Source organism: Pantoea agglomerans, assembly GCF_020149765.1.
GTDB lineage: Bacteria > Pseudomonadota > Gammaproteobacteria > Enterobacterales > Enterobacteriaceae > Pantoea > Pantoea alvi.
This window is the reverse complement of the sequence record NZ_CP083809.1, coordinates 1,708,317-1,934,179: the sequence shown is the minus strand read 5'-3', so window position 1 is coordinate 1,934,179 and position 225,863 is coordinate 1,708,317. Positions and strand designations below refer to the sequence as shown.

Genomic DNA, 225,863 nt, shown 5'->3' with positions numbered 1-225,863 from the left:
TGTTAATTAGCATCACAGCGTTTTAATTCCGACATTAATCCTGACGCGCAACATTAAACAGTTGTTAAGCACAGCCGCGAGCGGCTCGCGGCTGCCCTCCAGCCCAGGGTAAAAGGCCGCAGCGCCAAATGGCGATTATGTGATCCACATTGTAGTACAACTAACTTTTATCGTACTACAATACTCCCGCACTGCCAGCTGATATCGAACAGTTTGTACTTCAAACAGGAGGCGAAACCAGGCGCTCGGGGTAAAGTAGAAGCAAACAGTCAGGCACAAGGAGCTTCTATGACCCTCAACAAAACCGACCGCATCGTTATCACGCTGGGCAAACAGATCGTCAGCGGCAAATATCTGCCCGGCGCGCCGCTGCCGGCGGAGACGGAGCTGTGCGACGAGTTCGCTACCTCGCGCAATATCATCCGCGAAGTGTTCCGCTCGCTGACGGCGAAACGGCTTATTGAGATCAAGCGCTATCACGGCGCTTTCGTTACGCCGCGCGGTCAGTGGAACTATCTGGATTCGGACGTGCTGCAGTGGGTGCTGGAAAACAGTGACGATCCGCATCTGATCGCGGCCATGAGCGAAGTGCGTAACCTGGTAGAGCCCGCCATTGCCCGCTGGGCGGCGGAGCGCGCGACGTCGCAGGATCTGGCACAGATTGAACTGGCGCTCAACGACATGATCGCCCACAACCAGGACCGGGAGGCCTTTAACGAAGCGGATATTCGCTATCACGAGGCGGTGCTGCGTGCGGTACATAACCCGGTGCTGGAGCAGCTTAGCGTGGCGATCAGCTCGCTGCAGCGCGCCGTCTTCGAGCGCACCTGGCAAGGCGATGAGGCCAATATGCCGAAAACGCTGAGGGAACATAAAGCGCTGTTCGATGCCATACGGCTGCAGAACGGCGACGCAGCCGAGCAGGCGGCCTACACCATGATCGCCAGCTCAACACACAGGTTAAAGGACATCACATGAGATCTCGCTATATCGCCGTTGACTGGGGTTCCACCAACCTGCGCGCCTGGCTTTTTGAGAACGAACGCTGTCAGGCAGGCAGAGAGTCAGAAGCAGGCGTCACCCGGCTAAACGGGAAGCGGCCGCAGGCGGTATTAGATGAGATCACCCAGGGATGGCGCGACTCCGCAACGCCGGTGGTGATGGCCGGCATGGTGGGCAGCAGCGTGGGCTGGCGTAGCGTACCCTATTTGCCCCTTCCCGCCCCCTTATCGGCTATCGGCGAGCAGCTGACGCTTATCGACGATAACCTCTGGATCGTGCCCGGCTTATGCGTCAGCCGCGAAGATCACCATAACGTGATGCGCGGCGAAGAGACGCAGCTGCTCGGCGCATACGCGCTGGCGCCCTCGCCCGTTTACGTGATGCCGGGCACCCACTGTAAATGGGTGCAGGTCGAGAGCGAACGCATCCTCGACTTTCACACCGTGATGACCGGCGAACTTCACGCGCTGCTGCTGCGCCACTCGCTGGTCGGTGCCGGTTTACCCGAACAGCAGCCGTCGCAGGCCGCGTTTGACGCCGGGCTGGTGCGCGGACTCGCCACGCCGGCGCTGCTGGCGCAGCTGTTTGAAATTCGCGCCGCCCATCTCCTCGGTAGCCTGGCGCCAGAAGAGGTCAGCGAGTTTTTATCCGGTCTGCTGATCGGCGCGGAGGTCGCCACGATGCGCGAACGCTTTAGCCATCAGCCGGTCGCGCTGGTGGGTGGGGAGACGCTGACGCGCCGTTATCAACAGGCGCTGGCCGCCGCTGGCCTGCAGGCGAGCGTGATAGCCGGCGATACCGCCTTTCAGGCAGGCATAAGGAGCATCGTTAATGCAATGGCAAACTGAACTTCCCCTTATCGCGATTCTGCGTGGGGTCACGCCCGATGAGGTCGTGGCGCACGTCGGCGCGGTTATTGACGCCGGTTTCGACGCGGTGGAGATTCCGCTTAACTCGCCGCAGTGGGAGATCAGCATCCCGCTGATCCTGAAGGCTTACGGCGACAGGGCGTTAACGGGTGCCGGAACGGTGTTGAAAACGGAACAGGTGGACCGGCTGGCGGAGATGGGCAGCAAACTGATCGTAACGCCCAATATTCAGCCGGCGCTGATCCGCCACGCCGTAAGCCTGGGCATGACCGTCTGTCCCGGCTGCGCCACGGCCAGCGAAGCCTTTAGCGCGCTGGATGCCGGCGCGCAGGCGCTCAAAATTTTCCCCGCCTCCGCGTTCGGTCCGGGCTATATCAAGGCGCTAAAAGCCGTGCTGCCCGACGACGTGCCGGTGCTGGCGGTGGGCGGCGTCACGCCGGCCAACCTGGCGCAGTGGCTGGAGGCAGGCTGTACAGGCGCCGGACTCGGCAGCGATCTCTATCGCGCCGGGCAGTCCGTGGCGCGCACCGCGCAGCAGGCGGCCGCATTTGTTCAGGCATACAGAGAGGCAGTGAAATGAAGATAACCCGGCTCACCACTTACCGCTTACCCCCGCGCTGGATGTTTCTCAAGATCGAGACCGACGAAGGCGTTGTCGGCTGGGGAGAACCCGTTATTGAGGGGCGCGCACGCACCGTCGAAGCCGCGGTGCATGAACTGGGCGACTATCTTATCGGTCAGGATCCGGCACGCATCAACGATCTGTGGCAGGTAATGTACCGCGCAGGTTTTTACCGCGGCGGCCCGATTATGATGAGCGCCATCGCCGGTATCGATCAGGCGCTGTGGGATATCAAAGGCAAGGTGCTGGGCGCCCCGGTCTGGCAGCTGATGGGCGGCCTGGTGCGGGATAAAATCAAAGCCTATAGCTGGGTTGGCGGCGATCGCCCGGCGGAGGTGATCGCCGGCATCGAGAAATTACGCGAAATCGGCTTCGACACCTTCAAGCTCAACGGCTGCGAAGAGCTGGGCATAATCGATGACTCGCGCAAAGTGGACGCCGCGGTTAATACCGTCGCGCAAATTCGCGACGCCTTCGGCGATAAGGTTGAGTTCGGTCTCGACTTTCACGGCCGCGTGAGCGCGCCGATGGCGAAGGTGCTGATCAAGGAGCTGGAGCCTTACCGTCCGCTGTTTATCGAGGAGCCGGTACTGGCGGAGCAGGCGGAATATTATCCCCGGCTGGCGGCGCAGACCACTATCCCTATTGCGGCGGGCGAGCGCATGTTCTCGCGCTTTGAGTTCAAACGCGTGCTCGAGGCGGGCGGCGTGGCGATCCTGCAGCCCGATCTCTCCCACGCCGGCGGCATCACCGAGTGCGTTAAAATCGCCGCGATGGCGGAAGCCTACGACGTCGCCCTCGCCCCGCACTGCCCGCTCGGCCCTGTCGCCCTCGCCGCCTGTCTGCACGTCGATTTCGTCTCGCGCAATGCGGTCTTCCAGGAGCAGAGCATGGGCATTCATTACAATCAGGGCGCCGAGCTGCTCGACTTTGTGAAAAATAAGGCGGACTTCTGCATGGAAGGCGGCTTCTTTAAGCCCCTGATGAAACCGGGTCTCGGCGTGGAGATTGACGAAGAGCAGGTTATCGAACGCAGCAAACAGGCGCCAGACTGGCGTAATCCACTGTGGCGCCATGCGGACGGCTCCGTCGCAGAATGGTGATGCGGGTTAATTAGCTCAGCCTCACGCGCGCTCACAATAAATAACGAGAAAACACACCCTCTGTAATTAACAGGGCATGGTGAATGGCTTTGCCATGTCCAAAATCTGGAGACAGATTGCGATGGATATTTCCGTAACGCATGCAAAAGCCGGGCGACGTCGTTATCTGACGCTGTTGATGATCTTTATTACCGTGGTGATCTGTTACGTCGACCGGGCGAATCTGGCCGTGGCGTCGGCGCATATTCAGCAGGAGTTCGGCATCACTAAAGCGGAAATGGGCTATGTCTTTTCCGCATTCGCCTGGCTCTATACCCTGTGCCAGATCCCCGGCGGCTGGTTTCTCGATCGCGTCGGTTCACGGCTCACCTATTTTATCGCCATTCTGGGCTGGTCGGTGGCGACCCTGCTGCAGGGCTTCGCTACCGGGCTGATCTCACTTATCGCCCTGCGCGCCGTGACCGGCATCTTTGAAGCGCCCGCCTTTCCCACCAATAACCGCATGGTCACCAGCTGGTTCCCGGAACAGGAGCGCGCCTCCGCGGTGGGGTTCTTTACCTCCGGGCAGTTTGTTGGCCTGGCCTTTCTGACGCCGCTGCTAATCTGGATACAGGAGCTGCTGAGCTGGCACTGGGTCTTTATCGTCACCGGCGGCATCGGCATTCTCTGGTCGCTGATCTGGTTCAGGGTTTATCAGCCGCCGCGTCTGACCAAAAGCATCAGCCAGGCCGAGCTGGCCTATATTCAGCGCGGCGGCGGCCTGGTTGACGGCGATGCGCCCGCGGCGAGAGAGGCGCGCCAGCCGTTGAGCAAGGCCGACTGGAAGCTAGTGTTTCATCGCAAGCTGCTGGGGGTCTATCTGGGGCAGTTTGCCGTCACCTCAACGCTGTGGTTTTTCCTGACCTGGTTCCCCAACTATTTGACCCAGGAAAAAGGCATCACCGCGCTGAAGGCGGGCTTTATGACCACGGTGCCGTTTCTCGCCGCGTTTGTCGGCGTGCTGCTCTCCGGCTGGCTGGCGGACAGGCTGGTGAAGAAAGGCTATTCGCTCGGCGCGGCGCGTAAAACCCCGATTATCTGCGGGCTGCTGATCTCCACCTGCATTATGGGGGCGAACTACACCGACGATCCGGTCTGGATTATGGTGCTGATGGCGCTCGCCTTCTTTGGCAACGGCTTCGCGTCCATTACCTGGTCGCTGGTATCGTCGCTGGCGCCGATGCGCCTGATTGGCCTGACCGGCGGCGTGTTTAATTTTGTCGGCGGGCTGGGCGGCATTACCGTTCCGCTGGCGATTGGCTATCTGGCACAGGATTACGGTTTTGGCCCGGCGCTGATCTATATCGCGGCGGTGGCGCTGATGGGCGCGCTCTCCTATATCCTGCTGGTGGGCGAGGTAAAACGCATCGCCGAGCCTGAAGAGCGCCGCAACGGCCTGCGGGCGCGCGTAACCTCTCAGTCAAAATAGGACTTGAGCAGCCTCGCCCTTCCGTGCATCAAGGCGCTGGCCCGGTGCGCCACCATAAAGAGGCGAGGCGCTTCTCTAAAAGTCCGGCCTGCCGGGCCGCCTGCCGACCTGTTGCGGCCGCGTTATCTTGCGGACAGAGGCCCGTTATCAAGGGGGTGTCAGGCGGCGCTCGGGCAGCAGAATACGCATCCGCAGGCCGCCTTCGGGCGGCAGTGAGGCCGCGATGGTGCCGCCGTGCGCCTCACAGATCGCCTGCGCGATAGAGAGACCCAGCCCGCTGCCGCCGGAGTGACGCGCCCGCGAGGCTTCGCCGCGCGTAAAGCGCTCGAACATCACCGGCAGAAACGCTGACGGCACGCCCGGCCCGCTATCCTGCACGCTGATTTCGTATCCCTCGCCGCAGCGGCGGGCGCTGAGCGTCATGCTGCCGCCGGGTCCGGCGTAGCGCAGCGCGTTTTCCATCAGGATGGTCAACACCTGCCCCAGCCGGAACGGATCGACAGGCAGCACGGCACTCTCCGCTATGGCAACCTCCACGCGCATGCCCGCCTCGTCGAGCTGCGGTTTAATCCACAGCAGGCGCTCATGCAGCAGCGCCGCCGGATTGCAGGGCTTCATCTCCAGGCTGAGCTGTCCCGCGTCGGCCAGCGAGAGCAGATGCAGTTCATCAATCAGCCTGCGCAGGCAGCTTAACTGCTCCATGATCAGCGTATGCTGCCGCCGATCCGCCGTGAAGACTCCGTCAATCAGCGCCTGCAGCCGCACCATTGCCGCCGTCAGCGGCGAACGCAGCTCATGGGCCATGGCGACGTGCGAGGCGCGCAGCTCTTTGTCATAGCGCGCCAGCTGCCGCGTCATGGCGTTGAAGTTCTGCGCCAGCTGCGACAGCTCTGCCGGCGCCCCCGGCGTCAGCGCGGCCTGGGCGCCGAAATCGCCTTCCGCCACGCTTTCCGCCGCGCGGCTCAGCTGGCTGAACTGCGCAGAGAGTGGCCGGGCATGGCGCAGCCCGAAATAGGCGATAAAGGGAATGGTCACCAGCACCAGAATGCCGACGGTGATCCAGTCGGACGAGGCGATAGAGGGATCGGAATAGCGGATGCCCCACCAGCTATCGACAATCTGGTGAAAACGCGCCGGATCGCGCTGCGGATTTTCGCGCAGGATCAAAAAGGTCTTCAGCACCTCAGGCGGCATATGCCAGGTGATCCAGAGATACTGCACCGTGAAGCGCAGCCACATGCAGAGCGCGATCAGCACCACGGTGCCGATCGCCAGGGTCAGGATGCGTACGCAGAGCCAGCGCCACAGGGTTTGCGGAGGCGTTTTTTTCATGGCTGGCGGAACCGGTAGCCGATGCCGCGTACGTTTAGCAGCACCTCATTGATGCCCGCCGCCTCCAGCTTGCGCCGCAGATTATAGATGTGCGTATCGACCACGCGCTCCAGCGCGTCGCTTTCGGGCAGGCACTGCTCCAGCAGATACTGGCGGCTCAGGGCGCGAACCGGCGCGCGCATCAGGGTGGTCAGCAGTGAGAACTCCGTAGGGGTGATATCGAGGCTGGTGATGCCCGACGCTTCCTGCTCCACCGTGACCGTCATAGCCGCGGTATTGACCTCCAGCGCCCCCCAGCGCAGCACCTCTTCCTCTGGCGCCCTGGGGTGGCTGCGCCGTAATACCGCCTGCACGCGCGCCACCACCTCGCCGGGATGATAGGGCTTGACCACGTAGTCATCCGCTCCGTAGCGCAGCGCGCCGATGCGATCCGGCGTGTCGCCCATTGCCGTCACCATGATGACCGGCACGTCGCTGCCGCGTCGGATCTTCGCCAGCACCTCGGTGCCGTTCAGGCCGGGCAGCATAACGTCGAGCAGCACCAGATCGGGACGCCAGCGCTCGGCCTGCTCCAGACCGGCCACGCCATCCGCCGCCACCCTGACCAGGTAATTTTCCCGGCGCAGATAGGCTTCCAGTACCTCCGCCACGCTGGCGTCGTCTTCGATAATCAGGATCTTTTTATTCTGCATGGCTCACCTTGACACTTTCTTCATAAATCCCTGGCCGTTTATTGACACGACTGCCCGATAGTGGCGGCAGGCGATACCAGAGCCCGATAAGGGGCGGAAACAATCGGATGACGAGGAGGCTTGATGATAACCAGAAAAACGGCGCTGTACATGGCCAGACTGGCACTGTTTTCCTGCGCGGCGGCGGCGAAGGCACAGGCACGCCTGCCCTGACCTGGAGCTTGTAAATGTTCCGTTTACCGAAGAATCGGCTCACGCTCGCCGTCGCGTGTCCAGCATGCGTGGCGATCTATCTGCTGGCCTGGACGCACTGTCTCTTATGATAATGCGCCGCCCGCTGCGGGGAATTACGCTATGTTGCCAGAACAGCAGCTCTACGCCGAACTGGCGCGCTGGATAAAAGAAAATATTGCTCACCGCCTTTTGCTGCGGGATATTGCCGCCCGGTTTGGCTATTCGCAGTGGTACTTAAACCGACGCTTTATGCACTATCACGGCCTTAGCCTCGGCGCGTTTATTCGTCTGGAAAGAATGAAAGCGATAGCCAGCGAACTGATTAACAGCGATCGCCCCATAGTCGATATTGCCGTCAGCTATCAGTTTGAGTCGCAGCAGACGCTTACCCGGGCGTTCAGCCGCCAGTATGGCATGCCGCCAGGCCGCTACCGGCGCGCCATGCGGGAGGCGCGCCCTCGGCCAGGCTAGTGCGGCGGCGCGCGCCAGCCGCACTGGGGAGGTCTGCTAGTAGCGGATGCGCCCGTTAGGGGCCGCCGCGTACAGGCTGCTCTCCGTTGCGGCCCGAAAAGGATCGCCCTCGGTGTCGCTCAGGCTGGCGATCATGCTGTCGGCCCACCAGTGGCAGTCGAGGCGGCGGATGCCTTTCATCAGCCTGGCGTGGCGGTGCTGCCGCTCTTTCAGCGGCAGCCGCAGCGCGGTATGGATGGCGTCGGCAATGGCGTCGGGATCATAGGGATTGACGATAATCGCACCGTCCATATGCTCCGACGCGCCCGCGAACTGCGACAGGATAAGCACGCCGGGATTGGCCCGGTCCTGCAGCGCCACATACATTTTCGCCATCAGGCTCATGCCGGCCATCAGCGGCGTCACCAGCGCGACGCGCGAGGCGCGGTAGATGCCCGCCTGCTCTTCCCGACTGTAGGTGTGCGTCAGGCAGCTAACCGGATACCAGCCAAACAGGCCGTGCGCGCCGTTCATTTCGCCGCACAGGCTTTCCAGATCCTGCGTGACCTCTCTGGCGCGGGGAAGATGGCCAGCCGCCGGAGAGGCGAGCTGCAGCAGACGAATCGATCCCTCATGCTCTGGATGGGCGCGGAGCAGCACCTCCATAGCGCTGAGGCGATACGGCAGCCCGGCGCTGCTATCCAGATGGCCGCCGCTGAGCACGGTATGCTCCGGCAGCGTATCGCGGCACTGCTGCTCCGTCAGGCGACAGCTGTTGCTCTCTTTCAGGTACTCCACATCCTCCAGGTCGATGCCTACCGGAAAGACACCGGTGGCGATAATGCGGCCATGAACGCGCACGCTGGTGGCGCTGAGACGCTCGGTGCGGTATTCGCTTTCGATCCACAGCAAAAAGTTATTCCTGTCCTGAAGCGTCTGAAAGCCGATCAGATCGCAGCATAACAGCGACTCGGCCAGCCACTGCCAGTCCGGAATCGCCTCGAACCCCTGTCCGGAAGGAAACGGCTGGTGAAAGAAAAAGGCGGTGCGGTTGAGCAGTCCCGCCTCGCGCAGCAGTTTGACGCAGGGAATAAGATGATAATCCTGGATCCACAGCTGGTCGTCCGGCATCGCATATTCGCTGATGGCCCGCGCATAGGCTTCGTTGATCTTCTGATAGTGACGTCGACTCTGGCTGGTAAAGCGCGCCAGATCGGGACGCTGGTGAAAAACGGGCCACAGTCCCTGATGCACGTAGCCGTGGTACCCCGCTTCCGCCTCCTCCTGCGTTAGCGGAAACGTCAGGGTGTCAAACTTAGTGCCGTGGCGGAAAGCGAGCGTGCGCGGCGTTTCCGGCGCGATCGCTTCGCATTTTCCGTTCCAGCTAATCCAGAGTCCGCCGCGGCGCGACAGGATAGCGTCGTACAGCGCCGAGAGCGTGGAGTGCTGGGAGCAGTTATGTGAAACCAGAATTAAGCCCGACATAGAAGCATCCTGTTATGCGCCCGGCTTTTGCCGGGCGGCGTGGGGGTAAAAGACGGAGTAAAAACTCAACAGGATTCAACCATCAGGCGTATAAAAATTTTGTATTAATGAGAGGGGTGGGAATAAAAATTGAGTAAAGGTTTTGTGGTTAGCTGGCGGTGGCTAGCCAGGGGTGTCATGCAGCGATGGCGGGCTCTAACGGCTGGCCGTCCTGGCCAGAAAAAGATCGGTAAAAAGCCGCGCTCTTCAGGGCGATGAACAGAGGGACTGGTGCGATATACAATAAAAGGATGAGGGTATTTATACCGGCTCCACGCCCGTGGCAACGGAACGCATAGATATTTATCGATACGCTTCTTTTGCTATGCGGAAATTATTTCCACTCCAACAGGGCATTAAACACCCCCCCGAAAAAGGCTCACCCACCAATAAAAAAAGCCCGATAAATCGGGCCGCCCAGAATAAAGGGCTTATATATATAAAGGACAGCTTTTATCAGGCACTGAACCAGGGTTTGTACAAGTATCGCGTCTGTAGCTTTAATCACCGCTGCGCATGCGCCTGTTTCCGCCGAACAGTAATTTAATCAGCTGATGATATAATCGCTCTTCCTCAGGAGACTCACAACATTCCAGCCTTCTCAGCAATTTACAACAGATCGCTTTGCGATTAATCATTCTTTCTGAGTTCATAAGCTCATAAACGATCGAGCCTATAATAAAAGCCTTTATATCTGCTTCCTCAGGTTGCTTGTCTTTCAAAGAACGCATTAACGTGCTGGTACTGTTATCATGCATACGAATCCCGACTGAATGAATTAAAAAAACATTTCTCCAGACTGTGTTGAGCATTACAACTGCCTGTTTGAGCCGCAGTCAGCAACGATGTATCTATAACCCATTGCTTTTCAACTGAATGAAACAAGGGGCCTTTTAAGAGTTACCCTTCTACTCACCTGTATTACCGGTTGTTCGTCGGCTTAACTTTCCGCCAACGCGTCCCGCTTCTACCGCGCGTTCACGGTTGTATTTAAAATTACCGCTGCTCATCTTACCCCCTTTACGCCCCGCCTCACGAGCACGCTCTGGATTTTCCGCAAAATTACCTGCACCACCTCGACGTTGTTGCATCTCATCACCTCATATAAGTACAAGCGATATGTTTCATAAGATTACTGCGGTAAACATATGAACTATGGAATTAACGCCAGGAAAATTCAATATGCGAAAACACTTTTAGTAAAAAGCTACCGCTACGCTTAAAACTTATTTAAGCCGATCGGCATTCATAATTAGCTAATTAAAAAAGGATAAAGAAGCTCATTTGTACAACTATTTTTTTAATGTACAATTTTGCAAAAAATGCTGAGAATTGATCTAGATCACAAGGATGACGGCAGCAATCCTCTGCCGCTGCGCTGTAATAGCAACCCAAACATGCCAGATAAAATATTGGCAGTATCACTGCCTTAACAGACAGATATAAAGAAGAAGTCAACTTTTCTGTCTTTATTAAAGCGCAGCGATAAGCTAAACGCTGCGCCAGCTTCAATAACTGACCTCGCTTTAGGGCCAGGATATTTAAGGCTGCTAACAACTTCCTCTTTTTATATCAGTGCGCGGCTCTGCGATATTGAATAAATATCTGGTACGGCTACGCGCAAAAGCGGGAGCAATTACTCTCTAACAGCGGCAGGCAGCACCCTTTTCGGGCGTGTAAAGAAGCCTCTTCTCCCTGACAGGCTCTTTGTCCGCCAGAGGCCTGCGCGCCCTGTAAACGCCATGTTGTACAGCTTTTTCACTCGCCGGTTAAATAGCGGCGCAGCGACGTCGGCGGTACGCCCGGCAGGCTGCAGCCGGACTGCAACAGTCTATGCTCTATGCTTTCATCATCTAAAAACTGCGGTCATTCACGATGAGTCATCTCGATCCCCAAATGCTGCTTCTGCTCTATTTTGTCTTGCCCGTCTGGCTGATAGCGGGATTTGCTGACTGGATTTGCCACCGGGCAACGAATATCGAAACCACCACCGGGCTAAAGGAGACCTGGATCCATATTTTAATGTTTGTGGAAATGGGCCTCCCGCTTCTCTCCGCTCTGTTTCTGGAGGTTAACGCGCTGGTTATCGGTTTTATGATCGCTATGTTTTTTTGTCACGAGGCGACCGCGCTCTGGGATGTGAGCTATGCGGTGACGGCCAGGAAAGTCTCGCCGGTTGAGCAGCATGTGCACAGCTTTCTTGAGATGGTGCCGCTGATGGCGTTACTGCTGGTTATTTCCAGGCACTGGTCGCAGTTTCAGGCACTATTTGGTTTCGGTAGCGAAGCCGCGAAATATGAACTGATGCTCAGGTCAGATCCCCTGCCGTCGGGCTACATCGCCTTTGTGCTTTCCGCTATTTTTCTTTTGGAAATGCTGCCTTACTTTGAAGAGTACCGCCGCGGCAAGAGAGCGAGAAAACAAGCAGATATGCGGTAGCGTCGCGTCGCTGTTTTAGCCCGCTAGCAGCCTGCGGTAATAAAATCGCCGTTGCTGCTCACTGGAATCACGGTTGAAAACAGCACCACTGCAAAAAGGATAAGCGCCATTCCGCCTGCGACTAATGCCACCCTGCCCAGCGTGCCCGCGTAGCGCACCACAAGGGGCGGTTTTGCGGCCAGCATCCACTCCCGGAAGTGATGCACCCAGGTAGCCAGGATCATAATAGAGGCCGCCGTGCCCAGCGACATCGCCATCACCGCCGCGACGCCCCAGCTGAACATGCCGACGGCATTGGCAAAGAGCAGGATCATTAGCGCCCCGCTACAGGGCCGGATGCCAATACCGGCAATAACCCAGGCCGCATTGCGCCAGCCGCCGGTGAGTTCATCAGCGCTGGGCTGGTGCTTATGTCCGCAGCCGCACGCCGCATCATGCTGATGATGCGACGGTCTGATCGCGCGCCTCAGCAGACGATCGATCCCCGCCGCCCGCGCGATCAGCGCGAGGCCAAAACCGGCAATCAGCAACGCGCTTGCTTTCTCCATCCAGTAGCGGCTCAGGCTCAGATCGCCCATCGAGAGATTGAGGGAGACCGCAAGGATCAGTACAAAAAGCACCGCGACGATCCCCTGCATCAGGCTGCCAGCCAGGGTAATCATGCGGCTGGCGGTGAGTTTTTCCCTGTGGGTGGCAAGCCAGGTCGTAATCACAAACTTGCCGTGGCCGGGGCCAACCGAATGCAAAAAACCGTAGGCAAAGCTGCCAGCTATCAGCATCAGTCCGCCTTTAATATGATGATCGCGCTGCAAAAGCAGGTACTGCACCAGATAGCGATGCAGTGAGATCTGCAGGGTGAGACAGTACTGCACAAACTCCCCCCAGTGCCGGGCGAAGAGCGAAAGCAGCACTACCCCTACGACCCCGCTAAAGCCTGATAGCATTATCAGCGAGGCGGCACTGCGTTGGTCATTTTTCATCAGGGTCTCCTGCCGGTTTGATCGCACGCCGCTGAGTCGGCTCTGGTCGCTATGGACATAGTGAGGTTTTGCCGGGTTTAATATTAGCGTTTCGCCTGCCATTGTACCGGGCGTTATCGCTTTGTGGTCGTTTTACACCAGCGGCTGCCGCCCGCGGGCGTAGCTTTCAGCAGAGGCGCTTTATAGTTACCCGCCGGAATCACCGCCGCTCACGATGACGACTACGCGCAACCCGCCGGAAAAGCCGTCATTCCGCTGTTCAGCGCTCTGACTTTGTGCGCGCCCTCTCGCAAACAGCGTCACAGCACTTAATCTTCGCTTAAGAATAATCCTATAGAGTAAAGGCTACCCTGGCCCGATTCGGGCTTTTCCGGAGCCTGTCCCTATGCAAAATAAGATTACAGAATCTCACTCCCTCAGCAAAGTGCCTGCCGTTACCCTGGCTTTCTGGCTAACGAAAATCGCTGCCACCACGCTGGGTGAAACCGGCGGCGATGCGGTGACCATGTCGATGGATCTGGGCTACCTTACCGGTACGCTGATTTTCGCCATTATCTTTTTAATCGCGGTCGTAGTGCAGATTAAACGCCACAGCTTTAATAAGTGGATTTACTGGTTTACCGTGGTCGCCACCACCACCGTCGGCACGACGCTGGCGGACTTTGCCGATCGCTCCCTGGGAATAGGCTATCTGGGCGGCACGCTGCTGCTGAGCACGCTGCTGATTCTTTCTCTGTTTATCTGGCGCATTACCTGCGGCACCATCGCCGTGAACTCTGTAAACAACGGCGTAACCGAGTGCTTTTACTGGGTCACCATTATGTTTTCGCAAACGCTGGGCACGGCATTAGGCGACTGGACCGCAGACAGCGAAGGGCTGGGCTACGACGGCGGGATCCTGCTGTTTGTGGGCGCGCTGGCCATTATCTGGGCCGCCAGCCGCTTTACCACGCTTTCGCGTACGGCGCTGTTCTGGGCTGCGTTTATCCTGACCCGACCGCTGGGCGCAGTGGTCGGCGACTTCCTGGATAAGCCTGTCGCCTCGGGCGGCCTTGCGCTGAGCCGCTATAGCGCCTCATTGACCCTGGCGCTGATTATTATCGCTTTTCTCTGGCTGCTGCCGCAGCGTCCAGCGATAAAGAGCGCGACGGCAAGTTAATACAGCCGCGCCGCTGGCTCTTCGGCTATCGGCGCCTGCACGATAAGATGGATTAAGGCCGCCAGCGATGGCGGCTTTAATCCATCTGGAGTCATAAAATGCCCTGCCGCTTTTGCGCTGAACGCCGGTGTCTGGCAGCCGCTGCATTGCAGCTGGCATTGGTTATATGTGCTATAGCGCCGTGCTTTCAGGCTCTTTAGCTGCCGGTGACTATCCGCTGTGCTTAAAGTGGCGATGATTACGCTTTTCGAGCCGGCGCTTATCATGGTCTTTTTGCTACAATCCGCATTTCAACAAGCGCATTTTCGGGGATAAATTCTGCTACCCCGATGGCGGACCAGGCCGGGTATGGTGCCTTTATATACTCGTCTTTTACTTTCGAAAACACCGCTATATGTTTTTTTAAATCAATATGAAAAGTGGTCATCTCAAGGATGTGCTCATAGCTTAAACCGGCGGCTTGTAAATAAATCCCGAGCTTATAAAAGGCATCATGAAACTGTTCTTCAGGATGCTTGCTGACAGGTTTATCCTTGCGGGCTGCGGTAACGCCTGAAAGATAGAGGGTGCCATCTGCCTCGATAGCAGGAGAGAAGTGCCAGTCGGTGAAATAGTGTTGAAATTCTTCAGGTACTATCGATTTTTTCATGATTTGCTCTCCGGGTGCCAAAAACACGCTATCGGGTGGCGCGGGCTAAGTTTGTTTTATGAGAGTATATCCTCCGCTCAAATCCGGGGGATCACCAGCTGCAACCCCGCCGTACTGTGGCGGGACAGAGACGCACAGCCTCCGCTAACCAGGGAAATATGCGATGAATGACGCTGTTGCAAAAGGAACCTGCCTTTGTGGCAAGGTGGCGTTTCAGCTCTACACTCTGCCGCGAAAATATTATCGCTGCCACTGTTCGCTTTGCCGAAAGCAGAGCGGGACCGGGCATAACCTGGCGACACTGGTCAGCGCCAAAGATTTTGCCTGGGCGGAAGGCGCCGCAGAAGCGATCGCTACGTGGCAGCGTCCTCAGGGGTATCGCAACGACTTCTGCCGATCCTGTGGCAGCACGGTGCCTAATACTTTGCGTAACTCCCCGTGGGTATGGATCCCCGCAGGCCTGCTGGATACCCGCACGGAAATGACGTGCGCCGGTGATTTCTGCCTCGACGATGCGATGCCGTGGGATTCCGTTGCCGGTGAGTGCAGATATGGCGATGCCCCAGCCTCACTGACGCTGTTGCTAACGCTTCTTGATCTCCCCGCCCCGGAATAACAGGGGTTATTCCGGCTTGCTTTGCCTGAAGAACAGATAATAACAGCAGGCTGCCTCTGCTAACCGGCAACCTGCCCGCTTTGTGCCAGCAGTGGCCTCTATAACTCCAACGCGCGGAGAAGGCATGTCCCCCTGAGCCGCCAGGTGTAGAGAAACAGGTTTTCATGCTGTTGTTTCTGTATATCATTGGCAGCCAGCAACGACTCCGATAAGAAATTGAATATGCCTAATGACTTACAGCGTGTGCTAATTATGGGAAACAGCGGTTCAGGTAAAAGCTGGCTGGCTGCACGTCTGTCTGCATTTAACAAGCTGCCTGTTACAGATCTGGATACGCTCAACTGGCAGCAAGGAGGCTACGGCAGAGCCCGGGCTAAAGCCGATGTGCTAAACGATGTTCTGGCGATCGCAGAGAGTGAGCGCTGGATTATAGAGGGCGTCTATGGCTGGATTGCAGAGAAAGTCGCCGCGTATGCTTCACATGTTATATGGCTAACGCCTGAGCCAGCGGAATGTGTTGAAAACATTACAGCCCGCGGGATCAGAAACAGTGGCTCAGTTGAAGCGTTTAAAGCCTTGCTGGAATGGGCCTCCTTATATGAAAAACGAACCGGAATGAGCAGTTATCAAGGCCATCTCTCTGTTTTTTCTCAAGTCAGTCATAGTCGTCAGATAAGGCTGTCCAGCCGTAACGATATAGATCAGTTCCTGACCCGACTCTGATCGGGCCAGTTCAGTACAGGTTCGCTTTTCGCCGAAGCGAACATCGGCCCGGCTGAGGGTCGCGTTATGCTGGCCTCCCTGCCGGTATGTCAGCCCTATTCCCTCGCCACTTCATCCTGCAATGACGTCAGCCGCCGCGCCAGCGAGATCGGCAAGCGGCCTCTGCTGCATGCTGCACCCCGCGTCGGGAAGCCAGCAGACACGCGCATCGCACTCCTTTCCATCTCGTTACGCAACATAAGTCGCTCTCGATTAGATTGATGCCAATTTATTTTGTAAAGGCCATGAAGTAACCGCCTGTGAAGCCGATAGTAACGCTCGGTGATATTAAACAAAGGGAAGTATGATGAAAGTTTCTACCCGTATCGGAACTGGATTTGGATTACTTGTACTGCTCCTGATTATCTGTACAGGAGTTGCATTCAATGGACTAACGCAAGCGCAACGAGGCATGGACGACGTAGTCAACAACAGGATGAAGCGGCTTACTCTTGCCCTGGATATGCGGGGCAATGTGCGGGATATGGCTATTGCTGTGCGCAATATGGCACTGATGAGCTCGCCCGAAGAGATGCAGCCTGAGTGGCAGCGGCTGGAAACGCAGCGTGATAAATATATCAAAGAGCGGGAGCTGCTGGTTAAAAACATGTCGCAAAACGTCACCGCTAACGGCAAGGCTGTGCTTGAAGAAGTGCTGGCCGCTGAGGATGACGCGCTAAAGACGCTGATCAACGCCGGAAAGATGGCTCTGCAGAATAACGATCAGGAGACCACCGCTTATCTGCTGAAAACGGTGCGTCCCGCCCAGCAGCGACTGCTGAAGGGCCTGAATGAACTGGCTGATATTCAGAAGCAGCTGAGTAATGACAGGGTGCATGAGCTAAGCGACACCGTGGCTAACGCCAGGCTGATGCTCGCCCTGCTCTGCCTGTTTTCCGTTATAACGGCGGTGTCAGTTTGCATCGTTATCTGCCGCATACTGATGCGCCAGCTGGGCGGCGAGCCAGCACAGGCTCAGGCGCTGGCCGCCGCCATCGCAGCGGGCGACCTGACGGTGCCGGTTGTACTGCGGCGCAACGACACAAGCAGCCTGCTGGCATCGCTTGATGGCATGAAGGCAAATCTGCGAGGTCTGGTGTCCCAGATCAGGGATGCGTCTGCCTCCGTGGCGCTGGCCGCCGACGAGATTTCGCAGGGCAATACGGAGCTCTCCTCGCGCACCGAACAGCAGGCCGCTGCGCTGCAGGAAACGGCTGCAAGCATGGAACAGCTTACGGCAACGGTGAAAAGTAATACTGAGGGAGCACAGCAGACGGCCGGCTCCGCGCGTGAAACGGCACAGCTTGCTCGTTCAGGCGAGAGAGACGTTCAGCGCATGTCGGAAACGATGAATGCGATATCCGTGAGCGCAGCAAAAGTACAGGAAATTACCTCCGTTATTGAAAGCATCGCCTTCCAGACCAACATCCTGGCGCTAAATGCTGCCGTCGAGGCCGCGCGTGCCGGTGAGGACGGTCGTGGCTTTGCGGTAGTGGCGGGTGAAGTCAGAACGCTTGCCCAGCGCAGCGCAAACGCCGCGTCTGATATTAAGCGACTGATGGCGGACGCCGTAAGCGTTGTAGATTCCGGAGTGACAGCAGCGACAGAAGCCGGGCAGAGCATCCTTAAAATTGTCGGGATGGTTGGCGAACTGGCCGAATCGATGGACAACCTTTCATTTTCCTCCTCCGAACAGATGCAGGGCATATCTCAGGTCAGCATCGCCGTCAGCCAGATGGATGGAGTCACGCAGAACAATGCGGCGCTGGTCGAGGAATCATCCTCCGCCTCCCAGTCGCTCTCTGAGCAAGCCCACTCCCTGCGCACAATGATTGAGGTATTCAGGGTATGACCTGTAAAAAATCGGAAGCAAAGAGGTAGCAGATGCTGCGCAGGCTGAACAGGCGCGCTGATCCGGTGGAAAAGCAATAGCGCTGACACACCTTAACGCATAACGAAGTGCCAGAAGACCTGCCCCAGGCCCGATCTGAAACCTGGGCAGGTTACCCTTTATTCCGGCCTGCGCCACAGGGAACTGACGGCGCGGGCCTGCAGAACCTGCGCTTTGCCGCCCCGAACGACGCGCGGGAAACGCGGAAAAAGGCCTGTCCCGGGCGCAGGCCAGACAGCCAGGGACGCGTGCAACAGCTGCGGTGCCGGGTGCCTCCCGGTGAGTCAGAAAAGCCAGAACCTGACCCGCCATGCATACTTAGCAGTGCATTAAGCTGGCTTAGCCCCTCCGCACAGGGGGATTCACCGCAGCGGCAGCATTTTATATCAGTTTTTTGGGGTTATTCCGGGTGCTGGATCAACGAAGGTGGCATTACCGATTAACCAAAGCTGTAATGCCTGACGTTATTTATTCACCCTCTCTCAGCGCTATTGGTTGTTCCTGCTTAATGCCGACTATAGAAGGGATAAGTGAAGAATAATAAATGAACGCAGTTCAAACCGAAATGAAACATCACTGCAACCCACAATCTCCCGCTCCACATCCATGCAAGCCCATAAATAATCCCGGACAAGCCTGCAAAAAACACCAGCAGCCATCCCCCCGCATAGTGCATCACACCAAATAGCGCTGATGTAATGAGTAGCGCCAGAACAGGCGAGATAAATTGCGTTAACCGCTGCTGCACATAGCCCCTGAACAAGGCCTCTTCAGCCAGGGAGACAAAAAACAGATTGGCAAGAGCAAACTGAGCAAACCAGGCTGGCAAATGCGGTTCAATCCTCAGACCACCCAGTGCAACCCCCAACAGCAACAGCGCGGGAACGGAGACAATTAATAACGCCCAGCCCAGCACGCCCGAATGTTTAGCGGGTTTCGCCACAAATAGCGTTTTCATGCTAATCAGAAGAACGAAAGGAATAAGGGCTTTATCAAAATTATAATACATCGTAAAGAGAGCACTTTGTGAACCCGCAATAACTGAATCCAGCACCTTCGGGTTATCAAACCCCGGAATAAGGTGTAGCGCCAGTGCCAGGCGATTAACAAATTGATGCAGCTAAGCCCCTCTTTTATTTTTCTGCTCTTTTCCCCGACGGATATCATTAAAAGATAGTTGCCAACAACGACTAAAAGTAAAAACAGCGCGTGATAATCAATCACCTGATTAACGTAACCCAGCCCCACGGCCACCGCCAGTAAAAAGCCAGATATAATTTTATTAACCCTGAGGGAAAGGAGTGAAGCCGCAAGAAAATACCACATTATAGATTCTCAATGATAAATACAGACATTGTAACTTACCGATGCTGCATGGGGTGATTTCAAAATTAAAAGCCAAAGCAGCCGGGGAGATTAAAGCGCTATTCCCCGGCAGGGATTGATTTAAGTCAGCACTATGCATTTAACTTCAGGCTGATAGCCATTAACTAATGGCGTCGCCACTGAGTAAAGCCGCCGCCGCACGCATCCGCACGCGCTGAAAGGCGCACAGAAGCCCTGGCCTCTCTCCAGCATAAGATTAGGCTGGGACGCCGCAGTAAAACGTGCTGGCATTCGGCGCCGTAATCCGTACCATACGCGGCATGCTTTTGCCTGCTGATTGTTGTCAGCTGGCGCCACCCCCTCTTTTATAGCCAGTCAGATGGGGCAAAAAAACGTGCAGAAAGATGTTGCCGCTTATCTGCCCCTTTTGGTTTCAGAGACAAATAAAATGCAAGAAAATCAAACGGTTGACAAGAAAGAACAGTACAACCTCAATAAACTCCAGAAGCGTCTGCGTCGTAACGTCGGCGCCGCTATCGCCGATTACAATATGATTGAAGAAGGCGACCGCATCATGGTCTGCCTGTCGGGCGGTAAAGACAGCTATACGCTGCTGGAGATCCTGCGCAATCTGCAGCAGAGCGCGCCGGTTAATTTCTCGCTGGTGGCGGTTAACCTCGACCAGAAGCAGCCGGGTTTTCCAGGGCATATCCTGCCGGAATATCTGGAGTCGCTGGGCGTCGAATACAAAATCGTCGAGGAAGACACCTACTCCATCGTTAAAGAGAAGATCCCGGAAGGCAAAACCACCTGTTCGCTCTGCTCACGTCTGCGCCGCGGCATTCTCTACCGAACCGCCACCGAACTGGGCTGCACCAAAATCGCGCTGGGCCACCACCGCGACGACATTATGCAGACGCTGTTTCTCAACATGTTCTACGGCGGAAAAATGAAAGGAATGCCGCCGAAGCTGATGAGCGACGACGGCAAGCATATCGTGATCCGTCCGCTGGCCTACTGCCGCGAAAAAGATATCCTGCGCTTCTCCGAGGCGCGCAAGTTCCCGATTATTCCTTGCAACCTTTGCGGATCGCAGCCGAACCTGCAGCGCCAGGTGATTGGCGATATGCTGCGCGACTGGGATAAACGCTATCCGGGCCGACTGGAGACGATGTTCAGCGCAATGCAGAACGTCGTGCCGTCGCACCTGGCGGATACCAGCCTGTTCGATTTTAAAAACATTCAGCACGGCGATGCGGTGGTGGACGGCGGCGATCTCGCCTTTGACCGCGAAACGCTGCCGATGCAGCCTGCCGGCTGGCAGGAAGAGGAGGAAGCCGCGCCGGCGGTTCGCCTCGACGTGCTGCAGCTGCCGTAAGCCGCAGCCAGTAAAAAAGGGCGCGCTGTTGAATCAGCGCGCCCTTTTTTTTACTGATGCGGCAGCGGATCGAGGATCGGCGGATAGCCTGGCTCTGGCTGCGGATCCGGCTGCGGGCTCGGCGGCGGCTGCGGTATTGGATCGGGGATCGGGACGGGATCGGTAGGAATCGGATCGCTGGCGATAATGGATGTCATACCCTGCTCCTCTGTGGTCGTTGTCCTTTAAGCATAGGTATAACTCAGCCGCAGGGGCAAAAAAAAGCCGGCGGATAAGGCCGGCGTATCGAATTAAATATGTGCTATGCAGTAATTCTAAAAAAGGAAGTAAGACAATATGGAGCGCAACGCCCATCGCTTGACGTTGCATTCACCTGCGGAACAGATTCTGCCGCTGTTGCACGACAGGGTTATTGACCTCGATCAGCTTTCCTTCCTTTTTTGCCCGCTGCGACGGATTATTGCCCTGCCGTTAACTTTTACAACCTTTTGATTACATTATTGTCACAGCCAGCGCCGCCGCTTCAGCCACCAGGCGACGCCGACAATCATAAGCAGCAGCAGCAGGCAGAAGATACTAAAGCCAAAATGCGAGCTGGCACCCGGCATGCCGCCGAGGTTGACGCCGAACAGCCCGGTAAGAAAGGTTGTTGGCAGGAAGATCATCGCCAGCAGCGACATGGTGTAGGTGCGGCGGTTCATCGCCTCCGCCATCTGCGAGGCGACCTCATCGGCCAGCACGGCGGTGCGCGCCACGCCAGCATCGAGATCGTCAAGCCCGCGCCCCAGCCTGTCTGAGACCTCCTGCATGCGACGGCGGTCGCTGTCATCCATCCACGGCAGCTTCTCGCTGGCGAGGCGTGAATAGACGTCGCGCTGCGGCGTCATATAGCGGCGCATAACGATCAGCTGCTTGCGCAGCAGTGACAGCTCGCCGCGCGCCGGCACGCGCTGGTCCAGCAGCGCATCTTCCAGCACAATGATTTTGTCATGCAGCTCTTCGATAAATTCGCTGGCGTGATCGGTCAGCGCGTCGCAAATGTCCACCAGCCAGCTGCCGCCATCTTCCGGCCCGTTGCCGTTCTGCAGATCGGTCAGCACCGCATCCACCGCATAAACCTTGCGGCGACGCGTTGACACAATCAGCTTGTCGTTGATAAAGACCCGCATCGCCACCAGCTGTTCCGGCCGGGAGTCGGCGTTGTGGTTGACGCTGCGCAGCACGATCATAAACCCGTCGCCAAGACGGCTGACGCGCGGCCGCATGCTGTCGCCCGCCAGCGCGTCGCGCACCGTATCGGGGATCAGCGGCGTAGACTGCAGCCATTCGGCGCTTTGCCGATGGGTATAGTTAAGATGCAGCCAGCAGGGACGTTCACAGTGGATAACGTCCTTATCTTCAATCGGGATCAGGCCGCCCTTGCCATCCAGCTGACAGGCGATAATGGCGTCGGATACCTGTAACGCTTTGCCTTCAATGACGTTCACTCACTTGCCTCACTAAAAAAATCAATACGATACAGTCTAGCGCGGCGCGGTTGAGTTGCAATCCTCAGGCTGTGAGCAAAGGTGTCCGCAGGCGGCCTGCCGGGCAGGCCGCATCGGGCTTAGTGCTTCTCGATCCACAGCTCGCGGCTGTAGGCGACATCTTCAGGGTTATTGATGGGATAGCCCTTCACCCACGGCTTGATGAAACGACCGTTGGTGTACTGATAGACTGGCGCAATCGGCGCCTGTTCAGCGAGGATCTGCTCTGCTTTGTTATAGTCGCTGTTACGCGCATCAGCCTGGGTTTCACCGCTCGCCCGGGCGAGAACCGCATCGTAATCGGCGTTGCTGAAGCGCGCGATATTGCTGCTGTTGCCGCTGGTCAGCAGGCTAAGAAAGGTGGAGGGCTCGTTGTAGTCACCGACCCAGGAGGCGCGAATAACGTCGAAATTGCCGCTGTTGCGGCTGTCGATATAGGTCTTCCACTCCTGATTTTGCAGGGTGACCTGAACGCCGAGGTTCTTCTTCCACATCGACGCCACCGCGATGGCGATTTTCTGATGGCTTTCCGAGGTGTTGTAGAGCAGCGTCAGGTGCAGCGGTCGGCCAGGCCCATATCCTGCGGCGGTCAGCAGCGCTTTCGCCTGGGCGTTAAGCTCCTGCTGGCTGTGCTGCTCAATATAGGACTGTACTGGCCTGAAGCCTGCGGTCACGTCGGGGGTAAAACGCCAGGCGGGCTTCTCGCCGGTGCCCAGCACCTTCTCTGCGATAATGCGGCGGTCGATGCTCCACGACAGCGCCTTGCGCACGCGCGCATCCGCCGTCGCGCCCTTTTGTGTGTTAAAGGCGTAGTAGTAGGTGCCGAGCTGGTCAGGCGTATAAACCTCGCCCGGCAGCGTCTTTTTCAGCTGCGCATACATGTTTTTCGGGAAAGATTCGGTGATGTCGATATCGCCCGCGCGGTAGCGCTTGGTGGCGCTCGACTCTTCGTTAATGGGAATAAAGGTCACTCTGGTCAGCACCGAGTGCGCGTCATCCCAGTAGGCGGGATTGCGCACCAGCACGATCTTCTCATTCACCACGCGCGACGCCAGCTGATAAGCGCCGTTGCCCACCAGCGTGCCCGGCGCGGTCCAGCCGTCGCCTGCGCTGGCGATAACGCGCTGCGGCACCGGGAACAGCGCGACGTTGGCCGCCAGCGCCGGGAACCAGGGCACGGGCCGGTCCAGCGTCACTTTCAGGTGCTGCGCGTCCACGGCGCTGACGCCGAGCCGATCCGCCGGCAGCTCGCCTTTGGTTATCGCGCCCGCGTTGCTGATGCCTGCCAGCCCGGCAAACCAGGCAAAGGGCGAGCTGTTTTTCGGCTCGACCAGGCGCTGCCAGCTGTAGACGAAATCCTGCGCCGTCACCGGCTCGCCGTTCGACCATTTCGCATTGCCGCGCAGCGTGAAAATCCAGGTTTTATTGTCGCTGCTGCTCCAGCTTTCAGCGACGCCCGGCACGATATTGCCCTGCGCATCCTGACTGGTCAGCCCCTCGAAGAGATCGCGGATCACCTGGATTTCCGGCAGCCCCACGGCTTTCATCGGATCGAGCGAGGCGGGCTCATCTTTGATATGGCGGACAATCTCTTGCTTCGCGGCCAGCTGCGCACCGGGCGGCAGCTGCGCCGCCAGCACCGGACTGGCGATGCCGGCGAGGATCAGCGCCGTCAGCGTGTGGCGAAATGTGCTTTTCATCTTCACTCCCTTACCCTAATGAAGCGCTGCGCAACGCACTACCGGGCGCAGCATGACCCCGGCACTGTAGCGCAAATGCCTGAAGGATAAATAGCGATTTTCCGCGCGCGGCTTTTCCGCTACTTTGTCTGCAGAGGGTAACTGAGGAGAAAGCCGATGACGGTGTTACACCCGCGACCACGACGCGGAAAACTTGAGATCCCGTATCAGCGCTACGGCGACAGCGTGCTGGGCGCGCCGCTGCTCTGGTTTCCCGCGCCGGCCGCCGATAGCGACAGCGGGCTCATCCTGGCGGGCACCCACGGAGATGAAAACGCCGCTATCGCCACCCTTTCCGCCGCGATGCGCACGCTGCCGGACCGGCTGCGTCGGCACCACGTGGTGCTGGCGGTCAATCCAGACGGCTGTCAGCTGGGGCTGCGCGCCAACGCGCACGGCGTCGATCTTAACCGCAACTTTCCGGCAGCCAACTGGCAGAGCGGCGACACGGTCTATCGCTGGAACAGCGTCGCGGAGACGCGCGACGTGCTGCTCTCAACCGGAGATCGCCCCGGCTCCGAGCCGGAGACGCAGGCGCTGTGCGAGCTGATCCACGGGCTGAAGCCGCGCTGGGTGGTCTCCTGGCATGAGCCGCTGGCCTGCATCGACGATCCGCGCGACAGCGAGCTTGGCCGCTGGCTGGCGCAGCAGACCGCGCTACCGGTCGTCAGCAGCGTCGGCTACGATACGCCCGGCTCGTTCGGCAGCTGGTGCAACGATCTCGGCCTGCCCTGCATTACCGCCGAGATGCCGGCTATTTCGGTTGATGAAGCCACGGAGCGCTATCTTGAGGCGATGATCAACCTGCTGCGCTGGCAGCGATAACTACCCGACCGGCGCTGACCTGAATGGCGGGTTCAACATCCACCGCCAGCCAGGTCGGCCCGTCCAGATCGGCGAAGCGCGCCGCTGGCACCAGCGGCAGCGCGGCATGGATCGCCCGCGAGGTGCAGATCATGCAGCCAAGCATCACCTCAAGGCCGAGCGCCTTCGCTTCTGCGGCCAGCGCCAGCGCCTCGGTCAGGCCGCCCGCTTTATCCAGCTTGATATTGACCATCTCATAGCGTCCCTTGAGCGCCGGCAGGCTGTCACGGGTATGGCAGCTTTCATCGGCGCAGATGGGCAGCGGATGGATAAAGTTTGCCAGCGCCGCATCCTGACCGGCGGGCAGCGGCTGCTCCAGCATCGCTACGTCCAGATCCGCCAGCAGCTGGCAGCGCGCCGCCAGCCCTTCAGCCTGCCAGGACTCGTTGGCGTCGACAATCAGCGTCGCCTGCGGCACCGCCGCGCGGATCGCCACCAGCCGCTCGGTAATAAAGGTATCGTCCAGTTTGATTTTCAGCAGGGTTGCGCCGTGCTGCCAGAGCGCGCGGGCGCTGCTCGCCATCGCTTCGGGGGTATCGATGCTGATGGTCTGCGCCGTCACCACCTCTGCAGGCGGGTTGACGCCGTTCAGCGCCCAGAGATCCTGACGCTGCTGGCGGCTCTGCAGATCCCACAGCGCGCTGTCGATGGCGTTACGCGCCGCGCCGGCCGGCATCGCCAGCTGAAGGGCGTCGCGCGTCATGCCCTGCTGCAGCCCCGGCAGAATCTCCGCGATCTGCGCCAGCACCGACGCTTCCGTTTCGCCGTAGCGCGCATAGGGGGTCGCCTCGCCGGTGCCTTTGACGCCATCCTCCTCGATCTCCACCACCACCACTTTTGCTTCGGTGCGGCTACCCCGAGCGATGACGAAAGGGGTATGCAGCGGCCAGGACTCGGGATAGCTTTTTACCGTTCTCATACTCTCTCCATGTCATTCGATAAATGCGCGTCGTCTCGGATAATCTGCGTTTAAGGCTCGTAAGCCTTTTATAGATATGTCATAAATCTTTTTTCAAACCATACTTACCTGTAGCCAGTCACGCTTTTTTCTGACGTTTAAGGAATTACTATGTCTCATACTGTACATTTTCAGGGCAACCCGGTTGAGGTTGCTGGTCACTTTCCCCAGCCGGGCGAGCAGGCTAAAGCCTTTTCGCTGGTGGCAAAAAATCTCTCCGACGTGTCGCTCTCTGAGTATGCAGGAAAACGCAAGGTTCTGAATATTTTTCCCAGCGTCGATACCGGCGTCTGTGCTGCCTCGGTGCGCCGCTTCAACCAGCTGGCCAGCGAGCTGACCAACACGGTAGTGCTGTGCGTCTCCGCCGATCTGCCGTTTGCGCAGTCGCGCTTTTGCGGTGCCGACAACCTGAATAACGTCGTCACGCTCTCGACGCTGCGCGGCGCTGAGTTCAAACAGGATTATGGCGTGGAAATTTCTGCAGGGGCGCTGGCGGGCCTGACGGCGCGCGCGGTGGTGGTGCTGGATGAGCATGACAAAGTGCTGTACAGCCAGCTGGTAGACGAGATCACCACGGAACCCGATTACGACGCGGCGCTGGCCGTACTGAAGTAGCTTTTACCCCGGCGGCTGTCAGCCGCCGTTTTTCTCCTCCTGCTCGCCGCGCCTCTGCCCTAACCCATATTCACGCAGCTTGTTGGCGATAGCCGTATGGGAAACGCCAAGGCGTTTCGCCAGCTTTCGCGTGCTGGGATAGGAGAGATAAAGGCGGGTGAGCACGGAGCGCTCAAAGCGGCTGGTGATCTCATCAAGGGTGCCCTCCATCGCCTCATCCCCCAGCGAGGCGTCCAGCGCCTGTTCAGGCAGCACGATATCCTGCGGACGCAGTTCATGCCCCTCGAGCTGGGTCAGCGCTCGGTAGAGCGCGTTCTTGAGCTGGCGCACGTTGCCCGGCCAGTTGTAGCGCGTCAGCAGCCCGTTAAGCTGCGGCGAGAGGCGTGGACGCGGGATGCCCTGCTCGTCGGCAAAGCGCGCCACAAACATCTCGGTAAGCGGCAGAATATCCAGCGGACGCTCGCGCAGCGGCGGCAGATGCAGCGTTAACACGTTCAGGCGATAAAAGAGATCTTCGCGGAACTCGCCGCGCTGCACCAGCTCAATCAGGTTCTTCTGCGTGGCGCAGATAACGCGCACGTCGACATGCACCTCATGCTCTTCCCCGACGCGGCGGAAGGTGCCGTCGTTCAGGAAGCGCAGCAGCTTGGTCTGCATACGCGGCGACATTTCGCCAATCTCATCCAGCAGCACCGAGCCGCCGTTGGCCTGCTCGAAAAAGCCTTTTTTCCCCTCCAGCGCGTTGGGATAGGCGCCGGCGGCATGGCCGAAAAGTTCGCTCTCCGCAACGTCGTCCGGCAGCGAGGCGCAGTTTAGCGCCAGGAACGGCTTCTTGCCGCGCGCGCTGCGCAGGTGGCAGGCGCGCGCCAGCATATCTTTGCCGGTGCCGGTATCCCCGACGATCAGCAGCGGCGCGTCGTGCATCGCCAGCTTGCGTGCCTGGTCGATCACCTGACGCATCTTCGGCGTCACCGCGATGATATGGTCAAACTCCGACTCGTCGGTTACCACCAGGTTTTGCAGCTGACGCCCCATGCGCGCGGTGGATTTCAGCATCACCATGGCGCCAACCGGCTGGTCGCCCGTGCCCTCATCGGCGGTCAGGTAGATAGGACGCGCCTCCATCAGGAAGTCGCGGCCGTCGATCACCACATGCTGCGCCTGCGCCTCGACGCGGTCGCTCTCCAGCCAGCGCTGGAAGTTAAAGCCGCTAATCAGGTTGCCGGCGCTGTGGTTGCGAATTTTTTGCTCGTCGAGGTCGAACAGCTGCTGCGCAGCCGGGTTCGCCAGCTCCACTTTGCTTTTCAGGTCGATGGAAAAAACCGGCTCCGGCATGGCGACCAGCAGCGCGCTCAGGGCGCGATGTTCCCGCTCCGAAGGCATATAGGCGACGGTGCGCACGTCGGTTACGCCCGGCGTGCGGCGGATTTCCGCCATCAGGCTGCTGAACTGGTCAAATTCAAGCGCAGAGAAGTTAAGGTAAATACGGCCGAGCGCCGCGATTTCTATGCCGCGTAAATCGATGTTACGGGCGACTAACAGATCGAGCAGCTCGCGCGCCAGACCGATGCGGTCCTGGCAGAAGACTTCAAGACGCATTGCGATGGCCTTAGTCAGGTGAAGAATCGGGAGATAATACGCTAACTTGCGGCAGGTCTGAAGAGGCGTGGAAGCAAAAGTTGACAGTTCTGTTCAGTCTGCGGTGCGCTTCGCGCTGAGGGCAGCGCACCGCAGAAGGAGGCGCTTAGCCTTCGCGCTTCGCGCCGCTTTTGGGCAGCGTCTCTTTAAGCTGGCTAATAAGATCGCGGCGGAAATCGCCCAGGCGCGGCTTATCCTCTTCCAGCCAGGGCAGCGGACGGCAAAGCTCCATCGCCTTGATGCCGAGCCGCGCGGTAAGCAGACCGGCGCCGATGCCCTGCGCGGCGCGCGCGGAGAGCCGGGCGGCGATATCCTGCGACATCCAGTCCATGCCCACTTCGCGCACCAGCTCCGACGCGCCGGCAAACGCCATATTCAGCAGCACCAGGCGAAACAGCCGCAGCCGACTGAAATAGCCAAGCTCAATGCCGTAGATAGCGGCGATGCGGTTTACCAGCCGCAGGTTGCGCCACGCGATAAACGCCATATCCACCAGCGCCAGCGGGCTTACCGCGATCATCAGCGTCGACTCGGCGGCGTGGCGGCCGATTTCGCGTCGCGCCTGACGATCCTGCACCGGCTGCACCAGCTGCGCATAGAGCGTAACGGTTTCGCGATCGTTCTGGCTTTCATGCAGCGAGGCGTGCCAGCGCTGCAGCGCCGGATGCGCCTGATCGAGACCCGCCTGCTGCGCCAGCTTTTCGCAGAAGGCGCGCCCTTTGCCAACGCTGTGGCTGTGCAGCAGTTCGCGTCCAACGTCGCGCGTTTCGGCGCGTGCGCGCAGCTTATAGAGGCGACGCCACTCGCTGGTGAGGGCGCCGACGCCGGCAATCACAATTAAAGCGCCCGCTGCGCCGCTGCCAAGGGCAAACCAGTCGCGCGTCAGCCAGGCGTCGTGCATCCACTGCACGCTCTGCGCCACGACGCTGGCGGCGAACAGCGCCACGCCCGCGCCCACCAGCCGACGCCACAGGCTGCGCTTCGGCCGCAGCGCCTGCTCTACCGCCCGCTCTCCCGCGCCCTCTTCTGCCACCTCGTCGGCCTGCTCGTCGACGGCGAGAAACGCCTGCTGCGCCTCACCCTCGAACGCCTGCGCCGGGCGCAGGGCGGGCTCGCGCGGCCCATCCAGCGGCCGGGCAAAATCGATACGCGGCTTGAGTTGTTCATCGTTCATCGCAGCTTGTCTCCTAATAAAAATTCCAGCGCGGCATCCATGCGGATATGGGGCAGCGGTCGATCGATATCGAGCGGCTGCGGCCGGAACTGTTCAAACTGAAATCCCTGCTGCTGCCAGAAGGCGTGGCCCGGCAGCCGCGGCGGCACTTCGCCCGGATAGAAGGTCAGCGCCTCGCCGTCCGCCAGCCGCTCGCCGCGCAGCGCCGGGATCTTTTCGCCGCGATGGTCCACCAGCCCGCTCTGGGTCGCCTGCACCGACGCCAGACCGATGCAGTCCATGCTGATGCCCTCGAAGGCGGCGTTTTGCCACGCGTCCTGCACCAGCTGCTGCAGCAGCGACACCATATTGCCGTGCTGATCGGCGGTGATATGGTCCGCTTTGGTGGCGGCAAACAGCAGCTTGTCGATCACCGGCGAAAAGAGGCGGCGGAACAGGGTGCGCTGCCCATAGTGAAAGCTCTGCATCAGCTGGGTCAGCGCCAGCCGCATATCGTTAAAGGCCTGCGGGCCGCTGTTTAGCGGCTGCAGGCAGTCCACCAGCACGATCTGACGGTCGAAGCGCAGGAAGTGGTTGCGGTAGAAGTCCTTCACCACATGCTGGCAGTAGTAGCGAAAGCGCTGCTGCAGCATGGCGAAGTTGCTGCCTTTGTCAGCCTGCGCCAGTTTGCCGCGCGCAGACTCGTCCGCTAGCGGCCAAGGAAAGAACTGCAGCGCGGGCGCGCCCGCCATGTCGCCCGGCAGCACAAAGCGCCCCGGCTGGATAAAGTGCAGCCCTTCCGCTTTGCAGCGGTGCAGATAGTCGGTCCAGGCGGCGGCGATGGCGGCCAGCCGGTTTTCGTCGGCGGGCGCAAAGGGATCGAGCGAGGCGCAGAGTTCGCGCCACGGCTGCGCCCACTGCGCGCGATCGCCCTGCAACAGCCCCACCATCTGCCGCGACCAGTCGACATAATCCTGCGCCAGCATCGGCAGGTCGAGCAGCCATTCGCCGGGATAGTCGACGATTTCCAGATAGAGCGTGGCGCTCTCTTTGAAATGACGCAGCAGCGAATCCTGCGAGCGGTAGCGCAGCGCCAGCCGCATTTCGCTGACGCCGCGCGTTGGGGTCGGCCAGGCGGGCGGCGTGCCGTAGAGCTGCGCCAGCCCTTCGTCGTAGGTGAAGCGCGCCGTGCCCATATCGCGCTGCGGAATGCGCTTGACGCCCAGCAGCCGCTCGTCGCGCACCACGGAAAAGAGCGGCAGCCGCGCGCCGCTGTGCACGTTAAGCAGCTGGTTAACTAATGAGGTGATAAAGGCGGTTTTGCCGCTGCGGCTCAGGCCAGTAACCGCCAGGCGCAGATGACGATCCGCGCCGCGGTTGAGTAGTGACAGTAGTTCAGACTTGTTTATCATCTTTTTCCCTGATGAAGCGCGCCGCCGCCCGCTTCATTACGCGCTGCAGCAACGGCTCCAGCGCCAGGGAAAGCAGAATGCGCAGCGGGCGACGCGCAACTGATTTTACCGCCCAGCCGGTCAGTCCGGCCGGTCCATAGCTCACGGCATTGATAATGATGAATTTCCCGACCGACTTCAACGCGGGGGTCGCGCGGCGGCGAAAAGAGGACGTGCGTGAATATAACAAAGTAAACCTCCGGTTGACGGGTATAACGGGGCCGTGGCGGCCCCGTTCAGGGAAAGTCAGAGCTGGCGAAAGCGGCTGCGCACGCTGAACGTTTCAGACGTAACGTAGCGTTCAATCTCGCGCACGCTGTACTCATCGCGCCGCAGCGCGCTTTCCAGCCGGTCGAGCAGTTCGCCGGCGTTGGGCTTTGCTGCGCCCTCTTCGGCATCTGCCGGTTTGACGTCTAGCACAAACCCCAGAATAAAGTAGGCGCAGATAGTAATCGCGAACAGGCCGAAGAACAGCGACAGCACCACGATCACGCGCAGCAGCCGCACCGGGATATCCAGGTACTCAGCCACGCCGGCGCAGACGCCCATCAGCTTCCCTTCGTCCGGTTTACGCCACAGCTTACGTTTAATCATGGCTGTCTCCAGTTGGGATGCTCGGCATCCAGAATAGATTCCAGCGCATGAATGCGGTCGCGCATACGTTCCGCATCCTGCGTCAGCTGCTGCAGGCGCTGAAGATCGCCTGCCGACAGTTCGTTGCCGCTGCGGCGATTGCTGTAGTGCAGCCATAACCAGATTGGCGCAACAAACAGCACGAATATGGTCAGCGGTATAGCGAGAAAAAGTGCGCTCATTGACTCTCCTTAATCACTCTCGCAGATCAAATAGTGTTATTCGCTACGGTTCATTTTGGCTTTCAGCGCTTCCAGCTGCTGGCTGATTTCGTCATCGGCCTGCAGATCGGCGAACTGCGCGTCCAGCGACTTCGACTTGCCGAAACGCTGACTTTCCGCTTCTGCTTCCATATGGTCGATGCGGCGCTCAAAAGATTCAAAACGCGCCATCGCTTCATCCAGCTTGCCGCTGTCGAGCTGGCGACGCGCATCGCGCGAGTTGGAGGCGGCCTGATGACGCAGCGTCAGCGCCTGCTGACGGGCACGGGTTTCGCTCAGCTTTTTCTCCAGCTCGCCGATTTCGCCTTTCATGCGCTCCAGCGTCTCATCGACGTGAGTCACTTCCTGCTGCAGCGAGGCGATCAGTTCGGTCAGCTTCTGTTTTTCGATCAGCGCCGCACGCGCCAGATCGTCTTTCTCTTTGCGCAGCGCCAGCTCCGCTTTTTCCTGCCATTCTGCCTGCTGGATTTCCGCCTGTTCAATGCGGCGGTTCAGCTGTTTTTTCTCAGCCAGCGCGCGCGCCGACGTAGAGCGCACTTCAATCAGCGTGTCTTCCATCTCCTGAATCATCAGGCGTACCAGTTTCTGCGGATCTTCCGCACGCTCCAGCAGCGAATTGATGTTGGCGTTAACGATGTCGGCGAAACGAGAAAAAATACCCATAATGATGTTCCTCTTTGTTTATGTTGGTGCGCCTTGCGCTGATTGTTATATTCAAAAGGCGTGCCAATTTTTATGTTCCTGATTTTTATAGATATTTATTTTTTACAGGGAAGCCCGCGTGGCGTAAGGTAGTTAAATTGATTAAGAGGTGGTGAATTTCATCATGGCTGATAGCAACGATAACCTGTTAGGCGAGTCCAATAACTTTCTTGAAGTCCTCGAGCAGGTTTCCATGCTGGCGCCGCTGGAGAAGCCGGTGCTGGTCGTCGGCGAGCGCGGCACCGGCAAAGAGCTGATCGCCAGCCGCCTGCACTACCTCTCCGACCGCTGGCAGGGCCCCTTTATTTCCCTTAACTGCGCCGCGCTAAATGAAAACCTGCTCGACTCCGAGCTGTTCGGCCATGAAGCGGGCGCCTTTACCGGCGCGCAGAAGCGCCATCTGGGCCGCTTCGAGCGGGCGGACGGCGGCACGCTGTTTCTCGACGAGCTGGCGACCGCCCCGATGCTGGTGCAGGAGAAGCTGCTGCGCGTCATCGAGTATGGCCAGCTGGAGCGCGTCGGCGGCAATCACGCGCTGCAGGTTAACGTGCGGCTGGTGTGCGCCACCAACGAGGATCTGCCTGCGCTGGCGGCGGCAGGGAAATTCCGCGCCGACCTGCTCGACCGTCTCGCCTTTGACGTGGTGCAGCTGCCGCCTCTGCGCGAGCGGCGCAGCGACATTCTGGTGATGGCGGAGCATTTCGCTATTCAGATGTGCCGCGAGCTGGGGCTGCCGCTGTTTCCGGGCTTTACGCCCGAGGCGCAGGAGACGCTGCTGGCGTATCAGTGGCCGGGCAATGTGCGCGAGCTAAAAAATGTGGTGGAGCGTTCGGTTTACCGTCATCACAGCAGCGACGAGCCGCTGGATCGCATCATTATTAATCCCTTTGCGCCGCGCGCGCAGCCAGCGACTACCGCGCCGGAGGCCTCCGCCAACGCCCTGCCCGCTTTGCCGCTCGATTTACGCCTGTGGCAGAACCAGCAGGAGCGCGCGCTGGTGGAGGCCAGCCTGCAGCAGGCGAAATATAACCAGCGTCGCGCCGCCGATCTGCTGGGTGTGACCTATCATCAGCTGCGGGCGATGATGAAGAAGCACGGGATTCAGGCGCGCGACGAGGCGTGATTTTGGCATGGCTGGAGCAGCCTCAGCAGTCGCGCAAAAGATGACGGCCCGTTTCCCTAAAGCTTTTGGGCTGAAGCAAGGCGGCAAGAGAGGATATCGCCGGGAGCATACATCAGTATGTGACCGGGGTAGCCGAGCGCAGCCAACGCAGCAGCAGCGCAAAAGATGACGGCCCGTTTCCCTAAAGCTTTTGTGCTGAAGCAAGGCGGCAAGCGAGGATATCGCCGGGAGCATACATCAGTATTTGACCGGGGTAGCCGAGCGCAGCCAACGCAGCCAACGCAGCCAACGCAGCCAACGCAGCAGCAGCGTAAAAGATGACGGCCCGTTTCCCTAAAGCTTTTGTGCTGAAGCAAGGCGGCAAGCGAGGATATCGCCGGGAGCATACATCAGTATGTGACCGGGGTAGCCGAGCGCAGCCAACGCAGCAGCAGCGCAAAAGATGACGGCCCGTTTCCCTAAAGCTTTTGTGCTGAAGCAAGGCGGCAAGCGAGGATATCGCCGGGAGCATACATCAGTATGTGACCGGGGTAGCCGAGCGCAGCCAACGCAGCAGCAGCGCAAAAGATGACGGGAAAAAAAAGCCCGCTTGCGCGGGCAACAATACTGGAAGCAATGTGAGCAATGTCGTGCTCTTCACCGGTAGAGCCACCGCTGAAGCGCAATCAAATAATAATCATTCTTGTTCTCACCTGTAAAGCTCTAATTGAGAATTTTTCTCATTACCACAGCAAGGGTGTGTCTATACCCCGCCCTCTGGCGAAAATCCCCCCAGCCGCTTCACCATGTTTTGGGACATCGCCGCCTTTGCGATACACTCAGCCTATTGCCCGAACACCGTTGAGTTCTATGTCAAAACTAATTTCGTCGCTGATGCTTATCCTCAGCGTATTAAGCGCCTCTGCCTGGTCGGCAGAAAGCCGCGATATTCGCCACAGCGGCTTTGTTTACTGCGTCAACGGCACGCTTAACACCTTTAATCCGCAAATGGCGAGCAGCGGCCTCGCCGTGGATACCCTCGCCGCGCAGCTCTACGACCGTTTACTGGATGTCGATCCCTACACCTATCGCCTGGTGCCCGACCTGGCATCTTCATGGGAAGTGCGCGATAACGGCGCAACCTACCGCTTCCACCTGCGCAGCAAGGTCTCTTTCCAGCGTACCTCCTGGTTCACGCCGACGCGCGCGATGAACGCCGACGATGTGGTGTTCAGCTTTGCCCGCATGTTCGATCGCAACCATCCGTGGCACAACGTTAACGGCGGCAATTACCCTTACTTCGACAGCCTGCAGTTTGCTGATTCGGTGCAGAGCGTTAAAAAGCTCAACGGCAATACCGTTGAGATCCGGCTTAACAGCCCGGACGCCTCGTTTCTCTGGCATCTGGCAACCCACTATGCGCCGGTGCTGTCAGCGGAATATGCTGACCAACTGACCCGCAGCGGCCGACAGGAGCAGCTCGATCGCCAGCCGGTGGGCACTGGCCCCTATCAGCTCAGCGAATATCGCGCCGGACAGTATATTCGGCTGGCGCGCAATCCCGCCTACTGGAAAGGGGTGCCGCGCCTGCAGCAGGCGGTGATCGATATGGGCGCGGGCGGCACGGGCCGGCTCTCCAAACTGCTGACGGGCGAGTGCGACGTGCTGGCTTATCCCGCCGCCAGTCAGATCTCTATCCTGCGCGACGATCCTCGCCTGCGCATGACGCTGCGCCCAGGCATGAACATCGCATACCTGGCGTTCAACACTCGCAAAGCGCCGCTGGACCGCCCTGAAGTGCGCCACGCGCTGGCGCTGGCGATCAATAACGAACGGCTGATGGAGTCGATCTACTACGGGACGGCGGAAACCGCCGCTTCGGTGCTGCCGCGCGCCTCCTGGGCTTACGATAACGAAGCGCGCGTCACTGAATATGATCCGAAAAAAGCGCGCGCGATGCTGGCGTCGCTGGGTATTACCGATTTGCATCTGCGTCTGGTGGTGCCGTCCGCCTCACAGGCATGGAACCCCAGCCCGCTGAAAACGGCGGAGCTGCTGCAGGCCGATCTGGCGCAGGTTGGCGTTAAGGTGAGCATTGCCCCCGTAGAGGGCCGCTTTCAGGAAGCGCAGCTGATGGCGATGAACCACGATCTCACTCTGACCGGCTGGGCGACCGACAGTAACGATCCCGACAGTTTTTTCCGTCCGCTGCTGAGCTGCGCGGCGATTCGCTCGCAGACCAACTATGCGCACTGGTGCTCGCCTGGCTTCGATGAGACCCTGCAGAAGGCGCTGCTGTCGCAGCAGCTGGCGGGCCGCATTGAGAACTATCATCTGGCGCAGCAGATGCTGGCGCGCGATCTGCCGGTGCTGCCGCTCGCCTCTTCGCTGCGGTTGCAGGCCTACCGCCACGATATTAAAGGCCTGGTGTTAAGCCCGTTCGGCAACGCCTCTTTTGCCGGAGTTTACCGTGATGAGCGCGAGGAGCCGTAAGTGATCATCTATATGTTGCGTCGCCTGTTGTTGCTGGTGATTACCCTGTTCCTGCTGTCGCTGGTGGGCTTTAGCCTTAGCTATTTTACGCCCAACGCGCCGCTGGAGGGCGCTTCGCTGTTCGACGCCTGGTGGTTCTGGTTTAGCGGCATGCTGCAGTTTGATTTCGGCGTCTCCAGCACCAACGGCCAGGAGATCGGCCAGCAGCTGCGCGAGGTGTTCCCCGCCACGCTTGAGCTGTGCGTGCTGGCATTTGTGCTGGCGCTGCTGACCGGGATTCCGCTCGGCATCTGCGCCGGCGTGACGCGCAATAAGTGGCAGGACAAGGTAATCAGCGCGCTGGCGCTGCTCGGCTTTTCGATGCCGGTATTCTGGCTGGCGCTGCTGTTTACGCTGTTCTTTTCGCTGACGCTCGGCTGGCTGCCGGTGTCCGGCCGCTTTGACCTGCTCTATCCGGTGCAAAATATTACCGGGCTTGCGCTGGTTGACGCCTGGCTGAGCCCGTCGCCGTGGCGTCACGAGATGCTGGTCAGCGTAGTGACGCATATGATCCTGCCGGTGATTGTGCTGGCGGTCGCCCCCGCTACCGAAGTGATCCGCCTGCTGCGCGCCAGCACCAGCGAGGTGATGGATAAAAACTACGTGAAGGCGGCCGCCACGCGCGGGCTGTCTCGTTTTACCGTGATCCGCCGCCATGTGCTGCATAATGCGCTGCCGCCGGTGATCCCGCGTCTGGGCCTGCAGTTTTCCACCATGCTGACGCTGGCGATGATTACCGAGATGGTGTTCAACTGGCCTGGACTGGGCCGCTGGCTTATTAATGCGATTCGTCAGCAGGATTACGCGGCGATTTCCGCAGGCGTGATGGTGGTTGGCGGGCTGGTGATTCTGGTGAACGTGGTTTCCGATATTATTGGCGCGGCGTTGAATCCGCTGAAGCATAAAGAGTGGTATGCGTTGCGGTAGGGAATGTGGGATGGCGGTGCGTTTCTTGTATGTTTGTCCATACGAGACTTACGTCGTAAGCAGAGTCTTCACATACGGGCGCATCAAATGGTTCGGGCAGGTTTAAAGAACTGCCCGCGGCAGGGCGTGTAATTATTGCTGACAAGGTTTCACTTTCCATCAGCGCCCTGACGCTGTTGGCTACCAGCCGGGCCGTGCATAACGCGATATTTTTGCGCGGCGAGTGGATTTCACAGGCAGGGTTTACGCCGGGGATGCCGGTTAAGATGCGGGTGATGCCGGACTGCATCGTCATCACCACCCAGAACACCCGCGAGCTGTGGGGTTGCGCCGAGGGCTTAAGCGTCGCCGGAATCAACAGGCCGAAGATCCTCCAGTGGCTGGAAGGGTTTCCGGGAGCGATTAATGACACCGGCGATCTGCCGGTGATTAAGCGCGGGAACGGGCACTGTGGGTAAACCCGACGGCTGATAAAGCGATCCCGGCTCAGTGGCCGGGATTTGTTAATCATATTAAACCTAAAGATTCGGGTAAATCCCTAACATATTCTGATTTATCGCCTTCATATTCATTTGATAAATCAATAAAAATATTAGCAAGATTGTTCCGTTCTTCCTCATTTAACAACTGAAGTTCTGCTGCTACTTGTTCCATTGCTTCTACAGCAGCATCAGGATCAAGAAGCTCTTCGCTCGTAAATTCTAAGAAAATAGCCAGATCTGCAACGATTTTAGCTAGTTTGACTTCGCTACTCTTTGACAATTTTCACCTCTATGTTCTTGATACCTAACTCATCAAACATCTTTTGAGCACGATTAGCCTGAGTCTGATTTGGCACTTCCCAGCGCCCTGTCATACCATTATTTTTCAGTGCTTCTGATTGTCTCAGAGCTTGGTTTTTCGCTTTTTGAGTTGTCACTACAGATATTTTTCTATCTATCATGACATTGCCATTCACTCCATCGAATCGAACCGGTTTGCTATTTCCATTAGCATCAATTCTATCAATGGTGGGAGCTTGACCTTTTTGAGTATCAATATTTGACCGGGCACCTGTCGCAGAGTCGTTATAATCCCTTGCTCTCTGGCTCATTCCCGCATTTTCATCAACCCATTTTATCTGTATATCATCGCTGGCCTTATTAATCAGCCTGGAAGCAGATTCAAGATCACCTTTTGCCAGTGCCTTCTCTGCCGCCTTAAGTGACTTACCAACAAGTTCCCCACCCGGCACAATAGCAATTACCGCTGCCAGATAATCTATTGCGCTTTCTGCTTCTGCAAATCCCTTGATATCTCCTGCAACAGGAACAAAGTCTACCCCGAATGAGGCGACATCTTTCAGTGCTTCCCGGCGCTGATCATACATTTTGGCGCCACAGGCGTCCGGGCTTAATCCGGCGCATTCCTCCCGCCTGAACCGTTCTTCTTCTGCCTTATTCAGCTTATCGAGTTTATCCGCCGGTGATTGCCCCGAAGCAAGTTGCTCTGCGATATCACTCAGAGAGTTATTCTCAACCGCATTCTTCCCGGCCCCCGCCCCGGTCCCGCCTCCCAGCGTCGAATCCGATGCGATCCCACCCGCCAGCCCTGCCGCCATCTGGCTCAGCGCGCTCACCGTCTGCTTCTGGCTCTCCGTCAGGTCGCGGATATCCGTGTCCGGATACATCACCTTCACGATGGCTTTCGCCGCCAGCTCTCCGCCTGCCGCACCCGCTGCGCCTGCCGCCGCGCTGCCGCCCGCTATCTGCGCCAGCACCGCGCCCGCGACCGCGTGCGCCATGGTGTTCGCCAGCACGTCGGTGTGCGGGTTACCCTGGGCGTCATAGGTTGTCGTGGCTTTCTTGATTGCGTTAGCGAGGTACGGCGCCATCGCGCCGCCACCGCTTTGTAGCCCGGGCTTTCATATCGCCGACAACGTTTCATGCCAGCTGCTGGACACCCTGCGCAAAAGCCATCTGGTTGTTGACTTTATCCTTGTCGAAAATCTTGTCGATGCCGCCGTTGGCGTTTACAGTGTCGCGGCTGAGGCCCGTCACGTCCTGCGTCTGATGCTGAGCGTCGCGCACCCTAATCGCATCGTCCGTCACCGCCGAACGCGTGATGCCGGAAGCGCTGCCGCTCATATTCATAAAGGTCTACAGCCTTTATCCAGGTATAATTACTCATGTTTGTTTCATGGTCAGCGATGAAAAGATAAGACTTTATTTCCAATAGCTGGAATAATTTTATAAAATGTAGTTTTTCAATTTTTAAACGATGATCCCGGCATATAGAACTGGGATCTTTTAGAGACTAATGTAAATGGATAAACAATACGCAGAAGTAAGCAAATTTTTAAGTTACGTTTTACGTCACCAACCTGAAGCCATTGGTTTAACTCTGGATCGTGAAGGGTGGGCTGATATTGCTTTATTAATTATCTGTGCAACTAAAAACGGTAAACATCTTGACCAACATCTGATTAAATCGATTGTTGAAAATAGTGATAAAAAACGATTCGCGATTTCAGAAGATGGATTACGTATTCGGGCTGTTCAGGGACATTCCTCACAACAGGTTGGTATTGAATATCAAGAAACCCCCCCCCCTGAATTTCTATACCATGGAACTGCTACAAGATTTTTACCGTCAATTAATGAACAAGGGTTAAATGCAAAATCTCGTCAATATGTTCATTTATCCGCAGATGAAGATACAGCAATTCAAGTCGGTTTACGCCATGGCAAACCAGTTGTTCTAAAAATTAAAGCCCTGGACATGTATGAACGGGGCTTTAAATTCTATCAGGCTGATAATGGCGTTTGGTTAACTAAATTCGTTCCCCCATTATTTTTCATTCAGATGGAATAATATATTCAGAACCTAAAGTCACATTGTTAGCAAAAATTTCCATTAAAAAATTTTCAGAAAGAAAAGCAATTTTATAGTGCTTTATCTGTCTTGAGCCACAAAAATGCTTATTCCAAGCAAATGCAGCCTCAGAGTTAGGGTATTCAATCAAGGCTCCTGTTGATGGAGCCTTGACGCTTTTATCGTAATCTATATTGAGTATTGATACGCCGGGAAACGCAGTACGACAAAAAGCACATACCATATCAAATCGTAACTCACGACAATGTATAGTCTGATATTCATCTTCGGTGTCATATTCGATTTTAATAATTAAATCCAACCCATTAGATTCAATAGATACTGCATTCTCCCCATATGAAGGCAACCACTCATAGGGATCCAAAATAGAAACGGCAGCTCCTGACTTCATTATTTTCTCCCGCGAGGAATATCTGAACTACCAGTTTCTGGCAGTTTATTTCTTATTAATTGATCGGCAGCAAGATCATTGTAGGTTTTCCCATCCATTCCTGGTACTTTCACATTCGTTTGGTTGGTTCCGTACCAGTCAGATTTAGGTATCCCTGCACGATCTAATGCTACAGATGTTCTTGTATTAAGGATTAATCTTGTGCCATTCATTTCCACATAATCAACAGACAGTTGACTTGGTTTAATAAGGCCACTACGAATCGCATTGGCTAAGTCATCCACAGTATTTACTGGCTGGCCTGCCATTTGACTATATTTAGCCACCCCTTCGGCACTAAATGTTTCATTGGCCCTAATTTTTGATTGAGCAAAGTTAGCATTTGCGACGGAACCTTGTTCAGGAACGATACCTCTCCCTGTTGTTTCACTAACAGGCTTCACCGTCTGCCCCGGTTTCGATAAACTCCCCGTACTCACTGCCAGTGCGCCATACACTGCATTTGTCATCCCGTCCGCGAACGTCTTTTGCAGACTTGCCGACAGCCAGTCACACTGACCATTACAGTTGTCGATGATGTCAGCGTACCACTTTGCCGAGTCCTCATAGGCACGGCCTACGAGATCGTCCTGAACACGCAACGCCGTGTAAGCTTTTTCGTTCAGCTCTATCTGGGTACGCATCTGCGCCACGCAGGCGGTATCTCCCGCCTCCCAGCATGATTTTAGCTTCAGGATGTTTTCCGCAGACTCCTTGGCCATATCCTTACGAACACCCTGCTCACAGGATGGATTTCCGTTACAGCCTTTGAGTTGCTCGGTGAAGTCCTTCGGCCTTCCCTGACTCAAAAAGTTATTCTCAACCGCATTCTTCCCGGCCCCCGCTCCGGTCCCGCCTCCCAGTGCCGAGTCCGACGCGATCCCACCCGCCAGCCCTGCCGCCATCTGGCTCAGCGCGCTCACCGTCTGCTTCTGGCTCTCCGTCAGGTCGCGGATATCCGTGTCCGGATACATCACCTTCACGATGGCTTTCGCCGCCAGCTCTCCGCCTGCCGCACCCGCTGCGCCTGCCGCCGCGCTGCCGCCCGCTATCTGCGCCAGCACCGCGCCCGCGACCGCGTGCGCCATGGTGTTCGCCAGCACGTCGGTGTGCGGGTTACCCTGGCCGTCATAGGTGGTCGTGGCCTTCTTGATTGCGTTAGCGAGGTACGGCGCCATCGCGCCGCCCGCTGCGGCGCCCAGGTTGCTGGCGCTCAGCCCGCCCAGCGCGCCCGCCACTGCGGTCGCCACCATCGAATAGGTGCCGCCTGTGCCCCACTGCGCCGCCACCGCTTTGTAGCCCGGGTCGCTCTGCACATGCTCATTGAACTGGGCCTGAGAAAGGCGGGCATAGTCAGGATGCTCTTTGAGCAGGCGCTCTGAGGTCTCTTTCGCTGCCGCATCCAGCTTAGAGGCTTTCACATCGCCGTAAATGTTTCCTGCCAGCTGCTGGACGCCCTGCGCAAAAGCCATCTGGTTGTTGACTTTATCCTTGTCGAAAATCTTGTCGATACGGCCGTTGGCGTTTTCAGTGTCGCGGCTGAGGCCCGTCACGTCCTGCGCCTGGTGCTGAGCGTCGCGCACCGTGATCGCACCGTCCGCCACCGCCGAACGCGTGGTGCCGGAAGCGCTGCCGCTCATATTCACAAAGGTCGGTGGGAGCGCGCCGCCCGCAAACTGCTGGCCCGGTGCATTCTCGCTTTTATAGCCGCCGCTGATGCCGAAGGAGGCGCTGCTGGCACTATAGGAGACGTGATTATCAATGCTGTCCCAGCCCAGCGTGCCGGTAGACAGGCGGTTATTCGCCGCATCCGCAGTGGAAGCGATAACCGCGCCGTTAAGCTGCGTATGGTTGCCGACAAAGATGTCATAGCCGCCGTCACCCGCAAACAGCCCGCTCTGGTCGCCGACGCTGGCGTACTCACTGTTTATCTTGCTTTTGCTGAGGCTTAACCCGGCCGAACCGCCCGTGCCCCAGGTGAAGCTGAAGCCGCCGCAGGCGCTCTGCTGTTTGCTCTGATAGTTATCGGTGTCTTGCAGGCTGGTGAGCGTGAGGTTATTGCCTGCGTTGGCGCTGATGCTGTCGCCCAGCGCCTGTGCGCCTGAGAGCAGCATGTCGTTGCCGCTACTGAGCGTCAGGTTATCCTTCGCGTTAACGCGGCTGTTGACGTTGGTCGTGCTGTCGCCGTTCTCACCGCCGCTGGCCATATAGCCGTTGGCCTGTACGCCGAAGCCGGTTTGCTTACCGATGGCGGCATGCACCCCAGCGCTCCAGCCGGACGATTTGTTGCTGCTCTTCTGTTCGGTATGGTTGCTGGCGGCGACCAGGTTCAGGTCGTGCGCGGCGGCCAGCGTCACATCTTTGCCAGTGATACCGCTGCCTGCCAGCGTTAGATCGCCGCTGGCGCCGTTCGCGCCGGTGGCGACAACAGCGACGCTACCGCCCCCGCTGAGCGAACTGCCGCTGACGGTATTGCTGCTGTATTCCGATGAGGATTTGCTCTTGCTGGACCCGACGTTAAGCTCGATTTTAATGCCGACATCGTCTATTTTGCCATTTGCCAGCGCCAACGCAGAATCTTTTGCCGCGCCCGACATCGCCCAGCCGCTTTCCAGCATCTTCACGGCGTTAAGCGCCTTCAGGCGATCGTCCCCCGCCTGGCTGGCCTCTTTCGCCTGCGAGCCCAGGCTCAGCAGCGCGTCGGTAATCGGGCTGGTGAGCTGCAGCGTCAGGCCGCTCTGCTTCTGCTCATAGCTCTGACGTCGCGTCAGCGTGTCGTTGCCCGGATCGATAGTAACCGATCCACCAACAAGGCTGATATTCTGCTTCGCGATCACGTCGGAACCCGCTACGCGCGCATCCTGACCGGCAACCAGCGTCACGTTACCGCCGGTGCTGCCGATGGTGCTGGCGCTCTGGCTCTGGGTGGTACCGTCCTGCTTCAGCTGCTGTTTCGAGGAGGCGCTGCCAAAGGTCACGCCAATGCCGCCGCCGCTGAACATGCCGCTCTTTTTGGTTTCGCTCAGGCGATAGCTGGTCTGGGTATCGGTAGCCGCCGCGATGGTGAGATCGTTCCCGGCTTTCAGGCCCACATCGCCTGCGCCAATAACCGAGGATCCTTTCACCGTCAGGTCATTGCCCGCGATAATTGAAACGCGATCGCCGCTCAGCTGCGAAGCTTTTTCAGCGGTGGCGCTCTCTTCACTGATGGTGTGGGTGGTCTTTTTGCTGAACAGGCCTTTTTTGGTTTTTGTCTCCTCTTTGTAGGCGTAATCGCTCTCCGTGGCGGTCGTGATGTTCACATCGTGTCCGGCCTGCAGCGCCAGATCGTTGTTCGCGGTGAGGATGCTTGCCTGGCTGGTAATATCGTTTCCAGCCACCAGCGTAGCGCTGCCGCCGCTGACAATTTCAGTGCCCTGCTGACGTACCGTTTCATTGATAACGGTTTTCTTGCTGCCGCGTTCGCTGTTGCCGGTTCGGCTCTCTTCCGCGTTCAGGTTGATATCCCGTCCGGCCTGCAGTCCGACATCGCCGTCTGCAACGATTGCTGCTGCCTGGCTGGTGAGATTGCGTCCGGCTGAAATCGAAAGGTCGCCGCCGCTGGTTATGGCTGTGCGGTCAACGTCAGAAGTATGCGACTCTTTATTCCCTTTGCTGCTGTTCTGGCTGGTAGCGGCGCTGTTAAGATTTACATCGTTGCCTGCTGCCAGGGCAGTATCGCCTTTGCCCGCAAGCGAACTGGCGATGATGCTCAGGTTATGTCCCGCGTTTAGCGCCAGATCACCACCAGCGGCTATCTGACTGCCGACATTGCTCACCGTTTGAGTACTGCTTTTTTCGGTCTTATACCAGCCTGCTTTTTTACCGCTCTGAGACTGACCTTCGATCTGCTGATTGCCCTTGATGGCGATATCGTTCCAGGCGTTCAGCAATAAATTGCCGCCCGCAGACAGGTTTGCTGCTGTCAGCCCGATGTTATTTCCGGCGCTCAGGCTCAGATCGTCAATTGATGTTATTGAAGCAGTCTGCCCATTGAGGGTTTCGCTAAACGATTTGGTACCTGCATCCAGGCTCCACTGCTGCGAGGTGGTAATGCTGTTGATGCTGCCATTGAGGCTCTCAAGCTCGACCTTTTTGCCCTTTATGGCTGAACTCACATTATTGATATCGCCAAGCGCGCTGAGTTTCAGGTCACCGCTTGCGCTGATAAGTCCGGCGCTGAGGTTATCAATACGGTTCTGACTGTCGACGGCCATGCCATTTTTTGCCGTCAGTGTGCTGCTATCGTTAACGATATTGCCGCTGGATAAGGTGACATTGTTGCCTGCAATCACGCTGCCGTTATTCATTTCGGCATCTTTAGATGACAGATAAACTTTCGGCACCATTACCGTCTGGCCATTAATTGTCGTCGCTTCCCACCAGATAATGCTTTTATCCAGCGCAGCCACCTGATCGGCGCTTAGCGATACGCCGAACTGTAGCCCCAGCGACTGCTGTGCGGCCGCGGCGTTATCCATCAGATAGCGCATTTGCTCCAGATCCGAGCCAATGCCGTGCAGATAACGACTGCCCGTCTGATTCAGAACTGTATTGCTGACGTATCGCGTATCAAAAGCCGCGTCGCCAAGAAAGCGGTAATCGCTATCTGGTTTGAGATCCAGCCGGTTAAGCAGATAAGACGATCCAAGGAAGGTATTGACGTCGGTATATTGCTGACGGATTTCCGTCGGCGCGCTGCCGGGATGTTTGCCTAAGAGCGTATTGAGATCGCCAAAGAGATTGCTGTCGAGTTGCCCCAGCCCGTTCAGTTTGGGGTTGATGGTGATCAAATAGGGGCTGTCATTGTTACCCGCGACGAAGTAACCGTTGTTGCTGACTGGCAGAGGATAAGCGCTGGTATCAACTTTTGTGGATATATTGTGCAGCAAAGAAGTGGGTGTAAGGTTGCCTTTTACCAGGTTACCCGCCTGACCCAATGCAGCCAGGCCCTGATGTGCGGCTGACAGTTGCGTCAGAGACGCTTCGCCCGGCTTTGTACCATCCAGCGCCACGCCACCATTTACCTGCTGTAACGCATTTTGTAACTGATCCCGCCATGCAGGCGAGTTTACGGCAACCTGGCTGCTGGCTGCTAAGGTTTGGCGCTGCGTCGTGCCTGTCTGGTTCAGTGCGGCTAACCCAGCGACGGCAGGTGCGGTCAGGGTATTGCCGTTCCACCCGGCATTAGCAGTGGTGGATGTATTGCTAATGTCACCACTAAAGCTGGCGCTGACGTTGCCGCCAGCCTGAATCACTGAACGATAAAGTTCGCCGGGTGTGAAAGTTGACTCATGACCAACAAGTTCAAAATAAATTGTATTAACTTTAGGTTTAGTAGGCACCTTAGTGCTGGAGGCTATAGTTGCTAAAGGCGGTGCGTTTTTACTGTTCTTTAAAGCATACTTATAAACTAGGTTTTCAACTTTTTTCCCTGCCTGCCAACTCTGATTATTAAGCTGAGAACCAAAGAGCGAAATATTTTGATTTGCAAGAATGTTGCTAGCCTGGTTGTCAAGGGAATTTGCATAGATAATCAGATTGTTACCGGCTGATATACGCCCGGCGCTCCCTTTTGAAACGACACTGACACTCGTTTCTGAAGTAGCAAACTTTTGAGTTGCGTAATCGGCGAAAGGCGCATAGTAGTAATTTGTGACTTTATTGTAATTACAGGCACCATGACCATTGCATGGTCCTGTCTGATGTATACCTGTTTTCGAGTAATATCCCCAGGTTCCATCCTCCATTTGCGTATAGGGTAAATCAATTGAAGCGTTACCTACCCCCGAAACAGTGTTGATTTGCTTTGTACTCTCTTGAACCTGCAGCCCATCCCGCGTATTCAGCAGATGCCCGGTCTTAATATTGATATCGCCATTCTGCGACTCAATAGTGCCCGACGTATTGATCACCTCGCCGTTAGCATTCCCCGCCGCATCGCCCTGCATCCACAGGCTGTTGCCCGCCAGCATATCCCCGCGCTGGTTGCGGATGCTGTTCGCGTAGAGCGCCAGGTTTTGCCCGGCATAGAGCAGCGCAGCGTTGACGATGCTGCCTGGCGAGCTCAGGGTCAGACTACCCAGCGTACCGGTAAAACCATTAATCGTGATGTCGCTACGGCTGTTCAGGCTGACGTTGCCGCCGCCCTGTAAGGTGCCGCTGCCGTTCATGGCGATACGGTTGCCGCTCAGGCTGCTGTCGCCGCTCCCGGTGGTGATCTGGCCGTTATTGGTCAAATCGCCGCCCGCGCTCAGCGTCAGCGCCTGGCCCTGCAGGGTGCTCTGATTATCGATCGCGCCGTTGCTGCTGATGCTGAGCCGGTTGCCCGCCGCCAGCGTGTTGCGGACGGTAAAGCCGTTAATCAGGTTCAGGGCGGCGTCGCCGAGCGCCACCACCTGACCCAGCTGGTCGAAGCCGCCGCTCTCCAGCAGCAGGTTGCCGCCGCTGAAGAGTCTGCCGCTCGCCTGCTGCGTCACCTGCGACGCCTTCACGTTAAGCTGACTGACGCCCAGCAGCGTTCCATTGTTGGTGAGCTGCGCATAGTTCACCGTCAGGCTGCCGCCCTGCGCGGTGCCCTGGTTTTGCAGCTGCGCGCCGGTCAGCGTGCCCTGCCCGTCGGCCAGCAGCGTGCCGCTGTTGCTGGCGTTTGCCGCATTCAGCGTCAGCTGCATCGCCTGCAGCCAGCCGCTGTTGGTCAGCTGCGGCGCGTTCAGCGTCAGCTCGCCAGCCGACAGTACTCTGCCGCTATTGGTTGCCGAACTGTTGGCGGTGAGGCGGCTGTTCGCACCCTGAATCAGGCCGTAGTTATAGAGCTCCGGCGTGGTAAGCGTCAGTCCGCTCTGGCTGAGCAGCGTGCCGCTGCCCTCATTAGTCACGCGGCCGCTGGCGGTGAGCAGCAGGTTGCTGTCGCCCTGCAAACGCCCGCTGTTGGCGACGGCTCCGGTGGTCATGGCCAGATCCGCCCCCTGCACCCGTCCGGCGTTATTGACGGCGGCGGCCTGCAGCTCCAGCCGGCCGCCGCTCAGCAGCGAGCCGTTCTGCTGCTGCGTCAGCGTATTGCCAAGCAGGGTCGTTAGCCCGTTAACGCCAGAAATCTCTCCGCCGTTATCTAAGGTGGTGCCGTTCAGCGTCAGGTTTTTCGCTATCCACTGTCCCTGATTGCTGAGGCTGAGCGCGCTGAGCGCGGCGGTGCCGTTGGCGGTGATTTTACTGCCCGCCGAGGATGAGAGCCGGTCGCGCAGGTTGAGCTGCATGGCGTCGGCGCTCTGGATCGCGCCGCCGTTGGCGAGACTTGCGGCGTTCAGCAGGATCTGCTGTCCCTGCCACGTTCCGTTATTGGTGACGGTATCGCCGGTGATGCTCAGCGTGCCCTGCGTCAGCAGCTGCCCGCCGGGATTGTTGATCAGGACGCGCGCTGGCTGAGCCTGTACCGCCAGCAGGCGCAGGGCGCGAACCGCTGCGGCCGGGCCCAGCGTCAGCGACTGCAGGCCGATCAGGCTGCCCTGATTGGTGACGCTGGCGGGCGTAACAGTCAGCGTCTCGCCCTGCACGGTGCCGCCGTTGTTAAGCACACCACCCCGCAGCGTCATCGCTTTTTCTGACAGCAGCGAGCCGCTGTTCTCTGCATCCTGCGCGGTAATCAGCGACGTACCCTGCGACATCACCGCGCCGCCGTTGCGCAGCGCGCCGCTGATCGACGCCGTAAGATTGCCGCTACTCAGCAGCGAGCCCTGATGCTGCCAGCTCTCAGCATCGATCTGCACGCGGTTGCCCTGCAGCGTGCCGTCGCTGTTCAGATCGCGCGCACTGAGCAGCAAATCGCCGCCGCTCAGGGCCTTACCGGACGATGTCTGCGTGACGGCGTTCGTCGCCTGCGCGTCCAGCAGCGTGCTGCCCTGCCACAGTCCGCTGTTGCTGAGCGTATCGCCGTGCAGCAACAGGCTATCCGCCATCAGCCTGCCGCGGTTGTCCAGACGGCCCGCCGTCAGGCTGGCGCTGCCTTTTGTTACCATCGTACCGCTGTTGTCGAGCAGCCCGGCCGTGGTGCCGGTCAGCGTCGCAATGCCGTTCACCGTGCCGCTGTTGGTCAGCTCGCCGAACTGATAGTGCAGATCGCTGCCCTGCATCGCGCCAGCATTGCTGCCGCTGGTTGCCTGCAGGCCGAGATCGCCGCCGCTCAGTAAGGTGCCCGCGCTCAGGTTGTTGAGCTGACCAAAAGCGGTCGACAGCGCTGCGTCGCCCTGCATAAGACCGCGATTCGCTAAGCGGTCGCCCGTCGCCGTGAGCTGCTGCGCAGCCAGGGTACCGGCGTTATCCAGCGTCGCGGCCTGCAGCGTTGCCTGCTGGCGCGCCAGCAGCACCCCGGCATCGCCGTTGCTCAGCGTGCCGGTCAGTCGGGTAGTGACGTTGTCCGCCGTGACCCGTCCGCTGTTGCTGAAGTCGCGTCCGTTTAAGTTGAAGTCGCCAGAAATCTGCAGCAGTCCGGCGTTGGTCAGCGTCGCCGGCGAGAGTGACAGCGAAGAGCCGCTGATAAGCTGGCCGCCGACCGCATTGGCAATAGTCGCGCCGCTGAGGGTAAGCGCGCTGTTGCCCTGCAGCAGTCCTGCGTTATAGAGATTCGCTGTTGTGACATGAAGCTGGTCCGCCGCCAGCGTACCGGCGTTGCGCGTCTCGCCGCTTGTCAGGTCAACACGCTTTTCGCTCAGCAGCGTGCCGCCGTTATCCAGCAGGCCGCTGACCTCTGCGCTGAGCTGCGAGGCAGCGCGCGCGCTGCCTGGGTTCTGCCAGCTGTTTACCCGCAGATCGATCCGATCACCCTGCAGGCTGCCCTGGTTAGTAAGATTATCCCCCTGCACCGCCAGCGTTCCGCCGCTGAGAAGCTGACCGCTCGTCTGGTTGCTGAGCTGGTTGCCCTGGAGCGTCAGTGCGTCCGCGCCCTGCATCAGCCCGCTGTTTACCAGATCGCTCTGCAACGTCAGCACCTGCGCCAGCAGCCAGCCGCTGTTGTCTGTTTTGCCGGCCTGCAGCTGCACGCCCTGCTGCCCCAGGATTTTGCCGCTGTTATTCAGGCTGTCAGCCTTAAGTTGTTCGTCGCCGACGCTGAGCGCGTTGCCGCGATTTTGCCAGTCGGCGGCCGTCAGATTCAGCTGCTGGCCCTGCATCAGGCCGCTGTTTTCAAGCTGGCCAGCATTCAGCTTCAGCTCGCCGCCGCTCAGCAGGGTGCCGCTGTTGGTGAGCCGCTGATCTGCCGCGAGCAGCGCCTGTTTGCCCTGCAGGGTGCCGCTGTTTATCAGGGTTGCGCCGTCGATATTCAGCTGGCTGGCGGCGATCTCTCCGCCGTTAGTCAGCCTGGCGTTATTGAGCTGCAGGGCGTTATCCGCCAGCAGCCGCGCGCCCTGCTGGTTGCTGAAGCTGTCGTTATTAGCAACGATATCCGCCGCGTTGATCTCGCCGCCGTTGGTCAGGCTGGCACCGGCAAGCGTCAGGGTGCCGCCGCTGGTGATAAGGCCCAGGTTGTTTAGCTCGGGCAGATTGAGGCCAAAGCTGTTCTCCGAGCTGACCGTGCCTTGCTTCAGGTTAGTGAGGCGTTGTCCCGTCAGGCTGAGCGCACGGGTGCCCTGAATCAGCCCGTTATTGTCGGTTTCCCCGCTGCTGAGCCGCAGCGCCTGCTGGCTGAGAAGAGTGCCGCTGTTGTTGAGGTGATCCAGCGTAAGCGACGCATCTCCCAGGCTCAGCACCTTGCCGCTGTTCAGCCCGCTGCTTGCCGTGATGGTTAACTGCTGTCCCTGCAGCGCGCCTGCGTTACTGAGCGCGTCGGCCTTGAGGGTTAGCTGCCCGTCGCTCAGCAGCGTTCCGCGGTTGTCGAGCTGCTGGCCCTGCGTCTCCAGCGTCTGCTTCGCCTGCAGCGTCCCGCTGTTGCTTACCTTGCCGCTGTTAATGGCCAGCTGTTCGGCGGCAATTTTTCCGCTGTTGTCCAGGATGTCGTTGTTCAGCTGCAGGCGGTGCTCCGCCAGCAGCGAGCCACCCCCGTTGACGATCGTCTCATTGCGCGCCGTCAGGTTCGCGGCGTTAATTTCTCCGCTGTTGGTCAGGCTGCGGCCGCCCAGCGTCAGCGTCGCGCCGCTGCTGATAAGCCCGCCGTTATCCAGATTCTGGAAAAAGAGCGAGAAGCCGTTATTTGAGCTGAGGGTGCCGCCCGCCAGGTTGTTGAGCTGACCGCCGCTGAAGCTGAGCGCATCCGCGCCCTGCAGCAGGCCGCTGTTGTCGGTTTGCACGCTGTCGAGGGCCAGCACGGGTGCGGAGAGCACGCCCTGGTTGAGCAGATAATCGCTGCGCACCGCAAGGCTGCCGCTGCCGGCGAGGGTCGCGCCGCTGTGGTTGGTTAAGGTGCCCGTGCTGAGCGTGGTCGCGGCCGCGGCAAGCGAACCGCGGTTATCGAGCTGCTGCGCGGTGGCAGAGAGCGTTTTGCCAGCGGTAAATTGCCCGGCATGGCTCAGCTGCTTAGCCGCCTGCAGTTGAATCGTCTCCCCCGCATTTCCCCGGCTGGCCTGGTCTGCCGACAGCGTGCCGCCGCTTAAGCGAATATCCCGCCCCGCCGTGAGATTTGCGCCTTGCGTGGTGAGATTGCCGCTGGCCGACACGGTGATGTCGGCATCGCTCACCAGCGCACCCGGCCCGATGGCGACATCCTGCTGCGCGTTAACCGCAATCTGCCCGGCCGCTTTGTTATCGCCACCTAGCGCGACCGACGCACCTTTTGCCGTCAGCGCCCCGCTGCTCAGGCTGGTATTCAGCGTCAGCTGTCCGCTGCTGTCGAGCTGGATATCGCCCTGTTTCGCCATCAGGTTGCCGAGGTTAACGCCTACACCCTTTTCGCTTGAGACAAGGCGAATGCGGTTGGCGTACATGCCGCCCAGCGCACCGGTATCCACCGCCACCGACGGCGCGGCCCCTTCGCCGGCGATCGGCGTGACCGAGCCATCTGCACCGACGCGGTTTGCGCCCAGCGTCACCGAGAGATCTTTCGCATGGATACCAGCATTGATTTCCGTGGCGCGCGCGACGATCGACACCGCATCCGCGCTGCTGCCGTCCAGCCCCTTGCCCTCAACGATCACCGCGCCTTTGCTCACTTCCAGCGCGGCGAGGTTGCCGTTCGCATCCAGCTGCGGCCTGCCGGTGGTAAGCGTGACGTTCGGCGTGTTAATAAAGCCGCAGCCGTTGCAGGTAATGCCGTACGGGTTGGCGACCATCACGCTGGCGGCTTTGCCCGCCACTTCGGTGTAGCCCTGCAGCTGGGAGCGGTTGGCGCCTGTCACTTCGTTGATGATCGCCCGCGCTTCCTGCCCGGCTTTCAGGTTGGGGTTGTTCTGGATCAGGCCGCCCAGCTGCGTCTGATTAAGCTGGCCGGTGGCATTATTGAGGATCAGCCCTTCCTGTCCGACGTTGTACTGCTGGTACTGGTTATGCGAAACGCCTGCGCCGTTGGGCGCGGCGATATTGACCACCGGCACGCCGTTGCCCGCGGCATCCATCTGCGTGCCGGGGGTAACCGGAATAATCTGCGCCGCCGCCGCGGGCAGCATCGGCTGCACGGCCACCAGATAACAGATAAGGTAGCTCAGCGCGCGGCGGGCAAGGGAAACAGGTTGACGATCGTCCATAATCTTTGCCTCTTAGAAAACCAGCCCGACGCGGGCGTAAATGCTGACGCGATCCGGCTGCAGATAGCCGGGATAGCTGAGGGGAATGCCGAGGGTGTACTGGGTGTAAAAATAGCGGCCGCGCGTGCCGAGTCCGATGGCGCTGCCCCACAGCGTGCCGGTCGCTTCCCGGTTCTGCGCGTCGCTTTTCAGCCAGCCGCCGTCCACCGCGGCCAGCGCGCTCACCTCGCCCATGACCGGCAGCGTGAACAGGCGGTAGCTGAGTTCGTTACGCAGGTAGCCGCCGACGTCGCCGGAGAGATACTGCTCTTTAAAGCCGCGCACCGAGCTTTCGCCACCGAGCGTCAGGCGCTCGCTGCCGTAAAGCCGATCGGGCGACCACTGACCATAGAGGCTGCTGAGCCACCAGAGATCCTTTGCCAGGGGGCGCTGGAAGCTGCCGCCCAGGCTCCACTTGCGGAACTGCGCCTTGGGCAGTAGGTCGCTTTTGCCCGCGTCGCTTTCGGCATCAAACCAGGGCATGCCGCGGCTGAAGGTCGGGTTCAGCGTGGCCACCCCGCCGAACATTTTTTGCGTGTGGTTGAGCCCCAGCTGCAGGCTGGTGATTTTGCGGCTGCTGCCAGCGAGCAGCGTATGGTTGAGGAAGTTATGGCTGGTGTAGTGGTTCAGGCCGAGCTGCGCGCCGGTTTTGATATCGCCGTTGCGGAACAGCACCCACGAGCCATTCAGGCGGTGCGCAACGTTGTCGCCGTTGCTCAGCCAGGTAAAGCCGTTGTTGACGAAGCTGCTGTGATAGCTGCTCCAGCTGTAGCTGTAGTCGAGCAGTCCGTAGCCGTACGGCACGCTGACGCCCGCCTGCAGGTTCTGCGCGTCGCGCCAGTCGCTAAAGGCGCTGCTGCGTCCGCCGCTGATAAACCAGCGGTCCGCCAGCCCGAGCAGGTTATTGCCGGTGAGCGAAGCGCTGAGCTGGCCGACGCCGGTGCTTTTCTGCCCGCTGTTGTCAACGCCCACAGCGGCGCTCAGGGGAAATTCCGGCTTCGCGGTGAGATTAACCACGGAATAGCCCGCTTTGGGTGACGGCTGAATATCGATCTGCACCGGCGTGCTGCGCACCCGGTTAATTTGCTCCATACCCTGCTCAATATCACGCAGGTTGAGGATGTTGCCTTCCAGTCCGGGAAAAGCCATCGCCAGGACGCGCGGATGCTCGCCCTCAAGACGAATTTCATCCAGCCTCCCCTCCAGCACCGGAATAATCAGCTCGCCGCTGGATAAATCCTGTTCGGTCAGGAACGCCCTGCTGGTAATATAGCCGCGCTGCATATACCAGTCGGAAATGCCATGCACCAGCGCGTTAATTTCCGATAAGTTAAGGCAGCGATGAATATAGGGCGCGGTAATTCTTTCCCGCTGGCGCGCAGAGAGCAGCGAGGCGTTGCGAATATCGATGGCGTGAACCGGAAAACAGGGGCCGGTTTGCGAGGAGGCCGCAGCGGGCGCGCGTTCAGTCGACACGGCGTTCCAGAGGGCATCGCGCTGCTGCCGATCCTGATTCAGCCGCTGCTGCTGCTGATTTTGAATATAATCGCGGTCGGCAGGATTTAACGGCGCCGCAATAGCTGAAGTTGCAAATAAGCTGACGCACAGCGCCAGTAACATCCCTGATTTAGCCATTATTAAAAACTTAAGTTAAGTTAATTATAATCGTCGTCCCTTCCCTGCGACACAGAATATCACCAAAACAATGGGAAAGTTCCGGTTAAAAGCAGAAAAAAGCAATTTCCCGCTGATTTAATACAGCAAGGCGTTAAATGATTAATTAACTCAAATTAAAAGCATTAAAGATGGCGCCGATTATTAACGCATAAATAATCTGGCGGCAGGCTGATATTACTGATTAACGTTATTCGCGCGGTGAATTAGATCGTAAACGCAACTGATAAATAATGCAGGCGTCGCTACAGCGCCTTATACAGAAGAGTGGCTCTTCCCTCGGTCTGAAATCAGCCCGCGACGGTATCGACGCCCCTTTTACCACAGCGGCTAAAGGGGATCTTTACCGTTTTGCCCGGCATCGAAGGGCTGCAGCGCCGCTTTCAGCGCCTTTAACAGCAGCGTCGTTCGGTAAGGCATATACTGTCGGGTCGGCAGCAGCGCCCAGACCGCCAGCGCGTGTCGACTGGCATCCGCCAGCGCAATTTCCACCAGCTCTCCCCGATGCAGCTCGTCACGAACATCAAGAAAGGTCAGCTGCGCGATGCCGATACCGGCCACGCACATCTCCCGCACCCCCTCGACGCTGCTGCAGCTGAAGCGTGCGGCGATCGGGCAGTTCACCACCTGGCCGTGCTGCTCGAACATCCAGTGCGCCACCCCGGATATTTTCAGGCAGCGATGCTGCTGCAGATCGCTGAGGCTGGCCGGCTGGCCATAGCGCGCCAGATAGCCGGGCGCGGCGCAGAGTATCCGCGGATTATCGGCGAGCCGGTGGGCGATCAGCGTTGAGTCCTTCAGCGGCGCCAGCCGCAGCGCCATGTCATAGCCCTGCCCGACGATATCGACCAGGCTGTCGCTCAGGTTGAGATCGACCTGCAGCGCGGGGTTCGCCTCCATTATTGCAGGGAGCAGCGGCAGCAGATGACGCTTGCCGAATTCCGACGCCGCGGTAACGCGCAGCAGCCCGCTGGCGCCCTGCGCTGCGGAGGTAAACAGACTCCTGGCGGTTTCTTCCGCCTCCAGCATCAGGCGTGCATAGGGCAGAAACGCCTCCCCTTCGCTGGTTAACGACACCGCGCGCGTGGTGCGCTGAAACAGGCGCACCCCCAGCTCGCTCTCCAGCTGCGCTAACCGTCGGGAGATGGTCATCGCCGTTGCGTTAATGCGCCTGGCCGTCTCGGTAAGATTGCCGGTGTCGGCAATGCTGCAGAAAATCTCAACGTTTTTTAAGTCCATTGTAACGATATCCGTTATACAGCTTGTCGATTTTGGCGATTATTCGCCGCAGGAGGCTGCATTACAATAGTTTAATCAGATAATGATTCAGGGGATGCTGCACTATGACTAAACGACTTTTCACTGCCGCCACCATCAAGGGCACGCACTTTACCAACCGCGCCATGGTGGCGCCGATGACCCGCATCTCCGCCTCGGAAGCTGGCGTGCCGGGCGAGCTGATGCAGCGCTACTACGCCAGCTTTGCGCGCGGCGGCTTCGGCGGCGTGATTTCAGAGGGGCTCTATGTCGACCAGGCCTGGTCGCAGACCTACGCTTTTCAGCCCGGTATTGTAACCGATGAGCAGGTAGAGGGCTGGCGCAAGGTGGTTGATGCCGTGAAAAGCCAGGGTGCCGTCTTTATCGCGCAGCTGATCCATGGCGGTGCGCTGTCGCAGGCCAATATCTATCGCCGCTCCACCGTCGCCCCTTCAGCAGTGCAGCCGGTCGGCCAGCAGCTCGGCTTCTACCACGGTCAGGGCGATTATGCGCTGCCGGAGGCGATGAGCGAGGCGCAGATCCAGCAGGCGATTGACGCCTTTGCCGCCAGCGCGGCGCGTGCGGTCAACGCGGCGGGTTTTGACGGCGTCGAGATCCATTCAGCCAATGGCTATCTGCTCGATCAGTTTCTGACCGACTACACCAATCAGCGCACCGACCGCTGGGGCGGCGATATCGAAGCGCGCCTCAGCCTGACGCTGGCGGTGATTAAGGCGGTGCGGGCGCAAATCGGGCCTGATGCCATGCTGGGCGTGCGCATCTCGCAGGGTAAGGTCAACGATTTCCATCACAAGTGGAAAGAAGGCAAAGCGGGCGCGGCGAAAGTGTTTGCTCTGCTGCAGGAGGCGGGCGTGGATTATATCCACGTAACGGAATATCAGGCGTGGAAACCCGCCTTTAGCGACGGCGAACAGACCTTTGCCGCTATCGCCCGCGAGGCGGCGCCGGATACCGTGCTTATTGTTAACGGTGGTCTCGATACCGGTGAACTGGCAGAAGAGCAGCTTGAGCAGGGTGCCGATTTTGTGGCGATCGGCAAGGCGGCGCTGGCCAATCACGACTGGCCGACGCGCGTCGCGCAAAACGCACCGCTGCGCGCGCTGCCGGAGAATGTGCTGTCGCCGGTGGCCAATATCAAACAGAGCGAAGTTTAATCTTCGTCAGCTTGCCGGGCCGATGCTGTAACGCAGGCCCGGCGGTAAAGCGCCGTTATCGCGGCTAAAGCGCAATAACCATATCGATGCAGCGCAGCTCTGCCTGAGCAAGCCTGGAGGGGTAGAGATTTTCCTGCACAAAGCGAAAGCCGTGGCGCTCATAAAACCTTTGCGCATTAGGGGTAGAGGCGAGCTGTCGCTTTCTTTGTTGGTTGGTTTTCTCGCCCGTCGGTGTCGCGCCGCATCAGCGCTCGCCCCAGCGCATATGCTGAATCACGACCCGATAGCCATCGCCATCTTTAAATGTCACGCCCCTTCTCTCCCAGTAGGGATTAAACGATTCCACTCGGACAAAGCCAGCCCGATCCATCTTTGCGCAGCGCATCTCCCAGCTCTGCTGGTCAGGCACGTAGAGAACCAGCAGATCTTCGGCCGACGGAGAGGGCGTAACCGGATGAAAGTGACACTGGGTGAATTCAAGATGCCAGGGCAAATCATCGCGCCCTAACATACAGCCGCTGAAACCACCGTGATCGCGAAATTCGCCGATGATCTGCAGATCCAGTCCGCTGACGTAGATCTGAGCGCTATCGCTCAGCAGGCTCACCGGCCTGGCGATACGCATATGCTGAAATTCCATAGCCACCTCTCTTTATGCTCCTGACAGATCGCTGCCGTCTGTAATATGCACCACTCGCCAGCAAGGAAAAACCATCTTTGAAGGATTTATTCACGCAGGAATAGCGCCTTACGGCGATAGAGGCGCGATCTGGCTGCGCCGGATGGGCGTGGTTACGCGATTAACCGCGGCCATCCTGTGGCGGAAGAGCCACCTGACGAACTGAGCGCCGCGCTGCTACGCTTTCTTCGTTGGTTGCGCGGCGTCATCTGCTTCGCCTCAAAAACTCTCCTGCCCGCCAGCGTCATCTTTCGCCTTTAGCGACAGATTGCCGTCAGGCACTCGCGGCAGGGTTTTGAATTAACCTTTCGTTGTTTCGCCGTCATCAGGGCATCGCGCGGATGATAAAAGGTGCCGATAAACATGCGGAGCGGTATCGCGGGCAGCCTGTTACAGGCTTTGGTATGCAGAACAAAGCAGCCTGTGGCGTCGCATTCCAGGGTGAGGTAATAAAAGCTGTTTGTCATGATGGCCGGTTAAAAAAAGCTGTCGTCAATACAATATTCAATATCCTGAAACAGATTGATACATCAGCCAAACCTATCGCTGGGAAAGGCTTGCCCTATCAACTCAACCCAGCATATTTTGCTATCAGTTTTACGTAAAACATTATAAACCCAAGGCAATGCCACCCATCCCTGCCTGAATATTCGATTTTATCGTCACTATTAACCTGACCTTAAGATGAAAATAAATATCTGCTGGCGCCTGCGGCCTGGACTCTCTCGCACTCTTTTTACGCAGCGATGCGCGTTTTCGGTGCAGAAGCAAAAGGTGACGCCGGTTTTTAAGCCTGTTTTCCCGCTTTCAACTGATTGTGAACTGGCACAACTCTTGCAACTTGTATGTACAAGTTAATCTTCTGCTTCATTTAACAAAATTTTATCAAGTGATGCTCACAAACCGAGCAGATCAACGGTGTATCAGCACAGATTTACTTGTATATACATGAAATGTCATTTCACCCTTTTCACCACCGGATGGCCTATATCGATTACTGACCAGGAGAAGCCGCATGACGCAACGCGCCCCTATTCGCCGTTTTTGCCTCACCACCCTTTTCGCCACGCTGCTGCTGACCGGCGCGGCCGCACAGGCGAAAGAGTGGAAATCGATCACCATAGCAACTGAAGGAAGCTATGAACCCTGGAACCTGACGCTGCCGGGCGGCAAGCTGGGCGGCTTTGAGCCTGAGCTGATGGAGGATCTCTGCAAGCGCATGGGCACGCAGTGCAAGCTGGTGGTGCAGAACTGGGACGGCATGATCGCCGGGCTGAATGCCGGCAAATATGATGTGATCATGGATGCGATTGTCATTACGCCGGATCGTAAAAAAGTGGTCAACTTCACCACGCCCTACGCCTCAACGCCCGCCACCTTTATTACCAGCAAAGAGAACCCGCTGCTGCCGGCCGACAGCAACATTATTAAGCTGCACGATGACGAGGCGGCGATCAACGCGGCGATCGCCCCGCTCAAGGCGGCGCTGAAAGGCAAAACCATCGGCATCGCCTCCGGCACCGTCTACACCCCCTTTATCGACAAATATTTTAAAGGCGACACCGAGGTGCGCGAATACACCTCATCGGCGGACGCCATTCTCGATCTGCAATCGGGCCGCATCGACGCGGTATTTGACGACGTCACCTTTGCCCAGTCGATGCTGGCGCGCAAAGAGAACGCCGGTCTGACCTTCAGCGGCCCGCAGCTGGGCGGGCCGATCTGGGGTGAAGGCGAAGCGATGGGCGTGCGCATGGCGGATAACGACCTTAAAGCCAAACTCGACGAGGCGATTCATGCGGCGCTGGCCGACGGCACGGTGAAAAGGCTGAGCGAAAAGTGGTTTAAAACCGACGTAACCCCGTAAGAGAGGTAAAAGATGATGAGCCTGCTGAGTTTTGGCGCGGACGGCTGGGGCCGTCTGATCCTGAGCGCCGCCTGCACCACGCTGCTGCTGTCGCTGGCGGCGCTAATTATCGGTGCCGTCGTCGGCTCCGGCGTGGCGGCCGCCCGGCTCTCCTCTCAGCGCTGGCTGCGCTGGCTGGGCGAGAGCTATTCGGTGGTGTTTCGCGGTATCCCCGAACTGCTGGTGATCTACCTGTTTTATTTCGGCGGATCCGGCCTGATTACCCTGGTGGGCCAGCTGTTCGGCGCGGACGGCTTTATCGAGGCGCCGCCGTTCCTGATTGGCGCGCTGGCGATCGGGCTCATCTCTGGCTCCTATCAGGGGGAAGTCTATCGCGCGGCGCGTCTGGCGCTGGCCAACGGCGAAGTGGAAGCGGCGGTGGCGATCGGCATGCCGCGCTGGCGCATCGCCCAGCGCATTCTGCTGCCGCAGGTGATGCGCTACGCGCTGCCCGGCATGTCGAACGTCTGGCAGATGAGCCTCAAGGATTCGGCGCTGGTCTCGGTGACCGGCATTGTCGAACTGATGCGCGCCAGCCAGGTCGCCGCCGGCTCCACCCGCGACTACTTCACCTTCTATCTGGTCGGCGGCGCCTGCTATCTGGCGCTGACGCTGCTCTCTAATCAGGCGTTTCGTCGGGCGGAGTCGCGCCTCGGACGGGCGTGGCAGAGCCGCACCGCGGCGCAGCATTAAGGAGCAGCAGCATGATTGACGTCGCCTTTCTCACCGACACCTTTCTTAAGCTGAGCGCCGCCCTGCCGGTGACCCTCGGCCTGTTTATCAGCGCCTTTCTGTGCGGTGGCGCGCTGGCAATCGGCATCCTGGCGCTGCGCATGAGCCGCTGGCGGCTGCTGAGCGCCTTCGCGCGCAGCTACATTCTGGTGTTCCGCGGCTCGCCGCTAATGATCCAGCTGTTTCTGATCTACTACGGGCTTGGGCAGTTCGGCGTGATCCGCCACAGCATCGTCTGGCCGCTCCTGCGTGAACCCTTTGTTTGCGCGGTGCTGGCGCTGTCGCTCTGCACCGCGGCCTATACCGCGGAGATCCTGCGCGGGGCGCTGCTCGCCGTGCCCGCCGGACAGGTTGAGGCTGGCCTCGCCTGCGGGATGTCGCGCTGGCTGCTGCTGCGCCGCATTATCGCGCCGGTGATGCTACGCTATGCGCTGCCCGCCTACTCTACCGAGGCGATTCTGCTGGTGAAGTCCACCGCCCTGGCCAGCCTCGTTACCGTCTGGGACGTTACCGGCGTCGCGCAGCAGATCATCCAGCGCACCTACCGCACCATGGAGGTGTTTCTCTGCGCCGCCGTTATCTACCTGCTGCTTAATTTTATTATCGTCCAGCTCTACGCGCTGCTGGAACGTCGTCTGACCCCGGTGCACCGCACGGCAAAAAAGCCGTTGTCCGCCGCTAAACCGCTTGTCGGAGAATAATATGCATTCCACCTCCCCCGTTACCCTGTCCGCCACGGATATTCATAAATCCTTCGGCGCGATGGAAGTGCTGAAAGGTATTTCGCTGCAGGCGCATAAAGGCGATGTGATTTCGATTCTTGGCGCCAGCGGCTCGGGTAAAAGTACCCTGCTGCGCTGTATCAACCTGCTGGAAACGCCCGATGCCGGCGTGGTCAGCGTCGGCGGCGAAACCATCGAGATGAAGCGCCACGCGCGCGGTCATCAGCTGGCGGCCAACCCCCGGCAGATTGAGCGCCTGCGCGCCCGACTCGGCATGGTGTTCCAGAGCTTTAATCTCTGGTCGCATATGACGGTGCTGCAGAACGTTATTGAAGGGCCGCACTACGTGCTGAAGCGCGACAGGAAAAGCTGCATCGCCCAGGCGGAGCAGCTGCTGGATCGCGTCGGCCTGCTTAACCGCAAAGATTTCTATCCGGCGCAGCTCTCCGGCGGCCAGCAGCAGCGCGTGGCGATCGCCCGCGCGCTGGCGATGGATCCCGAGGTGATGCTGTTCGACGAGCCGACCTCTGCGCTCGATCCCGAACTGGTGGGCGAAGTACTGAAGGTGATGCGCAGCCTGGCGGAAGAGGGACGCACCATGCTGGTGGTAACGCACGAAATGGGCTTTGCGCGCAACGTCTCTAACCGCGTGGTGTTTATGCATCAGGGCACCATTGACTGTCAGGGCGCCCCGGAGGCGATGTTCGGCCAGCAGGGATCGCAGCGCTTTAAACAGTTTATCTCCAGCCACCACGGCGCGGAGCAGCCATCATGACCGTTATCTGGGGCGATAAGCCGATAACGTGGCAGGAGCTGGTCGCGGTGGCGCGGCATAACGCGTCGTTGAGCTTAAGCGCCAGCGCCTGGCAGCGTATCGCCCAGGGGCGCGCCATTGTCGATAAGATCGTTGCCAGCGGGCAAATCGCCTACGGCGTCAATACCGGCCTCGGCGCGCTGTGCAATATCACGCTGGCGGACGAGCAGCTTAGCCAGCTGTCGCGCAATACCCTGCTTAGTCATGCCTGCGGGGTCGGTCCGCTGCTGACGCGCGAGCAGGCGCGCGCCATTCTGTGCGCGGCGATCGCTAACTTCAGCCACGGCAGGTCGGGCGTCTCGACGGGACTGGTGCAGCATATGCTGGCGCTGGTGAATCACCAGATCACGCCGCAGGTGCCGTCGCAGGGATCGGTGGGCTACCTGAGCCACATGGCCCACATCGGTCTGGCGCTGATCGGCGTCGGCGAGGTGGAGTATCAACACCAGCGCATGCCCGCCGCGCAGGCGCTGGCGCTGGCTGGCCTGGAACCCTGGCGTCCCGGCGCCAAAGAGGGGTTAAGCCTGGTAAACGGCACGCCCTGCATGACCGGGCTCGCCTGCCTGGCGCTGGACGATGCCGCACGCCTGCTGGACTGGGCAGACGTCACCGGCGCAATGAGCTTCGAGGCGCTGCGCGGCCAGCTGGCGGCGTTCGACGCCGAGGTGCTGGCGCTGAAGGCGAGTCCCGGCATGCAGATCAGCGGCCAGCGGCTGCGTCAGCTGCTGAGCGACAGTCCGCTGCTGGCCGCCAGCGTCGGCATTCGCACTCAGGATGCCCTCAGCCTGCGCTCAATGCCGCAGGTGCACGGCGCCAGCCGGGATCAGTTTGCCCACGCCGCGCGTCAGATCGACACCGAACTCAACGCCTGCACCGACAACCCGCTGGTGCTTGGCACGCCGGAAGCGTGGCGCGTGGTGTCGCAGGCCAATCCGCACGGTGAGTCGGTGGCGATGGCGGCGGATCTGCTGGCGATCGCCATGGCGGAGACGGGCAGCATCGCCGAGCGGCGCCTCGACCGGCTGGTCAATCCGCTGGTGAGCGGCCTGCCGCCCTTTCTGGTGGCGCAGCCGGGGGTTAACTCCGGCATGATGATCGCGCAATATGTCGCGGCGTCGCTCTGCGCGGAGAATCGCCAGCTGGCGCAGCCGGCGGTGCTGGATAACTATGTCACCTCGGGGCTGCAGGAGGATCACCTCAGCCTGGGCACCGGCGCGGCGCTCAAGCTGCTGAAGCTGCTGGAAAACGTCTGGCATATTCTGGCTATCGAATATCTGCTGGCGGCGCAGGCGCTCGACTTTCACGGCGACGCGGCGCTCGCCTCGGGCACGCGGCGAGCCTTACAGAGCCTGCGCGCGGTGGTGGCAAACTGGCAGCAGGATCGCTGGCTGGCACCCGATATTGCCCAGGCGGTGAACCTGTTAAAAAACACTCCCGACGTTACCACGCTGTAACCCCCTGGCGGCGGGCTGTCGCCCTCTTCCGGGCCTGTTTCCGCGGCGGCGCGGCCCGCGCTGCCGCTGCGCTTGCTTGCCCGCGCTACGCCTCTCTTTCTTCCCCCTGCCCGCAGGGCCGTTTTTAACTGCTACCTTTTACTGATAACCCGTTGTTTTATCGGAGAGAGAATTTGCCATTGCCCCGCGCCAGGAAAACAGAGCGCCTTGTGCTGCTGTTTCTGCTTTTTATTAGCCTGTTTATCGTGACGGCGTGCAGCTGGGCGCTGTGGCACTCCTGGCAGCACCGGTTACAGGATGTCTCGGTGCAGGCGCGCAACCAGGCGCTCTCGCTCTCGCGCCAGGCGCAGGATACCTTTCTTCAGGTCAGTATCGCGCTGGATGAAATCGCCCGCCAGGCTGACGCGGTCTATAGCCGCCCCGAGGCCTACAGCGGCAGGCACGGCATACTGGCGGGGCTTTCGCTGCCGCTGCCCCAGCTGGCCGGCCTCTACGTTTATGACAAAGAGGGCAACTGGCTCGCCACCTCGCGCGACATGGCGTTTAAGCAGATGAACAACGCCGACCGCGACTCTTTTATCTGGCACCGCGACCATGCCGATCCGGGCGTGCATATCGGCCAGGTGATCCGCAGCCGCAGCGCCGAGGAGCTGGTGATCCCGGTCTCCCTGCGGCTAAACGATGCAGAGGGAAATTTTCGCGGCGTGGCGCTCGGTTCGGTAAAAGTCGCCTTTTTCCGTCAGTTTTACGGCTGGTATGAACAGAGCCCTGGCGATATGCTGGCGCTGATGAATACCGAGGGCATTCTGCTTTACGCCCGCCCTTTCCCCGATAGCGTGCTTAACCGCAGCCTCTCCTCCAGCCCGCTCTTTACCCGCCTGCTCAGCCAGTCGCGCATCGGCAGCTCCACCTGGGAGAGTCGCCTCGACGGCGAAGAGCGTCTTTTTGGCTACGCCCGGCTGGAGCGCTATCCGCTGGTGACGGCGGTCGGCTATGAGACGCAGGCGATGCGCTACGCCTGGTGGAAGAGCAATATTACCGGCATCAGCATCAATATCTTCACCTGGCTGCTGGTGCTGCTGTTCGGCTTTCTGGTGCTGCGCCAGCTGCGCGCCAGCCAGCGCAGCCAGCAGGCGCTGATGCACACGCAGGATGAGCTGACGCGGCTGAACGGCACGCTCAGCGATCTGGCGATGCTGGATGGCCTGACCGGGCTGGGCAACCGGCGGCAGTTCGATTTTTATCTGGAGATGAGCCTGCGCGGCGCGGCCTCGCCCGTCTCGCTGATTATGTTCGATGTGGACTACTTCAAGCGCTACAACGATGAGTATGGCCATATTGCCGGCGACCGCTGCCTGCAGGAGGTGGCCGCCGTGCTGAAGCACCTGCCGCTGCGCAGCACCGACCGGGTCACCCGCTACGGCGGCGAAGAGTTCGCGATTATTCTGCCGGGCACCCACGCCCGCGACGCAGAGAAAGTGGCCCACCGGGCGCTGGAAGCGATTCGCCGCGCGGCGCTGCCGCATGAGGCGAGCGAGCTGCCGGAGAAAATCGTTACCCTGAGCGCCGGCATCAGCGCCTCGCCTCCCGGCGAGACGCCTGACGCGCTCAAGCTCGCCGCCGACCAGGCGCTCTATATGGCTAAAAAGGCGGGACGCAACTGCATCGCCGGTAGCGATGGCCTCTGCCTGCTATAGTCTCGTCCGCCGTGGCGGAACGGCGATGGCCAGCAGCCCGAGCAGAATCAGCAGCACGCCCGCCAGGCCGCTCCAGCGAAACGGCTCGCCGAAGATGGGCAGCAGCACCGCCGCCAGCCACACCAGCACGTAGCTCAGGCTCAGCAGCGGATAGAGTCGGTTGAGCGGCAGATGGCGCAGCGCCAGCATCCAGCAGAGCATTGAGAACGCATAGGCCAGCAGCCCGACGGCGAGCGGCAGCAGCGTGCTGCTGTGCTGCACCCAGTCAACGCCTGTCAACGCCGAGACGGGTGGAAAATCGCGCATCGCCAGGCGCAGTGCCAGCTGCGCCAGCGTCACCAGTAGCACCGATCCGAGCGCCAGCACCCAGCCTTTCACAGATGACTCCCCATCAGCGCCACGCCCGCCACAATGGCCAGCGTGCCGAGCCACTGCCGCAGCGTATAGCTTTCCTGCCAGATCACCCGTGCGGCGATCGCCACCAGCACAAAATTAATGCTGAGCATGGGATAGGCGACGCTAACCGGCACCAGTCGCAGCACCCACAGCCAGAGCAGCATCGCCAGGCCCAGCAGCAGCAGGCTCAGGGCAATCCACCCTGTCAGGTGGATGTTGCCCCGACGGCGGCCGAGGTTGGCCGCCTGCTTCTGGCAGAGCTGCGCGATGCAGCTCAGCAGGCTAACCAGCGCAATCAGTAGCAGGCTCATGGCGTGGCGTCATAGCCGTAGTAGACCAGCCGCCCCTGCTGATAGCGATCGTCCGGCGTCGGCAGATGCGCATCCGGCGCGTTCTCGTCTGAATTGAGCATCATAACGACCGATACGCGCCCCTGGCGACGATGCGCCCGCAGCCAGTCAGCGAAGGCCGCGCCGTCGACGTAGCGCGCCTGCGCATCGGGGTAGCTCAGACCGTACTGCACCTCGCCTTTGGCGTCATAAAGGGTGATGTCGCTGCGCCGCAGCGACCAGGCGATCGCCGAGGCGACGCCGGGATTGTCAGCCAGCAGATAGCGGCTGCCCGCCAGCCGCTCACGCACCGCGCTGACGAAATTCAGCGGCTGCTTCGCATCGCGCACCTTCTGCGGAATGGCAAACCCCACCAGCAGCGCCAGCGCCAGCGGACAGAGCGCCGCCCGCTGCCAGCGGCTGCTCCCCGGCCGCAGGCTCAGCCAGCCCGCAACCCCCCAGCCGGCAAAGGCCGCCGCCGCCGCCGCTGCGCGCAGCGCTTCATCGCGCGCGTAAAGCGGATGGCGCGCCAGCCCCCAGGGCGCAAGGAACACCACCACCGCCGCGGCGGCAATCAGCCCGAACAGCAGGTTAATTGCGCCGTTGATGCGAAACACCCTGCCGAGCCGCACGCCGCCGCCGTGGGCGTAGTGCGCCATCAGCAGCGCCAGCGGCGCGAAGCACGGCAGGATATAGGTAGGCAGCTTGCCTTTGGCGATGCTGAAAAACAGCAGCGGCAGCAGCACCCAGCTCAGTAAGTAGGCCGCGCCGGCCTGCTCTGCGCGCTGCCGCCACGCCGTGGTCAGCGCGCCGGGCAGCAGCGCCAGCCAGGGCAGCGCGCCCGCCAGCAAGACCGGCAGGTAGTACCAGAACGGCGCTTTGTGCTGCGCGTCCGCTTCGGCGAAGCGCTGGATATGTTCGACCCAGAAGAAGTAGTGCCAGAAGTCCCCTTCCTGCCGGGCGATCGCCAGCGCCCAGGGCGCGCTAATAGCCAGCGCCGTGACGACGGACAGCGTCCCCCAGCGCAGCAGCTCGCCGAAGCGCCGCTGCCAGATAGCCCAGGGCGTAATTGCCAGCACCGGCACCGCCAGCGCCAGAAAGCCTTTAGTCATAAAGCCAAAGCCGCAGGCGACGCCGAGCAGCAGATAGCCGCCGAGCCGCTGCCGCCTGCTGCCCGCCTGCGCCGCCAGCCAGTAGCTGCACATCGCCGCCACCAGCCACAGCAGCAGAATGGGATCGAGCACCGCATAGGTGCCGATGCCATACACCAGCAGCGAGGTCAGAAAAATTACGCTGCCGGTCAGCGCGACGGTGCGGCTGGCGAACAGGCGCGCGCCAAGCCAGTAGAGCAGCAGCGCGCTGAGCGCGGTGCTGAAAATCGCCCCGGCGCGCACGCCGAACAGGGTATGGCCGAAGAGAAGCTGGCCGATATTATTGACCCAGTAGCCGGCGATCGGTTTTTCAAAGTAGCGCAGGCCAAAAAAGTGCGGCACCACCCAGTTGCCGCCCGCCACCATTTCGCGGCTGATCTCGGCGTAGCGGGTTTCATCCGGCTGCCACAGGCTGCGGAATTCAATAGGTATCAGATAGTAGAGGACGAAAAGCGCCAGCAGCAGCGCCGTCTTTGTCCCCGCGCGCAGCGGTGTCCACATAGAGAAGCGTCCTGTTTTGAGTTAGCGCTGGCAGCCCAGCCACCCTTCGCGCCCGGCGATCTCGCCGCGTACCACCTTGCCCTGCGGCAGCGTCGCGGCGTCCTCAGGCAGCAGCTCGCTGAGGGGACAAAAATGAATGCCCAGCCGCGCCGCGCGCCTCAGCAGATCGCGGAAAGCGGCCAGTCCCACAATGCCCTCCACCTCGGCGTGAATGGTGTAAACCGGCGATCCGCTGGCAGCCTGCATCTGTTCGAGGATGTAGTCGTTGAACTGCGCCGCGCTGACCTGCTGTCCGACCACTTCGTCCCAGGTCGGCAGGGTCACCGGAATTTGCACCGTCGCCGGGCTGCCGTCGGCCAGAAGCGGAACAAAAGGCCCGCTGCCGCGGCAGTCGCTGTTGTAGCGGAAGCCAAACGCCTCTTTGGCGGCGATAACGCGCGTATCGGCGCGCCAGCCCGCCACGGCGGAGCATGTGACAATGTCACCTAAAATCGCCTCCAGCGCCGCTTTGCCTCGCGCGATCTGCTCAGTCAGCTTCTGCTGCGGCCAGACGCCCGCCCAGGTTTGCCAGGCGAAGTGATCCCAGGCGTGCAGGCCGATTTCGTGATGCTCCGCCGCGGCGCGAATGGTGTCGGCCAGCCCGCGTCCAATATCCCGCCCCGGCCAGGCGGTGCCCGCCAGCAGGATCTCCCAGCCGTAGAGCGATGCCGCGCGCGAGCGCAGCATCTTCCACAGGAAGCGCGGCTTTATCAGCCGCCACAGGTGGCGTCCCATATTGTCCGGCCCGACGCTGAAAAAGAAGCTCGCCTGCAGCTGATGCAGGCTGAACTGCTCCAGCAGCGCCGGCACCCCCAGCTTTGTGCCGCGCCAGGTGTCGACATCAACGCGCAGTCCTACTCTCTTCATGGCTTCTCCTGAAGCTCGACGGTGCGCAGGAAGAAATCGAGCGTATTGTCGATGGTGGTGTCCATCGCCACCGTCGGCGTCCAGTCCAGCAGGCGGCGCGCGTTTTTGATCGCCGGTTTGCGATGCTCGACATCCTGATAGCCCTTGCCGTAGTAGCTGCTGCTTTCCACCTCGCGGAAACCGGCGAACGGCGGGAAGCGGTCGCGCAGCGGATGGCGCTCAAAGCTCGCCAGCAGGCGCTCCGCCAGCTCTTTGATGCTGGCCTCGTTGTCGGGATTGCCGATGTTGACGATCTGGCCGTCGCAGTTGCCGTTTTTGTTTTCAATAATGCGGAACAGCGCTTCAATGCCGTCGCGAATATCGGTAAAGCAGCGCTTCTGCGCGCCGCCGTCAATCAGCTTGATTGGCGAGCCTTCCACCAGGTTAAGGATCAGCTGGGTGATGGCGCGTGAGCTGCCGATACGGGCGGCGTTCAGGTTGTCGAGGCGCGGCCCCATCCAGTTAAAGGGCCGGAACAGGGTAAAGCGCAGCCCCTCTTTTTCGCCGTAGGCCCAGATAACGCGGTCGAGCAGCTGTTTCGACACCGAGTAGATCCAGCGCTGCTTGTTGATCGGGCCGACCACCAGGCTGGAGTGATCCTCGTCGAAGTGCTTGTCGGTGCACATGCCGTAGACTTCGGAGGTCGAGGGGAAGATGATGCGCTTTTTGTACTTCACGCAGTCGCGGATAATCTTCAGGTTCTCTTCAAAGTCGAGTTCGAACACGCGCAGCGGATTGCGGGTGTACTCGATCGGCGTGGCGATCGCCACCAGCGGCAGCACGACGTCGCACTTCTTGATGTGATATTCAATCCACTCGGAGTGAATGCTGATATCGCCTTCGACAAAGTGGAAACGCGGCTGGGCGAGAAAGCGGCTGATGGCGTCGGAGCCGATATCCAGCCCGTAGACCTCAAAGTTATCATCCTGCAGCAGCCGCTCGGTCAGGTGGTTGCCGATAAAGCCGTTAACGCCGAGGATCAGCACGCGGGTGCGGCGCTTTACCGCCGCGACCGGCTGCGAATAGAGCAGCGCGCCCGGCACCATGCCCAGGCTTTGCGCCAGCTGGCTGCCGTTCATATAGACGCCGTTATCGCTCTGGCCGGTCAGCACCTCCAGCGCCCCTTCGCCGCAGGCGATCAGAAAGGGATCGACCGACAGCACCGTACCGGGCTTCGCCTGCGGCGCGTCCGCGTGTACGCGCCCTTTCCATACCACGAACTTGAGCGTTCCGGCCCAGGCAAAGGCCCCTGGCCAGGGATCGGTAACGGCGCGCACCAGATTGTTCACCCGCTGCGCCGGCCATTCCCAGTTGATGCGCCCATCCTCCGGCGTGCGGCGGCCGACCGTGGTTGCTTCGCTGTTGTTCTGCGGCCGAGCGGCGATCTCGCCGCGCTTCATCGCCGGCAGCGTGCCCTCCAGCAGTTCGGCTGCGCAGGCAACCAGCTTGCGGTGCAGCGTCAGCGCGTTATCCTGGGCATCGATCGCCACGCGCTGCTGCGCCACGATATCGCCGGCGTCGGCGCGCTTCACCATGCGGTGCAGCGTCACGCCGGTCTCTGTTTCGCCGTTGACCAGCACCCAGTTGAGCGGCGCGCGGCCACGGTATTTCGGCAGCAGCGAACCGTGCAGATTAAAAGCACCGAGGCGGGCGCTGCGCAAAATGTTATCGCTCAGCAGCGCGCGGTAGTAGAAAGAGAAGATAATGTCCGGCTGCATCGCTTTGATGCGATCGACCCACAGCGGATGACTGGCATCCTCCGGCGCGTATACCGGAATGCCCTGCTCCGCCGCCAGACGCGCCACGGAAGGAAAGGCGTGGCTCTCCGGCGAGGTATCGGCATGGGTGAAGATGGCGCTGATTTCATAACCGGCGTTCAGCAGCGCGCTGATGCCCGTACAGCCCATTTCGGCGTAGGCGAAGACGATGGTTTTCATTGCTCAGATTCCTGTACAGAAGAGGCTTTTTGCTGGGGGTGGATGACACGCTGGATAAAGTAGCGAGGCCGCGCGCGCACGTCGTTGTAGATACGGCCGATATATTCGCCAAGCAGGCCCATGCCGATAAACTGCGCGCCGACAAAAATAAACAGGATGGCGAACAGCACAAAGACGCCGTCGCCCGCCCAGCTGGCACCGAGGAACAGGCGCAGCGCCATTAACACCAGCGAGAAGGCGAAACCGGCCAGCGCGATCAGGCTGCCGACGATGCTCAGCAGACGCAGCGGCGTGGTGGTCAGGCAGGTGACCAGGTCGTACATCAGGTTAATCAGCTTCATAACGCTGTATTTGGAGTCGCCAAATTCCCGCTCGGCGTGGGCCACCGGCAGTTCGATAGTGCGGCGCGCAAAGGTGTTGGCGAGTATCGGAATAAAGGTGCTGCGCTCGTGGCAGTTAAGCATCGCATCAACGATATGGCGGCGATAGGCGCGCAGCATGCAGCCGTAGTCCCCCATCGCTTTTCCGGTAACGCGCTGGATCAGATGGTTGATGGTGCGCGAGGCGCGACGGCGGAACCAGCTGTCCTGGCGGTTCTGGCGCACGGTGCCCACCACGTCATAGCCCTGCTGCGCCGCGCGCACCAGGTTCGGGATCTCCTCCGGCGGGTTTTGCAGATCGGCGTCCAGCGTGACGATCAGATCGCCGGAGACATGGCTGAACCCGGCCATAATCGCCGAGTGCTGACCATAGTTGCGGTTCAGCAACACGCCGACCACATGGCTGCCGGGCATATCGGCGGCGTCGTCAATCATCTGGGCGGAACGGTCGGCGCTGCCGTCATCCACCAGCAGAATTTCATACTGCAGCCCCAGCGTGGCGCAGGCGGCGTCGGTACGGCGCACCAGCTCCGCCAGGCTCTCCTCTTCGTTGTAGACCGGAATGACCACGGAAACTTTGCGAATCGCTTTTTCCTGCTGCATCTCAGCCTCCTGCCAGCTGACGCAACGCGCTGATAACGCGGGTGACGTCGTCATCGCGCATATCCGGGAACAGCGGTAGCGAGCAAATGCGCTCGCTGTTCCACTCGGTGTTGGGCAGCGAGAGCTGCGGGTAGCGTTCGCGGTAATATTTATGGGTGTGCGCGGCGCGAAAATGGAGGCCGGTGCCGATATCCTGCGCCTTCAGCGCCTCCATAAGCCCGTCGCGGCTGATGCCGCATGCCGCCTCGTCGACGCGAATAATAAACAGATGCCAGGCGTGCTGATGGGGCCAGGCCGGCTGCGCCAGTGGCAGAAACGGCGTGTCGGCCAGCTCGCGCAGATAGCGCTGGGCGATGGCGGCGCGGCGCGCGTTAAAGGCGGAGAGTTTCTCCAGCTGCACCAGCGCAATGGCCGCGCTGATATCGGGCAGGTTGTACTTGAAGCCGGGCATCACCACTTCCGCCTGCGGCTTGCGGCCGTGAGTATGACGATCGTAGGCGTCGACCCCCAGCCCGTGGAATTTCAGGCTGCGCATGCGATCCGCCAGCTGCGCGTCGTCGGTGACGATCAGGCCGCCTTCGGCGCAGGTCATATTTTTAATGGCGTGAAACGAGAAAATTGCGGTGCCCGCGCTGCCGATATGACGTCCCTGGTAATAGCAGCCCGCCGCGTGGGCGGCATCTTCAATCACCGGAATGGCGTAGCGTTCGCCGAGGGCGCGGATCGCATCGATATCCGCAGGCGCGCCGGCGTAGTGCACCGGAATAATGGCGCGGGTGCGCGGCGTGATGGCGGCTTCGATCTGTTCTGGCGTGACCATCAGCGTATCGCGGTCGATATCGATCATCACCGGCGTAGCACCCAGCAGCGTGATGATATTCAGGGTGGAAACCCACGTCAGCGACGGCGTAATGACCTCATCGCCAGGCTGAATATCTAATGCCAGCAGCGCAACGTGCATTCCAGCGGTTGCCGAGCTGACGGCGATGGCGTGCTGATTGCCAGTCAGCTGGCAGAACGCCTGCTCCAGCGCCGCATTTTGCGGGCCAGTCGTGATCCACCCCGATTCAAACACCGCTTTGACCGCCGCCAGCTCATCTTCACCCAACGAAGGCCGCGAAAAAGAGAGAAATGACATAGTTAAATTCCATCCGTTCAAGATGTCTAAAATAAAAAATGCTCACGCGCCGCCTGAAGAAATAATTCTTACAAAGATGAAGCAATTGTTTCCTTTAGACGTAGCTTTGATGAATCTCGCCAGCCTTTCTGCCTCAGAAAAGGATTGAGAAAATAATGCTAGCGAAACCTTAAGACAGCCTTAATCAGGCTGGCGCTTTTTTTCATCTGGCGCGGGAGGGAATTCAGAAGCAGGCAAGAGGGTTAAGGCTATTAAACACATCGCGTTTTGTTTTTATTATTTATGCTGCAATCGTGCAGCTGGAGCCTGTATCCAGCTTCAGTCAAATCAGCAAAATGACGCAGTAAGCTGGAGATTCCCGCCTATTTTTCTGTTATTAATCGCCTGATGATTAGCGTGCAAATAAATATAATACCCATAAAAACAGGATGATAAATTAAAACCCCACACTATGAATTTTATTTTTCTCCCCAGAAACAATCTACCCGCCTTCAGAAAACATTCTGCTAAACGTTTTGCCCGCTGGCTGACAGCAATAAACAAACGGGCGGATAATAAGCGTAACCGAGGCGTTCCGCCTTATTCAGGCAAACAAAAAATCAGCGTGAATATTATGCGGCAATTAGAGCCAGGTAACAGGTTGGGAGGGAAAATAAAGCAGACAGGCGGGTCTTTTTTTTACTGCGATGCTGCAATTGTTTATCATCGGTTTAGGTTTAAAAAGGGTTCTTATCGCCAGCAGCCTGAGGCGTTAAATAGCGACGCCTCGCTGCTGGCCATGCTGACGTTATGGCTAGAACTCCGCCTCCTCGCCCGGCAGCGACTCAGAAAGCGGCTGACCTTCGACGCCCGCGTAGAAAATCACTAACTCCGTCGGCTCGTCGGTCGTGTAGCCGCGGTGCGCGCTGTCGATGGTTTCGTTGAGGGCCTCTCCCGCGCCTGCGTGGTAGCGTTCACCGCTGTTTTTATCTTCGATGGTCAACCGGCCGGAAAGAATATAGGCGGTATTGGGCATGGGATGGGTATGCCAGGGAAGTTCGCTGTGGGCGGGTAATGACATGCGCATCACCGAAATTTGCGGTTTGCCGGCTGGATAGGCGTGATACGGCTGGCCGTTCCAGGCGCTTCCGCTCTGCAATACCTGCCTGTGCGTAACCTCTGCTGGGCGTGGCTCTGAGGTGGGCTTACTCTCCGTCATGGTCTCTCCTCTCCGTTAATCTCTTAACAGAGTGTAGCGGACCCGACGCGTCAGACATGCCAAAGGCCGCATTACGCGGCCTCTGAAACCGATATTACAGCGCTATTTGATCAGTTCCGCTGAAACGTAGGCGCCGTTATCAAAGCGAGCCCCGGTGATTTTGTAAGATGCGCCAGCCTGATGCGCCTGTGCGGCGATCTGCGCTTCCGCCGCGTCGAGCGTCGGGGCTGAAGCGGTCACGCTCTGAGCGAAGCTGCCAAATGAGACGAGTGAGAGAGCAGCAACTACAACGAAAGTTTTGATGGTTTTCATGGTCATTTCCTTGAGTATGTTTTCAGTTGGTGAGGCGTTCTGCCTCGATGGAGAGATAATGCGCCTGCTCACCCTGCTTTAAAAGCTGAGATATTTGCTTTTAAACCACAAAATTATTGAACGACTTTTGCGCCTACCATTCAGCCTGTCTGACCGCGTGGTGATTGTCGATCTATCGGCGCAAATCCTGAGCGTCCGTCAGCCCCGAACGAAATTGCTGCCGCCCTTTCCTTGCCTGTAAGCGGGTTATCGACGGATAATCCCCTGATGACTTCGTCACGCTGACTCTGCTAAGGCGCAGCCCGACGCAATAACGCTGAAAATTTAGGCAAAGCATTGATATGAATGAAAAACGTAAAGCGCTGCACTTTACGCTGATTTCCCTTGAGGCGGTGGCGTATGGCCTACGATAACGTCTACGCCGAAAAACGGCTGCCCGGCGCATTTCGCCGCAGCTGGCACCATTTCTATCGCAACACCACCGCCATGATTGGGCTTTACGGCTTTGGCGTGCTGCTGTTTCTCTGCCTGTTCGGCGGACTGCTGGCGCCCTACGGCATCGATCAGCAGTTCCTCGGCTATCAGCTGCTGCCGCCCTCCTGGTCGCGCTACGGCGACGTTTCGTTTTTCCTTGGCACCGACGATCTGGGGCGCGACGTGCTGAGCCGCCTGCTGAGCGGCGTGGCACCGACCGTGGGTTCGGCGATTCTGGTGACGCTCCTGGTTACGCTGTGCGGACTGGCGCTTGGCGTGCTGGCGGGCATTACGCACGGCTTGCGCTCGGCCATTATGAATCACGTGCTGGATACCCTGTTGTCGATCCCCACGCTGCTGCTGGCGATTATCGTGGTGGCGTTTCTTGGCCCGCGCCTTGAGCACGCGCTGCTGGCGGTCTGGCTGGCGCTGTTGCCGCGTATGGTGCGCGCCACCTACAGCGCGGTGCATGACGAGCTGGAAAAAGAGTATGTGGTGGCGGCCCGTCTCGACGGTGCCAGCAACGTCGATATTCTGCGCCATGCGATTCTGCCCAACGTGCTGCCGATGCTGATCAGCGAAGTGACGCGCTCGCTGTCGCTGGCGATTCTCGATATCGCCGCGCTCGGCTTTCTCGATCTCGGCGCGCAGCTGCCCTCGCCCGAATGGGGCGCGATGCTCGGCGATTCGCTGGAGCTGGTTTATGTCGCGCCCTGGACCGTGATGCTGCCGGGCGTCGCGCTGATGATCAGCGTATTAATCGTTAACCTGCTGGGCGACGGTATTCGCCGCGCTGTAGAGGCGGGAGTGGAATAATGCCGTTACTCGATATTCGTAATCTGACCATTGAATTTATGACCGCCGACGGTCCCGTAAAGGCGGTTGACCGCATCAACCTGACGCTGATGGAAGGCGAAGTTCGTGGGTTAGTGGGCGAGTCGGGATCGGGCAAGAGCCTGGTGGCGAAGGCGATCTGCGGCGTGACCAAAGATAACTGGCGCGTCACCGCCGATCGCATGGTGTTCGACGATATCGACCTGCTGCGCCTGTCGCCGCGCGAGCGTCGTCGCATCGTCGGCCATAACGTGTCGATGATTTTTCAGGAGCCGCAGTCCTGTCTCGATCCCTCTGAGCGCATCGGCCGCCAGCTGATGCAGGCGATTCCGCGCTGGACCTATAAAGGTGCGTGGATGGGACGCTTCTGGTTCTGGCGCAAAACGCGCGCCATTGAGCTGCTGCACCGCGTCGGCATCAAAGATCATAAAGATATTATGCGCAGCTTCCCCTATGAGCTGACCGAAGGCGAATGCCAGAAGGTGATGATCGCCATCGCGCTGGCCAACCAGCCGCGGCTGCTGATCGCCGACGAACCTACTAACGCCATGGAGCCAACGACCCAGGCGCAAATTTTTCGCCTGCTGAGCCGCCTTAACCAGAACAACAACACCACGATCCTGCTGATTAGCCACGACCTGCGCACCATGAGCCAGTGGGCGGATCGCATTAACGTGATGTACTGCGGGCAGACCGTTGAAACCGCCGGCAGCGACGATCTGATCGCCACGCCGCATCATCCTTATACTCAGGCGCTGATCCGCGCGATGCCCGATTTCGGCCGCGCGCTGCCGCACAAGAGCCGTCTTAACACCCTCTCCGGCGCTATTCCGTCGCTGGAGAGCCTGCCGATTGGCTGTCGGCTCGGCCCGCGCTGCCCCTATGCGCAGCGCAAATGCGTGGAAACCCCGCGCCTGAGCGGCAGCAAGACGCACCTTTTTGCCTGCCATTTTCCGCTGAATATGGAGGAGCAGTAGATGGAGACGCTGCTTGAAGTGCGCAATCTGAGCAAAACCTTCCGCTATCGCACCGGACTTTTTCGCCGCCAGCACGTCGAGGCGGTGAAGTCGGTGAGCTTTATTCTGCGCGAGAAGCAGACGCTGGCGATTATCGGCGAAAACGGCTCCGGCAAATCGACGCTGGCAAAAATGCTGAGCGGCATGGTGGCACCCACCACCGGTGAAATTGTGATTAACGACCATCCGCTGGAGTTTGGCGACTACGGCTACCGCAGCCAGCGCATCCGCATGATTTTTCAGGATCCCTCAACGTCGCTTAATCCACGCCAGCGCGTCAGCCAGATCCTCGACCTGCCGCTGCGCCTGAACAGCGATCTGACGCCGGAAGCGCGCGAGAAGCGCATCATCGCCACGCTGCGCCAGGTGGGACTGCTGCGCGATCACGCCGGCTACTATCCCCATATGCTGGCGCCGGGACAGAAGCAGCGCCTCGGCCTGGCGCGCGCGCTGATCCTGCAGCCGAAGGTGATTATCGCCGACGAGGCCCTCGCCTCGCTCGATATGACAATGCGCTCTCAGCTGGTCAATCTGATGCTGGAGCTACAGGAGCAGCACGGCATCACCTATATTTATGTGACGCAGCATCTCGGCATGATGAAGCACATCAGCGATCAGGTGCTGGTGATGCATCAGGGAGAGGTCGTCGAGCGCGGCGGCACCGCCGACGTGCTGGCTTCGCCGCTGCACGATCTGACTAAGCGACTGATTACCAGCCACTTTGGCGAAGCGCTGACCGCAGAAGCCTGGCGGCGCGAGTCCTGATTCAGGTTGGTTTACCCCATTTACCTGAGACGTGCTAGAATCCGCACGTCGATTAACGTCGGTCGTCTTTTTTTTAACCAATGCGACCGCCAACAACAATGACCATAAGGATTACAGCTATGGGTTTTCTTTCCGGTAAGCGCATTCTGATTACTGGCGTTGCCAGTAAACTCTCTATTGCCTACGGAATTGCGCAGGCGATGCACAAGCAGGGCGCAGAACTGGCTTTCACCTACCAGAACGACAAACTGAAAGGTCGTGTGGAAGAGTTTGCTAAAGAACTGGGTTCAGACATTGTTCTGCCGTGCGATGTGGCTGAAGACGAGAGCATCAAATCGCTGTTTACTGAGCTGGCAAAAACCTGGCCAAAATTTGACGGTTTCGTTCACTCAATCGGCTTCGCCCCGGGCGACCAGCTGGATGGCGACTATGTGAACGCCGTTACCCGCGAAGGCTTCAAAATCGCGCACGACATCAGCGCCTACAGCTTTGTGGCGATGGCGAAAGAGTGCCGCGAGATGCTGAACCCGAATTCAGCCCTGCTGACGCTCTCCTACCTGGGCGCAGAGCGCGCGATCCCGAACTACAACGTTATGGGTCTGGCCAAAGCGTCGCTGGAAGCCAACGTGCGCTATATGGCGAACGCGATGGGTCCGGAAGGCGTGCGCGTCAATGCCGTATCCGCCGGTCCGATCCGTACTCTGGCGGCGTCAGGCATCAAGGATTTCCGCAAGATGCTGGCACACTGCGAAGCGGTTACCCCGATTCGCCGTACCGTCACCATCGAAGACGTCGGCAACTCGGCGGCGTTCCTCTGTTCTGACCTGGCCGGCGGCATCACCGGCGAGATCGTTCACGTAGATGGCGGCTTCAGCATCGCCGCGATGAACGAGCTTGAACTGAAATAAGTTTCAAGGGCGAGCCTGGCTCGCCCTTTTTTTTGCCTGTTTTTCCCGCCTTATAGCTACGCGCTATTAATTATCACCGATCGGTCTTTTGCCCTTCTCTGCCGTTAAGCGACGATAAGCCAGCCCCCGGGCGCGCGTCACGGTTTCGGATTCACGCCATGCGCGACGTGCCAGTTATTTGCAAAAGGAATAACCATGGAACAACGCCGCTACCCTGGCCACAACCACTGGTTTTACGAGAGCCAGACCAGCCCGCACGCCATTCAGGCCGAGCCGCTGGTTCCCGAAGCAGCCCTTATTAACGACCGTTTTCTGCTCGGCCTGCAGCAGGAGGCGAATGCGCTTCAGCCGCTGTTGCAGGCCAGCCAGCCGATGCTGCTGGCCTCCCGCGATCTCTGCCAGCTGCTGTTCCCCGATCGCCTGACGGCGACGCTGACCCATACACTTACCCTTTACGATCGCCTCAGCACCGCGCTGACCGTGGCGCAGGTTGCGGGAGTGCAGCGGCTGTGCAATCACTACTCGGCGCGGCTTAATCCGCTGCCCGGCCCCGACTCGTCGCGCGAAAGCAATAACCGCCTGACCCAGCTGACGCAATATGCGCGCCAGCTGGCGATGCAGCCCGAGCTGATCAACGCGGCGGCGCTCAGGGCGCTCGATGCCGTTGGCCTGACCGAGCCGGATATCGTGACGCTGAATCAGATCGTCGGCTTCGTCAGCTATCAGGCGCGCGTGGTGGCCGGTTTACAGGCGCTGCTGGCGCTGCCGGTTCGCTGGTTGCCGGGGGTGACGCCGCCGCCTGACGCCGACCGCGACGGGTTTGCGGAAAAGCACCTGTGGAAACCAGGCGTTAAGCCGCTGGAGCTGCGCTACGCCAGCGCCGAGCAGCTGGCTGCCGTGACCTTCTGCCAGCCGCGTCCCGATCTCGCTGATGCGGTCTGGCTGCTGGCGCACGACCCTGCCGCGCTCTATGGCTGGCAAACCCTACGCCAGCGCATCGCCCCGACCGCCTTTACCCCGCTGGCGGAGGCGACCTGCGCGCGCGCGCTCGGCAGCCGCTGGGCGTTTCAGTTTTTCCCGGATGAGGTTCGCGAGGTGCTGCTGGCGTCGGTGGATGACGCTGCCGACCAGCCGACGACCCAGGGCCGCATCGTTGCGCTGGCGGCGCAGCTGACCCGTTCGCCGGAGCGTTTCAGCGCCGCGCATCTGCAGCCGCTGGTTAACGAAGGCTGGCAGCCGGATGCGCTGTTCGCCCTGATCCAGGCGGTGGCGATCGGCAACTGGAACAGTCGACTGTTTTACGCCATGGGCGAAGCGGCGTAGCCCTCAAGGTGGCTGCGCGCCTCGTCGAAGAAGTGCTGTGACAGCGGCGAGGCGCGACCCGGTTCGGCAATGACCAGCGCCGCCTGGCGCGCCATAGTGGTGATGGCTATCGGCCGCTGCGCCATGCCCTGCAGCATTGACGGTAGCAGGTGGCCGACAGGCGATACCAGCACCCCCAGCCCCACCTGGGCGCTCTGCACCAGTTCAAGGATCGCTGCGCTCTCTACCATCACCTGCGGCGTCAGCCCCGCCTCGCGGAAGGCCATATCCAGATAGCGGCGAAAATAGCGGGTCGGCTCGGAGAGGCAGAGCGGCAAGGCGGCCAGCGCGGCGAGCGACAGCGGCTCGTCGCCCAGCAGTTCAGGGAACTGCGCCGGATCGAATATCGCTTCGACGCCGCGCTCAGGCAGAAACGCCGTCTGAAAGTGCAGTTCGCGCAGCGTCGCCAGCTCGAAAAAGCCGATGCCGACGTCGACCGTATGGCTGTTGAGCGCCTCCAGCAGCTGATCGGCGCTCAGTGCGGCGATGCGGTAGTTAAGCTGCGGGTAGCGGCTCTGCACTTTTTTCAGCAGATCGGGCAGCGCCACGCTGCACTGCGGCATGACGCCGATGCGCAGCGTGCCGTTAACGCCGTGCTTTAACGACTCCACTTCCAGCTTCAGGCCCTGATAGACCGATACGATCTCCCGCGCCCACGCCAGCACCCGATCCCCTTCCGGCGTAAAGCCGACAAAGTTATTGCTGCGGTTGATTAGCGACAGGCCGAGTTCACGCTCGAGGTTTTTCAGACGCATAGAGAGCGTCGGCTGGCTGACGAAGCTGGCTTCAGCCGCGCGGCCGAAATGGCGCTCTCGCTCGAGGTTGCAGAGGTAGATGAGTTGCTTTATGTCTATTTTGATTACCTGTTAATAACGTAAAAACGATTTCTGTGTGCAATTAAAATGATGTACTCGCAGATGTACTCAATAAAAATGGCTGTTATTTAGGATTAATCTTCAGGTAGCGCTGGCGGCTTGTCAACGTGAAGCCCAAAATGAGAATCGAAGTTGCTGCACTCAGATCGTCGGCCGGAACTTACTATTATCATCGACCATCGTGGCAGTAACTTTACCCTGCACGATGATTCCTTTCAGCCCTTCCCCGGGGATGGTTGCGTCGTAGTGCGTTATCAGCCCGGAAGCGAACAGCTTGCCCACCATTGGATAACCGTCGTACTGGAACGCCACCTCGTGGTCTTGCTTCATCTTTACGCAGCGGTCAAGGATGACAGACCTGCCTGACGTCTCGATGCGGAAGGCGCTGCACAATGGAGGCTAGAAGCTTTCTTCTATATATGATGCGCTTATCTCACATACCCCATGTTGCGCAGGGCCCACGTCTTGTTCTCTCCGCCGTCCGTGACGAGTTCGAAAAAGAACGTCTGATAGCGCTTAATCCACCGGTTGCACTCCTCCATAGGCGAGTGATGGTTGTACTTTTTGAGCGCTAAGCGAAAGTCATTTGTTGTCACTAACCGCCGGTTTTTAGCGTTCAGCTTGATCGCATCTTTGAAAGCCGCGGTGATTTCATGATCGCGTGGCATAAAACTACCCTGTAAATTGACTGCATATAAACACAGTTATATTGAGGTGTGTTTTTGGCAAGCCGTTGCGGTTCGGATTTTTGTAAAGCTGGCTCTGGCACGGAGTTGAGTCTGGATAACCAAGGCGTGAGCGGTTAATCTTTAGCCACCCCGCCCCGTAGCCTGCTCAGATCGGCGCGGACTACCTCTGCCCCGTCGCCGGGGCTTTTTCATGACGGTCATTGAGGCCATTTAATTTCTTCGGAAGTACTAGCATCAATTCTGCTTAGTAAAACTTGATACTTTTTCCACAGGGGTAGTAAGGTGGATTCTTCATCTGTCGCCATATCAAGATCCACTGCATCTTGCAGAATTGAAATAGTATGTGTAGCTTCTGCCATAAGGGAATCTTTTAATGATGAATTAGCAGCTTTTTGCTCGCCTTGCTGCTCAGCTAATTATTCAGCAGTAGGTTCCGGCGCGGTGAATTTACCATTTGAGTATGAGTATCCAGCGCTAATAAACAGTTCGTCTGGAACGCTCACTGCTTCTACTCCTTCACCAAAATCAACTGGCGCAACGTCTGGGCCTTCCCATGCGATGGTATTGATTACCATTCTGTCTTCAATTAGTGCGTAGCTACCCATTATGCATACTCCCAAATAATTACTGCGCCTAGAGCGCCTTTCCCACCCGGACGAGAAGTTGCTCCAGTAGACAGGTTTATTGCTCCCCCGCCACCTGATCCCGCTCCTGTTCCATCGTTTCCACTCTGAAAGCCTGAACCGCCATTGCCAGGTGGTGAGTCCCCGCCATTACCTGATGAACCTGCTGAGGTGCTGGTCAATACGCCATGTCTTTACCAAATGCCAGGAGCTTACGCAGGTCCTTGATGCTGTACGTGCGCAGATGCGCCTTATAGATGAGCTGAGCCACGCCGGTCGTGATGCTGTCGAATGCCAGCAGGCGATCGAAGCAGCGCTCAATTACCGACATGCCCCAGTCATTTTCTGTCAGGCGCTGCTGATAAGGCAGCGGGATGCCGTCGAAGCGGATCAGCCTGGAGTGATGAATGCGCCATGGCGGGATACCTGTTGCCGATGTCACGACGCGGTAAAACTCAGGCATGCCGAAGTCCGGCCCCAGCTCAGTCACGCGCCGCTCGGTCGTGGCGTTTAGCATCCAGCGGTCCATTACCATGACACCTTTGAATGCGCCTGGCGCAATAGCGTCGATGCGCAGCGGCGTTGAATAGTTCTGTCCGTCTATCAGGATTGCGCCCACAGCGCCACCGTAGAGCCGCGCCCACTTCAGCGTGTCGTTGAGTGCTTCCCATAGTGCCATCTCATCCCATGCGTTATCGAGCTGCTTCTTGCGGCCGTCTTCCAGCTTGGAAGTGATGGTTACGCCCTTTCGGGTCATGTCATCGGGAATGGCGTCAACGCCAGCGCCCACCAGCCAGGACGACCGGTAAGCCTGCTCTATCAGTAGCCTGTTGCGCGACGTCCAGTTGTTGCGGTAGGTGCCAGCGCCAGACTGGTTCGATTCGTTAACGCCCATGCGGGCGACAAAGTTTTCATAGCTGTCACGCGTCGGTACAGGCTGCGACACGTTTTGTGTTTCGGACATGTTCAGCCTCTGCCAAGTTGCGCCCAAGTGCCAAGGCTGTCAGAGCTGGTGATGTAACCGTCCAGCCCGTAGCGTATGGCGTCTATGCAGTGGTTATGTGCGTCTACAATTACCGGGAGAATCTCGTTGGTCTTCTTGTCGACTTTGTAGGAGTAGAGCCGGAACTCGTCGGCGGTGTGCTTACAGCGCTCGTGAATGATGATTTCCTCAAACCCTTTAAGGTAGGTGATGCCATCCTCTACGCTGCCTTTCCACTTCGCCGCAGCGTCAATGCTGAAACCCTGCCGACCAATGTGGCTGATTGTCTCCGGGCGCGCGCTGTCGGCTTTGATCGGCCAGCGGCGCGCCTCCGGGACTGAATCGTAAAACTGCGGCATTTCGTCGAGCTCTACGCCGACGCCATAGGCCTCATATTCGATATAGAGTTTCGTGCCCAGCATGAACATGCGGATCAGCGTGCTCGGGTCGTTGGCGAAACCGAAGTCAGCGCCGAAGAACAGCCGATCGGCCTGCTGCCAGAGGTCATCCGGGAACGCCTCAACGCGGTAACGCTGCTTGAAGATAACCGCCTCAGATATCGACTTAGGCTTGCCCAGCCAGACGTGTTCGTACGCCTCGTAATCGACCCGCTTGCAGTACTCCATCTCTTTGCGCAGCGTCTCGGGCAGATACGGGTTGTCGTAGTAGTTCACCTCAACCGTGATGCTGTCATCAGGCGGTTTAACCACGAAGCGCTGATAGGTCGGGTCTTTCTCTTCGCCGGGGTTAAACGACACCCAAATTTCCGAACCCTCTTTACGGATGGTCGGCACAAGGATGTCCCACGAATCCGCTGAGACAGACTGAGCCTCTTCCACCCAGCAGATGTCCACGCCCTCAGTCGACTTTATGCCGAGCGGGTCGAAGCGCAGCCCCTTAAACAAGAATTCGCTGCCGCAGGCGCTGGTAATCGTCTCGTTGGTGATGCGAAACCACGGGTTAAGGCCGAGCATCTCAATCTGGTCTTTCAGCAGCTTGTGCACTGAATCCTTGATCGAGTTCTGCACCTCACGGGTACAGAGAACGCGGAGCTTTTTAGAGGCAGCCATGATGACCAGCGCGCGGGCAATGCCCCATGATTTAGCGCCGCCACGACCGCCATGGAATACTTTGTAGCGAATGGGCTTAAATAGAGGTTTGAATTTGGGCGCGAAGCTAAGTTTCTTCTCCGCTGTCGTCATCATCCGCTCCGAAGCTAACAACGAACGTAGGTGCAGCCAGCGGCAAACCGTTGGGGCCAACCAGTTCGTTTTTAACGTTGTCTTTGAATGCCTGGACTGTGACGTGCTTGCCAAGCAGTTCGAGGTTTTTGACCTTATCCGGCCATTTAATCTTTTTCAGCAGTCCGGCAGCTTCGCCAGCCATCTCGGTAACGTCCATTCCCGACAGAGTTGTGCGCCACACTTTAGGCCAGTCTTTGATGGGCTTTAGCTCACCATTGGCTAAGAGGATGTCGAGGACGTCCATCTGGTCAATCTCAAACAAACGCTTCAGCACATAATCAGCATCAACATCGATCCGATCATTGCGTTGTGCTTTAAGTTCGGAGATTCTGTTCTGGACGCTAACATTTGCTAACAGTCGGGCGCCCTGCTCGCTCGAGGTCTTTTCGCTGTATCCCGCCCGAATGGCCGCTTGCGTGGCGTTCAAATCGATGAGGTACTCGCGACAGAACATCTCTTGTTTGTCAGTGAGTGCCATATTTAACCTAAAGAAAAGGAGTTTTACGTGAGTGCTTCTGGCGATCTAAACGCAATTCTCAATCAGCTTTTAACTGACAACCTATCGCTTAAGCTTTTGCTTTTAGCAGTACTCAGAGATAAGTCGGTTGAAGAGTTAAACGCCTATATCATGCAAACTGAACTTCGAACTAATCACGCCGTTAATACTCATCAAGATCCTGAAGGAGCCAGAAATGTTCAGGCTGCTGGTAATTCAGCAATCGACACACTCAGGACCTTGATAGCCGAGAAGAGTGCAAGCCTCTAACGTAGTCCTTCATCATTATTCATTCGTCAAGTAAGGAGTTAACAATGCAATGGCAAGTCGAAGTAACTGAACTGATGCCAAATTCCCGTTACGAAGTCATTTTCTATGATGAAGACGGAATCCGCATTGGCGGATTTGATTTCGAAGCTTCTTCAATGGATGAAGCAGAGCAATTAATCAGAGAGGCAAACGTCGAAGCCAAAAAAGATCAGTGAAAAGTTGCCGCATAGAAATATGCGGTTTTCTCAGATTACTTCATATACTGCTCATGCACATACGCTTGCAGACCCGTCAGTTGTTTGGTGATGGTTTCGATTCGCTCTCTGAGGGTGAAATAATCCCGCTGAGCGGCGTCAGTAAGTCGGGGGCTGGCTGCATCATCCATGCCGGCGGTGCCGGTGGCGGATTGCTTCGTGCAGGTGACATTGAGCTGCAACCGGCGCTTGCCAGAAGCAACGTCATCATGCAGCTGATTGATAGTTGCCTGAGCATCAGCTAACTCCTTCGTGTATTTCGCGTCGAGAGCAGCAACGCTTTGCTGCCGGCGCTGCATGTCGTTGATGGTTTCCTGCTGGGTTTTAGCCAGGCTCTTTGCTGCCTGGTATTTATCCCTGTAGCTGTCAGCCAGTAAGGCAAACAGACAAAGACAGATGCTCAGCAGTATGGCTACCAGAGAACGCCAGTTATTTGCCAGCCTGATCATCTGCACTCTCCGCCAGGCACATTGAGCGCTCCATGTCGCGGCGATTCATCAGGCCGCGAAACTTCATGCCGCCGGCATAGACCCAGCGGCGCAGCTCCTCGCAAGCTCCATCCTGATCGCCTGCGTTAAGTTTCTTCAGCAGCGTCGATTTAGAAAACGCACCGGAGCCTACGTTGTAGGTGAAGCTGTAGAGTGCTGCGCGCTGATATTCATTCAGCGGTACTCTCACCAGGCTATCGACCGTCTTCTTTACCGGCTGCAGGTCGTTCCACAGAAGGCGATCGCATTCGCGGTCGGTGTACTTCTTGCCTTTGATGATGTCTGTGCCGGTGTGGCCATCACAGACCGTCCAGACTCCGGCAACATCTTTGTAGGGCTCGTACACCCGCCCCTCCACACCGTCCTTGCCGCCGAGAAATACCGTAGCGATAAGCATGGCTCCGCCACCTGCGGCAGCGATCAGCTTGTTCCGCAGTGAGTTTGACATTGCCATGGGTTATTCCTCTGTGAGGCCGGGCGCGGTGGGCCAGCGCTGAAGCGCCTTAATCTGCGCCAGTGTGGCTTTGCGTTTGTAATACCAGTTGATGCCGAGCGTCAGCAGGGCGACCAGAATACCGGCCAGGACGCCTACAGCGCTCCACTCATCGGGACTAAGCCGGGTCAGAAGACCGTTGGCAATCGTCCCGGCTGACGCGCCATATGCTGCGCCTGAAGCCAGTTTGCTCATATCGATACTCATATGCCCCCCTCGGTGAGGGGGCTAGCTCAATTAGGAATTGTCTACTTTCTGAACTGATCAAGCCCGGTTAGCTTTAATCTTGTCGAGAGAAAAAAGCACCGCTCTGCCGTTGCGTAGTCAACGTTGAAGAATCCGCCTAAGCGCGGATTTTTTTATGGATAAAATCGCCCTATTCCACAGGTCGCTAAACCGAAGTGTGCATTGATTGGCAGGGGCGAAAAACAGAAAAGGCACGCCAAAGCGAGCCTTTATGGATTTATATAGAAAATGATTAGTTAGCAATGAATCGATGATCAGGGTTACACTAATTTCTGCTCTTCTATCTCCAATATTTTAGAAAAGAAAATTACAAGATTTTCTTTTTCATTATCAATCACTACATTATCTTCATCATTTTCATTTCCAGGTTCAAATATTGCGTCATTAATCTTATCTTCCGCCTCTTTCATTAATTTTTTACATTCTTGGTACTTTGGATGATTACCGCCCAAAATCAATTTTATCTTAGTGGCACACGAAGACGACTCACCTATTAATTTAAGGACGACCATCATGTCTTCAAATGGAATTTCTTCTGGTTTGTCTTTATATTTCGCTAGTAACACATCAGCACTATGAACTGATAACTCTAACTGTGAAATATAATCAGTAACCATTTCTCGTAAATATTCAACTTTCCTTTGTTGAGCACTTAGGAATATTTGTCTTTTTATCAAATCATTATTGTTCTTAATTGTTTTCCATGCAATTACTGCGGGAATACATGACGCTATAAAAGAACCAATCACATTTTCCCAAGGAAATCCGCTATCAATAATGATTGTGGGTAATTTATCAATCTGAAAGTAAGAATGGTTTTCGGCTAAGAATCCAGCAAATGGAAAAGGTATACCCTGCCAATTCATAATGATTTCCTTGTCAAAAAGGAAACAACATACATGATCTTACTGGCATAAAAAAAGCCCTCGCAGAAGGCGAATCCGCAGGGCTTTTTGTGTCCGTCTAGAAACAGCGGACTGTTTTGTTGCCGCTCAACAACAAGACGTAGCTTTCATTGTTAGGGATCGCATCCTCAGTTACGGTAAAAAGTAAATAGCCCACGATAAAATAACAGGCAATTTTATTTAACTATATGCAGTGACTTTATTCAGAGCTGCATTGGCCCACGGCTCTTCAATCTCCAGTTTGCTGAACAGCGTTTCATAGAACGGCTTAACGCTTTTCTTCCAGGTATCCAGGTTATGGCATCAGTGATGCCGCAAATAGCACCATGGGCTTCGGTAGGCGGGATACGCTCATATCCCCGACCGCAGCAGCGCTTACAGTCACCTATCACTGGCACGCCCTGCAGCCCTGACTCTTTGCGCATTACTGCGCGACCTCGCCCGTTGCAGTCCCGGCATGCCGAAGACACAGCTCCTTTGCCTGCGCAGGTTTTGCAGCGCACACTGACCTGCCCACGTTCCTCGCGTCGGCCGTCGCCAGACAGCATCGACTTCATCGTAACGACTTTCGCGGCGATAAAGCCGGTGGCGTTGCTGCACTCGCACGGTTTAATGCTGGCGGCGCTGCGGCAGTAATTGAGGTAGGCGTAAGTTGCGAGCACTTGCATCACAGCCGGTTTAATATCTGTATCAAGCTTGCGTAAGGCAGTAACCTTATCGCAGGTCTGCAGTGCAAATTCAGTTAACAGGGATACAGCGCGTCGGGTGTCGTTCTCCCTTACTCCCTCATTCCCTCATGAACGCAGCATACCCAGCGGCGCGCGACTTTGCGTCATACCCATTGCGGCAACATAGTCGGTGCCGGTCATCGTGACGGGCGATGTCTGAGGCGCTGTGCCGCTGAAGTTCTGACTTTTCGGGAAGTGGTACTTCACTGTTGATTCAAGGCTCATGCTGCCTGCCTCTGCTTTGTAGGTTCACGGCATTTAGACCGGTACATATCCCGGATCCGGATGAAGTCATCGCGGCGGTAATGCGTCATCTCATGCGGTCCATTCAGCCAGTCGACCAGCTCCTGACCATATCGCTCAGCCAGATTCGCTTCATACTGCTGTGCTACCACCGCCGCCTTGGCACCATGCTTTGCCGATCCGGCGTTGCAAGATTTGCACTGGCGATAAGCGTTACACTCTTCGAACCTTAGCTCAGGGAAACCGCCGACCGTTTTGAAGTGGCCGCAATCCCACTGGCCGCCATGCAGATCGGGTGAATGGGTTTCGCCGCAGCTGATACAGGGCTGGTCATGGTCACGAAGGCGGATGAACTGGTTGAAGGCTTGCTTCTTGAAGTAACTGTCGGGCTTGAGGGCTAACTTGCGGATTTTGGCGTGTCGTTTTTCCTGCTGGGTCTCTTCTCTTCGTCGTCGTTCTGCTTCCTGTTTCGCTTTCTGCCGGTCTTTCTCTCTCTTGGCCAGTGCAATTACGGTTCCACACTCCGCGCAGCACCACTTTTGATTCTGGAAGCCTAGATGGAACCATTCCCGGCAGTCAGGGTTTTTACAGCGTCGTCTGCTCCTCCTCATCACTCCCTCCGTGCATTCTGAAGTTGTCGTCTTGCATCTAGGCGACAATGCCGAACCGTAGCCAGCGCAGCTGGTAGCAGATATATCGCCAGATAGCATGGAAAGGGACATACTCGAAGTGCGCGAAATACCAGGTGTCTTCTTTGCAGATTTCACAGTTGCTCCCGAACCGGTGTTTGTCCTCACTGGTGAGAACGGTAAGGCATTTACATCAGCGCTCACGCCCAGCATTTGTGCTCATAGGTCGAGTCTATTCGTGGTTCGCGGTTTCCTTCGAGCAGCAGCGCTGCTGACCAGCCAGAGGCGGGGATCGATCGCGAATGTCTTTTAGGTCTGGATGTTGCGGGCGGCGTAGCTTCAAAGGAGTTCTTTTGCAGTTTTGATGTCTACTGGATCATAAGTGAACCACGTTTACTGCATGGCGGCTTCCGTTTTTTCTCATATACTCCGGCCAGTGCTTTTCGAGAATGCGCTTGGTTACGAAAGCACCAAGTCGTTGGCTTTGGTTTTCAGCGTGCTGAGCAGTTTGTTGATCGCACTGGCGATAACCGGCGCAAGGACCTCTCCGGCCACGCACTCGACGTATTCAAATTTCTGCTGTGTTCAGGTGCTTCGCCTACCCATTTTGTTTTTTTTAGTTTCATGTATTCGCTGTCAGCCAGCACCGTCATTTTGCAGCCGAGGCTCAGCGCCCTGCCTTCCACCTGAGTCAGGTAGAAATGCAGTGGCCGGTGTCAAGGTCTGAAGTATGCCATAGCGAACGGATCATTGTCGTTTCCACTGTCACCATAACAACCATCTTGCGCTCTACGTAGCCGAGGTAGGTGTGCTTCATCGCATCTTTCACCCATTCAGAAGAGTCAAAGTCTTTGACGCGCCGGATGAGCCAGTCACAGATTTCCGTTTATCACCTGTGGGATAGGGCGTTCTGGTTGAGGCTGCGCTTCTCACGCCACGGTCTGATTATTAGCCAATAAGTTTCACCAGAGTCCAGCATTGGGAGGATTTGCTGCCCGATAATGGTGAAGTTCGACCTATGAAGCCGTATGTCGTCCTTCGGAATCTCCATCAACAACATTCTTCAGTTGCTGAATAATTATGTGAAATGCAATTTTCAAGTCGCCCTACGGCTACGTCTGAAAACGGGTTGTCACCACGATGAACCATGAGGTGCTGTTGATAGGGGTTACGGCGTTGATATAGGCGTTGCAGATCTGGAAGTGATGTCGTTTTGAGATTGTTATTGATTTGCTATCGAGTAGGATCGTGTTACTCATAATGTTGCCTTTATGAAAAACCCTCTTCTTAATCTTTACCGGTTATATATTTTTTCATTTTCTTTACTCTTGCTTGCTCATCAATAAACCGAGGTTCATTCAAAAATTCGTATAGCTTTTTCATAGTCTTTTCACTTGCCCGATATTGAAGAGAGTGTGGAACATCCTCACCATTTATTTTATGGGCGTATCCGTAAGAATAAGGATAGTTCGAAGCCCAGATAGTATAAGTAACATCATTGAGCTTAAATTTTGCACAGTAGTTTTTTTCACCCTCGAAAATAGCTTCATCAATGATCTTGTTGAGAATTTTATCCCAATCTTTGCTGTAATCTCTCTGATACCGACTTGGTTTTTTGCTAAAAATCAAATCAATCAACAAATCAAAAATTTTTCCCTTACGCATCACTAATCCTCTATTAAACTCAAGATGCTTTATACTAATCTTGCAAAATAAATTCATCAACAATTAGTCTGTCCCGCTCCAGTTTTGTGGAAATCATCCCCAACAACCATGTGTCATGGCTCCTTAGCTTTTAGATCCTTCATCGCCATCACCACACGATGCAAAGATGTCCTATCCACACAGGTCGCATCGGGCCATCCATCCATGCTTTGAAATAATTCTACTTTGTTTTTCTTTGCCAACTAATAGCTAGCCACCAATTACCATGCCAGCCTGGAGTTGGAATTTTCATCAAAACCCCCCTCTTTTGCTTGCCGTTTGAATCGCTCATCAGGTCGAGAGCTTCTGTGGCCAGCGTGCGGATATGCGTCAGCGTTTCATATGATGCAGGCTGCTTCCGTGCGACGTCGATGATTGCCAGCACAAGGTTGTGCGCCTGGTTCTGCGGAGGTCGGATAATTAGCTGTGTTACCTGAGTCATGCTATTACTCCTTCCCGTCCCTCTTATGTGCGCGAGAAAGGACACCAGGCTGCCAGAAGCTCAACATCCAGTAATTATCAGGATCAGCTACAGCCTCAACAGGCAAGCCAGAATACTCTACCAACCTGTTCACCTTTGGCGATGGCAAGTCAACCGGGTTACACTAATCTCCCTATTTGTCAGGGTGACTTTAAATAGTCTTTCACTCCCGCATCGGCGGATTATCTTTAAGGTCAAAACCTGTTCAGAAAAGGACACTGATAAATGAGCATAATTTTTGTGCCTCCTCTTATTGCCGTGCTGCTCAGTAAAGAGATTGAGAAAGGATTTCCCCTGACTGAGGAAGAGGTGAACACTATTCGAGATAACGCCACAGCTATTGCGGTTGATGCCAATACCGCACTGGCTCTTGTTGAAAACCGTGGGTATCGTGATATCAATCCAGAAAAATGCTGGGAAGAATGGGCTGATTTCAGAAGGGATCGTTAAACTCTTACAGCTAATAGTCGAAGAGGCTCCACGGGAAGCGGAAGCGGCTAATAGTGCCAGCAGGAATTCCAAATGCATGCCCTGATTGCGGCTCAGCTCATCCAGAAGAGCAACGAGGCCCCGCTGGAGTAAAGACGGGTAACTGGGTTTGCTTCGATTGCGGAGATAGAGGGTGGATTAAAACTAAACCCCTGGACAAGCCAGTCAGCAAAAGCTGATAAATTAATTAAACCTGCTCCGGCAGGTTTTTTATTGCCAAAAATCCATAAAAGAACGCATCTATGGCGACACCGAACCCGCCCACATTGTCGTCGCTAAAAAGGCATTATGCGGATTGTTGAGTAGACGAAGCGCTGAAAAACTTATTTACGCATTCTGCATTTGCATAATCAGCCAGGTTTTCCAGGCTTAACAGGTGACTTCAGCCCAGGAGGAAATATGTCAGAAGAGTACAAAAAATGCATCGAAGCCTGTTACCTGTGCGCAGCGGCTTGTGATAACTGTGCGGCATCGTGCCTTGAAGAAGAAAATCTGGAAATGATGCGCCAGTGCATCAAAATGGATATGCAATGCGCAAATATATGCCGACTCGCGGCGCAATTTATGGCGTTAAAAAGTGAGTCAGCCAGCGCGATTTGTCAGATTTGTGCAGATATTTGCCAGAAGTGTGGTGATGAGTGCAGGAAGCATCAACACGACCACTGTCAGGAATGTGCGAAAACCTGCCATCATTGCGCTGAACAGTGCCGACAGATGGCTGCATAAATAATCGTAACGTTAAAGGCCCGCAGGCTGCGGGCCCGATGAGATGCGTTAATTATTGTCTGACTGCAGTTGGTCTGCCGGTTTACTGACCCCAGCAAGCTCATTAAGCCCCTCATGGTTTATTTTTTCATCAGCGCTATCTACAGCACGCGAAATAATAAGCAAATCCTGAAGCTCGCTTAACAGGAGTGCAGCATCTGACTTAAGCACTTCGTCTGAATCGGCAGAATCAATAACCGTATTAATGGCCTTGTTGGCGCCCTCGATCATCTCGGTTACGCCGCCCTGTTTGCTTACGGCCAGCACCAGTGCACTGATCAACAGAGACTGTGCCTCAACGCGTGCTGTGAGTTGTTTCGTGCTCGCATCTATTTGAGAAATTTTGGCAAGCATACTCAGTACAACGTTCTTCATGGCTTTTCTCCCTGCAAAGAGACCATCATATAAGCGTGATTTCGCGCCGGAAATATCAACATTCTGAAAACCGATAACGTCTTCAGGTGAAGCCGCCAGTGAAGCTGTTACGCAGGGCGAACCCGCGCAGCTTTCAGGGTGTGCCAGGCAGAACGTCGAGGAGAACATCAAGAACGTGCTTATAAACGCACCTGATTGTGAGCCGTTTATCACGAGCCGCCTTCGCTTCAGAGCCGGATAGCCCCCTGGGGCAGCGCGCCGCTGTTTACCGGCAAAAAGGTAATGCCTCGAGAGGCTCTCCCCTTTTCCAGTACGCGGACAGCGAAACGAGTGCTTTTCTCGCATAACTTTCAGGCTCTTTGCTCAAAACTGAACGGTGGTGGTTAGCGGTGAGACCAGCCCGCTTTTAAGCGGCAGGCTGAGTGTTTAACCAGAAACGTAAAAAGGCTACCCGGAGGCAGCCTTGAATGGGGAGAGGTTCGGATGAACAAAAGAACATCAGGCAGCCATCGGCTGCGGGTTTATTTGAATCATGGCCGATTTACAAAAAATACATTTAGCGCCAAGCGGGTTTTTGACGTTGATGTCATAAACGGAGCGGCGATATTGCGAGCCCTGACAGTGCGGGCAGCGAAGATAAATAATAGCTGAGATAATTTTTTTGCGTCCTGTGACGTTGGCAGCTGACGGACCTTTTTGGGCCATCCTGCACGGTGAATTCTACTTTCTGCCTCCTGTCTGGAGTGCGGAAATCGTTGCCCTCGATAGCAAAAAGGTGCATGAACACATCCTTGCGGCCATCTACTGGCGAAATATAGCCGAAGCCTTTTCTGCGTTAACCTTTAGCCGTGCCGGGCATGTTATGAGAGATAACGTCCCGTTACTTCAAGCCTGTTAATAACTATAGCTGAATTGCAGCGACACATCGGTACGATTGAGATAAAACTCAAACAGGCAGGCTCAGGAGCGGCACTAACGTAAATGAGAGATACGACAGGAGCGAAGGATGAGGTTGTCTGCTGATCAGACCAGGTGGTCATTAACGCATGCATCGACCGCAATTGCAAGCGAGTAAAAAAGCGGAGCGTTATCGCTTTTGCGGCTCCTGAACGCGTAAGCAAATCGGTAAAGCGGAGCGCAAATGCTTTCACGCCACCGTGCTACAGCTTTGCTGTTACACTCTTTACGGCGTCCTGCACCCGGCTACAACTATGCATTGAGCATCGAGAAGGAGAAAGTGGTGAAAAGTAAAATTTATCTTCCGCAGTTCGATATCAGCGCCGACGTGGAGATATTTGGCAATAAGCTTCGGGTCCGCTATGAAGGAAACGAAAACTTTCCTAAGCGCCTGAAGGTTAAAGAGCAATATTTTGTGGTTATCGACGGCAAAGAAACGACGATGGTGCTGGAACGTAAAGCGATCGGTTCCTGGCAATTCTCCCTGCAGTCATGATGGGGTGATTCCCACCTTCACTTACTGACTCAGCAAGGTGGGAATGCGGCGCGGTGCTATTTCTTCTCGCGATCCTCGTAGGGATCTTTTTTGTCATCATTATGATCGTCACGGGTGCGCGGGATCTCACCGTGTTCAGCGGGCGCATCGGCCGCCGGATGATCGTCCTCTTCATAGGCGTTGTGAACGTGCGGCGTGCTTTCGGGAGCGCTCTTGCTGACGTCCCCTTCCTGTTTACGTTCTTCGTTGGTTTTATGTTTAAACATTTCCGTCTCCTCGTTCGCTTCCAGTCTGTTAAGTGTAGACGTAAATCCTTCAGGCTACGCCGAGCGCGCTTTTTACCTCGTTAGCGATCTTCTCGACCTGCGGGCCATAGATAACCTGGATATCGTGCTCGCTGACGCGGTTAATGCCGTTGGCGCCGGTGGTGAGCAGCGTCTGATCCACCACCTCTTTCATATCTTTTACTCTGACGCGCAGACGGGTAAAGCAGCAGTCAACATCCTCGATATTGGCCTCTCCGCCGAGGCCGCTGATAATCACTTTGGTGCGCTCATCCGCCGCCACCTGCTGCGGCTTCTCATCCTCTGATTCGCGCCCCGGCGTTTCGACGCCCATGCGGGTGATAATAAAGCGGAAGGCGTAGTAGTAGAGCGGCGCATAAATCACGCCGAGCACCAGCGTCCACCACCAGTGGGTTTTACTGCCGCCGAGAATGCCAAACACCACCAGATCGATAATGCCGCCCTGCACGTTGCCGATCATCAGGTGCAGCATCGACATCAGCATAAAGGAGAGACCGGTCAGCAGCGCATGCAGCAGATAGAGCACCGGCGATACAAAGATAAAGCAGAACTCCAGCGGCTCGGTGATGCCGGTGGTGAACGAGGTCAGCGCGCCCGCCATCATCAGCGCCTTAACCCGCTGCTTATGTTCAGGACGCGCGGTGTGGTAGATCGCCAGCGCGGCGGCCGGCAGGCCGAACATCATCACCGGGATTTTGCCCTGGGCGAGAAACTGGGTGGCGTTGCGCAGGGCGTCGTCAGGCACCGAGCCGGGATGCGTCAGCGAGGCGTTGAAGATATTCAGCGCGCCCACCAGCATTTGCCCGTCCACGGTGGCGATGCCGCCAATCGGCGTAAAGCGCACGGTTTCATTAAGGATATGGTGCAGCCCGGTCGGGATCAGGATGCGTTCCGCCGTGCCGAGCAGAAAGGCGCCGTACTGCCCGCTTTTGCCGATCATCTCGCCCACCCAGGCGATGCCCGCGCCCAGCGTCGGCCAGATCAGCGCCAGCAGCACGCCCACCAGCGGCAGGAAAACCACGGTGACGATCGGTACGAAGCGGCGTCCGCCAAAGAAGCTAATGGCGGTCGGCAGCTGCTGCGTATAGAAGCGGTTGTGCAGCAGCACCGTCAGCAGACCGGCGATTACGCCGCCCAGCACGCTCATGTTGTAGGTAAAGATACCGAGCATCTGGATATATTCCGCCGAGGTCATCATCGCCGTGGTCTGGTCCATCCCCGCCTGCTGCAGCGCGGCCGGGGTGGTTGTCGCCGCCGTAAGCCCCTTCGCCGCCAGCGTGGCGCTGATGCCGACGTTCATCGAGATATAGCCGATCACCGCGGCGAAGGCCGCCGTCGGCTTTTCCGCCTTCGCCAGGCCGATGGCGCTCGCCACGGCAAAAAAGACCGGCAGGTTGGCGAAGAGCGCGCCCGCCACTTTGCGGATAAAGCCGATAATCAGCTGCGGCACCTGCATCTGAGCAAAGGCGTCGCCGGTAATCGCCGGGTTCTGCAACGCGGCCGCGAGGCCGAGGAAGATCCCCGCCGCCGCAATCACCGAAATCGGCATCATCAACGCTTTGCCAAACGCATGGATCTGGCTGGTGAGCTGTTTCATGGGGTGCGCCCTTTCAGAAGTGAAGGTGCAAGTATTGACCCGATGCGCCAGTAACTCCCGTTATCAACAGGTTGCCAGAGAGTAAAATTTGAACAGCATCACATTTTTCCGTCTCGCGCGATAAACGCCGGCTATCGCACCATTAAGTCAATCAATTAGACAACTTATGATTGCAGTCGCACACTTCCCTCACCGTCAGGATATATCCTGATAACAAACTTCCTACAAAAAACATAAGCCTGCACTCACCATGAAATTCAAACGTAAAATTAAGCCTTACCGCGCTGCGGCGGGCGGCTGGGGTTCGCTGGAAGCCACCACCCGTTTCGTTTTTGACAGCAAAGCCGCCCTGAAAAATATGCGCAACCTGATGCGTATGAACAAAGCGCGCGGCTTCGACTGCCCCGGCTGCGCCTGGGGCGACGATAACAAAAGCACCTTTAGTTTCTGTGAAAACGGCGCCAAAGCGGTGACCTGGGAAGCGACGCGTCGCGTGGTCGATAGCGACTTCTTCGCCCAGCACAGCGTGACTAAACTCTATGCGCAGAGCGACTACTTCCTCGAATATCAGGGCCGTCTGACCCACCCGATGCGCTATAACGCCGAGACCGATCACTATGAGCCGATCGGCTGGGACGACGCTTTTGCGCTGATCGCAAAGCACATCAAGGCGATGGATAACCCGAACCAGATGGAGCTTTACACCTCAGGGCGCGCCAGCAACGAGGCCTCCTGGCTCTATCAGCTGTTTGGCCGCCTGGCGGGCACCAACAACTTCCCGGACTGCTCCAATATGTGTCACGAAGCGAGCGGCGCCGGTCTGAAGCGCAGCATCGGCGTCGGCAAAGGCACTATTCGCCTCGACGACTTCGACCATGCTGACGCCATCTTCGTTTTCGGCCAGAACCCGGGTACCAACCACCCGCGTATGCTGCACAGCCTGCGTCATGCTGCCGATCACGGCGCGAAAATCGTTACCTTCAACACCCTGCGCGAGCGCGGCCTCGAGCGCTTCGCCGATCCGCAGAAGCCGCTGGAAGTGGTCACGTCTAAAGCGGGCACCATCAGCTCCGCCTATTATCAGCCGAATCTCGGCGGCGATATGGCGGCGGTGCGCGGCATGGTGAAAGCGCTGCTGGAGACCCATCGCGCGCGCGTCGCGGCGGGCCAAAAAGGCCTGTTCGACGAAACCTTTATTAACGCCACCACGCACGGCGTCGAAGCCTATTTTGACGCGGTCGACAGCACCGACTGGATGCAGATTGTACAGCAGTCTGGCCTGAGTGAAGCGCAGATCCGCGAAGCGGCGGCGATTTACCAGAGCGCCGATCGCGTTATCGTTACCTGGGCGATGGGCATCACGCAGCACAAACACTCGGTGGACACGGTACGCGAGATCGTCAACCTGCAGCTGCTGTTCGGCCAGCTCGGCAAGAAAGGCGCAGGCCTCTGCCCGGTGCGCGGCCACAGCAACGTGCAGGGCAACCGCACCATGGGCATCGACGAGAAGCCGAGCAAAGCCTTCCTCGACGCGCTCGGCAGCCACTTCAACTTCGAGCCGCCGCGCGAGCACGGCCATAACACCGTTGACGCGCTGAACGCCATGCTGCGTGACGAGATCAAAGTGCTGATCGCGCTGGGCGGCAACCTCGCCGCGGCGGCGCCCGATTCGCCGCGCACCGAAGAGGCGCTGCAGCGCTGCGGTCTGACGGTGCATATCAGCACCAAGCTTAACCGCAGCCATCTGGTACCGGGCGCGGAGAGCCTGATCCTGCCGACGCTGGGCCGCACCGAGCGTGATACCCAGGCGACCGGCAACCAGTTTATCACCGTAGAAGACTCCTTCAGCATGGTGCACGCCTCCGAAGGCATCGGCATTCCGCTGGCGGAGACGCAGCGCTCTGAGACCGCTATCGTCGCGGGCATCGCGCACGCGGTGCTGGGCGATGAGAAGGTGCAGTGGCTGAAGCTGGCCGCCGACTACAACCTGATCCGCGACCATATCGCCGCCACGATCCCGGGCTTCGCCGACTTTAACGAGAAGTGCGATCTGCCGGGCGGTTTCTATCTCGGCAACGCGGCAGCAGAGCTGCGCTTCAACACCCCGACCCAGAAAGCGGAGTTCAGCAGCGCGGCGCTGCCGGCCTCGCTCTTCCCGCAGGACGTCGCGGAAGTGCCCTTTACGCTGCAAACCCTGCGCTCCCATGACCAGTACAACACCACGATCTACGGCCTCGACGACCGTTACCGCGGCGTTTACGGCCAGCGCGAAGTGGTGTTTATCAACCCGGAAGATATGCAGGCGCTCGGCTTTACCGAAGGTCAGCTGGTGGATATTGAGACCCTGTGGAACGACAATATTTCGCGTCGCGTCAGCGGTTTCAAACTGGTGCCCTACAATATTCCGCGCGGCAACCTCGCGGCCTATTATCCGGAAACCAACCCGCTGGTCCCGCTGAACAGCTTTGGCGATATCAGCGGCACCCCCACCTCAAAATCGGTTCCGGTGAAGCTGGAACTGTCGGTTTCCCTGCCGACTCAGCGCATCGCGTAAGCGCAGAGTTTCCTTAGTTAAAAGCCGGTTAATCCGGCTTTTTTACCCCTTTTTGCCTTGCCGCGCGCCCCTGATTCGCGTAAAACTAGCAGCCGCTCTTAGGCCACGAAACTAAACTGACTATGTTCCAGGATAATCCGCTGCTCGCGCAGCTTAAAGAGAAGCTCCACGCGCAGACTCCCCGCGCAGAAGGTGTTGTTAAAGGCACCGAAAAAGGTTTCGGCTTCCTTGAAGTCGACGCGCAGAAAAGCTATTTCATTCCGCCGCCGCAGATGAAGAAAGTGATGCACGGCGACCGTGTCTCCGCCATCATCCACAGCGACAAGGATCGTGAAAGCGCCGAGCCTGAAACGCTGATCGAACCCTTTCTCAGCCGTTTTGTCGGCCGCGTGCAGAAGAAAGATGACCGTCTTTCCATCGTCCCGGACCATCCGCTGTTAAAAGACGCCATCCCCTGCCGTCCGGTGCGTGGCCTGAGCCATGATTTCCAGGCGGGTGACTGGGCCGTCGCGGAAATGCGCCGCCATCCGCTGAAAGGCGACCGCGGCTTCTATGCCGAACTGACCGAATTTATCGTTAAAGCCGACGATCATCTGGCGCCGTGGTGGGTCACCCTGTCGCGCCATAACCTCGAGCGCGAAGCGCCGCAGGTCGGCTTTGGCGAGATGCTGGACGAACAGCTGACGCGCGAAGATCTTACCGCGCTTGACTTCGTTACCATCGACAGCGCCAGCACCGAAGATATGGATGACGCGCTCTACGTCGAAGAGAACGCCGACGGCACGCTGAGCCTGACCATTGCCATTGCCGATCCTACCGCCTACGTGCCTGAAGGCAGTGAACTGGATAAGCTGGCGGCGCAGCGCGCCTTTACCAACTACCTGCCGGGCTTTAATATCCCGATGCTGCCGCGCGAGCTTTCTGACGACGTCTGCTCGCTGCGTCCCAACGAGCGCCGCCCCGCGCTGGTCTGCCGCGTTACCGTGGCGCAGGATGGCTCGCTGGGCGACGACGTTCACTTCTTTGCCGCCTGGATCGAATCGAAAGCCAAACTGGTATATGACCAGGTCTCTGACTGGCTGGAAAACAGCGGCGACTGGCAGCCGCAGAGCGAGGCGATTGCTCAGCAGATCCGTCTGCTGCACCGCATCTGCCTGGCGCGCAGCGAGTGGCGTCAGAACCATGCGCTGGTGTTTAAGGATCGCCCGGATTACCGCTTTGTCCTCGGCGAGAAAGGCGAAGTGCTGGATATCGTCGCCGAGCCGCGCCGCATCGCCAACCGTATGGTAGAAGAGGCGATGATCCTCGCCAACGTCTGCGCCGGTAAGGTGCTGCGCGAGAAGCTGGGCTTCGGCGTCTACAACGTGCATACCGGCTTCGACGCCACCAATGCCGAACAGGCCGCCGCCGTGCTGGCCAGCCACGGCATCACCGTTGACGCCACCGCCATTACCACGCTGGAGGGCTTCCGCCAGCTGCGCCGCGAGCTGGATGCCCAGCCGACGCAGTTCCTCGACAGCCGTATCCGTCGCTTCCAGTCCTTCGCTGAGATCAGCACCGAGCCGGGCCCGCACTTTGGTCTGGGTCTGGAGGCGTACGCCACCTGGACCTCACCGATCCGTAAATCGGGCGATATGATCAACCATCGTCTGCTGAAAGCGATTATTCGCGGCGAGCAAGGCGCGCGTCCGGATGAGGCGTTAACCACCATTATGAGCGAGCGTCGTCGCCTGAACCGCATGGCGGAGCGCGACGTGGGCGACTGGCTCTATGCTCGCTGGCTGGCGCCGCACGCCGGTACCGACCGCAAGTTCAGCGCTGAGATTATCGACGTCTCCCGCGGTGGCATGCGCGTGCGCCTGCTGGAGAACGGCGCGGTTGCCTTTATTCCGGCGCCCTTTATCCACGCGGTACGCGACGAACTGGTGTGCAGCCAGGAGAACGGCACCGTGCAGATCAAAGGCGAAGTTGCCTTCCGCGTGACCGACGTTATTGACGTGACCATCGCCGAAGTGCGCATGGAAACGCGCAGCGTCGTGGCGCGCCCGGCCGTCTAAGCATCAAACCCTGCGGGATAATCGCCGTTATCCCGCATTTTCACTTCTCTCTTTACACAAATGTTATATTTGTTCCCCGCTTCACACTTCTTAACACATTAACTTTCACTTACATTCCATTACATTACCTTTGACTCGTTGTCTTTGAACGTCCCTTTCGGTTCATACAAGGAGTGAGGTCATGAAGAACGTCAAAACCAGCGTCATCTGGTTAGCAGTGGCGTTAGTCGGCGCGGGCGCATTCGCCATGCTGGCGTTAAATCGCGGCGAGCACGTTAACGCCGTCTGGCTGGTGGTGGCCGCGGTCGCCTGCTACAGCATCGCCTATCGCTTTTACAGCCTGTTTATCGCCCGCAATATTTTCGAGCTGGACGATCGTCGCCGTACGCCCGCCGAGCGTTTCAACGACGGCCTCGACTATGTACCGACCAACAAATGGGTGCTGTTCGGCCACCATTTTGCCGCTATCGCCGGCGCCGGGCCGCTGGTCGGGCCGATCCTCGCGGCGCAGATGGGCTTTCTGCCCGGCACCATCTGGATCCTTGTCGGCGTAATGCTGGCGGGCGCGGTGCAGGATTTCCTCGTGCTGTTTATCTCTACCCGCCGCGACGGCCGTTCGCTGGGCGAAATGGCGCGTCAGGAGCTGGGTGCCTTTGCGGGCGTGATTACCATGCTCGGCGCGCTCGGCGTGATGATTATCATCCTCTCCGCGCTGGCACTGGTGGTGGTGAAAGCGCTGGCTAACTCGCCGTGGGGACTCTTTACCATCGCCGCGACCATTCCCATCGCGCTGCTGATGGGCGTCTATATGCGCTTTATCCGCCCCGGCAAGATAGCGGAGGTGTCGCTGATCGGCTTTGTGCTGATGATGGCGGCGATTATCTACGGCGGCAACGTGGCGCAGGATCCTTACTGGGGCCCCTTCTTTACCCTGAAAGGCACTTCGCTGACCTGGGTGCTGGTGATCTACGGCTTTGTCGCCTCGGTGCTGCCGGTCTGGCTGCTGCTGGCGCCGCGCGACTATCTTTCCACCTTCCTGAAAATCGGCGTGATCGTCGGGCTGGCAATCGGCATTCTGTTCGCCATGCCGGAAATGAAGATGCCAGCGGTGACGCGCTTTATCGACGGCAGCGGCCCGGTCTTCTCCGGCCAGCTCTTCCCCTTCCTGTTTATCACTATCGCCTGCGGTGCCATCTCTGGCTTTCACGCACTGGTCTCCAGCGGCACCACGCCGAAGCTGGTAGAGCGAGAGAGCCATATTCGCTTTATCGGCTACGGCGCTATGCTGATGGAATCTTTCGTCGCCATCATGGCGCTGATCTGCGCCTCGGTCATCGATCCCGGCGTCTACTTTGCCATGAACTCCCCGGCGGCGCTGATCGGCACCACGGTAGAGAACGCTTCGCAGGTGATTAACGGCTGGGGCTTTGTGGTGACGCCTGAAATGCTCTCTGGCATTGCGCGCGACGTCGGCGAGGCGTCGGTATTGTCACGCGCCGGCGGCGCGCCGACCTTTGCGGTGGGCATGGCGCATATCATTACCGACGTCTTTAACAGCCGGGCGATGATGGCCTTCTGGTATCACTTCGCTATCCTGTTCGAAGCGCTGTTTATTCTCACCGCGGTGGATGCCGGCACGCGCGCCTGTCGCTTTATGGTGCAGGACCTGGTTGGCACGGTGGTGCCGTCGCTGGCGAATAACCGCTCGTGGGCGGGCAATATGGCGGGCACGGCGGTCGCGGTGGCCGGCTGGGGCTTCTTTGTCTACCAGGGCGTGGTCGATCCGCTGGGCGGCATCAATACCCTGTGGCCGCTGTTCGGCATCGGCAACCAGATGCTCGCCTCTATGGCGCTGATCCTTGGCACCGTGGTGCTGTTCAAGATGAAGAAGCAGCGCTACGCCTGGGTAACGATTCTGCCGACCGCCTGGCTGTTTATCACCTCGATGACGGCGGGCTGGCAGAAGATTTTCCATGAGAAGCCCTCAATCGGCTTCCTGGCGCAGGCGAATAAGTTCCGCAAGGGGATCGACGAGGGGGTCATTATCGCCCCGGCGAAGAGCGTGGCGGATATGCAGACCATCGTCTTCAGCAACCAGATCAACGCCGTGCTGTGCGGCTTCTTTATGCTGGTGGCGGTCACCATGCTGATCGCCGCCTTCTTTGTGATTCGCCGCGCCCTGCGCAGCAGCGTGCCAACCACGCACGAGGCGGAGCCGTCGCTGCGCAAGGAGGTACGCCATGTCTGATGCAATTCATCGCGCCGCCCGTCCGGCGCGCCTCGAGGCCATTCACCGCTGCCGCCCGCTCGACGCCCCCCGGCGCTTTCGCTGGCGAACGCTGTGGCGCGGCCTGCAGCAAAGTTTTCGTCTGATGGTCGGGGTGCAGGATTATCAAAATTATCTTCAGCATATGCAGCGTCAGCACCCGGATCTTACCCCAATGAGCGAGCGCGATTTTCACCGCTACTGTCTTGATGCCCGGTTCCCCAGTCAGGCCGGCAAGCTGGGTAAATGTCCTTGTTAAGCCGGTAATTTAGCCCCGCGACGCGGGGCTTTTTTGTGCCATTGGTTACCAGACTGGAAAATATATTTGGCTGGCATCTTGTACTGAAGTGAGATGCCGAATACTGTTGATAAAATAATGAGATAACGCCAGCAGAGCACTCCCCCGGAGGACCTTTCCATGACCGATGAACAAGGGCAAACGTTGCTGTATACCTTGTTTGGCACGACCAGCCCTCATTGGCGCCTGACCACCGACAGCGATGCCCTGCATTTCGCAGAGGATGAAAACGCGCACACTAATATCGCCGTTGCGCTGACGCCCGCGCAGGCCAGCCTGCTGCGCGCCATGACGTTAATCACCTCCAGTGTGAACCTGACGCTGCCGCTGCACGGCACGCCGGTGCCGATGCACTTTGTCGGCCGCAAGGTAAACCAGTCGAGCTGGGCCGGCACCGCCTCCGCCTGGGGCGATACCTCCGCCGTCGCGCGCGATCTGACGCAGGGCCTCTCTTTCGCCGAACAGGTGGTATCTGAAGCCAACTCGGTGATTGTGATTGTCGATCAGCGCGGCAATATTCAGCGCTTTAACCGCCTCAGCGAGGAGTACACCGGCCTTAACGAGCACGAAGTTATCGGCCGCAACGTGTTTCAGCTGTTTATGACCAAACAGGAGGCGGCCGCCTCGCGCCGCAATATCGCCGGCTTCTTCCGCGACGGCAATTCCTATGAGGTGGAACGCTGGGTGAAGACCCGTAAGGGCCAGCGACTCTTTCTGTTTCGTAATAAGTTCGTTCACAGCGGCAGCGGCAAAAATGAAATTTTCCTCATCTGTTCCGGAACGGACATAACCGAGGAGCGACGGGCGCAGGAGCGCCTGCGGGTGATGGCAAACACCGATACCGTGACCGGTTTGCCCAATCGCAACGCGATCCACCAGCAAATTAGCCTGGCGCTGGAGCTGGCGAAAGAGGATGAGACCGGCGTGGTCTACCTCGATCTCGATAATTTCAAGAAGGTGAACGACGCCTACGGTCATATGTTCGGCGATCAGCTGCTGCAGGCGGTGTCGCTGGCGATCCTCAGCTGCCTGGGCAAAGACCAGACGCTGGCGCGCCTCGGCGGCGACGAGTTCGTGGTGCTGGCAGAGCACACCAGCCAGGCGGCGCTGGAGGCGATGGCGTCGCGCATTCTCGAACGCCTGCGCCAGCCCTTCCGTATCGGCCTGATTGAAGTCTACAGCGGCTGTTCTATCGGCATCGCGCTGGCGCCGCTGCACGGCGAGGACCGCGAGAGCCTGATCCGCAACGCCGACACCGCGATGTATCACGCCAAAGAGAACGGGCGCGGCAAGTTCTGCGTTTTCGCTGCGGAGATGAACCAGCGCGTGTTTGAGTATCTCTGGCTCGACACCAACCTGCGCAAGGCGCTCGAACAGGATCACCTGACGGTGTTCTATCAGCCGAAGCTCGATCGCGACGGCGCGGTGCGCAGCGCGGAAGCGCTGGTGCGCTGGAATTCGCCGGAGCGCGGCATGGTTTCGCCCGCCGATTTTATTCCCTATGCCGAAGAGTCAGGGCTGATTGTGCCGCTCGGCCGCTGGGTGATGCTGACCGTGCTGCGGCAGATTCTGGCCTGGCGCGAACAGGGCATTAACCTGCGCGTGGCGGTCAACGTCTCGGCGCGACAGCTGATTGACCAGAGCATCTACAGCGATCTCAAGCTGGCGCTGATGGACAGCGGCCTGACGGAGTGCCCGATCGATATCGAGCTCACCGAAAGCTGCCTGATTGAGAACGAAGCGCAGGCGCTGACCCTGATGAAGCAGTTCCAGGAGCTGGGCGCGCAGGTGCATCTTGACGATTTCGGCACGGGCTACTCTTCGCTGTCGCAGCTCGCGCGCGTGCCGATCAACGCCATCAAGCTTGATCAAAGTTTTATTCGTAATATTAATGAGCAGCCGGTTTCCCAGTCGCTGGTGCGCGCCATCGTTGCCGTCGCCAAGGCGCTGACGCTGGAGGTGATCGCCGAAGGCATCGAGACGAAAGCGGAAGAAGAGTTTGTCCTCCTCAACGGCGTAGACGGGCGTCAGGGCTACTTCTACGCAAAACCAATGCCCGCGGAACAGTTTGGGCATTGGCTGGCTAAGCATCCTGCCCGCGTTTAAAACTCCGCGTTATTAACCCGCTTTACGCAAGGATGCGCTATGGCGGTTTTGTAACTGCACCAGACGTTCCATATAGGCGATATCTTTCGGCTCCAGCGTAAAGGCATAGTCGACCCAGTCCTCAGTGATATCCATCAGCTCGGCGCGCGACAGCTGCAGCACGCGCTGGCGCGCTTTCAGCATGGCGCGCACGCCGTTGAGCTTCGGCCGCAGCGTATCGATAAAGGTGCGCGTGCAGCGGTAGCTTTCGCCGGGCTGGAACACCTTGTCCACCAGGCCGCGCGTTTCATACCATTCTGCGCTGTGCGACTCCCCTTCGCATATCAGCTCTTCCGCCAGCTTCATACCGGCCCGACGCGCCACCAGAGAGTAGCCGCCCATGCCGGGGAACAGGTTAAAAGCGATTTCCGGGAAGCCGAGCCGGGCGTTGTTTTGCGCCAGGATAAAGTGGTGCGCCAGCGCGGCTTCAAAGCCGCCGCCCAGCGCGCTGCCCTCAATCATCGCCAGCGTCACCGCGCCGGTGTCAAAACCGCGCGCCGCCGAGTGAATGCAGTCGACGCAGGCCCGGGCATAGGCGCGCAGCGCTTCGCGGCGGTTGTTGCGAATGCACTCGACGAAGAAGCGCAGATCGCCGCCCGCGTTGAACATCTGCGGCACCAGCGAGCCGGTGACCCAGAAATCGATCGGCAGACCGGAGCGCTGTGCCGCATAGCTCAGGTTCATGATCTCCTCGATTAATTCGTGGTTAAAGCTGGGGCGCGGCTGCGCCCGCAACATCATCCACATGGTGCGGCGGCCCTCTTCGTAGTACGCGGCAAGTTGAGTAGTCTGTCCCACTTCGGTGAACAGTCGGCAGGTTGGTTGGTTAATTACTGTCATCGTCTCATCCTCTGTTTATTTGATGCGTTAAACGCCACATCAGCGTAATGCAGAGAGAGGCCAGACCAAATGAGAGATTGATTTATAAAGTAAAATCCAGAGATATCCCCGACTTAGTGGCCGGGGATGTTTAAGCGGGCTTACTTAATCGCCGCGCGCTGGCCAACCGCAACGCGCGAACGCTTAATGCGTTTTGAATAGACAGCAGTTATCACTGGCACCAGCACCGAGGTAACAATCACCGATGTCGCCACCAGCGCAGTGGCGGCTGGCGCGACCGGTTTAAACTGCGGCAGCATTTCCGCTATCAGCACCGGCGTCGCCACCGCTGCTCCCGCCGTGCTCGACGCGGCGATGCCTGCCGTGCCGTCGCCGCCGCCAATCAGGCGGTCGGCGATAATCAGCGGAATACCGGTGACGATAATTACCGCCACGCCCAGCAGGATACCCAGCAGGCCGGTTTGAGCGATAACCGTGAGATCGATGGTGTTGCCCAGCGCGAAGGCGAAGAAAGGAATCAGCGTATGCACCGCTTTAGCGAAAAATTCCCGCAGTTCTGGATCCAGATTGCCCAGCGCAAAGCCGATCAGAAACGGCAGAACCGCGCCGACGAAGACGTGCGGTTCAAAGGAGGCGATGCCGGCCGTGCCGAGGATCACCATCGTCATCAGCGGCCCCGACTCCAGCGACATCAGCACAAAGGCACCCGCCTCTTCCTTGCTGCCGTACTGCTGCATGATCGAAGCGTACAGGCCGCCGTTGGTCATATCCATCGCGGCGACCAGCGCCAGCGTCGAGAGGCCAGCGAACATGCCAACCTCGACGCCGTTCTCTGGCACCACGCGCGCGGCGATCGCCGCAACAACCCACGCCACCGCGATTTTGGTGATGACCAGCGTGCCCGACTTGCGCAGGACCGCGCCGGTGGCGCTGAGCCTGATGGAGGCGCCCATGCAGAAGAACCAGATGGCGAGGATCGGCACCGTGCCGGTCATCAGGCCATTGCTGAAAGAGCCGAGGTATTTGCCCGCGCCCGGCGTCAGGGTGTGGCAAAGCGCGCCGAGAAAGAGCGGAATAAGCATCATGCCGCCAGGGATTTTATCGATAGCACGTTTGATATGCATAAGGGATCACCTTTGCTGTCCAGAGGGAGGTGCGTTTTTATGCCCGAGGGCGTGACAGCAAAGTACGGGGGGCGGCGACGGAAAACAGTGATCTCCCCACAAAATTGAAACGCTGTTTTATTTTTTATTGTGGGTATGTTTCGTTATTTTGACCGCCGTCGCCATACCAGAGGGATTGGCTTCGTCCGCTGCGCTGGATCCGATGCGAACGCAGGCGGCATAACCGATAGCAATGCTGTCTGCGCTTCTCTGGCGCGGGACGCTTTGCTTTTCGATCGTGCCGCCTGCGTTAATGAAGCTGGCGTGTTTTCAGGCGCGCGGGCGCGGCGGGTTACGCTTTTTGCCCGTACCAGGCGTTTTTGCCGTGTTTGCGCAGGTAGTGCAGATCGAGCAGCGTCTGATTGATGGGGGGCAAATCGGCGCGCAGCTGCTGGCTGAACAGCCCCATATAAGCCACCTCCTCCAGCACCACGGCGCTGTGTACCGCCGCGTGGCGTCGCTTCCCCAGGCGAAAGGCCCGTGCGAGTTCACCAGCACCGCCGGTATGGCGCTGGGAGAGAGATCGCGCTGGGCGAAGGTCTCGATAATCACGCCGCCGGTATTCCATTCGTAGTCGTGCTGAATTTCGTCGTCGCGCATGGCGCGGGTACAGGGGATCTCACCGTAAAAATCGTCTGCGTGCGTCGTGCCCCAGGCTGGAATTGCCCGCCCCGCCTGCGCCCAGATGGTGGCATGACGCGAATGGGTGTGTACGATGCCGCCGACCTCTGGCCACGCCAGATAGAGCGCGCGGTGGGTAGCGGTATCGGACGACGGGCGCTTGTCGCCCTCTATAACCGCACCGCTGGCGAGATCCACCACCACCATATCGTCGCGCTGCATGCTGGCGTAGCTGACGCCTGAAGGCTTGATCACCAGCAGGCCCTGCTCGCGATCCACCGCGCTGACGTTGCCCCAGGTAAAGGTGACGAGGTTGTAGCGCGGCAAATCCAGGTTCGCTTCCAGAACCTGCTGTTTGAGTTGTTCCAGCATTGTTTTCTCCTGCTCAGATTGATCTCTGAATTGTGCAGGCGCTGGCTAAAAAGGTTATGGAGAGAGTGGCTGGAAAAGCGGCGGAAAACGGCTGATAAATGAAAAATGTGGCGTGAATTAGGAATCTTCCATCTTCGGAAAATTTGCATAAGGCTTAGAATTCACTCATGCAATGGGCGGATCTGTTTGCCGACTGCATTTATCTGCCCGAGACAACATTGTCCATAGTGAAAGGCATATCGGCATCTTCAGGGAAGAAGCGATGGCGTAATACGGGTAGAGATAATAACAGAGGAAAAAACCACCTATACTTAGGGTGTTGCCTCTGTGAGCACAACCAAGGAGAAGTTTATGACAACAAATATGAAACGTATTACCGCAGCTGTATTGGCTACCACTTTAGTTGTCGCGCTGAGCGGCTGTTCAAACTGGTCAAAACGCGATCGTAACACCGCTATCGGCGCCGGCGCCGGCGCAATCGGTGGTTCGGTGTTAACGCACGGCAGCGCGCTCGGCACCCTGGGCGGCGCGGCAGTCGGCGGTGTCATCGGCCATCAGATCGATTAATGACCGAAAGGCAAATTTAATAATAAAGGCTACACAGCGTATTAATCTAACCATCGGGCTACAGACGTAGCCCGATTTTTATTTACCCGCCCGCCAGTTTTACCTTCAGGCCTTTGGCTTCCAGCAGCTGCTTAAGCAGATCGCGCTTGTCGCCCTGAATCTCAATAACGCCCTCTTTTACCGAGCCGCCGCAGCCGCATTTTTTCTTCAGCTCCGCGCCCAGCTTATTCAGAGCCTCGTCGTCAAGATCGAGCCCGGTAATCAGGCAGACGCCTTTGCCTTTGCGGCCGCTGGTCTGGCGCTGAATGCGCACGATGCCGTCCCCTTTTGGACGTTCGACCTTCTCCTGCGGCGGCGCGATGCGGCCTGCGTCGGTTGAGTAAACCAGCGGATTGTCGCGGCTCATGCGGACTCCTTAAGCGAGGTTAAAATAGCTGACAGCGTGGCGGCGGGATCGGCCGACTGGGTAATCGGACGCCCGATCACCATATAGTCTACACCCGCCTGCTGCGCCTGCTGCGGCGTCATAATGCGGCGCTGATCGCCGGCGTCGCTGCCTGCCGGACGGATGCCCGGCGTGACCAGCGCAAAATCGGCGCCGATAGCGGTTTTAAAACGCGTGGCTTCGTGCGCGGAGCAGACCACGCCGTCGAGGCCGCACTCGCGGGTCAGCTTCGCCAGGCGCTCCGCCTGCTCGGCGGGCGACAGGGTAATGCCCAGGCCGCGCAGATCGTCGGCGTCCATGCTGGTTAATACCGTGACGGCAATCAGTAGCGGTGCATCCTTGCCGAACGGCAGCAGCGCTTCGCGCGCGGCGTTCATCATGCGCGCGCCGCCGCTGGCGTGTACGTTCACCATCCAGACGCCCAGATCCGCCGCTGCGGCAACCGCATGGGCGGTGGTATTGGGAATATCGTGGAATTTCAGGTCCAGAAAGACCTCGAAGCCGCGCTGCTGCAGATCTTTTACCAGCGCGGGGCCAAACAGGGTAAACATCTCTTTGCCGACTTTTAAGCGACAGCTCTGCGGATCAATCTGGTCGACAAAACGCAATGCGCTGTTGAGGTCGTGATAGTCGAGCGCCACCAGAATGGGCGACGTGGTCACGGTTGACGATAAAGGCATGGCATTTCCTCGTAGTTGACGGCGGCAGGCAAAGGGGACAAACGGCAAGCATTCTACCCGCGCCTTATGCCAGGGACAACGTTTGCGGCGCCCTCGCCGCCTGCGTGGCGAGAAGTTGCACATTGCTGCATGGGTGCAAGTATCGTCCCTATCAGTATGTTGTAACTAAGAGCATTGCGGTAAGTCAGACCGCGACGGTCAAGATTACTGACCGTCGAGTCCGCGTATCGGTTTCACCGAGGACCAGGTGCGGCAGGAGGGACAGTGCCAGTAGAGCGCATGAGCGGTAAAACCGCATTTCTGGCAGCGGTAGCGCGGCTTGGTGCGGATCTGCTCGCCCACCATATCACGCAGCACCATCAGACTCTCTTTTGCGCGCCCGTCCTCCGCTTCGTGCAGGTGGAAGTCCATCAGGCGATGGAAAACGCGCATGGTAGGATGACGCTGCAGCTGGCGATTGATATAGAGCTGCGCCGATTCCGGCCCTTCCTGACGCTCGAGGATATCGGACATATAGAGCTCGGCCGCCGCGCCGGTGTTCTCGTCCACGCAGCGCTGCAGAAACGCCGCCCAGGCGTCGGGCTGATTTAATCGCTGATAGCAGGTCTCCAGCATCGGCAGGGTTTCGCTCACCAGCTCTTTATCCTGATCCAGCACGCGCTGCAGATGGTCGATTGCTTTGGCGTATTCGCCCTTTTCGATCAGGATGCGTCCCATCATGATTGAGACGCGCGCGCTCTGGCGATCGGCCGCCTCGCCCTTTTTCAGCAGGCTCATCGCGCGATCGAGATCGTCGCTGCTCATCGCCTGCAGCGCCAGCTCGCAGTAGAAGTGAGCGATCTCCCCTTTCTGCTTATCTTTACCCAGCTTCACCAGGCGCTCGGCGACGTCGATCGCCTGATGCCAGTCGCTGGTCGCCTGATGGATCAGCAGCAGCTGCTGCAGCGCGCTGATGCGAAAATCGGTCTCATCCGTCAGCTGCTTGAACATATCTTCGGCGCGATCGTACAGCCCGGCGGCCATATAGTCGCGGCCCAGCTGCTGTATCGCCAGCAGGCGCTGGTCGTAGTTAAGCGAGGCGCTCTCCATCAGCGACTGATGAATGCGTATCGCGCGATCCACCTCACCTCGCGAGCGGAACAGGTTACCCAGCGTCAGGTGCGCCTCCACCGTGCCGCTGTCCTCTTTCAGCATATCGAGAAAGAGATCGACCGCTTTATCCTGCTGGTTGGAGAGCAGAAAGTTAACGCCTGCAACGTAATCCCGCGACAGGCGACTCGCTTCCTGTTGCTTGTCCTGTTGCGCGCTGCGTCGCCCCATATACCAGCCGTAAGCCGCGGCGACGGGCAGTAACAGAAACAGCAATTCATGCATGGAGGACTATTCCCGACCCGTGACGGCAGTCGATGCGGCAGCAGGCGGCGCGCTTTTATCCAGCTGGGTCTGCATACGTTTGATTTTGCGCTGCGCATGCGCCAGGGAAACGCGAACGCGCAGCCAGAAGAGACCGCAGATGGCCCAGCCCAGCACAAACCCCGCGCCGAACAGCGAAGCCAGCAGCGTAGAGATACGGAATTCGCCCTGCGCCAGCAGATAGTTAAAGGTGATGACCTGGTCGTTATGCGCGCCTAAGGTGACGGAAATGATAAAAATGACCAATACCACTAAGAAAATCAGCAAATATTTCACAGTGCATCCTGTTGTGAGGTTATCTGGTAGAAGTATGCCAAAAAAGCGGCAACATTGCTGCTCCCTGCGGCGCCAGGCGCGTGGCTTTTAGGCAAGCGCAATCAATAATATGGGGATAAAGATCGCAATTACAATCCGTTTTCCCTCTGCGCCACTTCCTTTCGCTCTTCCGGCGGTAGCGTGAGCGGGCCGCAAAAGCGCTGCGCCAGCCAGGTGGCGAAGGTGACCAGCAGCCAGGAGAAGGCCACCGCCACCGCCAGATCGCCCGGCCAGTGCATGCCGAGCAGCAGACGGCTGGCCATCACCGCACCGGCCCAGACGCCAATCGCCGCGATGGTGATATAGCGGCGACGCGGCCAGAGCAGGCTCAGCGCCAGCAGCGCCCAGCTGGCGGCAAACATCGTATGGCCGGAAGGAAAGGCGAAGCCGGTTTCAAATGCCCAGTGGCGCTTTAGCCAGCCCGGCAGCATCTGGTCGCTGGCGAGCAGCTGATCGACGCGCTGGCCGCGCTCTTTGCGCGTCATGCTGTAGAACTCGCGCGCGTCCAGACCGTGGTTATGCTCCAGCCAGACCACATAAGGACGCGGCTCCTGAACCTGATCTTTGATATAGGACTTGCTGTATTGCCCGGTGAGAATCGTCGCGTTCATGATTAGCAGCAGCAGCAGCGCGGGCTTAAGGCGAAAGCGCAGACACCAGAGCACCCACAGGCTGAGCAGCAGACTGGTCAGCGTGCCCCAGGGGCGCGTGACGGTTTCGGTCATCCAGTAGAGGACGCGCAGCAGCGCATCGCTTTCGCCCGGCTGCCAGCGCCAGCCGGTCGCCCAGACCACGAGCGGAATGATCATCAGCAGCAGCATGCCTGCCGTAGTGCGACGCAAAATCTGCAGCATCCTTTCTCCTCTGATGCGGCCTCTTTCTGCCGCTTGCAAATAACTTTATCTTAAAAAATAATAACATAACTTGTTGCGCATTGGATATTCGTGCTTTATCACTACAATCGCTCTGACAAATTAGCAGCCCAACTTCACGTTGTGGCACAATATTGCCAATTTTTTCAGGCCATACTGGCCTGTGCGCTGTTTTAGAATAGCGCATCCTCTGAAGGTTCTGGAGAGTCACATGCAGCTTAAACGGGTGGCAGAAGCCAAACTGCCCACGCCCTGGGGCGATTTCCTCATGGTCGGTTTTGAAGAACTGGCAACCGGTCACGATCACGTCGCGCTGGTATTTGGCGACATCAGCGATAACACGCCCGTGCTGGCACGCGTTCATTCGGAATGCCTGACCGGCGACGCGCTGTTCAGCTTACGCTGCGATTGTGGTTTTCAACTGGAAGCGGCGCTGAACGCCATTGCCGAAGAGGGCCGCGGCGTACTGCTCTATCACCGCCAGGAAGGACGTAATATCGGCCTGCTGAATAAGATCCGCGCCTATGCGCTGCAGGATAAAGGCTATGACACCGTTGAGGCCAACCACCAGCTCGGCTTTGCCGCCGACGAGCGCGACTTCACGCTGTGTGCCGATATGTTCAAGCTGCTGGGGGTAAACGAGGTGCGTTTGCTGACTAACAATCCGCGTAAGGTAGAGATCCTCAGCGAAGCGGGCATCAATATCGTCGAGCGCGTGCCGCTGATCGTCGGTCGCAACCCAAAGAACGCGCACTATCTGGATACCAAAGCGGAAAAGATGGGCCATCTGCTGTCAAAACCGGAATAACCGCCCTCACCTTCTTACTCACCCATCGTCAGTACAGAGAGGCGGCAGCCAAGGCCGAAGATCAAAGCGGCCTGCGCTATAAATAGCGCAGGCCAGCTGCCTTCTTTTTTGCGGTCGGGCACGGCCGCCCGCGTGAGCGCCGTGCCGCAGTACGCCGGGCGACCCCGGCGTTGCGCTTAGTTGAGCATATTGCGGATCACATAGTGCAAAATGCCATCGTTACGGTAATAGGTTAGCTCGTTGCCGGTATCGATGCGGCAGCGCGTCTCCAGCGTCTCCTGCGTACCATCCGGGCGCGTCATCGTCACCTGCACCTTGCAACCCGGCTGGAGCTGCGACAGATTTTCGATGTCGAACAGCTCTTCGCCAGTCAGCTGCAGCGTTTTACGCGTTACGCCAGGGGCGAACTCCAGCGGCAGAATACCCATACCGATCAGGTTAGAGCGGTGAATTCGCTCGAACGATTCGGCGATCACCACGCGTACGCCCTGCAGGCGCGGCCCTTTCGCCGCCCAGTCGCGGCTTGAACCTGAGCCATACTCTTTACCGGCAATCACCGCCAGCGGCGTTCCCTCTTGTTGATACTTCATCGCCGCGTCGTAAATGGCCAGCTGCTCGCCGCTCGGAATATGACGGGTATAGCCGCCTTCCACTCCCGGCACCATCTCGTTACGAATACGAATATTGGCGAAGGTGCCGCGCATCATAACTTCATGGTTGCCGCGTCGTGAGCCATAGGAGTTAAAGTCGGCGCTGTCGACGCCGTGGGACTGCAGATAGCGTCCCGCCGGGCTATCAGCCTTGATGCTGCCGGCGGGAGAGATATGGTCGGTGGTTACGGAGTCGCCCAGCATCGCCAGCACGCGCGCCCCTTTGATATCCTCGACCGGTTTCGGCTCCCGTTCCATATCGTCAAAGAAGGGCGACAGGCGAATATAGGTAGAGCCTTCGTCCCACGCGTAGGTGGCCGCTTCACTCACTTTGATCTGCTGCCACTCTTTAGTGCCGTAGAACACCTCGGCGTACTCTTTATGGAACATATCGCTGGTTACCTGCTGCACCGCGGTGGCGATCTCTTCCGGCGACGGCCAGATATCCTTCAGGTAAACATCCTTGCCCTGCGCATCCTGACCCAGCGGGTCGGTCTGCAGATTGATCTTCATATTGCCCGCCAGCGCATAGGCGACCACCAGCGGCGGCGACGCCAGCCAGTTGGTTTTCACCAGCGGATGGATACGGCCTTCAAAGTTGCGGTTGCCGGAGAGCACCGCGCCGACGGTCAAATCGCCCTGTTTAATTGCGGCTTCAATTTCGTCGGGCAGCGGCCCGGAGTTACCGATGCAGGTAGTACAGCCGTAGCCCACCAGGTTAAAGCCGAGCTTGTCGAGGTAGGGCGTTAGCTGCGCCACCGCCAGATAGTCGGAGACCACTTTTGAACCGGGTGCCAGCGAAGCTTTCACCCAGGGCTGACGCTTCAGACCGCGCTCCACTGCTTTTTTCGCCAGCAGCCCCGCCGCCATCAGCACGCTCGGGTTAGAGGTGTTGGTGCAGGAGGTAATGGCGCTGATCACCACGGCGCCATCTTCAATCTCATGGCTGAGGCCGGTGCGGCTGTCGGTATAGGTGACGGTTTTATGGGCTGGCTGAGTATGATTCACCTCCAGCTCGTTGCTGGCGTTGAACGCGGCGGGCACGTCGCCGAGGGAGACGCGATCCTGCGGGCGTTTCGGTCCGGCGATGCTCGATTCCACGCTCTCCATATCCAGCGCCAGCGAGCTGGTGAAGATCGGCTCGTCGCCCGGGTTGCGCCACAGGCCCTGCGTCTTCGCGTAGGCTTCCACCAGGGCGACCTGTTCGGCATCGCGCCCGGTCAGCGTCAGGTAGCCCAGCGTCACGTCGTCAATCGGGAAGAATCCGCAGGTCGCGCCATATTCCGGTGCCATATTGGCAATAGTGGCGCGATCGGCCAGCGGCAGATCCGCCAGCCCGTCGCCGTAAAACTCGACGAATTTGCCAACCACCCCATGCTTGCGCAGCATCTGGGTCACGGTCAGCACTAAATCGGTAGCGGTAATTCCTGGGCGCAGCTTGCCGGTCAGCTTAAAGCCAACCACGTCCGGGATCAGCATAGAGACCGGCTGGCCGAGCATGGCCGCTTCCGCCTCGATGCCGCCGACGCCCCAGCCCAGCACGCCGAGCGCGTTAATCATGGTGGTATGGGAGTCGGTGCCAACCAGGGTGTCCGGCCAGGCGAACTGTTTGCCGTCGATCTGCTCATGCCAGACCGACTTGCCCAGATACTCCAGGTTCACCTGGTGACAGATACCGGTGCCCGGCGGCACGACGCGGAATTTATTAAAGGCTTTCTGGCCCCAGCGTAAAAAAACATAGCGCTCGTGGTTGCGCGCCATCTCCAGCTCGACATTCTCTTCAAAGGCGCTGTCGTCGCCGAAGCGGTCCACGGTAACGGAGTGGTCGATAACCAGATCCACCGGCGAGAGCGGATTAACTTTTGCCACATCGCCGCCGAGGCGCTTCACCGCCTCGCGCATCGCAGCCAGATCCACCACCGCCGGCACGCCGGTAAAGTCCTGCATCAGCACGCGCGCAGGGCGATAGGCGATTTCTCGATCGGCATGGGCATTTTGCTGCCAGCCAACCAGCGCCTGAATATCTTCTTCCGTAACGGAATCGCCATCCTGCCAGCGCAGGAGATTCTCCAGCAGCACTTTTAACGATTTGGGAAGGCGGTCGATGTTACCGAGGTGTTGGGCGGCGCGGGGCAGACTGAAAATATGATACTGCTGTTTGTCGACCTGCAGCGTGTCCTGACTCTGCTGGCGTAGGGTGTCCGACATAGCTCCTCCTTTTCTTTCTTATCGTGATCGCGTTAACCTCAGAGAGAACAAGGTTTATGTTAAAGATAGACTACATTTTCTTTAACGTTTTGATTACAACACGAAATGCTACACCATTGTGCAGACAAACGAAAACGCCCCGCAGACTCTGCGGGGCGCTGGCGAAAAGAATAAGGAGAAATACCGCTTTCAGTTTATACAGCAATCCAGACGGCCGCAGCCCAGAATGCAAACGAGAATGCATATGCGCTCAGCCAGGAGATTTTGATGGTATTGATAGTCATATTCATACGTCACTCCTCCCGAATTCGGGCGTAAAAAAGTCCTGCTGTCATCCGTTATGTGATGACACCCTTTTTATATGCTGAGTGTAAAGATTGGCTTTTAATTTGCTCGCCGGATAACCGGAAAGAGGTATTACACTGGCGAAGCCAGTAGCGCCTGCTGATTATTTGGCTTTCGTGTCCATGAAAGACTCGATGAAGTGACGCTTATTTTCACTCAGTTCCCAGCTATCCGGGATAGTCACTTTGTGTTCCGTCACGCTGCTCTCTTTGCTTTTGCAACCTGGAGCCTGCAGCTGTGGCGCGGATAACGACTGTTTACGGCTGAGTGTGTTCGCCCACATGGTTTAGCCCCATATACGCCAGATCATCAATGCTACAACCACCCAGAACAGCGCAGAAGCAGCTATTACGGTTAACCAGGCTTTGCGACGGATGTTACCAGAACGCTCAACCTTGGTGCTTTTTGCCCGGAAGTCCGGTTGTACAGTCAGTCTCGTATCCATAGTTTTTGATAATCACTCTCAATAAAACGATTGATAACATCGATTAAGATTTAGGACGAATCCTAAACTCATTAAGGCCGAAAATCCAGTTATTTTTATTGAGCACAACGATTAAGACTATTAATCAACGTGGCCTGCAAACTTAAGAAATAATGAACCGCGACACATTTCCTTAATTGAATTATTACATTGCAAATTTGAGTTAAATTGCGATTAGGGCCAACTTATTCTTGAGTTAACTTTATAAGTCCTGATAAAAAGCGCTTTCACATCAGGTCTTAACTGGAGTATGGGAATTATCCTGGCAGTGCGCAAAGCGGCAAAGTAAAATTTGTGTACTGTTTCTCATTTAAGTAATGCAAACAAGAAAACATGTGATCGATGTTTCATTTACAAAAAAATAATAAAATTTTTCGACATTGAGGTGGCGCTAACGACTACGCACAAAAAAGGCTGCCCGGGGCAGCCTTTAAAAATGCTAAACGAAACGCGGACTTACTTAAACGGCAGTTTGATGTCTTTAAACATCGCCTCGATATCTTCGTTAGAGCGTAGCGCCACCGCCGCATCCACCACGTCGCGCGTCAGGTGCGGCGCAAAGCGCTGAATAAAATCATACATATAGCTACGCAAAAAGGTGCTGCGCCGGAAGCCGATTTTGGTGGTGCTGTTGGTAAAAATCTCCGCCGCTTCGATGCGCACCAGGTCAGGATCGGCGATGGGATCGACCGCCATGCTGGCGATGACGCCCACGCCCAGCCCTAAGCGCACATAGGTTTTGATGACGTCTGCGTCGGTGGCGGTGAAAACGATTCGCGGCGTCAGTCCTGCGCGGTTGAAGGCGGTGTCCAGCTCTGAGCGCCCGGTAAAGCCGAAGGTGTAGGTCACCAGCGGATATTCCGCCAGCTCTTCGATTGAGACCTGGCCCTTGCCCGCTAGCGGATGATCGGGCGTCACCACGATAGCGCGATTCCAGTGGTAGCACGGCAGCATGATTAAATCGTCATAGAGATGCAGCGCTTCGGTGGCGATAGCGAAATCGGCGTTGCCTTTAGAGACCGCCTCGGCGATTTGCGTTGGCGACCCCTGATGCATATGCAGCGAGACGCGCGGATAGCGCTCGATAAAGCCCTTGATTACGCCAGGCAAAGCGTAACGCGCCTGAGTATGGGTGGTCGCCACGTAGAGCGAGCCTTTATCCGGCCAGGTATGCTCACCCGCCACCGACTTTATCGCATCGACTTTGGACAGGACCTCGCGGGCGATGCGAATGATCTCTTCGCCCGCTGGCGTGACCTGGGTTAAATGTTTGCCGCTGCGCGCAAAGATCTGCACGCCCAGTTCATCCTCCAGCATGCGCACCTGCTTACTGATGCCCGGCTGAGAAGTGTAAAGCCCTTCTGCTGTCGAAGAGACGTTCAGGTTGTGATTAACCACTTCGACGATATAGCGCAACTGCTGCAATTTCATATCTGTTCCATCCCAGTAAGCTACAGAGCGGCATCCCGATTGACATATTTTCGCCGGATCGGTGAGAAAAGAGGCAAATCACAGGAAGTGTCGGAAATGCTATAACCACTATATCATCGCAGGAAAGAATGTAGAACGTTTTGATATAAGGCTAAGAAAAAGGCCAGCATTGCTGGCCTTAGATAAGGAGGGAGGAGATTACTTTTTCGCTTCCTGCCACTTGCCGTCGATGTAAAACGCAGACCAGCCCGTCGCTTTCCCCTCTTTTTCAGAGGCGACATACTGCTGTTTCGTTTTGCGGCTAAAGCGCACCATGGTCTTATTGCCGTCAGCATCGGTCGCCGGCGCATCAGCCAGGTAACGCAGCTTCTCGGGCAGACGATCTTTAAAGCGCTGCAGCTCTTCCACCAGCGGCGCGCGGGTTTCGCGCGATTTCGGGAAGGTGTTGGCGGCGAGGAAGACGCCGGCCGCCCCGTCACGCAGCACGAAATAGGCGTCCGATTTCTCACACGGCAGTTCTGGCAGCGGCACCGGATCTTCTTTCGGCGGCGCGACCTCACCGTTACGCAGGATTTTACGCGTGTTCTTACAGTCGTCGTTGGTGCAGGCCATATACTTACCGAAACGCCCCATCTTCAGGTGCATTTCCGACCCGCACTTCTCACACTCCACCACCGGGCCGTCGTAGCCTTTGATGCGGAATTCGCCCTGCTCGATCTCATAACCGTCACACTCCGGGTTGTTACCGCAGACGTGCAGCTTGCGCTGCGGATCGATCAGGTAGCTGTCCATCGCCGTGCCGCACTTCTGGCAGCGGCGGCGCGCGCGCAACGCATTGGTTTCGGCGTCGTCGCCTTCCAGCACGTTCAGCACTTCGTTTTCCGGGATCAGGTTGATGGTCTGCTTGCAGCGCTCTTTCGGCGGCAGCGCATAGCCCGAACAGCCGAGGAATACGCCGGTGCTGGCGGTGCGGATGCCCATCTTGCGTCCGCAGGCAGGACAGTCGATAGAGGTAAGCACCATCTGGTTCGGCTGCATGCCGCCCTCTTCCGGATCCTTCTCAGCTTTGTCCAGCTGCTGCGTAAAGTCGCTAAAGAAGTTATCCAGCACCCCTTTCCACTCCGCCTGGTTATTGGCGACGCGGTCGAGGCTGTCTTCCATGGTGGCGGTAAAGTCGTAGTTCATCAGATCGCGGAAGTTCTCTTCCAGGCGATCGGTGACGATCTCGCCCATCTTCTCGGCGTAGAAACGGCGGTTCTCAACGCGCACGTAGCCGCGGTCCTGAATGGTCGAGATAATAGCGGCGTAGGTAGACGGACGGCCAATGCCGCGCTTTTCCAGCTCGCGCACCAGAGAAGCTTCGCTGAAGCGCGCCGGCGGCTTGGTAAAGTGCTGGCTTGGCATCAGCTGCTGCAGATCCAGCGTCTCGCCTTTGGCTACGTGCGGCAGCGTGCGGTCTTCATCATTTTTGCGCAGCGCTGGCATTACGCGGGTCCAGCCGTCAAAGCGCAGCGTGCGCCCTTTTGCCTTCAGCCTGAAGTCGCCGGCGGCAACGGTAAGCGTGGTAGAGTCGTACTGCGCCGGCATCATCTGACAGGCGACGAACTGACGCCAGATCAGCTGATAGAGCTTCTGCGCGTCCGCTTCCATATCCTTGAGCTTTTCCGCCACTACGTTGACGTCAGAAGGACGGATCGCTTCGTGCGCTTCCTGCGAGTTATCTTTGCTGGCGTAGGTGTTCGCCGTCTCCGGCAGATACTTTTTGCCGAAGTTTTTGTCGATATAGCCGCGCGCCATCGCCAGCGCATCCTGGCTCAGGTTGGTGGAGTCGGTACGCATGTAGGTGATGTGGCCCGCTTCATACAGGCGCTGCGCCATCATCATGGTTTTCTTCACGCCGAAGCCGAGTCGCGTACTTGCCGCCTGCTGCAGCGTCGAGGTAATAAACGGCGCGCCAGGCTTGCTGCTGGTCGGTTTATCTTCGCGATCCACGACTTCATAGCGCGCATTTTCCAGCAGCGCGACGGCGGCCTGCGTCTGTTCGCCGTTGACCGGACGGAACGGGCTGTCGTTCTGGTGCGTGACGGACATCGCCAGCAGATCGCCTTTCGCCGTATGCAGATCGGCGTTCAGCTCCCAGTACTCTTCCGGCACGAACGCTTTGATCTCGCGCTCGCGCTCAACCACCAGACGCACCGCGACGGACTGCACGCGGCCGGCGGAGAGACCGCGGGCGATTTTCTTCCACAGCAGCGGCGAAACCATATAGCCGACGACGCGGTCCATAAAGCGGCGCGCCTGCTGGGCGTTGACGCGGTCGATATTAAGTTCGCCCGGCGTTTCGAACGCCTGACGAATCGCATTTTTGGTGATTTCGTTAAACACCACGCGGCTGAAGCGCTTGTCGTCGCCGCCGATCACTTCCCGCAGGTGCCAGGCGATGGCTTCCCCTTCGCGGTCAAGGTCGGTTGCGAGATAGATGTGGTCGGCATTCTGCGCCAGCGCTTTCAGTTCAGAGACGACTTTTTCCTTGCCGGGCAGGATTTGATAATCCGCCTTCCAGCCGTGATACGGGTCGACGCCCATGCGGCTGACCAGCGCAGCCTTTTCATCTTTTTTAACTTTTTTCGCTTTTTTGTCGCCGGCCCCGTCAGCACTCTTTTTCGCGGTTGAACCACTGGTCGGCAAATCACGGATATGACCGACGCTGGATTTCACCACGTAGTCACTACCGAGGTATTTATTGATTGTTTTGGCCTTTGCCGGGGACTCAACGATGACGAGTGCTTTACCCATATGTACCTTTACCTAATGAAAACGTCCTGATAAACGGGAGAGGATTTGATGCCCAGAAACCCATTGGGTTCAATATTGTTGCGCCTCTTTTGCTTTTCAAGGCTGCGGGGTCAATCTCGGGCCAGCTGGCATATGTTTATGCAAGGGTATGAATAAGAGCGACTTTTTCATCTGACACAATCACACATCCCGGTGTGATCTCCCTGAAATCTGAATCGCCCACACTCTACCTGATAAAATTCGTTACGCAACTTAATTAGCACTCAGTTGAATTTTGCGCCAGATTTTCAGACGTTTTGCTGATTTGCCGCGCAGCGCTTTCGGCACGTAATATAGAAAGGATTTTGAGCATGTCAAAAAGGCGATAATTAATGCAGAAAAATACCCAACCCATTTCACGCCAGGCGCTACTGGAAAAAGCCAATTCGCTTATCCGCGAACATGACGATTATTTTGCCGGGATGGAAGCTGACGAGGTGATTCAGCAGGGCGACGTGCTGGTGTTTCGCGGCCCCTTTTTTCTTGATGACGAAGGGCTGCCGACGGCGAAAACCACAGCGGTGTTTAACGTCTTTAAATACCTGGCGCTGACCCTCTCGTCGCGCTATCACCTGGCATAAAAAATCCGGCGTCAGCCGGGTTGGTTTAGCGGGAGGGGGCTGCGCGATGGCTGGCCCCGATGGCACAGCGGCCAACGCCGTCTCCCTGCGTGCGGGTCCCGCGCAGACTCTTGCGCGGGACGCCTGCCTGCGGGAGTCCGCTCGCGTCAGCCTGACAACCTGCTAAAGCAGCGGTTTCTCGCCGCGCTGCCACCACTTCATCAGCAGGCGTTCTGCCACCGAGCCGGCGCTGTGGGTCACGCGGTCGATCATCTTGCGGCGGCGCGCATAGTGAACGCCCAGCACATTAAAGAGATCCATCTGGCTAATGATCAGCTCGTCGCTGGTGATGATATCGTCGATAAGATTTAACGCGATCGCCTGTCGGCCATACCAGTGCTCGCCGGTCGCGACTTTGTCGATATCGAGTGACGGACGCATCTGGTGTACAAAGTCTTTAAACAGCAGATGGGTTTCATTAAGATCTTCCTGAAACTTTTCGCGGCCCTCGTCAGTATTTTCACCAAACAGCGTCAGGGTACGCTTGTACTGCCCGGCAGTATGCAGCTCGACGTCGATATCGTTGCGCTTGAGCAGACGATTGAAGTTAGGGATCTGCGCCACCACGCCGATAGAGCCGAGAATGGCGAAAGGCGCCGCTACGATGCGGTCAGCGACGCAGGCCATCATGTAGCCGCCGCTGGCGGCCACCTTGTCGACCGCCGCCGTCAGGCGCAGGCCGCGATCGCGCAGGCGCTGCAGCTGCGACGCCGCCAGGCCATAGCCATGAACTACGCCGCCCGGGCTCTCCAGCCGCAGCAGCACTTCGTCGCCCTTTTCCGCCACCGCCAGCACGGCGGAGACCTCTTCGCGCAGCGCGGCCACTTCGCCGGCATCCATGCTGCCCTTAAAGTCGAGCACGTAGAGCGTCGGCTTCTGGCTGGCGACAGCGCCCTGCTTCGCAGCGCGCTTCTCCGCTTTCACCTTCTGCTTTTCCGCTTTCTTATGCTGTTTCAACCACACTTTCTGCACCTGCGGCTTCATTTTAGCCAGCTGCAGATCGTCCTTCATTTGCTGATAGTCGTCGCCCAGGTGCGTCAGCCGCAGCTGACCGGCCGCCTGCCCGCGCTTGCGCAGCGCCGCGTTGACGATAATCGCCACAACGGCGGCGACGGCGACCACCACCGTTACCGCTTTAGCGAGAAATAATCCATAACTGGAGAGTAAATCCATTCTGCCGCCTTATTAAACAGAGAATTAGCACCGATCGGAGAGTTTACCGGGTTTAGCGCCGCGCGTCGCCTGAAATGCCAGCGGCCGGCACAGAAAGCGCCTGAGGATGATTGCGCCCTGCGGCGAATTGAGGCATAAAGCCAAAAACCCGTTTACGCGCTCAAGGACATCGCCGTGCACTATCAACCGAAAAGCGACCTGCTGCAAAACCGCATTATTCTCGTCACCGGCGCCTCAGACGGCATCGGCCGGGAAGCCGCCATTACCTATGCGCGCTACGGCGCGGAAGTCATTCTGCTGGGCCGCAATCTGCCGCGGCTGGAGCAAACGCAGCAGGCAATCGCCCAGCTGGGCCTGCGCCCGGCGCACTGCCTGGTGTTCGATCTGGCGCAGGCGACCCCGGCATCCTGTCAGCAGCTGGCCGATCGGCTGGCGCAGCAGTTCCCGCGCCTCGACGGCGTGCTGCACAACGCCGGCATATTAGGCGAGATCGTGCCGCTGGCCGAGCTGGATCCGCAGGTCTGGCAGCAGGTTATGAAAATCAACCTCGACGCCACCTTCTTTCTGACCCAGGCCCTGCTGCCGCTGCTGCTGAAGTCGAGCGCCGGCTCGCTGGTCTTCACCACCTCCAGCGTTGGCCGCACCGGCCGCGCGGGCTGGGGCGCCTATGCGGTATCGAAGTTCGCCACCGAAGGCATGATGCAGGTGCTGGCGGATGAGTATAAGAATCAGTCGCTGCGGGTAAACTGCATTAACCCAGGCGGCACGCGCACCAAAATGCGCGCCTCCGCCTTTCCGCAGGAAGATGCCGGCAAGCTGAAAACGCCAGCGGACTTAATGCCGCTCTACCTTTATGTTATGGGCGACGACAGCCGCCGCAAAAGCGGCATCAGCTTCGACGCGCAGCCCGGACGCAAGCCCGGAGCGGCAGAGTAATGCGCGACGATCGCCACCAGCAGCGGCAGCAGCGGCTGAAAGAGCAGGTTGATGCGCGCATCGCCGCCGCTACGGAAACGCGCGGTATCCTGATGGTCTTTACCGGCAACGGCAAAGGCAAAACCACCGCCGCTTTCGGCACCGCGCTGCGCGCCGTCGGGCACGGCAAAAAGGTGGGTGTGATTCAGTTTATCAAGGGCGAATGGCCCAACGGCGAGCGCAATCTGCTGTCGCAGCACGGCGTGGAGTTTCAGGTCATGTCCACCGGCTTTACCTGGGAGACGCAGAACCGCGCAACCGACACCGAGGCCTGTCTGGCGGTGTGGCAGCACGCCAGACGCATGCTGGCGGACGAGGCGCTGGATCTGGTCCTGCTGGACGAGATCACCTATATGGTGAGCATGGATTATCTGCCGCTGGACGAACTGGAGCGCGCGCTGGACGCGCGTCCGGCGCACCAGAGCGTTATCCTGACCGGACGTGGCTGCCATCGCGCGCTGACAGAGAGGGCGGACACCGTCACCGAAATGCGGCCGGTTAAGCACGCCTTTGACGCCGGGATACAGGCGCAGCAAGGCATCGACTGGTAGGTAAAAAAAACGCAGCCCGAGAGCTGCGTTTTTATTAGCCGCGTTTGCCGCCGCCGCCGTTGCTGCTGCGTCGACCGCTGCCGCTTACCTGCGTGTGGCGCTTAACCGCGCGACGGATCTGATTCGCCTTGGTGCGGCGACGATCTTTTTCCACCGCCAGCTTGGTGACCGTCTCGTCATCCATCCCCACCAGCGAGCGCAGATAGTTCACCGCCGTCAGATCCATCTCCATCCAGCCGCCGCGCGGCAAGCCTTTCGGCAGGGTGATATCGCCGTAGCGCACGCGCATCAGGCGGCTGACCTGCACGCCGACCGCTTCCCACAGGCGACGCACTTCGCGGTTGCGTCCTTCGGTCAGGGTAACGTTATACCACTGGTTGACCCCTTCGCCGCCGGCGAAGCGCAGCGTTTTAAAGGCTGCCGGACCATCCTCCAGCTGCACCCCTTTGCTCAGCTGACGGATTTTGTCGTCGTCAACCTGACCAAACACGCGCACGGCATATTCGCGCTCGACTTCGCGGCTTGGGTGCATCAGACGGTTCGCCAGCTCGCCGTCGGTAGTAAACAGCATCAGGCCGCAGGTATTGACGTCAAGACGCCCTACCGCAATCCAGCGCGAGCCGCGCAGGCGCGGCAGACGATCGAACACCGTTGGGCGCCCTTCCGGGTCGCTGCGGGTGCAGAGTTCGCCTTCAGGCTTATAGTAGGCCAGCACGCGGCACACTTCCGTCGCCGACTCGGCGATAGAGACCAGATGGCCGTCAATGCGGATTTTCAGGGATTTATCATTTTCAATGCGGTCGCCCAGGGTGGCGAGTTTGCCATCGATACTGACGCGACCGGCGGCGATTTTTGCTTCGATTTCACGACGGGAACCGTGGCCTGCACGTGCCAGGACTTTCTGTAACTTTTCGCTCATAGCGGCCTCACTGTCGCCTTCCCAGGCGTCATTTGGGTTAATTTTCTTTAAAATCAATAACTTAAGTTATGACATTCCGCCCATTATACCTGTAATTTACCGACTTGTAACCTGCTTAATCAGGATAGACGCCGCGCACCTTATTTAACAACTGTGATCCTCTTCGCAACAGAACGGCATGCAGACTTGTATGGTAGCCTCACTTCTGACTAACAGGCGACTTGATATGACCTCTCTCTCCAGCCAGTCTGCACGCGCTAGCGCCGCGCGCGCCGACAACAACAGCGTAATACGCCGGGTTGCCAGCGCATCCGCCATCGGCACCGCTGCGGAATATTATGACTTTTTCGCCTACGGCACCGCTGCGGTACTCTTCTTCGGCCACCTTTTCTTTCCCAGCGATAATCCGCTGGTCAGCACCCTGGCCGCCTTCGCCACCTACGCCGTCGGCTTTCTGGCGCGGCCGATCGGCGGAATTATCTTCGGCCATATCGGCGATAAGGTGGGCCGTAAAAAAGCGCTGGTGGTCACTATTTTGATCGTTGGCCTGGGCACCTTTTGCATCGGGCTACTGCCGACCTACGCCACCATCGGTATCTGGGCGCCGGTATCCTTGATCGTTATCCGCCTGCTGCAGGGCTTCGGCGTTGGCGGCGAGCAGGCGGGTGCGGTGCTGATGACGGCGGAGTATGCGCAGCCCGCGCGGCGCGGCTATTTTGCCAGCTGGGTGCAGATTGGCGCGCCGACCGGCTTTCTGCTGCCGCTGGCGCTGTTCGCAAGCCTGAATGCGCTGCTGACGGCGGATCAGATGATGAGCTGGGGCTGGCGCGTGCCTTTTCTGCTGAGCGCCCTGCTGGTGATCGTCGGCCTGTTTATTCGGCTGCGCATTGACGAGTCGCCGGTTTTCGCCGAGATCCGCGCCACCAAAGCGGCAGAATCGCGGCCGCTGAAAGAGGTGATGCAGACCTCGCCGGGCCTGGTGCTCAACGGCGTAGCGGCAAAGCTGATTGAAGCCTGCGCTTTCGCGCTGTTTACGGTGATTATCCTGGCCTGGGGCAAAGCGAATCAGCTCGACAGCTCTGTACTGATGGAGAGCATGATCGTGGCGGTGATTCTGGAAATCTTCGCCATTCCGCTTATGGGCGCGCTTTCCGATCGCATCGGTCGCAAACCGGTCTTTCTGCTGGGTGCGCTGCTGATCGTGCTGTCAATCGTGCCCTTTTTCCTCGCCCTGCAGCAAAACAGCTACTGGCTGACGCAGATCGCCATGATCGTGGCGCTGACCCTGGGCCACAGCATGTGCTACGCGCCGCAGGCGTCCTGGTTTCCCGAACTGTTTCCCACCCACATCCGCTGCAGCGGCATTGCCGTAATCTGGCAAATCGGCTCGTTAATCGGCAGCGGCATCCTTGGCCTGACTGCGGTAAAAATCCTGCAGGTCACGAACGGCCACTGGTATGGACTGGCGATCTATGTGGGGGTGCTGGGGCTGATTTCGCTGGCGGGGCTGGCGCGGCTGCCGGAGACCGCGCCGGGACGGCGTAATGCGGAATATCACAGCTGGCAGCGGCGTTGACCCGACCTTGTTAACCGCAACGGCCCTCTGCGCGCGGCAATGATTAATTTGCCGCGCGGCAGCGCGGTGAGCGGATTTTCGCCAACCTGCTGAAGCAAAAATGCTTTTAGCCGCCGCAGCCTCTGATTGCTGCCGCTAATATATGGCGTTAGCACGGGATCCATTAGAGATACGGGACAATTAAAAGAGCGTTAAGCTTTATCTCTCTTCCCGCAGCATTTTTTCATCTGGCATCCCCACCCCCGCCAGTGAATTGTTCTGACAATTTGCTAAACAACGCCTCGATGACAGCGTTGATTCACTTAACACCCGCCTTTAAAACCGCAGATTGATTTAAGGCCCTATTTATTCACATTTCTCTTTAAGATTAATCTTAATCGATTGTTTGACGATTATTTGCAGGTAAAATCAGAGCCAGAAACGCAAACAATCACTTTCGTATTATTAATCTTACAGTGTTGCTTCAGCGAAAGTTATTAACGAGATTTTAACTTACTCTTTGCGATTTCTTTAAAAAATAGACCGGCGCTACCGGAAATGCAGCGTTAATACGGCTCAATGATGAGTCTGAAATTGCATGTCAAAAGTCTTCACCAGGGATTTTCCGACATGCCAGCATGAAGATAATCACCATGAGAAAACTGTTCTTATGGCCGGCGTTTGCTGCGCTGGCTTTAAGCGGTTGCTCTGTGGGCCATACCGAATACAGCCGTACGGCAATGCAGCACGTGGACTTAAGTTTCACCGGCATTCCTACGGTTCTCGGCCTTGGCACGCTGGGCAGCAGCATTCCCATCACGCCTGAATATAGTCTGACGGCAGCACACGTGGCGAAATTTGCCGTGCAGCGCGTTAAGGCTTATCACCCCTATTGCGATCTGGCAATTATTTACCACAAAAACGACGCGACCACGCTGGCGAAATTCCGCAGCGGTGCCATCGGCGATCCGGTAAAAATGTACGGCTACAGTTTTATTTCCGCTATGCCGGTCGAGTCGTCAGGCAGTAATTTAGCGCGCACCGCTATTCGCAACAGCTGGAATAAAAAACCCTGTATGGCGATGGCGTCAAATGCCGGCGTAGTAAAAGGTATGTCGGGCGGCGCGGTCTATAACGCGGATAATACGCTGGGCGGCGTAATTGTGGGCTTTAGCGACGAAATAAAAAGCAGCAGCAGCGGCAGAGTGGTATTAAAAGATGTATCGCTTTATATCCCTTATTCCGACTTTAAAAACTGGCTGAAACAGAATATTGAACAGACGCCGCAGAGCGGCGCCTGAACAGCCAGGCTGCTACAGGAACGGGCGGGGATCGCCTGAGCCTTCGCGCATGATGGCGGGCGCATCGCTGGTAAGATCGACCACCGTTGTCGGCTGCTGGCCCAGCGTGCCGCCGTCGATAATTAAATCGACCAGCTTGCCGATGCTGTGCTGAATATCTTCCGGGTCCGATTCGGTAAAATCGTTGCCCGGCAGGATCAGCGAGGTCGACATCATCGGCTCGTTGAGTGCCTCCAGCAGCGCCAGCGCGATCGGGTTAGAGGGCACGCGTAGCCCGATGGTTTTGCGCTTATCGTTCATCAGACGACGCGGCACCACCTTGGTCGCCTTGAGGATAAAGGTGTAGCTGCCCGGCGTGTTGTTTTTCAGCAGGCGAAACGCGCTGTTATCCACCTGCGAATAGTTGGAGATTTCCGACAGATCGCGGCACATCAGCGTGAAGTTGTGATTGCCGTCCAGCTGACGAATGCGGCAGATGCGCTCCAGCGCGTTTTTCTCTTCCAGACGGCAGCCCAGCGCGTAGCCGGAATCGGTAGGATAGACAATCACGCCTCCCTTATTGAGGTAGTCGACCGCCTGCGAAACCAGGCGCGGCTGCGGATTGTCCGGGTGAATATGAAACAGTTGACTCATAACAAACCTCGTATCACCTGTCCGCGTCAGAGCCTGCGGGCGCCAGCGCCGGGAAACGTTCCCATACCGGCTCCACGCCGGCCGGCAGCCAGAGTTTGCGGCCCAGCTCAATCCACGGACAGGGTTGGTGAAAATCGGAACCCTGCGATCCAGCCAGATCGGCGTCGCGGGCGTACTGCGCCAGCTGCGTGCGCTCATTTGGCGCCTGCTGACACTGCGCCACTTCCATGGCGTCGCCGCCCGCTTCGCGGAAATGTGCGATTAGCCGCTTGAGCCATTTAGCCGACAGACCGTAGCGGCCAGGGTGCGCCAGCACCGCGCAGCCGCCAGAATGGTGAATGGCATCAATGGCTTGTTTAATTGTACACCATTGCGGCGGAACATAGCCGGTTTTGCCGCGCGCCAGATAGCTTTTGAAAACCTGCGCCACCGTGTCGGCTTTGCCCTGCTCAATTAAGAAGCGCGCGAAGTGGCCGCGCGTAATCACGCCGCCATCCGCCAGCCGCGCCGCACCCGCCAGCGCGTCGGGGATGCGCGCCTTCTCCAGCCGCTCGGCGATCTGCGCCGCACGCGCCTGACGGCAGCGCGCCTGCTCCGCCAGAAAGGCGATCATCGCCGGGTGGCTGATATCGATGTTCAGCCCGACGATATGAATCTCATGGTTTTCCCACAGCGTCGATGCCTCCACGCCCGCCAGCACCTTCAGCGGCAGCGCCTGCTCGCTGACGGCGCGCTGCGCTGCGGCAACCCCCGCCACGCTGTCGTGATCGGTAATCGCCAGCACGCCGACGCGCATGTCGACGGCGCGCTGCACCAGCGCCTCGGGCGTCAGTAGCCCGTCAGAGGCGCGGGTATGGCTATGTAAATCATAAAGAGGAAAACGGGCAATGTCGTTCAAATGGCACTCCTGCTGAACGTTGAAGCGGCCAGCATGATAACGATTTTATGCGCGGGTGAAAAAGCGTATTGACTTTTATGTCCTGAACCCGTTAACTAGTACACAAGTTCACAACTAAACGGGTCCTCTCTCATGACGACGATTTTTATGCTTTCTGCAGGCTGGTGGCGCGATGTTTCCCCTGACGGGCGACGTCCAGTCCCTCTTGCGTAAACTGATGCAGAGACCCGGAGCCCGCTTAAAGCGGGCTTTTTTTTAGGCGAATTTCAGAGAGAACATCATGCCAAATGCGAAACCTACAGTGAAGTTGATTACCGGGACCGCGCCTTATCGCGAAGATCCGGCCGCAGTATTTCACCAGTTATGCGGCGCACGTCCGGCAACGCTGCTGCTCGAGTCGGCGGATATCGACAGCAAACAGAATCTGAAGAGCCTGCTGATTGTCGACAGCGCTCTGCGGGTCAGCGCGCTGGGATCCTGCGTGACGGTGCAGGCCCTTTCCGAGAACGGCCGCGCGCTGCTGCCGCTGCTCGATGCGGCACTGCCCGACAGCGTTAAGATTGAACCGCGCCCGGATGGCCGCGAGCTGCACTTCCCGTCCGTCGAGGCGGTGCAGGATGAAGATTCGCGCCTGCAGGCGCTGTCGGTTTTTGACGCGCTGCGCCTTATTCCACAGCTGGTCAATGCGCCAGCGGATGCGCGCGAAGCGGTGCTGCTCGGCGGCCTGTTCGCTTATGACCTGGTGGCGGGCTTTGAAGCGCTGCCCGCGCTGGAGAATCAGCAGCGCTGCCCAGACTACTGTTTCTATCTGGCGGAGACGCTGCTGGTGCTGGATCACCAGACGCGCAGCGCCACGCTGCAGGCGAGCCTGTTCTGCCCTTCCACCAGCGAATTCCAGCGCCTGCAAAGCCGTATCGAGCAGCTGCACGGTCAGATGCTGCAGCCCGCGCCGGCGCTGCCGGTGCAGAAGGTTGAGCGCATGACGCTGAGCCTTAGCCAGAGCGACGAAGACTATTGCGACACCGTACGGCAAATGCAGGAAGCGATTCGCATCGGCGAAATTTTTCAGGTGGTGCCGTCGCGCCGCTTTTCGCTGCCCTGCCCGTCGCCGCTCGCCGCCTATGAGACGCTGAAAAACAGCAACCCCAGCCCCTATATGTTCTTTATGCAGGATCGCGACTTCGCCCTGTTCGGCGCCTCGCCGGAGAGTTCGCTGAAGTATGACGCCACCACGCGCCAGATCGAGATCTACCCGATCGCCGGCACGCGCCCACGCGGCCGACACGCCGACGGCTCGCTGGATCGCGATCTCGACAGCCGCATTGAGCTGGAGATGCGCACCGATCACAAAGAGCTGGCCGAACACCTGATGCTGGTGGACCTGGCGCGCAACGATCTGGCGCGCATCTGCGTGCCGGGCAGCCGCTACGTCGCCGATCTGACCAAGGTCGACCGCTACTCCTTCGTGATGCATCTGGTGTCGCGCGTGGTCGGCACGCTGCGCGAAGACCTCGACGTGCTGCACGCCTATCGCGCCTGTATGAATATGGGCACCCTGAGCGGCGCCCCGAAAGTGCGCGCCATGCAGCTGATCGCCGCGGCGGAAGGCACGCGCCGCGGCAGCTACGGCGGCGCGGTCGGCTACTTTACCGCCAGCGGCGACCTCGACACCTGCATCGTTATTCGTTCTGCCTGGGTGGAAGATGGCGTCGCCACGGTGCAGGCGGGTGCCGGCGTGGTGCTCGACTCTAATCCACAGGCCGAAGCGGACGAAAGCCGTAATAAAGCGCGCGCCGTGCTGCGCGCCATCGCGACCGCCCATCACTGCAAGGAGATTTTCTGATGGCCGATATCCTGCTGCTCGATAACATCGACTCCTTTACCTATAACCTCGTTGACCAGCTGCGAGCCTTCGGCCACAACGTGGTGATCTATCGCAACAACGTCCCGGCGTCGGTACTGACCGAACGGCTGCAGCGCATGGAGAATCCGGTGCTGATGCTGTCACCCGGTCCGGGCGCGCCGAAGGATGCTGGCTGCATGCCGGAGCTGCTGCAGACCCTGCGCGGTCGCCTGCCGATTATCGGCATCTGTCTCGGCCACCAGGCGATTGTCGAAGCCTACGGCGGCCATGTCGGCCAGGCGGGCGAGATCCTGCACGGCAAAGCCTCGGCCGTTAATCACGACGGCGAAGCGATGTTCGCCGGGCTGAGCAATCCGCTGCCGGTGGCGCGCTATCACTCGCTGGTGGGCAGCAATACGCCGGCGGAGCTGACGGTTAACGCCAGCTATAACGGCATGGTGATGGCGGTACGCCACGACGCCGATCGCGTCTGCGGCTTCCAGTTCCATCCGGAATCCATCCTGACCACTCAGGGCGCTCGTCTGCTGGAGCAGACGCTGGCCTGGGCGCTGGCGACATCACAGGGAGAATGATCATGCATGCCATCCTGGAAAAACTTTATCAGGCGCAGTCGCTGACTCAGGGCGAAAGCCATCAGCTGTTCAGCGCTATTATTACCGGCCAGCTGGAGCCCACCCAGCTCGCCGCCGCGCTCATCGCCATGAAGGTGCGCGGCGAATCGCCGCAGGAGATTGCCGGTGCGGCCAGCGCGCTGCTGGAAGATGCCCGGCCTTTTCCGCGGCCGAACTACGCCTTTGCCGATATCGTCGGCACCGGCGGGGACGGCAGCAACAGCATCAATATCTCATCCGCCAGCGCCTTTGTCGCTGCCACCTGCGGGCTGAAAGTGGCGAAGCACGGCAACCGCAGCGTCTCCAGCAAGTCGGGCTCCTCCGATCTGCTGGCGGCGTTCGGCATCAGCCTGGATATGCCCGCTGAGCAGGCGCGCGCGGCGCTGGACGATCTCAACGTCTGCTTCCTGTTCGCGCCGCAGTATCACACCGGCTTTCGCCACGCCATGCCGGTGCGCCAGCAGCTGAAAACCCGCACGCTGTTCAACGTGCTCGGCCCGCTGATCAATCCGGCGCGGCCGCCGCTGGCGGTGATTGGCGTCTACAGTCCCGAGCTGGTGCTGCCGATCGCCCAGACGCTGAAGGTGCTGGGCTACCAGCGCGCCGCGGTGGTACACGGCGGCGGCATGGACGAGGTGGCGCTGCACAGCGAAACCCACGTTGCCGAGCTGCGCGACGGCGAGATCACCCGCTATCAGCTCACACCGGAAGACTTTGGTTTCGGCTTCCATCCCAAGGAAGCGCTGGCGGGCGGCACGCCGGAAGAAAACCGTGACATTCTGACGCGTTTACTTCAGGGTAATGGCCAGCAGGCCCATGAGGAAGCGGTCGCCGTCAACGTGGCGATGTTATTAAAAGTGTTCGGCCATGAAGATTTGCGTGAAAACGCGCAGCGTGCGCTTCAGGCTATCCGCAGCGGACAGGCCTATGAACGCGTTGTCGCTCTGGCAGCAAGAGGATAACCATGCAAGGTACAATTTTAGAGAAGATTGTTCAGGACAAAGCGCAGTGGGTTGAAGCGCGCAAGGCACAGCAGCCGCTCGCCTCCTTTCAGAATGACGTGCAGCCCGCCTCTCGCAGCTTTTATCATGCGCTGCAGGGTGCCCGCACCGTGTTTATTCTGGAGTGCAAGAAAGCATCCCCTTCTAAAGGGCTGATCCGTGAAGATTTCGATCCGGCGGCTATTGCGGGTATCTATCGCCACTACGCCTCTGCCGTATCGGTGCTGACCGATGAGAAATATTTCCAGGGCAGCTTCGATTTTCTGCCGATCGTCAGCGCGGCGCTCACGCAGCCGGTGCTGTGTAAAGACTTTATTATCGACCCTTATCAGATCTATCTGGCGCGCCACTATCAGGCGGACGCAGTGCTGCTGATGCTCTCGGTGCTGAGTGATGACGAGTATCGCCAGCTGGCTGCCGTGGCGCACAGCCTGAAGATGGGCGTGCTGACCGAGGTCAGCAACGAAGCGGAGCTGGAGCGCGCCATTGCGCTGGAAGCGAAAGTTGTCGGCATCAATAACCGCGATCTGCGCGATATGTCGATCGATCTCAACCGCACGCGCCAGCTGGCGCCGCGCCTGTCGCACGGCGTCACGGTGATCAGCGAATCGGGCATTCATAACTATGCACAGGTGCGCGAGCTGAGCCACTTCGCTAACGGCTTTCTGATCGGCTCGGCGCTGATGGAAGAGCGCGATTTAGCGGGCGCGGTGCGCCGCGTGCTGCTGGGCGACAACAAAGTGTGCGGCCTGACGCGTGCGGAAGATGCGCGCGCTGCCTTTGAGGCTGGCGCGCTTCACGGCGGCCTGATCTTCGCCGAAGGATCGCCGCGCCGCATCGACGCAGCGCAGGCGCGGCAGGTGATAGCGGGCGCGCCGCTGCGCTACGTGGGCGTGTTCCGCAATGCCGCCATCAGTGACGTTGTCACGCTTGCCGACACCCTTCAGCTCAGCGCCGTTCAGCTGCACGGCGACGAAGATCGCGACTATGTGGCGCAGCTGCGCGCCGCACTTCCGGCCACCGTCGCCATCTGGAAAGCACTGAGCATTCAAAGCGCGCTGCCCGCGCGGGACTGGCCGCACGTCGACCGCTACGTTTTTGACAACGGCAACGGCGGCAGCGGCGAACGTTTTGACTGGTCGCTGCTGCAGGACCAGGAGTTAAGTAATGTGCTGCTTGCTGGCGGCCTGGGGGCGGATAACTGCGTCGAAGCGGCGCGCCTCGGCTGCGCGGGCCTCGACTTCAACTCCGGCGTAGAAAGCGCGCCCGGCATTAAAGATGCCAGCAAAATCGCGGCGGTTTTCCGCACGCTGCGCGCCTACTGATTTGTCAGGTCCGCTGCGGCGGGCCCAAAAGGAAGATATCACCATGACTTTACTGAACCCCTATTTTGGCGACTTTGGCGGCATGTATGTGCCGCAAATCCTGATGCCGGCGCTGCAGCAGCTGGAAGCGGCTTTTGTCGAGGCGCAGAAAGATCCGGCATTTCAGGCGGAATTCACCGACCTGCTGAAAAACTATGCGGGCCGCCCGACGGCGCTGACCCTCTGCAGCAACCTGACCAAAGGCACCAAAACGCGCCTCTACCTGAAGCGCGAAGATCTGCTGCACGGCGGCGCGCACAAAACCAACCAGGTGCTGGGCCAGGCGCTGCTGGCGAAACGCATGGGTAAAAACGAAATTATCGCCGAGACCGGCGCGGGACAGCACGGCGTCGCCTCGGCGCTGGCGTGTGCGCTGCTCGGTATGAAGTGCCGCATCTATATGGGCGCAAAAGATGTGGAGCGTCAGTCGCCCAACGTCTTCCGCATGCGTCTGATGGGCGCAGAGGTGATCCCGGTGCACAGCGGCTCCGCCACCCTGAAGGATGCCTGCAACGAGGCGCTGCGCGACTGGTCCGGCAGCTATGAAACCGCGCACTATATGCTCGGCACCGCCGCCGGTCCGCACCCCTTCCCGACCATCGTGCGGGAGTTCCAGCGTATGATCGGCGAAGAGACCAAAGCGCAGATTCTGGAGAAAGAGGGTCGCCTGCCGGATGCGGTTATCGCCTGCGTCGGCGGCGGCTCCAACGCCATTGGCATGTTCGCCGACTTTATCAATGATGAGAGCGTCGGCCTCATCGGCGTCGAACCGGCCGGACACGGCATTGAGTCCGGCGAGCACGGCGCGCCGCTCAAGCATGGCCGCGTCGGCATCTATTTCGGCATGAAGTCGCCGATGATGCAGACCGAAGAGGGTCAGATCGAAGAGTCCTACTCCATCTCCGCCGGGCTCGATTTCCCCTCTGTCGGCCCGCAGCATGCGCACCTTAACAGCATCGGCCGCGCCGACTATGTGTCGATTACCGACAATGAAGCGCTGGCCGCCTTTAAAGCACTCTGCCGCGCGGAAGGCATTATTCCGGCGCTGGAGTCTTCTCACGCCCTTGCCCATGCGCTGAAGATGATCCGCGAGAACCCGGAGAAAGAGCAGCTGCTGGTGGTTAACCTTTCGGGCCGCGGCGATAAAGACATCTTTACCGTTCACGATATTCTGACTGCGCAGGGAGAGATCTGATGGAGCGTTATCAACAGCTGTTTACGCGTTTACAGGCGAGTAAAGAAGGCGCCTTCGTGCCCTTCGTCACGCTGGGCGATCCCTCGCCCGCACTGTCGCTGCAGGTCATCGACGCGCTGGTGGCCGGCGGCGCCGACGCGCTGGAGCTGGGCATCCCCTTCTCCGATCCGCTGGCGGATGGCCCGACCATTCAGAACGCCACCCTGCGCGCCTTCGCGGCTGGCACCACCACCGCGCAGTGCTTCGAGCTGCTCAGCAGCGTGCGTCGCAAATATCCCGATCTGCCCATCGGCCTGCTGATGTACGCCAACCTGGTGTTCGCTAACGGCATCGACGCCTTCTATGCGCGCTGCGCTGAAGCGGGCGTGGACTCGGTGCTGGTGGCGGATGTGCCGGTGGAAGAGTCGGCGCCTTTCCGTCAGGCGGCGCTGCGCCACGGCATCGCGCCGATCTTTATCTGTCCGCCCAACGCCAGCGACGATCTGCTGCGTGAAGTCGCCTCCCACGGCCGCGGCTACACCTATCTGCTGTCGCGCGCAGGGGTGACCGGCGCGGAAAATCGCGCCAGCAGCCTGCCGCTGCAGCGCCTGATCGACAAACTGCGCGAGTATAACGCCGCGCCGCCGCTGCAGGGTTTCGGCATCTCTGAACCCGCGCAGGTGAAAGAGGCGCTCGACGCGGGCGCAGCGGGCGCGATCTCCGGCTCGGCTATCGTGAAGATTATTGAGCAGCACCATGCGCAGCCGGAAGAGATGCTGGCAAAACTGACCGCTTTCGTCAGCAGCCTGAAAGCCGCCACCCGCTGATCTTTTCATGCTCTCTCCGCTGAGGGAGCATGATTTTTCACTCTTTTTTACATCCCGACGTTGCCGCTTTCGCTTTTCCCGCCCACACTTGATTTGCGCGCCGTTATGGTAACGGCGCATCTTGTTCGAGACAGGGAGAGAAGCAATGAAACTGTTTAAAGTCCTTGCAGGCGCACTGGTCGCCGTTGTGGTCGCGCTGACGCTGAGCGCTTGCGCGCCTACCGCGAAGGAAGAAGGCACCGGCGGTTATATCGACGACACGGTGATCACCACCAAAGTCAAAGCACAGCTACTGAATGACGATGAACTCAAATCACGCGAGATTAACGTGGAAACCTTTAAGGGCCGCGTGCAGCTGAGCGGTTTTGTCAGCTCGCCGCAGATGGCCAGCCGCGCGGTAGAAGTGACCCGTACCGTGAAGGGCGTGAAGTCTGTTGTGAACAATATGCAGATAAAATAACCTGAACGCAGAAGCTAAAAGGCCGCGAGCGATTCGCGGCCTTTTTTATCAGAAGCGGTAACCGGCACCGAAAAAGAAGACAAAAGGATCGATGCGCGTATCGATATTCTGCTGCTTGCCCCCCGCCTTAAACTTCACTTCCGTGTCGATATCCATATACCAGAGCGAGGCGTTCAGCATCCAGTCGCGGTTAATCTGATAGTCGAGCCCGACCTGTCCGGCCACGCCCCATGAATCTTTCACGCTGAGATCGCTTAGCCCTGCATCACGACCGGTCTGATTGAGGTCCGTGTCGAAAAAGGTGGTGTAGTTGATACCCACGCCGACGTAGGGACGCACCTTGCTCTGGCTGTCGAAGAAGTAATACTGCGCCATCAGGGTCGGCGGCAGCTGACGCACCGTCGCCAGGGTGCCGGTCGCGCCCAGGCCTACCTTGTGGCGGAACGGCGTCGCGGCGAGCAGTTCGACGCCGATATTGTCGGTGGCCATCCAGGTAAAGGTCAGGCCGAGCTGGGTATTATTGCTGACGTCGAAGCCGCCCATGCCCAGCACGTTATCGGAACCCTCGGTGGGGCGAACCGTGGCGCTGCCCGCGCGCATAAAGAAATCGCCTGCTTCATGAGCCAGAGCCAGTTGCGGCAGAGTCATTGCCAGTAATAAAGCGCATTTTGCCAGTTTCATGATCACTCCTTTGCACAAAAAAAACGGGGGGAATTATGGTGTGACGTTGTGGACAACGTTCTAGCGTGATTTCGCAAAAAATGCACCCTAATCAATCGCAATAAAGCGCTTAAAAAACAATGAATTGATTCAGATCAATTTTAGCTCGGCAGAGTGCGGTGAAATTTCCCTTGAAGAAAGTTAGCGGCATGATTAATTTATTTTTTTCCGTGTTGATTTTGGTTCGATGCCTCAGGAGTGGCGGGCGATCAAATGAGCGATAACATAAATCCTTGCATGACCTGCGGCGCCTGCTGCGCCCATTTCCGCGTCTCTTTCTACTGGGCCGAAGCCGATGACGCCGGCGGCGTCGTTCCGGTCGACCTTACCGAACCGTTAAGCCTGCTGATGCGCAATATGCGCGGCACTAACGCGCGCGAGCCGCGCTGCGTGGCGCTGCAGGGCGAGCCGGGCGGCTGCACCGCCTGCGGCATCTATGCGCAGCGTCCGTCACCCTGTCGTGAATTTGCCATGTCGGGCGAAAACGGCATTTATAATGAAGCCTGCGAGCGCGCCCGCGCTCGCTATGGGCTACCGCCTCTTTTTCACCCTTCTTTACCTTCCATGACAGAAAGTTATCGCGCTGCGGGTGCCAGCGCCGGGCCAGACCATGTACAATCGCCGGGTTAATCAACCCGGTTCCACCAAGGAGAGTACATGTCTATCACGGCAAGCTCGTTATACCGTGACACAGGAAATTTTTTCCGCCACCAGCTGCTGACCATCGTGCTGATGTCGTTACTGACGGCGTTTATCACGGTCATTCTGGTGCACGCCTTTACCCCAGGCGGCGACCAGCTGGCCCAGCTCCAGCAGAGCGATAGCAGCGCCTCTTCGCTGTTTGAGCTGGTGCAAAATATGTCGCCTGAGCAGCAGCGAATTCTGCTGCGCGCCTCTGCGGCCGGCACCTTCTCTGCGCTGATCGGCAATACGCTGCTGCTGGGCGGCATGCTCTGCCTGATCCCGATGGTCTCCGCCGGACAGCGCATCAGCGCGCTGCGTGCCATCGGCGCGTCCGCGCCGCTGCTGCCGAAGCTGCTGCTGCAAACCTTTCTGATCACCCTGGTGGTGCAGCTCGGCTTTATGGTACTGATGGTGCCAGGCATTATGCTGGCGATCCTGCTGTCGCTGTCGCCGGTAATACTGGCGAGCGAAAAAAGCGGTATTTTCGCCTCAATGCGCGCCAGCTGCCGTCTGGCATGGAAAAATGTCAGGCTCATCGCCCCGGCGATTATTCTCTGGCTGCTGGCGAAAATGGCGCTGCTGTTCGCCTCCTCCTCGCTGACGGCGCTGCCGGATAACGTGCTGGCCATCGCCATTACGGCGATCGGTAACCTGATCTCCGCCCTGCTGATTATCTATCTCTTCCGGCTCTATATGCTGGTTCGTTAAGGACGCTGCGCCCTGCGGGGCGCGCGGCTTTGTGTTGTTTTCGCTGAACTGGAATGACTATGAAGCAGTTACTCGATTTCCTTCCCTTAGTGGTCTTCTTTATTTTCTATAAGCTTTACGACATTTTCGTCGCGTCTGGCGCGCTGATTGTCGCGACCGGCCTCGCGCTGGTGGTGAGCTGGGTGCTCTACCGTAAGCTGGAAAAAATGACCATTTTTACCTTCGCCCTGGTCGCGATATTCGGCACCCTGACGCTGGTTTTCCATAACGATGAGTTTATTAAATGGAAAGTCACGGTGATCTACAGCCTGTTTGCGCTGGCGCTGCTCTACAGCCAGTTCTTTATGGCGCAGCCGCTGATCAAAAGCCTGCTGGGCAAAGAGATCCAGCTGCCGGAAAGCAGCTGGCGCCGTCTGAATGTCGCCTGGGCGATCTTTTTCCTCGCCTGCGGCCTGGCAAATATCTACGTCGCGTTTTGGTTGCCCGAAGCCTTTTGGGTTAACTTTAAGGTATTCGGTCTGACCGCACTTACCCTGCTGTTTACCCTGCTTAGCGGACTCTACATCTGGCGACAGATGCCGCAACAAGAAGAAAAATAAACGCGGCCTGGTACAGTACAGACCGGGCCTCACGGGCGCAGCGCGCCTTCACCTGCATAAGAAGTCGAGCAATGGGCGAAAGACATAAGCTGCCGCAAGGCGAAATGGTGTTGCGTACCCTGGCGATGCCGGCGGACACCAACGCCAATGGCGATATTTTCGGCGGCTGGCTGATGTCGCAGATGGATATGGGCGGTGCCATTCTGGCGAAGGAGATCGCGGAGGGACGCGTCGTAACGGTGCGCGTTGACGGCATGTCATTTCTCAAGCCGGTAGCGGTCGGCGATGTGGTGAGCTGCCATGCGCGCTGCATCCGCACCGGCAACAGTTCCATGACCATCAACGTCGAGGTGTGGATTAAAAAGGTGTCATCGGAGCCGATTGGCCAGACCTACTGCGCTACCGAGGCGGTGTTTATCTATGTTGCCGTGGATAGCGAAGGCAAATCGCGCCCGCTGCCGCCGGGACGCGCGAACCTCGAACCGGCGGAGTAGTGAAAAGCGGTCAGATGACCGCTTTTTTTTATTCGATGCTGGAACCGCCGTTGATTCTGAAGACGATATTCATCTTCAGATTTTTGCCGGGGCGGCCGGGCTGATAGCGCCACTGCTTCATCGCCTGCTTAACATCGCGCTCGAACATATTGCGCGGCTGCGCGGAGAGAATGGTGATATTTTCCACCCGCCCGTCGTCGCCGACGTCAAACTGCACCTGCACGCGCCCTTCAATGCGCAGCGCCTGCGCGCGCATAGGATAGCCCGGCTTCGCCACGCTAATCGCCTTCGGCCCCTGCGAGGTTGACTGCGAGGAGGTGGGGGCCGGACTGGCTTTGGGCGCGGTCGTCGGCTTCGTCTGGCTGGCCGGCGCGTCCTGTTTAAACGGGTTCGCCTGCGGTTTCGCCTCCTGGCGCGGTTTCACCTCGCGCTTGTGCTCCACTTTCGGTTTCGGTTTGGGCTTTGGTTTGGGTTTCGGCTGCGGCACCGGGATCGGCACAGGCTCGGCCCTGGGCGGCTCCGGTACGGGCTGAGGTTCCGGCACGGGTTCTGGCTCAGGCTGGGGCGTCGGCTGCGGCTGCTCAACGACAGGCGCGGGTTCAGGCTGCACTTCCGGCGCGACCAGGCTGACGCTGATCGGCTGCGATAGTCTGGGTACGTTGATTACCTGATGAAACGAGGCATAGAGAATGCCGGCGATAACTGAACCGTGCAGAACAACGGAGAGCAGCACGGAAACAGGCGTACGTTTTAAAATGGGCATCGTCAACGTGGTCATAACAGTCGCAGTCAGAGAATGAAGCTGTGATTTTAAATGCAAATAGCAATCAGTTTCAATAACTGCCGGAAAATGGTCAGAAAACGCCGTTTTTTAACCAGGCCTGCTTCGCCTTATCCATTAGGCCATCTTTCGTTTGCACTCTTATTTCCGATCCCTTACCGTGTTGCGAAAATATGATGAGCCAATGGGGGCTTTCAAGTGCTGTACATCATCTACGCCGAAGATACCGCTGATTCTCTGGAAAAACGCACCTCGGTGCGCCCTGCCCATCTGGCTCGCCTGCAGCTGCTGCAGGATGAAGGCCGCCTGGTCATTGCCGGACCGATGCCCGCTGTCGACAGCAACGATCCTGGCGTCGCCGGATTTACCGGTTCAGCTATCATCGCGGAGTTCAGTTCGCAGGAAGCGGCACAGGCATGGGCAGAGGCGGATCCCTACATCGCGGCCGGCGTTTACAAAAACGTCTCGGTTAAGCCCTTCAAACGCGTCTTCTGATCCTTCGCCCGATGCTGTCACTACGGCTTCCGCGTCCGCGCTGAAGCCTTTTTTATTTTCCAGAAGGGAGTGAAGGCTATGCAATGGCTGGTGATTGCGCTACTGGTGCTGGCGATCGGGCTGATCGTTAATGCGCTGCTGATCTGGCGCCGTGACGGCTGGAGAGAGAAAAAGCAGCTTATTGTAATGATGATCGTGATCGCCGCGGCGGCGCAGCTGGTGAATGTGGTGCTGGTTACCCGCCAGCTTTAAGGCGAAACGTCAGCCTTTCGTGAAGAACAGGGATGAAAACAGCATAAAACAAAGCCGCCCTTGAGGCGGCTCTGGTCAGGCATTCTGCGTAATAAACAGAATCGAACGGCGCTGCTGCTGCGCCAGCTGATGACGAATCGCATGGATCCGGCTGTAGCGACGCGACTGACCTTCCAGCCAGCGGGCGCGACGGCGATGCGCCTGCCGCAACATTCTCCAGCGCGCTACTTCATTTCTGCTTTTTCTCATCACCTTCTCTCCAGCTTCGACATCACGCGGCCGCATTATAAAGATCTCCACGCTAATGCCAACTCGGATCTCTTATCGATCCCGGCGGCGATTGGGGGTTTCGTTGTCGCCTGCCAGCACGTAAACTTCTCTGACCAAGCGCGAACGGGATGTCCACTTAATGACCACCTTTTACACTTTAATCAGTTGGTTGCTGCTGTTTGGCTACTGGTTGCTGATTGCCGGCGTCACGCTACGCATATTGATGAAGCGCCGCACGGTGACGTCCGCCATGGCCTGGCTGCTGATTATCTATATCCTGCCTCTGGTGGGCATCATTGCGTATCTCTCGTTCGGCGAGCTCCATCTGGGGAAGCGGCGTGCGGAGCGCGCGCGCACCATGTGGCCCGCGACGGCGAAATGGCTGAGCGATCTGAAACAGCGTAGCCATATTTTTGCCACCGAACACAGCGACGTAGCGCGTTCGCTGTTCCAGCTTTGCCAGAATCGCCAGGGCATCGCCGGCGTAAAGGGCAATCAGCTGCAGCTGCTCACCAGTTCGGACGACGTGATGCATGCGCTTATCCGCGATATCCAGCTGGCGCGCCACAATATCGAGATGGTGTTCTATATCTGGCATCCCGGCGGGCTGGCGGACGAAGTCGCTGAGTCCCTGATGGCGGCGTCGCGGCGCGGCGTACACTGTCGCCTGATGCTCGACTCGGCGGGCAGCGTCACCTTTTTCCGCAGCCCCTGGGTCGGCATGATGCGCAATGCCGGCATTGATGTGGTGGAGGCGCTGCAGGTCAGCCTGCTGCGCGTGTTTCTGCGCCGCATGGATCTGCGCCAGCACCGCAAGGTCGTACTGATCGATAACTATATCGCCTATACCGGCAGCATGAACCTGGTGGATCCGCGCTATTTTAAGCAGGATGCGGGCGTCGGCCAGTGGGTCGACCTGATGGCGAGGATGGAAGGTCCGGTCGCGACCACCATGGGCATCGTCTACAGCTGCGACTGGGAGATTGAAACCGGCAAGCGCATCCTGCCGCCGCCGCCCGACGGCAATATTATGCCGTTCGAACGCGAGAGCGGCCATACGGTGCAGGTCATCGCGTCGGGGCCGGGCTTCCCGGAAGATATGATCCATCAGGCGCTGCTTACCGCCGTCTATTCGGCGCGCGAGCAGCTGATTATGACCACCCCCTACTTTGTACCAAGCGACGATCTGCTGCACGCCATCTGCACGGCGGCGCTGCGCGGCGTCGAAGTGAGCATTATCGTGCCGCGCCACAACGATTCGCTGCTGGTGGGCTGGGCGAGCCGCGCCTTTTTCAGCGAGCTGCTGGAGGCGGGCGTCAGGATCTATCAGTTTGAAGACGGCTTGCTGCACACCAAGAGCGTACTGGTGGATGGACAGCTCAGCCTGGTTGGCACGGTCAATCTCGATATGCGCAGCCTGTGGCTCAATTTTGAAATTACGCTGGTGGTGGACGACGCGGGCTTCGGCAGCGATTTAGCCTGCGTGCAGGATGACTATATTGCGCGTTCGCGTCTGCTGGATGGAAAACGCTGGTCAAAACGTGCCTGGTGGCAGCGCATTGTTGAACGACTGTTTTACTTCTTTAGCCCTTTACTGTAAAACGAGCGGAAATTGCAACGCGCCTCAGGGCAGACAGGACCGATCATGGATTTAAATAATCGCCTTACCGAAGACGAAACGCTGGAACAGGCTTACGACATTTTTCTTGAACTGGCAGGCGACAACCTCGATCCGGCGGATAATATTCTTTTCAACCTGCAGTTTGAAGAGCGCGGCGGCGCCGAGCTGTTCGATCCGTCAGAAGACTGGAAGGAGCACGTCGATTTCGATCTTAACCCGGACTTCTTCTCTGAGGTGGTGATTGGACTGGGGGAAGCGGACGGCGAGCCGATTACCGACGTTTTCGCGCGCGTGCTGCTGTGCCGCGAGAAAGATCACAAGCTGTGCCATATTCTCTGGCGCGAATAAGCGCGCTGACCCGCTGGTCAGCGTGATCAAATGTTAAAACGCCGGGCAGCTGCCCGGCGTTTTTTATTACAGCGGATCCACCTTCAGGCAGGAGACCGCATGGCGGAAACTTCCCTCCAGCAGCGGACGCGTTTTGGCGCACTCCGGTCCGGCGATGGGGCAGCGCGTGCGGAATACGCAGCCTGAAGGCGGGTTAATCGGCGACGGCAGCTCCCCTTCCAGCAGCTGAATCTGCTTATTCTTCTCCAGATCCGGATCGGGGATGGGCACCGCCGACATCAGCGCGCGCGTGTAAGGATGCTGCGGATTGTTGTAGACCGCATCGTAGGTGCCCAGCTCGACCGCATGGCCGAGATACATCACCAGCACGCGGTCAGAGATATGCTTCACCACCGCCAGATCGTGCGCGATAAAGATCAGCGACAGCCCCATCTCGCGCTGCAGCTGCTGCAGCAGATTGACCACCTGCGCCTGAATCGAGACGTCGAGCGCGGAGACCGGCTCGTCGCAGATAATCAGCTTCGGCTCGAGGATCAGCGCGCGCGCAATGCCGATACGCTGGCACTGTCCGCCTGAGAACTCATGCGGATAGCGGTTGATCAGGTTCGGCAGCAGGCCAACTTTCATCATCATGTTTTTGACGCGGTCTTTTACTTCCTGACGCGGCATCTTCGGATGATAGGTGCGCAGCGGCTCGGCGATGATATCGCCGATGGTCATGCGCGGGTTCAGCGAGGCCAGCGGATCCTGGAAGATCATCTGGATGTCGCTGCGCGCCTTGCGCCACTCCTCTTCGCTCTGCCCGAGCAGATCGCGCCCCAGCCAGGCGACGCGGCCGTCGGTGGCCTTCACCAGCCCGATAATGGCGCGCGCCAGGGTCGATTTGCCGCAGCCAGACTCGCCAACCACGCCCAGAGTTTCGCCTTCGTAAAGGCGCAGGCTGACGCCGTCCACCGCCTTGAGGGATTTCGGCGGCTGCCAGAACCACTGGCGCCCATCTTTAATGTCGAAATGCACCTTGAGATCGGCGATTTCCAGCAGAACTTTTTTCTCAGCGACGGTACTCATACTAACTCCTCCACCGGCTTAAAGCAGGCGCGCAGGCGCCCTTCGCCAAACGGCAGCAGCGGCGGCGCCTGGGTGCAGATCGGCATCGCATGCGGACAGCGCGGCTGGAACGGACAGCCCTGCGGCAGACGCAGCAGGTTCGGCGGGTTGCCGGGAATAGTGGTCAGGCTTTCGCCCTCGGCGTCCAGACGCGGCACCGCGCTCAGCAGCCCAATCGAATAGGGATGCGCGGGCTGGTAGAAGACGTCGCGCGCGCGGCCATACTCCATGGTGCGGCCGGCATACATCACCAGCACCTTGTCGCAGATGCCCGCCACTACGCCCAGATCGTGGGTGATCATGATAATCGCGGTATTGAACTCGCGCTTCAGCTCATTCAGCAGCGTCATGATCTGCGCCTGAACGGTAACGTCAAGCGCCGTGGTCGGTTCATCGGCAATCAGCAGCTTAGGCCGGCAGAGCAGCGCCATCGCGATCATCACGCGCTGGCGCATACCGCCGGAAAACTCATGGGGGAACATCTTCATGCGCTTGCGTGCTTCCGGCATTTTCACCGCGTCGAGCATGCGCACTGACTCCTCGAACGCCTGCGCACTGCTCATCCCTTTATGCAGCTTCAGCACTTCCATCAGCTGATCGCCGACGCGCATATAGGGATTAAGCGAGGTCATGGGATCCTGGAAGATCATCGCTATCTGCTCGGCGCGCAGCTTATTCAGCGCCTTCTCCGGCAGGTTGAGGATCTCCTTGCCGTTGAACAGCGCCGTACCGCCGATGCGGCCGTTTTTCGCCAGCAGTCCCATCAGGGCGAATGCCGTCTGCGACTTGCCGGAACCCGACTCGCCGACGATGCCCAGGGTTTCGCCGGCGCGCAGCGAGAAGTTCAGGTCGTTGACCGCCGTCACGTCGCCGTCGTGAGTCTGGAAAGTGACGCGCAGATCTTTAACTTCCAGTAACAGGTCGCTTCCCGCGCGGGCAGCCATCGCTGGCTGAAATTCATGAATGGTCATCGGGAAACTCCTTAACGATCTTTCGGGTCGAGGGCGTCACGCAGACCATCGCCGATAAAGTTGAAACAGAACAGCGTCACCACCAGAAAACCGGCCGGGAACAGCAGCAGCCACGGTGACACTTCCATCGAGTTGGCACCATCGCTGAGCAGCGCGCCCCAGCTGCTTAACGGCTCCTGAGTGCCGAGGCCGAGGAAGCTCAGGAAAGATTCAAACAGGATCATACTCGGCACCAGCAGCGAGGCGTAAACCACCACCACGCCCAGCACGTTCGGCACGATATGGCGCAGCACGATGCTGGCGGTAGAGACGCCGCCGACGTGAGCCGCTTCGATGAACTCTTTACGCTTCAGCCCCAGCGTCTGGCCGCGCACGATACGCGCCATGTCGAGCCAGGAGACCATGCCAATTGCGGCAAAGATCAGCAGGATATTGCGGCCGAAAAAGGTCACCAGCAGGATCACAAAGAACATAAACGGGAAGGAGTTCAGGATCTCCAGAATACGCATCATCACCGAGTCGATTTTGCCGCCGAGATAGCCGGCGATCGAGCCGTAAAGCGTGCCGACAATCACCGCGATCAGCGCCGAAGCGATGCCTACCATCAGCGAGATGCGTCCGCCAATGGCGACGCGCACCAGCAGATCGCGCCCGGAGGAGTCGGTGCCGAACCAGTGGCCGGAGGTGGTATCCGGCGGCGCAGACATCATGCCCCAGTCGGTATCGTCATAGCTGAACTGAGCGAACATCGGGACGAAAATAACAAATAGCGTAATCAGCACCAGTACCAGCAGGCTGATCAGCGCCGCACGGTTATGGATAAAACGGCGACGCGCATCCTGCCACAGGCTGCGCCCTTCTACCTCGAGCTTTTCGCTGAAGGCGTCAAGAGCTTCGCTGTTTTTCTTACTCAACATCATCGCGGGCTCCAGCGTTAATAACGGATTTTCGGATCGATCACGGCATAGAGCACGTCGACGATCGCGTTGAATATAATGGTCAGTACGCCCACCAGAATGGTCAGGCTCATTACCAGCGAATAGTCACGGTTCAGCGCGCCGTTAACAAACAGCTGACCGATACCGGGCAGGCCGTAAATCGACTCAATCACCATTGAACCGGTGATGATGCCGACAAACGCCGGGCCGAGATAGGAGAGAACCGGCAGCAGCGCAGGCTTAAGCGCATGGCGCAGCACAATACGGCGCAGCGGCAGCCCTTTGGCGCGCGCGGTGCGGATAAAGTTGGAGTGCATCACCTCAATCATCGAGCCGCGGGTAATACGCGCGATGCTGGCGATATAGGCCAGCGACAGCGCCACCATCGGCAGCAGCATATAGCGCAGCTGTCCGCCGTTCCAGCCGCCGCCGGGTAGCCATTTCAGGGTAATGGCAAAGAGCAGCACCAGCAGCGGCGCCACCACAAAGCTGGGTATCACCACGCCGGTCATGGCGACCCCCATCACCGCATAATCCCACAGGCTGTTCTGCCTGAGCGCCGCGATAACGCCCGCCGTCACGCCAAGGATCACCGCCAGCACAAAGGCCGCCAGGCCGAGTTTGGCTGAAACCGGGAACGCATGGCCGACCAGATAGTTAACCGTGTAATCTTTATATTTAAACGACGGGCCGAAATCGCCGTGCGCCAGCTGGATCAGATAGTCGAGATACTGTTTGCCGATGGGATCGTTCAGGTGATACTTCGCTTCGATGTTCGCCATCACTTCCGGCGCCAGCGTGCGCTCGCCGGTAAAGGGACTGCCGGGCGCGAGGCGCATCATAAAGAATGAGATAGTGATCAGCACGAAGAGCGTGGGGATCGCTTCGAGCAGTCGACGCAGGATAAATTTTAACATTGCCGTACCTACCAGGCTTATTGCTTCACAAAGCGTACAAAGTACATAAGGGCGACGCATCCCGCGCCGCCCTTGCCGATAGCCTGTTTGCTATTAGTGTTTAATGATGTAGAAGTTCTTGCTGAGCGTTTTATCCAGCGGATCTTTGCCGGTATAACCGCCGACGTAAGGTTTCACCAGACGCGCGTTCACGTAGTAGTAAACCGGCACGATGGTGCTGTCCTTATCCATGATTTGCTCAGCTTTGGCATAATCCGCCGCACGCGATTTCTCGTCTGCCGCCTTGATCGCATCGTGGATCACTTTATCGAACTCGGCGCTCTTATAGTGAGAGGTGTTGTTGCTGCTGTCAGAAAGCATGGTGTTCAGGAAGGACGTCGGCTCGTTATAGTCGGCACACCATGCGGCGCGCGCCACGTCGAAGTTGCCCTGATGACGCGTGTCGAGGAAGGTTTTCCACTCCTGGTTTTCAAGCTTGATGTTTACACCGATGTTTTTCTTCCAGATAGAAGATGCGGCGATAGCCAGCTTCTTATGCAGATCGGAGGTGTTATACAGCAGGTTGAAAGTGAGCGGCTTGTCAGCGGTGTAGCCCGCTTCGGCCAGCAGTTTTTTCGCCTCGGCATTACGTTTGTCCTGAGACCACTTGAACCAGTCCGGCGGCAGAATATCCATACCGTCCGTAGCCGGTGGCGTATAGCTGTAGGCTGGCAGCTGGCCCTGCGCCAGCACTTTGTTGACGATAATGTCGCGATCCAGACCGAGCTTGAGCGCGGCGCGCACGCGCGGATCGGTGAACGGCGCTTTCTGGTTGTTAATTTCGTAGTAGTAGGTGCACAGATAAGGATCGACGTGCAGCTCTTTAGGATTCTCGCGTTGCAGCTTTTTAAACAGCTCAATCGGCATGTTGTTATAGGTCATGTCACTGCCGTTTTCCGAGAAGTAGCGGTTAACGTCGCTGACTTCAGAGTTAATCGGCAGATAGGTCACCTTGTTCAGTACCGTGTGTTCGTTGTCCCAGTACTGTGGGTTACGCACCAGGGTGATGCGCTCGTTGATCACGTGCGCTTCCAGCTTAAAGGCACCGTTGCCGACCCAGTTCTGCGGCTGCGTCCACTGGTCGCCAAATTTTTCAATCGCAGGCTTGTAGACCGGCGACATAACGGCGTTAATCAGCAGCTTGTAAAAATAGGGCACCGGCTCGCTCAGGGTGACCTGCAAGGTATGGTCATCCAGCGCTTTCACGCCCAGGTCAGAGGTTGGCTTTTTCCCGGCGATAACATCATCGACGTTTTCAATGTGGCCATACTGCAGGTAGCTGGCGTAAGGCGACGCGGTTTTCGGATCGGCCAGACGCTGCCAGCTGTAGACGAAGTCCTGCGCGGTCACCGGCTCACCGTTTGACCATTTGGCATTGTTGCGAAGGTGGAAGGTCCAGACCTTAAAGTCTTTGTTTTCCCATTTTTCCGCCACGCCCGGGATCGGATGGCCGTCGCTGTCGCTGACCAGCAGGCCTTCATAGAGATCGCGCGCCACGTTATCTTCCGGCACGCCTTCGATTTTGTGCGGATCCAGCGACTGTACTTCGTCGCCGTTGCCGCGCACCAGCTCCTGCTTCGCCGCCAGTTCAACCCCTGCCGGAACGTTTGCTGCCAGTGCATTCCCTGCCAGCGCGCCCAACGCCGCCAGCACGCCAGCGGCAATCAGACTTTTTTTCGTGATGTTGTTCATTATTACACTCCAGTTTTTATCTTCACCGACACGCCTTGCCGTGTCGGCGTCCCCCGTTAGCGGGTTCCTCATTTTGGCTGAGGATAGTTTTTGCCTCGAAAGGCTTCAGCACCGCGCGCTTCCCGGCTTATCTTGTCGGGTCAGCCTCAGTGCTTTTTAATGAAGTAATATTTCAAATCGGTCATATCGAGCGGATCTTTGCCGGTAAAACCGCCTGTCCAGGGTTTTACCAGCCGCACGCTGACGCGGTAATAAACTGGCACAATTGCCGAGTCCTTGTCGAGCTGTGCTTCAGCCTGCTGATAGAGCGCGGCGCGGGCCGCTTCGCTGCTGGCAGAAAGGGTCTGCGCCAGCAGATGATCATACCTGTCGCTGTGGTAGAAGGCCGTATTGATAGAGGCGTTGCCGATCAGCATATTCAGGAAGGTAGATGGCTCGTTGTAGTCGGCGCACCAGGTGGCGCGCACCACGTCATACTGTGCCTGATGACGCGTCTCCAGCAGTGTTTTCCACTCCTGGTTTTGCAGGCTGACCTGCGCGCCAAGATTCTTCTGCCACATCGAGGCGGCGGCGATCGCCTGCTTTTTGTTTTGATCTGAGGTGTTGTAGAGCAGCGTGAAGCGCAGCGGATGCTGGGCGTTGTAACCTGCCTCAGCCAGCAGCTTTTTAGCGGCCGCGTTGCGCTCCGCCTGGCTCCAGGTGAACCAGGCCGGCGGCGTTAGGGTGACACCCGCGGTTGAAGGCGGCGTCAGGCTGTAAGCCGGGATCTGGCCCTGCCCCATGATTTTCTGCGTAATAATATCGCGGTCCAGCGTTAGCTTGATGGCGGTACGCACGCGCGCATCGTTGAACGGCGGTTTTTTATTGTTAATTTCGTAGTAGAAGGTGCAGAGCAGCGGGCTGACTTTTACCTGATCGCCCAGTTCGCTCTTCAGCTTGTGGAACAGCTCGGGCGGTACCACGCTGTTGGTCATATCGGTATTGCCGCTGCGATAGCGGTTGACGTCGTTATGGTCCGACTCAATCGGCAGGAAGGTGCCCTGCTCAATCACCGTATGAGCGTTGTCCCAGTAGCCGGGATTGCGCTTCAGCACCAGCTTCTCGTTGATTATCCACTCGCTCAGGAGATAGGCGCCGTTGCCGACATAGTGCTCTGGACGCGTCCAGGCGTCACCCCACTTCTCTACCGTCGCCGCGTTAACCGGCGACAGTGCGGCATTGGCCAGCATCGAAACGAAGTAAGGGACCGGCTCGCTCAGGGTAACCTGCAAATGACGATCGTCCAGCGCCGTCACGCCAAGGCGGTCAGGGGTTGCTTTCCCGGCCATGATCTCGTCGATATGGCTGAGATGCGCCGCCTGGAGATAGCTGGCATAGGGCGATGCGGTTTTGGGATCGGCGAGACGTCGCCAGCTGTAAACGAAATCGTGCGCGGTAACCGGCGTACCGTCGCTCCATTTCGCGCTGTCGCGCAGAGTAAAGGTCCAGACCTTTCCGCCCTCGTTTTGCCATGACTGCGCCACGCCCGGCACGATAGCGCCGTTATTGTCGGTGGTTACCAGTCCTTCCAGCAAATTGGAAATAATGCGCGATTCCGGCACGCCCTCAATCTTTTGCGGATCGAGGGAAGAGACTTCAGTGCCGTTATTAATGACAATATTTTGGGTGGCGGCGAGTTCGGTGCCTGGGGGAACGGTCGCGGCATGCGCGGTGCCGAACAGAATCATTAAGCTGACTGACAGCGGCGTAATCTTCCATTTCATCAAAAAAGTTAACCCTTCTTCATAAGCCCTTTAGCTCATAAGCAAGAAGTGTTCTCACTTTGAGACCAAATGAAAAACTGTTGCGCCGAAAATTAGCAGAACGCCGCCTCTGCCGACAAAGTAAAAATAACAAAAATGTTACCTGATTCTCTTTTATCACGTCTGCAGGCAGGAGGATAGCGTTAATTTTTGTACGAAAATAACCCTTATCACCCTGTTTATGCGGGAGTTTACCCGCTTTTAACCTCCCGGCTCGCTTTTTAACTCTGCTGCCGCCGTAGAAATGCGCATCCCTTCTGCCTTTTTCTTCTTTGTGAAAACAAAAAACAGGTAATTGCAGCTTTCATGCCAGTTTATGAGGCTATTTCAGTAAGCGCTGATATTTTATGGTGTGAGAATTGTCACAGCGAGCGGAGCACGCCGCGGGTGCGGCACTCTGGCAAGTAATTTGCTTAATAATTTTAGCTGCAGATTAAGCGGCAGGAATAATTGCCTTATAACGGTGCAATAAAATATGCAATTGCACCATTAAGGGTCATATCGTCGTTTGCGATGGAAATTAAGCGGCCTTAACTGACCAGACCGGGAAATAACGCCTTGATGCCGGTGACCACGAACTCAATGCCGAGCGCCATCAGCAGCAGGCCCATAATACGCGTAATGACGTTAATGCCGGTCTGGCCGAGCACGCGCACCATCAGCGGCGCGGCGCGAAACAGCAGCCAGCAGCAGAAGGCAAAGAGCGCAATCGCAACGCTAAAGCCCAGCAGGTTTTGCCAGCTGTGATAGCGCGTGCTCCAGACAATGGTCGAACTGATCGCGCCAGGCCCCGCCATCAGCGGCAGCGCAAGCGGCACCACGCCGATGCTCTCGCGGATGGCGGTTTCCGATTTCTCCTGCTTGTTCTGTTTATCTTCGCCCAGCTTGCCGCTGATCATCGACATGGCGATGGTCACCACCAGAATGCCGCCCGCGATGCGGAAGGAGTCGATAGAGATGCCGAAAATATGCAGGATGGCGTCGCCAAGAAACAGCGAGGTCCAGAGGATAATGGCGACCGCCAGGTTTGCGGTCATATTGGTTTTATTGCGCTCAGCGGCCGCCTGATAGCTGGTCATGCTGATAAAGACAGGAATAATGCCGACTGGGTTCACCAGCGCGAACAGGCCAACAAAGAATTTGATATAGCCCGAAAGGTCAAGCAACGCAGGGTTCACGGTTCGCTCCGATGAGGAAAAAGAAATCGCGCTTAATTTACGCAAAAAGCGCCCCGTTAACCAGTCAACTAAACAGAAAATTGTGCTGCGTCAGGGCAAATCAGAGAGTCAGTTACGCCAGCGCAGCGTGCGGAAGGGGTATAAAGCCGGGCGACGTGCCCTGCTTTGCAGACTTTGACAAAAATCGCTGCTGAAAGGAGTCAGCTTAGGCTTAAATTGATCTGAATCAATATTGATCTACCCCATTCCAGGTAATCTTTTCCCACAGAAAGTCATCAGCAAAGATGTTTGACCCGTGCGAAAACTCTTTCAGTAAGCCAACGAAAATTCTGGCCTTTTGGCTTAAGCCAAAATATTAGCGAAGCATGGCTATAATCAGGACTCCAGGCAGGTTTACTAACAGAGTTTAACTTCCTTCAGGAGAGCACCATGGCCGTTACTAATGTCGCTGAACTTAACGCACTGGTTGAACGCGTAAAAAAAGCACAGCGTGAATACGCCAACTTCACTCAAGAACAGGTTGACGCCATCTTCCGCGCTGCCGCCCTCGCCGCCGCTGACGCCCGTATCCCTCTCGCCAAAATGGCGGTCGCCGAATCCGGCATGGGTATCGTCGAAGATAAAGTTATTAAAAACCATTTTGCCTCAGAATATATCTATAACGCTTATAAAGACGAGAAGACCTGCGGCGTGCTGGAGACCGATGACACCTTCGGTACCATTACCATCGCTGAGCCAATCGGCCTGATTTGCGGTATTGTTCCCACCACCAACCCGACCTCAACGGCGATTTTCAAGGCGCTGATTAGCCTGAAAACCCGTAACGGCATTATCTTCTCGCCACACCCGCGCGCCAAAGAAGCCACCAACAAAGCAGCGGACATCGTGCTGCAGGCCGCCATCGCCGCCGGCGCGCCGAAAGATATTATCGGCTGGATCGACGCCCCGTCGGTTGAGCTCTCTAACCAGCTGATGCACCACCCTGATATCAACCTGATCCTGGCGACCGGCGGCCCCGGCATGGTGAAAGCGGCCTATAGCTCCGGTAAACCAGCGATTGGCGTCGGCGCGGGCAACACGCCGGTGGTGATTGACGAAACGGCCGATATCAAACGCGCCGTCGCCTCAATCCTGATGTCCAAAACCTTTGATAACGGCGTTATTTGCGCCTCCGAGCAGTCGGTTATTGTGGTCGACTCCGTCTATGACGCGGTGCGCGAGCGCTTTGCCAGCCACGGCGGCTACCTGCTGCAGGGCGAAGAGCTGAAAGCTGTCCAGAACGTTATCCTGAAAAACGGCGCGCTCAACGCGGCCATCGTCGGTCAGCCCGCCTTTAAAATCGCCGAGATGGCAGGCATCAGCGTGCCGGGCAGCACCAAAATTCTGATTGGCGAAGTGAAGCTGGTGGACGAATCTGAACCCTTCGCCCATGAAAAACTGTCGCCGACGCTGGCCATGTATCGCGCCAGCGATTTCGAAGACGCAGTCGCAAAAGCGGAAAAACTGGTGGCGATGGGCGGTATCGGCCACACTTCCTGCCTCTACACCGACCAGGACAACCAGAAAGCGCGCGTGAACTTCTTCGGCGACCGCATGAAAACCGCGCGTATTCTTATTAATACTCCGGCTTCTCAGGGCGGTATCGGCGACCTCTATAACTTCAAGCTGGCACCTTCGCTGACGCTGGGCTGCGGCTCATGGGGCGGTAACTCCATTTCAGAAAACGTGGGACCGAAACACCTTATCAACAAGAAAACCGTGGCTAAGCGAGCAGAAAACATGTTGTGGCATAAACTCCCGAAATCCATCTACTTCCGCCGCGGCTCGCTGCCGATTGCGCTGGAAGAGGTGGCCGCCGACGGTGCAAAACGCGCCTTTATCGTCACCGACCGTTTCCTGTTCAACAACGGCTATGCCGACCAGGTAACTGGCGTGTTGAAATCGCACGGCATCGAAACCGAAGTGTTCTTTGAGGTAGAAGCGGACCCGACGCTGAGCATCGTGCGTAAAGGCACCGAGCAGATGAACAGCTTCAAACCAGACGTGATTATCGCGCTGGGCGGTGGCTCGCCGATGGATGCTGCGAAAATCATGTGGGTAATGTACGAACATCCGGAAACCCACTTCGAAGAGCTGGCGCTGCGCTTTATGGATATCCGCAAACGTATCTATAAATTCCCGAAAATGGGGGTGAAAGCGCGCATGATCGCCATCACTACCACCTCAGGCACCGGTTCGGAAGTGACGCCGTTTGCGGTAGTGACCGACGACGCCACCGGCCAGAAATATCCGCTGGCGGACTACGCGCTGACCCCGGATATGGCGATTGTCGATGCCAATCTGGTGATGGAGATGCCGCGTTCGCTCTGCGCCTTCGGCGGCCTGGATGCGGTCACCCATGCGCTGGAAGCCTATGTATCGGTACTGGCTAACGAGTACTCCGACGGCCAGGCGCTGCAGGCACTGAAACTGCTGAAAGAGAACCTGCCGGCCAGCTATCGGGACGGCGCGAAAAATCCGGTAGCGCGTGAGCGTGTGCATAACGCCGCGACTATCGCCGGTATCGCCTTCGCCAACGCCTTCCTTGGCGTCTGCCACTCCATGGCGCACAAGCTGGGTTCCGAGTTCCATATCCCGCACGGTCTGGCGAACGCGCTGCTGATCTGCAACGTGATCCGCTATAACGCCAACGACAACCCGACCAAGCAGACGGCGTTCAGCCAGTATGACCGTCCGCAGGCGCGCCGTCGCTACGCGGAAATTGCCGACCATTTAGGTCTGGCGGCACCTGGCGACCGTACCGCACAGAAAATCGAGAAGCTGCTGGCGTGGCTGGATGAGATGAAAACCCAGCTGGGTATTCCAGTCTCTATCCGCGAAGCGGGCGTTCAGGAAGCAGACTTCCTGGCGAAAGTCGATAAGCTGGCCGAAGACGCCTTCGACGACCAGTGCACCGGCGCTAACCCGCGCTATCCGCTGATTGCCGAGCTGAAACAGATTATGCTGGATACCTTCTACGGCCGTGAATACGCCGAGCCTTTCGCCGACGTAACGCAGGCGCAGGCCGCACAGCCGGTGAAAGTAGAGAAGACTGAGAAAACCGAGAAGAAAGCTAAAAAAGCCTGACGATCGGCTATTAAAAAAAACCCGCTTCGGCGGGTTTTTTTATCTCTGAAAAACGACCTCAGACGGGCTTTTGCTGGCCGTAGATGGCATCCAGCGACCCCTGCTCTATCGCCTGCTTGTAGTGTTTGCGGCATACCGAAATATAACGCTCGTTGCCGCCAATCACCACCTGCTCCCCTTCGCTAAACGGACGGCCCTGCGCGTCGAGCCGCAATACCATCCCCGCCTTACGGCCGCAGTGACAGACGGTTTTCAGCTCCACCAGCTTGTCGGCCCAGCCGAGCAAATACTGGCTGCCGCCAAAGAGTTCGCCACGAAAGTCGGTGCGTAGCCCGTAGCAGAGCACCGGAATATCCAGGTTATCGACGACGTCAGAGAGCGCCTTGACCTGATCGCGCGTTAAAAACTGGCACTCGTCCACCAGCACGCAGTGTACCCGCTGGCGCGCATCTTCCGCCGCGATCTCCTCATACAGCCGCGTCTGCGCGTTAAACAGCGCCGCCGGCGAGGAGAGGCCAATACGGGAGCTGACTTTGCCCACGCCGAAACGATCGTCAATTTCAGCGGTGTAGACCAGGGTTCTCATGCCGCGTTCCTGATAATTGTAAGACGACTGTAATAACGCGGTGGATTTCCCTGCATTCATTGCGGAATAATAAAAATAGAGCTGAGCCATTAGCGTGGTTTCTCAAAGCATTGCAAACAGAATGCGCGGAATTCTATCACAGATAAACGCAAATTATGGCGGTGATTATTTTGCGCAAGCTGATTAGATCTTCGCCAGTGACAGATAATCCCGCGCTTCGTCTTTCCGCTTTTTTTAATCATTTGTGCCTGAACTTTATTGTACAGTTGAGCGCCGTTACGCAGATTCACCCCTTTCTTCACGCTGAGCGCCTCTCTCACTTTAACGTTTCGGATTTTCATAACCTGAAGACGTCTGAATATCAACCGGCTTACTGTTTCTTTTGATTAAACATAAGCGAGAAATTTAATTATCATTCTTTACCGTTCCACTTATTTTACTATTGCAGTAATTTTTTGCCGCCACTATTATTAGCTGGCAGAACACCTCTTCATTAATATATTCAGAGATCAGGGCAATGAGCGAAGCACTAAAAATCCTTAATAATATCCGTACATTACGCGCGCAGGCTCGAGAGTGTTCACTGGAAGCGCTGGAAGAAATGCTGGAAAAACTCGAGGTCGTGGTAAATGAACGCCGCGAAGAAGAGACCCACGCTAAAGCGGAAAGTGAAGAACGCACGCGCAAACTTGAGCAATACAGAGAAATGCTGCTGGCTGATGGCATCGATCCTAACGAGCTGTTAAGCACCATTACTGAAACTAAAGCGCCAGGTAAAACAAAACGCGCTGCACGTCCGGCTAAATATCAGTACGTTGATGAAAATGGCGAAACCCGTACCTGGACCGGTCAGGGTCGTACGCCAGCGGTAATCAAAAAAGCGATCGAAGAAGAAGGTAAACAGCTGGAAAACTTCCTGCTGTAATAACTGATAGTGCTTCCATCATTTGGGTCACATTGTTTATGTGACCCCAGGTTAATCAGGGAAAGGAAGCGCAGGCTTCCTTTTTTTTCAGACGTTGTAAAACTCCCGATACCAGCGAACAAAGCGTTCTACACCCTCTTCTACGCTGGTCTGCGGCTTAAAGCCAATCGCCTGATACAGGGCTGCAGTATCCGCGCTGGTTTCCAGCACGTCGCCGGGCTGCATCGGTAACAGATTTTTCTTCGCCGTCACGCCCAGTGCTTTTTCAATCGCCTCAATATATTTAATCAGGCTGGTCGGCTGACTGTTTCCGATGTTATATACGCGGTAAGGCGCAGAGCTGGTGGCTGGCGAGCCGGTTTCTACCGTCCAGTTTTCATCCTGCTGCGGAATAACATCCTGCAGACGCACAATAGCTTCGGCAATATCGTCGATATAGGTAAAGTCGCGTTTCATCTCGCCGCGGTTATAGACGTCAATCGCTTCACCGGCGATCATGGCGCGCGTAAATTTAAACAGCGCCATATCTGGACGACCCCATGGACCATATACGGTAAAGAAACGCAGGCCGGTGGTAGGCAGCTGATAAAGATGCGAATAGGTATGCGACATCAGCTCATTGGCTTTTTTAGTTGCCGCGTAAAGTGATACCGGATGATCGACGCTGTCATCGGTCGAAAATGGCATTTTACGATTGAGTCCATAAACAGAACTGGAGGATGCATAGAGCAAGTGCTCGATTTTATGATGACGGCATCCTTCGAGAATATTTAAATGACCAGTCAGGTTAGCATCGGCGTAGGCGTGAGGATTGTCGATGGAATAGCGCACACCCGCCTGGGCGCCCAGATGAATGACGCGTTGAAACGCATGTTGTTCGAATAACGAGGCGATAGCTGCGCGATCCGCCAGCTCCATTTTAATAAATTTGAAGCCGGGGTGCTGTGCGATTAAATCAAGACGAGATTGTTTCAGGCCGACATCATAATAGTCATTAAGATTATCTATGCCGACAATCTGGTGACCGGCGGCCAGCAAGCGTTGAGTGACGTGAAATCCAATAAAGCCTGCGGCGCCGGTGACCAGAATGTTCATACTACCCTCGTTAATTACGCAATTTGAATAGACGCTCCGCGGCCGATTGCATAATAAACGAAACCGCGTTTGCTGATACGCTCTGGATCATACAGGTTGCGACCATCAAAAATCACGGGTTCTTTGAGGGAATTTTTAATAACGTCAAAGTCCGGTGCGCGGAAGTTCTGCCACTCGGTGCAGATGACCAGGCCATCTGCGCCCTGCAGCGCCGCTTCTTTGGTGCCCATCAGCTTCAGATCGCTGCGGTGACCGTAGATGCGCTGCGCTTCGTCCATCGCTTCCGGATCGAACGCCTGAACGCTTGCACCAGCTTCCCACAGCGATTCCATCAGCACGCGGCTGGAGGCTTCACGCATATCATCGGTGTTCGGTTTGAACGACAGGCCCCAGACTGCGAAGGTTTTACCGCTCAGATCGTCGCCGAAATGGCGCTTGATAAAAGTGGGCAGCTTAGTTTTCTGGCTGTCGTTGACATCTTCCACCGCCTGCAGCAGACGCGGCTTGTAGCCGATCGACTCCGCGGTACGGATCAGCGCCTGCACATCTTTCGGGAAGCAGGAGCCGCCGTAGCCGCAGCCAGGGTAGATAAAGTGGTAGCCGATACGTGAATCAGAACCGATGCCCTGACGCACTTTCTCGACATCCGCACCCAGACGTTCGGCAAGGTTGGAGATCTCGTTCATAAAGCTGATTTTGGTCGCCAGCATGCAGTTCGCTGCGTACTTGGTCAGCTCCGCGCTGCGGATATCCATGACGATCATGCGATCGTGATTGCGGTTGAACGGCTCGTAGAGTTCACGCAGCAGCTCTTCCACTTCTTCATTATCGGTACCCACCACGATGCGCTCAGGACGCATGCAGTCGTTTACGGCTGCGCCTTCCTTGAGGAACTCCGGGTTGGATACCACATCAAACGTCAGGCTAACGCCGCGATCGCGCAGGGTCTCTTCCATTACGCGACGCACTTTATCCGCGGTTCCAACCGGAACGGTGGATTTATCAAGCACAACCTTGTGATCCTTCATATGCTGCGCAATGGTACGAGCAACGGCGGTCACATATTTAAGGTCAGCCGAGCCGTCCTCATCTGGCGGCGTACCCACGGCGATAAACTGCATGACGCCGTGATTGACGCCCTCTTCCGCATCTGTACTGAACTTAAGGCGACCCGCCTCATAGTTCGACATAACCAGCGGCGTAAGGCCGGGTTCGAAAATGGGGATGATGCCTTTTTTCAGGTTTTCGACTTTTTTTGCGTCGACATCAATGCAGAGAACGTCATGTCCGACTTCGGCCAACACCGCAGCCTGAACCAGACCGACATAGCCGATACCAAATACAGTGACTTTCATTGAGATATCCTGTGTTTATGAATTACTTTTTATTGCCAACTGCGCTATCGAGCCACTGAGAAAAATCTTTGCCCAGCACTGGATGGCGAACACCGTACTCAACGAATGCCTGCATATAACCGAGTTTGTTACCGCAGTCATGGCTTACGCCTTTCAGGTGGTAAGCTTCTACCGTCTCTTTCTCCATCAGCATGGCGATAGAGTCGGTCAGCTGTACTTCGCCGCCTGCGCCCGGAGGGGTTTTCGCCAGCAGAGGCCAGATATCCGCAGAGAGAACGTAACGGCCCACAACCGCGAGGTTGGACGGCGCTTCGGTCGCTTTCGGCTTCTCAACCACGCCAACCATTGGCGCGCTGTCGCCCGGCTGCAGTTCTGCGCCCTGGCAGTCAACCACGCCGTAAGCAGTCACGTCCGCTACCGGCTCAACCATAATCTGGCTGCGGCCTGACTCGTCGAAACGGCTCAGCATTTCCGCCAGGTTATCTTTGGTCGGGTTAGATTCGTACTCGTCGATAATCACGTCCGGCAGGATCACCGCAACCGGCTCGTCGCCAATCAGCGGATGCGCACACATAACGGCGTGGCCCAGGCCTTTCGCGATGCCCTGACGCACCTGCATGATGGTAACGTGCGGCGGACAGATTGACTGGATTTCATCCAGCAGCTGACGTTTAACACGTTTTTCCAGCATCGCTTCCAGCTCAAAGCTGGTGTCGAAGTGGTTTTCAATGGAGTTTTTGGAAGAGTGCGTAACCAGCACAATTTCGTTAATTCCTGCTGCGATGCACTCGTTAACGACATACTGAATTAACGGCTTATCGACCAGCGGTAACATCTCTTTCGGAATCGCTTTTGTCGCAGGGAGCATACGGGTGCCCAAACCTGCTACAGGGATTACCGCTTTTTTTACTTTGGACTTATAGGCAGACATCAAGATACCTCTCTTATAGGCCGTTCAAGTTAATACTTGATATGTCGGTTGAAATTCGGAAATGAGTATATCAGTTACCATCGAACGGATTTATCCTGGAAGGAGTCAATCCGCAGAATTTAAGACTATTACCCAAGTGTAAAGCTTACCTTTGGACCTGTCTTCAGACCCCGGCGAAATTAAATTATTTCGCCGGCTCTTCAGCCGCTAACATCAGGCGGATCCTGCCTCCGGCGCCCCAGACGTGGCATTGCCAGCTGTCGGCGCGCTGGCTGATTTGGTTAAGATGAGTGCTTCCCATAGTGCCAAGAGGGACGCCGTTACTGAGTTGAATTTGGTGGGCGTGAACATGAAGTGTGGCGTTTAATCCAGCAGAAACCAGAATTAGATTTTGCGAAGTACGATGATAATACCCGACCAGCAGCGGAAACTGTCCGCTCAGATTAGCCTGACGCAGCAGCAGATTGACCTGCCGCAGCAGGCCGTTTAACTCCGGCAGCCGCTGTTTTTGGCCAGAGAGCTGCTCCTGCAGCAGGCCGTTGAACAGCGCGCGCAGCAACAGCGCCGCCAGCACACCGTTATCGCCGGCGCGCGTGACGTCAAGACAGTAGAAGGCGAGATCGTTGTCGGAAAGCGCTGCAATATCCAGCACCAGGCCAGGCTGTTCGGCCATGGTCAGCTGCCGGTAGTTGACGCGACAGTTCGCCACCGTCTGCTGTACCGGCGGCTGAAGCTGCTTAAGCAGTTTCGCCGCGGCGGCCGGATCGCGCACCAGCGCGTCCCAGTCCTGAAACAGCTGCTCATCCTCCTCCACCTTAGAGGTAAACATCGAAGGATAAAGGCATTCATAGACCGCTTCGCGGAAGCGCTCGAAATTTTTCAGCGGCTTAAGCAGCACGTCCTGCACGCCAAGGCGCAGAACATGGGCAATATCCGCCATATTTTCCGTCGCCGAGATAATCAGGATCGGCACGCTGTTGCCGCGCGTGCGGATATGCTCGACAAACTGAATGCCGTTCATACGCGGCATTTCCAAATCGCAGATCACCAGATCCACATCCTGCTGCTGCAGATAGCCAATGCCATCAATGCCGTCGCCGGCTTCAAACGTACTGGCGCCGAGCGCCAGCAAGAAGTTGTTTACCAGAGAACGGAAAACGACCTCATCTTCGACAATGAGTATCTTTTTGCCGATTAGTGGTTTCTCCATTCTTTCCCCCTGCGTACCAGATCAATCAATAGTGGTTCATAAAACGCAGTTGCGCCTTTCAGAATTAGCCGAAGTAACATCTGTGAATGAACAACCTGATTATCTGTTACGCACCAGCGGTAATAGTTCATCCATTTTTTTCTCAACGGCGGCCTTGCCTGCCTCGATAGCTTCTTCAGCGCGATGAAAGTCCAGCGTCGAAATCTGCGGACAAAATGGCTGAATCAGCACATCGGGAGGATCGCCTGCCATACGGTTACGCTTCAGGCGATTTTCCAGCACCTGGATGGACGTCGACATAATCTCCATCGCACCCGGCGTTTGTGTTGTACGGCGATGGGTCAACCCCACCAGCCGCTGACGTATTTTTTTAGCCCAACTCAGGGCTGCGGCCGAAACCGCCTCATCGCTGTTTTGCGGCGTGACAGACAGGAGATCCTGCTGCATCAGATGCGCGTCATGCTGAAGATCGACAGCGATAACGATATCCGCGCCAAGGGCGCGCGTCAGCGAAACGGGCACCGGATTCACCACCGCCCCATCTACCAGCCAGTAACCATTGTAGCCGACCGGCGGCAATAAGCCTGGCATACTACAGGAAGCGCGTACGGCCTGATGCAGATCGCCTTCGGTCAGCCATAATTCCCGACCGGTACTGAGATTGGTCGCCACCACGCCGAACGGCTTGCCGCAGCTCTCCAGAGCCGGCTGGGCAATCAGCTGACGCACATGGCTGAAAACGCGCTCGCCGCGCAGCAAACCGCCGCGCTGCCAGGAGAGATCCATCAGGCGAATAACATCCCAGTAGCGAAAGGCGCTGACCCACTTTTCCATGTGCGGCAGGCGGTCGTTGACATAAGCCGCGCCGACCAGCGCACCGACGGAGCAGCCCGCTACGACATCGATTTCGACGCCCGCGCGCGTCAGCGCGTTGATCACGCCAATATGCGCCCATCCTTTGGCTGCGCCTGACCCTAACGCCAGTCCGATTTTAACCTTTCTCATTTACCCTCTGTCGCCAACGACTGCGCGTAGCTTCACTGCGCCAGGTCGGCTACCATATGGCGTCATCTCTTTTTATCGCTTACAGGAGTTATTGTGTCCGAACCCTGTCCTTGCTGCAGCGGGAAGCAGTATAGCCTATGTTGCGCTCCCTTTCTGACCGGCGAGCGGCTGCCTGAATCAGCTGAACAGTTAATGCGCTCGCGCTACACAGCCTACGTCAGGCGAAACAGCGACTGGCTCATCGCCAGCTGGCATCCTGACAAGCGCGTGCCCGATATGGCGCAGCGTTTATCCGAAAGTTTTGCCGACACTGAATGGCTAAGCCTGAATGTAACCTGTTGTAATCATGGAAGCCATGATAATGAAGCTTTCGTCACTTTTTTTGCGCGTTACCGCGAAAATTCCCAGATAAGGGCGATCCACGAGCGTTCTCGCTTTCTTCGCGAGGATCATCGCTGGTACTATGTCGACGGAACCGCGCCCGCCGTAGGGCGCAACGATCGCTGTCCATGTGGCTCCGATAAAAAATACAAGAAATGTTGCGGCTAAAGAGCATACGGCCCAACGGTTTTACCCAATCGCTTTGACAGGACTCTGATCGAGATGCAAGCGCAAACTATGCAACGAAAAGTTTTACGTACCATTTGCCCTGACGCGAAAGGTCTGATCGCTAAAATCACCAATATTTGCTACAAGCACGAGCTGAATATCGTGCAAAACAATGAATTCGTTGACCATCGCACCGGACGCTTTTTTATGCGCACCGAGCTTGAGGGCATTTTTAACGATAATACGCTGCTGGCGGATTTAGACAGCGCGCTGCCGGCAGGCTCAACGCGCGAGCTGAACAGCGCTGGGCGCCGTCGCGTGGTGGTGCTGGTCACCAAAGAGGCGCACTGCCTGGGCGACCTGCTGATGAAGAGCGCTTTCGGCGGGCTGGATATGGAGATTGCCGCGGTTATCGGCAACCATGACACCCTGCGTTCGCTGGTTGAGCGCTTTGATATTCCTTTTGTGCTGGTCAGCCATGAAGGGCTGTCGCGCGAAGAGCACGATAACCTGATGGCGAACGAGATCGACCGCTACCAGCCCGATTACGTGGTGCTGGCGAAATATATGCGCGTGCTGACGCCAGCCTTTGTGCAGCGCTATCCAAACCAGATTATCAATATTCACCACTCGTTCCTGCCAGCGTTTATCGGCGCGCGTCCTTATCATCAGGCCTACGAGCGCGGCGTGAAAATCATCGGCGCAACGGCGCACTACGTGAATGACAATCTGGATGAAGGTCCGATCATCATGCAGGACGTGATTAATGTCGACCACAGCTATACGGCCGAAGAGATGATGCGTGCCGGACGCGACGTGGAGAAAAACGTGTTAAGCCGTGCGCTCTATAAAGTGCTGGGCCAGCGCGTATTTGTTTACGGCAACCGCACGATTATTCTTTAAGCGCATCGGGCGCTGAATTGTCTGTGAATTCAGCGCCACGGGCAAAAAGTGGGCAAACGGTTCACATTTTTTAGCTGGGCGCTTTACACGCCGACCGCATTTGGTATGATGCGCCCCGCTTTAAGGCACAATGATTCAGGCCAGTGGTGGGATTCCCGAGCGGCCAAAGGGAGCAGACTGTAAATCTGCCGTCACAGACTTCGAAGGTTCGAATCCTTCTCCCACCACCATCTGAATCATATCTTCGCCTTAACGGTCATTATCAGCATATCCCAGGTGGGATTCCCGAGCGGCCAAAGGGAGCAGACTGTAAATCTGCCGTCACAGACTTCGAAGGTTCGAATCCTTCTCCCACCACCATCCTTGCATTATCTCCCCCTGTTTAACGCACTCTCCTGATTTACCTGACAGACTCAGGGAGAAGGATGAGAAGCTTCGACCGAAGGTTCGGGTCGAGCAGAGCGAGACAACGTGCAACGCGCGGCCCGAAGGGTGAGGCGCAACGCGCCGAATAATCCTTCTCCCACCACCATCCTTGCATTACCTCCCAAATTCAATGTCCTCTCCTGATTTACCTGACAGACTCAGGGAGAAGGATGAGAAGCTTCGACCGAAGGTTCGGGTCGAGCACAGCGAGACAACGTGCACCGCACGCATCCCCATGACTTTTTACTGAAAAATCGCTACCATCCGGCGCAACATTCTCAGCACACTGGTGCAGCCATGAAATTTGTTTCATTCAACATCAACGGGTTGCGCGCCCGCCCCCATCAGCTTGAAGCGCTGGTCGAACAGCATCAGCCTGACGTCATCGGCCTGCAGGAAACCAAAGTCCATGACGATATGTTTCCTCTCGAAGAGGTAGCAAAGCTCGGCTATAACGTCTTTTATCACGGCCAGAAAGGCCACTACGGCGTGGCGCTGATGACCAAAGCGCAGCCCGTGTCAGTGCGTCGCGGCTTTCCCGGCGACGATGAAGAGGCGCAGCGCCGCCTGATTATGGCGGAAATTCCGAGCCCGATAGGCGATATCACGGTGATTAACGGCTACTTCCCGCAGGGCGAGAGCCGCGACCATCCGACTAAATTTCCGGCGAAAGAGAAATTCTATCGCGATCTCCAGGCCTATCTCGAGCAGAGCCTGCTGGCAGACAAGCCGGTGCTGATCATGGGCGATATGAATATCAGCAGCACCGATCTTGATATCGGTATCGGTGAGGAGAGCCGCAAACGCTGGCTGCGCACCGGCAAATGCTCCTTCCTGCCGGAAGAGCGCGAATGGATGGATCGCCTGCTGAAGTGGGGACTGGTAGATACCTTCCGCGACAAAAACCCCGAGGTCAGCGATCGTTTTTCCTGGTTTGACTATCGCTCAAAGGGTTTTGACGACAACCGCGGACTGCGCATCGATCTGCTGCTGGCCAGTCAGCCGCTGGCCGCGCGCTGCGTGGAGACCGGAATCGACTACGCTATCCGCAGCATGGAAAAACCGTCCGACCACGCTCCGGTCTGGTCAACTTTCCAGTTCTGATGCGACGGCGTGGCATTGCGCCACGCCGCTTACTTCACAATTTTCCAGATCAGCGGATTGGTGCCGAGTACCTTTTCGTCACGGGCGCACTGCAGCAGCACTCCCTCTGATTTCACTACCGCCCCTTCGCTGTAGTTGCGGTTCTCGAAAATACAGCACTGCTGACAGCTGGGGGCGCTGGTCTGATTTTGCGTCCAGACTTCAGGCGGCATATCCACCACCACATCCGCACTGCCGCCTGCGCCGTACGCCTGCTGATGGCCGTGCGAAGGGCTGGCGACAACCGGCCCGCTTACCAGCGCCGCGATAAAACATAAGCCTGCGAAATAACGCATTACTCGCTCTCCTTCACTTTTCGTTTCGCCGTCCGTTTGGGACGTTTCTTCTGCCCTGAAGCGGGCAGCCCGCGAAAGGCCATCGCGCTGGGCTGCTGGCGCGCCTGATGGATCAGTTCGGTCAGGGTGCCCACCAGCGGCTGCATAAACTCCTCATAGCGGCACGCCTTTTCGCTGATACGCGTCAGGGTCGATTCCCACTGCGCCGTCATATCGGGACGCGCCGCCAGCTCCGGCAGCGAGTGAATCAGTGCCCTCCCCGCGGGCGTCGCGTTGATATAGCGCCCGTTTTTCACCAGGAACGAACGGCGGAACAGCAGCTCGATAATCCCGGCGCGCGTGGCCTCCGTGCCTAAACCATCGGTCGCGCGCAGCACTTTCTTTAATTCTTTATCCTGCACAAAACGGGCGATGCCGGTCATCGCGGAGAGCAGCGTCGCATCGGTGAACGGGCGCGGCGGCTGCGTCTGCTTCGCCAGCACCTCACCCCGCTCGCACAGCAGCTCATCATCCTTCGCCACCACCGGCAGCGGCGTGCCGTCGTTCTCTTCGTCGCGCTCTTTGCTGCCCAGCAGCGCGCGCCAGCCCGCTTCGGCAAGAAAACGCGCTTTGGCGATAAACTTCCCGCCCGCAATATCCAGCTCAATAACGCATTTGCGGAAGATGGCGTCGGGACAGAACTGCATCAGATACTGACGGGCAATTAGCGCATAAACGTTCTGCTCGTTCTCCGTCAGCCGCACCGCGCTGGCGCGCGCGGTAGGGATAATGGCGTGGTGCGCATCTACCTTTTTGTCATCCCAGCAGCGGTTACGGCGATCGGCGCTAAAGTCGTCCGGCGGCGTCATGGCGCCCGCGTGCGCCTGAATCGCCTTCAGCACCGCATGGCGGCCGGCGAAGTGCTCTTCTGGCAGATAGCGGCAGTCGGAACGCGGATAGGTGATCAGCTTATGGGTTTCATACAGCTTCTGGCAGGTGTCCAGCACCGTTTGCGCGCTCAGTCCATAGCGCTTTGCCGCTTCGATCTGCAGGCTGGAGAGCGAGAACGGCAGCGGCGCGCCCTCGCCTTCACGCTTATCGTTGTAGCTGGTGACCCGTGCGGGCTGTCCGGCGATGCGGGCGACCACGTGATCCGCCAGCGCGCGATGCAGCAGCCGCCCCTCTTCATCCTGCCAGGGTTCACAGGCGTCGCTGGGCACCCAGCTGGCGACGAAGCGCTGCTGGTCCGGCGTGACGATATGGGCTTTAACTTCGAAATAATCTTTGGGGACGAAGTTTTCGATCTCTTCGTCGCGGCGCACCACCAGGCCCAGCACCGGCGTCTGCACGCGGCCCACCGACAGCACGCCGTCATAGCCCGCATTACGGCCCAGCAGCGTCCAGGCGCGCGTCATATTGATGCCGTAAAGCCAGTCGGCACGGGCGCGTGCCAGCGCCGAGACGCAGAGCGGAATAAATTCGCGGTTTTCGCGCAGGCGGCTGACCGCCCGCTGCACCGCCTGTGGATTCAGGTCGTTGATCAGGCAACGCTGCACGCGGTTGCGCTTTTCCGCCGGCATCTGCAGATAGTCGAGCACTTCATCCACCAGCAGCTGACCTTCGCGGTCGGGGTCGCCCGCATGCACCACTTCGCTGGCCTGCTTCAGCAGCTTCTCTATCACCTTAAGCTGCTTCGCCACCGAGGGACGCGGCTGCAGCTGCCATTTTTGCGGGATAATCGGCAGATCGGCCAGCGACCAGCGCGCGTAGCGGCTGTCATAGCTATCCGGCTGCGCCTGCTCCAGCAGGTGCCCGACGCACCAGGTGACGATCTGATCGTCGCCGCAGGCGATAAAGCCCTCTCCGCGACGATGGGGCTGAGGCAACACATCGGCAATGGCGCGGCCCAGGCTCGGTTTTTCCGCAATAAACAAACGCATAAGTCAGAAAGATCCTTTACTTCAGGGTATGAGGGCCATTCGGCTAACGCGACAGAGGCGCAGCGCTATCTTAGACGTTTCCTGATACGGAGGTAAGCTCTGGCGGGTCACATCTGGATCGGTCGCGCAGGATCCGCGCAACCCGCTTCGCTGCACGGAAAGAGCGACCTCGTCGGTTAGAAATAGCTGACAAAGGGTGCGGTATCGGGATGAACCACGGTGGTGCTCGATTTTAACTGCGGCGTGCCGAGATAGAGGAAACCGACGATAGCATCCTGCTCGCGGCAGTTGAAAGCGCTGCGCACGCGCGCATTGTCGGTCCAGGGGCCGCTGCGCCAGATGCCGTTAAAGCCCTGCGCCGCCGCCGCCATCTGCATCGCCATCACCGCGCAGCCCGCCGACACCACCTGCTCCCAGCGCGGCACTTTAGGGTGATCTTCGCAGTGGGCGATAACGGTAATAATCATCGGCGCGCGAAACGGCGAGCGCGCCGCTTTATCGATCGCCTTCTCCTCCAGCTGCGCCTCGCGCGCCGCCTCTTCCAGCAGCGCGCTCAGCCGATCGCGCCCTTCATTCTCAACGATAACGAAACGCCACGGCTGCAGCGACTTATGGTCGGGCGCGCGCATTCCGGCGCGAATAATGTTCTGCAGGCTTTCGCCGGCGGGCGCCGGTTCGGTCAGGCGGGAGGCTGAGCGACGATTAATCAGTAATTCAAGTGCATCCATGATTTTCTCCTGATGTCATAACGCGTTGGCTAATCCTGGCACAGCCTGATCTTTTGTAACAGTCCGCCACGATTTCCTGCTGACATTTTCCACGGCGCTCTTTAGGATGAGGACGACCTGGAAGGCGGAGCCGCGCGGCGACCGCTTTCCGCTAGCGAAAATGGAGAGTCTGATGCGCACATTGTGGCGAATTATTGCCGGTCTGTTCCGATGGACATGGCGAGTGCTGAATTTTATCAGGGAGTTTATTCTCAATCTGTTCCTGATCTTTTTAATCCTGGTGGGCGTCGGCATCTGGCTGCAGGTCAGCGGCTCTGGCAACAGCTCGACGCCGGTACAGCAAGGCGCGCTAAAAGTTGATCTCACCGGCGTGCTGGTGGATAAGCCTTCGGTCAGCAATAAGCTGAGCAAACTGGGGCGTCAGCTGCTGGGCGCCAGCAGCGATCGCCTGCAGGAGAACTCGCTGTTCGACGTGGTGGACGCTATCCGCCAGGCGAAGAACGATAAAAATATCACCGGCATGGTGCTGGATCTGCGCGACTTCGCCGGTGGAGACCAGCCCTCTCTGCAATATGTCGGCAAGGCGCTGCGCGAATTCCGCGACAGCGGCAAGCCCATTTTCGCGCTGGGCGACAGCTATAGCCAGGCGCAGTACTATCTCGCCAGCTACGCCAGCAAAATCTATCTCTCGCCGCAGGGCACGGTCGATCTGCACGGCTTCGCCACCAACGGCCTCTACTATAAGACGCTGCTGGACAAGCTGAAGGTCAACTCCCACGTCTTCCGCGTCGGCACCTATAAATCGGCGGTCGAACCTTTCCTGCGCGACGATATGTCTCAGGCGGCGCGCGACGCCGACAGCCGCTGGGTTGGTCAACTCTGGCAGAACTACCTGAATACCGTGGCGGGCAACCGTCAGATCACCCCGGATCAGCTCTTCCCCGGCGCGGCGGCGGTTATCGCTGGTCTTGAGGCGGTAAACGGCGATACCGCCAAATATGCGCTGAATAACAAGCTGGTAGATGTGCTGGACAGCCGCGCAGCGGCCGATCAGGAGCTGGTGAAAACCTTCGGCTGGGATAAAGCCAGCAACGACTATCACAGCGTCAGCATCTATGACTACAACGTGAAACAGCCGACTCAACAGGATGGCAATATCGCGGTCGTGATGGCGAGCGGTGCGATTATGGACGGCGAAGAGACGCCCGGTAACGTCGGCGGCGACACTACCGCCACGCAGATCCGCGATGCGCGCCTCGATCCTAAAATCAAGGCGATTATCCTGCGCGTGAACAGCCCGGGCGGCAGCGTTACCGCCTCTGAAGCGATCCGCGAAGAGCTGGCGGCGGCGCACGCGGCAGGCAAGCCTGTTGTCGTCTCCATGGGCGGCATGGCGGCCTCAGGCGGTTACTGGATTTCGACGCCGGCGGACTATATCGTCGCGAACCCGAGCACCCTGACCGGCTCGATCGGCATATTCGGCGTAATCAATACGCTGGAGAACAGCCTGGATAGCATCGGCGTGCATACGGACGGCGTCGCCACCTCGCCGCTGGCGGACGTGGCCTCCACCAAAGCGCTGCCAACCGAAGTGCAGCAGCTGATGCAGCTGACGATTGAAAACGGCTACCGCAACTTTGTGGGTCTGGTCGCCGCCTCGCGTCACAAAACGCCAGAGCAAATCGACGCCATCGCGCAGGGGCACGTCTGGACCGGCAGCGATGCGAAAGCCAACGGTCTGGTAGATGCGCTGGGCGACTTTGACGACGCCGTGAAAAAAGCGGGCGAACTGGCGAAGGTGGCGAAGCCTCAGCTCTCCTGGTATCAGGATCAGCCCGGCATGTTCGATATGCTGCTCAGCCAGGTTAACGCCTCGGCGCAGGCGGTGCTGCCGGACACGCTGAAGGCCTGGCTGCCCGCGCCGATGCTGGACGTAATGAGCGCCATGAAGCAGCAGCCTGGCCTGCTGAATAACCTTAACGATCCGCAAAATCGCTATGCGTTCTGTCTGAACTGCGGCGAAGTGCGATGAAGCTCGCAGCCCGGTCGTCGACTGGGCTGCTTTTCCCCCACTTTCCCCTTATACTGCGCGTTTTACGGCAAGTCTGAGTTTCTGATGCAAAAGAAAAATATCTATGTCGCCTATACGGGCGGCACCATCGGCATGCAGCGCTCTGCGCAAGGCTATATCCCGGTTTCAGGTCATCTGCAGCAACAGCTGGCGAATATGCCGGAGTTTCACCGTCCTGAAATGCCTGATTTCACTATCCATGAATACGATCCCCTGATCGACTCCTCCGATATGACGCCCGAAGACTGGCAGTGCATCGCGGAAGATATTCGACAAAATTATGATCGTTACGATGGATTTGTTATCCTGCATGGAACCGATACCATGGCGTTCACCGCCTCGGCGCTGTCGTTTATGCTGGAGAACCTTGCGAAGCCCGTTATCGTTACCGGCTCGCAAATTCCGCTGGCGGAGCTGCGCTCTGACGGTCAGCAGAACCTGCTGAACGCGCTCTACGTGGCGGCGAACTACCCCGTGAATGAAGTATCACTGTTTTTCAACAACCAGCTTTATCGCGGCAACCGCACCACGAAAGCGCATGCGGATGGTTTTAACGCCTTTGCGTCGCCGAACCTCTCCGCTCTGCTGGAGGCGGGCATCCATATTCGCCGGCTGAATACGCCGCCTGCGCCGCAGGGCCAGGGGCCGCTGAAGGTGCATACGATTACGCCACAGCCTATCGGCGTCGTCACCATCTATCCGGGCATCTCGGCAGATGTGGTGCGCAACTTTTTACGCCAGCCGGTAAAAGCGCTGATTCTGCGCTCCTATGGCGTCGGCAATGCGCCGCAGAACGCCGAGTTTCTCGCCGAGCTGCAGCAGGCGAGCGAGCGCGGCATTGTAGTGGTTAACCTGACCCAGTGTATCTCCGGCAAGGTGAACATGGGGGGCTATGCCACCGGCAATGCCCTTGAGCATGCGGGCGTGATAAGCGGATTTGATTTAACGGTGGAAGCCGCGCTAACCAAGCTCCACTTTTTACTGAGTCAGTCGCTCTCCTGCGATGAGATCCGCGCCAGGATGCAGCAAAATTTGCGCGGTGAACTGACCGAAGACTAATTACGGAGCCACCTGTTATGAAGCAGGCCCTCATTATCATCGATATTCAAAACGATTTTTGTCCCGGCGGCCCCATGGCCGTGCATGAAGGCGATATGACCGTGCCGGTCGCCAACCGCTATGCGCGTGAGTTCCGCGCGCGCGGCGAGTGCGTGCTGGCGCTGCAGGACTGGCACCCGGCCAACCACGGCAGCTTCGCCTCGGTGTCGGGCGAGCCGGTCTATACGCTGGGCGAACTCAACGGGCTGGCGCAGATCTGGTGGCCTGATCACGGCATTCAGGGTTCCGCTGGCGCCGAGCTGCATCCCGGCCTTGACCGCAATCTGATCGATGCGGTGTTTCACAAGGGACAGGATGTTGACGTCGACAGCTACAGCGCCTTTTTCGACAACGGCCATCGGCGTAAAACCGAGCTGGATAGCTGGCTGCAGGCGCGCGGCATCACCCATCTGGTTATGCTCGGCATCGCAACGGACTACTGCGTGAAATACAGCGTGCTGGACGCGCTGGAGCTGGGTTATCAGGTGACGGTGGTGAAGGAAGGCTGTCGCGGGGTCAATCTCAGCCCGGAAGACAGCGATATCGCGTTCGCCCAGATGAAGGCGCAGGGCGCGGTGCTGATCTAGCGGACCAGCCTGAATAAGGCCGACGTCACGTCGGCCTTCTGCTCAGTGCAGATTTATGCGCGTAATCTCTGCGTCGATACCGAACTCTTCCTTCAGCTCTCGCTTCGATTTTGTCACCATCTCACCGCCCTTACCGATACTCATATGCTGCGGCGACGCATTGTGGCGCGCCTGATAGAGCATCACCAGCTGCAGGCAGTTATCGCGCTGCTCCTGCGACAGCGCCACGCCGTCCGGCCATTTCCCGGTTTCTACCGCCGTTGCCAGCCGTTCATAAACCTCAGGCGTCATGGCGTCGACCATAGCGTCAAGCTGTTGTTTCATTCTTCACCCCTGCTTCTGGTCGCCCTGCTCGTCGGTAAAGCTCAGCGATGCCGAGTTCACGCAGTAGCGCTCGCCGGTTGGCTGCGGGCCGTCCGGGAAGACGTGTCCCAGGTGTGCGTCGCAGTTATTGCAGCGGATCTCGATGCGGTGCATGCCGTGAGAGTCATCTTCCAGATAGCGAATCGCGTCGTCGCTCACCGGCTGGTAGAAGCTCGGCCAGCCGCAGCCGGAGTCATACTTGGTTTCCGAGAGAAACAGCGGCGCGTTGCAGACCAGACAGTGATAGATGCCTTCCTGCTTGTTGTGCAGAAGCGCGCCGCTAAAAGGCGGTTCCGTACCGCGCTGCTGGGTAACATAGCGCTGCATTTCAGACAATTGCGCAATTTTTGCTTCGGATGCGGTTTCTTTAGCCATTTGAGTGGTTCCGGAGAGTGTCATTCTGAAAAAATCGTCTACTATTCTAACAAATGAATAACATTGCCGGGGCCTTTTTCGTGCTTAGCGGCCATACTTTCCTTTCGCAGCGCAGATTTGTGATATCGATCACCTTTTACTGGCGCTATCCCTTTATATTCAGCGATTGGGTTTTGACATCATCTCAACACGCTTGTTGCGCAAGCGGTTGCGCAACAAATTATTCCTGTCGAACGGATTGACCTGTCGCAACTATTGACACGATTCCGCTTGACGCCTGGTAAGGTTTTTGTAATTTTACAGCCAACCTTTTATTCACTAACAAATAGCTGGTGGAATATATGACTATCAAAGTAGGTATCAACGGTTTTGGTCGTATCGGCCGTATCGTTTTCCGTGCTGCTCAGCAGCGTTCTGACATCGAAATCGTTGCGATCAACGACCTGTTAGACGCGGACTACATGGCATACATGCTGAAGTACGACTCAACGCACGGCCGCTTCAACGGCACCGTTGAAGTACAGGACGGCGCGCTGATCGTTAACGGCAAAAAAATCCGCGTTACCTCTGAGAAAGACCCGGCTAACCTGAAGTGGGACGAAGTAGGCGTTGACGTTGTTGCTGAAGCGACCGGCATCTTCCTGACTGACGAAACCGCACGTAAACACATCACTGCCGGCGCGAAAAAAGTCGTGCTGACCGGTCCGTCTAAAGATGACACCCCGATGTTCGTTCGCGGTGCTAACTTCGACAAATATGCCGGACAGGACATCGTTTCTAACGCTTCCTGCACCACTAACTGCCTGGCACCGCTGGCGAAAGTCATCAACGACAAATTCGGCATCGTCGAAGGTCTGATGACCACCGTTCACGCTACCACCGCTACGCAGAAAACCGTTGACGGCCCGTCTCACAAAGACTGGCGCGGCGGCCGCGGCGCATCTCAGAACATCATCCCGTCTTCTACTGGCGCAGCGAAAGCCGTGGGCAAAGTCCTGCCGGAGCTGAACGGTAAACTGACTGGTATGGCATTCCGCGTACCGACTCCGAACGTCTCTGTTGTAGACCTGACTGTTCGTCTGGAAAAAGCGGCTTCCTACAAAGAAATTTGTGCAGCGATTAAAGCAGCTGCGGAAGGCGAAATGAAAGACGTGCTGGGCTACGTTGAAGACGACGTTGTTTCTACCGATTTCAACGGCGAAGTACTGACTTCTGTGTTCGACGCCAAAGCGGGCATCGCGCTGAACGACAACTTCGTGAAACTGGTTTCCTGGTATGACAACGAAACCGGCTACTCAAACAAAGTTCTCGACCTGATCGCGCTGGTTGCAAAATAAGCAGCCCGGCCATGACAGATAACAAGGGCGACTTCGGTCGCCCTTTTTTTTCGTAGCAACAGGAAGGATTCGGTTATGCAGGATAAAATTTTCTCGCTGCCCGTGGTGAAGCAAATCTCCCCCTACCTCTCGCAGCGTCAGCTGGGCGATCTGCCGGTGATTGTCGTAAGCCACCCTCAGGTGCGTGCTGCGGTGACGCTTCAGGGCGCGCACCTCATCGCCTGGCAGCCGAGCGGCGAAAAGCCGGTTATCTGGCTGAGCGAAAAGTCTCTCTTCGCTCCCGGTAAAGCCATCCGCGGCGGCGTGCCGATCTGCTGGCCGTGGTTTGGGCCGGAAGGCGAGCCAGCGCACGGTTTCGCCCGTAATCAGCCCTGGACGCTGTCGGCGCATGATGAGAACGAAGAAAACGTTATGCTGACCTTCGTGCTGGAAAGCTCGGCGCAGACGAAAAAGCTATGGCCGCATGACTTCACCCTCTTTGCCCGTTTCCGTCTTGGCAGGCACTGCGAAATCGAGCTTGAAGCCCACGGCGATTTCAACGCCACCGGCGCGCTGCACAGCTATTTCCAGGTGGCCGATATCGCGGGCGTAGAGGTAAGCGGGCTGGGGTCGAACTTTATCGATAAGGTAGATAACAACAGCGAACAGACTTCCAGCGGTAAGCAGACCTATCCGGGCCGCATCGACCGTATCTTCACCCAGCCGGAAGATTGCTCACTGATTCAGGACAAGCAGGGGCAGCGCGTGATTGAGGTCTATCACCATCATCACAGCGACGTGGTGACCTGGAACCCTGGCGTCGAGCTCTCCTGCAGCATGGCGGACATGCCCAATGACGGTTATAAGACCATGGTTTGCGTAGAGACGGCCCGCATTTCGAAACCGATGCGCAGCGCGGGTGAAAAACCGGCGCGGCTGGCAACCACCTTCCGTCTGCGGCAGAAAGTTTAAAACAGCTCAGGCGATGGCCTGAATGAAAAGTGGGTGATGCAGATTGCGACGCCTTCCGCACCTGAATGCGCCAGGGGTCGGCGTCACTCAGCACGGCGCCTTACCTGAGTAAGGCGCCTGTTGCTTCAGCGTCAGACGACATCCAGCGGCATCTTGTGCTGCGGCGGCGGAAAGGCTTTATTAATCCGCGCCAGCTCCTCGTCGCTTAGTCTGACGTGCAGCGCAGCGGCATTCTCTTTCACATGCGCCTGCGAACTCGCCTTCGGGATCGCCATAACGCCCTCTTTGCGGATCACCCACGCCAGCAGCAGCTGCGCTACGCTAATGCCCTTCTGTTGTGCAATATCCACCAGCGTCCCGTCCGAAAAGAGCGCCTGACGCAGCCTTCCCGCCTGCGCCAGCGGACAATAGGCCATTACCGGCATCTGATGCTGCTGGCACGCGGGAAGCAGATCGAACTCAATGCCGCGCGATGCGAGATGATACAGCACCTGATTGGTGGCGCAGCGTGGGCCGCCCGGCTCCTCCAGCAGCTCCTGCAGGTCGTCGACGTCAAAATTAGAGACGCCCCAGCGCAGAATTTTGCCCTGCTGCTGCAGCCTCTCCATCGCTCGAATCGTCTCTTCAAGCGGCACGTTGCCGCGCCAGTGCAGCAAATAGAGATCCAGCCGATCGGTGCCGAGCCGCCGCAGGCTGCGCTCGCAGGCGTCAACGGCGTCTGTTTCGCCGGCGTTCCAGGGGTAAACCTTAGAGACGAGAAACGCCTCGTCGCGTCGTCCGCGCAGCGCCTCGCCCACCACCTCTTCCGCACCGCCGTCCGCATACATCTCGGCGGTATCAATCAGCGTTAGCCCCGCATCAAGGCCCGCCTGCAGCGCAGCGACCTCTTCACGGCGGCGCGCGGCCTCCTCGCCCATATACCAGGTGCCCTGACCTATCGCGGGTAGTCGTATGTGGTCATCAAAAGCGATTGCTTTGTCCATCCCATGCTCCTGCATCACATCAGGGCACCCTTTTGGTGCCTGGTTAAGGAATTGCCTCGTAACGGTGCCGATCAGAAGGTATAGCTGATACCGGTCCAGAGGGTGGTCTGCCCGCTCTTGTCGATCATCGGGCTGTCTTTGATCTCGCTGTCAAAACGGGTGTAGCGTCCCACCAGGCTGGCGTTCCACTGCGGCGAGATCTGATAGCTGGCGCTCAGTTCGACGTAAGGAGACCAGCTGTCGTCTGGCTGATAACGGTTGATGCCGGTACGCGCGGACTCATGGCTGGAGACGCCATAGTAGTAGCGGTTCTGATTGGCGCTGTTCCACATCGCCCCGACGCCCGGCGTCAGGCTGAAATCGCCAAAGTTAAAGCGATAAAGGTAGGTCATATCCCAGATAATGCCGTTGCTGTTGTTCAGCACATCACCCAGCAGCGCCGTGCGCAGGATGCCCCACTCCGCCATATGGGTGTAGGTGGCGCCGCCCATCAGCGTCATGCGACGCTTATCAAGACCCTTCATATCGCCGAGGTCGTTATCGCCCGGATCGTACTGCTGCGGTGAACCGAGCAGCGTCAGAGAGAGCTGATTTTGCGGATCTTTCCACAGGTAGTAGCCCCCCTGCAGAGAATGAAACCAGAAGTTATCGCCCTCGTAATTAATAACCGGAACCGGGATATAGCGGTCCTGTCCGCCACGATAGGGAGACTGCGCGTAGAGCACTGATGCACCCAGCGACAAGGATTCCGCAGCGGCGGTGTGAGCAAAAAAAAGAGCACAAATAATCGCGGCAGGCGCGTTAAGTTTGAATTGGTTCACAATTTATTTCTTCCATAAATATAAAAATCAGTACGAAGTTTACCGATTTTCGCTCGCCGGTTTAACCATTATCTGAGGTGCGCTCTGACAGAGCGACTAAAAGCGGCACATCTGCCGGATTCTACTCTCTTTTCCCGTAGGTTGACGCAAAGCTCGCTTTGCAACAATCTGACTTTGTTATTGATATATCGCCAGATAGTAAAATTATGCGGAGGAAATTTCCTAAATGCCTTCTACAGTTAAAAGTAAGCCGTGAGTCTTAGTACGAGCAGAGTGACCATAAGAAGTGTGTACCCCGATAACAATACATCAGGTTGGCATAAGGGTTGCTGTACTCAAATGAGAATATCTTCCGGGAGCTGCATGAGCCTTTAATTACGCTCCTTTACCTGTGCTAAAAACGAAAGGACGGGCATCGCTATGAATATATTCGATCACTATCGTCAGCGTTATGAAGCTGCCAAGGACGAAGAGTTCACACTGCAGGAATTTCTTGCAATCTGTAAGCAGGATCGCAGTGCATACGCCAACGCCGCAGAGCGACTCTTAATGGCTATAGGTGAGCCAGTAATGGTCGATACTGCCCAGGAGCCACGCCTTTCCAGAATATTCTCCAACCGTGTGATTGGCCGCTATCCGGCCTTTGAAGAGTTCTATGGCATGGAAGAGGCTATAGAGCAGATCGTTTCCTATCTGAAACATGCCGCTCAGGGTCTGGAGGAGAGAAAACAGATCCTTTACCTGCTGGGGCCGGTCGGCGGCGGTAAGTCCTCGCTGGCGGAGCGTCTGAAAGCGCTGATGCAGCGCGTGCCTATCTATGTGCTGAGCGCCGACGGCGAACGCAGCCCGGTCAACGATCATCCGCTCTGCCTGTTTAACCCGCAGGAAGACGCCAACATTCTTGAAAAAGAGTACAACGTGCCGCGTCGCTATCTCGGCACCATTATGTCGCCCTGGGCGGCGAAACGGCTGCATGAGTTCGGCGGCGATATCACCCGCTTCAAGGTGGTGAAGGTCTGGCCATCGATTCTTGAACAGCTGGCCATCGCCAAAACCGAGCCTGGCGACGAGAACAACCAGGATATCTCCGCGCTGGTGGGTAAAGTGGATATCCGCAAGCTGGAGAACCACGCGCAGAACGATCCCGACGCCTACGGCTACTCTGGTGCGCTCTGCCGCGCTAACCAGGGGATTATGGAATTCGTTGAGATGTTCAAAGCGCCAATCAAGGTGCTGCACCCGCTGCTGACCGCAACGCAGGAAGGCAACTACAACGGTACAGAGGGGATTTCGGCGCTGCCGTTTAACGGCATCATCCTGGCACACTCCAACGAATCGGAATGGGTAACCTTCCGCAACAACAAAAACAATGAGGCGTTTCTTGACCGTGTTTATATCGTCAAGGTGCCTTACTGCCTGCGCGTTTCCGAAGAGATCAAAATCTACGAGAAACTGCTTAACCACAGTGAACTGGCCACCGCGCCCTGCGCGCCCGGTACGCTGGAAACGCTGGCCCGCTTCTCGATTCTGTCGCGCCTGAAAGAGCCGGAAAACTCCAGCATCTACTCGAAGATGCGCGTCTATGACGGGGAAAGCCTGAAGGACACCGATCCGAAAGCGAAATCCTGGCAGGAGTATCACGACTACTCCGGCGTGGATGAGGGCATGAACGGCCTCTCCACCCGCTTTGCGTTTAAGATCCTGTCGCGCGTGTTTAACTTCGACCACAACGAAGTGGCGGCGAACCCGGTGCATCTCTTCTATGTGCTGGAGCAGCAGATTGAGCGCGAGCAGTTCCCGCAGGAGCAGGCAGAGAAGTATCTGGAGCACCTGAAAGGCTATCTGATCCCCAAATACGCCGAGTTTATCGGCAAGGAGATCCAGACCGCCTATCTGGAGTCCTACTCTGAATATGGCCAAAACATTTTTGACCGCTATGTGACCTACGCCGATTTCTGGATTCAGGATCAGGAGTACCGCGATCCCGATACCGGACAGCTGTTCGACCGCGAGTCGCTGAATGCGGAACTGGAAAAAATCGAGAAGCCGGCCGGGATCAGCAACCCGAAAGATTTCCGCAATGAGATTGTGAACTTCGTGCTGCGCGCCCGCGCGCAGAACAACGGCCGCAATCCTAACTGGACCAGTTACGAGAAGCTGCGCACCGTGATTGAGAAGAAAATGTTCTCAAATACTGAGGAGCTGCTGCCGGTTATCTCGTTCAATACCAAAACCTCCACGGATGAACAGAAAAAACATGACGATTTCGTCGAGCGCATGATGGAGAAAGGCTATACCCGCAAGCAGGTGCGTCTGCTGTGCGAATGGTATCTGCGCGTGCGTAAATCGTCCTAATCACAACGCGTAAGCACGTTGATGCGCTGGCATTAATACCCATAAGGTCGGGCTGCTGCCCGACCTGCTTACAACGTTTGGGGGAGTTTTATGGCCTACTTCATCGATCGGCGACTCAACGGCAAAAATAAAAGCGCAGTCAACAGACAGCGCTTTTTGCGCCGTTATAAGTCGCAAATCAAACAGTCCATCTCGGAGGCCATCAATAAGCGTTCGGTAACCGACGTTGAAAGTGGCGAATCCGTTTCGATTCCAGTGGACGATATTAACGAACCGATTTTCCATCAGGGCCGCGGCGGCAGTCGTCATCGCGTCCATCCCGGCAACGATCACTTCGTGCAGAACGACCGTATCGAGCGGCCTCAGGGCGGCGGTGGCGGTGGCGGCAGCGGTCAGGGCAACGCCAGCCAGGATGGCGAGGGCCAGGATGAGTTCGTTTTCCAGATTTCTAAAGATGAGTATCTTGATCTGCTGTTTGAAGATCTGGCGCTGCCGAATCTGCGTAAAAACCAGCATCGCCAGCTTAACGAATATAAAACCCATCGCGCCGGTTTTACCTCCAACGGCGTACCCGCCAATATCAGCGTGGTACGGTCGCTGCAAAACTCGCTGGCGAGACGCACCGCGATGACCGCAGGCAAGCGCCGTATGATGCATGAGCTGGAAGAGGCGCTGACTGCGATTGAGAAAGCGGAGCCGGCGCAGCTGCTGGAAGAGGAGCGCCTGCGCAAAGAGATCGCCGAACTGCGCGCGCGTATCGAGCGAGTGCCCTTTATCGACACCTTCGACCTGCGCTACAAAAACTTTGAAAAACGGCCTGAACCCTCCAGTCAGGCGGTAATGTTCTGCCTGATGGACGTCTCCGGCTCAATGGATCAGGCGACGAAGGATATGGCGAAGCGTTTCTATATTCTGCTCTACCTGTTCCTGAGCCGGACCTATAAAAACGTGGACGTGGTCTATATTCGCCACCATACCCAGGCGAAAGAAGTGGATGAGCAGGAGTTTTTCTATTCGCAGGAAACCGGCGGCACTATCGTCTCCAGCGCCCTGAAGCTGATGGATGAGGTGGTGAAAGAGCGTTACGACCCGGCGCAGTGGAATATCTATGCGGCGCAGGCGTCGGACGGCGATAACTGGGCGGACGATTCGCCGCTGTGCCACGAGATACTGGCGAAGAATATTTTGCCGGTGGTGCGCTACTATAGCTATATCGAAATTACCCGACGCGCGCACCAGACGCTGTGGCGTGAATATGAACATCTGCAGGCGGTTTTTGATAATTTCGCCATCCAGCATATCCGCGAGCCGGAAGATATCTATCCGGTGTTTCGCGAGCTGTTTCACAAACAGGCAGCGGAAGCCTGATGCTCTGAGCCGGTCGCTGACCGGCTTTTTTATTTAATCCCGCAAATACATGCTAAAATACCCGCCATTAATCCTCTTGACGAACAAGGGCTTTTTTTTGCACATTAAGCCTTAGCTTAAACAGACAAATCAAATCTTATAATTAGAGTTTAGGCTATGACAACTTACTGATTACGCATGTTCTTTTTCAGATGCACGGCTATTCCCCGCGCCAGCCTTCTTATGATTGTCGTAACCGCAGGAGAACACATTGAACCACAACATCGTCTATAGCCTTTTTATCATCGGTTCTGTGCTGGTTGCGTCAAGCATCTTACTCAGTTCTTTCTCTTCGCGGCTCGGCATCCCTATCCTGGTGATCTTTCTTGCATTGGGCATGCTCACCGGCGTCGACGGCATTGGCGGTATCGCCTTTGATAACTACCCCGCCGCCTACCTGATTTCCAACCTGGCGCTGGCGGTGATCCTGCTCGACGGCGGCATGCGCACCAAAGCCAGCTCTTTTAAGGTCGCGCTGGGGCCGGCGCTCTCGCTGGCAACGGTCGGCGTGATGATCACCGCCGGACTGACCGGCCTGGCTGCCGCCTGGCTGTTCCGCCTCGATTTAATGCAGGGCTTCCTTATCGGCGCCATTATCGGCTCTACCGACGCCGCGGCGGTCTTTTCGCTGCTGGGTGACAAAGGCCTGAACGAGCGCGTCAGCTCTACGCTGGAGATTGAGTCGGGCAGCAATGACCCGATGGCGGTGTTTTTAACTATCACCCTGATTGAGATGATCCAGAAAGGCGAAACTGGCCTCGACTGGATGTTCCTGGTGCATCTGGTGCAGCAGTTTGGCCTGGGCATCGTGCTGGGGCTGGGCGGCGGCTGGGCGCTGCAGCAGCTGATCAATCGCATCAGCCTGGCTCCTGGACTCTATCCGCTGCTGGCGCTGAGCGGCGGCATTCTGGTGTTCGCCCTGACCACCATGCTGGAGGGCAGCGGCATTCTGGCGGTCTATCTCTGCGGCTTTCTGCTCGGCAACCGGCCGATCCGCAACCGCCACGGCATTTTGCAGACCTTTGACGGCATGGCCTGGCTGAGCCAGATCGGCATGTTTATCGTGCTTGGCCTGCTGGTGACGCCATCCGATCTGTGGCATATCGCGGTGCCGGCGATGCTCCTGTCGCTGTGGCTGATTCTGGTGGCGCGTCCGCTGTCGATTCTGGTCGGGCTGCTGCCGTTCCGCGGCTTTACCGGCCGCGAGCGCATCTTTATCAGCTGGGTCGGCCTGCGCGGCGCGGTGCCAATTATTCTTGCGGTCTTTCCGATGATGGCGGGACTGGAAAACGCATCGCTCTACTTTAATATCGCCTTCTTTGTGGTGCTGGTATCGCTGATGCTGCAGGGCACCTCGCTCGGCTTTGCGGCGAAAAAAGCGCGGGTCGTGGTGCCGCCGACGGCGTCGCCTGTCAGCCGCGTTGGCCTGGATATCCACCCGGAAAATCCCTGGGAGCAGTTCGTCTATCAGCTCAGCGCCGACAAATGGTGCGTCGGGGCGGCGCTGCGCGACCTGCAGATGCCGCGCGAAACCCGTATCGCCGCGCTGTTCCGCGATAACGCGCTTATGCATCCCAACAGTAACACCCGGCTAAAGGAGGGTGACGTTATCTGCGTCATCGGCCGCGAACGCGATCTGCCGGCGCTGGGTAAAATGTTCAGCCAGTCGCCGCCCGTCTCGCTGGATCAGCGCTTTTTCGGTGACTTTATTCTCGACGCCGACGCGCGCCTGCGCGATGTGGCGCAGATTTACGGACTGGAGCTGGACGAAGAGGCCAACGATCAGCAGTCTCTCGGCCAGCTGGTAATGAGCATGCTCGGCGGCACGCCGGTAGTCGGTGACCACATTGAGTGGAATCATCTGACCTGGACCGTAGCGGAAAAAGAAGATAACCGTATTGTTAAAATTGGGGTGCGCGTCGCTGAAGAGAGAGAATAATCTGAGGCGCTGCGGCTCGATATTCCAGCGGAAACGGCTATGCTCAGTATTTGGTCCAGCAAACGGGAGAGAGTTATGGGACACGTCGTTAAAATTGGTCGCTATGAAATTGTTGATGCCGAACTGGATAGCGATAATCTGCAGACCGTCAGCATTCCCTGTCAAACCAATCCCGGCCTGAGCTATCAGCTTGACGGCTGGGATCAGGATACCAGCGTGCCCGCCTGGATTGATGGTGAACCGGTAGATTTACAAATTGGGCATTACGATAAACAGCAAGACCAGTGGGTATTAAAAAAACCTGCCTGATCCCCCTTTTCGCCGCCAGCGGCTTGTCCTGGCGGTAATTCCGAAAAAGTTGTCTGAAATATTTGGTTATTTCCCACCCTCACGCCATTTTAAGCTTTTGATTCAAAGAGTTATCTATAGAAAACTTTAGGCAAAAAAAAGCTTTTAGGATTTGTTCCGTATTAACTCTGTCAAATATCTCCTGCATACTCTTAATCGCTGCTGCAGATTTTCGTGATAAGAATCACGTAATTGTTTTATCTCTTCACTGCAGCCTGTATGGCTCTAACGACTGTAATGAACTGAAAACAAGTTTTCTGCTTTTTCAGTTGTCCACTCCTGAGCGCGTACTTGATTCTGGTCAGGCCATCTTTTACTTAAGAAAAAAGAGAGCAGGTGTTATGGCAAGTACACTGGTAATGAATGATGCGAGCCGCTCATGGAGCGGAACGCGCAAAAATATCATCGCAAAGCTTGCGTTAAGCTTTTCCGATCTGATCGCCCTCAATCTGGCGCTGTTTTTATCCGCCGCCACTATTCAGGGGATCTGGGGCGACCTCGATGGGTTTATTCCGCCTCATCAAATTGAATACCGTTTTATTGCGCAGTTTGCGCTTTCTGTTTTGTGCACCGCTTATTTCTGGATGCGCATGCGTCACTACACCTACCGCAAACCCTTTTGGTTTGAACTAAAAGAAGTAGTGAAAACCCTGTTTGTTTTTTCGCTGCTGGATTTAGCGCTGATCGCCTTTTCCAAGTGGGACTTTTCGCGCATGGTATGGCTGTTTAGCTGGAGCTATGCGCTGCTGCTGCTGCCGCTGATGCGCGCTGCCGTGAAACGCGCCATTAACCGCGCCGGACAGTGGCAAAAAGAGACCATTATCATCGGGTCGGGCAAAAATGCCATGGAGGCTTACGCGGCGCTGCAGAGCGAGGAGATCCTCGGCTATAACGTGCAGGCGTTTATCAGCACCGACGACGAAAATAATCCGCCGTCCGTTAACGGCGTGCCCGTTATTAAACAGCAGGACATTAACTGGCAGACCATTGACCGCGACAACGTGCAGTTTATCGTCGCCACCGAGTTTGAGCAGCAGTCCGTGCGCGACACCTGGCTGAAATTCCTGTCGAAAATGAACTGCCGATCGATCTCCGTGATCCCTACCCTGCGCGGCGTGCCGCTTTACGGCACCGACATGTCATTTATCTTCAGCCATGAAGTGATGATCCTGCGCGTCAGCAACAGCCTTGCCAAGCGCTCTTCGCGCTTCCTGAAGCGCTGCTTCGACATTGTTGTCGCCTCGCTGCTGCTGCTGTTCCTTGCGCCCGTGTTCGGTCTGCTCTGCTATATGGTGAAACGCGACGGCGGCAACGCCATCTACGGTCACGAGCGTATCGGCCAGAACGGCGAGAAGTTTAAATGCCTGAAGTTCCGTTCAATGGTGACCAACTCGAAAGAGGTGCTGGAGCAGCTGCTGGCCACCAGCGCCGAGGCGCGCGCCGAATGGGATAAAGACTTTAAGCTGAAAAAGGACCCGCGCATTACCCGTATTGGCGGCTTCCTGCGCAAAACCAGCCTGGATGAGCTGCCGCAGCTGTGGAACGTTATCCGCGGCGAGATGAGCCTGGTGGGCCCGCGTCCGGTTATCGAGGCTGAACTGGAGCGCTATGCGGGCGACGTCGACTACTACCTGATGGCGAAACCGGGCATGACCGGCCTGTGGCAGGTCAGCGGGCGCAACGATATCGACTACGATACGCGCGTCTACTTCGACTCCTGGTACGTGAAGAACTGGGCGCTGTGGACCGATATCGCCATTCTGTTCAAAACCGCCGGCGTAGTGCTGCGCCGCGACGGCGCCTACTAAGCTCGCTCAGGATGCCCGCCTGACGGCGGGCATCGCATTTTCCGCTTTTCTTTTCGCCCTCAACTCATTACCCTTCCCGCTCGTTTTAACAGGACGTTCACCCTCTGGTTTTTATGCAAAAATTTACCCTGATGCTGTTGAGCCTGGTGCTGCTGGCGCCGCTGGGCATCGATCTCTATCTGCCTACTCTGCCTGAAATCGCCCTTGGCCTGAATACGCCGGTCAGCCTGATCCAGACCACTATTCCCATCTTTCTGCTGGTAATGGGCCTGGGACAGCTGGTGACCGGTCCGCTGGTGGACAACTACGGCCGCAAGCCGATCGCACTGCTGGGCCTGGCGCTCTATGTGGCGGGCAGCGTGGTGGCGGCAACCGCCACCAGCTGGCCGATGTTTCTGTCGGCGCGTCTCATCCAGGGCTGCGCGGTCTGCTGTAGCGCTGTTGTCGCCTTTAGCGGCGTGCGCGATCGCCTGAGCGGCGACGAAGCGGCGCGCGCCTACGGCTTTCTAAACGGCGCGCTGAATATCGTGCCGGCGCTGGCGCCCTTGCTGGGTGGCCTGCTTGCCAGCGCCTTCGACTGGCGCGCGCCCTTCTGGTTTCTGTGCGCCTACGGCCTGCTTATTGCGGTTATCGTGCTTATCTGGCTGCCGGAGACGCGCCCCGCCGATACGCTGCGGGTAAAGGGACTGCCGCTGGCGCAGTATGGCGCCATTCTGCGTCAGCCGCGCTTTCTCGCCTTCGCCTTTGCCAACGCGGGCGCGCTCGGCATGGTGCTGACCTATGTATCACTGGCGCCGCACGTGCTGATGACGGAAGGCGGCCTGACGCCGATTCAGTTTTCGTTCGCCTTCGGCGCCAACGGCTTCTGGATCATGCTGGTAAGCGCTTTTGTTAATAAAGCGATCCGCAAGGCGGGACGGCCGTTCTGTCTGGCGATGGGCTTTGTGACGATGCTGGCGGGCGCGCTGCTGCTGGTCGCCGGCATGCATCTGCTGCCGCAGGGCGCGCAGACCCACTGGGCGCTCTATATGCTGCCGGTGGCCGTTGCGGTAGCGGGCCTGGCCTTTACCGTTGGCCCCGCCACCAGCTATGCGCTGGAGCCTTATCAGCAGCAGGCTGGCGTAGCGGCGGCGCTGCAGGGATTAATTCAGATGGCGGGCGGTGCGGCGGGCAGCCTGCTGATTGTCATGCTGCCCGTGGCGGAAAAGAGCGCGCTGGCGCTGATGATGCTGGCGGGTGCAGCGCTGGCGCTGATCGCCTGGCGCTGCAGTAAGAAGATGCACGGCTCGCTGACCGCGCTTAAATAACCTTAACCGGCACGCGCGGCGCCAGCGCGCACATCAGCTCATAGCCGACCGTGCCGGCCGCTTTCGCCACCTGATCGATTTTCACCTGCTCGCCCCACAGCTCGACCCTTGAACCGATGCCCGCCTGCGGACAGGGCGTCAGGTCGACGGTGATCATATCCATTGATACCGCGCCGACCACCTGGGTCATCACGCCGTCAACGCAAACCGGCGTGCCGCTGGGCGCATGGCGCGGATAGCCGTCGGCATAGCCGCATGCCACCACGCCGATACGCTGCTCCTGCTGCGCATGGTAGCGATAGCCGTAGCCGACGCCGTCGCCGCGGCTCAGCTGCTGGATGCCGATGATTTCGCTGCTGAGCGTCATCGCCGGCCTCAGGCCGGTGCTGGCGATATCCTGCCAGTCGCCGCTCGGCGAGGCGCCGTAGAGAATAATACCGGGGCGCACCCAGTCGTAGTGCGCTTCTGGATGCCAGAGCGTGCAGGCGGAATTGGAGAGCGAACGGGGAATGGCGAGCCCTTCGGCGGCGCGTTCAATGCGCTGCATCGGCGCGATCAGCCCTTCCGGGTTTTCCGCATCGGCAAAGTGCGTCATCAGCGTAATGTCGCCGACGTTTTCCAGCGCGCGCAGCTTTTGAAAGGCGCCGTGCACCTGCTCAGGGCGGAAGCCGAGGCGGTTCATGCCGCTGTTGACCTTGAGATAGATATCCACCGGCGCGGAGAGCCGGGTCTCCGCCAGCGCTTTGATCTGCCAGTTGCTGTGTACGCTGGTGGTCAGGCGGTAGCGATCGATTAGCTGCAGATCCTCGGCATGGAAAAAGCCCTCCAGCAGCAGAATCGGTTTGCGCCAGCCGCCGTCGCGCAGCAGTATCGCCTCTTCCATATTTAACAGGGCAAAGCCGTCAGTCTGCGCCAGGCTTTCCCATACGCGGGCCAGACCGTGGCCGTAAGCATTGGCTTTTACCACCGACCAGACGCGCGCATCGGGCGCCGCCTGGCGCGCTATCGTCAGATTATGCCGCAGCGCCTGCCGATCGATAGTGGCAAAAACTGGACGTGACATACTCACTCTCCCTGAATGTTAACGCACGGCGTTCGCGTTGCGTAATGGTGTCGATGACGGGGCAAAACCCGGCAAATAGCGAAACACGGACAGATCGTCGGCGGCGATCGCCGGGGTTTTGCCGCTGATAAGGTCGGCCAGCAGCTGACCGGAGCCGCAGGCCATCGTCCAGCCGAGCGTGCCGTGTCCGGTATTCAGATAGAGATTGCTGAGCGGCGTCGGTCCGACAATCGGCGTTCCGTCTGGCGTCATAGGACGCAGGCCGCTCCAGAAGCTGGCCTGTTCGATATGACCGCCTTCAGGATAGAGATCCCGCACCACCATCTCCAGCGTTTCCCGCCGCGCAGGCAAGAGTTTGTTGTTAAAACCAACGATTTCCGCCATGCCGCCGACGCGGATACGGTTGTCGAAGCGGGTAACCGCCACTTTATAGCTTTCGTCGAGGATAGTGGAAACCGGCGCGGCATCCGGGTTTTTTACCGGGATAGTCAGGGAGTAGCCCTTCAGCGGATAGACCGGAATATCGAGGATATGCTTCAGCAGCCCGGTGGAGTATGAGCCGAAGGCCACGACATAGCTGTCGCCTTTAATTACCTCGTCGCCACACTTCACGCCGTAAATGCGGTTGCCTTCACGCAGCAGCTGATCGACCGGGGTATTGAAGCGGAACACCACCCCCGCCTCCTGCGCCATTTTCGCCAGCTTTTGCGTAAAGAGCTGACAGTCGCCGGTTTCATCGTTGGGCAGGCGCAGTCCGCCGGTCAGCTTGTGCTGCGTGGCCGCCAGCGCCGGTTCGACGCGCGCCAGCTCATGGGCGTGCAGCAGTTCGTAAGGTACGCCCGCCTCGCGCAGCACCTCGATATCTTTGCTGGCGCTGTCGAACTGCTGCTGGGTGCGGAACAGCTGCAGCGTGCCGCCCTGTCGACCTTCATAGGCGATGCCGGTCTCTTCGCGCAGCGCCTTCAGGCAGTCGCGGCTGTACTCGGCGATGCGCACCATACGGCTTTTATTCTGCTGATAGTGCTGCATATCGCAGTTACGCAGCATGTTCCACATCCACTCCAGCTGAAAGCTGCTGCCGTCCAGGCGGATAGCCAGCGGCGCGTGGCGCTGGAACATCCACTTCACCGCCTTCAGCGGTACCCCCGGCGCAGCCCAGGGCGCCGCGTAGCCGGGCGATATCTGGCCCGCATTGCCTGCGCTGGTCTCCAGCGCTGCGTCGGGCTGGCGATCCAGCACCGTTACCTGATGACCCGCGCGCGCCAGATACCAGGCGCTCGCCACGCCAACCACACCACTACCGAGAATCACTACGTGCATATCGCCCCCACCGGCAAATTCAAAAGCATAATTCACTAGAGTACAGGGTAATACCAGCGCATTCCCACCTGCCGGTAACAGCCCGTTCCTTATTAACTTATTTCACATGTTTTTCATTTTTTCGAACACTAAAATCGTTGGTCAGAGTGAAAATCAGTGAGTTATGCGTCTTTTAACCGCTTCTCAGCAGTTAATAATAGCGTATGCGGCAATATCCACTTATTTCAGGAGAATAAGCGGACGCCATACAATCCACTTATAAACAGCATTTTATCCCGACTTTTCGCCCTTCGGGCCGACATCTGTTCATCAAATGCTTCCGCGTCTTTTTTCAGATGATTTTGTGCCGAATAATTCAGTTGAGTTCCGCGATCAGATAGGTGACAGTGGACTATCATTGAAGTGTTCGCTCCGTTTTTGGGGTTCTCTTTCTTAGGGATGAGCCTTGAAATTACCGAAACCGGCTGCTCGCAGCGGGCAGGCCTGTTTGCAAAACAGAGGTGCGCTATGACGACAATCTTTGACGATCCGATTAAGGACAGCAAACGACTCAGTGATGGACCGGACTGGACATTCGAGCTGCTCGATGTCTATCTTGCGGAAATTGACCGCGTAGCCAAACTCTACCGACTCGACACCTATCCCCATCAGATCGAAGTGATTACCTCCGAGCAGATGATGGACGCCTACTCCAGCGTCGGCATGCCCATTAACTACGCGCACTGGTCGTTTGGCAAAAAGTTCATTGAAACCGAGCAGCGCTATAAGCACGGACAGCAAGGGCTGGCGTATGAGATTGTGATCAACTCCAATCCCTGTATCGCCTATCTGATGGAAGAGAACACCATGACCATGCAGGCGCTGGTCATGGCGCACGCCTGCTACGGCCATAACTCCTTTTTCAAAAATAACTATCTGTTCCGCAGCTGGACCGACGCCAGCTCGATTGTCGACTATCTGCTGTTTGCGAAGAAATATATCTCTGACTGCGAAGAGCGTTTTGGCGTTGAAGAGGTAGAGCGGCTACTTGACTCCTGCCATGCGCTGATGAACTACGGCGTCGATCGCTATAAGCGTCCGCAGAAGATCTCCCTGCAGGAAGAGAAAGCGCGGCAGAAGAGCCGCGAAGAGTATCTGCAAAGCCAGGTGAATACCCTGTGGCGCACCCTGCCGCGCCGCGAGAAAGAGGCGGTGCAGGTCGAGGCGGCGCGCTATCCGTCGGAGCCGCAGGAGAACCTGCTCTACTTTATGGAGAAGAATGCGCCACTGCTGGAGCCGTGGCAGCGCGAGATCCTGCGCATCGTGCGTAAGGTGAGCCAGTATTTCTATCCGCAGAAGCAGACGCAGGTGATGAACGAAGGCTGGGCGACCTTCTGGCACTACACCATCCTCAATCATCTCTATGATGAGGGTAAAGTCTCAGAGCGCTTTATGATCGAGTTTCTGCACAGCCATACCAACGTGGTGTTCCAGCCGCCTTATAACAGTCCCTGGTATAACGGTATTAACCCCTATGCGCTGGGCTTCGCCATGTTCCAGGATATCAAGCGCATCTGTCAGTCGCCGACCGAGGAGGATCGCTACTGGTTCCCGGATATCGCCGGCTCCGACTGGCTGGAGACCCTGCACTTTGCCATGCGCGAGTTCAAGGACGAGAGCTTTATCAGCCAGTTCCTGTCGCCGAAGGTGATGCGCGATTTCCGCCTGTTTACCGTGCTGGACGACGACCGCAATAATTATCTTGAGATCGCCGCCATTCATGATGAAGCGGGCTATCGCGCCATTCGCCAGCAGCTTTCCGCGCAGTACAACCTGAGCAATCTGGAGCCAAATATTCAGGTTTATAATGTCGACCTGCGCGGCGATCGTTCGCTGACGCTGCGCTACGTGCCGCAAAGCCGCACGCCGCTCGACAAGAGCCGTCGCGAGGTGATGAAGCATGTCCACCGGCTGTGGGGGTTCGATGTGATCCTGGAACAGCAGAACGAAGACGGCAGCGTCGAGCTGCTGGATCGCTGTCCGACGCGCGGCAACGCGCTGTAAGGAATAGCCATAAAAAAACCGGACTCTGTCCGGTTTTTTTCAGGCCGCACGTCTATTCAGGGAGCGGGTAGCATAAACAGAAGAGCAAAGCGTCCCGCGGCAGGGATGCCGTGGGCCGAGCGCGCAGGGATGCCTTGAGCGACTTTGCGATCTGTTTATGCTACCCGCGACCGCGCCTGGCTCACAGGCATAAAAAAACCGGACTCTGTCCGGTTTTCCGCTTTTAGCGTTTGCTGCCGAGATCCTCCGGCATGCTTTTCTGCATGCTGTGCCAGATCTCGCCGCTGCGACGGCCATACTCGCGCACCGCATCGACAATCTGATCCTGCGACGGCTCTTTAACGCACAGCCCTTCGAGCCGCGCGTAGAAGTTGCGCGCCAGCTCGCGAGCCTCAGGATTAGAGAAATAGTAGCGGCCCACGCGGGTATAGAGTCCTTTCAGGCCATTCAGGATCAAACCGTAAATAGGATTGCCGGAGGCGAATGCCAGACCGCGGAACACGCGATAGTCAAGCTCGGTATAGGCATCGGCCTGATCGTCGATACCGGCGACGCTCTCCAGCACCGCGCGCGCCTTGTCGGGATGATGGCGCAGCGCGCGGCTGATAAAGATCGAGGCGATATTGGTGCGCACCGACAGCAGGTTATCGATCAGCACCGGCACGCTGTCGTGATCCAGACGCGCCAGCGTCTCAAGAATATTCAGCCCGGAGGTTTCCCAGAAGTCATTTACGCGGGTCGGCTTGCCGTGCTGAATCGTTAACCACCCGTCTCGCGCCAGGCGCTGCAATACTTCGCGCAGCGTGGTGCGGGTTACGCCGATAAGTTCAGAAAGCTCACGTTCAGCAGGAAGGATTGACCCAGGAGGAAAGCGGCTGTTCCAGATGCTTTCAATAATATACTCTTCAGCAAATCCCGCAGGGCTCTGCGCCTTAATGACCATAGCGATATGTTCTCGTTGCTTTCTTTGTCGAAATGGGACTCATCATACCAGACACCCTGGTCGTGTATAGACTGAGCGGGGATTAAAAGCGCGCGCTGGCGCAAAAATCAGCAGCCTCGCGCGCAATTCTCAGGGGAAGATTGCGCCGCACGAATTCGCTGATTACCCTTTGCCCACTCTCTTTTTTGCACACAGGACGTTTGCCATGGATATCACCTGGGGCCAGGCGCTGCATCGCAACTTTCTTGGGCAGTCGCCCAACTGGTATAAAATGCTGCTGCTGGCGTTTCTGGTCGTTAATCCGCTGCTCTTTTTCTTCGTCAGTCCATTTCTTGCCGGCTGGCTGCTGATTGCCGAATTTATCTTTACGCTCGGTATGGCGCTGAAGTGTCATCCGCTGCTGCCCGGCGGGCTGCTGACGCTGGAAGCGATCGCCATCGGTATGGCCAGCGCCGACCAGGTTAAGCAACAGCTGGCGGGCAATCTGGAGGTGCTGCTGCTGCTGATCTTTATGGTCGCCGGCATCTTCTTTATGAAACAGCTGCTGCTGTTTATGTTTACCCGGCTGCTGCTGTCGCTGCGCTCGAAGGTGCTGCTCAGCCTCACCTTCTGCCTCGCCGCCGCGTTTCTCTCCGCTTTCCTGGACGCCCTGACCGTGGTCGCCGTGGTGATCAGCGTCGCCGTCGGCTTCTATCAGATCTACCATCGCGTCTCCTCTGATCCCGACTACGCCGCAGCGGATCCCGGTCAGCGCGCCACTCTCGATCAGTTCCGCGCCTTTCTGCGCAGCCTGATGATGCAGGCGGGCGTAGGCACCGCGCTGGGTGGCGTGATGACCATGGTGGGTGAGCCGCAGAACCTGATTATCGCCCATGCGGCGGGCTGGGATTTCGCTGGCTTTTTCCTGCGTATGGCGCCGGTCACGGTGCCGGTGCTGCTGTGCGGTATTCTCACCAGCCTGCTGGTGGAGCGCTTTCGCCTGTTCGGCTACGGTGCAACGCTGCCGGATGCGGTGCGCGCCATTCTGCTGCAGAGCGACCGCGAGGCATCGGCGCAGCGCACGCGCCAGGCGCGGTTAGCGCTGTGGATTCAGGCGGCTATCGGCCTGTGGCTTATTGTCGCGCTGGCGCTGCATCTGGCGGAGGTCGGGTTGATTGGCCTTTCGGTGATTGTACTTGCCACCTCGCTGTGCGGCGTTACCGATGAGCATACTATCGGCCAGGCCTTTACCGAGGCGCTGCCCTTTACCGCCCTGCTGACGGTGTTTTTCGCCATCGTCGCGGTGATCGTCGAGCAGCAGCTTTTCAGCCCGCTGATCGCCTTTGTGCTGCAGGCGGAACCGCACGCGCAGCTCAGCTGGTATTACATCTTTAACGGCCTGCTCTCCTCGATATCGGACAACGTCTTTGTTGGCTCGGTGTTTATCAACGAGGCGAAACAGGCCTTTCTGCAGGGAGCGATCGACCTGCCACAGTTTGAGCTGCTGGCGGTCGCCACTAACACCGGCACCAATTTGCCCTCGGTTGCGACCCCTAACGGCCAGGCGGCGTTTCTTTTCCTGCTTACCTCGGCGCTGGCGCCGCTGATCCGCCTCTCCTATGGGCGCATGGTCTGGATGGCGCTGCCCTTTACGCTGGTGATGTCGCTGGTAGGCTTTTTTTGCATCCGCTGGTTGCTGGTGCCCTGCACCGAAATGCTGCTTCAGTGGGGCTGGCTCACCGCGCCAGCCCTGTAAATTGCTGGCCTGGATCAGGGTAAGTCCGATTTCAGCACGATTTTACCTTGATGCCTGGCTGGCACCGCCGCGCTTTTGGTTTACACTCGTGGCACTACCGTTTACAGGGAAAGCAAGATGTTGCGATATCTCAATCAATCTTCACGCGGTCGCGCCGCCTGGCTGCTGCTGGCGTTAACGGCGCTGGTGCTGGAGCTGGCGGCATTATGGTTCCAGCATGTGATGGGCCTGAAACCTTGCGTGATGTGCATCTATGAGCGCTGCGCGCTGTTTGGCGTGATGGGCGCGGGCCTCGTTGGCGCTATCGCGCCGCAATCGCCGCTGCGCTGGGCCGGGCTGGCTCTCTGGATCTACAGCGCCTGGGAAGGATTGCGCCTGTCGTATGAACATACGATGATCCAGCTTCATCCCAATCCCTTTACCACCTGCGATTTCGCCGCGCGTTTTCCTGCGTGGCTGCCGCTGGATAAGTGGCTGCCGTCGGTGTTTTTAGCCAGCGGCGACTGCGCCGAGCGCAGCTGGACCTTTCTGACGCTGAGCATGCCGCAGTGGATGATTGTGGTGTTCGCCGCCTACCTGATCGTGGCGATTGCGGTGCTGATTGCGCAGCCGTTTAAACCCAAACGCCGCGATATCTTTTCTCGCTAACAGGTCTCGCTAACAGGCTGGAAGGCGGGTGACGCAGCGGCAGGAGCCTGGCATCCCGCCCCAGAACACAATGCCGGGAGCATGTTGCATCATGCAGCGCGTTACCCGGCGCACCTCAGGGATAAGGTGACGGTGTGGAACGAGCGTCAGGGATGACGTGATACGCCTCTTTGCCTCCGGGCCTTGTCGCCCGCATCACACCCTCACCGGCAGTCTGTTTAACGCTTAGCCGTTGCGGTCGGGACGATCGATAATATGATCTTCCCAGTCGCGCACTTCGCTTTCCCGCACCGCGATATAGCGCACCGAAATACGCTGCGCATGCATTGCCGACTTTGATCCGCTCAGCAGCGGATGCCACGCCGGCAATCCTTTCCCCTCGCCCAGCAGGCGATAGGCGCAGGTGCGCGGCAGCCAGTTAAACTGCGTCAGGTTCTCACGCGTCAGCTTGATGCAGTCCTCTTCATATTCGAAGCGGCGCTCATAGTTGCGGCACTGGCAGGTTTTGATATTGAGCTGGTTGCAGGCGACGTTGGTAAAGTAAATCTCATCGGTGTCGGCATCCTGCAGCTTATTCAGGCAGCACTGGCCGCACCCATCGCACAAGGATTCCCACTCGTCGTCGTTCATTTGATCGAGGCGTTTAGTCTGCCAGAAAGGAAGTTCACTCATGATGGCTGCGTCCGGGTTAATCACAAAACCGCACCTTATATCGGGTCAGGCGCGGCGTTGCAAGTTTTACAGCACGCGCGTGCTGATGCCGTGACCGGCCAGCGACACTTCCAGCTTATCGCCTGGGCGCAGCGGACCGACCCCTTCCGGCGTGCCGGTCAGCACGACATCGCCCGCGCGCAGGGTAAAATAGTGGCTCATATGGGCGATAAGCGGCAGAATTTTATGGATCATATCGGAGGTTCTGCCGAGCTGACGCACCTCGCCGTTCACCACCAGCTTGAGCTCGGTATCCTGAGGATCGCCCGGGAACTCCGCTGAGGGGATAAAGCCGGAGAGCGGGCAGGCATTATCGAAGCCCTTTGATTTTTCCCACGGCTGCCCCGCCTTTTTAAACCCCGCCTGCAGATCGCGCAGCGTTAAATCCAGCGCCACGCCGTAACCGGCGATCGCTTGCGCCACGTGCTCTTCGCCGGCCTGCTTAAGGGTGGCGCCGATCAGCACCGCCAGTTCGACCTCGTGATGCACTTCACCAAAGGCGGAGGGAAGAGAGAGCGGCTGGCGCAGATCGCAAATCGCGGTTTCCGGCTTGATAAACACGACCGGCTCAGCTGGCGTAGCGCTGCCCATTTCCTTAATGTGTTTCGCATAGTTGCTGCCGACGCAGACCACCTTGTTCACCGGAAAATCCAACAAGGCGCCCTGCCAGTTACGATGCTGATACATGCTAATCCCCTGCTCTGTTTATGTGTTGCCAGCGACGCCGGCACGTTGATGTTTGCGGTTCAGCGGATCCTGCGCCCGCCGTGACGGCCATAATAAGATGCTTTAGCAAAGATTAGTGTGCGTAAATTGTCAAAAATGCGTGAATATATGCTGCCGGGGCGGTGATTTTATCGCCAGCGCGCGGGCAATAAAGAATAATGAACAGTAAATGGCGCGGTAATCGCGCCATTATTTTGCTGCAAATCGTTATATATAATTATGCTGAAGAAGCAGGAAGCACTGATTATATTTACAGATGAATCTGAATTAATCTTTTTTTGTCGACTCAAGATGAACTTTCAGCAAACTTTCGACCGGCGGCGGGATCTGTAAATAATAGCCTTGATCGATAAGCGCCTGTTTAACTTTATTGATGTCAGCGTTGGCCAGACGATCGCGTCCGTCCAGCTTCAGCACCATTGCCAGCTGCGGCTTGCCGAAGCCGCGCAGCAGCTCGTCAGGCACGCGGGAGAAATCGTCCTTTTTTTCAACATAAAGATAAGTCTGGTCGCGGGTCGGGCTTCTGTAGATCACACAAAACATATTTTTTACTCGAATAAACCTGGATGGTGGCTTGCCTGGAAATAACAGTAACTATAACATGCTTGCAGAACTTCGAATATTCACCGGATGGACTGAAATGATGATTTTATCGACGTTTGTTCGCCGGGCGAGAAAACAGGACTGAGTGGGACAGATGTCACAAACGCCAATCGAATTCAAAGGTAGCAGTTTTACCCTGTCTGTTGTTCATCTGCACCATCCCGAACCTGAAGTGATTCGCAAGGCGCTTCAGGACAAAATCGATCAGGCGCCGGATTTCTTAAAAAACGCGCCGGTGGTACTTAACGTGGCGGCGCTGAACAGCAACGTCAACTGGAAACAGCTGCAGCAGGCGATCGCCGCCACTGGATTACGCATCGTCGGCGTCAGCGGCTGTAAAGACGAAGCGCTGAAACGCATGATCGCCCGCGCTGGCCTGCCGGTTCTGGCGGAAGGCAAAGAGAGCGTGCGGCGCAGCGAAGCGCCTGCGGCGCCACCTGCGCCCGCCGCGCCCGCCGAGCCGCTGGCGAGCAAAACGCGCATTATCACGACGCCGGTGCGCTCCGGGCAGCAGATTTACGCGCGCAACGCCGATCTTATCGTGACAAACAGCGTCAGCGCCGGTGCCGAACTGGTTGCCGACGGCAACATTCATATTTACGGCATGATGCGAGGACGCGCGCTGGCGGGCGCCGGCGGCGATCGCAACAGCCAGATTTTCTGCACCAACCTGGCAGCAGAGTTGGTTTCCATCGCCGGTGTGTATTGGATCATGGATCAAATCCCGGCGGAATTTTTTGGTAAAGCCGCGCGCCTGAGTCTCGAAGAGGGCGCGCTGACCATTCAGACACTTAATTAGGCCCCTTTTCTTCTGTTAAGGAAATCAATATTTATGGCACGCATTATTGTAGTTACATCCGGTAAAGGGGGCGTTGGCAAGACCACGTCAAGCGCGGCCATCGCCACCGGTTTAGCGCAAAAAGGCAAAAAAACGGTCGTCATCGATTTCGATATTGGTCTGCGTAACCTGGACCTGATCATGGGCTGCGAACGCCGCGTGGTTTACGACTTCGTTAACGTTATTCAGGGCGACGCCACGCTGAACCAGGCGCTGATCAAAGACAAACGCACCGAGATGCTGCATATCCTGCCCGCCTCTCAGACGCGCGATAAAGACGCGCTGACCCGCGAAGGCGTGGAAAAAGTGCTGAACGACCTGGCGGCGATGGATTTTGACTTTATCGTCTGCGACTCTCCGGCAGGCATTGAGACCGGCGCGCTGATGGCGCTCTACTTTGCTGATGAAGCGATTATCACCACCAACCCGGAAGTCTCGTCGGTGCGCGACTCCGACCGCATTCTCGGTATCATCGCCTCTAAGTCCCGCCGTGCAGAAAACAGCCAGGAGCCGGTTAAAGAGCACCTGCTGCTGACCCGTTACAACCCTGGCCGCGTAAATCGTGGCGATATGCTGAGCATGGAAGACGTGCTCGAGATCCTGCGCATTCCGCTGGTGGGCGTCATCCCGGAAGACCAGTCGGTGCTGCGCGCCTCTAACCAGGGCGAACCAGTGATCCTCGACACGAATTCCGACGCCGGCAAAGCCTATGCTGATACCGTAGATCGGTTACTCGGCGAAGAACGTCCCTTCCGCTTTATTGAAGAAGAGAAGAAGGGTTTCCTGAAACGCCTGTTCGGGGGATAAACCATGGCATTACTCGATTTCTTTTTATCCCGGAAGAAGAACACTGCCAACATAGCCAAGGAAAGGCTGCAGATTATCGTGGCAGAACGCAGAAGGGGCGACAGTGAGCCCCACTATCTTCCGCAGCTTAAGCGCGACATTCTGGAAGTGATTTGCAAATATGTGAAGATCGATCCCGATATGGTCACCGTTCAGCTCGATCAGAAAGGAGATGATATCTCGATTCTGGAGCTGAACGTGACGCTGCCTGAAACGGAAGAAGCGGCCAAATGACGGTGTTGGTTTCCTGATGTTCCCCTGCTGCTGAGCAGGGGAATGTTTGCATCAAAACTGCGCCAGAATCGCGTCAATGCGGGTCTTAAACAGATCGCCGCGCCAGCCTGCCAGCAGCTCCGGCACGCGCGTTTGCGGCTTCAGCCCCCAGTACTGACTCAATACCTGATTGATCTGACGGCGCGACGCCAGCAGCTCCTGGCTAAAGCCGGTCTCTTCGCTCACTTCCTGTACCAGCGCCTTGATTGCCTTAAACACATTCTTGTAGTGCGGATGATCCACCAGATTGCCCAGCGGCGGCGGCAGCGCCTCTTCCGGCAGCGCCTGCGCTTCAGCAACCAGCGCCACCAGGGTTTTGCCGTGGAAGCGGATTTCATGGCCTGACAGGCCAAGGTGATCCAGCTCGCCCATTGAGCCCGGCATAAAGCGCGCCACTTTCCACAGATTCTCTTCGCGCACCACGAAATTGACCGCCATATCTTTTTCGCGCGCCAGGTTCAGACGCCACGCGGCCAGCAGCCGCAGCGCCGCCAGCTGGCGCGGACGCAGCTGCCAGGCGTTGGTGATATCGCGCCAGGCTTCCTGCGGCGGCATAACGTCGAGACGTCGCTGGCAGAGCTGGTCGCACTCGCTGAGCGCCGCGGCCATATTGCCCGCCGCCTCGGTCAGGGTCATCAGCTGCTGGGCGATGGGCAGCAGATAGTGAACGTCCGCTGCGGCATAGTCGCACTGACGCTGCGTCAGCGGGCGCGCCAGCCAGTCGGTGCGCGACTCGCTCTTATCCAGGGTTACCTGGGTGAAATGCGCCACCATAGCGGCAAAGCCCCATGAGAGCGGCTGGCCGCTGAACGCCGCCAGAATCTGCGTATCGATCATCGGCTGCGGCAGCACGCCGAAACGGTGCAGAAAGACCTCGAGATCTTCCCCGCCCGCGTGCAGAAACTTTTTCACCTGGGTATCGGTCAGCAGCGCGATGAACGGCGTCCAGTCGTCGATCTTCAGCGGATCGATCAGCACCAGCTGTTCGCCGTCAAACAGCTGAATCAGCCCCAGCTGCGGATAGTAGGTGCGGGTGCGGACGAACTCGGTGTCGAGCGCGACGGCCGCATGCTGGCGGGCTTTCTGGCACACGGCGGCCAGTTGCTCATTTTGGTCGATCAGGGAATAATTCAAATCTCGTTTCCACCGCGACAGACTGCGCGCGGCGCTCCATCTCATCATCAATAAAAACGCCGGGCTTTGCCGGCGTTCAACCAGAAATCTTGCCTGACGTCAGCTTGCGCTGGGTCGGGCCTCATCACGCAGTTCGCGCCGCAGGATTTTCCCTACGTTGCTTTTGGGCAACTCGTCGCGGAACTCAATAATTTTCGGGACCTTATAGCCCGTCAGCTGACGCCGACAGTGGTCGAGCAGCTCTTCTTTGGTCAGCGATGCCTCTTTCTTTACCACGCAGACCTTAACCGCTTCGCCCGACAGATCGCTCGGTACGCCGATCGCCGCCGCCTCCCGCACTTTGGGATGCTGCATCAGGACATCTTCAATCTCATTGGGATAGACGTTAAAGCCTGAGACGAGGATCATATCTTTTTTACGGTCCACAATGCGGATAAAGCCTTGCGGGTCAACGGTAACAATATCGCCGCTGAGGAGCCAGCCATTTTTCAGCACCTCGTTGGTAGCGTCCGGCCGCTGCCAGTAGCCCGCCATTACCTGCGGCCCGCGGATCCAGAGCTCGCCCGGCGCGCCGGGTTCGACGTCGTTGCCCTCATCGTCCACCACGCGCACGTCAGTAGAGGGTACCGGCAGGCCGATGCTGCCGGTATGCTCGGTAATATCATAGGGATTAACCGACACCAGCGGCGAGCACTCCGTCAGGCCGTACCCTTCCAGCAGATAGTGGCCGGTGAGCTTTTCCCAGCGCTCCGCCACCGCCTTCTGCACCGCCATGCCACCGCCCGCCGAGAGCCGCAGCGTGGAAAAGTCGAGCTTATTGAACTGGGCGTCGTTCAGCAGCGCGTTAAACAGCGTGTTGACGCCGGTAATCGCCGTAAAGGGAAACTTTGACAGCGACTTCACGAAGCCGGGAATATCGCGCGGGTTGGTGATCAGCAGGTTCTGGCCGCCCAGCTCAAGGAACAGCAGGCAGTTCACCGTCAGCGCGAAGATATGATAGAGCGGCAGCGCAGTTACCACATTCTCTTTGCCGTCGCGCAGCAGTTTGCCGTAGGTCGCCCTGGTCTGTTCGAGATTGGCCTGCATATTGCGGTGGGTCAGCATCGCCCCTTTGGCGATGCCGGTGGTGCCGCCGGTATACTGCAGAAACGCCAGGTCGTCATTGGTGACGCTGGGTCGCTGATAGCTCAGCGTCTCGCCCCGCTGCAGCGCATGGCGGAAGCTTACCGCGCCGGGAAGATGATATTTCGGCACCATCTTCTTGATATATTTCACCACGAAGTTCACCAGGGTGCCTTTTACCGGCCTGAGCTGGTCGCCGAGACGCGTCAGGATCACGTGCTGCACGCTGGTCTCCGCCACCACTTTCTCCAGCGTATGGGCGAAGTTCGAAACGATAACGATGGCGCTGGCGCCGCTGTCGTTGAGCTGATGCTTGAGTTCGCGCGGTGTATAGAGCGGGTTAACGTTCACCACCACCATACCGGCGCGCAGCACGCCGAACAGCGCCACCGGATACTGCAGCAAATTCGGCATCATCAGCGCCACGCGGTCGCCTTTTTTCAGGCCCAGCTCAGACTGCAGATAGGCGGCGAACGCGCGGCTCTTTTGCTCAAGCTGGCGGTAGCTCAGCGGCTGCCCCATATTGATAAAGGCGGTTTGATCGGCGTAGCGTTGTGTAGCCTGCTCAACTAAATCAACCAAAGAGGTATAACGATCCGCGTTAATTTCGGCGGGCACATCTGCCGGATAGCGTTTCAGCCAGACCTTATTCAAGGGTTCACCTCGATTTATATGTTGTTTTTCCATTGCGCCCTCAACACCCAGCTAATTAACAATATTTTAACTCATTGTACCAGTTTGCCCGATTCGGCCTGCTGAGGTTGCGAAGCGCATCACTAATTTTCGTCCCGCATTCCAGCGGCAATAAAAAGCCCGGTCGCGGCAGGCGCGGCCAGGCCTGAAAAGTTAAGCAAATTCTTTATTCTGTCAGGATGGTTTCCACCTGCGCCGGGCCGCTGTTCATGCCCCAGTAGGGGTTAGGCCCCCAGTAGCCTGGATGATGACGCGACGGGCCGTACCAGATCCAGGGATCGACAGGCTGCGGCGGGGTATTAATCTGCTGCGTCAGATGCCAGCGCTGATAGCCGCGCACATCTACCACGACAAAGTTATAGCTGGCGTCACCAATGGTGCCCTTCTCCGTGCCCTTGATATTGCCCAGCACCGTCACGTACTGGTTATTCACATCGGTGGGATCGACAAAGTTATTAATATCGGCATAAATCCGCCCGACCGACGCGGCGCCTAAACGCGGGCGTGCGCTATCGTCCAGCGGCTGCGTGGCGATCTCCAGCCGCGTTTTGCCGTTAAGATTGGTGACCTTAACGACTTTGCCGCCGAAGCGGGACTCCTGGCCGACGTAGAGCGACGGATCGTTCATTACCCGCACCAGATCCTGCTGCGGAAGCTCGGAACTTCCTTTAATGGTATCCGGCACCGTCACGCATCCGCTAAGCAGCAGCGCACCCGCTAACAAAACACCGGACATTCCTTTATGACGTACTGACATAGGCATTCTCCTAAAAGATGTTTGTTAGACTGGCGCGCCTGCAATAAGTTGCGCTCCAGAGACTCAACGGCCCGGCAATTTTTTCCACGCCACTTCGTTGCGTAAATAGGTGGGTTCGGCGTGCTCGGGCTGGACGGTTTCGCCGCGCTGCCACGCCTGTTGGGCCAGAGGCAGCATATCTTCGGCGGCGGGCAGTTCAACGCCGCTCGCTTTGAGGGTTAAGGCGTGCCCCTGCTGCAGCTGCGGCCACGCCTGCCAGCCGGTGCCGGCGGTAAACCACTCGCCCTCCAGCGCCTGCATGCGCGCCAGCGCCGCCTCCGGCGACAGCACGCTTTCGCTCGCTTCGCCCTGCCAGACGCCCTGCTCATCGCGCTGATACTCGGCCCAGTAAACTTCGCCCATGCGCGCGTCAATCGCCGCCAGCACGCGCGTCGCGCCCTGCTGGCGCCAGGCGCCCTGCGCCAGCGTCGCCAGCGTCGAAACGCCGATCATCGGCAGCATGGCGCCGAGCGCCAGCCCCTGCGCGATACCGATGCCGATACGCACGCCGGTAAAGCTGCCGGGGCCGCGGCCGAACGCCAGCGCGTCGAGCGCCGTCAGCTCCAGCTGCTGCGCCTGCAGCAGCGCCTCGATTAGCGGCAGAATACGCTGCGTATGGTCGCGCGGCGCGATTTCAAAACGGGCATCGATCTGCTGCTGATTAAGCAGCGCGGCTGAACAGGCTTCTGTCGCAGTGTCCAGCGCCAGGATTCGGGAAGACATAACAACCTCGGGTCATTCAAAACGGCGCGCATGTTAGCACAGCCAAAGGAAAATTACTGTTTCGCTTGCTGCGTGAAGGCGATGGCGCGCGCCAGATCGCGGGTGCGCGGCGTCGGCGGCAGGCTGTTGAGAAACAGCGCGCCGTAGGGACGCGACACCAGCCGCTGGTCGCAAATCACCAGCACGCCGCGATCGTCCGTATCGCGGATCAAACGCCCCACCCCCTGCTTCAGGGTAATCACCGCGTCCGGCAGCTGCACGTCGCTAAAGGGATCGCCGCCGCGCAGGCGGCAATCTTCCATACGCGCCTTCAGCAGCGGATCTTCCGGCGAAGTAAAGGGCAGCTTGTCGATAATCACCAGCGACAGCGCATCGCCGCGCACGTCGACTCCCTCCCAGAAGCTGCTGGTGGCCACCAGCAGCGCGTTGCCCGCCTCGATAAACTGCCGCAGCAGCTGGCCTTTGCTGGTTTCGCCCTGCACCAGCACCGGCAGCGTCATGCTGGCACGAAACTCCGCCGCCAGCTCGCGCATCATCAGATGGGAGGTACAGAGAAAGAAGCAGCGTCCTTTATTAGCGTCGATCAGCGGCTTCATCATGCGCGCCAGCTGACGCGCGCCGCCGGGCCGGTTCGGCTCCGGCAGATTGCGCGGTACGCAGAGCAGCGCCTGACGGCTGAAGTCGAACGGGCTGTTGAGGATCAGGGTTTTCGCGCTGCTGACCCCCAGGCGATCGGCGAAATGGTGCATCTCTTCATTTACCGCCAGCGTCGCAGAGGTGAAAATCCACGCCGCCTTGCGCGCGTCCATCACTTCGCGGAAGCGCTCTGAGACGGAGAGCGGCGTCAGGGCGAGCGTAAAGTGGCGCGAAGTACACTCGTACCAGTAGCTGTAGCCGGGCTCGTTAATGGCGCGCAGCCGCTTAAGCCGCCCGCGATAGAGCGCAGCGCGCTCAAAGGCCGCATCCAGCAGCGCCGAGCGTCCCAGCGACATTTTTATTACGTCGTAGCAAAGCTCGAGCGCGTCGTCGAGCAGGGTGAACATGCGCTGCACGTTGTTGTCAGTGAAGAGTTCGCGCAGATTGCCGCGGTAGCCTGGATCGCCCAGCATCAGGCGAAAATCCTGCGCGCACTGCGCAAGGCGGTCCGCCGATTTCTGCAGCTGCTGCACGTCACGCACTTCGGTGCGGTAGGCAATATTAATATCTTTCGCCAGATCGAGAAGCTGGCGGCTGGAGAGCTGCTGGCCGAAGTACTGGCTGGCGATATCGGGGAGCTGGTGCGCCTCATCGAAGATCATCACGTCCGCTTCGGGGATCAGCTCGGCAAAACCGCTCTCTTTAACCACCAGGTCGGCGAGAAACAGATGGTGGTTAACCACCACCACGTCGGCGTCCATGGCGCGCTTGCGCGCTTTGACCACGAAGCAATCTTTGTAGAGAGGACAGTCGCTGCCGAGGCAGTTGTCGTTGGTGCTGGTCACCAGCGGCCAGATGGGGCTGTCTTCGGTAACGCCGCCGCAGCTACTGATATCACCATCAACGGTTTGCGACGACCAGCCGCGCAGCGTAACCAGATCGCCCAGCGTCTCGGCGTTAAGATCGCCGCCCGCCATTGACTGCTGTTCCAGCCGCTCCAGACAGAGGTAGTTGGAGCGCCCCTTTAGCAAGGCGGTTTTGCCGGTGAAGTTCAGCGCCCTGGCAATGGTCGGCAGATCGCGACCGTAAAGCTGATCCTGCAGCGCCTTGGAGCCGGTTGATACAATCACTTTTTTTCCGGCGCGCAGTGCAGGCGCGAGATAGGCATAAGTCTTGCCCGTTCCCGTTCCCGCCTCTACCACCAGTTCGCCGCCAGCCTTAACGGCCTCTTCTACTGCCTGCGCCATTTCACGCTGCGCCTCGCGCGGCTTAAAGCCGGCAATCGCCTGCGCCAGCGCGCCATCTACTGCAAAATCGTCCGCCACACTTCCTCACCCGTTTCGGCAAAAACACTGTAATTATGTCAGTATTCCGCCGGCCGCTCCACAACTGATGACAGCGCCCCCTGGACTGTGCCAGGCTATCAGCTGGAAAAGTAAGGAGAAACAATGACCATTACCCGTATCGATCCCGAACATCGCATGTCTGAAGCCGTGATCCATAACCAGACGGTTTATTACACCAGCGTGCCGGAAAATCTCGACGCCGACGCCGAGGCGCAGACCGCCAACGCGCTGGCGGTCATTGACGCCCTGCTGACGCGCGTCGGCTCGGACAAAAGCAAGATCCTCGACGCCACCATCTTTCTGGTGGACAAGGCCGATTTCGCGGCGATGAACCGCGCCTGGGACGCCTGGGTCTCGCCCGACAACGCGCCGGTGCGCTGCACCGTTCAGGCCGGGCTGATGAACCCGAAGTATAAAGTGGAGATTAAAATCATCGCGGCGCTGTAAGCAACAGGCCGCGCCGGGCGTTACTCATCTTCCTCGTCATCTTCGAAGCGCGCCCGGATCTGCTCGCCCGTGTGGGTCTGGCGGATCTCCTGCGCGACCTGAGTGATCGCCTCTCCGCTGGACATGCCGCCAGCCATCAGCTCCTGAATACGCTCCACCGCCTGCTGCTGCTGCTCATGGGACAGTGCCGGTAAACCCTTAAACATTTTTCACTCCTGGTTGCGAGGCGGGCACCGTTCCATGGGGAACAAACAGGTGCCAGCCGGGAAAAAATATGTCAGGCTAACGCCCTCATTGATGTCTGATTTTTGCCGAATAATGGTCTCAACGCTCAGTCTACACTATACGCAGGATGCGCTCAGCGCGCATTTCGCCAGGCTTTCCCATCTTCCCTGGGCGATGCTGCTCACCTCCGGCCATGCCGATCATGCGGATAACCGTTTCGATATGCTGACCGCCGATCCGCGCGCCACCCTGACGACCCACGGCGACCTCACCACGATTGACGCGGAGGGCGCCGTTAGCCACTCAACTGAGGATCCGCTGCAGCTGGTGCGACGGCAGTGCGAGGCGCTGGGCCTCTTGCCCGAGCGCCGCGACGATCTGCCGTTTCAGGGCGGTGCGCTCGGCCTGTTCGGCTACGATCTCGGGCGCCGCTTCGAGCATCTGCCGCAGCAGGCGGCGGACGATCTGATCACGCCCGATATGGCGATCGGCATTTACGACTGGGCGCTGATCGCCGACCACCATCTGCAGCGCCTGACGCTGGTGTCGCTGGGGGACGCGCAGGCGCGGCTGCGCTGGCTGCTGCAGTGGCCGCCGCGCGAGGCGGTGCCCTTCTCGCTGACCAGCGGCTGGCAATCCAACCTGAGCTACCGCGACTACGCCGAGCGCTTTCACGCGGTGCAGGCCTATATCCAGGCAGGCGACTGTTATCAGGTCAACCTGGCGCAGCGCTTTCAGGCGCACTATCAGGGCGATGAGTGGCAGGCGTTTTGCCGCCTGAACGCCGCCAACCGCGCCCCCTTCAGCGCGTTTTTACGCCTGCCCGACAGCGCGATTCTCAGCCTGTCGCCGGAGCGCTTTTTATCGCTGAAGGGCGAGGAGATCGAAACCCGGCCGATAAAGGGCACGCGACCGCGCGCGGCCGATCCCGAACTTGACCGCCGTGAAGCGCTGGCGCTGGCGCAGTCGGAAAAGGATCGCGCCGAGAATCTGATGATCGTCGATCTGCTGCGTAACGATATCGGCCGCGTCGCCGTGCCCGGCTCCGTCAGCGTGCCGGCGCTGTTCGAGGTAGAGCCTTTTCCGGCGGTGCACCACCTGGTCAGCACCATCCGTGCGCGCCTGCCCGCCTCGCTGCACGCCAGCGATCTGCTGCGCGCCTGTTTCCCCGGCGGATCGATTACCGGCGCGCCGAAAATCCGCGCGATGGAGATTATCGACGAGCTGGAGCCGCATCGCCGCAACGCCTGGTGCGGCAGCATCGGCTACCTCAGCCTCTGCGGGCGCATGGATACCAGCATTACTATCCGCACGCTGATCGCCGAGCGGCAGCAGCTGTTCTGCGCGGCGGGCGGCGGCGTGGTCGCCGACAGCGAACTGGACGCCGAATATCAGGAAACGCTACACAAGGTCAGCCGCATTTTGCCTGCGTTGACCGGAGAGGACGAATGAAGCCGCTTACGCTCGACGCCTTTGTTACCCGCTTTATTCTGCAGCAGCCGGAGAAGCCGCAGCAGCGTCCCGCCGGTCGCCAGGCTGCGGTGCTGGTGCCGATCGTTGCGCGCGACGCGCCGGGCCTGCTGCTGACGCGCCGTTCGCGCGAGCTGCGCAAGCACGCCGGCCAGGTCGCCTTTCCCGGCGGCATGCAGGACGACGACGACGCCTCGCTGGTGGCGACCGCGCTGCGCGAAGCGCAGGAAGAGGTGGGCATCGATCCTGCCGAGGTCAGGGTGATCGGCCAGCTCGCCCCCGTGACCAGCAGCACCGGCTTTCGCGTGACGCCGGTGGTTGGCATTATCTCGCCGCAGATCGCGCTGCATATCAATCCCGACGAGGTGGAGAGCGCCTTCGAGATGCCGCTGGAAGAGGCGCTGCGGCTTAACCGCTACGCTTCGCTGGAGGTACATCGCGCCGGCCTGCGCCATCCGGTCTGGCTCTCGGTCTATCAGGAGTATCTGGTGTGGGGCATGACGGCCGGCATTATCCGTTCCCTTAGCCAGCAGATTGCGTTCTGACGCCCGTTCCGCTCTCGTTTGTCCTGCTATAACAACGGTTTGCGATCTGCCGCACAGCATAACTATTTCTCGCCTGAACGATTAGTTTATTTCATGCGAAAAGGCGTTCGTTTCCCCGGGTCGACGATTACTATTAGCGCCATAAACTGCCCCGGCAGAGATAAAAAATTATTTGTGAGGAGTGTCGCCTGTGATTAGCGTTTTTGACATGTTCAAAGTGGGCATTGGCCCGTCGAGTTCCCATACCGTGGGGCCGATGAAAGCAGGCAAGGAGTTTGTCGACCTGCTGGTTGAACAGGGAAAACTTCAGGAGGTGACGCGCATCGCCGTGGATGTCTACGGCTCGCTCTCGCTGACCGGCAAAGGGCACCATACCGATATCGCCATTATCATGGGGCTGGCGGGCGCCTCCCCGGCCACGGTGGATATCGACAGCATCCCCGCTTTTATTAAGGATGTCGAGCAGCGCGAACGGCTGCTGCTGGCCAACGGCGCGCATGAGGTGGACTTCCCGCGCGAAGGCGGCATGGTGTTCCGCAGCGAGAATCTGTCGCTGCATGAAAACGGCATGCGTCTGCTCGCCTTTGCCGGCGATCTGCTGATCTTAAGCAAAACCTACTATTCGGTCGGCGGCGGCTTTATCGTCGACGAAGAGCATTTTGGCCAGTCGGCGCTGGACGAAGTCAGCGTGCCCTGGCCTTTTCACTCGGCGAAAGCGCTGCTGGCGCACTGTCGTGAAACCGGCCTGTCGCTCTCAGGTCTGGTCATGAAGAACGAGCTGGCGCTGCACTCGCGCGAGGAGATCCGCGACTACTTTACCGACGTCTGGCAGACCATGCAGGCCTGTATCGATCGCGGGCTGAATACCGAAGGCGTGCTGCCGGGTCCGCTGCGCGTGCCGCGCCGCGCCGCCTCGCTGCGCCGTCTGCTGACCTCATCATCCAAACACTCTAACGATCCGATGAACGTGATCGACTGGATCAATATGTTCGCGCTGGCGGTTAACGAAGAGAACGCCGCCGGCGGCCGTGTGGTTACCGCGCCGACCAACGGTGCCTGCGGTATCGTCCCGGCGGTGCTCGCCTATTACGATCACTTTATCGAAACCGTGACGCCCGATATCTTTACCCGCTATTTCCTTGCGTCGGGCGCCATCGGCATTCTGTATAAGATGAACGCCTCTATTTCCGGCGCGGAGGTGGGCTGTCAGGGCGAAGTGGGCGTCGCCTGTTCAATGGCGGCCGCTGGACTGACCGAACTGCTGGGCGGCAGCCCGGAACAGGTTTGCGTCGCGGCGGAGATCGGCATGGAGCATAACCTCGGCCTGACCTGCGATCCGGTGGCCGGCCAGGTGCAGGTGCCCTGCATCGAGCGCAACGCCATCGCCTCGGTGAAGGCGATTAACGCCGCCCGTATGGCGCTGCGCCGCACCAGCGAGCCGCGCGTCTCGCTCGATAAGGTTATCGAGACCATGTATGAAACCGGCAAAGATATGAACGCTAAATACCGCGAAACCTCGCGCGGCGGCCTGGCGATCAAAGTTCAGTGCGACTAATGTTCCGGCACCGGTTATTTTTCGCGCGGTCATTATGAATTGCGCTTTTGACCCTACCTCATCGCTTCGATTAACGATAGAGTAATGTTTCGCGCGACCTTTTCAGGTCGCGCGGTTATTTCAGTACCGCTTTTTTTATCAAGCATGGCTAAACCTTAGATACGCTTTGCCGATAATATCCCCGTTATCCTGCTTTAATTTCGTGTGTGGAAGGTGGTTACTGATGCTTTTGGCCCAGCAATTTGTTGGACAATTTCGCCGTAAGCGACTCTTTATTGCGTTGGTGATCGCCGCTGTGGTTCTGATATTGACGCTGGCTTTTCGCTTTTTCGAAGAGAAATCGCGTATTGAGCAGCAGTCGCTTAATTTCGCCGATAACGCCATTCAGCGCTTCGACCGCATGTTTTCGCCGCTCGACGTCTCCGCAAACAATACGCTGGGACTGGTCGGCGTGCCCTGCCAGGAGGTGCGCTTCCCGCTGATTGAGAAAATATCCGCTCTGCAAACGGTACGCGCGATATTGCTGGTAGAAAACGACACCATCTACTGCTCCAGCATCTACGGGCCGCGCGCCATTCCCTTTAGCCAGACCTATCCCCAGCTGGCGATTAATAATCAGCGCATGATGCTGACGACCGACAACTACCTGCTCAAGGGCTCGCCAATCCTGCTGCTGTGGACCCCTAAGTCCCTCGACAACCGCTCCGGTATTTTGCAGGCGATCAATATCGAGCTGATGAGCACCTATCTGCTGGAGCCGCAGCTGCCCTGGGTAGAGCGTGCGATCTTCAGCGTCGGCGGCGAGAGCCTGGAGTACGGCAATCCGCTGATTGAGCCGGCGATGCCGTCAGAGGATGAGGTCAGCTACGAGCAGGGCTCCTTGCGCTATCCTTTCGCCATTACGCTCTATGGCCCTTCGCCGGCACGACTGGCGATGATGTCGCTGCCGTCGCAGCTGCCGCTGGCGCTGATGCTGAGCCTGCTGATCGGCTATATCGTCTGGCTGGCGACGGCGAATCGTATGAGCCTGAGCTGGCAGATTAGCTACGGCATCACCGCCAATGAATTTATGGTTTACTGCCAGCCGCTGATTAACGCCAGGAGCGGCGAGTGCGATGGCATCGAGCTGCTGCTGCGCTGGCACAACGCGCGCCAGGGCTGGATCCCGCCGGACGTGTTTATTCCGCTGGCCGAGCGGCAGAATCTTATCGCGCCGCTCACGCGCTTCGTGATCGATAAAGCGGTGGCGCAGCTGCCGAACCTGCCGCGCTGCCCGTCGTTTCATATCGCCATTAACGTGGCCGCCAGCCACTTCCGCGATCGCGCCATCGTCGACGATCTGCAGCAGCTCTGGTGGCCGGCAAATCCGCTGCCGAAGCTGGTGGTGGAGCTGACGGAGCGCGATGCCCTGCCGGTGGTGGATCAGAAGGTGATTTCGCAGCTGCACAGCATCGGCGTGCGTCTCGCTATCGATGACTTCGGCACCGGGCACAGCTCGCTCTCCTATTTGAAAGATTTGCAGCCGGACGTGCTGAAGATTGACAAGATTTTCACCGCGGCGATCGGCACCGACGCCATTAACGCCACGGTGACCGATATGGTGATTTCGCTGGCGCAGCGATTAAATATCAGCCTGGTGGCCGAGGGGGTTGAAACCGCCGAGCAGGCCGCCTATCTGCGCGAGCGCGGCGTCGATCTGCTGCAGGGCTATTACTACGCGCGGCCGATGCCGATTGAGGATTTTCCCGCCTGGCTGACGCAGCATCAGGCGCAGCTGACGCCCTGACCTTCAGGTTTTAACAGACGGCGCACAGGCATTACGACCCGCAAGGTCGGGTCCAGAGAGCAAAGCGTCCCGCGACGGGGACAAAAACGCCGGGAGTGTTTTTGTCCATCGCTGCGCGATGGCCCGGCGACGGGCGCACTTCAGGAATAAGATACCTATTCCCGCAGGCCAGGCGCATATGGATGGCCTGAGCGACTGGGCGATCGTACGCTGACTCACGCCTCAGCGCATAACAGCAAAACGGCGCTTTCGCGCCGTTTTCTCATTACTGCTCTTGTTCATCATCCTCGTGCGGCTTGTCTTTCGTCACCCGCACCAGATCGACGCGATAGTCGGTCGCCTGCAGAATAGTAAAGTGCAGCGGCGGCAAATCGATCACCTCGCCCGGCAGCGGCAGCTGGCCTTTCTGACCAATCAGCAGACCCGCCAGCGAGGCGTGATCTTCATCCGGGTTAACCAGGTCGTTAACGTCGAACAGCTGCTGAAGCGAATGCAGGTCAGTGCCGCCCTTAACGATCCAGCCGTCGCCGTCGACGATAATATCTGGCGTCTCATCCTCGTCCGGGAACTCACCGGCGATCGCTTCCAGCACGTCCAGCGGGGTAATCAGCCCCTGCACCACGCCGAACTCGTTGGTGACGATAACGAAGCTGCCTTTGGCGCGGCGCAGCACGCCCAGTAAATTAATGGGATCCAGCGTTTCCGGCACCACGATAGCGGGCGATGCGGCGGCAAAGGTCGCCACGTCCATGCCGTGCTCAATCGCCACCAGCAGCTCTTTGGCGCGCACCACGCCGATAATCTCATCCAGCTCGCCGCGGCACACCGGAAACAAACTGTGCGGCGTGTCGAGCAGTTGAATACGGATCTCGTCCAGCGGACGCTCGGCGTCAACCCAGGAGATTTCACCGCGCGGCGTCATAATGCTGCGGATAGAGCGCGACGCCAGCGTCAGCACGCCGTTGATCATATAGCGCTCTTCATCCTTAAAGGCTTCCTGCGGCATCGCCTGGATCAGAGGCGACTCCTCGTTAACCGCAGGCTGCGCCGGGCGCTGACGACCGCCCATCAGGCGCAAAATCGCCTCGGCGGTGCGCTCGCGCATTGGGCGATGCGCCTGATGACGCATAAAGTTGCGGCGCGCGATCTGGTTAAACAGCTCGATAAGAATCGAGAAGCCAATCGCCGCATAGAGGTAGCCTTTCGGGATATGGAAGCCGAAGCCTTCCGCCACCAGCGACAGGCCGATCATCAGCAGGAAGCTCAGGCAGAGCACCACCACGGTAGGATGCGCGTTAACGAAGTTGGTCAACGGCTTCGAAGCGAGCAGCATCACGCCCATGGCGATCACCACCGCCGTCATCATAATCGGCAGATGGTTTACCATGCCGACCGCCGTAATCACCGCATCCAGCGAGAAGACCGCGTCCAGCACCACAATCTGCGTGACCACCGCCCAGAAGCTGGCGTAGCTGCGGTTCCCCTGATGCTCAAGCTGACGGTTCTCCAGCCGCTCATGCAGCTCCATCGTCGCCTTGAACAGCAGAAACACCCCGCCCACCAGCAAAATCAAATCACGCCCTGCGAAGCTAAACTCCCCTACGCTAAATAACGGACGCGTCAGCGTCACCATCCAGGAGATCAGCGACAGCAGGCCCAGACGCATCACCAGCGCCAGCGATAAACCGATCAGGCGCGCTTTATCGCGCTGCTTCGGCGGCAGCTTGTCGGCAAGAATGGCGATAAACACCAGGTTATCGATGCCAAGCACGATTTCCAGTACGACAAGCGTGAGCAAACCGGCCCAGATTGAGGGGTCGAAGAGAAATTCCATCATTGACTCCTGAACGAGAGACAGACTGAACGATATCGTGCCAGCGTCGTCTGGTGACGTGACAGAAAGGCAATCGGGTGAAGTGCAGATACGCCGTCAGGCGTGAAAAATGGCGCGGATGCGCGCATCAAAGTGGTTAAGCGACGTCGGTGACGATCCATAAAGGTGGGCTGAAACCCGTTACTCCTGAGTAATAAACAGATCGTTAATGTAACAGGCCAGACATTTACGTCAAAAAATTTTCTTTCATTTACAAATGATTCAGCCGCAGCGGTGCATTAAACCGCGTTTAAGGCGCGTTCAGCCGTCCGATTATGGACAACCGTCACATAAAATATTTTTTCGCGCACTAAAATAAATCGCGACTCACCGATTTATGAAAGACGCCCGGAGAATGATTCATTAATTCAGTTATTTTGACTACGTGTGTTAGCTGACAACCGTAGCGATAACTCATAACGCTTCATCAACGCCAGACGAATTTATTTAGCGAACGGAGGTAGCAAGTGACCATTGCGATAGTAATTGGTACACACGGCTGGGCAGCCGAACAACTGCTGAAAACGGCAGAAATGCTGTTGGGCGAGCAGGAGAATGTCGGATGGATTGACTTTGTGCCCGGCGAGAATGCAGAAACGCTTATTGAAAAATATCAGGCGCAGCTGGCAAAGCTGGACACGTCAAAAGGGGCGCTGTTTTTAGTTGATACCTGGGGCGGAAGCCCGTTTAACGCCGCCAGCCGCGTGGTGCTCGATAAAGAAAATTACGATGTGATCGCCGGGGTCAATATTCCGATGCTGGTCGAAACCTTAATGGCGCGCGACGACGACCCTGGCTTTGCCGAACTGGTCGCCATCGCGGTGGAGACCGGCCGCGAAGGCGTTAAGGCGCAGAAAACCGAGCTTCCCGCGCCCTCTGCACCTGCCGCTGCCCCTGCCCCTGCCGCCAAAGCGCCGCCAGCACCGGCGCAGCCGCTGGCGCCGGGTGAGCATATGAAAATCGGCCTTGCGCGCATCGACGACCGCCTGATTCACGGTCAGGTGGCGACGCGCTGGACCAAAGAGACCAACGTCTCGCGCATTATTGTGGTCAGCGACGAGGTGGCAAAAGATCACGTCCGCAAAACCCTGCTGACGCAGGTAGCACCGCCCGGCGTAACCGCACACGTGGTGGACGTCGATAAGATGGTGCGCGTCTGGAATAACCCGAAATATGGCCGCGATCGCGTGATGCTGCTGTTCACCAATCCCACCGACGTGCTGCGCGTGGTCGAGCAAGGGGTAGAGATTAAATCGGTCAATATCGGCGGCATGGCGTTTCGCCAGGGCAATACCCAGGTTAATAACGCCGTCTCGGTCGATGAAAAAGATATCGCCGCGTTCCGCAAGCTTAATGAACGCAATATTGAGCTGGAAGTGCGTAAGGTCTCCAGCGATCAAAAACTGAAAATGATGGACCTGATTGCGAAGGTCAATGCGTAAAACGGTGCCAGCTGCGCCTGCGGGCCAGTTAACGCTATCCTGCTGAGGAGAAGGGATATGATGGAAATAACCTCGCTACAAATCATCCTGATATTTATCGTGGCCTGTATTGCGGGTATGGGCTCGATTCTGGATGAGTTTCAGTTTCACCGACCGCTGGTGGCCTGTACCCTGATCGGGGCGGTGCTCGGCGATATGAAAACCGGCATTATTATCGGCGGTACGCTGGAGATGATCGCCCTCGGCTGGATGAACATCGGCGCCGCCGTGGCGCCTGATGCGGCTCTCGCCTCAATCATCTCCACTATTCTGGTTATTGCCGGCGGTCAGAGCGTCGGCGCGGGTATTGCTTTGGCGATCCCGCTGGCGGCTGCGGGCCAGGTGCTGACGATTATCGTGCGCACCATCACCGTCGCTTTCCAGCACGCGGCCGATAAGGCCGCAGAGAAAGGTAACCTGACGGCGATATCCTGGATCCACGTCTCGGCGCTGGTGTTGCAGGCGATGCGTATCGCCATTCCGGCGCTGATTGTGGCGATTTCAGTCGGCACCAGCGCGGTTCACTCCCTGCTCAGCTCTATCCCTGAAGTGGTCACCAGCGGCCTGAACATTGCGGGCGGCATGATTGTGGTGGTCGGTTACGCGATGGTCATCAATATGATGCGCGCAGGCTATCTGATGCCGTTTTTCTATCTTGGCTTCGTCACCGCGGCCTTCACCAGCTTTAACCTGGTAGCGCTGGGCGTCATCGGCGTGGTGATGGCGGTGCTCTATATCCAGCTGGCGCCGAAATATAACCGCGTGGCGGGCGCGCCTGCGGCAGCTCCTGCAAATAACGATCTCGATAACGAACTTGACTAAGGAACAGGTGACAACATGGTAGATACAACTACAACGCAAAAGAAACTCACCCCAGGGGATATCCGCGGCGTGTTTTTGCGGTCGAACCTGTTCCAGGGGTCGTGGAACTTCGAGCGTATGCAGGCGCTAGGCTTCTGTTTCTCAATGGTGCCGGTGATCCGCCGCCTCTATCCGGAAAACAATGAGGCGCGCCGCCAGGCGATTAAGCGTCATCTGGAGTTCTTTAACACCCATCCCTACGTGGCAGCGCCGGTGCTGGGCGTGACCATGGCGATGGAGGAGCAGCGCGCCAACGGCGCCCCGATCGACGACGCCGCCATCAACGGCATTAAAGTGGGCCTGATGGGGCCGCTGGCTGGCGTCGGCGACCCCATTTTCTGGGGCACCGTACGCCCGGTATTCGCCGCCCTCGGCGCAGGTATCGCCATGAGCGGCAGCCTGCTGGGTCCGCTGCTGTTCTTCGTGCTGTTCAATCTGGCGCGTCTGCTGACCCGCTATTACGGCGTGGCGTACGGCTACCGCAAAGGGATCGATATCGTCAGCGATATGGGCGGCGGCTTCCTGCAGAAGCTCACGGAGGGGGCGTCAATTCTTGGCCTGTTTGTGATGGGCGCGCTGGTGAACAAGTGGACGCACGTGAATATTCCGCTGGTCGTATCGCGCATTACCGACCAGACCGGGAAAACCACCGTCACCACGGTTCAGACCATTCTCGATCAGCTGATGCCGGGCATCGTGCCGCTGCTGCTGACCTTCGCCTGTATGTGGCTGCTGCGTCGCAAGGTCAACGCGCTTTGGATTATCGTTGGCTTCTTTGTTATCGGGATTTTCGGCTACTGGGTCGGCCTGCTTGGCCTGTAGTTCTCTCGCCGGGCGCGCTGCGCCCGGCCTCTTCCCCGCTTTTCTGCCGCATCGCCACAGGAGAAAGTGATGTCACTAACGGACGGCCTCATCGCGCTCTGTATCGCCGCGCTGCTGCTTTTTTCTCTCTATAACGACTTTATTCTGCCGCGCCGCAACGGCCCGACGCGCTTAAGCGTGGCGCTGCGGCGCAGGCACAAAATCGACAGCCTGATATTTATCGGGCTGCTGGCGATTTTACTCTGGAATAATGTGACGCATCAGGGGCCGCAGCTCACCACCACCTTGCTGATGGTGCTCTGCTTTCTCGCTTTCTGGCTCTTCTGGCTGCGCCGCCCAACCCTGCTGATGAAGCGCGATGGGCTGTTCTATGGCGGCGTCTGGATCGCCTATGAACGCATTCAGAGCATCAATCTCTCCGAAGACGGCATCCTGGTGATGCAGCTGGAGCAGCGTCGCCTGCTGATCGCCGTGCAGCAGCTCGACGATCTTGAGCGCATCTATCATACGCTGGTGGAGGCGCGCTAATTGCGCCGCCATAGCGTCAGGCGGAAGTCAGCATCGCATTCGAAGGTTTTCGACGCCTGCAGTTCCCCCCACACCGACGGCTTCGCGCGCCAGGCGAAAGGCGTCATCTGCAGCAGCGTCGCCGCCGCATCGCCGCTCAGCTGCATCGCGTAGCGCAGCGACTGCTGACTCTCTTCGCTAAAGCCGCTGTAGCACTTCTCTTCCGGCGCATGAAGCTGCACCTCGCGATAGATCAGCGCCTTGAACTGCTGCAGATGGTGCGCCCCTGGGGTAACGGTCAGCAGCACGCCGCCTGGCTTCACGACGCGCGTCAGCTCCGCTTCGTTACAGGGCGCGTAGATGCGCACCACGCCGTCCAGCGATGCGTCAGCAAAGGGCAGACGCTGGCTTGAGGCGACGCAAAACTGCACGTCAGGATAACGTTTTGCCGCCAGGCGAATGGCGTTTTTAGCGATATCCAGGCCGTAAACCTCTGCGCCCAGCGCGCTGAGCGCCGACGTGTAATAGCCTTCGCCGCAGCCGATATCAAGCAGCGCGCCCGCGTCGCGTAGCTTTTCGCGCAGCAGCGTCACCACGCCGTCGCGCAGCGGCTGATAGTAGCCCGCCTGCAGAAACTCGCGCCGCGCCTGCATCATCTCTGCGCTGTCGCCAGGCTCGCGCGAGCCTTTATGCTGAACGGGCAGCAAATTGAGGTAGCCCTCTTTCGCCTGATCGAACTGGTGACGGTTTTCACAGCGCCAGCTGCGGTTTTCAGGCTGCAAAGGATGATGACAGAGGGGGCAAATCAGCAACATACGAACTCCATTAACAAGAGCGCCGCAGTGTACTCCGTTCGCGGTTGTATCGAAAGCGCAAAGAAAAAGCCCCGGTCAGATGACCAGGGCTTTACAGGATTCGTTTTCAGTGGTGCATGGCACCGAGCTGGCACGAAATCAGATAGCGGTTACGTTGACTGCAGCCGGGCCTTTCTGGCCGTCCTGAATTTCGAACTCAACGCTTTGGCCTTCAGCCAGGGTTTTGAAACCGTTGCCCTGGATAGCGGAGAAGTGTACGAACACATCTTTGCTACCGTCAGCAGGAGTAATAAAACCAAAACCTTTAGACTCGTTGAACCACTTAACCTGACCTTTGATCTTTGCCATTTTGCAAATTCCTTAGAGTGTTTATTTTGCCCGGAGGCAGACCTACAGAGAAACCAGAGACGTTACTGAATGAGGCACTAATAAGGTTCGGCAAGGAAGCGGTATTCAACGTCAACGTTTTTACTCGTAACTTCTTTACTGAAGATGCCATACATAAACAGAACTGTACCTCGTTTGACCCAAGAATTGTTATCACATATCCGCAAATTAATGGCAAGGCATTTTTAATCGACCGTGGATGTGCTGCACAAAATTTGCAAAGCCGTCGCGCACTTTGTTCATTTTGGTACATAACCTGACCACGCCCAGGCCGAAAAGCGCTATCCAGCAACCCGCGGATGATACGAATAACGCTAGCGGATAACCGCGCATTTGTCCAACCTTGTTCACCGTAACGGATTAATTTACGGATAGATTATTGCAGTATTATGGCATTCGCTTTTGTTAAGCGACACCCTACAACTAAAATGCGGCACCCTTTTCTCTTAAGCGATCGCAGGCTCTGATTTCTCTCTGGCACAGTTAATAAATACTTTTGCACCAAAATCAGGAAAATAAAAACCCGTACTGCCCCAATAAAAAGCAGAGCAATGCTTATTTCTTATTACCATTTATTCTTTGATCCTGAATAAATGTTCTCTCAAAACCTAATACCCGCCTGAGGATAAGCACCGCGCTTTAGGAATTTTCCTGGTTAATATTTTCCAGGCTGCGGCTCTCTCCTATTCTCCACGGCGCAAAGCGGCCATTATCTTCTCCGCTGCGCTGAATGGCGCACACTAATTCAGCCGGCGGCTCATCCAGTGATTCGTCAGCCAGCTCGAATACGCCCCAGTGAATAGGCAGGGCTAACGGTTTACCCGTTAGCCGCCATAATGAGACCGCGTGAGCGGGCTCCATATGGCTGCTGCGCATGAACCATTTCGGTGCATAGGCACCGACCGGCAGCGCGACCAGATTAAATGGACCAAGCCGCCGGGGGATCTCCGCCAGGTTATCGGAAAACCCGCTATCGCCGGAAAACCAGAAATTAAGCGTCTTGCTTTTTACTACCCAGCCGCACCATAGCGAACGGTTGCGATCCCAGGGCGTGCGCATGCTCCAGTGACGCGCCGGTACGGCGGTCAGGGTCAGCCCCGCCTCCTGCTGGCTCTGCCACCAGTCGAGCTGGCGCACATGACGCGCGCCGCGTCGCGTGAACCAGCCTTCCAGCCCCAGCGGCACCAGAAAAGTGACGTCAGGGAAACGGCGGAGAATGCGCCTGACGGTGGCGGAATCGAGATGGTCATAGTGATTGTGGGAGATCAGCACATAGTCGAGGCGCGGCAGATCCTTAATGCGCAGCGGCGGCGGGGTTTTGCGTTCTGGCCCGGCAAAGGGCAGCGGCGAGGCGCGCGTCGAGAGCGCCGGATCGATCAGCAGATAGCGCTGGTTAAGGCGCAGCAGCATCGCCGCATGGCCTAACCACCAGACGCGATCGTCCACGCCGGCAAGATCGGCGGGCTGCCACCAGCGCGCCCTGAACTGCTCATAGCCCGCCTGCGGCGGGAGCGGCAGCCCCGCCGCTTTGCGCGCTTTACGCCAGCGCCTGAGATCGCCAGGCTGGCGCAGATCCGGCTCCAGGTTGCGAAAGCCTTCAGGGGTATGATGCGCTTTGCTGGCGTCATACCAGGGGTTTTGCCAGGCCATGTCGCTCCTTGCCGGGGTAAAAAAGGTTAGCGTTCCGGGATCATGCGGATAAATTCGCGCGTCGCTTCCGGCTCCTGCTTCTCCTGCTCGCCGCTCTGGCTCTCAACCAGCCGGCGCAGCAGCGCGTTCTGTTTTTTCTGCTCTTCCAGCAGCTGGCTCAGCAGCAGGATCTGTTCGCTGGCGCGCACGCTGGCCCGGTTAACGAAAAACCAGGCGATAAACGCCACAATGATAATCACCGCCACTACGCCATAGCTAAACAGCGGATCGGAGGTTGCGGCTAATTCGTTCATAACTGCCTCAAAAACGGAAAATATTGATGGCGTCGATTCTACCTGCTGGGCGCCCGGCTGACCAGGCTATGCGCCTGAATGCAGAATTCCCTGACCCGTCGCTTTCGGCAATCTCCGATCGCTTCGGCAGACAAAGCGAGGCAAGCTGTTAATATTACGGGCGGCAGCACACGGTGGACAGCTGCGTTATGTATCACAAGGAGAACAAATGAAACTCTTTATTCGGGCGATCGTTCTGCTCGCCGTTATCTGGGTCGCCATGCTGTTTACCGGCTATGGCGTGCTGACCGGCAGCGCTAAAAACGCCGCGGGTCTGGGCCTGCAGTGCAGCTACCTTACCGCGCGCGGTGTGATTACCGCCCAGTATCTGCATACTGACAGCGGCGTTATCGGGGTGAGCGACTGCCCGCTGCTGAAGAAGAGCGGAGAAGTGATCGACAATTAAGGGTCAGGCGGAGAATCGTTCCGCGCGGAGTCTTACAGGAGAGCAAGCGGGCGTCTGCCCGCTTTTTTTATCAGAAGCCGTAGTGGTGATAGCCCATCTCAGCGGAGAGCGTGCGCGCCGCGCGATGCAGCATGGCGACATAGTCGCTTTTCGCCTCTTCCGAGAAGCGGATAGTGGGGAATGAGATGCTCAGACCGGCGATAACCACGCCAAAGCGGTCGAAAACCGGCACGGCGATACAGCGCAGCCCCTCTTCCTGCTCCTCGTTATCCTCGCCGAAGCCCTGCGCTTTCACCTGATCCAGCACCTCGAGCAGCGCTTCGCGCGTGACGATGGTATTGGCGGTGCTACGCTTGAATTCAACCTCTTTAAGGATCTCATTCACCTCTGCCCGGTCGCGCCACGCCAGCAGCACTTTGCCAATCGCCGTGGTGTGCAGCGGGTTGCGCCGTCCAATGCGCGAATACATCCGCAGGTTATAGAGCGAGTCGATTTTATGGATGTAGACGATGCTGTCCTCTTCCAGCGCCCCGAGGTGGATCGTCTCTTTAGTCAGACGCGAGAGCTCACGCATCTGCACGTCTGCGCTGCGGATGAGATCGACGTTCTGCAACGCCTTCGCCCCCAGCTCAAACAACTTCAGCGTCAGGGAGTATTTTTCGCTCTCGCCTTCCTGCGTGACATAGCCAAGCGCCTTCATGGTCTGCAGAAAGCGGTAAACGGTGCTCTTCGACATCATCACGCGCTGCGCCAGCTCGGTAATGCCGTGATCGCGCTCTTCGCCCAGCGCCTGCAGGATGCCAAACACCTTCATTACGGAAGAGACGGCGTCGGGTTGTTTATCGTTTTCACTGGTGGCCATCACGAACCCTTTTTTGAAATTGTTTTAATAAAATCGGAACAGATGACCAATATAGCGCGTCGCTGCGCGCTGCACCATTGCCTGTCACCGCGCGACATACTTTACCCGCGTTTTTTGCGCTAAAGGCGGTGCGTTTCAGCAGCGGATTCATTAGCATGTTGATATTCACCCACTTTACTTTTCTCTCTATGTCTCCGATAAATTCTCAGGATGGGCTGCCCGTTCCGCAGCGCTACGGCGCAATTTTTACCATTGCGCTGGGCATTATGATGGCGGTGCTGGACGGTACTATCGCCAACGTGGCGCTGCCGACCATTGCGCGCGAGCTGCACGCCAGTCCGGCGCAGTCGGTCTGGATCGTCAACGGCTACCAAATCGCTATCGTCGCCTCGCTGCTGTCGCTTGCGTTTCTCGGCGATATGCTTGGCTATCGCCGGGTCTATCAGGTCGGGCTCGGCCTGTTTGTCCTCACCTCGGTTTTCTGCGCCCTCTCATCATCGCTCCCGATGCTGACGCTGGCGCGCGTGCTGCAAGGGTTTGGCGGCGCGGCGCTGATGAGCGTCAACACTGCGCTGATCCGCATTATCTATCCGCAGCGTTATCTGGGACGGGGGATGGCGATCAACTCCCTGGTGGTGGCGGCCTCAAGCGCCGCCGGGCCAACGGTGGCGGCGGCGATCCTGTCGTTCGCCAGCTGGAAGTGGCTGTTTCTGATTAATGTGCCGCTGGGGGTGATTTCGCTCTGGCTGGCGCTGCGCTTCCTGCCGGAGAACAGCCAGAAAGCGAAGGCGCAAAAGTTCGATGTGCCGAGTGCGCTTATGAACGCGCTGTTTTTCGGTTTGCTGATCTATACGCTGACCGGATTTGCGCAGGGCGGCAGCCGGATGCTGGCGCTGGCTGAAGTAGCGGTGCTGGCGGTGGTCGGCTGGTTCTTTGTGCGTCGTCAGCAGCGCATGGCGGTGCCGCTGCTGCCGGTGGATCTGCTGCGTATTCCGCTGTTCAGCCTGTCGCTCTGCACCTCGATCTGCTCTTTCTGCGCACAGATGCTGGCGATGGTGTCGCTGCCCTTTTACCTGCAGAACGCGCTGGGACGCGACGAGGTTGCGACCGGCCTGCTGCTGACGCCCTGGCCGCTGGCGACCATGGTGCTGGCGCCGATTGCTGGCCGCCTGATTGAGCATATTCACGCCGGGCTGCTCGGCGGCATCGGCCTGGCGCTGTTTGCGGCGGGGCTGTTTCTGCTGGCGCTGCTGCCTGCGCAGCCGCAGGACTGGGATATTATCTGGCGTATGGCGCTGTGCGGTGCCGGGTTCGGCCTGTTCCAGTCGCCGAATAACCACACCATCATCTCTGCCGCGCCGCGCAACCGCAGCGGCGGCGCCAGCGGCATGCTGGGCACGGCGCGTCTGCTGGGCCAGAGCAGCGGCGCGGCGCTGGTGGCGCTGATGTTCACCCTGTTCGACCAGGGCGGCACGCACGCGTCGCTGATCCTCGCCGGCCTCTTCTCCAGCCTCGCCGCGCTGTTCAGCCTGTCGCGCCTGTCGCAGAAGCGCGCCACGGCGCAGTAATCGCGCCCATAAAAAAGGCGACTCCGGGGAGTCGCCTTTTCACGCCTGAACGGCTACTTGAGATACTGACCGCTGCGCAGCGCTTCGATGCGCTTATCCAGCGGCGGGTGCGACATAAACAGTTCGCTCAGCGACTTGTTTTTGCCGTTGATGCAGAACGCCATCATGCTGCTCGGCTCCTGCGGTTCGTAGCTGGTTTTCAGGCGCTGCAGCGCGGCGATCATCTTCTCGCGTCCCACCAGCTTCGCCGAACCGGCGTCAGCGTGGAATTCACGGTGGCGCGAGAACCACATGGTGATGATGCTGGCCAGAATGCCGAACACCAGCTCCAGCACCGTCGCCACGGCAAAGTAGACCAGCGGATTGCCGTTGCTGCTCTCTTCGCCGTCGCGGTTGCCGGAAAGGAAGCCCGACGCCACCTGCGCGATAATACGCGAGATAAAGATCACGAAGGTGTTCACGATGCCCTGAATCAGCGTCATGGTCACCATGTCGCCGTTGGCGATGTGGGCAATCTCGTGCGCCAGCACCGCTTCCGCTTCGTCGCGGCTCATGTTCTGCAACAGCCCGGTTGAGACAGCGACCAGCGACGCATCGCGACGCGCGCCGGTGGCGAAGGCGTTGATGTCGGGCGCATGGTAAATAGCGACCTGCGGCATCGCAATGCCCGCCTGCTGCGCCTGACGGCCCACGGTCTGCATCAGCCAGCGCTCTGTTTCATTACGCGGCTGTTCAATCACCTCACCGCCGACCGAACGCAGCGCCATCCACTTCGACATCAGCAGTGAAACAAACGCACCGCCAAAGCCAAACAGGCCTGCCATGATCATCAGGCCCTGAACACTGCTTGACTGGATCCCTGTCAGGCTGAGGATCAGCCCAAAGACCAACATCACAGCTAAGTTGGTCACCAGGAAAAGAGCAATACGCATCATAAAAGTTAATCTTCCTCAGTTGTTCATGCGCTGACTGCGCGGATCCCTATCCTAGGGTCATCGCAGCGCATTTCAAGCGACCTTAACCTTTAAGTGCCTAAAAAGACATAACTTTACATTTAGTCACGCTTTCGCCGCGCGGCCGGGTTTCCGCCCCCTCAGGACAAAAAAAAGCACCGCGGGGCGGTGCTTTTTACTCCCCTGCGCTTACTGCGCGGCGGGGGACGATGAAGTGGGCTGGGACTTATCCAGCTGCGCCAGATCGTTAGCGATTCTCACCGTCTCGTCGAGGTAAGGATCGGGCTCTTTGTAGTCCTTCGGCAGATCGTCCAGGCTCTTCAGCGGCTTTTTGCCTTCCGCCTGATAGCGCGCGTTAATCCGCTCCAGACGCAGCGCATCCTCTTCGTGGTTCTCTTTTTCGCGCTGGGCGAGATTGAGCGACACGATATTGCGCTTCTCCTTCATCGCATTAAAGCGGGCGATATCCTTCATGATGTACTGGAACTCACGATCCTCGGCGATACGCGCTTCGTGCTGCTTCGTCAGCTGCGCCACCAGCGGCTTCACGTCGCCGGTTTTGGTGTAGGTGGCAGCGTTGATGCTATCCCACGGCAGCGCGTTATCTTCGAACTTCTCGCCGGTTTCCGCCGCTTCCACGCCGGTCGGCATCAGCAGATCGGGCGTGACGCCTTTACGCTGGGTGCTGCCGCCGTTGATGCGGTAGAACTTCTGGATGGTGTACTGCACGGAGCCGAGCGCAGGCCACTCTGGACGCAACATCTGATCGTAGATGCGGTTCAGGGAGCGATACTGCTGCACGGTGCCTTTACCGAAAGTCGGTTCGCCGACAATCAGCGCGCGGCCGTAGTCCTGCATCGCCGCGGCGAAGATTTCCGACGCCGAGGCGCTGAAGCGGTCTACCAGCACTACCAGCGGGCCTTTGTAGTAGACCACGCCGTCGTTGTCGCTGTCTTCACGCACGCGGCCGTTGTTGTCGCGCACCTGCACCACCGGACCGCTGGGAATAAACAGGCCAGAGAGGGAAACCGCCTCGGTCAGCGCGCCGCCGCCGTTGGTGCGCAGGTCGATAACCACGCTGTCAACGTTCTGCTTTTGCAGTTTCTGCAGCTGCACTTTAACGTCATCGGTCAGACCAACGTAGAAGCCCGGAATATCCAGCACGCCGACTTTCTGCTTGCCGACGTTGTGCACGCTCATCTTCACCGCGCGGTCTTCAAGGCGGATCTTCTCGCGCGTCAGGGTCACAGTACGAGTTTTGGTGCCCTTGCCCGCAGGCAGCACTTCAAGACGCACTTTACTGCCTTTCGGCCCCTTGATTTTGGCCACGACATCGTCAAGACGCCAGCCGATAACATCTTCCATCGGCTTGCCCGGCTGTCCGACGCCGACAATGCGGTCGCCGACGCTGATCGCTTTGCTCTTCGCCGCAGGACCACCGGCAACCATGGAGTTGATCACCGTATAGTCGTCATCCATCTGCAGCACCGCGCCGATGCCTTCCAGCGACAGGCTCATTTCAGTGTTGAACTGTTCGGTGTTGCGCGGCGACAGGTAGTTGGTGTGCGGATCGATTTCGTGCGCGAAGGCGTTCATCGCCAGCTGGAATACATCTTCGCTGTTGCTCTGCGCCAGGCGGCGAATAGCGAAGTTGTAGCGCTTGGTCAGCACATCGCGAATTTCTTTTTCATCTTTGCCAGTCAGCTTCAGGCTGAGCTGGTCATACTTCACCTTGGCGTCCCATAACGCATTCAGCTCCGCCTGATCTTTCGGCCAGGGAGCTTTCGCGCGGTCGATATCGATGGTGTCGTTGCCGGTAAAGTTCATCGGGCGTTTCAGCACCTCAAGCGCATACTGATAGCGCTCGAAACGGCGTTTCTGCGCCAGATTGTAGAGATCGTAAAACACATCCAGCTTGCCGCTGCGCAGCTCGTCGCCGAGGGTGGTTTTTTTGTCGGCGAACTGCGCGACATCCGATGCCAGCAGCACATTATGGTTGTAGTCGAGCATGTTCAGGTATCGGTCGAAAATCTTCGCCGAAAAGGCCTGATCGAGGTCGAACTGGCGATAGTGAGAGCGGGTAAAGCGAGAGGTCACCCGTTCACTGACGGTCGGATCCTGCGGATCTTCATGAAGCTGGGGGATCTGATCGGCGCGGGTGATGTTCTCTGCGCCAAATGAAGGGCCTGCCAGTAGCAGGCCCGCAATCATACCGATTTTTAACAGGGTGTTCATGCCGGGGTCAGCCTCCGTTTCAGAACTGCAAGTGTTCTGCGCGCACAATCATTGCCATGCCGGAAGCGAGCTGTACCCGAACGCCGTCTTTTGAGACTTCAAGAACGGTAGCGTCCATCGCACTTTTGCCTGCTTTGACTTTGATATTCTGGCCAGGTTGCAAAGTTGAGGTATCGGTGATGGGTTTCGCCTGCGCTGCAGGACGCGGGGCCGGTTTACGATCCTGAGTGGCCGGACGCGGCGACTGAGGACGCGCTTTACGCGGCGCATCGCCTTCGGCTGGCTTACGGGCGGCCGGACGACGCGGACGACGGGGTTCTGCGCCCTCTTCGCCTGCTTCGCGCTTCGCGGCTTTCTGCTGCTCGCGCTGCGCCTGAACGCGCGCTTTCGCCTCTTCCAGCTGCTGACGCGCATGCTGCACGTGCTGCTCGTCAAGCACGCCGCAGGCATTGCCGTCGAGATCGACGCGCGTTGCGCCCGCTTTGATGCCGTAGAGATAACGCCAGCTGGAGGTATAGAGACGCAGCGCTGAACGCAGCTGGGTCTTGCTAAGACTCATTTCGCCCTGAACGCGCTCTACCAGATCCTGAAAGATGCCGATTTTGAGCGGACGCGCCTCACCTTCGGCGCTAAAGCAGTTTGGAAAACGTTCCGCCAGAAAGGCGATCACTTCTTTACTGCTATTCAACTTAGGTTGATTTTCCATGAAATTTCCTGATTACAACGGATTTGCCGACCAGAGCAGGCATGAACAGGCGACATTATAATGACAACATCGCCAAATACCATTCGATCCAGTCGATTAGCTGCGCGTCAGCTGCAAAAATTTTTCGAGATCGCTGTCCGCCAGCACGTCGCAAAGCCCATCAGTCAGAGCAACCAGCCCTGTCTCATCCTCGCTGTCGAAGCGATTGAACACCGTGCTGTCGATATCCAGAACGCCGACCAGCGCGCCGTTTACTTTCAGAGGAATCACGATCTCGGCGTTGCTGGCGGCGTCGCAGGCGATATGGCCGGGAAAGGCGTGCACGTCATCGACGCGCTGCACTTTATCCTGCGCCATCGCCGTGCCGCATACGCCTTTACCTACCGGGATGCGCACGCAGGCGATTTTGCCCTGAAAAGGCCCCAGCACCAGGGTGTCGGCTTCCGTCAGCAGGTAAAAGCCCGCCCAGTTGACGCCCTCAAGGCGTTCATACAGCAGCGCGCTGAAATTGCCCAGCGCGGCGAGGAAGGATCTCTCGCCCGCGAGCAGCGCGCGCATATCGCGATTCAGATCATCGTAAAAGGCAGTTTTGTTCATTGTTTAACCATTAACATTAACAACAGAGCGGCTTTAATTAGCCGCCCGTTAAAATAAGCACTAAATATCCACCGCCACAAGGTGAATCATAGCGTTAGTTGCTATAACCTTAGATTTTTGTGGATCGAAACGTGGGCCCCGTGCGGGTATGCCGGAAACGTGAAAACGTTCTTTTGCCCCACAACCGCATCCGGTCACAGCGACAAATATCTGGGCGAAACCTGCATCACCCTATGAAAATTCACGCTATCAGCCAGCCATTGCCCCACGCACGTTATCAGCGTTGTCCGCAATGCGATACCCTTTTTTCCTTACCGGATGTGAAATCGCATCAGTCTGCCTATTGTCCACGCTGCCATGCGCAAATAATCAGCGGGCGCGACTGGTCGATGACCCGGCTGACGGTGATGGCGGCGATGATTATG

213 protein-coding genes, 2 tRNA genes, 1 other RNA gene and 9 pseudogenes (1 of these 225 only partly in view) are annotated in these 225,863 nt (G+C 58.0%); 103 read left to right on the top strand and 122 right to left on the bottom strand.

Annotated features, from left to right (window positions below; translation table 11 throughout):
- The first annotated feature begins 288 nt into the window (after nt 1-288).
- From dgoR to LB453_RS11830, 5 genes are all read left to right on the top strand, one after another.
- Nucleotides 289-978, top strand: a complete 690-nt coding sequence (dgoR, locus tag LB453_RS11850) for a D-galactonate utilization transcriptional regulator DgoR (RefSeq protein WP_103795863.1) — start codon at nt 289-291, stop codon at nt 976-978.
- Nucleotides 975-1,850: a 2-dehydro-3-deoxygalactonokinase gene (locus tag LB453_RS11845; RefSeq protein ID WP_103795864.1), complete on the top strand. Its 876-nt coding sequence runs from the start codon at nt 975-977 to the stop codon at nt 1,848-1,850. Before dgoR ends, LB453_RS11845 begins: the two co-directional genes overlap by 4 nt.
- Complete coding sequence (locus LB453_RS11840; protein ID WP_103795865.1) at nt 1,834-2,451, top strand: 2-dehydro-3-deoxy-6-phosphogalactonate aldolase; 618 nt, start codon at nt 1,834-1,836, stop codon at nt 2,449-2,451. Before LB453_RS11845 ends, LB453_RS11840 begins: the two co-directional genes overlap by 17 nt.
- Nucleotides 2,448-3,596, top strand: a complete 1,149-nt coding sequence (gene dgoD / locus LB453_RS11835) for a galactonate dehydratase (RefSeq protein ID WP_103795866.1) — start codon at nt 2,448-2,450, stop codon at nt 3,594-3,596. The genes LB453_RS11840 and dgoD overlap by 4 nt, the downstream gene beginning before the upstream one ends.
- 76 nt (nt 3,597-3,672) lie before the next feature.
- Nucleotides 3,673-5,064 (top strand): MFS transporter, encoded by a 1,392-nt coding sequence (locus LB453_RS11830; protein ID WP_103795867.1) that lies wholly within the window; start codon nt 3,673-3,675, stop codon nt 5,062-5,064.
- Between the two features lie 147 nt (nt 5,065-5,211).
- Here the strand turns inward: LB453_RS11830 and LB453_RS11825 are convergent, their stop codons facing one another.
- The gene (locus LB453_RS11825; RefSeq protein ID WP_103795868.1) at nt 5,212-6,396 is read right to left on the bottom strand and encodes a sensor histidine kinase; all 1,185 of its coding nucleotides are present in this window, start codon (nt 6,394-6,396) and stop codon (nt 5,212-5,214) included.
- On the bottom strand, nt 6,393-7,088 hold the full coding sequence (locus LB453_RS11820; RefSeq protein WP_103795869.1) for a response regulator transcription factor: 696 nt from the start codon (nt 7,086-7,088) through the stop codon (nt 6,393-6,395). Before LB453_RS11820 ends, LB453_RS11825 begins: the two co-directional genes overlap by 4 nt.
- A 354-nt stretch (nt 7,089-7,442) precedes the next feature.
- Here LB453_RS11820 and LB453_RS11815 point away from each other — a divergent pair, with 354 nt between their 5' ends.
- Nucleotides 7,443-7,793: a helix-turn-helix domain-containing protein gene (locus LB453_RS11815; protein ID WP_103795870.1), complete on the top strand. Its 351-nt coding sequence runs from the start codon at nt 7,443-7,445 to the stop codon at nt 7,791-7,793.
- A gap of 36 nt (nt 7,794-7,829) precedes the next feature.
- Here LB453_RS11815 and LB453_RS11810 read toward each other — a convergent pair whose 3' ends face one another.
- The 3 genes from LB453_RS11810 to LB453_RS11800 form a co-directional block, all read right to left on the bottom strand.
- The gene (locus LB453_RS11810) at nt 7,830-9,257 is read right to left on the bottom strand and encodes a trehalose-6-phosphate synthase (protein WP_103795871.1); all 1,428 of its coding nucleotides are present in this window, start codon (nt 9,255-9,257) and stop codon (nt 7,830-7,832) included.
- Between the two features lie 539 nt (nt 9,258-9,796).
- Nucleotides 9,797-10,108, bottom strand: coding sequence for a biofilm development regulator YmgB/AriR family protein (locus tag LB453_RS11805; RefSeq protein WP_103795872.1), 312 nt, complete (start codon nt 10,106-10,108; stop codon nt 9,797-9,799).
- A gap of 96 nt (nt 10,109-10,204) precedes the next feature.
- A complete protein-coding gene (locus tag LB453_RS11800; protein ID WP_103795873.1) occupies nt 10,205-10,387 on the bottom strand; it encodes a general stress protein in 183 nt (60 codons plus the stop codon).
- A gap of 784 nt (nt 10,388-11,171) precedes the next feature.
- On the opposite strand from LB453_RS11800, the gene LB453_RS11795 reads away from it, so the two are divergent.
- Nucleotides 11,172-11,735 carry a diguanylate cyclase gene (locus tag LB453_RS11795; protein WP_103795874.1) on the top strand — a complete coding sequence of 188 codons (564 nt, stop codon included), beginning with the start codon at nt 11,172-11,174 and terminating at the stop codon, nt 11,733-11,735.
- 23 nt (nt 11,736-11,758) lie between these two features.
- Here LB453_RS11795 and LB453_RS11790 read toward each other — a convergent pair whose 3' ends face one another.
- Nucleotides 11,759-12,679: a nickel/cobalt transporter gene (locus LB453_RS11790; protein ID WP_411970223.1), complete on the bottom strand. Its 921-nt coding sequence runs from the start codon at nt 12,677-12,679 to the stop codon at nt 11,759-11,761.
- 421 nt (nt 12,680-13,100) lie between these two features.
- On the opposite strand from LB453_RS11790, the gene LB453_RS11785 reads away from it, so the two are divergent.
- Entirely contained in the window at nt 13,101-13,874 is a 774-nt protein-coding gene (locus LB453_RS11785) for a hypothetical protein (RefSeq protein ID WP_103795876.1), read from the top strand.
- Between the two features lie 262 nt (nt 13,875-14,136).
- On the opposite strand, the gene LB453_RS11780 is transcribed toward LB453_RS11785, so the two are convergent.
- The gene (locus tag LB453_RS11780) at nt 14,137-14,523 is read right to left on the bottom strand and encodes a RidA family protein (RefSeq protein ID WP_103795877.1); all 387 of its coding nucleotides are present in this window, start codon (nt 14,521-14,523) and stop codon (nt 14,137-14,139) included.
- Nucleotides 14,524-14,686: 163 nt separating this feature from the next.
- On the opposite strand from LB453_RS11780, the gene LB453_RS11775 reads away from it, so the two are divergent.
- The 3 genes from LB453_RS11775 (at nt 14,687) to LB453_RS11765 (ending at nt 17,753) form a co-directional block, all read left to right on the top strand.
- Nucleotides 14,687-15,139, top strand: a complete 453-nt coding sequence (locus LB453_RS11775; protein ID WP_103795878.1) for a GFA family protein — start codon at nt 14,687-14,689, stop codon at nt 15,137-15,139.
- Between the two features lie 186 nt (nt 15,140-15,325).
- Entirely contained in the window at nt 15,326-15,862 is a 537-nt protein-coding gene (locus tag LB453_RS11770) for a hypothetical protein (protein ID WP_224481747.1), read from the top strand.
- A gap of 346 nt (nt 15,863-16,208) precedes the next feature.
- The gene (locus LB453_RS11765; RefSeq protein WP_103795880.1) at nt 16,209-17,753 is read left to right on the top strand and encodes a methyl-accepting chemotaxis protein; all 1,545 of its coding nucleotides are present in this window, start codon (nt 16,209-16,211) and stop codon (nt 17,751-17,753) included.
- Between the two features lie 544 nt (nt 17,754-18,297).
- Here LB453_RS11765 and LB453_RS11760 read toward each other — a convergent pair.
- Nucleotides 18,298-19,118: pseudogene (locus tag LB453_RS11760) on the bottom strand (lysostaphin resistance A-like protein).
- A gap of 205 nt (nt 19,119-19,323) precedes the next feature.
- Here LB453_RS11760 and LB453_RS23435 point away from each other — a divergent pair.
- A pseudogene (locus LB453_RS23435) lies at nt 19,324-19,518 on the top strand (site-specific integrase); the annotation flags it as partial.
- Between the two features lie 48 nt (nt 19,519-19,566).
- Entirely contained in the window at nt 19,567-20,496 is a 930-nt protein-coding gene (gene ttcA / locus LB453_RS11750; RefSeq protein WP_103795901.1) for a tRNA 2-thiocytidine(32) synthetase TtcA, read from the top strand.
- A 50-nt stretch (nt 20,497-20,546) separates the two neighbouring features.
- On the opposite strand, the gene LB453_RS11745 is transcribed toward ttcA, so the two are convergent.
- A complete protein-coding gene (locus tag LB453_RS11745; protein WP_199187315.1) occupies nt 20,547-20,693 on the bottom strand; it encodes a hypothetical protein in 147 nt (48 codons plus the stop codon).
- A gap of 139 nt (nt 20,694-20,832) precedes the next feature.
- Here LB453_RS11745 and LB453_RS11740 point away from each other — a divergent pair, with 139 nt between their 5' ends.
- Nucleotides 20,833-20,988, top strand: coding sequence for a hypothetical protein (locus tag LB453_RS11740; protein WP_181010174.1), 156 nt, complete (start codon nt 20,833-20,835; stop codon nt 20,986-20,988).
- An 11-nt stretch (nt 20,989-20,999) separates the two neighbouring features.
- Here LB453_RS11740 and zntB read toward each other — a convergent pair whose 3' ends face one another.
- Nucleotides 21,000-21,983, bottom strand: a complete 984-nt coding sequence (gene zntB, locus LB453_RS11735; protein WP_103795882.1) for a zinc transporter ZntB — start codon at nt 21,981-21,983, stop codon at nt 21,000-21,002.
- A 119-nt stretch (nt 21,984-22,102) separates the two neighbouring features.
- Complete coding sequence (locus LB453_RS11730; RefSeq protein ID WP_103795883.1) at nt 22,103-23,722, bottom strand: ABC transporter substrate-binding protein; 1,620 nt, start codon at nt 23,720-23,722, stop codon at nt 22,103-22,105.
- Nucleotides 23,723-23,878: 156 nt separating this feature from the next.
- Here LB453_RS11730 and mpaA point away from each other — a divergent pair, with 156 nt between their 5' ends.
- Nucleotides 23,879-24,586 (top strand): murein tripeptide amidase MpaA, encoded by a 708-nt coding sequence (gene mpaA / locus LB453_RS11725; protein WP_103795884.1) that lies wholly within the window; start codon nt 23,879-23,881, stop codon nt 24,584-24,586.
- Here mpaA and ycjG read toward each other — a convergent pair.
- On the bottom strand, nt 24,561-25,544 hold the full coding sequence (gene ycjG / locus LB453_RS11720) for an L-Ala-D/L-Glu epimerase (protein ID WP_103795885.1): 984 nt from the start codon (nt 25,542-25,544) through the stop codon (nt 24,561-24,563). The two genes, mpaA and ycjG, sit on opposite strands and share 26 nt — an antisense overlap.
- A 150-nt stretch (nt 25,545-25,694) precedes the next feature.
- On the opposite strand from ycjG, the gene tpx reads away from it, so the two are divergent.
- Nucleotides 25,695-26,198, top strand: coding sequence for a thiol peroxidase (gene tpx / locus LB453_RS11715; RefSeq protein ID WP_103795886.1), 504 nt, complete (start codon nt 25,695-25,697; stop codon nt 26,196-26,198).
- An 18-nt stretch (nt 26,199-26,216) separates the two neighbouring features.
- Here tpx and tyrR read toward each other — a convergent pair whose 3' ends face one another.
- The 7 genes from tyrR to pspA form a co-directional block, all read right to left on the bottom strand.
- Nucleotides 26,217-27,797, bottom strand: coding sequence for a transcriptional regulator TyrR (gene tyrR, locus LB453_RS11710; RefSeq protein ID WP_103795887.1), 1,581 nt, complete (start codon nt 27,795-27,797; stop codon nt 26,217-26,219).
- A 145-nt stretch (nt 27,798-27,942) separates the two neighbouring features.
- Entirely contained in the window at nt 27,943-29,010 is a 1,068-nt protein-coding gene (locus LB453_RS11705) for a TIGR01620 family protein (RefSeq protein ID WP_103795888.1), read from the bottom strand.
- Entirely contained in the window at nt 29,007-30,401 is a 1,395-nt protein-coding gene (locus LB453_RS11700; protein ID WP_103795889.1) for a YcjX family protein, read from the bottom strand. The genes LB453_RS11705 and LB453_RS11700 overlap by 4 nt, the downstream gene beginning before the upstream one ends.
- Nucleotides 30,385-30,630, bottom strand: coding sequence for a phage shock protein PspD (gene pspD / locus LB453_RS11695; protein ID WP_033746947.1), 246 nt, complete (start codon nt 30,628-30,630; stop codon nt 30,385-30,387). The genes LB453_RS11700 and pspD overlap by 17 nt, the downstream gene beginning before the upstream one ends.
- A 56-nt stretch (nt 30,631-30,686) precedes the next feature.
- Entirely contained in the window at nt 30,687-31,034 is a 348-nt protein-coding gene (pspC, locus tag LB453_RS11690; protein ID WP_033746944.1) for an envelope stress response membrane protein PspC, read from the bottom strand.
- Nucleotides 31,031-31,255 carry an envelope stress response membrane protein PspB gene (gene pspB / locus LB453_RS11685; RefSeq protein WP_033746941.1) on the bottom strand — a complete coding sequence of 75 codons (225 nt, stop codon included), beginning with the start codon at nt 31,253-31,255 and terminating at the stop codon, nt 31,031-31,033. Before pspB ends, pspC begins: the two co-directional genes overlap by 4 nt.
- A 36-nt stretch (nt 31,256-31,291) precedes the next feature.
- Complete coding sequence (pspA, locus tag LB453_RS11680) at nt 31,292-31,957, bottom strand: phage shock protein PspA (RefSeq protein ID WP_103795890.1); 666 nt, start codon at nt 31,955-31,957, stop codon at nt 31,292-31,294.
- Between the two features lie 163 nt (nt 31,958-32,120).
- On the opposite strand from pspA, the gene pspF reads away from it, so the two are divergent.
- From pspF to LB453_RS11660, 4 genes are all read left to right on the top strand, one after another.
- On the top strand, nt 32,121-33,119 hold the full coding sequence (gene pspF / locus LB453_RS11675) for a phage shock protein operon transcriptional activator (RefSeq protein ID WP_103795891.1): 999 nt from the start codon (nt 32,121-32,123) through the stop codon (nt 33,117-33,119).
- A gap of 849 nt (nt 33,120-33,968) precedes the next feature.
- Nucleotides 33,969-35,591, top strand: a complete 1,623-nt coding sequence (sapA, locus tag LB453_RS11670) for an ABC transporter substrate-binding protein SapA (protein ID WP_103795902.1) — start codon at nt 33,969-33,971, stop codon at nt 35,589-35,591.
- A complete protein-coding gene (sapB, locus tag LB453_RS11665; protein ID WP_103795903.1) occupies nt 35,592-36,557 on the top strand; it encodes a putrescine export ABC transporter permease SapB in 966 nt (321 codons plus the stop codon).
- A 194-nt stretch (nt 36,558-36,751) separates the two neighbouring features.
- A complete protein-coding gene (locus tag LB453_RS11660; RefSeq protein WP_318011377.1) occupies nt 36,752-37,015 on the top strand; it encodes a SymE family type I addiction module toxin in 264 nt (87 codons plus the stop codon).
- A gap of 49 nt (nt 37,016-37,064) precedes the next feature.
- On the opposite strand, the gene LB453_RS11655 is transcribed toward LB453_RS11660, so the two are convergent.
- The 3 genes from LB453_RS11655 to LB453_RS11645 all read right to left on the bottom strand — a co-directional run bounded on the left by LB453_RS11655 (nt 37,065) and on the right by LB453_RS11645 (nt 38,683).
- Nucleotides 37,065-37,319, bottom strand: coding sequence for a hypothetical protein (locus LB453_RS11655; RefSeq protein ID WP_103795905.1), 255 nt, complete (start codon nt 37,317-37,319; stop codon nt 37,065-37,067).
- On the bottom strand, nt 37,306-38,340 hold the full coding sequence (locus LB453_RS11650) for a VENN motif pre-toxin domain-containing protein (protein ID WP_224481746.1): 1,035 nt from the start codon (nt 38,338-38,340) through the stop codon (nt 37,306-37,308). Before LB453_RS11650 ends, LB453_RS11655 begins: the two co-directional genes overlap by 14 nt.
- A 139-nt stretch (nt 38,341-38,479) precedes the next feature.
- The gene (locus LB453_RS11645; RefSeq protein ID WP_224481745.1) at nt 38,480-38,683 is read right to left on the bottom strand and encodes a hypothetical protein; all 204 of its coding nucleotides are present in this window, start codon (nt 38,681-38,683) and stop codon (nt 38,480-38,482) included.
- Between the two features lie 178 nt (nt 38,684-38,861).
- Here LB453_RS11645 and LB453_RS11640 point away from each other — a divergent pair, with 178 nt between their 5' ends.
- Nucleotides 38,862-39,410: an RNA 2'-phosphotransferase gene (locus tag LB453_RS11640; RefSeq protein ID WP_103795906.1), complete on the top strand. Its 549-nt coding sequence runs from the start codon at nt 38,862-38,864 to the stop codon at nt 39,408-39,410.
- Here LB453_RS11640 and LB453_RS11635 read toward each other — a convergent pair.
- From LB453_RS11635 to LB453_RS11620, 4 genes are all read right to left on the bottom strand, one after another.
- Complete coding sequence (locus LB453_RS11635; protein WP_146053825.1) at nt 39,394-39,822, bottom strand: hypothetical protein; 429 nt, start codon at nt 39,820-39,822, stop codon at nt 39,394-39,396. The two genes, LB453_RS11640 and LB453_RS11635, sit on opposite strands and share 17 nt — an antisense overlap.
- Nucleotides 39,822-51,566 (bottom strand): hemagglutinin repeat-containing protein, encoded by an 11,745-nt coding sequence (locus LB453_RS11630; RefSeq protein ID WP_224481744.1) that lies wholly within the window; start codon nt 51,564-51,566, stop codon nt 39,822-39,824. The genes LB453_RS11635 and LB453_RS11630 overlap by 1 nt, the downstream gene beginning before the upstream one ends.
- Before the next feature lie 12 nt (nt 51,567-51,578).
- Complete coding sequence (locus tag LB453_RS11625) at nt 51,579-53,225, bottom strand: ShlB/FhaC/HecB family hemolysin secretion/activation protein (RefSeq protein ID WP_224481743.1); 1,647 nt, start codon at nt 53,223-53,225, stop codon at nt 51,579-51,581.
- A 384-nt stretch (nt 53,226-53,609) separates the two neighbouring features.
- Nucleotides 53,610-54,518 (bottom strand): LysR family transcriptional regulator, encoded by a 909-nt coding sequence (locus LB453_RS11620; RefSeq protein WP_103795909.1) that lies wholly within the window; start codon nt 54,516-54,518, stop codon nt 53,610-53,612.
- A gap of 104 nt (nt 54,519-54,622) precedes the next feature.
- On the opposite strand from LB453_RS11620, the gene LB453_RS11615 reads away from it, so the two are divergent.
- Nucleotides 54,623-55,711, top strand: coding sequence for an NADH:flavin oxidoreductase (locus tag LB453_RS11615; RefSeq protein WP_103795910.1), 1,089 nt, complete (start codon nt 54,623-54,625; stop codon nt 55,709-55,711).
- A 244-nt stretch (nt 55,712-55,955) separates the two neighbouring features.
- Here the strand turns inward: LB453_RS11615 and LB453_RS11605 are convergent, their stop codons facing one another.
- Nucleotides 55,956-56,351, bottom strand: coding sequence for a VOC family protein (locus tag LB453_RS11605; RefSeq protein ID WP_103795911.1), 396 nt, complete (start codon nt 56,349-56,351; stop codon nt 55,956-55,958).
- Between the two features lie 380 nt (nt 56,352-56,731).
- Here LB453_RS11605 and LB453_RS11600 point away from each other — a divergent pair, with 380 nt between their 5' ends.
- The 7 genes from LB453_RS11600 to LB453_RS11570 all read left to right on the top strand — a co-directional run bounded on the left by LB453_RS11600 (nt 56,732) and on the right by LB453_RS11570 (nt 63,715).
- Complete coding sequence (locus tag LB453_RS11600; protein WP_146053826.1) at nt 56,732-56,995, top strand: hypothetical protein; 264 nt, start codon at nt 56,732-56,734, stop codon at nt 56,993-56,995.
- Between the two features lie 410 nt (nt 56,996-57,405).
- Nucleotides 57,406-58,257, top strand: a complete 852-nt coding sequence (locus LB453_RS11595; protein ID WP_103795913.1) for a transporter substrate-binding domain-containing protein — start codon at nt 57,406-57,408, stop codon at nt 58,255-58,257.
- 12 nt (nt 58,258-58,269) lie between these two features.
- Nucleotides 58,270-58,989, top strand: coding sequence for an ABC transporter permease (locus LB453_RS11590; RefSeq protein ID WP_103795914.1), 720 nt, complete (start codon nt 58,270-58,272; stop codon nt 58,987-58,989).
- Nucleotides 58,990-59,000: 11 nt separating this feature from the next.
- On the top strand, nt 59,001-59,729 hold the full coding sequence (locus LB453_RS11585; RefSeq protein ID WP_103795915.1) for an ABC transporter permease: 729 nt from the start codon (nt 59,001-59,003) through the stop codon (nt 59,727-59,729).
- 1 nt (nt 59,730) lies between these two features.
- A complete protein-coding gene (locus LB453_RS11580; protein ID WP_103795916.1) occupies nt 59,731-60,525 on the top strand; it encodes an ABC transporter ATP-binding protein in 795 nt (264 codons plus the stop codon).
- Nucleotides 60,522-62,018, top strand: a complete 1,497-nt coding sequence (hutH, locus tag LB453_RS11575; RefSeq protein WP_103795917.1) for a histidine ammonia-lyase — start codon at nt 60,522-60,524, stop codon at nt 62,016-62,018. The genes LB453_RS11580 and hutH overlap by 4 nt, the downstream gene beginning before the upstream one ends.
- Nucleotides 62,019-62,227: 209 nt before the next feature.
- Entirely contained in the window at nt 62,228-63,715 is a 1,488-nt protein-coding gene (locus LB453_RS11570; protein WP_103795918.1) for a sensor domain-containing diguanylate cyclase, read from the top strand.
- Here the strand turns inward: LB453_RS11570 and arnF are convergent.
- From arnF to arnB, 7 genes are read right to left on the bottom strand one after another with little or no spacing between them, the layout of a single operon-like run.
- Nucleotides 63,710-64,093: a 4-amino-4-deoxy-L-arabinose-phosphoundecaprenol flippase subunit ArnF gene (gene arnF, locus LB453_RS11565; protein WP_103795919.1), complete on the bottom strand. Its 384-nt coding sequence runs from the start codon at nt 64,091-64,093 to the stop codon at nt 63,710-63,712. The genes LB453_RS11570 and arnF overlap by 6 nt on opposite strands.
- The gene (arnE, locus tag LB453_RS11560) at nt 64,090-64,422 is read right to left on the bottom strand and encodes a 4-amino-4-deoxy-L-arabinose-phosphoundecaprenol flippase subunit ArnE (protein ID WP_103795920.1); all 333 of its coding nucleotides are present in this window, start codon (nt 64,420-64,422) and stop codon (nt 64,090-64,092) included. Before arnE ends, arnF begins: the two co-directional genes overlap by 4 nt.
- On the bottom strand, nt 64,419-66,092 hold the full coding sequence (gene arnT / locus LB453_RS11555; protein WP_224481742.1) for a lipid IV(A) 4-amino-4-deoxy-L-arabinosyltransferase: 1,674 nt from the start codon (nt 66,090-66,092) through the stop codon (nt 64,419-64,421). Before arnT ends, arnE begins: the two co-directional genes overlap by 4 nt.
- A 21-nt stretch (nt 66,093-66,113) precedes the next feature.
- Nucleotides 66,114-66,998, bottom strand: coding sequence for a 4-deoxy-4-formamido-L-arabinose-phosphoundecaprenol deformylase (gene arnD, locus LB453_RS11550; protein ID WP_103795921.1), 885 nt, complete (start codon nt 66,996-66,998; stop codon nt 66,114-66,116).
- Nucleotides 66,995-68,974, bottom strand: a complete 1,980-nt coding sequence (gene arnA, locus LB453_RS11545) for a bifunctional UDP-4-amino-4-deoxy-L-arabinose formyltransferase/UDP-glucuronic acid oxidase ArnA (RefSeq protein WP_103795922.1) — start codon at nt 68,972-68,974, stop codon at nt 66,995-66,997. The genes arnD and arnA overlap by 4 nt, the downstream gene beginning before the upstream one ends.
- Nucleotides 68,971-69,957, bottom strand: a complete 987-nt coding sequence (gene arnC, locus LB453_RS11540; protein WP_103795923.1) for an undecaprenyl-phosphate 4-deoxy-4-formamido-L-arabinose transferase — start codon at nt 69,955-69,957, stop codon at nt 68,971-68,973. Before arnC ends, arnA begins: the two co-directional genes overlap by 4 nt.
- A 1-nt stretch (nt 69,958) precedes the next feature.
- Nucleotides 69,959-71,095 (bottom strand): UDP-4-amino-4-deoxy-L-arabinose aminotransferase, encoded by a 1,137-nt coding sequence (gene arnB / locus LB453_RS11535; protein WP_103795924.1) that lies wholly within the window; start codon nt 71,093-71,095, stop codon nt 69,959-69,961.
- A gap of 451 nt (nt 71,096-71,546) precedes the next feature.
- Here arnB and LB453_RS11530 point away from each other — a divergent pair, with 451 nt between their 5' ends.
- Nucleotides 71,547-71,963 (top strand): hypothetical protein, encoded by a 417-nt coding sequence (locus LB453_RS11530; protein WP_224481741.1) that lies wholly within the window; start codon nt 71,547-71,549, stop codon nt 71,961-71,963.
- On the opposite strand, the gene LB453_RS11525 is transcribed toward LB453_RS11530, so the two are convergent.
- Together LB453_RS11525 and LB453_RS11520 are read right to left on the bottom strand one after the other, a co-directional pair.
- Nucleotides 71,889-72,293: a cupin domain-containing protein gene (locus LB453_RS11525; RefSeq protein ID WP_224481740.1), complete on the bottom strand. Its 405-nt coding sequence runs from the start codon at nt 72,291-72,293 to the stop codon at nt 71,889-71,891. The two genes, LB453_RS11530 and LB453_RS11525, sit on opposite strands and share 75 nt — an antisense overlap.
- A 102-nt stretch (nt 72,294-72,395) precedes the next feature.
- Nucleotides 72,396-72,605 (bottom strand): YdgH/BhsA/McbA-like domain containing protein, encoded by a 210-nt coding sequence (locus LB453_RS11520; protein ID WP_103795926.1) that lies wholly within the window; start codon nt 72,603-72,605, stop codon nt 72,396-72,398.
- Between the two features lie 399 nt (nt 72,606-73,004).
- On the opposite strand from LB453_RS11520, the gene sapC reads away from it, so the two are divergent.
- From sapC to LB453_RS11495, 5 genes are all read left to right on the top strand, one after another.
- Nucleotides 73,005-73,895: a putrescine export ABC transporter permease SapC gene (gene sapC / locus LB453_RS11515; RefSeq protein WP_103795927.1), complete on the top strand. Its 891-nt coding sequence runs from the start codon at nt 73,005-73,007 to the stop codon at nt 73,893-73,895.
- Complete coding sequence (gene sapD / locus LB453_RS11510) at nt 73,895-74,890, top strand: putrescine export ABC transporter ATP-binding protein SapD (protein ID WP_103795928.1); 996 nt, start codon at nt 73,895-73,897, stop codon at nt 74,888-74,890. The genes sapC and sapD overlap by 1 nt, the downstream gene beginning before the upstream one ends.
- On the top strand, nt 74,891-75,694 hold the full coding sequence (sapF, locus tag LB453_RS11505) for a putrescine export ABC transporter ATP-binding protein SapF (protein ID WP_103795929.1): 804 nt from the start codon (nt 74,891-74,893) through the stop codon (nt 75,692-75,694). It abuts the gene before it with no gap.
- A gap of 119 nt (nt 75,695-75,813) precedes the next feature.
- Nucleotides 75,814-76,602, top strand: coding sequence for an enoyl-ACP reductase FabI (gene fabI / locus LB453_RS11500; protein WP_103795930.1), 789 nt, complete (start codon nt 75,814-75,816; stop codon nt 76,600-76,602).
- Nucleotides 76,603-76,797: 195 nt separating this feature from the next.
- Nucleotides 76,798-77,925, top strand: a complete 1,128-nt coding sequence (locus LB453_RS11495) for a CMD domain-containing protein (RefSeq protein WP_224481739.1) — start codon at nt 76,798-76,800, stop codon at nt 77,923-77,925.
- Here the strand turns inward: LB453_RS11495 and LB453_RS11490 are convergent.
- From LB453_RS11490 to LB453_RS11455, 8 genes and pseudogenes are all read right to left on the bottom strand, one after another.
- The gene (locus LB453_RS11490; RefSeq protein WP_103795932.1) at nt 77,901-78,818 is read right to left on the bottom strand and encodes a LysR family transcriptional regulator; all 918 of its coding nucleotides are present in this window, start codon (nt 78,816-78,818) and stop codon (nt 77,901-77,903) included. The genes LB453_RS11495 and LB453_RS11490 overlap by 25 nt on opposite strands.
- Before the next feature lie 162 nt (nt 78,819-78,980).
- On the bottom strand, nt 78,981-79,169 hold the full coding sequence (locus LB453_RS11485; RefSeq protein ID WP_103795933.1) for a hypothetical protein: 189 nt from the start codon (nt 79,167-79,169) through the stop codon (nt 78,981-78,983).
- 98 nt (nt 79,170-79,267) lie between these two features.
- On the bottom strand, nt 79,268-79,507 hold the full coding sequence (locus LB453_RS11480; protein WP_103795934.1) for a hypothetical protein: 240 nt from the start codon (nt 79,505-79,507) through the stop codon (nt 79,268-79,270).
- Nucleotides 79,508-79,725: 218 nt separating this feature from the next.
- On the bottom strand, nt 79,726-79,887 hold the full coding sequence (locus LB453_RS11475) for a tail fiber assembly protein (RefSeq protein WP_103795935.1): 162 nt from the start codon (nt 79,885-79,887) through the stop codon (nt 79,726-79,728).
- A gap of 57 nt (nt 79,888-79,944) precedes the next feature.
- Nucleotides 79,945-80,133, bottom strand: a complete 189-nt coding sequence (locus LB453_RS11470) for a hypothetical protein (RefSeq protein WP_146053827.1) — start codon at nt 80,131-80,133, stop codon at nt 79,945-79,947.
- Nucleotides 80,134-80,347: 214 nt separating this feature from the next.
- Nucleotides 80,348-81,115 (bottom strand): annotated as a pseudogene (locus LB453_RS11465) (anti-CBASS protein Acb1 family protein); the annotation flags it as partial.
- 2 nt (nt 81,116-81,117) lie between these two features.
- Complete coding sequence (locus tag LB453_RS11460) at nt 81,118-82,335, bottom strand: PBSX family phage terminase large subunit (RefSeq protein ID WP_103796181.1); 1,218 nt, start codon at nt 82,333-82,335, stop codon at nt 81,118-81,120.
- Nucleotides 82,310-82,855 (bottom strand): terminase small subunit, encoded by a 546-nt coding sequence (locus tag LB453_RS11455; RefSeq protein ID WP_103795936.1) that lies wholly within the window; start codon nt 82,853-82,855, stop codon nt 82,310-82,312. The genes LB453_RS11460 and LB453_RS11455 overlap by 26 nt, the downstream gene beginning before the upstream one ends.
- A gap of 27 nt (nt 82,856-82,882) precedes the next feature.
- Between LB453_RS11455 and LB453_RS11450 the strand changes: the two genes are divergently transcribed.
- Nucleotides 82,883-83,143, top strand: coding sequence for a hypothetical protein (locus LB453_RS11450; protein ID WP_103795937.1), 261 nt, complete (start codon nt 82,883-82,885; stop codon nt 83,141-83,143).
- Nucleotides 83,144-83,187: 44 nt separating this feature from the next.
- A complete protein-coding gene (locus tag LB453_RS11445; RefSeq protein WP_158253393.1) occupies nt 83,188-83,358 on the top strand; it encodes a hypothetical protein in 171 nt (56 codons plus the stop codon).
- A gap of 35 nt (nt 83,359-83,393) precedes the next feature.
- On the opposite strand, the gene LB453_RS23315 is transcribed toward LB453_RS11445, so the two are convergent.
- The 10 genes and pseudogenes from LB453_RS23315 to LB453_RS11390 all read right to left on the bottom strand — a co-directional run bounded on the left by LB453_RS23315 (nt 83,394) and on the right by LB453_RS11390 (nt 89,275).
- The gene (locus LB453_RS23315) at nt 83,394-83,846 is read right to left on the bottom strand and encodes a lysis protein (RefSeq protein ID WP_103795938.1); all 453 of its coding nucleotides are present in this window, start codon (nt 83,844-83,846) and stop codon (nt 83,394-83,396) included.
- Nucleotides 83,827-84,339, bottom strand: coding sequence for a lysozyme (locus tag LB453_RS11430; RefSeq protein ID WP_103795939.1), 513 nt, complete (start codon nt 84,337-84,339; stop codon nt 83,827-83,829). The genes LB453_RS23315 and LB453_RS11430 overlap by 20 nt, the downstream gene beginning before the upstream one ends.
- 3 nt (nt 84,340-84,342) lie before the next feature.
- Nucleotides 84,343-84,585 carry a phage holin gene (locus LB453_RS11425; RefSeq protein WP_033756035.1) on the bottom strand — a complete coding sequence of 81 codons (243 nt, stop codon included), beginning with the start codon at nt 84,583-84,585 and terminating at the stop codon, nt 84,343-84,345.
- Between the two features lie 299 nt (nt 84,586-84,884).
- A complete protein-coding gene (locus tag LB453_RS11420) occupies nt 84,885-85,490 on the bottom strand; it encodes a hypothetical protein (RefSeq protein ID WP_103795940.1) in 606 nt (201 codons plus the stop codon).
- Between the two features lie 219 nt (nt 85,491-85,709).
- A pseudogene (locus LB453_RS11415) lies at nt 85,710-86,482 on the bottom strand (antitermination protein).
- The gene (locus LB453_RS11410; protein WP_103795941.1) at nt 86,479-87,111 is read right to left on the bottom strand and encodes a recombination protein NinG; all 633 of its coding nucleotides are present in this window, start codon (nt 87,109-87,111) and stop codon (nt 86,479-86,481) included. Before LB453_RS11410 ends, LB453_RS11415 begins: the two are co-directional and overlap by 4 nt.
- A 632-nt stretch (nt 87,112-87,743) precedes the next feature.
- Nucleotides 87,744-88,180, bottom strand: a pseudogene (locus LB453_RS11405) (hypothetical protein); the annotation flags it as partial.
- A 61-nt stretch (nt 88,181-88,241) separates the two neighbouring features.
- The gene (locus tag LB453_RS11400) at nt 88,242-88,388 is read right to left on the bottom strand and encodes a hypothetical protein (protein ID WP_224481738.1); all 147 of its coding nucleotides are present in this window, start codon (nt 88,386-88,388) and stop codon (nt 88,242-88,244) included.
- Nucleotides 88,389-88,416: 28 nt separating this feature from the next.
- Nucleotides 88,417-88,794: a hypothetical protein gene (locus LB453_RS11395; protein ID WP_146053828.1), complete on the bottom strand. Its 378-nt coding sequence runs from the start codon at nt 88,792-88,794 to the stop codon at nt 88,417-88,419.
- Between the two features lie 220 nt (nt 88,795-89,014).
- Nucleotides 89,015-89,275 carry a hypothetical protein gene (locus tag LB453_RS11390; RefSeq protein ID WP_103795943.1) on the bottom strand — a complete coding sequence of 87 codons (261 nt, stop codon included), beginning with the start codon at nt 89,273-89,275 and terminating at the stop codon, nt 89,015-89,017.
- Between the two features lie 264 nt (nt 89,276-89,539).
- Here LB453_RS11390 and LB453_RS11385 point away from each other — a divergent pair, with 264 nt between their 5' ends.
- Nucleotides 89,540-89,764, top strand: coding sequence for a hypothetical protein (locus LB453_RS11385; RefSeq protein ID WP_103795944.1), 225 nt, complete (start codon nt 89,540-89,542; stop codon nt 89,762-89,764).
- Nucleotides 89,765-90,202: 438 nt separating this feature from the next.
- A complete protein-coding gene (locus tag LB453_RS11380; protein WP_224481737.1) occupies nt 90,203-90,529 on the top strand; it encodes a four-helix bundle copper-binding protein in 327 nt (108 codons plus the stop codon).
- A gap of 48 nt (nt 90,530-90,577) precedes the next feature.
- Here LB453_RS11380 and iraP read toward each other — a convergent pair whose 3' ends face one another.
- The 3 genes and pseudogenes from iraP to LB453_RS11365 form a co-directional block, all read right to left on the bottom strand.
- Nucleotides 90,578-90,943: an anti-adapter protein IraP gene (gene iraP, locus LB453_RS23430; protein ID WP_103795946.1), complete on the bottom strand. Its 366-nt coding sequence runs from the start codon at nt 90,941-90,943 to the stop codon at nt 90,578-90,580.
- A gap of 498 nt (nt 90,944-91,441) precedes the next feature.
- Complete coding sequence (locus LB453_RS11370; RefSeq protein ID WP_103796182.1) at nt 91,442-91,597, bottom strand: cold-shock protein; 156 nt, start codon at nt 91,595-91,597, stop codon at nt 91,442-91,444.
- A gap of 18 nt (nt 91,598-91,615) precedes the next feature.
- A pseudogene (locus LB453_RS11365) lies at nt 91,616-91,772 on the bottom strand (cold shock domain-containing protein); the annotation flags it as partial.
- Nucleotides 91,773-92,183: 411 nt separating this feature from the next.
- On the opposite strand from LB453_RS11365, the gene LB453_RS11360 reads away from it, so the two are divergent.
- Nucleotides 92,184-92,396, top strand: coding sequence for a hypothetical protein (locus LB453_RS11360; protein ID WP_103795947.1), 213 nt, complete (start codon nt 92,184-92,186; stop codon nt 92,394-92,396).
- Between the two features lie 56 nt (nt 92,397-92,452).
- Here LB453_RS11360 and LB453_RS11355 read toward each other — a convergent pair whose 3' ends face one another.
- Nucleotides 92,453-92,662 (bottom strand): hypothetical protein, encoded by a 210-nt coding sequence (locus tag LB453_RS11355; protein ID WP_103795948.1) that lies wholly within the window; start codon nt 92,660-92,662, stop codon nt 92,453-92,455.
- A gap of 49 nt (nt 92,663-92,711) precedes the next feature.
- Nucleotides 92,712-94,298, bottom strand: a complete 1,587-nt coding sequence (locus LB453_RS11350) for a PTS transporter subunit EIIC (protein ID WP_103795949.1) — start codon at nt 94,296-94,298, stop codon at nt 92,712-92,714.
- A gap of 250 nt (nt 94,299-94,548) precedes the next feature.
- Here LB453_RS11350 and LB453_RS11345 point away from each other — a divergent pair, with 250 nt between their 5' ends.
- The 5 genes from LB453_RS11345 (at nt 94,549) to pdeR (ending at nt 103,579) form a co-directional block, all read left to right on the top strand.
- Nucleotides 94,549-96,852 carry an FdhF/YdeP family oxidoreductase gene (locus LB453_RS11345; RefSeq protein WP_103795950.1) on the top strand — a complete coding sequence of 768 codons (2,304 nt, stop codon included), beginning with the start codon at nt 94,549-94,551 and terminating at the stop codon, nt 96,850-96,852.
- A gap of 122 nt (nt 96,853-96,974) precedes the next feature.
- Entirely contained in the window at nt 96,975-98,909 is a 1,935-nt protein-coding gene (locus LB453_RS11340) for an exoribonuclease II (RefSeq protein WP_103795951.1), read from the top strand.
- 181 nt (nt 98,910-99,090) lie between these two features.
- Nucleotides 99,091-101,157 carry a carbon starvation CstA family protein gene (locus LB453_RS11335; protein WP_103795952.1) on the top strand — a complete coding sequence of 689 codons (2,067 nt, stop codon included), beginning with the start codon at nt 99,091-99,093 and terminating at the stop codon, nt 101,155-101,157.
- Nucleotides 101,150-101,434: a YbdD/YjiX family protein gene (locus LB453_RS11330; RefSeq protein ID WP_103795953.1), complete on the top strand. Its 285-nt coding sequence runs from the start codon at nt 101,150-101,152 to the stop codon at nt 101,432-101,434. Before LB453_RS11335 ends, LB453_RS11330 begins: the two co-directional genes overlap by 8 nt.
- Before the next feature lie 159 nt (nt 101,435-101,593).
- A complete protein-coding gene (gene pdeR / locus LB453_RS11325; protein WP_224481736.1) occupies nt 101,594-103,579 on the top strand; it encodes a cyclic di-GMP phosphodiesterase in 1,986 nt (661 codons plus the stop codon).
- A 12-nt stretch (nt 103,580-103,591) separates the two neighbouring features.
- On the opposite strand, the gene LB453_RS11320 is transcribed toward pdeR, so the two are convergent.
- From LB453_RS11320 to araD, 3 genes and pseudogenes are all read right to left on the bottom strand, one after another.
- Nucleotides 103,592-104,458: a crotonase/enoyl-CoA hydratase family protein gene (locus LB453_RS11320; protein ID WP_103795955.1), complete on the bottom strand. Its 867-nt coding sequence runs from the start codon at nt 104,456-104,458 to the stop codon at nt 103,592-103,594.
- Between the two features lie 140 nt (nt 104,459-104,598).
- Nucleotides 104,599-105,582: a 2-keto-3-deoxygluconate transporter gene (gene kdgT / locus LB453_RS11315; protein ID WP_103795956.1), complete on the bottom strand. Its 984-nt coding sequence runs from the start codon at nt 105,580-105,582 to the stop codon at nt 104,599-104,601.
- 331 nt (nt 105,583-105,913) lie between these two features.
- Nucleotides 105,914-106,614: pseudogene (gene araD, locus LB453_RS11310) on the bottom strand (L-ribulose-5-phosphate 4-epimerase).
- 351 nt (nt 106,615-106,965) lie between these two features.
- On the opposite strand from araD, the gene osmB reads away from it, so the two are divergent.
- Nucleotides 106,966-107,181, top strand: a complete 216-nt coding sequence (osmB, locus tag LB453_RS11305) for an osmotically-inducible lipoprotein OsmB (RefSeq protein WP_103795958.1) — start codon at nt 106,966-106,968, stop codon at nt 107,179-107,181.
- 82 nt (nt 107,182-107,263) lie between these two features.
- On the opposite strand, the gene yciH is transcribed toward osmB, so the two are convergent.
- From yciH to pgpB, 5 genes are all read right to left on the bottom strand, one after another.
- Nucleotides 107,264-107,587 (bottom strand): stress response translation initiation inhibitor YciH, encoded by a 324-nt coding sequence (gene yciH, locus LB453_RS11300; protein ID WP_103795959.1) that lies wholly within the window; start codon nt 107,585-107,587, stop codon nt 107,264-107,266.
- Nucleotides 107,584-108,306 (bottom strand): orotidine-5'-phosphate decarboxylase, encoded by a 723-nt coding sequence (pyrF, locus tag LB453_RS11295; protein ID WP_103795960.1) that lies wholly within the window; start codon nt 108,304-108,306, stop codon nt 107,584-107,586. The genes yciH and pyrF overlap by 4 nt, the downstream gene beginning before the upstream one ends.
- 204 nt (nt 108,307-108,510) lie before the next feature.
- Nucleotides 108,511-109,680, bottom strand: a complete 1,170-nt coding sequence (gene lapB, locus LB453_RS11290) for a lipopolysaccharide assembly protein LapB (RefSeq protein WP_103795961.1) — start codon at nt 109,678-109,680, stop codon at nt 108,511-108,513.
- A gap of 6 nt (nt 109,681-109,686) precedes the next feature.
- On the bottom strand, nt 109,687-109,995 hold the full coding sequence (locus LB453_RS11285; RefSeq protein WP_103795962.1) for a LapA family protein: 309 nt from the start codon (nt 109,993-109,995) through the stop codon (nt 109,687-109,689).
- 128 nt (nt 109,996-110,123) lie between these two features.
- Nucleotides 110,124-110,888, bottom strand: coding sequence for a phosphatidylglycerophosphatase B (gene pgpB, locus LB453_RS11280; RefSeq protein WP_103795963.1), 765 nt, complete (start codon nt 110,886-110,888; stop codon nt 110,124-110,126).
- A gap of 229 nt (nt 110,889-111,117) precedes the next feature.
- On the opposite strand from pgpB, the gene ribA reads away from it, so the two are divergent.
- Nucleotides 111,118-111,714 (top strand): GTP cyclohydrolase II, encoded by a 597-nt coding sequence (gene ribA / locus LB453_RS11275; RefSeq protein ID WP_103795964.1) that lies wholly within the window; start codon nt 111,118-111,120, stop codon nt 111,712-111,714.
- Between the two features lie 176 nt (nt 111,715-111,890).
- Here the strand turns inward: ribA and acnA are convergent, their stop codons facing one another.
- The 4 genes from acnA to topA all read right to left on the bottom strand — a co-directional run bounded on the left by acnA (nt 111,891) and on the right by topA (nt 119,628).
- Nucleotides 111,891-114,572 carry an aconitate hydratase AcnA gene (gene acnA / locus LB453_RS11270; protein ID WP_224481735.1) on the bottom strand — a complete coding sequence of 894 codons (2,682 nt, stop codon included), beginning with the start codon at nt 114,570-114,572 and terminating at the stop codon, nt 111,891-111,893.
- Between the two features lie 631 nt (nt 114,573-115,203).
- Nucleotides 115,204-115,362: a YmiA family putative membrane protein gene (locus tag LB453_RS11265; RefSeq protein ID WP_103795967.1), complete on the bottom strand. Its 159-nt coding sequence runs from the start codon at nt 115,360-115,362 to the stop codon at nt 115,204-115,206.
- Between the two features lie 495 nt (nt 115,363-115,857).
- Complete coding sequence (gene cysB, locus LB453_RS11260) at nt 115,858-116,832, bottom strand: HTH-type transcriptional regulator CysB (RefSeq protein WP_033746805.1); 975 nt, start codon at nt 116,830-116,832, stop codon at nt 115,858-115,860.
- A gap of 198 nt (nt 116,833-117,030) precedes the next feature.
- Nucleotides 117,031-119,628, bottom strand: coding sequence for a type I DNA topoisomerase (gene topA, locus LB453_RS11255; RefSeq protein WP_103795968.1), 2,598 nt, complete (start codon nt 119,626-119,628; stop codon nt 117,031-117,033).
- A gap of 371 nt (nt 119,629-119,999) precedes the next feature.
- Between topA and LB453_RS11250 the strand changes: the two genes are divergently transcribed.
- Complete coding sequence (locus LB453_RS11250) at nt 120,000-120,248, top strand: YciN family protein (protein ID WP_103795969.1); 249 nt, start codon at nt 120,000-120,002, stop codon at nt 120,246-120,248.
- 162 nt (nt 120,249-120,410) lie between these two features.
- Here LB453_RS11250 and sohB read toward each other — a convergent pair whose 3' ends face one another.
- Nucleotides 120,411-121,460: a protease SohB gene (gene sohB, locus LB453_RS11245; protein WP_224481734.1), complete on the bottom strand. Its 1,050-nt coding sequence runs from the start codon at nt 121,458-121,460 to the stop codon at nt 120,411-120,413.
- A 174-nt stretch (nt 121,461-121,634) separates the two neighbouring features.
- On the opposite strand from sohB, the gene LB453_RS11240 reads away from it, so the two are divergent.
- Complete coding sequence (locus LB453_RS11240) at nt 121,635-122,396, top strand: YciK family oxidoreductase (protein WP_103795971.1); 762 nt, start codon at nt 121,635-121,637, stop codon at nt 122,394-122,396.
- Nucleotides 122,396-122,986 (top strand): cob(I)yrinic acid a,c-diamide adenosyltransferase, encoded by a 591-nt coding sequence (gene cobO / locus LB453_RS11235; protein WP_103795972.1) that lies wholly within the window; start codon nt 122,396-122,398, stop codon nt 122,984-122,986. The genes LB453_RS11240 and cobO overlap by 1 nt, the downstream gene beginning before the upstream one ends.
- A gap of 34 nt (nt 122,987-123,020) precedes the next feature.
- On the opposite strand, the gene rluB is transcribed toward cobO, so the two are convergent.
- On the bottom strand, nt 123,021-123,905 hold the full coding sequence (gene rluB / locus LB453_RS11230) for a 23S rRNA pseudouridine(2605) synthase RluB (protein WP_103796183.1): 885 nt from the start codon (nt 123,903-123,905) through the stop codon (nt 123,021-123,023).
- A 226-nt stretch (nt 123,906-124,131) separates the two neighbouring features.
- On the opposite strand from rluB, the gene LB453_RS11225 reads away from it, so the two are divergent.
- Together LB453_RS11225 and LB453_RS11220 are read left to right on the top strand one after the other, a co-directional pair.
- Nucleotides 124,132-125,481, top strand: coding sequence for an MFS transporter (locus tag LB453_RS11225; RefSeq protein WP_103795973.1), 1,350 nt, complete (start codon nt 124,132-124,134; stop codon nt 125,479-125,481).
- Nucleotides 125,482-126,113: 632 nt separating this feature from the next.
- Complete coding sequence (locus tag LB453_RS11220) at nt 126,114-126,761, top strand: serine protease (protein ID WP_199187320.1); 648 nt, start codon at nt 126,114-126,116, stop codon at nt 126,759-126,761.
- A gap of 12 nt (nt 126,762-126,773) precedes the next feature.
- On the opposite strand, the gene LB453_RS11215 is transcribed toward LB453_RS11220, so the two are convergent.
- Nucleotides 126,774-127,394 carry an L-threonylcarbamoyladenylate synthase gene (locus LB453_RS11215; protein ID WP_103795975.1) on the bottom strand — a complete coding sequence of 207 codons (621 nt, stop codon included), beginning with the start codon at nt 127,392-127,394 and terminating at the stop codon, nt 126,774-126,776.
- Nucleotides 127,395-127,407: 13 nt separating this feature from the next.
- A complete protein-coding gene (gene rnm / locus LB453_RS11210) occupies nt 127,408-128,292 on the bottom strand; it encodes an RNase RNM (protein WP_103795976.1) in 885 nt (294 codons plus the stop codon).
- 280 nt (nt 128,293-128,572) lie between these two features.
- Between rnm and LB453_RS11205 the strand changes: the two genes are divergently transcribed.
- The 6 genes and pseudogenes from LB453_RS11205 to LB453_RS11180 all read left to right on the top strand — a co-directional run bounded on the left by LB453_RS11205 (nt 128,573) and on the right by LB453_RS11180 (nt 135,593).
- Entirely contained in the window at nt 128,573-130,135 is a 1,563-nt protein-coding gene (locus LB453_RS11205; RefSeq protein WP_103795977.1) for an anthranilate synthase component 1, read from the top strand.
- A pseudogene (gene trpD, locus LB453_RS11200) lies at nt 130,135-131,729 on the top strand (bifunctional anthranilate synthase glutamate amidotransferase component TrpG/anthranilate phosphoribosyltransferase TrpD). The gene LB453_RS11205 and the pseudogene trpD overlap by 1 nt, the downstream one beginning before the upstream one ends.
- A 2-nt stretch (nt 131,730-131,731) precedes the next feature.
- The gene (gene trpCF, locus LB453_RS11195) at nt 131,732-133,093 is read left to right on the top strand and encodes a bifunctional indole-3-glycerol-phosphate synthase TrpC/phosphoribosylanthranilate isomerase TrpF (RefSeq protein ID WP_103795980.1); all 1,362 of its coding nucleotides are present in this window, start codon (nt 131,732-131,734) and stop codon (nt 133,091-133,093) included.
- 43 nt (nt 133,094-133,136) lie between these two features.
- A complete protein-coding gene (trpB, locus tag LB453_RS11190; RefSeq protein WP_103795981.1) occupies nt 133,137-134,327 on the top strand; it encodes a tryptophan synthase subunit beta in 1,191 nt (396 codons plus the stop codon).
- Complete coding sequence (trpA, locus tag LB453_RS11185) at nt 134,327-135,133, top strand: tryptophan synthase subunit alpha (RefSeq protein WP_103795982.1); 807 nt, start codon at nt 134,327-134,329, stop codon at nt 135,131-135,133. Before trpB ends, trpA begins: the two co-directional genes overlap by 1 nt.
- A 145-nt stretch (nt 135,134-135,278) precedes the next feature.
- Nucleotides 135,279-135,593 carry a BON domain-containing protein gene (locus LB453_RS11180; RefSeq protein ID WP_103795983.1) on the top strand — a complete coding sequence of 105 codons (315 nt, stop codon included), beginning with the start codon at nt 135,279-135,281 and terminating at the stop codon, nt 135,591-135,593.
- Nucleotides 135,594-135,641: 48 nt separating this feature from the next.
- On the opposite strand, the gene ompW is transcribed toward LB453_RS11180, so the two are convergent.
- Entirely contained in the window at nt 135,642-136,274 is a 633-nt protein-coding gene (ompW, locus tag LB453_RS11175) for an outer membrane protein OmpW (RefSeq protein ID WP_103795984.1), read from the bottom strand.
- A gap of 252 nt (nt 136,275-136,526) precedes the next feature.
- Here ompW and LB453_RS11170 point away from each other — a divergent pair, with 252 nt between their 5' ends.
- From LB453_RS11170 to yciA, 4 genes are all read left to right on the top strand, one after another.
- Nucleotides 136,527-136,943 carry a YkgJ family cysteine cluster protein gene (locus tag LB453_RS11170; protein ID WP_103795985.1) on the top strand — a complete coding sequence of 139 codons (417 nt, stop codon included), beginning with the start codon at nt 136,527-136,529 and terminating at the stop codon, nt 136,941-136,943.
- Between the two features lie 27 nt (nt 136,944-136,970).
- Complete coding sequence (locus tag LB453_RS11165; protein ID WP_103795986.1) at nt 136,971-137,705, top strand: YciC family protein; 735 nt, start codon at nt 136,971-136,973, stop codon at nt 137,703-137,705.
- A gap of 59 nt (nt 137,706-137,764) precedes the next feature.
- Entirely contained in the window at nt 137,765-138,304 is a 540-nt protein-coding gene (locus tag LB453_RS11160; protein WP_103795987.1) for a septation protein A, read from the top strand.
- Between the two features lie 71 nt (nt 138,305-138,375).
- On the top strand, nt 138,376-138,798 hold the full coding sequence (yciA, locus tag LB453_RS11155) for an acyl-CoA thioester hydrolase YciA (protein WP_103795988.1): 423 nt from the start codon (nt 138,376-138,378) through the stop codon (nt 138,796-138,798).
- A gap of 28 nt (nt 138,799-138,826) precedes the next feature.
- On the opposite strand, the gene tonB is transcribed toward yciA, so the two are convergent.
- A complete protein-coding gene (tonB, locus tag LB453_RS11150; protein WP_103795989.1) occupies nt 138,827-139,576 on the bottom strand; it encodes a TonB system transport protein TonB in 750 nt (249 codons plus the stop codon).
- Nucleotides 139,577-139,777: 201 nt separating this feature from the next.
- Between tonB and LB453_RS11145 the strand changes: the two genes are divergently transcribed.
- Nucleotides 139,778-140,074, top strand: a complete 297-nt coding sequence (locus LB453_RS11145; RefSeq protein ID WP_103795990.1) for a YciI family protein — start codon at nt 139,778-139,780, stop codon at nt 140,072-140,074.
- A 78-nt stretch (nt 140,075-140,152) separates the two neighbouring features.
- Entirely contained in the window at nt 140,153-140,326 is a 174-nt protein-coding gene (locus LB453_RS11140; protein WP_199187321.1) for a hypothetical protein, read from the top strand.
- Between the two features lie 75 nt (nt 140,327-140,401).
- On the opposite strand, the gene LB453_RS11135 is transcribed toward LB453_RS11140, so the two are convergent.
- The gene (locus LB453_RS11135) at nt 140,402-140,575 is read right to left on the bottom strand and encodes a YciY family protein (RefSeq protein ID WP_146053829.1); all 174 of its coding nucleotides are present in this window, start codon (nt 140,573-140,575) and stop codon (nt 140,402-140,404) included.
- 160 nt (nt 140,576-140,735) lie between these two features.
- Here LB453_RS11135 and cls point away from each other — a divergent pair, with 160 nt between their 5' ends.
- Nucleotides 140,736-142,196 carry a cardiolipin synthase gene (gene cls / locus LB453_RS11130; RefSeq protein ID WP_103795991.1) on the top strand — a complete coding sequence of 487 codons (1,461 nt, stop codon included), beginning with the start codon at nt 140,736-140,738 and terminating at the stop codon, nt 142,194-142,196.
- Between the two features lie 45 nt (nt 142,197-142,241).
- Complete coding sequence (locus tag LB453_RS11125) at nt 142,242-142,565, top strand: HI1450 family dsDNA-mimic protein (protein ID WP_224481733.1); 324 nt, start codon at nt 142,242-142,244, stop codon at nt 142,563-142,565.
- Nucleotides 142,566-142,631: 66 nt separating this feature from the next.
- Here the strand turns inward: LB453_RS11125 and oppF are convergent, their stop codons facing one another.
- The 7 genes from oppF to LB453_RS11090 all read right to left on the bottom strand — a co-directional run bounded on the left by oppF (nt 142,632) and on the right by LB453_RS11090 (nt 151,209).
- Nucleotides 142,632-143,633, bottom strand: coding sequence for a murein tripeptide/oligopeptide ABC transporter ATP binding protein OppF (gene oppF / locus LB453_RS11120; protein ID WP_033746742.1), 1,002 nt, complete (start codon nt 143,631-143,633; stop codon nt 142,632-142,634).
- Nucleotides 143,630-144,643: an ABC transporter ATP-binding protein gene (locus LB453_RS11115; protein WP_103795992.1), complete on the bottom strand. Its 1,014-nt coding sequence runs from the start codon at nt 144,641-144,643 to the stop codon at nt 143,630-143,632. Before LB453_RS11115 ends, oppF begins: the two co-directional genes overlap by 4 nt.
- Before the next feature lie 11 nt (nt 144,644-144,654).
- Nucleotides 144,655-145,563, bottom strand: a complete 909-nt coding sequence (gene oppC / locus LB453_RS11110) for an oligopeptide ABC transporter permease OppC (protein WP_103795993.1) — start codon at nt 145,561-145,563, stop codon at nt 144,655-144,657.
- Between the two features lie 14 nt (nt 145,564-145,577).
- The gene (gene oppB, locus LB453_RS11105; RefSeq protein WP_103795994.1) at nt 145,578-146,498 is read right to left on the bottom strand and encodes an oligopeptide ABC transporter permease OppB; all 921 of its coding nucleotides are present in this window, start codon (nt 146,496-146,498) and stop codon (nt 145,578-145,580) included.
- A 93-nt stretch (nt 146,499-146,591) separates the two neighbouring features.
- Nucleotides 146,592-148,229 carry an oligopeptide ABC transporter substrate-binding protein OppA gene (gene oppA, locus LB453_RS11100; protein WP_103795995.1) on the bottom strand — a complete coding sequence of 546 codons (1,638 nt, stop codon included), beginning with the start codon at nt 148,227-148,229 and terminating at the stop codon, nt 146,592-146,594.
- 146 nt (nt 148,230-148,375) lie between these two features.
- Nucleotides 148,376-149,992: an ABC transporter substrate-binding protein gene (locus tag LB453_RS11095; RefSeq protein WP_103795996.1), complete on the bottom strand. Its 1,617-nt coding sequence runs from the start codon at nt 149,990-149,992 to the stop codon at nt 148,376-148,378.
- Between the two features lie 569 nt (nt 149,993-150,561).
- Complete coding sequence (locus tag LB453_RS11090; protein ID WP_103796184.1) at nt 150,562-151,209, bottom strand: YchE family NAAT transporter; 648 nt, start codon at nt 151,207-151,209, stop codon at nt 150,562-150,564.
- Nucleotides 151,210-151,638: 429 nt separating this feature from the next.
- Here LB453_RS11090 and adhE point away from each other — a divergent pair, with 429 nt between their 5' ends.
- On the top strand, nt 151,639-154,335 hold the full coding sequence (adhE, locus tag LB453_RS11085) for a bifunctional acetaldehyde-CoA/alcohol dehydrogenase (RefSeq protein ID WP_103795997.1): 2,697 nt from the start codon (nt 151,639-151,641) through the stop codon (nt 154,333-154,335).
- 58 nt (nt 154,336-154,393) lie between these two features.
- Here adhE and tdk read toward each other — a convergent pair whose 3' ends face one another.
- Nucleotides 154,394-155,011 carry a thymidine kinase gene (gene tdk, locus LB453_RS11080; protein WP_103795998.1) on the bottom strand — a complete coding sequence of 206 codons (618 nt, stop codon included), beginning with the start codon at nt 155,009-155,011 and terminating at the stop codon, nt 154,394-154,396.
- A 427-nt stretch (nt 155,012-155,438) separates the two neighbouring features.
- On the opposite strand from tdk, the gene hns reads away from it, so the two are divergent.
- On the top strand, nt 155,439-155,846 hold the full coding sequence (hns, locus tag LB453_RS11075; protein ID WP_103796000.1) for a histone-like nucleoid-structuring protein H-NS: 408 nt from the start codon (nt 155,439-155,441) through the stop codon (nt 155,844-155,846).
- An 87-nt stretch (nt 155,847-155,933) separates the two neighbouring features.
- Here the strand turns inward: hns and LB453_RS11070 are convergent, their stop codons facing one another.
- The 5 genes from LB453_RS11070 to rssA all read right to left on the bottom strand — a co-directional run bounded on the left by LB453_RS11070 (nt 155,934) and on the right by rssA (nt 161,442).
- Nucleotides 155,934-156,941 (bottom strand): NAD-dependent epimerase, encoded by a 1,008-nt coding sequence (locus tag LB453_RS11070; protein WP_103796001.1) that lies wholly within the window; start codon nt 156,939-156,941, stop codon nt 155,934-155,936.
- 14 nt (nt 156,942-156,955) lie between these two features.
- Nucleotides 156,956-158,296, bottom strand: coding sequence for a UDP-glucose dehydrogenase family protein (locus tag LB453_RS11065; protein WP_033791168.1), 1,341 nt, complete (start codon nt 158,294-158,296; stop codon nt 156,956-156,958).
- 22 nt (nt 158,297-158,318) lie between these two features.
- Nucleotides 158,319-159,227 (bottom strand): UTP--glucose-1-phosphate uridylyltransferase GalU, encoded by a 909-nt coding sequence (gene galU / locus LB453_RS11060; RefSeq protein WP_033746712.1) that lies wholly within the window; start codon nt 159,225-159,227, stop codon nt 158,319-158,321.
- 184 nt (nt 159,228-159,411) lie between these two features.
- Nucleotides 159,412-160,437, bottom strand: a complete 1,026-nt coding sequence (gene rssB / locus LB453_RS11055) for a two-component system response regulator RssB (RefSeq protein WP_103796002.1) — start codon at nt 160,435-160,437, stop codon at nt 159,412-159,414.
- A gap of 99 nt (nt 160,438-160,536) precedes the next feature.
- Entirely contained in the window at nt 160,537-161,442 is a 906-nt protein-coding gene (gene rssA, locus LB453_RS11050) for a patatin-like phospholipase RssA (RefSeq protein WP_103796003.1), read from the bottom strand.
- Nucleotides 161,443-161,535: 93 nt separating this feature from the next.
- On the opposite strand from rssA, the gene LB453_RS11045 reads away from it, so the two are divergent.
- The 6 genes from LB453_RS11045 (at nt 161,536) to xthA (ending at nt 164,424) form a co-directional block, all read left to right on the top strand.
- The gene (locus LB453_RS11045; RefSeq protein ID WP_103796004.1) at nt 161,536-161,991 is read left to right on the top strand and encodes a YchJ family protein; all 456 of its coding nucleotides are present in this window, start codon (nt 161,536-161,538) and stop codon (nt 161,989-161,991) included.
- Between the two features lie 54 nt (nt 161,992-162,045).
- Nucleotides 162,046-162,894: a formyltetrahydrofolate deformylase gene (purU, locus tag LB453_RS11040; protein WP_103796005.1), complete on the top strand. Its 849-nt coding sequence runs from the start codon at nt 162,046-162,048 to the stop codon at nt 162,892-162,894.
- 145 nt (nt 162,895-163,039) lie between these two features.
- Nucleotides 163,040-163,124: transfer RNA gene (locus tag LB453_RS11035), tRNA-Tyr, on the top strand.
- Between the two features lie 45 nt (nt 163,125-163,169).
- Nucleotides 163,170-163,254 (top strand) — tRNA-Tyr (locus LB453_RS11030).
- Between the two features lie 44 nt (nt 163,255-163,298).
- Nucleotides 163,299-163,426, top strand: a non-coding RNA gene (locus tag LB453_RS11025) — RtT sRNA.
- A 191-nt stretch (nt 163,427-163,617) separates the two neighbouring features.
- Nucleotides 163,618-164,424 (top strand): exodeoxyribonuclease III, encoded by an 807-nt coding sequence (gene xthA, locus LB453_RS11020; RefSeq protein WP_103796006.1) that lies wholly within the window; start codon nt 163,618-163,620, stop codon nt 164,422-164,424.
- Nucleotides 164,425-164,453: 29 nt separating this feature from the next.
- On the opposite strand, the gene LB453_RS11015 is transcribed toward xthA, so the two are convergent.
- From LB453_RS11015 to LB453_RS11005, 3 genes are all read right to left on the bottom strand, one after another.
- On the bottom strand, nt 164,454-164,759 hold the full coding sequence (locus tag LB453_RS11015; protein ID WP_103796007.1) for a YnjH family protein: 306 nt from the start codon (nt 164,757-164,759) through the stop codon (nt 164,454-164,456).
- Nucleotides 164,759-166,678, bottom strand: coding sequence for a DNA topoisomerase III (locus tag LB453_RS11010; RefSeq protein ID WP_103796008.1), 1,920 nt, complete (start codon nt 166,676-166,678; stop codon nt 164,759-164,761). Before LB453_RS11010 ends, LB453_RS11015 begins: the two co-directional genes overlap by 1 nt.
- Before the next feature lie 176 nt (nt 166,679-166,854).
- A complete protein-coding gene (locus LB453_RS11005) occupies nt 166,855-167,406 on the bottom strand; it encodes an NAD(P)H nitroreductase (protein ID WP_033791182.1) in 552 nt (183 codons plus the stop codon).
- A gap of 172 nt (nt 167,407-167,578) precedes the next feature.
- On the opposite strand from LB453_RS11005, the gene sppA reads away from it, so the two are divergent.
- The 3 genes from sppA (at nt 167,579) to pncA (ending at nt 171,162) form a co-directional block, all read left to right on the top strand.
- Nucleotides 167,579-169,438 (top strand): signal peptide peptidase SppA, encoded by a 1,860-nt coding sequence (sppA, locus tag LB453_RS11000; protein ID WP_103796185.1) that lies wholly within the window; start codon nt 167,579-167,581, stop codon nt 169,436-169,438.
- Between the two features lie 84 nt (nt 169,439-169,522).
- Nucleotides 169,523-170,536 carry an asparaginase gene (gene ansA / locus LB453_RS10995; RefSeq protein ID WP_103796009.1) on the top strand — a complete coding sequence of 338 codons (1,014 nt, stop codon included), beginning with the start codon at nt 169,523-169,525 and terminating at the stop codon, nt 170,534-170,536.
- Between the two features lie 17 nt (nt 170,537-170,553).
- Nucleotides 170,554-171,162, top strand: a complete 609-nt coding sequence (gene pncA / locus LB453_RS10990; protein ID WP_033791187.1) for a bifunctional nicotinamidase/pyrazinamidase — start codon at nt 170,554-170,556, stop codon at nt 171,160-171,162.
- Nucleotides 171,163-171,204: 42 nt separating this feature from the next.
- Here the strand turns inward: pncA and LB453_RS10985 are convergent, their stop codons facing one another.
- Nucleotides 171,205-171,486: a YeaC family protein gene (locus LB453_RS10985; protein WP_103796010.1), complete on the bottom strand. Its 282-nt coding sequence runs from the start codon at nt 171,484-171,486 to the stop codon at nt 171,205-171,207.
- Nucleotides 171,487-171,489: 3 nt separating this feature from the next.
- A complete protein-coding gene (msrB, locus tag LB453_RS10980) occupies nt 171,490-171,900 on the bottom strand; it encodes a peptide-methionine (R)-S-oxide reductase MsrB (protein ID WP_103796011.1) in 411 nt (136 codons plus the stop codon).
- Between the two features lie 341 nt (nt 171,901-172,241).
- On the opposite strand from msrB, the gene gapA reads away from it, so the two are divergent.
- Both gapA and LB453_RS10970 read left to right on the top strand, forming a co-directional pair.
- Nucleotides 172,242-173,237, top strand: coding sequence for a glyceraldehyde-3-phosphate dehydrogenase (gapA, locus tag LB453_RS10975; protein WP_103796012.1), 996 nt, complete (start codon nt 172,242-172,244; stop codon nt 173,235-173,237).
- Between the two features lie 75 nt (nt 173,238-173,312).
- Entirely contained in the window at nt 173,313-174,188 is an 876-nt protein-coding gene (locus tag LB453_RS10970) for a D-hexose-6-phosphate mutarotase (RefSeq protein WP_103796013.1), read from the top strand.
- A 131-nt stretch (nt 174,189-174,319) separates the two neighbouring features.
- On the opposite strand, the gene LB453_RS10965 is transcribed toward LB453_RS10970, so the two are convergent.
- Together LB453_RS10965 and LB453_RS10960 are read right to left on the bottom strand one after the other, a co-directional pair.
- On the bottom strand, nt 174,320-175,171 hold the full coding sequence (locus tag LB453_RS10965; protein ID WP_103796014.1) for an aldo/keto reductase: 852 nt from the start codon (nt 175,169-175,171) through the stop codon (nt 174,320-174,322).
- Nucleotides 175,172-175,242: 71 nt separating this feature from the next.
- Nucleotides 175,243-175,992: a MipA/OmpV family protein gene (locus LB453_RS10960; protein WP_103796015.1), complete on the bottom strand. Its 750-nt coding sequence runs from the start codon at nt 175,990-175,992 to the stop codon at nt 175,243-175,245.
- 420 nt (nt 175,993-176,412) lie between these two features.
- On the opposite strand from LB453_RS10960, the gene yeaG reads away from it, so the two are divergent.
- The 6 genes from yeaG to LB453_RS10930 all read left to right on the top strand — a co-directional run bounded on the left by yeaG (nt 176,413) and on the right by LB453_RS10930 (nt 185,156).
- Nucleotides 176,413-178,347: a protein kinase YeaG gene (gene yeaG / locus LB453_RS10955; protein ID WP_224481732.1), complete on the top strand. Its 1,935-nt coding sequence runs from the start codon at nt 176,413-176,415 to the stop codon at nt 178,345-178,347.
- Nucleotides 178,348-178,437: 90 nt separating this feature from the next.
- Entirely contained in the window at nt 178,438-179,715 is a 1,278-nt protein-coding gene (locus LB453_RS10950; RefSeq protein WP_103796017.1) for a YeaH/YhbH family protein, read from the top strand.
- A gap of 250 nt (nt 179,716-179,965) precedes the next feature.
- The gene (locus LB453_RS10945; RefSeq protein ID WP_103796018.1) at nt 179,966-181,693 is read left to right on the top strand and encodes a potassium/proton antiporter; all 1,728 of its coding nucleotides are present in this window, start codon (nt 179,966-179,968) and stop codon (nt 181,691-181,693) included.
- 75 nt (nt 181,694-181,768) lie between these two features.
- Entirely contained in the window at nt 181,769-182,002 is a 234-nt protein-coding gene (locus LB453_RS10940; RefSeq protein WP_103796019.1) for a DUF1480 family protein, read from the top strand.
- Between the two features lie 380 nt (nt 182,003-182,382).
- Nucleotides 182,383-183,849 (top strand): undecaprenyl-phosphate galactose phosphotransferase WbaP, encoded by a 1,467-nt coding sequence (gene wbaP / locus LB453_RS10935; RefSeq protein WP_103796020.1) that lies wholly within the window; start codon nt 182,383-182,385, stop codon nt 183,847-183,849.
- A gap of 113 nt (nt 183,850-183,962) precedes the next feature.
- Nucleotides 183,963-185,156, top strand: a complete 1,194-nt coding sequence (locus LB453_RS10930; protein ID WP_103796021.1) for a multidrug effflux MFS transporter — start codon at nt 183,963-183,965, stop codon at nt 185,154-185,156.
- On the opposite strand, the gene dadX is transcribed toward LB453_RS10930, so the two are convergent.
- Nucleotides 185,149-186,219, bottom strand: a complete 1,071-nt coding sequence (gene dadX / locus LB453_RS10925) for a catabolic alanine racemase DadX (RefSeq protein ID WP_103796022.1) — start codon at nt 186,217-186,219, stop codon at nt 185,149-185,151. The genes LB453_RS10930 and dadX overlap by 8 nt on opposite strands.
- Nucleotides 186,220-186,237: 18 nt before the next feature.
- Complete coding sequence (locus LB453_RS10920; protein WP_103796186.1) at nt 186,238-187,539, bottom strand: D-amino acid dehydrogenase; 1,302 nt, start codon at nt 187,537-187,539, stop codon at nt 186,238-186,240.
- Between the two features lie 507 nt (nt 187,540-188,046).
- On the opposite strand from LB453_RS10920, the gene LB453_RS10915 reads away from it, so the two are divergent.
- Nucleotides 188,047-189,582, top strand: a complete 1,536-nt coding sequence (locus LB453_RS10915; RefSeq protein ID WP_103796023.1) for a SpoVR family protein — start codon at nt 188,047-188,049, stop codon at nt 189,580-189,582.
- A 223-nt stretch (nt 189,583-189,805) separates the two neighbouring features.
- On the opposite strand, the gene fadR is transcribed toward LB453_RS10915, so the two are convergent.
- On the bottom strand, nt 189,806-190,525 hold the full coding sequence (gene fadR, locus LB453_RS10910; RefSeq protein ID WP_103796024.1) for a fatty acid metabolism transcriptional regulator FadR: 720 nt from the start codon (nt 190,523-190,525) through the stop codon (nt 189,806-189,808).
- 205 nt (nt 190,526-190,730) lie between these two features.
- On the opposite strand from fadR, the gene nhaB reads away from it, so the two are divergent.
- Both nhaB and dsbB read left to right on the top strand, forming a co-directional pair.
- A complete protein-coding gene (nhaB, locus tag LB453_RS10905; RefSeq protein ID WP_224481731.1) occupies nt 190,731-192,260 on the top strand; it encodes a sodium/proton antiporter NhaB in 1,530 nt (509 codons plus the stop codon).
- A gap of 117 nt (nt 192,261-192,377) precedes the next feature.
- Nucleotides 192,378-192,908: a disulfide bond formation protein DsbB gene (gene dsbB / locus LB453_RS10900; RefSeq protein WP_103796026.1), complete on the top strand. Its 531-nt coding sequence runs from the start codon at nt 192,378-192,380 to the stop codon at nt 192,906-192,908.
- A 225-nt stretch (nt 192,909-193,133) separates the two neighbouring features.
- On the opposite strand, the gene LB453_RS10895 is transcribed toward dsbB, so the two are convergent.
- From LB453_RS10895 to LB453_RS10885, 3 genes are all read right to left on the bottom strand, one after another.
- Nucleotides 193,134-193,580, bottom strand: a complete 447-nt coding sequence (locus LB453_RS10895) for a YcgN family cysteine cluster protein (RefSeq protein WP_081142602.1) — start codon at nt 193,578-193,580, stop codon at nt 193,134-193,136.
- A 66-nt stretch (nt 193,581-193,646) separates the two neighbouring features.
- Nucleotides 193,647-194,306: a fumarylacetoacetate hydrolase family protein gene (locus LB453_RS10890; protein ID WP_103796027.1), complete on the bottom strand. Its 660-nt coding sequence runs from the start codon at nt 194,304-194,306 to the stop codon at nt 193,647-193,649.
- 306 nt (nt 194,307-194,612) lie between these two features.
- The gene (locus LB453_RS10885) at nt 194,613-194,888 is read right to left on the bottom strand and encodes a YcgL domain-containing protein (RefSeq protein ID WP_103796028.1); all 276 of its coding nucleotides are present in this window, start codon (nt 194,886-194,888) and stop codon (nt 194,613-194,615) included.
- Between the two features lie 154 nt (nt 194,889-195,042).
- On the opposite strand from LB453_RS10885, the gene minC reads away from it, so the two are divergent.
- From minC to minE, 3 genes are read left to right on the top strand one after another with little or no spacing between them, the layout of a single operon-like run.
- Nucleotides 195,043-195,747, top strand: a complete 705-nt coding sequence (gene minC, locus LB453_RS10880) for a septum site-determining protein MinC (RefSeq protein WP_224481730.1) — start codon at nt 195,043-195,045, stop codon at nt 195,745-195,747.
- 33 nt (nt 195,748-195,780) lie between these two features.
- Nucleotides 195,781-196,593, top strand: a complete 813-nt coding sequence (gene minD, locus LB453_RS10875; protein WP_033746633.1) for a septum site-determining protein MinD — start codon at nt 195,781-195,783, stop codon at nt 196,591-196,593.
- 3 nt (nt 196,594-196,596) lie between these two features.
- Entirely contained in the window at nt 196,597-196,866 is a 270-nt protein-coding gene (gene minE / locus LB453_RS10870; RefSeq protein WP_033746630.1) for a cell division topological specificity factor MinE, read from the top strand.
- 51 nt (nt 196,867-196,917) lie between these two features.
- On the opposite strand, the gene rnd is transcribed toward minE, so the two are convergent.
- From rnd to LB453_RS10845, 5 genes are all read right to left on the bottom strand, one after another.
- Nucleotides 196,918-198,039, bottom strand: a complete 1,122-nt coding sequence (rnd, locus tag LB453_RS10865; protein WP_103796030.1) for a ribonuclease D — start codon at nt 198,037-198,039, stop codon at nt 196,918-196,920.
- A 99-nt stretch (nt 198,040-198,138) separates the two neighbouring features.
- Nucleotides 198,139-199,815: a long-chain-fatty-acid--CoA ligase FadD gene (gene fadD / locus LB453_RS10860; protein ID WP_146053830.1), complete on the bottom strand. Its 1,677-nt coding sequence runs from the start codon at nt 199,813-199,815 to the stop codon at nt 198,139-198,141.
- 205 nt (nt 199,816-200,020) lie between these two features.
- Complete coding sequence (locus tag LB453_RS10855; protein ID WP_103796187.1) at nt 200,021-200,611, bottom strand: Slp family lipoprotein; 591 nt, start codon at nt 200,609-200,611, stop codon at nt 200,021-200,023.
- 63 nt (nt 200,612-200,674) lie between these two features.
- Nucleotides 200,675-201,373 (bottom strand): tRNA (adenosine(37)-N6)-threonylcarbamoyltransferase complex dimerization subunit type 1 TsaB, encoded by a 699-nt coding sequence (gene tsaB / locus LB453_RS10850; RefSeq protein WP_103796032.1) that lies wholly within the window; start codon nt 201,371-201,373, stop codon nt 200,675-200,677.
- Nucleotides 201,374-201,426: 53 nt separating this feature from the next.
- Nucleotides 201,427-203,334: an ATP-dependent DNA helicase gene (locus tag LB453_RS10845; protein WP_103796033.1), complete on the bottom strand. Its 1,908-nt coding sequence runs from the start codon at nt 203,332-203,334 to the stop codon at nt 201,427-201,429.
- A 123-nt stretch (nt 203,335-203,457) separates the two neighbouring features.
- Between LB453_RS10845 and LB453_RS10840 the strand changes: the two genes are divergently transcribed.
- Nucleotides 203,458-203,802, top strand: a complete 345-nt coding sequence (locus LB453_RS10840) for a RidA family protein (RefSeq protein WP_103796034.1) — start codon at nt 203,458-203,460, stop codon at nt 203,800-203,802.
- Nucleotides 203,803-203,822: 20 nt separating this feature from the next.
- On the opposite strand, the gene LB453_RS10835 is transcribed toward LB453_RS10840, so the two are convergent.
- Nucleotides 203,823-204,008, bottom strand: a complete 186-nt coding sequence (locus LB453_RS10835) for a YoaH family protein (protein WP_103796035.1) — start codon at nt 204,006-204,008, stop codon at nt 203,823-203,825.
- Between the two features lie 109 nt (nt 204,009-204,117).
- On the opposite strand from LB453_RS10835, the gene pabB reads away from it, so the two are divergent.
- From pabB to LB453_RS10815, 4 genes are all read left to right on the top strand, one after another.
- Nucleotides 204,118-205,479 (top strand): aminodeoxychorismate synthase component 1, encoded by a 1,362-nt coding sequence (gene pabB, locus LB453_RS10830; protein WP_103796188.1) that lies wholly within the window; start codon nt 204,118-204,120, stop codon nt 205,477-205,479.
- Nucleotides 205,476-206,042, top strand: coding sequence for a CoA pyrophosphatase (locus tag LB453_RS10825; protein WP_103796036.1), 567 nt, complete (start codon nt 205,476-205,478; stop codon nt 206,040-206,042). Before pabB ends, LB453_RS10825 begins: the two co-directional genes overlap by 4 nt.
- Before the next feature lie 190 nt (nt 206,043-206,232).
- Complete coding sequence (locus LB453_RS10820; protein WP_103796037.1) at nt 206,233-207,597, top strand: L-serine ammonia-lyase; 1,365 nt, start codon at nt 206,233-206,235, stop codon at nt 207,595-207,597.
- A gap of 223 nt (nt 207,598-207,820) precedes the next feature.
- Nucleotides 207,821-209,383, top strand: a complete 1,563-nt coding sequence (locus tag LB453_RS10815) for an EAL domain-containing protein (protein ID WP_103796038.1) — start codon at nt 207,821-207,823, stop codon at nt 209,381-209,383.
- A gap of 265 nt (nt 209,384-209,648) precedes the next feature.
- Here the strand turns inward: LB453_RS10815 and LB453_RS10810 are convergent, their stop codons facing one another.
- Complete coding sequence (locus tag LB453_RS10810; protein WP_103796039.1) at nt 209,649-211,217, bottom strand: TerC family protein; 1,569 nt, start codon at nt 211,215-211,217, stop codon at nt 209,649-209,651.
- A 506-nt stretch (nt 211,218-211,723) separates the two neighbouring features.
- Between LB453_RS10810 and manX the strand changes: the two genes are divergently transcribed.
- The 4 genes from manX to LB453_RS10790 all read left to right on the top strand — a co-directional run bounded on the left by manX (nt 211,724) and on the right by LB453_RS10790 (nt 214,948).
- The gene (gene manX / locus LB453_RS10805) at nt 211,724-212,698 is read left to right on the top strand and encodes a PTS mannose transporter subunit IIAB (RefSeq protein WP_224481729.1); all 975 of its coding nucleotides are present in this window, start codon (nt 211,724-211,726) and stop codon (nt 212,696-212,698) included.
- Nucleotides 212,699-212,758: 60 nt separating this feature from the next.
- Entirely contained in the window at nt 212,759-213,559 is an 801-nt protein-coding gene (locus LB453_RS10800; protein WP_103796189.1) for a PTS mannose/fructose/sorbose transporter subunit IIC, read from the top strand.
- A 15-nt stretch (nt 213,560-213,574) separates the two neighbouring features.
- The gene (locus LB453_RS10795) at nt 213,575-214,420 is read left to right on the top strand and encodes a PTS mannose transporter subunit IID (RefSeq protein WP_103796041.1); all 846 of its coding nucleotides are present in this window, start codon (nt 213,575-213,577) and stop codon (nt 214,418-214,420) included.
- A 69-nt stretch (nt 214,421-214,489) separates the two neighbouring features.
- Entirely contained in the window at nt 214,490-214,948 is a 459-nt protein-coding gene (locus tag LB453_RS10790) for a DUF986 family protein (protein WP_103796042.1), read from the top strand.
- Here LB453_RS10790 and rlmA read toward each other — a convergent pair.
- The 5 genes and pseudogenes from rlmA to LB453_RS10765 all read right to left on the bottom strand — a co-directional run bounded on the left by rlmA (nt 214,945) and on the right by LB453_RS10765 (nt 218,072).
- Nucleotides 214,945-215,742, bottom strand: coding sequence for a 23S rRNA (guanine(745)-N(1))-methyltransferase (gene rlmA, locus LB453_RS10785; protein WP_103796043.1), 798 nt, complete (start codon nt 215,740-215,742; stop codon nt 214,945-214,947). The genes LB453_RS10790 and rlmA overlap by 4 nt on opposite strands.
- 138 nt (nt 215,743-215,880) lie before the next feature.
- Complete coding sequence (cspE, locus tag LB453_RS10780) at nt 215,881-216,090, bottom strand: transcription antiterminator/RNA stability regulator CspE (protein WP_003852684.1); 210 nt, start codon at nt 216,088-216,090, stop codon at nt 215,881-215,883.
- Nucleotides 216,091-216,111: 21 nt separating this feature from the next.
- A pseudogene (locus LB453_RS10775) lies at nt 216,112-216,245 on the bottom strand (DUF2627 domain-containing protein).
- A 523-nt stretch (nt 216,246-216,768) separates the two neighbouring features.
- On the bottom strand, nt 216,769-217,779 hold the full coding sequence (locus LB453_RS10770) for an MBL fold metallo-hydrolase (protein WP_103796044.1): 1,011 nt from the start codon (nt 217,777-217,779) through the stop codon (nt 216,769-216,771).
- A 26-nt stretch (nt 217,780-217,805) separates the two neighbouring features.
- A complete protein-coding gene (locus LB453_RS10765; RefSeq protein ID WP_103796045.1) occupies nt 217,806-218,072 on the bottom strand; it encodes a YebO family protein in 267 nt (88 codons plus the stop codon).
- Between the two features lie 208 nt (nt 218,073-218,280).
- On the opposite strand from LB453_RS10765, the gene LB453_RS10760 reads away from it, so the two are divergent.
- A complete protein-coding gene (locus tag LB453_RS10760; protein WP_103796046.1) occupies nt 218,281-218,517 on the top strand; it encodes a YobH family protein in 237 nt (78 codons plus the stop codon).
- A gap of 70 nt (nt 218,518-218,587) precedes the next feature.
- Here the strand turns inward: LB453_RS10760 and kdgR are convergent, their stop codons facing one another.
- The gene (gene kdgR, locus LB453_RS10755; protein WP_103796047.1) at nt 218,588-219,379 is read right to left on the bottom strand and encodes a DNA-binding transcriptional regulator KdgR; all 792 of its coding nucleotides are present in this window, start codon (nt 219,377-219,379) and stop codon (nt 218,588-218,590) included.
- Entirely contained in the window at nt 219,366-219,530 is a 165-nt protein-coding gene (locus LB453_RS10750; protein WP_224481728.1) for a hypothetical protein, read from the bottom strand. Before LB453_RS10750 ends, kdgR begins: the two co-directional genes overlap by 14 nt.
- Before the next feature lie 37 nt (nt 219,531-219,567).
- On the opposite strand from LB453_RS10750, the gene LB453_RS10745 reads away from it, so the two are divergent.
- Nucleotides 219,568-220,947, top strand: coding sequence for an MFS transporter (locus LB453_RS10745; protein ID WP_103796190.1), 1,380 nt, complete (start codon nt 219,568-219,570; stop codon nt 220,945-220,947).
- 53 nt (nt 220,948-221,000) lie between these two features.
- On the opposite strand, the gene htpX is transcribed toward LB453_RS10745, so the two are convergent.
- From htpX to LB453_RS10725, 4 genes are all read right to left on the bottom strand, one after another.
- A complete protein-coding gene (gene htpX / locus LB453_RS10740; RefSeq protein WP_033746579.1) occupies nt 221,001-221,882 on the bottom strand; it encodes a protease HtpX in 882 nt (293 codons plus the stop codon).
- Between the two features lie 207 nt (nt 221,883-222,089).
- Nucleotides 222,090-224,135, bottom strand: a complete 2,046-nt coding sequence (gene prc, locus LB453_RS10735) for a carboxy terminal-processing peptidase (protein WP_103796048.1) — start codon at nt 224,133-224,135, stop codon at nt 222,090-222,092.
- Between the two features lie 19 nt (nt 224,136-224,154).
- The gene (proQ, locus tag LB453_RS10730; RefSeq protein ID WP_103796049.1) at nt 224,155-224,841 is read right to left on the bottom strand and encodes an RNA chaperone ProQ; all 687 of its coding nucleotides are present in this window, start codon (nt 224,839-224,841) and stop codon (nt 224,155-224,157) included.
- A 96-nt stretch (nt 224,842-224,937) separates the two neighbouring features.
- Nucleotides 224,938-225,438, bottom strand: coding sequence for a GAF domain-containing protein (locus LB453_RS10725; RefSeq protein WP_103796050.1), 501 nt, complete (start codon nt 225,436-225,438; stop codon nt 224,938-224,940).
- A gap of 233 nt (nt 225,439-225,671) precedes the next feature.
- Here LB453_RS10725 and yebS point away from each other — a divergent pair, with 233 nt between their 5' ends.
- On the top strand, nt 225,672-225,863 hold the 5' end (the start) of the coding sequence (yebS, locus tag LB453_RS10720) for a membrane integrity lipid transport subunit YebS (protein ID WP_103796051.1). 1,053 nt of this gene lie beyond the right edge of the window; 192 of the gene's 1,245 nt are visible here — the first part of the coding sequence; its start codon is at nt 225,672-225,674; its stop codon lies beyond the right edge, outside the window.

Bases quoted from the DNA above. Each gene is read 5' to 3' on its own strand.
- LB453_RS10815 (WP_103796038.1), top strand. From the start codon at position 207,821: ATGCTTTTGGCCCAGCAATTTGTTGGACAATTTCGCCGTAAGCGACTC.
- wbaP (WP_103796020.1), top strand. From the start codon at position 182,383: ATGGCAAGTACACTGGTAATGAATGATGCGAGCCGCTCATGGAGCGGA.
- LB453_RS11775 (WP_103795878.1), top strand. From the start codon at position 14,687: ATGAATGACGCTGTTGCAAAAGGAACCTGCCTTTGTGGCAAGGTGGCG.
- LB453_RS11475 (WP_103795935.1), bottom strand. From the start codon at position 79,887: ATGGCAGAAGCTACACATACTATTTCAATTCTGCAAGATGCAGTGGAT.
- LB453_RS11580 (WP_103795916.1), top strand. From the start codon at position 59,731: ATGCATTCCACCTCCCCCGTTACCCTGTCCGCCACGGATATTCATAAA.
- sapF (WP_103795929.1), top strand. From the start codon at position 74,891: ATGGAGACGCTGCTTGAAGTGCGCAATCTGAGCAAAACCTTCCGCTAT.
- LB453_RS11445 (WP_158253393.1), top strand. From the start codon at position 83,188: ATGCAATGGCAAGTCGAAGTAACTGAACTGATGCCAAATTCCCGTTAC.
- LB453_RS11265 (WP_103795967.1), bottom strand. From the start codon at position 115,362: ATGGATACGAGACTGACTGTACAACCGGACTTCCGGGCAAAAAGCACC.
- oppF (WP_033746742.1), bottom strand. From the start codon at position 143,633: ATGAGTACCGTCGCTGAGAAAAAAGTTCTGCTGGAAATCGCCGATCTC.
- LB453_RS10970 (WP_103796013.1), top strand. From the start codon at position 173,313: ATGCAGGATAAAATTTTCTCGCTGCCCGTGGTGAAGCAAATCTCCCCC.
- LB453_RS11525 (WP_224481740.1), bottom strand. From the start codon at position 72,293: ATGACGGAGAGTAAGCCCACCTCAGAGCCACGCCCAGCAGAGGTTACG.
- LB453_RS10745 (WP_103796190.1), top strand. From the start codon at position 219,568: ATGTCTCCGATAAATTCTCAGGATGGGCTGCCCGTTCCGCAGCGCTAC.
- LB453_RS11605 (WP_103795911.1), bottom strand. From the start codon at position 56,351: ATGGAATTTCAGCATATGCGTATCGCCAGGCCGGTGAGCCTGCTGAGC.
- LB453_RS11355 (WP_103795948.1), bottom strand. From the start codon at position 92,662: ATGTTTAAACATAAAACCAACGAAGAACGTAAACAGGAAGGGGACGTC.
- pspB (WP_033746941.1), bottom strand. From the start codon at position 31,255: ATGAGCGCACTTTTTCTCGCTATACCGCTGACCATATTCGTGCTGTTT.
- msrB (WP_103796011.1), bottom strand. From the start codon at position 171,900: ATGGCTAAAGAAACCGCATCCGAAGCAAAAATTGCGCAATTGTCTGAA.
- sohB (WP_224481734.1), bottom strand. From the start codon at position 121,460: ATGGATTTACTCTCCAGTTATGGATTATTTCTCGCTAAAGCGGTAACG.
- pspA (WP_103795890.1), bottom strand. From the start codon at position 31,957: ATGGGTATTTTTTCTCGTTTCGCCGACATCGTTAACGCCAACATCAAT.
- arnT (WP_224481742.1), bottom strand. From the start codon at position 66,092: ATGTGGACACCGCTGCGCGCGGGGACAAAGACGGCGCTGCTGCTGGCG.
- dadX (WP_103796022.1), bottom strand. From the start codon at position 186,219: ATGTCACGTCCAGTTTTTGCCACTATCGATCGGCAGGCGCTGCGGCAT.
- minE (WP_033746630.1), top strand. From the start codon at position 196,597: ATGGCATTACTCGATTTCTTTTTATCCCGGAAGAAGAACACTGCCAAC.
- LB453_RS10795 (WP_103796041.1), top strand. From the start codon at position 213,575: ATGGTAGATACAACTACAACGCAAAAGAAACTCACCCCAGGGGATATC.
- LB453_RS11480 (WP_103795934.1), bottom strand. From the start codon at position 79,507: ATGCCACGCGATCATGAAATCACCGCGGCTTTCAAAGATGCGATCAAG.
- LB453_RS23315 (WP_103795938.1), bottom strand. From the start codon at position 83,846: ATGATCAGGCTGGCAAATAACTGGCGTTCTCTGGTAGCCATACTGCTG.
- LB453_RS10725 (WP_103796050.1), bottom strand. From the start codon at position 225,438: ATGAACAAAACTGCCTTTTACGATGATCTGAATCGCGATATGCGCGCG.
- LB453_RS11015 (WP_103796007.1), bottom strand. From the start codon at position 164,759: ATGCGTTATTTCGCAGGCTTATGTTTTATCGCGGCGCTGGTAAGCGGG.
- LB453_RS11340 (WP_103795951.1), top strand. From the start codon at position 96,975: ATGTTCCAGGATAATCCGCTGCTCGCGCAGCTTAAAGAGAAGCTCCAC.
- rluB (WP_103796183.1), bottom strand. From the start codon at position 123,905: ATGAGCGAAAAGTTACAGAAAGTCCTGGCACGTGCAGGCCACGGTTCC.
- LB453_RS10855 (WP_103796187.1), bottom strand. From the start codon at position 200,611: ATGTCAGTACGTCATAAAGGAATGTCCGGTGTTTTGTTAGCGGGTGCG.
- LB453_RS10770 (WP_103796044.1), bottom strand. From the start codon at position 217,779: ATGGCCTGGCAAAACCCCTGGTATGACGCCAGCAAAGCGCATCATACC.
- htpX (WP_033746579.1), bottom strand. From the start codon at position 221,882: ATGATGCGTATTGCTCTTTTCCTGGTGACCAACTTAGCTGTGATGTTG.
- fadR (WP_103796024.1), bottom strand. From the start codon at position 190,525: ATGGTCATTAAGGCGCAGAGCCCTGCGGGATTTGCTGAAGAGTATATT.
- LB453_RS11495 (WP_224481739.1), top strand. From the start codon at position 76,798: ATGGAACAACGCCGCTACCCTGGCCACAACCACTGGTTTTACGAGAGC.
- LB453_RS10835 (WP_103796035.1), bottom strand. From the start codon at position 204,008: ATGTTTAAGGGTTTACCGGCACTGTCCCATGAGCAGCAGCAGCAGGCG.
- arnC (WP_103795923.1), bottom strand. From the start codon at position 69,957: ATGCAGCAGGAAAAAGCGATTCGCAAAGTTTCCGTGGTCATTCCGGTC.
- LB453_RS11125 (WP_224481733.1), top strand. From the start codon at position 142,242: ATGGATTTAAATAATCGCCTTACCGAAGACGAAACGCTGGAACAGGCT.
- LB453_RS11170 (WP_103795985.1), top strand. From the start codon at position 136,527: ATGAGCGATAACATAAATCCTTGCATGACCTGCGGCGCCTGCTGCGCC.
- LB453_RS11065 (WP_033791168.1), bottom strand. From the start codon at position 158,296: ATGAAAGTCACTGTATTTGGTATCGGCTATGTCGGTCTGGTTCAGGCT.
- tpx (WP_103795886.1), top strand. From the start codon at position 25,695: ATGTCTCATACTGTACATTTTCAGGGCAACCCGGTTGAGGTTGCTGGT.
- LB453_RS10800 (WP_103796189.1), top strand. From the start codon at position 212,759: ATGGAAATAACCTCGCTACAAATCATCCTGATATTTATCGTGGCCTGT.
- LB453_RS11095 (WP_103795996.1), bottom strand. From the start codon at position 149,992: ATGAAATGGAAGATTACGCCGCTGTCAGTCAGCTTAATGATTCTGTTC.
- LB453_RS11205 (WP_103795977.1), top strand. From the start codon at position 128,573: ATGCCAAATGCGAAACCTACAGTGAAGTTGATTACCGGGACCGCGCCT.
- LB453_RS11830 (WP_103795867.1), top strand. From the start codon at position 3,673: ATGGTGAATGGCTTTGCCATGTCCAAAATCTGGAGACAGATTGCGATG.
- proQ (WP_103796049.1), bottom strand. From the start codon at position 224,841: ATGGAAAATCAACCTAAGTTGAATAGCAGTAAAGAAGTGATCGCCTTT.
- LB453_RS10965 (WP_103796014.1), bottom strand. From the start codon at position 175,171: ATGGACAAAGCAATCGCTTTTGATGACCACATACGACTACCCGCGATA.
- LB453_RS10885 (WP_103796028.1), bottom strand. From the start codon at position 194,888: ATGTTTTGTGTGATCTACAGAAGCCCGACCCGCGACCAGACTTATCTT.
- LB453_RS11220 (WP_199187320.1), top strand. From the start codon at position 126,114: ATGAGAAAACTGTTCTTATGGCCGGCGTTTGCTGCGCTGGCTTTAAGC.
- arnE (WP_103795920.1), bottom strand. From the start codon at position 64,422: ATGAGCCTGCTACTGATTGCGCTGGTTAGCCTGCTGAGCTGCATCGCG.
- LB453_RS11600 (WP_146053826.1), top strand. From the start codon at position 56,732: ATGATAAAAGGTGCCGATAAACATGCGGAGCGGTATCGCGGGCAGCCT.
- pspF (WP_103795891.1), top strand. From the start codon at position 32,121: ATGGCTGATAGCAACGATAACCTGTTAGGCGAGTCCAATAACTTTCTT.
- LB453_RS11135 (WP_146053829.1), bottom strand. From the start codon at position 140,575: ATGAGAAAAAGCAGAAATGAAGTAGCGCGCTGGAGAATGTTGCGGCAG.
- LB453_RS10760 (WP_103796046.1), top strand. From the start codon at position 218,281: ATGAAACTCTTTATTCGGGCGATCGTTCTGCTCGCCGTTATCTGGGTC.
- LB453_RS10915 (WP_103796023.1), top strand. From the start codon at position 188,047: ATGACGACAATCTTTGACGATCCGATTAAGGACAGCAAACGACTCAGT.
- LB453_RS11800 (WP_103795873.1), bottom strand. From the start codon at position 10,387: ATGCAACAACGTCGAGGTGGTGCAGGTAATTTTGCGGAAAATCCAGAG.
- minC (WP_224481730.1), top strand. From the start codon at position 195,043: ATGTCACAAACGCCAATCGAATTCAAAGGTAGCAGTTTTACCCTGTCT.
- arnD (WP_103795921.1), bottom strand. From the start codon at position 66,998: ATGAAGAGAGTAGGACTGCGCGTTGATGTCGACACCTGGCGCGGCACA.
- LB453_RS11845 (WP_103795864.1), top strand. From the start codon at position 975: ATGAGATCTCGCTATATCGCCGTTGACTGGGGTTCCACCAACCTGCGC.
- cysB (WP_033746805.1), bottom strand. From the start codon at position 116,832: ATGAAATTGCAGCAGTTGCGCTATATCGTCGAAGTGGTTAATCACAAC.
- LB453_RS11590 (WP_103795914.1), top strand. From the start codon at position 58,270: ATGATGAGCCTGCTGAGTTTTGGCGCGGACGGCTGGGGCCGTCTGATC.
- ttcA (WP_103795901.1), top strand. From the start codon at position 19,567: ATGCAAGAAAATCAAACGGTTGACAAGAAAGAACAGTACAACCTCAAT.
- LB453_RS11730 (WP_103795883.1), bottom strand. From the start codon at position 23,722: ATGAAAAGCACATTTCGCCACACGCTGACGGCGCTGATCCTCGCCGGC.
- ribA (WP_103795964.1), top strand. From the start codon at position 111,118: ATGCAGCTTAAACGGGTGGCAGAAGCCAAACTGCCCACGCCCTGGGGC.
- LB453_RS11620 (WP_103795909.1), bottom strand. From the start codon at position 54,518: ATGGACTTAAAAAACGTTGAGATTTTCTGCAGCATTGCCGACACCGGC.
- trpB (WP_103795981.1), top strand. From the start codon at position 133,137: ATGACTTTACTGAACCCCTATTTTGGCGACTTTGGCGGCATGTATGTG.
- rssA (WP_103796003.1), bottom strand. From the start codon at position 161,442: ATGAGAAAGGTTAAAATCGGACTGGCGTTAGGGTCAGGCGCAGCCAAA.
- pgpB (WP_103795963.1), bottom strand. From the start codon at position 110,888: ATGCTGCAGATTTTGCGTCGCACTACGGCAGGCATGCTGCTGCTGATG.
- LB453_RS10840 (WP_103796034.1), top strand. From the start codon at position 203,458: ATGACCATTACCCGTATCGATCCCGAACATCGCATGTCTGAAGCCGTG.
- osmB (WP_103795958.1), top strand. From the start codon at position 106,966: ATGACAACAAATATGAAACGTATTACCGCAGCTGTATTGGCTACCACT.
- LB453_RS11780 (WP_103795877.1), bottom strand. From the start codon at position 14,523: ATGAAAAAATCGATAGTACCTGAAGAATTTCAACACTATTTCACCGAC.
- LB453_RS11530 (WP_224481741.1), top strand. From the start codon at position 71,547: ATGAATTTTATTTTTCTCCCCAGAAACAATCTACCCGCCTTCAGAAAA.
- LB453_RS11070 (WP_103796001.1), bottom strand. From the start codon at position 156,941: ATGAACATTCTGGTCACCGGCGCCGCAGGCTTTATTGGATTTCACGTC.
- oppA (WP_103795995.1), bottom strand. From the start codon at position 148,229: ATGAACAACATCACGAAAAAAAGTCTGATTGCCGCTGGCGTGCTGGCG.
- galU (WP_033746712.1), bottom strand. From the start codon at position 159,227: ATGTCTGCCTATAAGTCCAAAGTAAAAAAAGCGGTAATCCCTGTAGCA.
- pncA (WP_033791187.1), top strand. From the start codon at position 170,554: ATGAAGCAGGCCCTCATTATCATCGATATTCAAAACGATTTTTGTCCC.
- LB453_RS10825 (WP_103796036.1), top strand. From the start codon at position 205,476: ATGAAGCCGCTTACGCTCGACGCCTTTGTTACCCGCTTTATTCTGCAG.
- LB453_RS11745 (WP_199187315.1), bottom strand. From the start codon at position 20,693: ATGACATCCATTATCGCCAGCGATCCGATTCCTACCGATCCCGTCCCG.
- gapA (WP_103796012.1), top strand. From the start codon at position 172,242: ATGACTATCAAAGTAGGTATCAACGGTTTTGGTCGTATCGGCCGTATC.
- sapC (WP_103795927.1), top strand. From the start codon at position 73,005: ATGGCCTACGATAACGTCTACGCCGAAAAACGGCTGCCCGGCGCATTT.
- acnA (WP_224481735.1), bottom strand. From the start codon at position 114,572: ATGTCGGACACCCTACGCCAGCAGAGTCAGGACACGCTGCAGGTCGAC.
- mpaA (WP_103795884.1), top strand. From the start codon at position 23,879: ATGACGGTGTTACACCCGCGACCACGACGCGGAAAACTTGAGATCCCG.
- LB453_RS11395 (WP_146053828.1), bottom strand. From the start codon at position 88,794: ATGCGTAAGGGAAAAATTTTTGATTTGTTGATTGATTTGATTTTTAGC.
- LB453_RS11485 (WP_103795933.1), bottom strand. From the start codon at position 79,169: ATGAAGCAAGACCACGAGGTGGCGTTCCAGTACGACGGTTATCCAATG.
- LB453_RS11350 (WP_103795949.1), bottom strand. From the start codon at position 94,298: ATGAAACAGCTCACCAGCCAGATCCATGCGTTTGGCAAAGCGTTGATG.
- LB453_RS11795 (WP_103795874.1), top strand. From the start codon at position 11,172: ATGAGTCATCTCGATCCCCAAATGCTGCTTCTGCTCTATTTTGTCTTG.
- LB453_RS11810 (WP_103795871.1), bottom strand. From the start codon at position 9,257: ATGTCGGGCTTAATTCTGGTTTCACATAACTGCTCCCAGCACTCCACG.
- LB453_RS10895 (WP_081142602.1), bottom strand. From the start codon at position 193,580: ATGAGTGAACTTCCTTTCTGGCAGACTAAACGCCTCGATCAAATGAAC.
- lapB (WP_103795961.1), bottom strand. From the start codon at position 109,680: ATGCATGAATTGCTGTTTCTGTTACTGCCCGTCGCCGCGGCTTACGGC.
- LB453_RS11790 (WP_411970223.1), bottom strand. From the start codon at position 12,679: ATGCTATCAGGCTTTAGCGGGGTCGTAGGGGTAGTGCTGCTTTCGCTC.
- tonB (WP_103795989.1), bottom strand. From the start codon at position 139,576: ATGACCACGTTGACGATGCCCATTTTAAAACGTACGCCTGTTTCCGTG.
- LB453_RS11215 (WP_103795975.1), bottom strand. From the start codon at position 127,394: ATGAGTCAACTGTTTCATATTCACCCGGACAATCCGCAGCCGCGCCTG.
- LB453_RS10810 (WP_103796039.1), bottom strand. From the start codon at position 211,217: ATGGAATTTCTCTTCGACCCCTCAATCTGGGCCGGTTTGCTCACGCTT.
- tsaB (WP_103796032.1), bottom strand. From the start codon at position 201,373: ATGTCTTCCCGAATCCTGGCGCTGGACACTGCGACAGAAGCCTGTTCA.
- kdgT (WP_103795956.1), bottom strand. From the start codon at position 105,582: ATGCATATCAAACGTGCTATCGATAAAATCCCTGGCGGCATGATGCTT.
- arnA (WP_103795922.1), bottom strand. From the start codon at position 68,974: ATGAAAACCATCGTCTTCGCCTACGCCGAAATGGGCTGTACGGGCATC.
- dsbB (WP_103796026.1), top strand. From the start codon at position 192,378: ATGTTGCGATATCTCAATCAATCTTCACGCGGTCGCGCCGCCTGGCTG.
- LB453_RS11460 (WP_103796181.1), bottom strand. From the start codon at position 82,335: ATGACGACAGCGGAGAAGAAACTTAGCTTCGCGCCCAAATTCAAACCT.
- LB453_RS11805 (WP_103795872.1), bottom strand. From the start codon at position 10,108: ATGCTCAACACAGTCTGGAGAAATGTTTTTTTAATTCATTCAGTCGGG.
- LB453_RS11345 (WP_103795950.1), top strand. From the start codon at position 94,549: ATGAAATTCAAACGTAAAATTAAGCCTTACCGCGCTGCGGCGGGCGGC.
- LB453_RS10940 (WP_103796019.1), top strand. From the start codon at position 181,769: ATGGGACACGTCGTTAAAATTGGTCGCTATGAAATTGTTGATGCCGAA.
- LB453_RS11455 (WP_103795936.1), bottom strand. From the start codon at position 82,855: ATGGCACTCACTGACAAACAAGAGATGTTCTGTCGCGAGTACCTCATC.
- LB453_RS11825 (WP_103795868.1), bottom strand. From the start codon at position 6,396: ATGAAAAAAACGCCTCCGCAAACCCTGTGGCGCTGGCTCTGCGTACGC.
- LB453_RS11005 (WP_033791182.1), bottom strand. From the start codon at position 167,406: ATGGATGCACTTGAATTACTGATTAATCGTCGCTCAGCCTCCCGCCTG.
- cspE (WP_003852684.1), bottom strand. From the start codon at position 216,090: ATGGCAAAGATCAAAGGTCAGGTTAAGTGGTTCAACGAGTCTAAAGGT.
- LB453_RS11180 (WP_103795983.1), top strand. From the start codon at position 135,279: ATGAAACTGTTTAAAGTCCTTGCAGGCGCACTGGTCGCCGTTGTGGTC.
- LB453_RS11650 (WP_224481746.1), bottom strand. From the start codon at position 38,340: ATGGCGCACGCGGTCGCGGGCGCGGTGCTGGCGCAGATAGCGGGCGGC.
- LB453_RS11645 (WP_224481745.1), bottom strand. From the start codon at position 38,683: ATGAGCGGCAGCGCTTCCGGCATCACGCGTTCGGCGGTGACGGACGAT.
- LB453_RS11140 (WP_199187321.1), top strand. From the start codon at position 140,153: ATGCAATGGCTGGTGATTGCGCTACTGGTGCTGGCGATCGGGCTGATC.
- LB453_RS10930 (WP_103796021.1), top strand. From the start codon at position 183,963: ATGCAAAAATTTACCCTGATGCTGTTGAGCCTGGTGCTGCTGGCGCCG.
- LB453_RS11765 (WP_103795880.1), top strand. From the start codon at position 16,209: ATGAAAGTTTCTACCCGTATCGGAACTGGATTTGGATTACTTGTACTG.
- LB453_RS11410 (WP_103795941.1), bottom strand. From the start codon at position 87,111: ATGAGGAGGAGCAGACGACGCTGTAAAAACCCTGACTGCCGGGAATGG.
- LB453_RS11640 (WP_103795906.1), top strand. From the start codon at position 38,862: ATGGATAAACAATACGCAGAAGTAAGCAAATTTTTAAGTTACGTTTTA.
- cobO (WP_103795972.1), top strand. From the start codon at position 122,396: ATGCGCGACGATCGCCACCAGCAGCGGCAGCAGCGGCTGAAAGAGCAG.
- LB453_RS10750 (WP_224481728.1), bottom strand. From the start codon at position 219,530: ATGAATCCGCTGCTGAAACGCACCGCCTTTAGCGCAAAAAACGCGGGT.
- LB453_RS11635 (WP_146053825.1), bottom strand. From the start codon at position 39,822: ATGAAGTCAGGAGCTGCCGTTTCTATTTTGGATCCCTATGAGTGGTTG.
- adhE (WP_103795997.1), top strand. From the start codon at position 151,639: ATGGCCGTTACTAATGTCGCTGAACTTAACGCACTGGTTGAACGCGTA.
- LB453_RS11815 (WP_103795870.1), top strand. From the start codon at position 7,443: ATGTTGCCAGAACAGCAGCTCTACGCCGAACTGGCGCGCTGGATAAAA.
- LB453_RS11470 (WP_146053827.1), bottom strand. From the start codon at position 80,133: ATGGGTAGCTACGCACTAATTGAAGACAGAATGGTAATCAATACCATC.
- LB453_RS10950 (WP_103796017.1), top strand. From the start codon at position 178,438: ATGGCCTACTTCATCGATCGGCGACTCAACGGCAAAAATAAAAGCGCA.
- LB453_RS11115 (WP_103795992.1), bottom strand. From the start codon at position 144,643: ATGACCATTCATGAATTTCAGCCAGCGATGGCTGCCCGCGCGGGAAGC.
- LB453_RS10920 (WP_103796186.1), bottom strand. From the start codon at position 187,539: ATGCACGTAGTGATTCTCGGTAGTGGTGTGGTTGGCGTGGCGAGCGCC.
- LB453_RS11430 (WP_103795939.1), bottom strand. From the start codon at position 84,339: ATGGCAATGTCAAACTCACTGCGGAACAAGCTGATCGCTGCCGCAGGT.
- LB453_RS11330 (WP_103795953.1), top strand. From the start codon at position 101,150: ATGTCTGATGCAATTCATCGCGCCGCCCGTCCGGCGCGCCTCGAGGCC.
- LB453_RS11820 (WP_103795869.1), bottom strand. From the start codon at position 7,088: ATGCAGAATAAAAAGATCCTGATTATCGAAGACGACGCCAGCGTGGCG.
- purU (WP_103796005.1), top strand. From the start codon at position 162,046: ATGCAAGCGCAAACTATGCAACGAAAAGTTTTACGTACCATTTGCCCT.
- minD (WP_033746633.1), top strand. From the start codon at position 195,781: ATGGCACGCATTATTGTAGTTACATCCGGTAAAGGGGGCGTTGGCAAG.
- LB453_RS11595 (WP_103795913.1), top strand. From the start codon at position 57,406: ATGACGCAACGCGCCCCTATTCGCCGTTTTTGCCTCACCACCCTTTTC.
- sapD (WP_103795928.1), top strand. From the start codon at position 73,895: ATGCCGTTACTCGATATTCGTAATCTGACCATTGAATTTATGACCGCC.
- yeaG (WP_224481732.1), top strand. From the start codon at position 176,413: ATGAATATATTCGATCACTATCGTCAGCGTTATGAAGCTGCCAAGGAC.
- topA (WP_103795968.1), bottom strand. From the start codon at position 119,628: ATGGGTAAAGCACTCGTCATCGTTGAGTCCCCGGCAAAGGCCAAAACA.
- LB453_RS11785 (WP_103795876.1), top strand. From the start codon at position 13,101: ATGCAAAATAAGATTACAGAATCTCACTCCCTCAGCAAAGTGCCTGCC.
- ompW (WP_103795984.1), bottom strand. From the start codon at position 136,274: ATGAAACTGGCAAAATGCGCTTTATTACTGGCAATGACTCTGCCGCAA.
- iraP (WP_103795946.1), bottom strand. From the start codon at position 90,943: ATGAAGAACGTTGTACTGAGTATGCTTGCCAAAATTTCTCAAATAGAT.
- LB453_RS10790 (WP_103796042.1), top strand. From the start codon at position 214,490: ATGTCACTAACGGACGGCCTCATCGCGCTCTGTATCGCCGCGCTGCTG.
- LB453_RS11225 (WP_103795973.1), top strand. From the start codon at position 124,132: ATGACCTCTCTCTCCAGCCAGTCTGCACGCGCTAGCGCCGCGCGCGCC.
- pyrF (WP_103795960.1), bottom strand. From the start codon at position 108,306: ATGCCTTTATCGTCAACCGTGACCACGTCGCCCATTCTGGTGGCGCTC.
- hutH (WP_103795917.1), top strand. From the start codon at position 60,522: ATGACCGTTATCTGGGGCGATAAGCCGATAACGTGGCAGGAGCTGGTC.
- LB453_RS11740 (WP_181010174.1), top strand. From the start codon at position 20,833: ATGGAGCGCAACGCCCATCGCTTGACGTTGCATTCACCTGCGGAACAG.
- LB453_RS11840 (WP_103795865.1), top strand. From the start codon at position 1,834: ATGCAATGGCAAACTGAACTTCCCCTTATCGCGATTCTGCGTGGGGTC.
- oppB (WP_103795994.1), bottom strand. From the start codon at position 146,498: ATGTTAAAATTTATCCTGCGTCGACTGCTCGAAGCGATCCCCACGCTC.
- rlmA (WP_103796043.1), bottom strand. From the start codon at position 215,742: ATGTTGCTGATTTGCCCCCTCTGTCATCATCCTTTGCAGCCTGAAAAC.
- yciA (WP_103795988.1), top strand. From the start codon at position 138,376: ATGGGCGAAAGACATAAGCTGCCGCAAGGCGAAATGGTGTTGCGTACC.
- LB453_RS11420 (WP_103795940.1), bottom strand. From the start codon at position 85,490: ATGAATTGGCAGGGTATACCTTTTCCATTTGCTGGATTCTTAGCCGAA.
- hns (WP_103796000.1), top strand. From the start codon at position 155,439: ATGAGCGAAGCACTAAAAATCCTTAATAATATCCGTACATTACGCGCG.
- LB453_RS11380 (WP_224481737.1), top strand. From the start codon at position 90,203: ATGTCAGAAGAGTACAAAAAATGCATCGAAGCCTGTTACCTGTGCGCA.
- xthA (WP_103796006.1), top strand. From the start codon at position 163,618: ATGAAATTTGTTTCATTCAACATCAACGGGTTGCGCGCCCGCCCCCAT.
- pdeR (WP_224481736.1), top strand. From the start codon at position 101,594: ATGACCGATGAACAAGGGCAAACGTTGCTGTATACCTTGTTTGGCACG.
- ycjG (WP_103795885.1), bottom strand. From the start codon at position 25,544: ATGAGAACGGTAAAAAGCTATCCCGAGTCCTGGCCGCTGCATACCCCT.
- LB453_RS11320 (WP_103795955.1), bottom strand. From the start codon at position 104,458: ATGACAGTAATTAACCAACCAACCTGCCGACTGTTCACCGAAGTGGGA.
- LB453_RS10985 (WP_103796010.1), bottom strand. From the start codon at position 171,486: ATGAAACAACAGCTTGACGCTATGGTCGACGCCATGACGCCTGAGGTT.
- trpCF (WP_103795980.1), top strand. From the start codon at position 131,732: ATGCAAGGTACAATTTTAGAGAAGATTGTTCAGGACAAAGCGCAGTGG.
- LB453_RS11700 (WP_103795889.1), bottom strand. From the start codon at position 30,401: ATGATAAACAAGTCTGAACTACTGTCACTACTCAACCGCGGCGCGGAT.
- ansA (WP_103796009.1), top strand. From the start codon at position 169,523: ATGCAAAAGAAAAATATCTATGTCGCCTATACGGGCGGCACCATCGGC.
- sppA (WP_103796185.1), top strand. From the start codon at position 167,579: ATGCGCACATTGTGGCGAATTATTGCCGGTCTGTTCCGATGGACATGG.
- tdk (WP_103795998.1), bottom strand. From the start codon at position 155,011: ATGGCTCAGCTCTATTTTTATTATTCCGCAATGAATGCAGGGAAATCC.
- LB453_RS11585 (WP_103795915.1), top strand. From the start codon at position 59,001: ATGATTGACGTCGCCTTTCTCACCGACACCTTTCTTAAGCTGAGCGCC.
- dgoR (WP_103795863.1), top strand. From the start codon at position 289: ATGACCCTCAACAAAACCGACCGCATCGTTATCACGCTGGGCAAACAG.
- LB453_RS11165 (WP_103795986.1), top strand. From the start codon at position 136,971: ATGTCTATCACGGCAAGCTCGTTATACCGTGACACAGGAAATTTTTTC.
- tyrR (WP_103795887.1), bottom strand. From the start codon at position 27,797: ATGCGTCTTGAAGTCTTCTGCCAGGACCGCATCGGTCTGGCGCGCGAG.
- LB453_RS11335 (WP_103795952.1), top strand. From the start codon at position 99,091: ATGAAGAACGTCAAAACCAGCGTCATCTGGTTAGCAGTGGCGTTAGTC.
- LB453_RS11385 (WP_103795944.1), top strand. From the start codon at position 89,540: ATGAGCATAATTTTTGTGCCTCCTCTTATTGCCGTGCTGCTCAGTAAA.
- nhaB (WP_224481731.1), top strand. From the start codon at position 190,731: ATGGATATCACCTGGGGCCAGGCGCTGCATCGCAACTTTCTTGGGCAG.
- LB453_RS11425 (WP_033756035.1), bottom strand. From the start codon at position 84,585: ATGAGTATCGATATGAGCAAACTGGCTTCAGGCGCAGCATATGGCGCG.
- rssB (WP_103796002.1), bottom strand. From the start codon at position 160,437: ATGGAGAAACCACTAATCGGCAAAAAGATACTCATTGTCGAAGATGAG.
- cls (WP_103795991.1), top strand. From the start codon at position 140,736: ATGACCACCTTTTACACTTTAATCAGTTGGTTGCTGCTGTTTGGCTAC.
- fabI (WP_103795930.1), top strand. From the start codon at position 75,814: ATGGGTTTTCTTTCCGGTAAGCGCATTCTGATTACTGGCGTTGCCAGT.
- oppC (WP_103795993.1), bottom strand. From the start codon at position 145,563: ATGATGTTGAGTAAGAAAAACAGCGAAGCTCTTGACGCCTTCAGCGAA.
- pspC (WP_033746944.1), bottom strand. From the start codon at position 31,034: ATGATTAAACGTAAGCTGTGGCGTAAACCGGACGAAGGGAAGCTGATG.
- LB453_RS11250 (WP_103795969.1), top strand. From the start codon at position 120,000: ATGCAGAAAAATACCCAACCCATTTCACGCCAGGCGCTACTGGAAAAA.
- LB453_RS11625 (WP_224481743.1), bottom strand. From the start codon at position 53,225: ATGTTACTGGCGCTGTGCGTCAGCTTATTTGCAACTTCAGCTATTGCG.
- prc (WP_103796048.1), bottom strand. From the start codon at position 224,135: ATGAACACCCTGTTAAAAATCGGTATGATTGCGGGCCTGCTACTGGCA.
- LB453_RS11705 (WP_103795888.1), bottom strand. From the start codon at position 29,010: ATGAACGATGAACAACTCAAGCCGCGTATCGATTTTGCCCGGCCGCTG.
- LB453_RS11160 (WP_103795987.1), top strand. From the start codon at position 137,765: ATGAAGCAGTTACTCGATTTCCTTCCCTTAGTGGTCTTCTTTATTTTC.
- yciH (WP_103795959.1), bottom strand. From the start codon at position 107,587: ATGAGCCGCGACAATCCGCTGGTTTACTCAACCGACGCAGGCCGCATC.
- LB453_RS11520 (WP_103795926.1), bottom strand. From the start codon at position 72,605: ATGAAAACCATCAAAACTTTCGTTGTAGTTGCTGCTCTCTCACTCGTC.
- arnB (WP_103795924.1), bottom strand. From the start codon at position 71,095: ATGTCATTTCTCTCTTTTTCGCGGCCTTCGTTGGGTGAAGATGAGCTG.
- dgoD (WP_103795866.1), top strand. From the start codon at position 2,448: ATGAAGATAACCCGGCTCACCACTTACCGCTTACCCCCGCGCTGGATG.
- sapA (WP_103795902.1), top strand. From the start codon at position 33,969: ATGTCAAAACTAATTTCGTCGCTGATGCTTATCCTCAGCGTATTAAGC.
- LB453_RS11010 (WP_103796008.1), bottom strand. From the start codon at position 166,678: ATGCGTTTGTTTATTGCGGAAAAACCGAGCCTGGGCCGCGCCATTGCC.
- LB453_RS10890 (WP_103796027.1), bottom strand. From the start codon at position 194,306: ATGTATCAGCATCGTAACTGGCAGGGCGCCTTGTTGGATTTTCCGGTG.
- LB453_RS11400 (WP_224481738.1), bottom strand. From the start codon at position 88,388: ATGAGTAACACGATCCTACTCGATAGCAAATCAATAACAATCTCAAAA.
- LB453_RS10765 (WP_103796045.1), bottom strand. From the start codon at position 218,072: ATGAACGAATTAGCCGCAACCTCCGATCCGCTGTTTAGCTATGGCGTA.
- LB453_RS11390 (WP_103795943.1), bottom strand. From the start codon at position 89,275: ATGACTCAGGTAACACAGCTAATTATCCGACCTCCGCAGAACCAGGCG.
- trpA (WP_103795982.1), top strand. From the start codon at position 134,327: ATGGAGCGTTATCAACAGCTGTTTACGCGTTTACAGGCGAGTAAAGAA.
- LB453_RS11630 (WP_224481744.1), bottom strand. From the start codon at position 51,566: ATGGACGATCGTCAACCTGTTTCCCTTGCCCGCCGCGCGCTGAGCTAC.
- LB453_RS11615 (WP_103795910.1), top strand. From the start codon at position 54,623: ATGACTAAACGACTTTTCACTGCCGCCACCATCAAGGGCACGCACTTT.
- kdgR (WP_103796047.1), bottom strand. From the start codon at position 219,379: ATGGCCACCAGTGAAAACGATAAACAACCCGACGCCGTCTCTTCCGTA.